Genomic DNA, 179635 nt, shown 5'->3' with positions numbered 1-179635 from the left:
GGGCAGGGCTTGCCCTTCGCGACGCTGCGGAAGCGGCCTAGCGAGAAGCCGCTCCCTTCAGGGAGCGGAGGAGTCACGGTCGAACGAGTGTCCCACGAGCGCCGCTCGCTCGCCGCTCGCTCACCGGCGCGGTCGAAGGGCGCGAACGGGCACGACCGGTCAGAGGGTGGGGACGGACACGGACCGGTCGACGCTGCCGGGGGCGAGCACGTGCTCGATGACCATGACGGCGGCGCCGATCACGCCCGCGCGGTCGCCCAGCTCGCTGGCGGTGATGGTCAGGTGCTGGGTGGCGAGGGGCAGCGACCGGCTGTAGATGACCTCGCGAAGACCGGCGAGCACCTGCTCCCCGGCCTCGGAGATGTCGCCGCCGACGACTATCACCGAGGGGTTGAAGAAGTTGACGATCGAGGCGAGCACGTCGCCGACCTCGCGGCCCGCCTGCCGGATGAGCTGGACGGCGTGGGTGTTGCCGCCGCGTACGAGGCGGACCACGTCGCGGCTGTCCTCGGCCCGCACCCCGTCCGCGGACAGCTTGGCGGACATGGCGGCGCCACTGGCGACGGCCTCCAGGCAGCCGACGTTGCCGCAGCGGCAGACGGTGTCCAGGGCCGAGGCCACCCGGATGTGCCCGATGTCGCCGGCCGCGCCCTGCGCGCCCCGGTGCAGGCGGCGGTCGCTGATGATGCCGCAGCCGATGCCGGTGCCGATCTTGACGAAGATGAGGTGGTCGGCCTCGGGGCGGGCGGCCCAGTGCTCGCCCAGCGCCATGATGTTCACGTCGTTGTCGACGAGAACGGGGGCGCCGAGGCGCGAGCCGAGCCACTCCGGAACGGGGAAACCGTCCCAGCCGGGCATTATCGGGGGATTGACCGGTCGTCCCGAGCTGTGCTCGACCGGGCCGGGCAGCCCGACGCCGATGCCGCAGATCTCGTCCGGGCGGTGGCCGGTCTCGGCGAGCATCTCCTCGAAGGTGCGCTGGAGCCAGCCGAGGGTCTCCTCGGGGCCGCGGTCTATCGACACCTCGGCCGCGCGCTCGGCGAGGACCGTGGTGCCGAGGTCGGTGACCGCCACCCGGGCGTGGGTGGCGCCGAGGTCGGCGGAGAGGACGACGCGGGCGGTGCGGTTGAACGTGAAGGCGATGGCCGGGCGGCCCCCCGAGGAGATGGCCTCCTCGGTCGGGATGATCCACTGCTGGCTCAGCAGCGCGTCGAGGCGCTGGGCCAGGGTGGATCTGGCCAGCCCGGTGAGCTGGACCAACTCGGCCCTCGTCCTGGCCTGACCGTCGCGCAGGATGTTCAGAAGCGCCCCCGCGCCGGCGATCGAACCGTTAGCTTCGCTAAGCATGCGCACAGTCAACACTCCTTGTTTCCGCCGCGTCAAAGCAACTTAGGTCCTCCACCTGTTCCATTATGCCAAATGGTGACGTGCTTTTGCTTGACCGTCGGCATAAGGGCGCTTTAGCATCCGGAATCATGGAGGAAATCGGGCGGTTACCGACGAATCAATTACCATCCGGTATCGTCGGAACCGACTTTTCGGACATATTCGCCCTACTCTTGACATCCCTGACGAGATTTACCGTCACCGAGTCTCACCCCGGGACGGTCACCCCATGATCCTGAGGATGCGTGGTATCGCCAAGAGTTTTCTCGGGGTTCGCGTGCTGAGCGGGGTCGATCTGGACGTCGCCGCCGGAGAGGTGCACGCGGTCGTCGGGGAGAACGGCGCCGGCAAGTCCACGCTGATGAAGGTCCTCGCCGGGGTGCACGCCCCGGACGAGGGCACCGTCGAGATCGACGGCGCCCAGGTGTCCTTCGCCCACCCGGTCGAGGCCCAGCGCGCCGGTGTCGCGATCATCTACCAGGAGTTCAACCTGCTGCCCGAGCGCAGCGTCGCCGAGAACGTCTTCCTGGGCCGCGAGCCCGTCCGGCGGGGGCTGGTCGACAGGGAGGCGATGGAGAGCGCCACCACCCGGCTGCTCCAGGAACTCGGCGAGACCTCCTTCACCTCCCGCGACCTGGTCCGCCATCTCTCCATCGCCCAGCAGCAGGTCGTGGAGATCGTCAAGGCGCTCTCCCAGGACGCCCGGATCATCGTGATGGACGAGCCCACCGCGGCGCTGGCCGAACACGAGGTGGAACTGCTCTACCGGCTGGTGGCCCGCCTGCGGGAGCGGAAGATCGCCGTCCTCTACATCTCCCACCGGCTGCGAGAGGTCTTCGACCTGTCCACCCGGGTGACGGTGCTGAAGGACGGCGCGCTGGTCAGGACCGCCGACACCGCCGGGATGACCTCCGACGAGCTGGTCAGGCTGATGGTGGGCCGCGACCTCGGCACCTACTTCCCCGCCAGGGGCACGGAGCCGGGCGAGGTGCGGCTCAGCGTGCGCGGCGGTGGCAACGCCGTGCTCGACGGGATCGACCTCGAACTGCGCGAACGCGAGATCCTCGGGGTGGCCGGCCTGCAGGGGTCGGGGCGCACCGAGCTGGCCAAGGCCCTCTTCGGCGCCGAGCCGTTCACGCGCGGGACGATGAGCCCGCTGCGGCCGGTGTCGGTACGGCAGGCCGTGGCCGCCGGGATCGGCCTGGTGAACGAGGACCGCAAGGCCGAGGGGCTCGCGCTGCGCCAGTCCGTACGGGACAACGCCCTGCTGGTCTCCCGCTCGGTGCGCAGGATCGGCGACGGAGGCCGGATCGGCGGGACCGGCGGGACCGGCGTCCTCGAACTCCTGAAGGCGGTACGGCTCCATCCGCCCCGCCCCGACCAGGAGGTCCGCTACCTGTCCGGCGGCAACCAGCAGAAGGTCGTGCTGGCCAAGTGGATGACCGTGGCGCCGAAGGTACTGATTTTCGACGAGCCCACGCGCGGGGTCGACGTGGGAGCCAAGGCCGCCATCCACGACCTGATGCGCGGCCTGGCGGAGGACGGAATGGCGATCATGATGATCTCGTCCGAGCTTCCCGAGCTGATCGGCATGAGCGACCGCGTCATGGTGATGCGCGACGGCCGTGTCGCGGGGGCGCTCCCGGCGGGCTCCTCCGAGGAGGCCGTCATGCGCCTGGCCGCAGGGGAGGTGCCGGCATGACCGGCCGGGTCCGGCCCGCGGCGGCGACCGGCACCGCGGGTCCCGCCGCCCCTGTCCCACCGGGCGGCGGCGGACGGCGCGCCCTGGCGGGCCGCATCGGCTCGACCCAGGTCATCTACCTGGCCCTGGTCGGGGTGATGCTCGTCGGATGGGTGCTGGTGGCCTTCGACGGGGGGAACTTCCTCACGCTGGAGACCGTCGTCGGCATCCAGCAGCGCTCGGCCGCGCTGGGCATCGTCGCGGTGGGGCAGACGCTGGCGATCCTGGTCGGGTCGCTGGACCTGTCGGTCGCGTACCTGATCAGCCTCACCTCGCTCGTCGCGGCCGAGATCATGGCCGGGCAGGACGGCGGGATCGTCCCCGGCGTCGCGGCGGTGCTCGCGGTGAGCGCGCTGATCGGGCTGGTCAACGGCCTGGTCATCACCCGGCTGCACGTCCACGCCTTCATCGCGACCCTCGGCACGGCACTGATCGTCAAGGGGATCGTGGACCACCTCTACGACGGGCCCGCGGGCAGCGTGCCCGAGTCCTTCCAGCGGCTCGGCTACGACAGGATCGGGCCGGTCCCGGTCTCGGCGCTGCTCTGGGCCGCCGTCGCGGTCGCCGTCTGGTTCCTGCTGCGCCGCACGAGGCTCGGGTACCGGATCTACGCGGTCGGCGGGGACGAGGAGGTGGCCCGGCTGTCCGGGGTGCGGACCGGCAGGATCGTCGTCGCCGCGCACGTCCTGTGCTCGGTCTGCGCGGGCGTCGCCGGGCTGCTGCTGGCGAGCAGGCTCGGCGCGGGCGCGCCCACGGTCGGCACCGACGGCGGCTACGACCTGGAGTCGATCGCCGCGGTGGTCCTCGGCGGCACGGCCCTGGCCGGAGGCCGGGGCGGGGTCGTGGGGACGGTCGGCGGGGTGCTGCTGCTCGCCGTGCTCGACAGCGTCTTCAACCAGCTGGAGGTCAACGCGTTCTTCAAGGACGTGGTCCGCGGCGTGGTCATCGTCGCCGCCGTGGCCGTCTACGCCCGCCGTACCGCCCGGAGGCGATCCCGATGAGAGCCCTCAGGTCCATGGGGCCGATCCTGGCCGTGCTCGCGGTGCTGCTGGTGCTGATCGCGATGGCCAACCCGTTCTTCCTGGAGCCCGCCGGGTTCCTCGCCTTCCTCAAGCGGGCCGCGCCGCTGGTCATCCTGGCGGCAGGGCAGTACTTCGTGATCGTCTCCGGGGAGTTCGACCTGTCGGTCGGGTCGCTGGTCACCGTGCAGGTCGTGGTGGCCGCCCGGCTGATCGACGGCCAGGAGCAGGCGACCTGGCCGGTACTGGCCCTGCTGATCGTGATCGGGCTGCTGGTCGGGCTCGCCAACGGGGTCATCACCACCGGGCTGCGGGTGCCGTCGTTCATCACCACGCTCGGCATGATGCTCGTGCTGTCCGGCGCGGTGTTCCTGTGGACCGGCGGCGCCCCGCGCGGCGCGCTGTCGGAGACGTTCAGGATGTTCGGCCGCAAGGACCTCGGCCCGGTGCCCTGGTCGGTGCTCATCCTCCTGGCCGCGGGCGCCGTGGCGATTTTCCTCATGCGCTCCGACTTCGGCAAGAGGCTCATCGCCACCGGCGACAACGAGCGCGCGGCCGGACTGTCCGGGGTCCGGGTCAACCGGACCCGGATCGCCGCCTTCGTCCTCTCCGGCCTGGCCGCGGCCGTCGCGGGCATCCTGCTCGGCGGCTTCGCGGGAGTCTCGGCCCAGGTCGGGCAGGGCCTGGAGTTCCAGGCCATCACGGCCGTCGTCCTCGGCGGCGTGGCGCTCGGCGGCGGGCGAGGCTCCGTGATCGCCGCGATGGCCGGCGCCTTCACCCTCGAGGCGCTGTTCACCCTGCTCAACCTGTACGGGATCTCGGGGGCCCTGGAGTTCGCCGTCCAGGGCGTGATCATCATCGCCGCGGTCGCGGCGAGCGCCGTACGGCTTCCGTTCAGGCGCGCAGTACGCGTCTGAACGCACCCCCAGAAAAAAAGAAGGAGACCTTCATTGAACAGGCCGATAACGGTGCTCGTCGCGGGTGTCTCCGCGATGTTGCTCGCCGCGGGATGTGCCAGCGACAAGCCGGTGACCTCCAGTGCCGCCCCCGAGACGTCCGCGGCGGCCTCGTCCGCCGCCACGGCCGCCGCGTCCCCCAACACCGGCGAGCAGTCGAAGTTCTTCGTCCAGGCCGACTACGACGCCCAGCTGGCCATGCGGACCCAGAGCGCGGAGGGGCCCGCGGACAAGCCGTGGGAGCAGGCCATCGCCCCGGAGATGGTGGACACGGCCAAGTACAAGAAGGACGGGCCCTACAACCTGTGCTTCTCCAACGCCGCCGTGAACAACCCGTGGCGGCAGGTGGGCTGGAAGACCATGCAGGCCGAGGTGGCGCTGCACAAGGAGATCAAGAAGTTCACCGCCCTCGACGCGGAGGGCAAGGACGACAAGCAGATCTCCGACATCGCCGAGCTGGTCGGCAAGGGCTGTGACGCGCTGATCGTCTCGCCCAACACCACCGCGACGCTCACCCCCGCGGTGACGGGCGCCTGCCCCAAGGTCCCGGTGATCGTCTTCGACCGCGGCGTGGACACCGACTGCCCGGTGACGTTCATCAACCCCATCGGCGGCTACGCCTTCGGCGCCGACGGCGCCGAGTTCCTGGTGGAGAAGGTGCCCGCCGGGGGCAAGGTCCTCGCGCTGCGGATCCTGCCGGGCGTCGACGTGCTGGAGACCCGCTGGTCGGCGGCGAAGGTCACCTTCGACAAGAGCCAGCTCGACGTGGTCGGGGTGGAGTTCACCGACGGCGACGCCGCCAAGACCAAGAGCATCGTGAGCGACTACATCCAGCGGCACGGCAAGATCGACGGGGTGTGGATGGACGCGGGCGCCACCGCCGTGGCGGCCGTCGAGGCGTTCGAGGACGCCGGCGTCCCGGTGCCGGCGATCGTCGGCGAGGACCAGCAGGACTTCCTGCAGAAGTGGAAGAGCGGCGGCCTCACGGCCGTCGCGCCGACCTACCCCACCTACCAGTGGCGCACCCCGATCATCGCCGCCCTGAAGATCCTCAAGGGCGAGGAGGTGCCCAAGACCTGGAAGCTGCCCCAGCCCAAGATCACTTCCGAGAACCTGGACAGCTACCTGCAGCCCAACATGCCGCCGCTGCACTACGCGCTCTGCGGTTGCGAGAAGCTGCCCGACTTCCCCGCCAACTGGGGCGGTAAGTAGGGCAGATCCACCGGGTTCCGGGCACCGCCGGGCGGCGGTGCCCGGAACCCGCCGCCACGTTCACGGGCTCACGACGAGCCCGCGCCGAACTCAGGGAAGGGGTTGCCGATGTTTCCCATCGGGGTCAACACATGGGTGTGGGTCTCGCCGCTGACGGACGAGGATCTCGCCCGGCTTGCGCCGAAGGTGTCCGCCTGGGGGTTCGACACGATCGAGCTGCCGGTGGAGCAGGCCGACGACTGGGACCCCGCGCGGGCGGCCGAACTGCTGGGGAACCTCGGGCTGAAGGCCTCGGTGGTCCTCGTCATGCCGCCGGGCAGGGAACTGGTCGGCACCGACGCGGGAACGGTCGCCGCCACCCAGCACTACCTGCGCGGGTGCGTGGACGCCGCGGTGGCGGTGGGCAGCCCGGTGATCGGCGGACCCGCCTACGCCTCGGTGGGGCGGACCTGGCGGATGTCGGACGAGGAGCGCAAGACCTGCTACGCCGAGCTGCGGGAGAACCTGGCCCCGGTCGGCGAGTACGCGGCCGAGCGCGGGGTGACGGTCGCCGTCGAACCGCTCAACCGCTACGAGACCAGCCTGATCAACACCGTCGAGCAGGCCGTCGAGGCGGTCGGCGGGATCCCGGGCGTCGGCCTCGCGCTGGACGTCTACCACATGAACATCGAGGAGCGGGACCCGGCGGCGGCCGTGCGGCGGGCCGGTGACCTGGTCGCGCACGTACAGGTCTGCGCCAACGACCGGGGCGCGCCCGGCGCCGACCACATGGACTGGCCCGCCCTCGCCGACGCCCTGCGCGCCGTGGACTATCGGGGCCCGCTCTGCATCGAGTCGTTCACCGCGCACAACCGGACGATCGCCACCGCCGCCTCGATCTGGCGCCCCCTCGCCGACACCCAGGACGCGCTCGCCACGTCGGGCCTGGCCTTCCTGCGCACCCTCTGACCTCGCGACGTGGGGGCGGCCGGAACCCGAGTGATCGCAAGGACGTCACGCGCCGCCGATCGCCTTGTCGGACCGCAGCGTCTGGGTACGGGTTCGCAGGAACGTGCGCAGGGTCTGCGCCTCGGTGTCGGCCTTGGCGGTGTCGGCGTTCTCGTTCAGCTTGTATGACGTGGTGAGATCGTCGAGCAGGCCGGACGCGGCGCCGTTGCCGAGCAGCTTGGTGTACAGGGCGCGATACTGCTCTTGGTAGACCTTCTTGAAGGCGGCGTTCTTGAGGAACCTCTCCTTCAGAGGGTGGCCCGCGCGCATCATGGCGCCGCCTTCCGGACGCTGCTGCCGGCCGCCCTGGGGCGGGGCGAGACCCTGAGACGGCTGCGCCTGCTGGGCCTGCCGGTCTTGCTGGGGGCGTCCCCGGCCGAAGCCCATCGTGATCGTGTCGTTCACCCCGCTCTTGGCGTCACCGTTGAAGGCGAGGTTGAGGTCCCAGGTGATGACCTTGAACTTCTTGGTGTCCAGGTCGTACCACAGGTAGTAGTTGCGTCCGGGTCCCGCCATGTCGTCGAAGTTGACCATGAGGTTCTGCAGGACCAGATAACGGGCGAACGACTCCACGTCCAGACGCTCGCCCAGGTCCGCGGCGAATTCGGCGTCGGAGGCCTGGTTCACCCATTTGACCAGATCGATGACCGGCTGCAGATCCTGGCCGCCGACCTTGTTGACCTGCTTGAAGTCGGTGGTGTAACCGGTCTGGTCCTCGCCCTTGTAGGTGAAGGAGCCACTGGCCAGCGACTTGTACAGCACGCCTTCGCCGAGGCCTTCCGCGTAGCCCTCGTCGAGGTACTCCACGAGCAGGCGCGGTGTGGAGGCGCGGCCGTTGACGGTGAAGGCGCTGTGGGCCGAACGCTGGGTGGGCTCACCGGAGGCGCCGACCAGCGCGATGCCCAGCGCCTCGTTCAGCATCGTCGTCGAGCCCATCGCGGCCGGCCGTACGGCCACCTGGCTGTGCCCCTGGTAGCGGCGGCCCTCCACGAACTCGTCGAAGCTGATCAGCCACGGCAGGTTCTCCGGCTCCTCGCCCTTCAAGGACGCGCCGAACCCGCCGCCCCTGGGCTGCCCGCCCTCGCCCTGCTGCCGGATCGACGGCCCATCGCCCGGTGACCGGGAGCCCTCAGGTGGCCCGCCGCCCTCGGGCGGCTGGAAACCTTCGGGTGGTTGGAAACCCTCGGGTGGTTGGAAACCCTCGGGCGCACCTCCGCGCCGCTGTCCGCCGCCGGGCATGCCCCGCTGCCTGGACTGTCCCTTCCAGGTCAGCCCGGCCAGGGTGGAGTTGCCCTTGAGCCGGACGCCCACGCTGGGGACGCGGATGCCGTCGACGGTCAGGTCGGCTTCGAGGTACTTCTTCTCGCCGTCCTTGAAGTACTCGCTCAGCATGTCCTCGTAGGCCGCGTCGGTGAAGGTGAGCTTCACCTCGTGCGCCACGGAGGTGTCGAACAGGTCCTTGGTGCCGGTCAGGTTCGTGATGACGGTCTCGGCCTCGGCGGCCTGGGAGACGGCGACGTACGGGCGGATCATCCCGCTGCCGAGCACGCCCCAGCACAGGGCCGGGAACGCCACGCACAGCACGACCAGCTTCCAGTTGTGCCGGAGTTTGACCGGGATGCGATGCTTGAGCTGCGTCATGGTGCCGGCCTACAGGTCGCTCTGGTCGTATCCGGTCAGGACGGTGACCGACTGGCCGTGGTTGCGCTCGCGCAGCGCGGCCATCACGTCGGCCGGCTCGCTACCCTTCTTGATCTTCACGGTGTACATCAGTTCCGTCAGCGCGCCCCCGCGGATCGACTCCATGCTGACCAGCTCGAACTCCTCGGTGTGCCGGATGAGCACGTCCTGGATGGCCGCGGTGTAGTCCTCGTCCGCGGGAACCTGCACCTTGACCACCTGCCGCCGCACGTTGAGCTGGAACCAGTTGAACCGGTGCATGACCACGATGATCAGCGAGATCGCCACGGCGGCGACGACGGCCAGCAGGTAGAAGCGGGTACCGACGGCCATCCCGACGCCCATGACGAGGAAGATGAACCCGACGTCGCGCGTCTCCTTGATGGCGTTGCGGAACCGCACCACCGACAACGCGCCGACCAGGGCGAAGGCGCGGGCGATGTTCGAGCCGACGACCAGCATGATCAGTGAGATCAGCATGCCCAGGATGACCAGCGTCTGCACGTAGGACTGGCTGTAGGACACGTTGCGGTGCGTGGCCCGGTACACCCAGCCGATCACCGCGCTGAGCACGAACGACAGCGACATCGCGATCGCGATGTCGGCCACGCTGAACGTGCCGGACAGGTCCTGGAAGGAGAAGTCCATGGGGTGTCATGCCTCCGGGAGAACGGTCGGCCGGTGGCGGCCGAGATCGAGATCGTGGTCGGGGATGTGGAAGACCGAGCGGGGGGCCAGCCCGTGCGCCTCCACGCTCTGGCAGTACTTGGAGACCCGGACCACCTGCAGGTTCCGCCTGGCGGTCAGGTCGGTCAGCCAGTACGGCACGCGCTCGTTGGCCTTGACCTCCACGATGGCCATGTGAGCGGGGACGATGAGCCTGTTCTCGGCGTCGGCGCCCAGGTGGAAGTCGCGGTCACGGCCCCGGACGCGGTGGTCGAAGGTGACGCGCAGGCCGACGTCGGCGTCGCGGCCCACGTAGGCGTGCCGGGTGTAACCGGTCATCGCGACGGCCCGCAGGTCCAGGCGCGAGACGAGGTCGAGCACCTCCTGAAGGAAAGCGCGCTGGGACGGCTCGTGCTCGACCATCTGCCGCCCGCCGCACAGGCGCAGCGCGTCCCGGTAGGGCAGGCTCACCCGGCGCTTCTGCGTCACCCGGTTGACCCGCTGCTTGATCTCGACGAACACCGGAGTGTCGTCCCGCACGGCGAACCGGTCGCCGTAGTGGCGCACCCGCAGCTTCCTGCGGAACCTCAGGCCCTCGATCTTCTCCCAGTAGAAGCGCAGCTGCCGGGTGTCGTAGTAGACACTCCAGATGCCGTAACCCTCTTCGCCGCTGTGACGGTCGCGGTCCAGCCGCTGCTCGATCTCCTCCCTGAGCGCGGCCGCCTCCGACGCCTCCACGAGGTACTTGATCTCATACCGGTTGAAGGCGTGCAGCTTGCTCGGGGCCCGCAGCCGGTGACCCTGGTCACCGGCCGGTTCGGCGCCGGACCCGCTTCGATCGCCGCCGCGGACCACGGAGACGGCTGGTTTGCGGAACCTTGCCAGCATGTTCCTCCTTTCGTCAGCACACATCTGACAGCACCAAGCTGGGAACAATGTGTGAACCGCGTCCGACGCGAAGATGAACCGCCGGTGGGTGTTCAGCCGTCCTGGGGCTGCTCCAGCGGGAGAAGCACGCGGAAGGCGGTGCCCCGGCCAGGGGCGCTGGTCACCTCGATCCGGCCGTCGTGCGCCCGCACGAGCGCGGCGGCTATGGCCAGGCCCAGCCCGGTACCTCCGCTGTCGCGGGAGCGGTCGGGATCGGCCCGGTAGAAGCGGTCGAACAGGTACGGCAGGTGCTCGGGATCGATGCCCTGCCCCTCGTCCCGCACTTCGACGAGCGCGGCTCCGCGGTGGGGGGCGGGTCCGGTCCCGGCGTGCACGACGCCGGGGGAGAGAACCCCGGCGACCGCGCGCGGAGCGACGGTGAGGCCGATCTCGGTGCCCGGGGAGGTGTGCTGGATGGCGTTGCCGACCAGATTGGCGATGACCTGATGCAGGCGGCGTTCGTCACCGCGCACGAACACCGGACCGTCGGAGATGATCAGCCGGATCGGCCGCTCGCGATCGCGGGCGCGAGCGGCGTGCACCACGTCTCCGGCCAGCACGTGCAGGTCCACGACGCTGGGCTCCAGCGCGGGCTCCTGGTCCAGCCTGGCCAGCAACAGCATGTCCTCCACCAGCACGCCCATGCGCTCGGCCTCGGCCTCGATCCTGCGCAGCAGCCGCTCGGCCACCGGGTCCCTGGCGTCCTGGCCGTGATGGTAGAGCTCGGCGAAGCCCCTGATGGAGGTGAGCGGGGTGCGCAGTTCGTGCGAGGCGTCGGCGACGAAGTGCCGCAACCGCCGTTCGGAGCGCTCGGACTCGCGGAGCGCGGTGGCCAGGCGTTCCAGCATGGTGTTCAGCGCGCCGCCGAGGCGGCCTGTCTCGGTGTCGGGGTCGGTGTCACCGACCCTGCGGTCGATGTCCCCGCCCGCGATGGCCTCGGCGGTCTGTTCCATGCGGGTCAGCGGGCGCAGGCCCAGCCGTACCACGGCGAAGGCGAGCGCGCCCAGCAGCAGCAGCACCAGGCTGCCCGCCGCCGCCTCGATGACCAGGATCTGCTGAACGGTCGCCCGGCTGGGCTCCAGCGACATCGCCACGGTCAGCCTGGTGCCGTCGGGCAGGCTCCTGACCAGCACCCGCCACTGACCCGTCCCCGTGCCGGGCACGGTGATCGGGCCTTGGGGGACGGTGGATATCGCCGCGGCGGGGACGACGGGCCCGTCGCCGTTCTCGACGGGCAGACTGCGCAGCAAGGTCCCGGAGGGGTCGTAGAAGGCGATCTTGAACTGGGTCGGGATCTGGACGGACTGCCCCCTGGCCACCGGCGGCGGTGGCAGGGGCGGGAGCGGGCGCCTGCCGAAGGTGACGGCCGTCTCGGTCAGCTGGGCGTCCACCCTGGACAGCAGCGAACGCTCCAGCAGCAGCACACTCGCGGTGGCGAACGCCGCCAGACCGACCGCGCACAGACCGAGCAGCGCGGCCAGCAGCCGATGCCGCAGGGGCCAGGCCCGCCTCACGGGAGGCACTGCAACCGGTAGCCGACACCGCGCAACGTGTGGATCAGCGGCGGGCCCTCAGCGTCGATCTTCCGCCGCAGGTAACTGATGTAGGACTCCACGATCCTGCTTTCGCCGTCGAAGTCGTAGTCCCACACGCGGTCGAGGATCTGCGCCTTGCTGACCACCCGCTCGGCGTTGATCATCAGGTAGCGCAGCAGGCTGAACTCCGTCGGCGACAGGTGGATCGCCCGCCCCGCCCGCCGCACGATGTGGGCCTGCTCGTCGAGCTCCAGATCGGCGTAGCGCAGCACGCCGTCGTCGACCTGCTCCTGCGCGGGCCGTATCCTGCGCATGATCGCCCGCAGCCGCAGGACCACCTCCTCCAGGCTGAAGGGCTTGGTCACGTAGTCGTCACCACCGGCGGTCAACCCCGCGATCCGGTCGGCCACCGCGTCCTTGGCGGTCAGGAAGAGCAGCAGGGGACTGTCGTCGGCTTCGCGGAGCCTGCGCGCGACCGTGAACCCGTCCAGAGCGGGCATCATCACGTCCAGCACGATGATGTCGGGCCGCTCCCGGGCCACCGCCTCCAGCGCCTGACGGCCGTCCGCGGCGGTCCGCACGGCGAAGCCGTTCAACTCCAGGGCCTCGGACAGCAGCTCGCGAATGTTCGGCTCGTCATCGACGACCAGCACCTTCACGGCGGGTTGTTCGTTCACGACCTCGTTCTACCTGCCCGGCGTGAGAGAACGGTGAGAACGACCGGTCGAGCACGGGCGGCCCTGCCCGAAGGTGCCGGCGGGAGCGACGGAGTCGTTCAGCGACCGGCGCCCCCGTCCACCTCGCCGGGCGTGCCCGCGGCGCCCGGTGCCCGGCGGGGGCGCCTGAAGAAGGCGGCCACCGCGTAGGGGTCGACGGGGTCGGCGAGCAGGGCGAGCATCTCCTCCCTGCGCTCAGGATCGACCTTGAACGGGTGGCCGAACACGTGCGGCCCCGTCCCGTCGCCCAGCACCCTGGTCAGCATCAGGTCCCCGGGCAGCGCCTGCCCGGACAGCAGCTCGTCGGTCAGCGTCACCCGCTCCCCGGCCTCGCCCCCGTCGCCGGCGGCGGCCACGGTGATCTCGTCCCCGGACACGCCGAGGACCTCCCACAGCCGCAGCGGCGTGCGCCGCCAGGACTCCAGCAGCTCCACCTCGTCGTCGCGCAGCCACTCGGCCCGCGCGTCCAGGAACTCGCCGACGACGTCGTTCTCGAACAGCGCCAGGTCGGCCAGGGCGGGCTCGGCCACCCGGACGCTCAGCGCGATCAGGTCCTCGATCAGCCGGTGGCGGGCCGGGCGGTAGGCGTACGCGAGCAGCTGCCGGAACAGGTGCGCGGCCCGTTCGGGCAGCGGGGCGCCGGGGTCGGTGCGGCACGCGGCGTACTCGGCGGCGTCGCGCACGGCCGGTGCCATGCCGGGGGAGAGGGAGAGCACCTCGGAGATCAGCCCCGACGCCTCGAACGAGCGGCCCTCGCCCTCGGCCGACCTCGCGATCAGCAGCAGCGCGGCCGGCTCGGTGCGGGGCAGGGCCTCGACCAGCGCCGGACCGAGCGGCTCGCGTTCCACCTCGTCGGCGATCCTCGCGAGCACCACCTCCGACCGCGACAGGTAGGTGACGGCCTTGGAGAGGTCGGCGCCCTCGCCGTACGTCCGCAGCGCGCTGCGCACCAGGGCCAGCCTGATGATGTCCAGCGGCGCCAGGTCGGCGACCGACGCGGTGTCCCACGGCGCGCCCACGATGCCCACCCGGCCGTCGCGCAGCTCCAGCGAGGCGTTGCGCAGCAGCGGCGACAGCGGGGGCAGCGGGTCGGCGAAGGTCTCGGGGGCCTTCATCAGCAACTCCAGGACCACGACGTCGACCGGCACGCCGGGACTGGGCTCCAGCCCCTCGGCGAAGGCGCGCAGCGCGTCGAGCGCCTGCTCCCCGAACTCCTGGACGACCCGCACCGCCCGCTCGGCGGGGACGTCGTCCAGCTCGGTGACCGACAGCTCCAGGGTGCCGCCGCGCAGGCGCAGCGCGACCACCTGCTCGGGCTCCACCCCGTCGAGCCAGCCGTCGGGGCCGGTCAGGACGGGCTCGCCGGTGTCGAGCGAGGTGCGTATCCGGCCACCGCCCGCCAGCGGCACCCCCTCGCCGTCGGCCAGCCGGGCCCACAGCCGCAGGTCGTCGGAGGCGGGCAGCACCCCGCTCGCCAGCTCGGCCCGGGTGGCGAGATGCGTCAGCACCGCGCCCTCGCTCAGCGTCAGAAGGTCGCTCATCTCTCCATTGTTCTCGACGTCCGGGCATGGCGACGCCGCCCTCCCCCACGAGGTCGCACGGGCTCGTGGGGGAGGGCGGCGGGGAGAGAGCCCTACGGCCTGGTCAGGCCGAGGGTGTAGGAGCCGGAGCCGCTGTAGGCGTGCACCCGTACGCGGTAGGTGCCCGCGGTGCCGCTGTAGGTGAAGGCCTCATCCGGGTTGGGGGTGGTCCCGCTGGCCACGGTCGTCCAGGTGGAACCGCTCAGCTTCTGCAGGTAGGCGTCGTAGTCGGTGCCGTTGGGGCCGTCCAGGCAGACGCGGTGGACGCCCGCGCCGGCGCTGTAGCCGGAGGTGCCGGGCTGGTAGGCGTTGGCGTTGGACGTCAGCGAGCCGGTGTAGGAGTTCTGGTAGCCGCTGCAGCCGGTGGGCGGCGGGGTCCCGTTGGTCACCAGGGTGAGCCCGTACACCGAGAGGATCTCGTTGATCGGCTGGTGGTAGGTCGTGCCGCCGACGCTGCAGTTGCCCGAGCCGCCGGAGGTGACGCCCTGGGCCTGGCTGCCGGAGATGTAGGAGCCGCCGGAGTCGCCGGGCTCGGCGCACACGGTGGTGCGGGTCAGGCCGGTGATGGTGCCCTCGGGGTAGGTGACGCTCGTGTTGTGCTGGCTGATGGTGCCGCAGCGGTACTGGGTGGTGGAGCCGGAGCGGCAGATGGAGCTGCCCACGACCTGCTGGGTGGAGCCGGTCACCGGAAGGATGCCCGCGCTGTAGCCGTTCACCACGCCGGTCGGGGTCCAGTTGGTGTTGACCGCGACCCACGCGTAGTCGTTGCCGGGGAAGGACGAGCCCTGGAAGGTGCCCTGGGCGACCCGGTTGTAGCCCTGGGTGGCGGTGCCCGGCGTGCCGCAGTGGCCGGCGGTGGCGAAGCCGCCCTGGCTGCCGCGGGTGACGGAGAAACCGACCGAGCAGCGGCCGCCCATGTAGAAGGCGTCGCCGCCGCGGACGTCGTAGAGGGGCCTGGGCTTCTCCTGCGAGGCCTCGACGCGGACCAGCGCCCTGTCCACGCCGCTGCCGTCCACGAACGCCTGCGCCTCGGCGACGTCACCGGCCAGCACGACGACGCTGTTGCTCGGCAGGTCGACGTACCAGGACGGGATCGACTTCGGCGCGGTGGCCACGAGCTGGTCGAGCCGCTCCTTGGCCGTGTCGAGCGTGGCCAGGGAGTTCTTGACGAGCTTGACCTCCGCGCCCGACTTCGCGAGTGAGGCGACCTTGGTGGAGTCGCTGGTGGCGATCACCAGGTTGGAGGTGGGACCGGTCACCCAGGATCCGGCGAAGGCGGCGCCGAGCTGCCCGCGGAGGGCGGGCTCGATCTTGGCGGCGGCCGCCTCGTTGATCAGCCTGGCCGTGGCCTGCTCGGCGGTGCCTCCGAGGTCGCGCCGGACGGCGTCGACCAGGCCCGGTGACGGCTTGGCGGTGGCCTGCACCAGTGTCCGGGCCTCGGCGAGGGTGTACGGGGCGGCGGGTTCGCCGGGTCCCTGGTGAGCGGCGGTGGCGGGGGTGGCCACCATCGCGACAGCGAGCGCGAAGCCCGCTGTCACGGCACTTCTGCGGAGCATGGGTTCTCTCCTCATGTGGGGGGTGCCGCCAAAGTAACGGCGTACACATGAGGCGCGCCTCTACCAGATGTCTCCTATCGTCACGTTATGGAGAGGTGCCCAGCCCGGGGTTCCCGGCCAGCCACGCGGCGTATCGCCTGCTCCGCCCGATCGCGTCGGAATGCGCGGCCTTCGCGTGTTCGAGGATCGACGTCGCGACCGCGGCGCTGGACGCCTCCGGGTGCCAGCCGAGCAGCTGCCGCCAGCGCAGCGGAGCTCCCGCGAGCGGTACCAGCTTCAGCCCCTCGGCGGGCTGGAAGGTCGCCTGGCACAGCGCGGCGGCGCGGCCGACCTTGGCCAGGTGCATGCAGGTGGCCACGTCGGTCTCGTAGATGGTCTTGGGAGTGAAGCCGGCGCGCGCGCAGGCCGTGGCGAAGCAGTCGCCGAAGCAGCTGTCGCCGGGGGTGACCGTCCACTGCTCGTCGGCCAGCTCCGCGAGTTCCACCTCCTCCCTGTCCACCAGCGGATGGTCCTCGTTGAGCAGCACGAAGACCGGGTCGGTCCCCACGGTCGACCACACCACCGGCCCCTCCACCGGAGGAGGGCTCTCCCCGCAGGCGCCGATGAACGCGAAGTCGATCCGGCCCAGCATCACCATGGCGGTGAGCTCCCTCGCGGACCAGGAGGTGTGGGTGCTCACCGGGGTGGACGGCCAGGCGGTGGCGAGGCGGTCCATCAGACCGCCGAGTATCGGTCCGTGGGTGGCGCCCAGCCGGTAGCTGGGGATGTCGGCGTTCGCGTTGGCGAATCGAAGTGCCTCCTCCTGGAGTTCGCGGGCCGCGGGCAGCAGCACCATCGCGCGTGACAGGACCAGCTGCCCCAGAGGCGTGGGCCTGGCGCCGTTGTGGTCGCGTTCGAAAAGAGCTCCCCCGAGAACCCGCTCTATACGTTTGAGCTGCGCCGTCAGGGCGGGTTGGGCCAATCCGAGGTGGGTGGCGGCCTTGGTGACGCTGCCGGCCTGTGCCACCGCGCGCACGATCTTGAGGTGTCGGAGCTCGAGATCCATACCGGGAACGTAAGGCCGGGACGTTATAGCTGCAATGCAAACATGTCATGAAATGTAACTCAATTTTGTCGAATCGTTCCAAAAGGGATTTTGGCTCCTTGATCGGTATATTTATGGACATCCTTTAGCGCCTTGCCGGTCGTCTCGTCTAGAGAACTCCCGCTCCACCTGGCCTCAGCCTGACGGTGGTGTCCGATATCCGAGATTCCTGGGATTCGGGCTTCGCCGATATTCCGGCCGCCGGAGCCGCCGGAGCCGCCGGTCTCCGGCACCCGCGTTCCCCGTGTGCGGCGGGGGACACCACTGCCTGATCATGTACCGGTGGAGGTCGCTCGCGCACTCCCCGCGCGGGTGAGGGACGCGTCGCCCGGCCGCGTACCGGCGGAGGCCGGTCGCGCGTTTCCCACGCGGGTGAGGGACTCTGGCCGGGAGGCGGGGCCGAGGCTATGATCCGCTGATGGACGTAGCGGCGCTCACCCCCGCGCAGGCCCGTAAGCACTTCAGGGAGGGGCTGCGGGCACCCACCGCGGGGTGGTGCCGGGGCTGGACCCAGGCCAACCTGCTCGCCGTGCCCCGCGAGCTCGCCTACGACCTGCTCCTGTTCGCCCAGCGCAACCCCGTCGCCTGCCCCGTCCTGGACGTCGGCGACCCCGGCGCGGTGAGTACCGGCCTGTTCGGCGGCGACCTCCGCACCGACCTGCCCGCCTACCGCGTCTACGAGGACGGCAGGGCCGTGGCCGACGTCGACGACGCTCGCGACGTCTGGCGGGACGACCTGGTCGCCTTCCTGCTGGGCTGCAGCTTCACCTTCGAGGACGCCCTGCTGAGGGCCGGGGTGCCGGTGCGGCACATCGAGGCGGGGACGAACGTGCCCATGTACCTCACCTCGATCGCCTGCCGTCCCGCGGGCTCGTTGAGCGGCCCGCTGGTCGTCTCGATGCGCCCGGTCCCCGCCTCCCTGGTCTCGGCCGCCGTACGGGTGACCGCGAGGTATCCGGCCGTGCACGGGGCGCCGATCCACGTCGGCGACCCCGGCGAGATCGGGATCGCCGACCTGGGCGTGCCCGACTTCGGCGCCCCCGTCGAGGTACGGGCGGGGGAGACGCCGGTCTTCTGGGCCTGCGGGGTGACGCCGCAGGCGGCCGTCATGGCGAGCGGGGTGTCCTTCGCCATCGGTCACCTGCCCGGCCACATGGCGATCACCGACGCCAGGGACGACCGCTTCCAGGTTCCGTGATCCCGCTCCCCGGCGCCCGTCTCCCGTCGTCGCGCGGCCGTCCGTGACGCCGTGCGCGCGCCGGACGCTTCGGCTCGGCGGGGCATACCCGCGCGCGGCCGTGAGGTCGCGCGCGAAGCCCGGGACGCGAAGCCCGGGACGCGAAGCCCGGGACGCGAAGCCCGGGGCGGCTAGTGCGACGTTCCTTTCTGGAATACAGTCGCGGGCCGGAGAAAACCTGGGTCCACGGCGGCCTTCGCATCGCTGATGGCCACGCGGTCGCCATGTGCGCCTGGCAGCCGCTGGGCACAGCAGCACCGGGCCGATACCCCTTAAAGAACACCCGGTTTGGGTCTACGGTCAGCTCATGCTCGTGTTGTGGGCGGCCTTGTGGGGCCTGGCGGGAGGGCTGTGCGTGGAGGCCCTGGAATTGCACGCGCGAATCAGACGGGCCCGCAAATGGTCCTGGCGACAACCGATCCCGCAGGGCCGGGCAGCCTACTGGACGTCGGTGGCGATCCGGGCGGGAGTGGGCGCGGTGCTCGCGGCGGCGGCAGCGGCCAGTGGGCAAATAACCGGGGCGTTTGGCGCACTCGGGCTAGGGGTCGCCGCACCGCTGGTGGTGGAGAAATTCGCCCGCCTCGCCACCCTGCCCGCCGAGGCCAAACCGCCGGCCGTCACCCAGCAGAAGGCACCTACCGATGCGGGCTGAAGCCTCCTTCGGGCAGCGGCTGCTGGCCGCGCTGGCCCGCCTAGACGACATCAACGCACCTCCCGCACAGACGCAGCCAGTGCACGGGAGCTCCTTCGGGTGGCGCCTGTTGGGTGCGCTGGCCCGCTGGGACCCCGAACCGCCGGAGGTCACCGTCCCCAGCGGCATGATCGGCGTAGTGGTTACCTCTGACGGTGTGCTCCCCGATCCGCTGCCTGAGGGAAGCACCTACCAGCCGAGCCTTAAGCACGTAGTCCTGATTCCCGCCCGCGTCCTGTTCCTGCGATGGGCCGACGACCACGACCCCGACGACTACGACATAGCCCTGGAACCCCTTCTCGTCGTCGTGCAAGGATTCCGTCTCCGCGTCGAGATGGGGGTGCTCCTGCGAATCCCCGCGTCGGCGGCCCCTGCGCTTGTCAGCGCCTTCGGCGAGGACCTGCCGGTCCAGCGATTCGTCGAGCGGGTACTCGACCCGGTCGTACGGGCCCGCTTTCTCAAGGCCCGCACACTGGAGGAGCTCCTGATCGGTTACGAGCGTCTCCGCGCCGACCTAACCGCGGCCCTCACCGAGACACTGGCGGCGCGAGGTGTGCAGTTGCAGGCGCTCACCATGGGCGCAGCCAATCCCGACGACCCGGCCCTCACCGAAGCCCTGCGCCAGATCGCCGCTGCTGAGATCGAGGGCAGGGCAGTGGCCATCGTCACGAACGAGGAGATTCAGCTCAGGGAGACCACGACCAGCCCGGATGACGGTCGACGGCTGGAAGAACTCATCCTGCTGAACAAGATCGAGCAGATCAGCGCCGACGCCGTCGCCGCCCCGAAGCTGCTGCAGGACCTCGTTACGATGCAGGTCCCAAGATATGTCAGGGACGGCGACGCCAGATTCCTGCTGGACACCATGTCACTGGACCAGGCCCGGGAACTCGTGCAGCGGGTGCTGCGGGAGACCGCCACCGAGCGAGCCCACACCGAGGAGAACTCCTAGTGAGACGTTCCTCAAAGCAGGTGGGCAAAACGGCGTCGGCGGCGACGAGGCTCGGGAGCCGGACGGCCCCAAATCCAAGGGCGGGGAGCGGGTGTTGGGCTGGGTGGTGGCCACGGCGGTGGCGTAGGCGATCTCTTCGGGGTCGGCGAAGGTCTGCCCGGCCAGGGCCTGGCGACGGAAGATGCGCCACCAGGCTTCCCGCAGGTTGAGCCAGCAGGCACCCTTGGGGACGAACACCTGCTGGATCGGTGGATGCTCGGTGAGTCATTCGCGGGTGGAGACGCTGTTGCGACTGGAGAGACTGCCGGTGATCACCGCGATCGTGCCGACCGGGTTGGCCTGCTCCGGCAAGGTCAGGAAGCGCTGTCATCCGGCGCTGCTTCGGGAGGAGGCGCACACGGTGACCGCGTGGCCATCAGCGATGCGAAGGCCGCCGTAGACCCAGGTTTTCAAGGAACGTCGCACTAGGGGCGGGCGGTCTTCCAGGAGGTGACGAGCCTGTCCAACTGTGACGTGAGCGCGGGGGCGCCGGGCCGGTTGTCGATCTCGTCGTGGGGCACGACGGGTGGTTCGTCGACCCTGATGGCCCGCAGGTAGTCCTCGAAGCGGTCGAGCTTGCCCGCGTCCCTGGCGAGACCTCTGGCCTCCAGCCGGGAACGCAGCGTCGGACCGTCCGAGCGGACCCAGAGGAGACGTATGGGCGGCCCGCCCAGCTGTCCGGCCCAGCGTTCCCACGCCGCCGCGTCGTGCACCTGGGTGGTGAAGGGGCCTTCCAGCATCACCGGGCAGCCGTGCGAACGGATCTGCCGGGCGACCTCGGTCAGTCCCTCGTACTCGTGACGCTTGACGTGCTCGTCGTACCAGGGGCCCTCGCGTTCCCCGTCGTCGCGGCCGTGGGCGCGAAGGGTGGCGGCGACGAAGCCGCCGTAGACGGTGTCCTTGTCGAGCAGCGCGGGAACCGGGTCGAGCAGCGCCAGCAGCGCCGCCGCGACGGTCGACTTCCCACCTCCCGGCGGCCCGCTCACCACCCACAGCGGCGCCACCCCGCTCACGCCGATCTCAGTCCCTCCAGACTCTGGCCACGCTCTCCTCGACGGCGGGAGCCTGGGCGAGACCGGCCTCGAAGGCGGGGCGCCACAGGCCCGGGTCGAGGACGTTGGTGCCGAACACGGTGACCGACGCCTCGTCGGGGACGACGTGGGCGATCGCGGCGTCACCCAGTTCGGCGAGCTCGGCCTTGAGCCGCGCCTTCGGCGAGGTGTGCGCCAGCGGTTCCAGGAGGACCACGGCGGAGCTGCCCGCCGCCAGATCGGCGTTCGTGGCCGAGCGGACCCCGCCGTCCATGTAGCGGCGCCCGCCGATCTCCACCGGCGGGAACACGCACGGGACCGCGCAGCTGGAGGCGACCGCCGACACCAGCGGCGCCCCCGAGTCACGCTCCCAGACCACGAACTCGCCGGTCCCCACGTCGACGGCGGTGATCAGCAGGCGGCGCTCCGGCCATTCCTTGACGGGCAGCCGGTTACCGATCGTCTCGATCCTGGCGCCGGTGTCCTTCACCGCGAGGGCCATCTCGCCGACCCGGCGCCGGGCCTCCTGGGGGTCCAGGGACGGGTCGTAGAGCAGGCTGAAGGCGGTCATGACCGCCTCCATGTCGATGGCGGAGACGGTCGCGACCTCCGTGTTCGCCTGGACGCCGACCGAGCTCTCCAGGTCGGCCTCGGTGGCGACGAGCGTCCCGACCACCGACCCGGCGGAGGTGCCGACGACCAGGTCCGCCTCTCCCAGCTCTACGCCCGCCCGGCGCAGACCGGTGATGATCCCGGCCTCCCAGGCAATGCCCGCCACGCCCCCGCCACCCAGCACCAGTGCTCTCGTCATGCGCCATTCTTACCTGATTCGCCTGCCCCGCAGGGGAAGCGCACCCGGGTACGGGGATTCAGACGTCGCGACCCTTCATGCCCTCCTGGGCGGGGTCGACGCCCCAGGAGATGATCCGCCTGGGGTGGATGCGGATGATCTCCCGGCTGAAGTACGGGGAGGGCGGATCGTGGTCCTCGACGGCCTCGGCCTCGCCGCGGATCTCCACGCCCCTGACCCGCCAGGGGTCGGTGGAGGCGACGTCGTCCACCACGAAGGCCACCTGCGGGTTCGTCCGGACGTTGTGGAACTTCCTGGTGGTGCCCATCGCGCGGCCGTAGATGTCGACGACGCCGGTCTCGATGTCGACGCGGAACCCTGTCGGGCTGTTCTGCAGGGAGCCGCCGGGGCCCGTCGTGGCCAGGCGGCCCAGGCGCTGCTCCGCGAGGTAGGCGAGTTCCGCCTTCGTGAATGTCATGCTCCCCCTCTTTCCGCCTCCGTGAATGTCATGCCCCCAACTCTGCAACCTCAATATTGATTGAGGTCAAGTTAGACTGGCGCATGCCCAACAATCCGGAGATGACCGTCGGCCAGCTCTCCTCGCGCAGCGGGGTCGCGGTCTCCGCCCTTCACTTCTACGAGGCCAAGGGTCTGATCCGCAGCCGCCGCACCGCGGGCAACCAGCGTCGTTTCCCTCGCGACACGCTCCGCAGGATCGCCTTCATCAGGGTCTCCCAGCGGGTCGGGATCCCGCTCAAGACGATCCAGGAGGCGCTGTCCGCCCTTCCCGACGAGCGCACCCCCACCAGGGACGACTGGGCGAGACTCTCGACGATGTGGCAGTACGAGCTCGACGACCGCATCAAGCAGCTCGAACGGCTCCGGCACGGCCTGACCGACTGCATCGCCTGTGGCTGCCTCTCGCTGGACCGCTGCGCGCTGGCCAACCCCGGCGACGTGGCCGCCGCGCGGGGGCCCGGCTCGCGGCTGATGCTCCCTCCCCGGGAGAACGGCGCTTCCTGCGAGGCGCGGTAGGCCGGGGCGCGGCGGGCCGGGGTGCGGGACGCGGCGGGCCGGGACGCGGAACGCGGGAGGCCGGCGCTCCGGGCCCTTCCGCGTCGGCGTCCGGGGGTTTCCCGGCGATTCGCGACAGGTTTGTTAGTTGTCTATTCAAACTATTGACGACCCGGGGTTCGGCATGTGAACCTCTGGGCGTTCATGCACGCACATCGTGGGCGGTCGAAGGTCAGGGTCCCGTCACCTGATCGTGCATGGCGGTTTGTCTGTTGCATTGCGAAGGGAAGCCGTACATGCGAAGAAGGCTGTTCAGCATGCTCGCCGCCGTGGCGGTGGCGTGCGCGTCGGTCGGCGCGGCCGTCGGAGGCGGGAGCGCCCAGGCGTCCGCGTCCGGTGCCGTGACCGGGGCGGGAACCGTGGTGACCGGGGCCGGTTCGGTGGCCGCCGCCGAACCGTACGAGTGGAGGAACGTCAGGATCGACGGCGGCGGGTTCGTGCCGGGGATCATCTTCAACCAGAAGGAACAGAACCTGATCTACGCCCGCACCGACATCGGCGGCGCGTACCGCTGGGAGCAGTCGAGCAAGAGCTGGACCCCGCTGCTCGACTGGGTGGGCTGGGACAAGTGGGGATACAACGGCGTGGTCAGCCTGGCCACCGACCCGGTGGAGACCAACCGGGTCTACGTCGCCGCCGGGATGTACACCAACAGCTGGGACCCCAACAACGGGGCCATCCTGCGTTCCGCGGACAAGGGCGCGACCTGGCAGGCCACGCCGCTGCCGTTCAAGCTCGGCGGCAACATGCCCGGCCGGGGGATGGGCGAGCGGCTGGCCGTCGACCCCAACAGGAACAGCGTCGTCTACCTCGGCGCGCCTGAGGGCAACGGCCTGTGGCGCAGTACCGACAAGGGCGTGACCTGGGCCAAGGTCGCGAGCTTCCCCAACCCGGGGAACTACGCCGACAACCCCTCCGACCCCAACGGCTACACCAGCCACCGTCCGGGCGTGGTCTGGGTGACCTTCGACCCCAGCTCGGCGACCGCCGGCAACACCACGCAGAAGATCTACGTCGGCGTCGCCGACAAGCAGAACACCGTCTACAGTTCCTCCGACGGCGGGACCACCTGGAGCAGGGTGGCCGGGCAGCCCACCGGCCACATCGCGCACAAGGGCGTGCTCGACCACGTCAACCACACCCTCTACATCGCGACCAGCGACACCGCGGGCCCATACGACGGCGCCAAGGGCGACGTGTGGAAGCTCGACACCGTCACCGGGGCCTGGACCCAGATCAGCCCGGTCCCCTCCAGTTCGGCCGACGACTACTTCGGCTACAGCGGCCTCACGATCGACCGGCAGAACCCCGGCACGATCATGGTCGCCACCCAGATGTCCTGGTGGCCGGACGTGATCTTCTTCAGGTCCACCGACTCCGGCGCGACCTGGACCCGCATCTGGGACTTCGCCTCTTACCCGGAGCGCAGCTTCCGCTACACGATGGACATCTCCTCCGCGCCGTGGCTGACCTTCGGGACCAACCCCCAGCCACCGGAGGTGACGCCCAAGCTCGGCTGGATGACGGAGTCGCTGGAGATCGACCCGTTCGACGGCAACCGGATGATGTACGGCACCGGCGCCACCATCTACGGCACCGAGGACCTCAAGAAGTGGGACACCGGCGGCAAGCTCACCATCAAGCCCATGGTCAAGGGGCTTGAGGAGACCGCCGTCCTCGACCTGATCAGCCCGCCGTCCGGCGCGCCGCTGGTCAGCGCCCTGGGCGACATCGGCGGCTTCCGGCACACCGACCTCGACGCCGTGCCGCCCATGCTGTTCACCTCGCCGATCTTCACCACGACGACCAGCCTCGACTACGCCGAGACCAACCCGTCCGTCATGGTCCGCGCGGGCAACTTCACCGACGCCGACCGGCCGAACGACAGCCACGCCGCCTTCTCCACCGACGGCGGCGCCAACTGGTTCCAGGGCACCGAGCCCGGCGGGATCAACGAGGGCGGCACGATCGCCGCGGCGGCCGACGGCTCCCGGTTCGTCTGGGCGCCCAAGGGCGTGGGCGTGCACTACTCGGTCGGCTACGGCAACTCCTGGACCGCCTCCACCGGGCTCCCGACGGGAGCCGTGGTCGAGTCCGACCGGGTGAACCCCGGCAAGTTCTACGGCTTCAGCGGCGGGAGGTTCTACGTCAGCACCAACGGCGGCGCCTCCTTCACGGCCACCGCCGCGACCGGGCTGCCCGCCGAGGGCAACGTGAAGTTCAAGGCCGTACCCGGCCGCGAGGGCGACATCTGGCTGGCCGGGCCGCCTAGTGACACCGGCGCCGCCTCGGGCTTGTGGCACTCCACCAACGGCGGCGCGTCGTTCACCAAGCTGTCCGGCGTCACGAGCGCCGTCAACATCGGCTTCGGCAAGTCCGCCTCCGCCGGCGGCTACCAGGCGCTGTACACCCTCGCCACGATCGGCGGCGTGACCGGCGTCTTCCGCTCCGACGACACCGGCGCGAGCTGGGTCAGGATCAACGACGACAAGCACCAGTACGGCAACGCGGGCGAGGCCCTCACCGGCGACCCGCGCGTCTACGGCCGCGTCTACCTCGGCACCAACGGCCGAGGCGTCGTGTACGCCGACAACGGCGGGACCGTCCCGCCCATCGACACTGTTCCGCCGACCAGGCCGGGTACCCCGGTGGCGTCGTCGATCACCTCGTCGGGTGCGACGCTGACCTGGACGGCTTCGACGGACGCCGTCGGGGTGAGCGGTTATGACGTCTACCGGGAGGCGGGGGCGACGGATGTCAAGGTGGGTTCGCCGACCTCGGCGTCGTTCGCGCTGACCGGGTTGACGGCCGACACCTCGTACACCTTCTACGTGATCGCCCGCGACGCGGCGGGCAACAGCTCCACCGCCTCGGCCCCGGTGACCTTCAGGACCCTCACCGGGCCCGTCACCGGCGGCTGCGCCGCGACCTATCGGGTGGCCAACTCATGGCCGACCGGCTTCCAGGGCGAGGTGACGGTGCGGAACACCGGAACCTCGGCGATCACCGGCTGGACGGTCAGGTGGTCGTTCCCGAACGGCCAGACGATCAGCCAGCTCTGGAGCGGCGCCCACACCCAGACCGGTGCCGACGTCACCGTGCGGAACGTGAACTGGAACGGCAACCTGGCCGCCAGTGCCTCCACGGTGTTCGGCTTCAACGCCTCCTGGGCCGGCACCAACGCCGTTCCGTCCGCCGTCACCTGCACCGCTTCCTGACGGTCCGCCGGTGGCCGGGGTGTCCCGCGAGAACCGCGGGACACCCCGGCCCTCACGGTCCCGCCGCGCCCCGAACGGGCACGGCGGGACCGTCCCGACGATCTCGCGGTCTCCACCCGGAGGACCCCCTGTCCTCCCCCGTGAGGATGATCTGAGGGCGTCGGCGGGGCCGGTCCGCCCAGCAGAGCCTATTGTGGAAGAAACCGACTGTCCTGGGGAGAACATGACGATCTCAGATGGGGTGCGCGAGCCTCACGGCTCAGCCGGGCGGCTGTCTGAGACCGGCACCGCCGGCGTGCGAGGCGAGACGGACGGCCGAGGCGGCGGCGGGATCGAGACCGGCGACGCCGACGCGCTGAAAGGCGCGGCGGCCGGGCGGTCCGGCATCCACGGCCGGCTCGACGGGATCAGGTCCACCCGTGCGGGCCGCCTCACCCTGAAGATCGTCATCGGTGCCATCGGCGCCGTGCTGGTCATCGGCGGTCTGATCATGGTGCCCTTCCCCGGTCCCGGCTGGCTCGTCGTCTTCGCGGGGCTGGCGGTGCTGGCCACCGAGTTCCACTGGGCCCACCGGCTGCTGGAGTTCGGCAAGCGGACCCTGTCGGGCTGGACGGCCTGGCTGGGCCGCCGGGGCTGGACGGTCAAGATCCTGGTCGTCCTCGCCGCCGCGGCGACCGCCACCGCCATCGTCTACTACGGCCTCAAGCTCAGCTTCGACCTCGACCTGGTCGTCGAGGCACAGAAGCTCCTCACCCGATAGGCCGGTTCCGGTCCCGGCGGCTTCGCCGCGTACCTGATTCAGGGTGATTTTCGGGGTGATTGCCCATCGGCGATGGCAATGGCGATACTTCGGCCGCCGATGTCGCCGTGTGTCCGGGAGGGAGACCGGCGCTCCCCGGAGTTTTACCCAGGTCCGCCCACCTCGTTATCTTTCCCGGATGTGACTCTCCGTAGTGTCTCCACGTCCGATCCGCAGGGACGGATCGGCAGAGACGAATAAGGAGAGTGACGTTCTATGCGCGCCCTGTCCTCGATGTTGGTCCTGGCGGCCGCCGGAGCCGTCGCACTGACCGGCACCCCCGCCCACGCCGACGACGTCAACCTGGCCGCGAGGGTCCAGCCCGGCGAGGAGGTGTTCCTCACGCCCGAGCTCGTTCCCGCGGCCCAGTACAACGGAAACGTGCTGGTCAAGCTCGACACCAACAGCGTGCCCGTCAAGGTCAAGATCGCTAACTGCCGCGGCAGGTACATCGGGACGGTGCCGATCGCCGCCAACGACCACGCCGCCTACGTCGCCGCCAGCACCTCCCCGCCCGCCCCGTGCATCCGTTACCGGGTGAAGAACATGGGCAACCAGACTGCCGCCATCACGGGCACCGGTTACTACTAAACCGGCCCGCCGGGGTGTGCGGGACGGGAACGGCTACCGAGGGCGTTCCCGTCCCGCACACCCCGGTTTTCTGTTTCCGGCGGAGCGGTGCCCACGCCCGCTTCGTCCGTCGCCAGGCGCGCGCTGTCCTCGCGCCCCCCGGTGGTTCTTCGGTGTCAGGAGCGGTTCCGCCCCGCGATCAGGCCGGCGATTCCGTCCAGGATGCGTTCCAGGCCGAAGGTGAGGGCGTGGACGGGGTCGGCGACGGACTGGTGGGCCTCTCCGGCCGCCCGGCCCACGCGGGAGGCGAGGGGGAACCGGGAGGAGTCCATGATCTTTTCGAGGATCGGGGCGTTGGACAGCCACCACTCGACGTCGGTGATCCCGCTCTCCTCCTGGACGCGGGCCTGGTTGGCCTTGGCCCTGGCGGTGCTCTCCACGTGGCTGAGCACCAGGGCCAGGACGGAGTCCATCTCGACGTCCGACAGGCCGGTGCCCTCCAGCGGGCGCAGCTCGGCCTCGTACTTGAGTGAGGCGTTCGGCCCCAGGGTGGAGCGGACGTCGATGATCTGCAGCAACCACGGGTTGCGCCGGTAGAGGTCCCAGTTGCGGGCCGCGACGAACTCCAGCCCGCCCCGCCACCCGCCGGGCTGCCGGGACGGGGCGTCCACGTCGTCGTAGAGCTCCCCGTACGCGGTGTCGATCATGAGATCCACCAGCTCCCCCTTGCCGGGGACGTGGGTGTAGAGGGACATGGTCCCGACCTCCAGCCGCTCGGCGACGTGCCGCATGGAGACCGCGTCGAGTCCTTCCTCGTTGGCCAGTTCGATGGCCGCCAGGACGATCGAGCGCACCGTCAGCCCGGAACGCCCCGGCTTGCTGTGTGATCCCCACAGGAGCGCCAGGCTGCGTGCCGGGTCGGCGTCGGAAGCTTTCTTCGCACTCACGGGAACAGTCTCCAGATTCTCGTCGTTGGGACCACCGTAACCGAGCCGTACGATGTACGGTACGGTCTACGCGATAGGGGCGCGAGGGCGCTGGGCGGGAAAACAGGCGAAACAGGGGTGAAACGGGTGGGTGTGAGAGCGACGGAGTTCGCGATCGCCGCGCACGACGTGCGCAAGAACTACGCCGGTGCCGTCGAGGGGACGGGTCTCAACGGGTTCGACCTGCGGGTGGCGGCCGGAACGGTCTGCGGCCTGCTCGGGCCCAACGGCGCGGGCAAGACGACGGCGATCCGGATCCTGTCCACGCTCCTGCGTCCCGACTCGGGCCGGGCGAGCGTCGCGGGGTTCGACGTCCGGACGCAGGCGCGGCAGGTACGCGAGCGGATCGGGCTGGTCGGCCAGTACGCCGCGGTCGACGAGATCCTCAGCGGGCGGCAGAACCTGGTGATGTTCGGCAGGCTGAACCACTTCTCCGCCGCCGGGGCGCGCAGGCGGGCCGACGAGCTGCTGGAGCGCTTCTCGCTGGCCGACACCGGGGGCAGGCCGGTCGGCAAGTACTCCGGCGGCATGCGCAGGCGGCTCGACCTGGCGGCGAGCCTCATCGTGGCGCCCCCGGTGCTCTTCGTGGACGAGCCCACGACCGGCCTCGACCCGGCCGCCCGCCAGGAGGTGTGGGCGGCCATCCGCGACCTGGTCGGCTCCGGCACGACCGTGCTGCTCACCACCCAGTACCTGGAGGAGGCGGATCGGCTGGCCGACCGGATCACCATGCTGGGGGCGGGCCGGGTCGTCACCGAGGGCACCCCCGAGGAGCTGAAGGCCGCCATCGGTGGCGACTGGCTCGACCTCGTCCTCGCCGACCGGGCGGACGTGGCCGCGACGGAGGCGCTCGCGGCACGGGTCGCGTCCGGCGAGATCCACGTGGACGCCGAGGCGCGCCGGGTCAGCGTCCCGGTCGCCGAGCGCACCCGGGCGCTCGTCGCGATGGTCACCGCGCTCGGTGACGCCGGGATCGAGCCGCTCGACGTCACGCTGCGCCGCCCCACGCTCGACGAGGTGTTCCTGCACCTGACGGGCGGCGGAGAAGGAGCCCGGCGGCTCCCGGCCGACGTCCTGGCCACCCGTACGGAGGCGCCCGCTTGAGCGTCGCCCTCTTCCGCTTCCGCGCGGGCACGACGACCCCGATCCCCGGTACGGGAGGCATTCCCGTGAGCACGACGACCCCGATCCCCGGTACGGAGGCATCCCTGTGAGCACGACGACCTCGACCCTGCCCGCCGGATCCCCGGTGTCCCGGTTCGGCTGGGCGCTGGCCGACTCCTGGACCATCACCCTGCGCGACCTGAACCACTGGGTCCGCCGGCCGGGCCCGGTCGTCCTCGGATGGTTCTTCCCGATCATGATGGTGCTGATGTTCGGGGGACTGTTCGGCGGCGCCATCGGCGTCCCCGGCGGAGACTACTTCGACTTCCTGATCCCCGGCATGTTCGCCATGACGATGCTCTTCGGCCTGGAGAGCACGATGACGGCGGTCACCACCGACGCGGCCAAGGGGGTGACCGACCGGTTCAGGTCGATGCCGATGAGCGCCTCCGCGGTCGTCATGGGCCGGGGGATCGCCGACATGCTCAACTCGGTCGTCGGGCTGGCCGTGATGATCGTGACCGGGCTGCTGCTCGGATGGCGCGCCGGGGGAGGACCGTCCGCGGCGCTGACCGCCGTGGGCCTGCTCCTGCTGCTGCGCTTCGCCCTGATCTGGGTGGGCATCTTCATCGGCCTCGTCGCGGGAGGACCGGAGGCGGTGACGTCCGTGCAGATCCTGGTCTGGCCCGCCGGCTTCCTGTCCAGCGTGTTCGTCGATCCCGGCACCATGCCCGGCTGGCTCGGCGCGATCGCGGAGTGGAACCCGCTCTCGGCCACCGCCACGGCCGCCAGGCAGCTCTTCGACAACCCCGGCTGGGGCGGTGAGTCCTGGGTCACGCAGAACGCCACGCTCATGGCCGTGGTCTGGCCGCTGCTGCTGATCGCCGTCTTCCTGCCCCTGTCGACGCGTACGTTCCGCAGGCTCGGTGGCTGACGGGCGCCCTCGCCGGGCCCCTGTCCCGGCCGGAGTGCGTTTCCCGCCGGATCACAGGGTTCACACGTTCGCCGGCGCGGGAAGGCGCCCGGTGTTTTACATCGTGGTGACGGGATCCGAGGCGGACTGTAACTGGCGGTGGTGAGCCTGGACGCATGAGTGAGACGGAACGGGAACGATCCGCCTCGGGGTGGACGCTCAACAGGGAACTGCTCAACGTCGGCGCGATCATCGTCGCCGCTGGTATAGCCCATCTCGTCATGGGCCTGATAGGACACGAGAAGTACGGGCCGTTCATGCTTCTGCTGCTCGGCGGGGTGCTCGTCGTGACGGCGCTCGGTCACCGGTTCTACGAGCACCGGCGGCACCGCGTCACCATGATCATGGAATGCGTGAGGTGCGGGAGCATGCCGGGAGGAGGCTCCTGATGCGGCGCGAGACGGTCCCGGGAAGGCGGAGGGAGATGAAGGCCTCCGCCTGCAGTGCCGACATGCCGATTCGCGGAAGGTCCCGCGCCGCGGGATAGACCAGGAAGCGGGGTTTCCACAGCGGCTGGAACTTCGCGTTGAACCTGTACAACGACTCGATCTGGAACCACCTGGACAGGAAGACCAGGACGCCGTACCAGAGGCGGAGGATCGGGCCGGCGCCCAGCCGCTCGCCCCTGGCGAGCGCGGCGCGGAACATGGCGAAATTGAGCGAGACCGTGCGCACGCCGAGGTCCGGGGCCGCCTGCAGGGCCTTGACGATCAGCAGGTCGTTGAGGCCCGGGTCGGCCGCGTGGTCGCGACGCATCAGGTCGAGGGACATGCCGTCCGTTCCCCAGGGGACGAAGTGCAGGACGGCGCGGATGTCCTCGCCCTCGCCCTCGCCTTCGTCGCCCTTGTCGCCCTCGCCGTCCGAGGCGACCCCGGCGTGACCGTGCGCCGTGACGACGACGCATCCGGCGTCGGCGGGGTCGCCGAAACGGCCGAGCGCCATGGAGAAGCCCCGCTCGGTGTCCGTGCCGCGCCAGGAGTCGGCGGCGTGCCGGATCCGGTCCTTCTCCGCCTCTGTGAGGTCCCCGACCCGCCGTACGAGACAGGTGTAGCCCGCGCGCTCCACCCGGTTCACCATCTGCCGGACGTTGCGCATGGTTCTCCCCTCGAGGGTGAAGGCGGCGACGTCGACGACGGCCTCGTCGCCGATCTCCAGGGCGGACAGGCGGCCCTCCCTGGTCCACACCTCGCCGCCCGTCTCGCTGCAGCCGATCACGGCGGGCACCCAGGCGTGCCGCTCCGCCTCCTCCATGAACCGCCTGATCGCGCCCGGCCACGCCTCGACGTCCCCTATGGGGTCGCCGCTGGCGAGCATGACCCCCGAGACCACGCGGTAGGCGATCACCGCCTTGCCCGTCGGGGAGAACACGACGCTCTTGTCGCGGCGCAGCGCGAAGTAGCCGAGCGAGTCACGGGCGCCGTGCCGGGCGAGCAGCTCGCGGACCTTCTCCTCCTGCTCGGGGTCCAGTTCGGCGACGGGCCGCTCCGGCCGCAGGACGAGGTAGAGGGTCGTCACCGCGGTGAGCGCGCCGAGACCGAGGAGGGAGTAGTAGACCAGGTCGGCGGTTCGCTCCGAGGAGTACCCGACCGGGCCCTGCACCCCGACGAGGCCGAGCAGCACGTGCCGGATCCGGTCTCCGGCACCGGGGTCACCGATGATCATCCGAGGGTGGGCGCTGACCACGACCCAGCCGATGACGATGTTCAGGGCGCCCAGGACGAGGAGGTTCCACAGCGCCCGCCAGCGGGTGCGGGGGTCGGAGAGGGCGTCGAACTCGCGCCGGTTGATCACGAGCAGGACGACGACCAGCGTGCTGAGGCCGGCGGCGAAGGGGCGGTGCGAGTGCAGGAGATCCACCAGAACGCTCAGCGGCAGGAGCACCATCACCGCCCGCCAGGCCCGTTTCTTCCTGCGCCGCAGGCCGTGGGCGAGCATGACGGTCAGGATGCCAAGGACGAGCGAGACCGCCTGGGCGAGTGAGGTGAACGTCCCCGGCAGGAACCCGGTGATCTCGCCGACCCGGCTCCTCCTGAACGCGGGCAGCACGGCCCTGACGATGTCCAGGATGCCGATCGCCATCGCCGCGTAACCGGCCGCGGTGGACACCCGGGAACGGGGTGCCCCTGACCGATCCCTCATGGGAGGACATTAATCGGTGATAGAGGCCGTAACATGACCACACAGCTCACCGAGGCTCAATCCACCCCGCCTGGCGCCGGTGACTTTGCATTGCGCGCCGCGGACCCTTCGCGAAAACGGCGGGGGAAGGGATGAAGCCCGCCGCCGTAAAATCGCCGTTCGTTTTCGGTCTGCCCGCCGCGTCGGCCCCCGGCTCGAAGGGAACTCCGGGTTCCGCGTCCCGGTGTCGCCGTTCTCCCGTAACGCTCGTCTTCCGGTGTCCCCTCACCCCGGCCGGTCTCTCTCACACCTGTTCTAACCGATTCGTTCTAGATCAGGATCTTGAGGGCTTTCCGGCTTAGGATTCCGCCGTGCCTGTGACTCCTGGGATCTACCGGTTGTTCGGTTGCCTCGCCGTCCTGGTCTCGGTGATCGTGCCGGTTCCGGCCGCCGCGCACGCCGCCGAGCCGGCAGTCGCCGCGTTCGCGGACGCGGACGCCGTTGAGCCGGCAGTCGCCGCGTTCGCGGACGCGGACGCCGTTGAGCCGGCGGCCGCGTTCGCCGCCGCGCCCGTCGACATCGTGCTGCCCGGTACCCGGGTCACCGTCCGGGAGGATTCCAAGGACGCGCTCAGGGTGACCTCTTACTCCTTCGGCAAGATGACGTACCTGCGCAGGGGGGCCGGGTTCACCCGGCAGGCCGCCTACCAGGAGATCACGGTCGCGCCGAAGGGGAAGAAGGCCCTCGCGGTGCCCACCTCCTACCAGAGCGGCTACGACTCGGTCGTCCTGCTCGACCTGGCGACCTCCAAGGGCACCAGGATCCGTACGGTGAGGAAGCCGCTCGTCGCGCACTACGCCCACTGGAACCGCAACGGCGGCAAGGCGGTGCTGACCGTCGAGAGGAAGAGCGGATCCGCGTGGGTGACCTCCGGGTTCGTGATCGTCGACGCGGTCGCGAAGACCGCGAAAACGGTGACCGTGGCCAACGTCGACAAGGCCGCGAGGTTCCGGTGGAGCTCCGACGGCGTCGACGTCGTGGCCGAACACTCCGGTGGCACCCGCTTCTACGGGCAGGACGGCGCGATCCGCCGCACCCTGGCCAAGACCGGCAGGCCCGCCGGAGGGGAGGACGCCTTCACCCCCTCGGGGCGGGGCCTGATGACCTGGTGCCCGTCCAGCTACACCGAGCACGTCTGCGTCTGGGACCGCACCTCGGGCAAGCTCGCGGCCAAGGTGCCCGGCATCAAGCCGAAGGCCCTGTGGGGCTGGTGGGACGAGAAGCACTTCATCGCCGTCATCCCGTCCTCCGGCCACTACCAGGTGGTCCTGTCCACCCTCAAGGGCAAGACCACCCGGGTCCTGGCCGCCTTCTCCGCCGCCGACTGGTCCAACAAGCTCTATCTCGGCTACACCCGGAAATGACCCGCGCGGTCCACGGACCTCGCGGATCTCACCGGCCTCACAGATACAGGCCGGTGCCGTTGTCGGTCTGCGGGGTGGCGATGGCGTGCAGGTCGCGCTCGCGCATGACCAGGTAGAGCTGGCCGTGGACCTCGACCTCGTACTGATCCTCGGGGTTGAACAGGACCTTGTCGCCGACCTTGACCGTGCGGGCGTTCTGGCCCGCGCCGCAGACCTCACCCCAGACGAGGCGGTTGGCCATCTTCACCGTCGCCGGGATGACGATGCCCGCCGTGCTGCGCCGTTCCTCGGACTCCTGCTCGATCTTGACCATGACACGGTCGTGGAGCATCTGGATCTCGAACTTCGGGTCACCCACAGCATGAAGTTTATGGGAACCGCGGAGCCGAGCCCGCTCGTCCGCGGACTCGGGTATGCCCGGAGGCACCGAGCGGGTCCGCGCGGGGGTGTCCGGGCGGGCCCGGGCACCGGGAGATCGGCGGGCGACGACACCGGTGATGGAGATTCGTCCGCCGAGTAGGATCCGGCGTTATGACGTCTCCCGAGCTCGTAAGCGGCTTCCTCGACTGGTACCTGGCGGCGAATCCCGCCTACGCCAACCTCGCGGGCGCACAGGGGTACGACAGAACTCTCGGCGACTTCACCGAGTCCGGCATCCTCGCCAGGGAGCGGGAGTCGCGCCGCTGGCTGGAGCGGCTCCAGGAGGTTCGGGCGCCCGGGAGACCCGGGGGCGCCGAGAGTCCCGGAAGTCCCGAAAGTCCTGAGAGCACCGGGACCGCCGGGGGCGCCGGGGGCGCCGAGGAGTCCGAGAGCTTCGAGGACGAGATCGACCGGGAGCTGGTCATGTCCACGCTGCGCGGCGAGCTCGCGTACGAGGCGTGGCCCGTCTGGCGGCGTGACCCGGCCGCCTACGTGGGGCCGATCTTCTCCTCGATGTTCGGGCCGTTCCTGCAGCGGCTGTCCACCGAGGCCGAGCTGGTGGACGCGGCCGTCGCGCGGCTGGCCGAGGTGCCGGACGTCGTCGCCGCCTGCCGGGCCAATCTCGATCCCGCCCTGGCGGCCCCGCTGCTGGTCGCGCGAGGGCTGGGCCAGTCGCGGACCGCCCGGCGCTTCCTCACCGAGACGGTCCCCGGCCAGGTCGCCGACGAGGCACTGCGCGCCCGGCTGGCCGCGGCGGCCGAGCCCGCGGCGGCGGCCTTCGACGAGCTGGTGGGATTCCTTGAGGGGTTCCGGGCGACCGGCACCTGGCGGATGGGGGAGGAGCTCTACTCCACCCTGCTGCGCGAGAGGGAGATGCTCGGCTACGGCGCCGGCGAGCTGCTCAAGCGGGGGCAGGCCGCCTACGACGAGCTGGACGCGCGGATGCGCGAGGTCGCCGCCAGGCTGGACGGCGGCTCCGGCGACTGGCACGCGGCCGTCACCGAGCTCCAGGACGACCACGCGCCGACGCTGGAGGACATGCGGGCCGAGTACGAGGCCGAGACGGAGCGGGCCAGGAGGTTCGTCCGCGAGCGCGGCCTGGTGACCTTCGCGCGGGGAGAGGAGTGCCGGGTCGTCCCGTCGCCGGAGTTCCAGCGGCCCATCGTCGCCGTCGCCTCCTACATGTCGCCCCCGCCCCTGTCGACCTCCAGGATCGGGCACTTCTTCGTCCCGTTCACCCCGTCCTCGTTCACCGGGGAGCAGGTCCGCCAGCGGCTGCGTACCAACGCCAGGGCACAGATGCCCTCCATCGCCGTCCACGAGGCCTACCCCGGCCACCACTGGCACCTGTCGTGGATGGCGGACAACCCCCGGCCCGCCCGCAAGCTGTTCCGCACCCCGTACCTCACCGAGGGCTGGGGCCTGTACGTCGAGAAGCTCATGCACGAGCAGGGCTACTTCACCACCCCGGCCCAGGAGCTCGCCCACCTCGACTTCCGGCTCTTCCGGGCGGCCCGCATCGTCGTCGACACCTCGCTGCACTGCGGCGACATGACGATCGAGCAGGCCGAGGAGTACATGACCACGAAATCGTCGCTCACCCCCGGCACGGCCAGGGGCGAGGTCGACCGCTACTGCGCGTGGCCCACCCAGGCGCCCTCCTACCTGACCGGGGCTCTGGAGATCGACCGCATCCGCGACGACTACCTGGCCGCGGGCCGCGGCGACCTGCGGGCCTTCCACGACACGCTGGCCGGCTCCGGCGGGCTCCCCCTGGGACTGGCCCGCCGGGTCGCGCTGGAGGGCTGACCCGCGCTCGCGCCTACGTGTGGACGGGGGTGCGGCGGCGGGTCTCGGGGACGATCAGCGGGGTGCCGCTCTGCGGGTCCTCGATGATCTCGCAGCGCAGCTCGAAGACCTCCTCCACCAGCGCGGCCGTGATGATCGAGGCGGGATCGCCCTCGGCGACGATCCGGCCGTCGCGCATCACGATCAGGTGGGTGGCGTAGCGGCAGGCCTGGTTCAGGTCGTGCAGCACGGCGACCAGGGTCCTGCCCCGCTCGTGCAGGTCGGCGCAGAGGTCGAGCACCTCGATCTGGTGGGCGATGTCCAGGAAGGTCGTCGGCTCGTCGAGCAGCAGGATCGGGGTCTCCTGGGCCAGTGCCATGGCCAGCCAGACACGCTGGCGCTGGCCGCCGGAGAGCTCGTCCACGCAGCGGTCCGCCAGATCGGTCACGTCGGTCGACCTCATGGCCGCCGCCACCGCGACCTCGTCCTCGCGGGACCACTGCCGCATCAGCCGCTGGTGCGGGTAGCGGCCCCGGCCCACCAGGTCGGCGACCGTGATGCCGTCGGGCACGATCGAGCTCTGCGGCAGCAGTCCCAGCCTGCGCGCCACCTCCTTGGACGGCAGTGAAGTGATCACGGCGTCGTCCAGGTGGACGGCCCCCGTGCGGGGTTTGAGCATGCGGGCCAGGGCGCGCAGCATGGTGGACTTGCCGCACGCGTTGGGGCCGATGATCACGGTGAACGATCCGTCGGGGATCGTGACGTCCAGGTCGCTCGCCACCACGCGCTTGTCGTAGGAGAGCGTCAGTCCGGTGCCGTAGAGTCTCAACGTCGTTCCCTTCGCAGTAGAAACACCAGGTATATGCCGCCGATCGCGGCGGTCATGATTCCCACCGGCAGTTGCACCGGCGCGAAGACACGCTGGGCGGCCAGGTCGGCGCCCACCAGCAATGTGGCGCCCGTCAGCGCCGAGGTGACCAGGGTGACGCCGGGGGAGCGGGCGATCCGGCGGGCCAGCTGGGGCGCGGCCATCGCCACGAAGATCACGGGTCCGGCGGCGGCGGTGGCGACTCCGCACAGCAGCACGCCGACGACGATGGCCATCGCGCGCACCGGCTCGACGCGGATGCCCGCGGCCTTGGCCGCGTCGTCGCCCATCTCCATCATCCGCAGCGGGCGTGACAGCCAGGCGCAGAGGGGCAGGAGCAGGACCAGCGCGTACGCGACCGGGATCGCGTGCTCCCAGCCGCGCCCGCTGAGGCTGCCGGTGATCCACGCCCCGGCGGTGGCCGCGTCGTTGATGTTGGCGCGGGTCAGCATGTACCAGTCGGCGGAGACCAGCAGCGCGCTGATCCCGATGCCGACCAGGATCAGCCGGTAGCCCTGCACCCCGCGCCGGAAGGCCAGGGCGTACACCACCAGCGCGGAGGCGACGCACCCGGCGAGCGAGGCTCCCGCGATCTGCCAGGCGGTGCCGCCCAGCACGACGGCGGCGATGCCCCCGGTGGAGGCTCCGGCGGTGAAACCGATGAAGTCGGGACTGCCGAGCGGGTTGCGGGTCAGGCTCTGGAAGATGGCCCCGCTCAGCCCGAACGCGGCGCCGACCAGCAGGGCGGTCACGACACGCGGCGCTCGCAGGCGCCCCACGATGAGCTCGGCGGCCGGAGGCCCCTCGCCGAACAGCGCGGCCACGATGTCGGGGATGGGAACGGTGAACTCGCCGACGGACAGCGCGACCAGGCTGACGAGCACTCCCAGGGCGGTGACGGCGGTCCCGGCGGCGAGGCCGCGCGGCGAGAGCCGCAGCGACCAGGAACCCAGGCGCAGCGCGGTGGGAACGGCCTTCGAGGCGGTCGCCGGTGACGGGATGGTTCTCATAGGGCGGCGAGCCTCCGGCGGCGGGCGAGCAGGATGAACACCGGGGCGCCGACGACGGCGCACATGATGCCCACCTGCACCTCGGCGGGAGCGGCGATCACCCGGCCGAGGATGTCCGAGCCGAGCAGCACCACGGGGGCGAGCACGACGGTGTAGGGCAGGACCCAGCGCTGGTCGGGCCCCGTGAAGGCACGCACCGCGTGCGGCACGGCCAGCCCCATGAACCACAGGGGCCCGGCGGTGGCGGTGGCGGCCCCGCACAGCAGGGTGACGGCGATCGCGGTCAGCCCGCGCGTGCGGGCCACGCTCACGCCGAGCGCGCGCCCCGCCTCGTCGCCGAGCGCGAGGGCGTTGAGCGGCTTGGCGAGCAGCAGCCCGAGCACCAGCCCGGCCGCGAGGAACGGGGCGAGCCGTACCGCGACGTCGGCGCTGATCCCGGCGAGCGAGCCGGTGAGCCAGAACCGCATCCGGTCGAAGATCGCGTTGTCGGTCCGCAGGATCGCCGAGGCCGCGGCGTTGAAGACCATGCCCAGCGCGACACCGGCGAGCGTGAGCCGCACCGGCCCGCCGCCCGACCGCCCGGCGGAGCCGAGCGCGTAGGCCAGCGCGGCGGCGGCGGCCGCACCGGCGAACGCGAACCAGACGTAGAGGGAGGGGTCGCCCACCCCGAGCAGCCCGATCGCGACCGTCACGCCGAACATGGCGCCCTGGTTGACGCCCAGCAGCCCGGGGTCGGCGAGCGGGTTGCGGGTGAGGCTCTGCATCAGCGCGCCGGCCAGTCCGAGCGCCGCGCCCACGCCGATGCCGATCAGGGTCCTCGGTACGCGCAGGTCCCTGATGACCGTGTGGTCCGCGGACCCGTCGGGCGCGAGCAGCGCGTCCAGCACCGTGGACAGCGGGACCGAGCGGGAGCCCACCGCGACGCTGACCATCGCCAGCAGCACCAGCGCCGCCAGCCCTGCCGGCAGCCCGGCCGCCAGCAGCACCGAGCGGCGCCTCGTCCCTCCCGCTCGCTCCGGACGCGTCACGTCCGGTTTCGCGACCGTGTCGGACGCGGCCGTGGCCACAGCGGCCCTGCTCACCGGGTACCCCTCTTCGTCGGTAATGATTAGGTAAGGCTAATCTAACGCATGAGTCATTTAGGTAAGCCTAGCCTTTGGAGTCGCAAATGTCCCTACCTGTCCTGCCGCGGCGGGGATTCATGGCCGCGGGCCTCGGTCTCGTGTTCGTCCTGGCCGCGTGCGGCAGCGGTGCGGAGACGGCCGCGGCGCCGAGCGGCTCCCCGGCCGCCGCCTCCCCCGCGGCGGGTCCGTGGACTTTCACCGACGACCGTGGAAAGAAGATCGACGCGCCCGAGCGCCCGGCCCGGGTCGTCGCCCAGGTCGGCGCCGCCGCGGCGCTCTGGGACTTCGGGATCCGCCCCGTCGCCGTCTTCGGGCCGCACAAGCTCAAGGACGGCACGAAGGACCCCCAGGTCGGCGACGTCGACATCACCAAGGTCGAGTCCATCGGCAACGTGTGGGACGAGTTCAACGTCGAGAAGTACATCTCGCTCCAGCCGGACCTGCTGGTCAGCGGCATGTACACCAAGGACGCCCTCTGGTACGTGCCGCAGAAGTCCGCCTCCACCATCGAACAGGTCGCGCCCACCCTCGGCGTCAGCCTGATCGGGGTGTCGGTGCCCAAGCTCATCGAGAGGTACGGGCAGGTCGCGGCCGCCCTCGGCGCCGACCTCGACGCCCCCGAGGTGACCGCGGCCAAGGCCAGGTTCGACGCCGCCTCCGCCGCGCTCGCCACCCCCGAGGCCAAGGGCCTGAAGATCCTGGTCATGGCGGGCGGGCCGGAGGCGATGTGGGTGGCCAACCCCGACGACCACGCGGACGTGCGCTACTTCAAGGAACTCGGCCTGGACCTGGTGGTGCCGGAGAAGGTCGACGACGGCGGCTACTGGCAGACCCTGAGCTGGGAGAACGCCGACACCTACGAGGCGGACGTGATCCTGGTGGACGCCCGCACCCAGTCGATGCGGCCCGAGGAGATGAAGAAGAAGCCGACCTTCGCCGCGCTGCCCGCGGTCAAGGCGGGGCAGGTCTACCAGTGGCACGCCGAGGAGCGCTACAGCTACCAGGGCTACGCCGACGTGCTGGAGCGACTCCACGCCGACCTCGCCAAGGCCAGGAAGCTCTAGCCGGATCGCCGGCGCGCACCGGGCGCCGGCGGACCGTTCGCCGTACGGGCCGGACCGGGCGGCGGACGGCGTACGACCGGGTCCGACGGCAGGTGACAGGCGGTGACAGGCGGTGGCGGGCAGGTGGCGGGCGGCGGCGGGGCCGACGGGCAGGGCCGGGCCGGTTGCGCGGCCCGGATCAGGCGTAGGTGCCGCGGACCTCGACGATGTCGGCCAGCGGGAACTCCAGGTAGTCGCCCGCCTCCTCGCACCACGCGTCGAGCACGCCGCTGCGCAGCTCGCCGTGGCTGATGGTGGCGGTCAGACCGTCGGTCAGCGTGATCGCCGCCCGCACGCCGCGGTCGACGACGAAGCCGAGCAGCGACTGCTGGGCGGTCGGCAGGCGGGAGGCCATCCGGCCGATGACCGCCCACGTCCTGCCGACGGACTGGGAGGCCTCGCCCTCGGCGACGAGCAGGCGCTGGGCGTGCTCGTGCGGGTCGGGAGGTGGTTCCACCAGCGGGTACGAAGGCTGCTCGAACTCGGCCACCCGGCCCCCGGGAAGCAGGATCAGCCGCCCGTTCTGCGGTTCCTCGACGCGGGCCCTGCGGATGGTGATCTCACCGGTGTCCTCGATCGGCACCGGCGCGTAGCCGTTCTCCCGTAGCGCCGCCAGGGTCTTGTCGGCGGGCACCGAGCTGGCCAGCACGGTCGGGGCGAGCAGCCGCAGGCCCAGCCTGCCCAGCCGCCGGTGCCCGGCGATCTCGGCGAGCAGTGCCGGGTCGGAGGCCTGCACGATGCAGGCGACCGTGGTCACCGTGACCTCGCCGTGCCGCCTGGCCACGTCGTGTATCAGGTAGTCGAGGGGCTGCGGCACCGTGCCCACCTCCGCGAGGTCGGTCAGCAGGCCCTCGGCGGTGTAGCCGGAGTCCATGGCCCGGCGCACGCTGGCCGGGGTGAACCGCCACACCGAGGCCGCGCCCCGTGACTCGCGTTCCGCGGCCCGGTCGAGCAACTCGGCGAGTTCCCCGGCGGGCGGGCCGGTCACCACGGCGGTGAGGTCGGCACCGAAGAGCGCGCTCCGCCGCACGCTGGCCAGCGCCCTGGTGGAGCACTCGACCAGCACGGGGTCGTTCTCCACGATGGGCGAGGAGTCGTCGATCTCGTCGCCGGGGAAGGCGTCCAGCCCGGCCATCGCCCGGCCGAGGTCGGTGATCGTGTCGAGGGCGACCAGCCCGAGCATGCGGGCCTCCTCCAGTACGGCGGGGGCGCACTCGGCCAGCAGCGACTGGTCCAGCAGCGGGGCGTGCCAGTGCGCGGACCTGACCAGCCCCGCCCGGTCGGTGCACGCCGTGCTGGCGGGCAGCCGGGCCAGCACGCCGAGCAGCGCCCGCCGGGCGCGGGCGACCATGGCTCCGGCGGGGTCGTCGCCGAGCACCGTGCCGTACTTGCCGTCGACCTTCCGCAGCGACGAGCGCTCCATCCGCCACCACGCCGACAGCAGCACCCTGAGCCTGGCGGCGGCGTCGTCCAGCCGCCAGCGGTCGAACTTCTCGGTGGGCACCAGCCCGCCGGCGGACTCGTCCCAGGCCAGCAGCCGGGCCACCGCGCAGACCTCGAGCAGCAGCCGGGTCTCGTCCTCGTCGCAGCCGGTGTCCCTGGCCACCCGCCGGACCTCGCGCACCCCGACCCCGCCTGCCTTGAGCAGCGGCAGCGGGAACTTCGCGGTGTTCTCCAGCATGGCGGCGCAGCGCTCCACCACGTGCGGGGCGGCCAGCGTCATCAGGTGGTCGACGGCCTCGGGGTCGACGGGGATGGTGGCGAGGTCGGGCGGCACGGGGGTGAAGGGCGGGTGGTAGTCGGGGCCGCGCAGCGCGAGCGCCACCTCGCGGGGCATCTCGGCCACGTTCCAGCTGGGACGGAAGAGCAGCCCGTGGTCGGCCGCCCACTTCTCGGGGGCGCCGGGCACCACGAACCTGCCGCCGTCCACGTCGCGGACCGGGCCGTCCCAGGCGAACTCGTCCAGCAGCCGTCTCGCGCCCTCCGGGGCTCTCTCCAGCAGCGCGGTCACCCGCGCCGGGTCGGAGAGGATCTCGGTGACCCCGGTGACCGTGCGCCGCTTGGGGCCGTGCGGCAGGCCGAGCGTCCTGGCCAGCCCGCGCAGCGCGTCGGCGCTGACCGTCCAGGAGTTCAGATAGTGGGGGAGCGGCTCGCCGAGCCCGCAGGGCGCCGTCCACCACCGGGCGACCCCCTCCGCCACCCGGATGCGGCCCTCGCCGTCCGGCCACGCCAGCGCGTGGTCGAACAGCAGGTCGAGCCAGGGCGACACCTCGGCCTCGGGCACGCCCATGAACCGGGCGACCGTCTCCGGCCCGGCCTGCTCGCCGAGGGCGAGTGACGCCTGCGCCACCTCCAGCGAGGGCAGCGGCAACCCGCGCATGACCTCCATCACCGCGAACCCGTTGCCCAGCCGCTGCGCCAGGGTGTCCAGGCGGCGCGGCCACGGTGGGGCGATGGCGTCCAGCCGGTTGGCCAGAACTCGGGCGAGCCGTTCTTCGTCGAGGGTTTTCAACCAGCCGAGCAGGTGATCGTCCATCTCGCAGCTCTCTCAGGAATCTCGCGCGGGGACTCTCCGTGAGCCATAAACATCCACGGTAATGCAGAGGGCATCTCTGACGGCATCTACCGCGCAGAATGCGATGCGTTATAGAGCTCTACGTCCGGTTCTGATCGGTCCCGGGGCCGCGAGGCGGGAGGGGTGGCGGCCCCGGGACCGATCGGCGCCTCTGGAAGGGGAAGGGGCGGCGCCGTCCGGAAGGGGTTCGGTGGAGGTCCTGGAAAAGCGGGGGGGTCGCCGGGCTCTGGGAAGACCCGGGGACCCGGGAGTACGGGCGGGCCGGAGGGCGTTCCGCGGGCCGGCCGGGGGAAGGTGGCCGTTCCGGCGGATCGCCCGGGAAGGGGATCGCGGGCGGTGAGGGAGCTACGGGCGGGGACTACGGGCGGTCGAGGGGGCCGGGCTCCTCGGGGAGGCCCGTTCTGAGGACGGCCCACACGATCTTGCCGTACGGGGCCAGCGGTGCCCAGCCCCAGCGGAGGCTCAGCGACTCGACGATGTGCAGCCCGAGGCCGCCGATGTCGAGGGGAGAGGGGTCGCGGAGCGCGGGGAAGCCGGCTCCCGGGTCGTTGAGCGTGCAGGCGACCAGCTCGCCGCGCCGGAGCAGGGAGAGCCGGATCGGCTCCCTGGCCCGTGACTCGGCCAGTCTCAGGCCGTGTCTGAAGGCGTTGGTGGCGAGCTCCGAGACCACCAGCTCCATGTTCTCGCTCAGCTCGCCGAGGTTCCATCCGGTGAGGGTGCCCGTCGCGAAGCTGCGGGCGGAGTGGACGGACTCGGCGTGGGGCGGGAGCACGAAGGTGGCGCTGGCCATGGCTGCCGGGGATCCGGAAAGGAGATCGCGCGCGGAATCGGGCCACCAGCCGGCGGGGGGCCACCAGTCGAGCGCCGTCCATGACGTTGACGCTCGGGGGGGCGCGGTTTGGGCGGACTGCACAGCCGTCATCATGCTGCAAACTCCCGTGCAGGTGCAAGAGCGAATGCACGTGCATAAGGTCTGTGCAACCGCTACCGTTACCCATGATTGGGTGATTACGGACGAAAGGGGATCTTGGTCGTGGCCGAGGATTCTTAGGTCACGAAGTGACAGACTGTCGATCAGGAAAGCGAGCGAGGAGCACCACGTGTCCATGGATCCGCCCGGTACCGGTTCCACTGTTCGGCGAATCATGCTCGGAGCGAGCCTGCGCCGGCTGCGTGAGGAGAAGGGGCTCACCCGTGAGGCCGCGGGATTTCACATCCGCGCCTCCGAGTCCAAGATCAGCCGCATGGAACTCGGCCGCGTCGGTTTCAAGACACGTGACGTGGAAGACCTGCTCACCCTGTACGGCGTGCTCGACGACGCAGAACGGCGCGGCCTGCTGGAGATGGTCCGCGAGGCGAACACCCCGGGCTGGTGGCACAAGTACGGCGACCTGTTGCCGCACTGGTTCACCACCTACGTGGGGCTGGAGGAGGCGACGAACATGATCCGTACCTACGAGGTGCAGTTCATTCCCGGCCTGCTGCAGACGTCCGCCTACGCGCACACCGTGATCCGGCTGGGCTACCCGGACGTGCCGGAGGCGGAGATCGAGCGTCGTGTGCATATGCGCATGCAGCGGCAGGATCGCCTGACGAAGAAAGACGGCCCCCGGTTGTGGGCGGTTATCGACGAGGCGGCCCTGAGGCGTCCCATCGGAGGCAAGGAGATCATGCGTGAACAACTCCAGCACCTGCTGGAAGTGTCCTCGCTCCCCAACATCACCCTTCAGGTGATGCCCTTCCGATTCGGCATGCACGCGGCCGAGGGTGGTGCGTTCAGCATCTTGCGGTTTCCCGAGTCCGACCTGTCGGACGTCGTCTATGTCGAGCAGCTCTGGGGTGCCCTCTACCTGGATAAACGTGAGGATATCGATCCATACCTCACGGCCATGGAGCAGTTGTGCGTGGAAAGCACCACGCCCGGGGGCACCGCCGAGATCCTCGGCGACCTTCTCAGAGAGATGTAAATGAAGCAGACCTACAACGGCATGCCCGCCACTGACCTTGCCGGGGCCAGCTGGCGCAAGAGCCGCTACAGCAACTCGACGGGTAACTGCGTCGAACTGGCCGAACTGTCGGATGGCAGCATCGCGGTCCGTAACTCGCGTTTCCCCGAGGGGCCTGCCCTGATCTACACGCGGGATGAGATTCGCGCCCTGGTGCTCGGGGTGAAGGATGGGGAGTTCGACGGTTTAACGGTGTAACACCGTTTTTACATCAGGGCCGCCAGGTTAACCGTGGCGCGCCTGTGACGTAACCGGGGGAGTGGATCGGCGCGGAAGAGTTTGAGATCACAGTGATTGGGGGCTCAAACCGTGCTCGACCAGATGACCTTGTATCCGGTTGCCGACGACGTGTTGTTCGCACCAGGCGGGCGCGTCGTGATCCGCACTTACGGCGTCGCCTCGGCGGCGACCGGGGAGGGTACGCCCACTCCGGTGTCCTACCGCACATGGGTCACCGGAGTGCGCGACCAGCCGCGTTACTGGCGTTGGGGTCACTTCGAGGACGCCTGCCACGGGCATCGCAAGGTCCTCGAATGGCTGACCGGCCGGGGCCCCCAGCCCGTCGAGCTCGCCGCCTGAACGAGGTCTTCCCTCCGTACGGCGTGATCGCGCCCGGCCGGGACGCGAGGCGCCCGAGCGAGGTCTTCCCTCCGTACGGCGTGATCGCGCCCGGCCCGGACGCGAGGGCCGGGAGGTTTCTCGCGGGCCCGGGGCGCGGAGCTCTCCTCGCGGCGCCCTGCCCGGCTCCGGTCGCGCCCCGGCCCCTCCGGGGTCAGACGGGGGCGTTCCAGGCGAGGACCACCGGCTCGCCGTGCTCGAAGCCGAGCCGGGAGTAGGTCCCCGTGTCCAGACGGAAGAGACGCCCGTCCCGCGGGGGCAGTCCGAGCCAGCGGGCACACAGCACCCGCAGGTAGTGCCCGTGGGCGACCACGACCACGTCCCCCTCCACCGCCCTGGCGCGGGCGATCACCCGGTCGGCGCGGGCGCCGACCTGCTCCGCGCTCTCTCCGGGATGGCCGGAGTCGCCGGGGACGACACCGTCGCGCCACAGATACCAGCCGGGACGGCTCTCGCGGATCGTGGCGGTGGTGACGCCCTCGTAGCCGCCGTAGTCCCATTCCCACAGGTCGGGCTCGGTCTCGGGGTTTCCGATCCCGGCCAGTTCGGCGGTGTCCCTCGCGCGCCTGGCCGGGCTCACCAGGGCCAGGTCGAACGCCCGGCCCGCGATCAGCGGGGCCAGCGCCCGCGCCTGGTCCTCGCCCTTGGCGGTCAGCGGCAGGTCGGTGAGCCCGGTGTGCCGGCCGTCCCGGCTCCACTCGGTCTCGCCGTGCCGCAGCAGAGTCATCTGGTTCATCGTGGTTCCCATCATGCCGGTACGGATGGTTCGCCGGTGACCCGCCGGTGGCATATCGGTGGCCTACCGGTGGCGTGTCGGTGGCGCGCCGGCGGCTGGGCGCGGAACACCCTCCGGGGCACGCGATCACGGTGGGAGAGCGTGCGAAACTGGATCGGTGACGTTATCTGTGGGTCTGGTAGGCGCCGGACCGTGGGCCGAGATGGTGCACGCGCCGATGCTGGCGGCTGGTCCGAACACGCGTCTGGCGGGCGTGTGGGCCCGTCGTCCCGAGGCCGCGGCCAGGTTCGGCGCCCCGGTCTTCGAGCGGATCGAGGAACTCTTCGACAACTGCGAGGCGGTCGCGTTCTCGGTGCCGCCCGCGGTCCAGGCCGAGCTGGGGGTGCGTGCCGCCAAGGCGGGCAAGGCGCTGCTGCTGGAGAAACCGCTCGCCGCCGACCTGGACGGAGCCCGGCGGCTGGCCGAGGCGGTCGCCGAGGCGGGCGTGGCCTCGCAGATGGTCCTCACCTGGCGTTACTCGCCCGCCACCCGTGCCTTCCTGGCCAGGGTCTCGGCCATCGAGCCGTTCGGCGGGAGGGCGGCCAACATCTCAGGGGCGATGCTCGGCGGAGCCTTCGCCACCTCCTGGCGGCTGGAGCGCGGCGCGATCCTCGACGTCGGCCCGCACATGATCGACATGCTGGACGTGGCGCTCGGCAGGGTCGTCGGGGTCCGGGCGCACGGTAACCCGCTGGGCTGGGTCGGCCTGCTGCTGGAGCACGAGACCGGCGCGGTCAGCGAGGCGTCGCTGTGCATGAGCGTGCCGGGGGAGAACCCGCCCTCCGACGTCGAGATCTACGGGCGTCTCGGCAGGGAGTCCCTGGACGGCACCCGGTTGGGCTCCGACGTCTTCTCCCTCATGCTCGCCGAGTTCGAGCTGACCGTACGGCGCGGTGGCGGCCACCCGCTGGACGCCGCGCACGGCCTGCGCCTGCAGGAGATCATCGCCGCCGCCGAGGAGCAGCTCGGCTGAGGAGCGGCTCGGCTGAGGAGCGGCTCGGCTGAGGAGCGGCTCGGCCGGGGAGCGGCTCGGCCGGGGAGCGGCTCGGGTCGAGGACGGTTCGCCGCAGGACACGGGCCGAGCACCCCCTGACACCGGGGACCCTGGGGGGACCTCCGAGGGGATTGATACCGTTCGTCTGACGCGCAGCGTGAGCGAAGTCCGGTGTGAGCCCGGCGCTGTCCCGCAACTGTCATGGCCCCCCGGGGTCGAGCCAGGTCGCCTCCGCCGCGTCGACGACGACCCTCGTGGAAAAGGGTGACCCGTCTCCTTTGGGTCCCTCGGTTCCGGCAACTGAAAGGACCTCGTGTGAGGCCCGTACGCAGCGCCCTCGCTGCCCTCGCTGCCCTTGCTCCCCCCACCGCCCTCGCCGGTGCCCTGCTCGCCACGCTGACCCTCGCCGGATGCGGCCAGAGCACCCCCGCCTCACCCCCCGCCACCTCCGCGAGCGTGGCGGCCACCCCCTCGGCGGCGGGATTCCCCGTCACCGTCGAGGCGGGTAACGGCCCCGTCGCCGTCGCCAGGAGGCCGGAGCGGATCGTCTCGCTCTCGCCCACCGCCACCGAGAGCCTGTTCGCGATCGGTGCCGGACCGCAGGTCGTGGCGGTGGACGACCAGTCCAACCATCCCGCCGAGGCGCCGAAGAGCGACCTGTCCGGTTTCAAGCCGAACGTGGAGGCGATCATCGCCAGGAAGCCCGACCTGGTCGTGGTCGCCAACGACGCCGACAGCGTCGTGGCCGCGCTGGGCAAGGTCGGCGTCCCCGTGCTGCTGGAGCCCGCCGCCACCAAGCTCGACGAGGCCTACGACCAGATCACCGACCTCGGCGCCGCCACCGGCAACGGCGACAGGGCCGCCGAGCTCGTCGCCGGGATGAGGAAGCAGCTCGACGAGATCACCGCCGCCGCGCCGAAGAACGCGAAGCTCACCTACTACCACGAGCTGGACACCACTCCCTATTCGGCCACCTCCACCACCTTCATCGGACAGATCTACGGGCTGTTCGGCATGACCAACATCGCCGACGAGGCTCCCGACGCGGCCGGTGGCTACCCCAAGCTCTCCGCCGAGTTCGTCGCCAAGGCCGACCCCGACCTCGTCTTCCTGGCCGACACCAAGTGCTGCGGCCAGTCCAGGGACACCCTCGCCAAGCGTCCCGGCTGGTCCAAGCTCTCCGCCGTCGAGAACGACCAGGTGGTCCTTCTCGACGACGACGTCGCCTCTCGCTGGGGGCCGCGCGTCGTCGACCTCGCCAGGCAGATCGGCGACGCCGTCCAGAAGGTGGCGGCAGGCTGACCGGCGTCAAGAAGACAAGAAGAAACGAGAAATGCTCTCTCCCCGCCCCGAAGGACGAGGCGTCCGCCCCGGGCACCCGGCGGGTCCCGGCGACGCGGCCTCCGGGCCGTCGTCCCCCGGCACGGACACCGGCAGAGGCACCGGCACGGGCTCCGGTACCGGCACGGACTCCGGCACCGGCTCCGATACCGGTACGGACTCAGGCACCGGTACCGGCACGGGCAAAGACACCGGCACCGGTACCGGTGCGGTCTGGGAGGCCGGCGGCCAGGGCAGGCAGGCGGCACGGCTGAGCCCGCTGGTGACGCTCTCGGCCGTGGTCGTGCTCCTGGCGAGCATGTTCGCCGGGCTGCTGGCCGGCGCGGCGGGCATCGCGCCGCGCGGCGTGATGCTCCAACTGCTCGACTGGCTGCCGTTCGTCTCGGTGGACTCGGGGCTGGCCCCGGTCGAGCTGGGCCTGCTGACAGAGCTGCGGCTGCCCCGGGTCCTGCTGGCCGCGATCGTCGGCGGCCTGCTGGCCGTCGCAGGAGCCGGGTACCAGGGCGTCTTCCGCAACCCGCTCGCGGACCCCTACCTGCTGGGAGCCGCCGCGGGCGCGGGTCTGACGACCACGGCGGCGATCGTCTTCACCGGCGGCGACATCGAGGCGATCGGCATTCCCGCCGCGGCCTTCGCCGGGGCCGTCGGCGGCGTGCTGCTCGCCTACGCGCTGGGCAGCGCGGCGGGCCGGGGCGGCGGCACCGCCACGCTGGTCCTCGCGGGCGTCGCGGTCACGTCCTTCCTCACCGCGATCCAGACGTTCCTGCAGCAGCTCAGGGTGGAGGAACTCCAGCGCATCTACGCCTGGATCCTCGGCGACGTCGGCGGAGGCTGGGCCCAGGTCACGCTCGTCGCCCCGTACGCCGCCGTCTCGGTGGTGGTCATGCTGCTGCACGGCAGGCTCCTCGACGTGCTCTCGGTCGGCGACGACGAGGCGGTCACCCTCGGCCTGAACGCCGCCCGCGTCCGTCTCGTCGTCCTGCTCGCCGCCTCGCTGGCCACCGCGGCGGCCGTCGCGGTCAGCGGGCTGATCGGCTTCGTCGGCCTCGTCGTGCCGCACGTGGTCCGCCGCCTGGCCGGGGCGTCGTACCGGATCGTGCTGCCGATCTCGCTGATCGGCGGGGCCGCCTTCCTGATCCTCGCCGACCTGGTCGCCAGGACCGTGCTCGCTCCCGCCGAGCTGCCCATCGGGGTGGTGACCGCCTTCGTCGGCGCGCCGTTCTTCGTGGCCGTGCTGCGCGTGACCCGCCGGGTGGAGACGTGACGCCGCGCGCGAGCGGCGGGGGGAGGGCGCCGGCCCGCCCGTACGGTGAGCGCGCCACCGGGACCCGCGCGCCGCGCGAGGAGAAGTCGCGCGAGGAGAAGTCGCGCGAGGAGAAGTCGCGCGAGGAGAAGTCGCGTGAAGTGGAGAAGCGGAGGGGAGACCGGTGAGCCACCTCGTGGTGAGGGACCTGTCGGTCGTGCTGGACCGGCGCGCGGTGCTGTCCGGCGTCGGCCTCGACGTACGGGACGGCGACTGGCTCGCCGTCATCGGCGCCAACGGCGCGGGCAAGTCCACGCTGCTGCGCGCCCTGGCGGGAGTGCTGCCCTTCGAGGGCGAGGTGCTCGTCGACGACGTGCCGCTCAGGCGGCTCAAACCCAGGGAGCGGGCCAGGCTGCTGGCCTGCGCCCCGCAGTCCCCGGCGCTGCCGGCCGACATGACCGTGTTCGACTACGCCCTGCTCGGCCGCACCCCGTACGTCCCCTACCTGGGTCGCGAGAGCCGCCACGACCGCGAGGTGACCGGGTCGGTGCTGGAGCGGCTGGACCTGTCCTCCCTCGCCGCGCGGCCGCTCGCCCACCTGTCCGGCGGCGAGCGCCAGCGCGTCGTGCTCGCCAGGGCGCTGGCCCAGCAGGCCCCGGTGCTCCTGCTCGACGAGCCCACCACGGCCCTCGACCTGGGGCACCAGCAGCAGGTGCTGGAACTCGTGGACCGGCTCCGGCTGGCCGACGGGCTGACCGTCGTCACGACCCTGCACGACCTGAGCCTCGCGGGTCAGTACGCCGACTCGATGATGCTGCTCTCGGGCGGCCGGGTGGCCGCCTCCGGCACCCCGGCCGAGGTGCTCACCGGGGAGCTGATCGGTGAGCACTTCGACGCCCGCGTCCGCGTCGCGGCCGGTCCCGGCGGCAGGCCCGAGGTCCACCTGGAGCGCCCTTGAGCGGGACCGTGACACCTCGGAGGCGTTCGTGAGCGGGTTCGAGGTCCGCCCGGACGTCGACGGGCGGAGCCGGGGGCCGCACGGAACGTCCCTGAGACTGAGCCACCGCGAGGATGACGGCGCCCGGCTGGCCGCGCTGCTGTGGGAGTTCGGCCCCGGCTGGCGGGCGATCTCCTCGGCCATGGTCGGCGGCGGCATCGGCCCGGCCGCCTGGGTGCTCAACGCGCAGGTGGTCGCCGGATACTCGCGGATGGACCCGGTGGACCACCTGCTGGAGCTGGCCCCGCCGGGCCCGGGGGTCGGCATGCTCACCGCGGCCTCGGTCGACCACTTCACCCGGGCCCGCGACGGGGGAGCGGAGGTCGTGGCGACCGTCGGCCTGCGCGTCCCCACCTGGGCCGCCGCCCCGGAAGGCGCCGCCGACCCCGAGCTGGCTCCCATGTTCCTGCCGGGAACGGTCAACATCGCGGTCGCCGTACCGGTCGCCATGAGCGACGCAGCCCTGGTCAACGCGGTCATGACGGTGACCGAGGCCAAGACCCAGGCACTGCTGGAGGCCGGTTTCCCCTGCACCGGCACCGCCTCCGACGCCGTCTGCGTGGCCGCCCCCGACCGTGTTCCCGGAGGTCCCGAGGAGCTCTTCGGCGGCCCCCGCTCCACCTGGGGCGCCCGCATCGCCCGCGCCGTCCACGCCGCCGTCCGCCAGGGCGCCCACCGATGGTCGAACCGTGACACATCGGCTACTTAAAGTAGGGAGATCGCGGGAAGTAGCATGTGGGCGAGGGCGAGACTCCCGATACTGAGCAGGTGACCGCGATGGCGACGACGGAGCCGACGACCAGGCGGACGGTTCTTCAAGGAGAGCCGCCGTTCACCGTCGACGACCTGCTCACGTTTCCCGACGACGGGAACCGCTACGAGCTCTTCAACGGGAGCCTGCTGGTGAGTCCCTCTCCTGTCCCCCTGCACCAGCGTGCGATCGCGCGTCTTCTCGTGATCCTCGAAGACGCCGCGCCGCCGGAGTTCGAGCCGCTGCCGGACGTCAACCTCCGGGTGAGCAGGCGCGACTTCTTCAACCCCGACCTTGTCGTGGTGCCCGCGGGGGCCGTCGACGAGACGGAATTGATGTTCGCGCCGCGCCACATCCTCCTGGCCGTCGAGATGGTCAGCCCGAGCACCCAGGCGCGAGACCGCCACCTCAAGAGGGCCGCCTACGCGGCGGCAGGGATCCCCGCCTACTGGCGGATCGAGCTGTCCGAGGGGCCGTCCGTCCACGTTCACGAGCTCGCCGGTGACGAGTACAAGGCGGCGGAGAAGCACGAGGCCGGAGAGGTGGCGAACCTGCTCGCCCCGTTCGAGGTCTCCTTCGATCCCGCCGTGCTGCTGCGTCCCCGAAGCTGAGGGGGCCGAGCCCGAGAGAGCGGGATCCTTCGTGCGGACCGATCTTCGTACGGTATACGTTGTCGCGCCGAGGTCCGCTCAGGATTAGACTTTGCGTAACTGTCCGCGACGGGGCGTGGGCGTGACGATAGGCCGCAAAACGGGAGGGTCAAGACGGGGTGGCGATGCCCTGCTCATGGCCTTTCACTGGTGATGGCGGAAAAGAAAGTCAAGCCCTCGGGGCTGGACGGTTCACTTATTCACCCTCGTTTGCGACCCTGGTCCTATCCCCTGTAGGGAGTGGCGATGCGGCGGTTCGGTTCGGCGCTGGTGGTGTTCGGCGGGCTCTCCTTGGTGATCGCCGGGGTGACTCCCGCCCTGGCTCACGAGCACCCCAGTGGAATCACCGACCTGGTGACCCCCGCGGTGGTCAGGATCGAGGCGACGGCGAAGGTCGACATCACGTTGCTCGACCACATCGGCGAGCTGGTTCACGTGGAGCGTTCCTACGAGGTGCCGATCGGCAGCGGCACCGGCACCGTGATCAACCCCGAGGGTGGCATGGTCACCCTCACCGGGGTGGTCAAGTCCGACCGCGACGTCCGGGTCTACGCCGCCAACAAGATCTTCGCCGCGCACCACAAGGTCAAGATCCCCGAGGACTTCGAGCGGCACAAGCTCAAGGACGACCAGCTCAACCACCACCTGCAGGAGTGTTACCCGCCCAAGCAGCCCACCGCCACCTGCATCATCGACGTCACCACCGAGATCACGGTCTTCCCCAACATCTCCTCCGCCGACAAGGAGGGGTTCAAGGCCGAGATCGCCCATACCGGTGACAGGCCCGACAGCCCCGCGGTGCTGAGGCCCGTCGGCCGCGCCGACGGGAGCGCTGGCCTGCCCACCGCCCCGCTCGCCGGCGCGGTGCCCGCCAAGGAGGGGTCGCCGGTGGCGGTCGCGGGGTTCACCGGGCGGCCCGCCGCGAACCTGCCGGAGACCGTCGACATCGCCCACCTGCGGGCGGGCGGCGCCGGAGAGGGCGGCCGGGAGTTCAAGGACCCGGAGAACAAGGTCAACGAGCCGGAGAAGCTGGGCGCCCTGGTCGACAAGGGCCTGCTCGGCGGCCCGGTGATCGAGGACAAGAAGGGTGAGGTCGTCGGCCTGCTGATCGGCGGCGGCAAGGACGCCCGGATGATCGGCGTCCGCGAGGTCACCAAGGCCCTGGCCGAGGCGGACGTCGCGCCCGCCAGAGGCCCGATCGACGCCGCCTTCGAGCAGGCGCTGACCCGCTTCCACACCCATTACTACGGCGACGCCGTCCCCGCCTTCCAGCGCGTGCTCGAGCTCTACCCGGGCCACACCGTGGCGGCCGCGCACCTGAAGACGTCGCAGGCCAAGCGCGGCACCGCCGAGGACGAGGGCACCAAGAGGGCGGCCGCCTCCACAGACCTGCCCCGGGGGGGCCCGCCCCTGTGGCCGTTCCTCGCCGGCGGCGCCCTGCTGGTGCTCGCCGTGCTGACCACCGCGATCCTGCTCTGGCGTCGCGGGTCGCAGGACCCCGACGACGCCGAGCCCGAGCCGGGTCCGACCGCGGAGACCCGGCCCCCGGTCCCGACCTCGCCACCGATACCGATACCGACGCCACCGCGACCGGCCTTCGACGAGCAGGCCGACTCCACGGTCGTCGTCGGCCGCTCCTTCCCGGCGCTGCCCAAGATCTCCTCCACGCCCGGCCAGCCGGTGCTGGTGGCACGCGATCCGGGTCACAACACGGCTCCCGGCCACAACACGGGGCCGGGTCCCGCCACGGGGCCGGGAACGAAACCCGGCGACACGGTGGTGCAGAGATACTGCACGGGCTGCGGGATGCGGCTGGGCCCCGCCCACAGCTTCTGCGCCTACTGCGGCCAGCCGACCAAGACGTGATGTCCGTGAACGACAGGGCGCTGATCGGCCGGGAAGTGGCCGGCTACCAGATCGAGGACATCATCGGCAAGGGCGGCATGGCCGTCGTCTATCTCGCGATCGACTCCAGGCTCAACCGCCGGGTGGCACTGAAGATCCTCAATCCGCTTCTCGGTGAGGACGACCGGTTCCGCCAGCGCTTCGTGCTGGAGTCGCGCACGGTCGCGAGCATCGACCACCCCAACATCATCCCCATCTACGAGGCCGACAGCGCCGACGACGGCACCCTCTACATCGCGATGCGTTACGTCGACGGCCCCGACCTGCGCAAGCTCTTCTACGACCGGGGGCCGATGCCGGTCAGCCAGGTCAGCCGGATCTTCGCCCAGGTGGCCGCCGCGCTCGACACCGCGCACGCCCACGACCTGGTCCACCGCGACGTCAAGCCCGCCAACATCCTGATAGCCGCCCACACCGAGGGCGACCACGCCTATCTCACCGACTTCGGCATCACCAAGCATCGCACCTCGATCTCCGGGCTGACCCAGACCAATCAGTTCATCGGCACCCCCCGATACATGTCGCCCGAGCAGATCAACAAGGAGCACATCGACGGCCGCTGCGACCAGTACGGCCTGGCCTGCGTGGTCTACGAGGCGCTGTCCGGGCGGCTGCCCTTCCAGCGTGACAACGAGATCGCCCTGCTCTGGGCGCATCTCGCCGAGACCCCCACGCCGCTCACCACGCTCCGTCCCGAGCTGCCGCTCGAGGTCGACGGCGTCATGATGCGGGCCCTGGCCAAGTCGCCCGAGCAGCGCTACGACACCTGCGGCCAGTTCATCGCCGACCTGCGCGACGCGATCGGCGGCGCCGGCCAGCCGTACCAGCTCGTGCGGGCTCCCTACGCGCCGACGGCACAGACGGCGTCCAGGACGTCCGAGACGACCGAGGCGTCCGGCACGCGGAAGGCGCCGAAGAAGAAGCCCGCGGCCGGCGGGAAGGGCATCCTCATCGGCGCGGCCGTGGCGATCACGGCGATCGTCGCGCTGGTGGCGGTGCTCGCGACGTTCCTGCGCGGCGACGACACCTGGGTGGCGTACGAGGGCTCGTCCGCGGTGCCGGTCGCCTTCCAGTACCCCGGGACCTGGACCCTCGAGCCGCACGCCGACGTGTTCGTGGCGGCCTCGCCGAAGGTGGAGCAGTTCCGCGCGCTGTTCGCCACGCCCGTCACCGCCGACTGGGCCGCGGCGAACGAGATCATCAAGGACGCCCCCCAGGACGCCACCGGCTTCTACGCGCAGACGCTCGACACCCTCGACCCGCTCAGCGGCGCCAAGCAGCTGCAGGAGACGCTGCAGTCCTCGCTTCCCGGGACGGTCAGCGTCTTCTCCCAGGTCGTCCAGTTGAGCGTGGGCGGGCGAAACGCCGCGCGCCTGCAGGGGACGATCGCCGACCCGCAGCGCGGCGGCCAGCTCGAGTTCACCGGCTGGGTCGTCGAACGGCAGGACGAGCCCGCCCTCCTGATCTACTTCTGCTCCTCCGGCAGGTGCGACGACGCGGTCGCCAACCGGTTCGTGCGGAGTGTCTCGTTCCCGGCGTCCTGAACCGCTGACTTGTGTCCCACTTGTGAGCGGCTTGTCCGGGCGTTTTGTCCTATGGGCAAGACGGTCACCAGGCTTTAGTCTCCCCGCATGGCGGTTCTCCTTCCCCCTTCTCCGGCCCCCGCGGGTGCGGGTCGCCGGTCGCCCGGCCCCGGAACGAGGTGTCCAGCCGCCTGACAAGGAGGAGCAGTGAACATCCGCGTCGTGATCGCCGACGACCAGGCGATGGTCCGCGCCGGGCTGAAACTCGTCGTGGAGAGCGAGCCCGGGCTGGAGGTGGTCGGTGAGGCCCCCGACGGGGTCGAGGCCCTCGCCGTGGTCCGCCGCACCAGGCCCGACATCGTGCTGATGGACATCTCGATGCCGCGGATGGACGGCCTCACCGCCGCCAGGCAGCTGCTGGGCCAGCCGGACCCGCCGAAGGTCGTGATGCTGACGACCTTCGACACCGACGAGAACCTCTACGCCGCGCTCCGAGCCGGGACCAGCGGGTTCCTGCTCAAGGTCTCGCCGCCCGAGCAGCTCGTGGAGGCCATCCGGGTCGTCGTGGCCGGGGACGCCCTGCTCGACCCGGCCGTCACCACCCGCGTCATCGCCTCCTTCGCCGGACGCCACGACCCGGCGCCCCCGCCGCAGCTGGCCGACCTCACCCCGCGCGAGCTGGAGGTGCTGCGCTCCCTGGCGCGCGGCCTGACCAACGCCGAGATCGCCGGGAAGCTCTTCGTCGGTGAGGCCACGGTCAAGACCCACGTGGCGCGGGTGCTGATGAAGCTCCACCTGCGCGACCGGGCTCAGGCGGTGGTGTTCGCGTACGAGTCGGGTGTGGTCCGGCCGGGAGCGGCCGTCGGGTAGTACGAGATCCACTCCTCGCGGCTCATCCGGAGCATCCTCACCCCGACCCAGCCGACCGCGCCCGCCGTCGCGGCCCAGAACGGCACCGTCAAGGGCCCGTACTCGGTCACCATCGAGCCGGCGGAGGACAGTACGGCGACGAGCGGCACCGCCCAGTGCGCGAACCCGGCCCGCCAGACCCCGATCAGCAGGACCGGCAGGCCGAAGATCGCGAAGAACAGCCACGGCATCTGGAAGCCGAAGACGACGCCGGGCAGGTCCAGCATCTCGCCGAGGATCCTCTGGCTCTCCGCGGGGGTGTGGTGCCGCCCGAGCCACCACTCCACCGGGTCGGTCATCAGCAGGGCCGATCCGTTGACGTAGCCGAGGATGGTCAGGGTGCCCGCGAGGTGCCCGAAGACCACGGTACGGCGGCGCATCACGTGCAGCAGGCCGAAGACCGACAGGCCCGCCAGCAGGTAGGACCAGTGGTAGAGCACCGACTGCGCCTGGGACAGCACGGGGTTGGCGCCGTAGCTGACCGCCTCGCGCTCGTCACCCCAGGTTCCGGGGTCGACGAGGAGGGCGACGAGCTGGAGCAGCGGGGCGGCGATCAGCAACACGCCGGAGGCGACGCGCCGGAAGTCGGCCGAATCCTTGAACATGGTTCTCCCTGCCTGTGCGGGACTGTGACGGTCTGTCAGCCAGGAAGGTAGGGGTAGGGCCCCCGCGCAGTCGTCAACCGCGGGGTTGATCTGGGATCCCCCTGCTGGGGTAAGAAGGTCTCAGCATGGGTCGATCAAGGATGTGAGTTGCGCGCCTCGGAGGCCCGGATCGCAGTTCGTGAACCCACGACCGGAAAGACGCGTGATGTTGCACGAGAAACTGAATTCGATCTACGACAGCGTCCTGCGCCGCAACCCGGGGGAGGTCGAGTTCCACCAGGCCGTCCGCGAGGTGCTGGAGAGCATCGGTCCGGTCCTCGGCAAGCACCCCGAGTACGCCGAATCCAAGATCATCGAGCGAATCTGCGAGCCGGAGCGGCAGATCATCTTCCGGGTGCCGTGGGAGGACGACCAGGGCGAGGTGCACATCAACCGCGGCTTCCGGGTCGAGTTCAACAGCGCGCTCGGGCCCTACAAGGGCGGACTGCGTTTTCATCCCTCGGTATACCTGGGCATCGTCAAGTTCCTCGGCTTCGAGCAGATCTTCAAGAACGGCCTGACCGGCCTGCCGATCGGCGGGGGCAAGGGCGGCTCGGACTTCGACCCCAAGGGCCGCTCCCAGCGCGAGGTCATGCGCTTCTGCCAGAGCTTCATGACCGAGCTCTACCGGCACATCGGCGAGTACACCGACGTCCCCGCCGGGGACATCGGCGTCGGCCAGCGCGAGATCGGCTACCTGTTCGGCCAGTACAAGCGCATCACCAACCGGTACGAGTCCGCGGTGATCACCGGTAAGGGGATCGGCTACGGCGGTGCCCAGGTCCGCACCGAGGCGACCGGGTACGGCTGCGCGTTCTTCGTCGACGAGATGCTGAAGGCGCGCGGCACCTCCTTCGAGGGCAAGCGCGTCGTCGTCTCCGGCTCGGGCAACGTCGCCGTCTACGCGATCGAGAAGATGCAGCAGCTCGGCGGCACCGTGGTCGCCTGTTCCGACTCCTCGGGGTACGTCGTCGACGAGAAGGGCATCGACCTCGACCTGCTCAAGCAGGTCAAGCAGGTCGAGCGCCTGCGGATGGACGTCTACGCCGAGCGTCGCGGCGGCGTCGTGTCCTTCGTGCCGGGGCGGAGCATCTGGGAGGTGCCGTGCGAGGTGGCGATGCCGTCGGCCACCCAGAACGAGATCACCGGCAGGGACGCCGGATACCTGGTGCGCGGCGGGTGTGTCGCGGTCGGCGAGGGCGCCAACATGCCCACCACGCCGGAGGGCATCCGGGTCTTCCAGGAGGCGGGTGTCGCCTTCGGCCCGGGCAAGGCCGCCAACGCGGGCGGCGTGGCCACCAGCGCGCTGGAGATGCAGCAGAACGCCAGCCGCGACTCCTGGACCTTCGAGTTCTCCGAGCACCGCCTTCAGGAGATCATGAAGGACATCCACGGCCGCTGCCTGGAGAGCGCCGCCGAGTACGGCATGCCGGGCAACTACGTGGCCGGGGCCAACATCGACGGCTTCAAGCGCGTCGCCGACGCGATGCTCGCCCTCGGCCTGATCTGAGGTGTCCGCCGACGAGCGGCGCCCTCGCCGGTCGTCGGCCAACCAGCGAGGGCGCCGGTCGTCGGCACCGGTGGATCGCGGATCACGCGGGGAAGAGCCGGACGCCCCAAGATCACCTGTATGCCCCATCTGATCGATCCGGCGAACGGGACAGGACGAATCGACGCAGGGGTCCCTGTCAGGGGGTGGGCAGGCCGCTGTCCAATCGGCATCCGTCGGCGGTCCGCGTGTTGTCACAACGGTTGAGCTGGAGGCCGTCCACCACGTAGGCGAAGGACTGGCCGTTCGGGCTCACCACCGAGAGTTGCACGGTGGCCGCGCCGGCCGGTGCGATCGCCGAGACGTTGTGCTCCGCCCAATCAGAGGTCAGGGCGTGGAGCGAGCCGTCACTGTTCGAGATCAGCGCGTTCGACGCGTTGTACCAGGAGAGCCGCAGCTTGACGTCGCCGGAGGTGGCGGTCGTCAGCCGGACGAAGAACTTGTACCGTTGCCCCGGGGTCACCTGGGGCCTGCGAGCGACCGACACGATCCCCTCGGCCCACGACTGGACGTTCACGGTCAGGGATCGCCGGCCGTCGTAGTAGCGGGCCGACACCTGGTTGTCCGTTCCGGGTGGAGTGACCTGCAGCCATCCGCCGCCGGAGAAGGTGAAGCCCGTGGGGTACCCATAGGGCGCGTCCGCCTCGATCGTGCGTTCCTGCGCGGTCAGCAGGTCGTTGCTGTACCCCACGTCGCAGCAGACCGGCGGGGTGAGCATCGACCAGGTGGCGAGGTTGGCCTTGCGAGGGTGCGGATAGGCGCTCGTGTAGAACGCGGCCGTGGTCTCGCTCGGGTCGTAGTAGTTGTTGAACTCCTGGTCCACCTGCCAGGTGTGCCACTGGGTGGACATGACGTCGGCGTCCTCATGGAGGACCGTCTCGGTGACCTTGGCGTGGTCGACGTCGAACAGGTGGATGAACTCGTGCAGCATGGTCGCGCTGTCCCACTCGTCGGTCGCCGCGACGCAGAGGACTTCGCAGAAGGCCTGCGCCGTCCCGTCGAAGTCCTCGAACACCATGTAGGTACGGTTGGTGTGGTCGTAACCCGCCGCCGCCAGATCGTCCTCGATGACGTCCGCGGCGGTCTCGCCGCCGATCACCCCGTTCTCGATCTTCTCCGGCACCACGAGGGCGCGTGCGTAGCCCGCGTAGCCGCCGGTGTCGTAGCCGGTGCGGCAGCTCAGGCTGACATGCTGGTCGTAGTTCGTGGACTCGTCCAGTGACCAGTCCACCCGGTCGACGATCTTGGCGATCCTCTCGACGAAGTCGTCGTAGCGGTTGCCGGACTCCTCGTGCCAGGCATAGATCACCTGGACCGCCGGGATGCTCCCTTCGGCGTTCCTGGGGTCGGACAGCGTGGTGGCACAGCCTCGCTTGGGAATGTCCGCGTCCGCCGGTTGGGCGTAGGGGACATGGGGTTCGGAGCCGATGGGATCGAAATCGGCGTGTGCCGTATCCGTCATCAGGACGACAAGTACCACCGCGACCAGCGCGGACGTGAACAGCTTGAACCGTGCTAACAAAGGATTTTCCTCCAGTGGTTTACCGTGCCGCGAACCCGTGAATGCCCATGACAGGGTCCCGGGAGTTCCGGGCGCCATTTTGGGTGTTAAATTCGGCGGCATACCGGTAAGCATGATGTGACCGGCGACGCCGGCTCTGCGCGTGATCCTTTTCGAATGAGTTGTGAAACTCGGTCAGGAATGGAGTTCACGTGAGTTCGGGTTCCACCCGGTGCTCGGCCGGCTCTGCGGGCAGCGATGGCGACAGGGTGGGGGAGACCGATGACCGCTGGTCCGACCGCTGAGATCCCGGCCTGGGCCAACGGGGTTCCGGCGGGTCGGGTCAGAAACCGCGCATACAACCGGTAGCTGGGCGCCGCCAGCCTTTTCTGACCTCGAATCCCATCCCGAAAAAAGTGTTCTGAATGTATGTGGGCGATGACCGCCTTACGTTTTTGCCTGGGAATCATCGGTCCAGGCAAAGGTAAGCAGCATCTGTTTCGACCCGATTTCGCAGCGACTCACTGTCCTGTTACCACTGAGCGGCAAGACGTAAGCATCTGAGGTTAAAAAGCCGAAATCACGACGGGGTGCGACTGCCGACGGCCGGCGGCGTGTTCGCCAGGCCTGATGTATGGGATATCGGGAAGGTGGCGGTCTGACACGGCGGCTGTGGATCGGGATCCTCGGGGGCCGTAATCCGTGGGGCGCGGGGGATCTTTCTCAGCACTCGCCCATCGCGGCACGCGTCTGCGACGGTGACATGGGCGGGACGGGCAGGGGATGGGCCGCGCCGGCGCGCAGGCCGTCGAGGGTGAGGGCGAGATGCCGCCGCCAGACACCGGGAGCGACGCGGAACGTCGCGCGCACGGTCGCCGCGACCCCCCAGATCACGAACGCCATGTCGTCGAGCGCGACGTCGTCTCGCAGGTCGCCGGACTCCTGGGCGCGCTCGATGATCCGCCGCATCAGCGCGTACCCCGTGCCGGTGTCGGCCGTGGCGCCGCGTACGGCGAGATCGTTGTAGCCGAGGTCGGCGGCCTGCAGCTCGCACACGCCGGTGATGAACGCGACGAACCCCTCCCACGCGTCGTCCATCGCGAGCGAGCGCGTGGCCAGGTCGGCGACCGTCGCCACCCGGTCCTCGAACACCGCCGCCACCAGCTCGGCGCGCGTGGGGAAGCGGTTGTACAGCGTCCCGATGCTCACCCCCGCCGCACGCGCGATCTCCTCGAGCGGCACGTCGAGCCCCCGGTCGGCGAAGAGCCGCCTGGCCGCCAGGAGGAGGCGCTCGCGGTTGTGGAGGGCGTCCTTGCGCATACCGGGAATCCTCGCGTAAGTTGAGGTCGATCTCAACTTGAGGAAGGTCTCAACTTATGCGGCGGACCATCGTGATCACCGGCGGCACGAGCGGCATCGGCAAGGCCCTCGCCCGGCACCACGCCGAGCGGGGCGACCTGGTCGTCGCCGTGGGCAGCGGCGAGGCGGGCGGCCGGCGCCTGCTCGAGGACGTGCCCGCGGCGCGCTTCGTCCAGGCCGACCTCAGCTCCCTCCGGCAGACCCGCGACCTGATCGAGCGGCTCCGCGACGAGCACCCGGTGATCGACGCGCTGGTGCTCGGCGCCTTCAGGTACAACCTGGCGAGGGTCGAGACCGAGGAGGGGTTCGAGCACACCTTCGCCCTGTCCGTGATCAGCCGCTGGATGATGGCCGAGGGCCTGCGCGAACCCCTGGAGAGGGCACCGGCGCCCGTGATCGTCAACCTGTGCGGCGTCGGGGGCATCCGCGCGGGACGGATCCACTGGGACGACCTGCAGTTCACCAGGGACTACCGGCCCTTCACGGCGACGATGCAGGGCGCCAGGGCCGGAGAGCTGCTGGCCTCGATCTACGACGGCGAGCGGACGAGCTACGTGCTCTACAACCCGCTGTTCGTGGCGACCGGACTGTTCGAACCCTTCCGCCAGCCGGTACGCGGTCTCGTGCGGGTGATGTCGGCGTTGTTCGCCCAGCCGGTGGCCAGGGCCGTGCCGCCGATCGCCGCGCTCGTCGACCGGCCCCCGGCCGGGCCGCTCGCCGCCTACCGCAGGGGCAGGCCCATCGCGTTCACCGTCGACCGCGACCAGGCGCTGAGGTTCGAGAAGGCCGTACGCGCGATGGTGGCACCGTTCTCCGGATGATCGCCTCCGGATGTTCGGCGCTGTGCCGGGCTGCCGGGCGGCCGGTTGGTCGGGTGGGCGGTCGCGGCAGGGCTCCTGATCGACGGCGTGCCGGGCTGCCGGGCGGTCGCGGCAGGCCCCGCGCTCCGGGGCCTGCCGGTCGGACGTGCGCTCAGCCCGCGCCGGGGACGACGGCGGTCTTCTCCTTGAAGTCGTAGCCGTTCTTCACGGCGTTCTGCCGCAGGCTGTCGAAGGATTTCCTGCCGGCCTCAAGGTCGGCCTCGGTGGCGGTGCCGTTCTTCAACTTGTCGGTCAGGTTGCTGAAACTGTCGGTGACCGCTTTGACGCTCTTGCACATTGTCGGGTTGGCCAGGGCGAAGCGCCTGGCGACCTTCAGCTCGTGAACGGTGAAGAGCCCGGCCAGGGCGGCCTTCGCGAAGGTCCGCTTCCGCTTCTCCGCTCCGGCCTTGAACCCACCGCTCCGCAACGGTTTGTAGATGTAGCGGTAGAAGGCTCCCAGCGCGAGACCCGCGTGCAGCGCGAAGCGGGTCTTGGCGAACCTCTTGGTGTTGGCGCCGACCGGGCACTCGTCCTCGGTGTACTCCTGGGCGGTATCCGTCGCGGGGAGGTCGGCGGCGGGCGGAACGGCCGCGGGCGGCGATGTCGCGACCGCGACGGCCTCGGGTCTCACCGTGGCCGGCCTGTCGCCGCCGCAGCCGCCGATCAATGCCACGGCCAGCAGTGCCGCTGCCGGGACGGCAACGGATCGGGCACTCCGTACAGGCATCTTCCCCCCTGGATGACGGTTACGGCGTCACCTTTCGCCCTCTTTGTACCCTTTGTGGTTGCCTCGACACGCTCTGTGAAGAAGATGGCTCCTTGGCGGGTTCGTGACTTGTAGCGTGCGCTTTCACGGCCACGCCTAGCGCAAGTTCGCCGGCCGGCCCTTCGCCTGGCCCTGCCTGCGGGACCTCGATCTTTAACCTCCTCGACCCATAAGGGATGCGTCAAAACGGGCATAGGTTGTGTATATTTTCCGTTACCCACTCTCATCTGAAGGAGGATTTATCGTGTCAGCTTTTCCGCGCGTACTGTTCGACGAGGCACACAGCGAGTCGTGGACCATCCGGCGGGATGTGGCCGAGACGATGAATCCCGGCCATCCCGACGACAGCAGCTACGCGCGCGCGGCCGGGCTGCTGCGCGGGCTGGGGCACTCCGTGGACGCGCACGTCGAGGGCCCGCTCACCCCGGGCCTGCTGAGCGCGCGGGACGTGCTGGTGATCGCGCACCCCTCCGGTGACCGGTGGGAGCACACCACCGGGCTGGGCAGCCCGGTCCTGCCCGTCGAGGAGCTCGACGCGATCGAGGAGTACGTCCGCGACGGCGGCGGGCTGGTCGTGCTGGCCGAGTACGAGCAGGAGAAGTACGGCAGCAACCTCACAGAGCTGCTCGCGCGCTTCGGCGTGGGCGTCGAGCACACCCTCGTCCGGGACCCCGGGAACGCCCACAACGGCGTGGCCTCCTGGGTCCTGGGCACCCCCCAGAACGTCCCGGGCGGCCCCCAGAACGCCCCGGGCGCCACCCAGAACGCTCCGGAAAACGGGCAGGACCTGCTCGCCGGGGCCCGTCGCGCCTGCTTCTACCGGTCGGGCGTGCTCACCGCCCCCGACCACGCGGCCGTCCTGTTCACCACCTCGCCCACCGCGACCCCCGCGAACCGCCCGCTGGCGGTGGCCGTACGGCACGGCGAGGGCCGCGTCGTGGTGGTCGCCGACTCCGACCTGTTCGGTGACGACTCGATCGGCGACTACGACCACGCCGCGCTCTGGGGCAACCTCGTCACCTGGGCCGCCCGCGTCCCCGCCGCCAAGATCCGGGCCGCCGGAGACGCGACCGTCGGAGACGCCGAGGCCCGCGCCGAGTTCCAGAGGCTCAAGGACGCCGTCGAGGCGCTCAAGCCGCTGCAGGTCAAGGACGGCTCGGTCCCGGAGGAGAGCGACAGGCCGCGGGCCGCCGAGCTGGTCTCCGAGATCGCCGGGCGCGTCGAGCGCCTCGCGCCGCGCTTCCCGCACGACGCCGCCTACCTGGCCGCCGTCGTCGCCGACCTCCGCAAGTGGGCCGACCGGGGGCTGGGCGTTCCCGACTTCCTCGACGCGCTCGACGCCTTCCACCCCGACACCCAGCGGGTGGACGGGCTGGAGCACCTGGTCGTCTTCCCGATGTACACCCAGAACGGCACCACCTTCCGCCACCTCGAGGCCGTGTGGATCCGCACGATCTGGCCCGAGTGGCTGGCCGAGCTGGAGCGGAGCGGCTACGACAACCCGATGTTCGTGCCGATCGCCTTCGAGGACTTCACCTCCGGCTACGACACCAACTCCGCGGTGCTCTTCCCCGAGACCGTCGCGGTCCGCGAGACCCCGGCCCGCTTCACCTGGGGCGGGATCTTTGCCGACCGGGAGGCCGCGAGGTTCCGCGCGGTGAGCGGGGCCGCCGCGGCCACGCTGAAGCTCGCGCTGCCGCCGGACGCGGCCAGGCTGATCGCGTCGCAGGAGCTGGCCCAGGACACCTTCGTGCTCTGGGACCTGATCCACGACCGCACCCACAGCCACGGCGACCTGCCGTTCGACCCCTTCATGATCAAGCAGCGGATGCCGTACTGGCTCTACTCCCTGGAGGAGCTGCGCTGCGACCTGACCGCGTTCGGCGAGGCCGTGAAGCTGGAGAAGGAGGGTGTGCCGCACGCCCGCTACGTCCAGCTGGCGATCCTGTTCGACCGGCTGTTCCGCTTCCCGATCACCGGTGACCGGGTCCGCAACTACGACGGCCTGGGCGGGCAGCTGCTCTTCTCGTACCTGCACCGCAACGACGTCGTCCGGTGGACCGACAACCGGCTGAGCGTCGACTGGGACCGGCTCGCCGAGGGCGTCGCGGACCTGCGGGGCGAGGTCGAGAAGCTCTACCGGGACGGCATCGACCGCTCCAAGCTCGCCCACTGGCTCGCCGCCCACCAGCTGGTCGCCGCCTACGTCGAGCCGAACCCCGCCTCGGTCTGGGCCCGCGGGGTCGACGCCCTGCCCGTGGAAGGATTCCCCAAGGCCGTGGTGGACGCGGTGCTGCCCGACGAGTTCCCCCTGAGCATGTTCTACGAGGCCCTGCGCCGTAAGCTCGGCGATGTCGTCGACTCCACGAAGGGCATCCGAGCATGATCATCCTTGTCACCGGTGCGGGCGGCCCCGCGGGCCGTGCCGTCGTCCGCAGGTTCACCGGCGAGGGCCACACGGTGATCGGCGTCGACAAGAGCGGTGCCGAGGGGTCTCTCGCGGTCGACCTGCTCGACGCCGACGCCGTCGCGAGGCTCGCGGCGGACGTGCGGGCCGAGCACGGCAGGGTGGACGGGATCGTGCACCTGGTCGGCGGCTGGCGCGGGTCCAAGACCTTCGCCGAGACGTCGCTGGACGACTGGGCGCTCCTGCACGACCTGCTGGTCCGTACCCTCCAGCACGTCACCCTCGCCTTCGAGCCGCTGCTCAAGGCGAGCGAGCGCGGCCGGTTCGCCATCGTCTCCGCGAAGGCGGCCGAGCGTCCCACCCAGGGCAACGCGGCGTACGGCACGGCCAAGGCCGCCTCCGAGGCGTGGACCCTGGCCTTCGCCGACGCCCTGGAGGGCACCGGCTCCACCGCGAACATCCTGGTCGTGAAGGCGCTCGTGCACGAGGGCATGCGCGCGGCGAACCCCGAGCGGGCGTTCCCCGGCTTCACCGACGTCGACGACCTCGCCGAGGCGATCGAGGCCCTGTGGAGCACTGACGCCAACGGCACCCGGATCGACCTCACCGCCGGCACGGCCGCCGCGAAGGAGGAGGGGAGGACCGCGTGACGGACGCCATCCGCAGGCACGACCCGCTGGTGAAGGGCTTCGCCAGCGACAACTACGCCGGGGTCCACCCGGAGATCCTCCAGGCGATCGCGCTCGCCAACGGGGGCCACCAGACCGCGTACGGCGACGACGTCTACACCGCCGCGCTGCAGGAGGTCTTCAAGAAGCACTTCGGCCCCGCCGCGCAGGCGTGGCCGATGTTCAACGGCACCGGAGCCAACGTGGTCGCGCTCCGCTCGATGACCGCCCACTGGGAGGCGGTGGTCTGCGCGGAGTCGGCGCACATCCACACCGACGAGGGCGGCGCCCCCGAGCGGTCGGCCGGGCTCAAGCTGCTGCCGGTCGCCACCCCGGACGGCAAGCTCACGCCCGAGCTGATCGACAGGCAGGCTTGGGGCTTCGGCGACGAGCACCGGGCACAGCCCAGGGTGGTGTCGATCACCCAGACCACCGAGCTGGGCACGCTCTACACGCCGGAGGAGATCGGGGCGATCTGCGATCACGCCCACGACCTCGGCATGGTCGTCCACCTCGACGGCGCCCGCGCGACCAACGCCGCCGCCGCGCTGGACGTGCCGCTGCGCGCGTTCACCACCGACGTGGGCGTGGACGTGCTGTCCTTCGGCGGTACCAAGGCCGGTCTGATGTTCGGCGAGGCCGTCGTGGTGCTCAACCCCGGCGCCGTGCGCGGCCTGCGCTACCTGCGCAAGAGCGCCATGCAGCTCGCCTCCAAGATGCGGTTCGTCTCGGTGCAGTTCGAGGCGCTGCTCGCGGGCGACCTGTGGCTGCGCAACGCCCGCAACGCCAACGCGATGGCCCTGCGGCTCGCCGACGCCGTGCGGGACGTGCCCGGGGTGGAGATCCCGCGTCCCGTGCAGGCCAACGCGGTCTTCGCGATCCTGCCCGGGGACGTGACCGAGCGCCTGCAGAAGCGCTTCCGGTTCTACACCTGGAACGAGGCCACCGGCGAGGTCCGCTGGATGACCGCGTTCGACACCACCGAGGCCGACGTGGACGCCTTTGCCGCCGCGGTGGCGCAGGAGTTAAACTCGCCGGCATGAGCAAGCACAGTCTGGGTCTGTGGCGGGCCGTCGAGAGGCGGATCCGCTAGCCAGTCCCGACTGCGCACCAAACGGCCGCCGTTCACCGGCGGTCGTTTTCGCTTCTCCGGGCGCGTTGCGGTACGACCGGTGTGCGGCGGTCCTCTTCTCACCAGGAGTGACCATGACAAAGCGCGTCTTCTCTGCCTTCAAACCCACCGGCCGCCTCACGCTGGGCAACCTCCTCGGCGCGATCGTGCCCGCCGTGCGGCTCCAGGACGAGGCCGACTGCGTCTACGCCGTCGCGGACCTGCACGCCCTGACGATCAAGCACGACCCGGAGCGGCTGCGTGCCCGCACCCGCGAGGCCGCGACCCTGCTGCTCGCCTGCGGTCTGGACCGCTCCCTCGTCTACGTCCAGTCGCGGGTGCCCGCGCACACCGAGCTGGCCTACCTGCTGGAGAGCACGGCGTACTTCGGTGAGATGCGGCGCATGATCCAGTTCAGGGAGAAATCCGCCCGGCAGGAGGAGGTGCGGCTCTCGCTGCTCACCTATCCCGCGCTGATGGCCGCCGACATCCTGCTGCACCGGGCGGACGCCGTGCCCGTGGGGGAGGACCAGCGCCAGCACGTGGAGCTGACCCGGGACCTGGCCCTGCGGTTCAACCGGCTGTACGGCGAGGTCTTCACCGTGCCCGAGGCCGTGCGCCCGCAGGTCGCCGCCAGGGTGATGGACCTGAGCGCGCCCACCTCGAAGATGGGCAAGTCGGACGGTTCGCCCGCCGGGACGATCTACCTGCTCGACCCGCCCGACGACCTGCGGCGCAAGGTCATGCGCGCGGTGACCGACTCCGGCACCGAGGTCGCGTACGACCCCGCGGGAAAGCCCGGCGTCTCCAACCTGCTCGCCGTCCTCGCGGCCTGCTCGGACCGGCCGGTCGAGTCGCTCTCGCACGGGTCGTACGGCGCGCTCAAACGGGACACGGCCGAGGCGGTGGTGGAGACGCTGCGGCCCGTCCAGGAGCGCTACGCCGAGTTGTCGGCCGACCAGGCCGAGCTGTCTCGGCTCCTGGAGGGCGGGGCGGCGCTGGCCGTCGAGCGCACCGGCGGGCTGCTGGCCGGGGCGCGTGAGGCCATCGGCCTGGCGTGAGGCCTGTCACGAGGCCTGTCGTGAAGGTCTGTGGAGGCCTCTCGTGAAGTCTGTTGTGGAGGCCTCTCGTGAGGGCCCGGCGTGGGGGCGCCCGCACCGGGCCTCAGTTCTTGTGACCCGTCTCGTGCTCGTACGCGGTCAGCTGCTGTTCGAGGGCCTTCATCAGCTCGAACACCTGGCTCGGGGGAATGCGGATCCGGCTGACGATCCGGGTCGGCACGCTCACGAAGTGCTGCCCTGAGGAGGGGTCGTTGGCCAGCTGGGGCGGCCTGGTGATCACCGCGAAATCCAGGACAAAACCATCCTGGGTATGCCATACAGAGGCAAAATTGGCGTATTGCCCCATTTCCACCTCGGCGGAGATGCTCACCTCCAGGCGGTTCTCCGGCTCGTCGTTCACCATTCTCTTTCCTCCGGCCAGGTTGGCTCCATGCTGCCCTGGCCGGAGACCGGCCGCACAGGGACGCGCCGACGCCATTAAAGGATGGAAGGCAGCCGCTGGGCGCCGCGCTGCCGCAACATGTCGGTCATCAACTCGATCTCGCCCGTCTGACCGTCGACGATGTGCTGTGCCATGGTGGCCACCTCTTCGCGGTCGGACAGTTTCAGCAGACCCCTGCCCATCTGCACGCCGCCCTCGTGATGACGGATCATGAGTTGCAGGAAGAGGATCTCCTGGTCCTTGCCTGTGGCCTCGCGGAGCTTTTTGAGCTCGTCCTCACTTGCCATACCGGGCATCGCGGCCGGAGCGTCCGGTGTTACAGCGTGACCGCCGCCGTGGCCGGCCATCCACGCCATGGAGGGGCGCTCGCTCGACTGGTTGAGGCCCCACTGCTGCAACCAGCCGATGAACATGCCGCGCTGGGCCGTCTGGGTGACGATGATGTCGTAGGCCAGCCGCCGGAGCGCGTCGTCCGCGCTCCCGTCCCTGGCGATGAAGGCCATCTCGACGGCCTGGGCGTGATGAACGGACATGTCGCGGGCGAAGCCCGCCTCCGGCGAGGCGTCGGTCGGGGTGGACGTCCTTCCCACCACCAGCAGCAACGCGACCGCCGCGACCAGGCAGCCGAGCAGCACGCCGGCCGCCACGCCACGCCTGGACTTCGTACCATCTTTACCGGGGGTCTCCATTACCTGCCCAGAGTACCCACTGTCGAGAAACGTCGCTGTATCAGGCGTTGTCATCCCCTTATTCTCCACATACGCCGGTAGGGCATAGGGTGACCCGAAGTTGTTTGCGGCTGGAGGGTTGATGACCAAGGAAAAGGCGCAGGCGAGGCGTGAGCACCTCACCCGTATGCGTGAGGAGCAGAAGCGCAAGGAGCGCAGGGCCGCGTTCCTGATGTGGGGTGCCGGAGGTGCCGTCGTCGTTCTGCTCGTAGCGGTGGTCGCCTTCTACATGGTCAACGAGCGGGCCACGAACTCGCTGGACAACGTCGTCACCGCGAAGTACGCGGGTAGCCAGCACACCCAGACCAAGGTGACGTACAAGGAAACCCCGCCGATGGGCGGTGAGCACCACCCGGCCTGGCAGAACTGCGGCATCTACGAACAGCCGATCAACAACGAGAACGCCGTCCACGCCATGGAGCACGGCGCCGTGTGGATCACCTACCGGCCGGACCTCCCCAAGGCCGAGGTGGACACGCTGAGGGAACTGGCCTCCAAGGAGTACATGCTCCTGAGCCCGTACCCGGGCCTGCCCTCCAAGGTCGTGGCCAGCTCCTGGAACCACCAGCTCAAGCTGGAGAGCGCGAACGACGGGCGCCTGCCCAAGTTCATCCAGAAGTACAAGAACGGCCCGGACACCCCCGAGCTCGGCGCGTCCTGCAGCGGCGGCGTGGGCACCACCACCGCCGAGGCGCCCATCCCGGACGTCGCGCCCAGCCAGAACCCGTCGGCCGCCCCCGACGCGTCCGCGGCTCCCAGCGACGCCCCGGCCACCGACGCGCCCGCCACGGACGCCCCGGCCACCGACGCCCCGGCTCCCAGCGGCACCCCGGCGCCCTGATCCGGCCGGTAAAACCGGTACGGAGGCCGGTGACGCCGTCCCTGACGAGGCGTCCCGGCCGCTAGGCCCGCAGGATCCGTTCCAGGGGCACCGCCTCCAGCCCGTGAGCCTCGGCCACGGGCCGGTTGGTCAGGTGCCCCTCGTGCGTGTTCAGGCCCAGTGCCAGCGCCGGGTCGCTCCGCAGGGCCTCCCGCCAGCCCAGGTGGGCGATCGCGAGCGCGTAGGGGACGGTCACGTTGGTCAGCGCGTACGTCGAGGTGTGCGGCACCGCGCCCGGCATGTTGGCCACGCAGTAGAACACCGAGTCGTGCACCCGGTACGTCGGTTCGGCGTGGGTGGTGGGCCGGGAGTCCTCGAAGCACCCTCCCTGGTCGATGGAGATGTCCACCAGGACCGATCCCGGCCTCATCCGCGAGACCAGCTGGTTGTCGACCAGCTTGGGCGCCCTCGCGCCCGGTATCAGCACCGCGCCGATGACCAGGTCAGCGTTCAGCACCGCCCGCTCGATCTCGTACGTGGTGGAGGCGATGGTCTTGCAGTGGCCCTTGTAGATCACGTCCGCCTGGCGGAGCCTGTCGATGTCGCGGTCCAGCAGCAGCACCTCCGCCTGCATGCCCAGCGCGATGACCGCGGCGTTCATGCCGGAGACCCCGGCGCCGATCACGACCACGCTGGCCGCGTGCACGCCGGACACCCCGCCCATCAGCACGCCGCGCCCGCCGCCCTGGCGCATCAGGTGGTACGCCCCCACCTGGGGGGCGAGCCGCCCGGCCACCTCCGACATGGGGGCCAGCAGGGGCAGGAAGCCGTTCGCGTTCTGCACGGTCTCGTAGGCGATGCCGGTGACCCCGGCGTCGAGCAGGGCGCGGGTGCACGCGGGCGAGGCGGCCAGGTGCAGGTAGGTGAAGAGCACCTGGCCCTTGCGCATCCGGTGGTACTCCTCGGGAACCGGCTCCTTGACCTTCAGGACCAGGTCTCCCGCGGCCCACACGTCGTCGGCCGAGTCGAGGATGGTCGCGCCGGCGCTCTGGAAGTCGGCGTCGGGAATGGAAGATCCCGTCCCGGCGTCTTTCTCGACGAAGACCTGATGGCCGTGCCGGACGAACTCGTGGGCCCCGGCGGGGGTCAGCGCCACACGATACTCGTGGTTCTTGACCTCACGGGGAACGGAGATCTTCACGGCTCCTCCAAGGGTGGGCGCGTGTCCTCTTCTTCACTGTGCGTTCCCCGAAAGGGGGTGGTCACGCACGGGGTGGCGGGAATGGGGCCGAGGTCGCTGACATTCCGTCGGCGGTCGTCGGCGTCCGGTCTCCCGGGAGTCGTCGTGACGTGCGGGGTTACCGGCTCCCCGCGCCGATCGGTAGGCTCGCCGCGAACAGGCGCGAGGAATACGGGGATATGACGATGGGGATGCACGCGGGGCAGGGTGGGCCGCCCGTACCGCAGGGACCTCCAGCCGGGCCTGACGACCCCTCTGACGAGCCGTGGTCCTCCTCCGGCTCCTATGACGCCTTCACCCCGCCGGGCCGCCCTGGCGCCTCTCCCGGACGCCACGCCCGCGGTACGGGGAAATCGGACGACGGCCCCCCTGCCGACCCCGCCGGCCCCGGCGGTCCGGCCGGCTTCGACGAGCCGGGTCGCGGCGATCGGGGTTTCGGCGGCCCCGTTCCCGGTCCCGGCGGCTCCTCCTCCTTCGACGCCTTCGGCGGCGCCGGCTCCGGTCCCGGCGGCTCCTCCTTCGACGCCTTCGGCAGTCCCGGGTCCGGGTCCGGGTCCGGTGGTTCCGGCCTCCCCGCCTTCGGCGGCCCCGTTCCCGGTCCCGGCGGGTCTGATTTCGACGCCTTCGGCGGGCCCGGTGCCGGGTCCGGTGGTTCTGACTTCGATGCCTTCGGCGCCAGGAGTTCTGGCTCCGACGCTTTCGGCGCCGGTGGTGCGGGGCTCGGCGATCCCGGCCCCGACCCCCTGGGCCCCGGGAGCACGAGGATCGGCGATCCGGCCTTCGGAGGGACCCCCCTCGGCGGGCAGGGCTCCGGCGGCCCGGGGGGCTCGGTTCCCGGGGGCCCGGTTGGCCCCGATGCCGTCACCCTGGCACTCGCCGAGGGACAGGCGCCCACCGGCCAGGGACCGGGCGAGCCGGGAGCGGCCGGGCCCGGGGCGGGGGTTCCCGGGAGCGGCGGGCGGCGGGCCGGCGAGCCGCCGGACGGGGCGCCAGCAGAGCCCAGGGCGAGCCGGGTCACCACCGCGATCCTGGTGACCGTCCTGGTCGTCGTCGTGCTGATCACCGGTGTACTCGGCACCATCGCGGTGCTCATGACCCGCAATCCCGACATGCCGCTCGGTGCCACGCCGCCCAAGCGGCTCGCGACCCCCCTCCACTTCGCCCCGGTGATCGAGGCGAAGCCCGGAGCCTGCACGGTTCCGGAGACCTACCCCGACGACCTCGGGCAGACCTGCTACTCGGTCGCCGCCGGGGTCAACGTGAACGCCGTACGGAAGATCGAGGCGATCCAGGAGAAGAGCGGCGCCTACTCGGTCAGGATCGCGTTCGCGCCCGCCTTCCGCGAGCAGATCAACGACCTGACCGCGGAGGCGGTCAACGAGGACGACCCGGTCAGGCAGCAGATCGCGATCGTCGTGGGACAGAAGGTGGTGGCGGCTCCCCGGGTCGCCCAGGCGATCACCGACGACAGCCTGAGCATCGCCGGTTCCTTCACCAAGGAGCAGGCGGACGCGATGGTCGTCAGGCTGCTCGGCTCGGGGGCCGTCGTCCCGCAGCCGACGGGCGGCACGCAGCCGAGCGCGTCGGTCTTCACCCCGCCGGCCAACCAGCCCGTGACCCCCCCGGCGAGCCAGCCCGTGACTCCGCCGGCCAACCAGCCCGTGACTCCGCCGGCGAACCAGCCCGTGACCCCGCCGGCCACCGGCCCGGCCACCACGAACACCGCCGGGACCGACGCGAACCGCCCGGCGGACACCACCGGGGACACCTCGCAGAACGCGTCCGGTGAGGGTACCGACCGCAAGTTCTCCAGCTGCAGGGCCGCGACGGAGAACGGATACGGCCCCTACACCCGGGGCGTCCACGAGGAGTACCAGTGGTACATCGACGGGGACAAGGACGGCGTCGTCTGCGAGCAGGAGGACGCCGGCTGACCCCGGCCGGCGCGACGCCTCCGGTTCCCCTCCTCCACGGAGGGGATCACCCGCCCAGGGCGATGTCGTGGGGGCGGATGGGCACCCGGGGCAGCCGCAGGCCGGTGGCGGCCCGTACGGCGGCGGCCACCGCGGGGGTGGAGGAGAGCGTGGGCGGCTCGCCCGCGCCGCGCAGGCCGTAGGGGGCGTTCGGGTCGGGATTCTCCATGATCGACAGCCGCATGGGCGGCATGTCGAGGATGGTGGGGATCAGGTAGTCGGTGAACGACGGGTTGAGCACCAGGCCGTCGCGGACCTGTATCTCCTCCATCAGCGCCAGCCCCAGCCCCTGGGCCGAGCCGCCGTGGATCTGCCCCTCCAGCGCCAGCGGGTTCATGATCTTACCCACGTCCTGGACGGCCGCCAGCTCCACCACCTTGACCAGTCCCAGCTCCACGTCCACGTCCACCACGGCCCGGTGGACGCACAGGGCGAGCTGGGTGTGCGAGTCGCCCTGCCCGGTGACCGGGTCCAGGGGGAAGGTGGGCCGGTGCCGGTACTCCCTCGTCTCCTCCACCGCCCCGGCCCGCTCCAGCGCCTCCACCAGCGACGACCCGTCGCCCGTCAGCTTCGCCAGCCGCTCCCGCACGGCCTCGCAGGCCGCCCTCACCGCGCCGCCGGTGACGTAGGACTGGCGCGACGCCGACGAGGACCCGGCAGAGCCGACCGACGTGTCCGCCTGCGCGACCGTCACCGCGTCGATCCCCAGCTCGGTCCTGGCGATCTGCTCCTGGACCATCAGCAGGCCCTGCCCCACCTCGGCCGCCGCGGTGTGCACCAGGACGTGCGGCTCGCCGCCGATCAGCTCCACCCTCACCCTGGCGGTCGAGTGGTCGTCGAAGCCCTCGGAGAAGCAGATGTTCTTGATGCCCACGCCGTACCCGACACCGCGCCGCACCCCCTCGCCGTGGGTGGTCTGCGAGACGCCGCCCGGCATGTTCAGCAGATCCGGGACACCTGGAACGTCCGAGGCCTCCGGCGGGGCGGGCAGCGGCATCGCGGCGAGTTCCCTGAGCATCTCGGCCAGCGGCGCGGGTGAGTCGATCACCTGCCCGGTGGCCAGCACCGACCCCTGGGAGACGGCGTTGCGGACCCTGACCTCGACCGGGGAGATCCCGCACGCCTCGGCCAGCCTGTCCATCTGCGACTCGTACGCGTAGCAGGCCTGGACCGCGCCGAAGCCGCGCATCGCGCCGCAGGGCGGGTTGTTGGTGTAGACGCCGTAGGCGTCGATCCACACGTTGTCCACCTCGTACGGGCCCACCCCCAGGGAGGCCGCGTTGCCGACCACGGCGGGAGAGGTGGAGCAGTAGGCGCCGCCGTCCAGCAGGATCTCCGCCCTGACGTACAGCAGCCTGCCGTCGCTGGTGGCGCCGTGCTCGTAGCGCATCCGGGCCGGGTGGCGGTGGACATGGCCGTAGAAGGACTCCTCACGGTTGTAGACGATCTTCACGGGACGGCCGGTACGCAGGGCCAGCATGCACGCGTGGACCTGCATGGACAGGTCCTCGCGGGCGCCGAACGCCCCGCCCACCCCGGCCAGCGAGAGCCGTACCTTCTCCTCGGGCAGCCCCAGGCACGGCGCGATCTGCTCCCGGTCGGCGTGCAGCCACTGGGTGGCGATGTACAGGTCCACCCCGCCGTCCTCGGCCGGTACGGCCAGCCCGGACTCGGGGCCGAGGAAGGCCTGGTCCTGCATGCCGACCTCGTACTCGCCGGTGACGACCACGGGGGCCTCGAACGAGGAGCCGACCCGGATCGGCTGGTGGCGCAGCACGTTGCCGCTCTCGTGGACCGAGGGGCAGGAGGCGTCGAAGGCGGCCCGGCGCGGATCGGTGACGGCCTCGCGGACCTCGTACTCCACGACGACGGCCTCGGCCGCCCGCCTGGCGCGCTCGGGATGGTCGGCCGCGACCAGCGCGACCGGCTCGCCCTGGTATCGGACCTGGTCGACGGCGAGCACCGGCTGGTCCCGGTGGTCCAGGCCGTAGAACTTCGCGCCCGGCACGTCCTCGTGGGTGAGGACCGCGTACACGCCGGGCATGGCCAGCGCGGGGCCGATGTCGATCGAGCGGATCCACGCCGACGGGTGCGGGCTGCGGAGGGTGACCCCCCAGATCATGTCCGCCAGGTACAGGTCGGACGAGTAGGCGAACTCGCCCGTCACCTTCAGCGTCCCGTCGGGACGCAGGACGCTCTCGCCGACGCCGCGATGCCGCCGTGTTTCGATGCCGCTCATTCCAGCAGTACATCAGCCGGGTCCGGGGGAGGACATGGCAGGCACGACGGAACGCGGGGGGTGACCGTTGGCGAATCTTGCGGTTGTGCCGGTCGCCGTGCCGGGCCGCTCGTCTCCGGCGGTCGTGCCCGGCGGCCGTGCCGGGCCGCGCGCGTGTGCCCGGCCATGCGGTACCCGGAGAGGCGCCGCGCGCGTGTGCCCGGCTGCGCGGTACCCGGAGAGGCGCCGCGTGCGTGTGCCCGCCTACGGGGTCGGAGAAGCTCAGAGAAGCATCGCCTGGCCCAGGAGCGTGATCGGCTTTTCCTGGGAGCCCAGGATGGCCGCCTCCTCCACCAACGCCTGCTTCTCCACCTCCTCGTTTCCCACCTCCCTGGCCAGCGCGAGGGAGCGCGCCAGGTAGGTCGAGGCGTGTTCCGTCTCACCGAGGAGCCGGAGGGAGCGAGCCATGCCGAGGAACAGGTACGGTTCGGCGACGTTCAGCCGTACGACGCGCGCACAGTCGAGGGCGGCCTCGAAGGACGCTCTGGCGGACTCGGCGTCCCCCAGGTTGAGATAGAGGTCCCCGAACCTGTTGTGCACGGAGGACTCCTGGTAGACGTTGCCGCTCACCCGGCACTTGAGCAGGGCTTCCTCCAGTGCCGCCCGCGCCTGTTCGAACCGGCGCAGGCCGTTGTACCCCGCGCCGATCATGGTGAGCGCGTAGGCCTCGCCCGACCCGTGCCCGATCGCGTTCGCGATCTTCCGTTGCTTCTTGGCACAGTCGATGGCCTTCTGGTAGCGGTCGAGCTCGAGGTAGTTCATGGCGAGACTGCCCAGCGCCTTCTGCTCCCCGTGGGAGTCGGACAGCCGGCGGCACAGGATCAGTTGCCGCTGGAAGTGGGGCACGGCCTCCTCCGGGCGGTTGACCGTGTTCCTCAGGATGCCCTCCACGTGGTGCGCGTTCGCCTCGAGGCCGCGATCGTCCAGCCGCCGCCCGATCGCGAGAATCTGCGGGCTGATCGCGAGAAGCCAGGGGAGGAGAGCGGCGTGGTGGAGGTGCCAGAACAGCGCGAGGGCCAGGGCGACACCGAGACGGGCGGTCCGCTCCCGGGGGGCGGAGATCGCCTGGGAGACGGCGGACAGGAGATTGGCCTGCTCCCGGTCCAGCCACTCGCGGGCCTCCTCGTCGGAGGCGAGCGGGAGGGGGGCGGCGCTGAGATCGACGTCCGTCGAGGCCGGGCGGGGGTAGCGGCCCAGTTTCATGGCCAGGCGGGTGGTCCCGACGTACGAGCTCAGCGCCCGGTCCAGTGCGAGGTCGCGGTCGGCGTCCGGCTCCTCCTGCGCGGCCCGCTCCTTGGCGAACAGCCGCACGAGGTCGTGCAGCCGGTATCTTCCGGGCTCGTCCATCTCCGAGAGATGCGCGTCGACCAGCCGTTCCATGGCGTGCTCCGCCGTCTCCACCGGGACGTCCAGCAGGGCGCCGACGATGTGCGCCGTCACGTCGGCCGTCTGCAGCACGCCGAGCGCGCGCAGCGCGCGGGCGGCCGTCCGGTCGAGGAGGTGGTCGCTGCCGGCGAGCATGTCGTAGCTGACCGCCAGGCTGGACCTCACCGCGAGATCACCCGCCGCCAGTTCCCGCAACCGCCCGTGCTCGTCGTCCAGCCGGACCACCAGATCGGTCACGTTCCAGCGCGGCCGGTTCGCCAGCCGGGCTCCCGCGATGCCGACGGCCAGCGGCAGGCCCCCGCAGAGATCGATCAGGCGCCTCGTGGCCCGGGCGTCCTCGGCGACCCGCTCCGCCCCGATCAGCTTCGCGAGCATCGCGGAGGACTCGGTCCGCCGCATCCCGGAGATCGGCACGCGGGCGCAGTCGTCGAGCAGGGTGAAGCTCTCCCGGCTGGTCGTCAGGATCGCGTTGCCCATCGGCACGGACAGCAGCGGGCGGATCTGGGCCAGGTCGGCGGCGTCGTCCAGCACGATGAGCATCTCGCGGCCGTCGAGCTCGCCGCGCCACAGCGCCGCGGCCTCGTCGACGTCCGCGGGGATGGCGTGCGGGGGCATGCCGAGGTCGCGCAGGAACCTGTTGATCACCTCGACCGGTTCGAGCCGCTTCATGCCCGGTGTCGCCCCGCGCAGGTTCGCGTACAGCTGCCCGTCGGGAAAACGGTCGCGTACCAGGTGCGCGGTCCGGATGGCCAGGGTCGACTTGCCGGATCCGGGCGCTCCGGTGATCGCGACGACGTGGTGCGGCGGGCCACCGTCCCAGGGGGAGAGCAGTCCTCTCAGCCGTACGAGTTCCTCCGCGCGTCCGACGAAGTCGACGGGGTCACGTGGCAACTGGCGAGCCGTCTTCGTCCCCGGGGCTGCGGGACGCCGCGAACTCGAGGACCTTCGCTCACCGGCATCCGGCTTCGTGGAGCCCCCGGAGCCCCCGAGGCCCCCGGCGTTCCGGGAGCTCTCGCGGTTCCCCCAGCCCTGGGGAGAGGAGACGGGCGTCGGGACTGGGGCGGCGACCGGCTCCGGGGCGGTGGGAGGCGCCGAGGGCAGGTCGAGCAGCGGGTCGGCGCGCAGGATCAGCTCGTGACACCTGCGGAGACTCTCGTGCGGCTGGATGCCGAACTCCTCCGCGAGCAGGCGCCGGGTCTCCTGGTAGACCCTCAGGGCCTCCACCTGCCGGCCGCAGCGGTAGAGCGCGATCATGTACAGCTCGCGGAGCCGCTCACGCAGCGGGTGTTCGGAGGTCAGGAGCACCAGCCGGGCGGCGGCCTCCTGGGGACGCCCGAGCAGGAGCAGCAGGTCCGTGTGCAGCTCCAGCGCGGTCAGGCGCAGCTCGCCCAGCCTGTGCCGCTCCACCTCGGCGGACGGGCCGGGAACGCCGCTCAGGCAGGTGCCCCGCCACAGTCCCACGGCCCTGTTCAGAGACCGCAGGGCGGTCTCGTACGCGTTGTCCGCGTGCGCCTTCCGCGCCAGGTCGAGACACCGTTCGAACACCAGGGCGTCCACCTGCTCAGGTGCGAGCCGCAACGAGTATCCGCCCGAGACGGAGACCAGCACCCTCGAAGGCCTGCGTGGATCCCGGTCCGGGTCCAGGGTCCTGCGCAGTCCGGACACGTAGGTGTAGACGCTCTGTTCCGCGGTCTTCGGCGGGCTCTCCCCCCACACCCCGTCGATCAGCCTCTCCTTGGTGACGACCTGCCCGGCATTGATCGCCAGGACGCAGAGGACGGCCTGTCGCCTGGGCTCTCCCAGCTCGAGCCGCTGCGAGCCCCTCCGGCCGGTCACGGGCCCAAGAATGTCAATGCCGAGCTTTTCCACCGGGAGGTTCTCCCCGACGGGAGCGGTGGTGCGCGTCTCGTCCATCAGACCTCCACGCGGTCGGGCATGGCGCAGCGAAGTCGTGAGGAAGACACTATCCGACGGGTTTGCGACGCAGGATTTCCCGCGAACCACCTAGACGATCCCCGCTTTGGCGATCCGGACCCCCGCCTGGAGCCTGCTCTGCGCCCCCATCCGCTCCATCGCGTTGGCCATGTGACGGCGTACGGTGCGGGAGGTGAGCCCGAGCTGGCGGCCGATCACCTCGTCCGTCATGCCCTCCGCGGCCATTCTCAGAACGGTCTTCTCCTGCTCCGTCAGCGAGAACGGCGCCTTCCACTCCCGGGGCCGCCGCTCGGCGCGTGACCAGACGTGCTCGAACAGGTCTCCCAGCAACGAGACCAGCACGGGGGCGCGCACCACGGCCATCCGGGACGTGTGGCCCGTCAAGACGATGTGATCGTCGATCACCAGGAATCTCTCGGAGATCAGCGGGTCGACCCTCAGCTCCACGGACGCGGGGAGCGTGGCCGTCTCGTACGGCGAATCGACCACGATCCTCGTCCGCACCCCCGGCGGGATGACGGCGGACTCGAAAATCTGGAGGAACGCGGTGTTCCTGGCCGGCTCAGGAAGGAACATGACGATCGTCCGCCGCGCGGACGAGCAGAGGGTCTCGGCGTCGTGCCGGACCTGGGACCGCTCTCCCGCGGAGGGGGAGGCGGGTAGGGCGTGGGTCATGCGCCGCTCGCGAACCGTGCCGGACCGGACGCGTCCGTGTTCCTCCCGGTGTTCCTCCCGGCGGGCGTCGCCGCCGGACCGCGCCGCGACGGGTCTCCGAGACGTTCGACACCGGGGAGGAGGCGCTCCACGTGGGGACAGGGGTGGAGAAGCGCACGCGCGGGGAAGCGGTCGTCACCGTCGTACGCGTGTGAGGGGGAGTCGCCCATCGATGGTCCCTCCATCCTGTCGTCCGGGCCGGTGGGCGGGGGAGGCGCCAGGAAAAGGCCCTCCCGGGCCGGGCCCGGGGAAACGGACCCCGTCACCGGTCCCCGCCGGATCTTTCCGGAGTTCTCGCCGCCTTACTGTCGCAGGTGATCCTAGAGATCATCTAGAGACGCCCGCGGGCGGGTGCGCGAGAAGGCGGAACCCGGGAAGGGCTCGGAGAGGGTGAGGCGGCCGCGGGTGTACGGGCGGGTCGTGTTCCCGGGTTTCCCCGGAGTGAGGATTCTGTTTCCCCTCCTCGGGGACAGGCCGATTCGCCGGTTTTTCGCGGGCACGCGCGGCCGAATGCTTTATTTGTGCCCATGACAAACCGGCCGCCCGCCTTCTGGGAATCCGGCTGACCGCTTTAGGACATCGACTTGATGATGGATTATTTCAATATATTTTCAGAGTAATAACCGGTTCGAAAAGCGAAGGCGCCCCGGGGTGGCCGGTGACACGGGACCCGCCGCGCCGACCGGCCTGCGGACCGGTCGGCGACGGGGTGAATGGAAACGGTATGACGCTGACGAGAGGGGCCGGAGGGCCGTCATCGGCACCCTCGACCCGGGCCGGGTGGCCCGTGAGCCGTGACCTGCGATGAAGCCGTACGTATGCAATGCGGACCATACGCGGGTGTTCCGCCGGCCGGGATCCCCCGCGAAAAAACACGATCTTCGCGGAAGGGTTCGGATCCCGGCTCGGCCGCGATCGGTGGCACCGAATTCCGGGGCGCGGGCGCCCCGATTTTCAAATGGGTCCCGTTCTCGCTGGAGCGTGCATGACGGATGCCTGCACGCTCGCTCCGGTGCGAGGGCACCGGTTCCGCCGTATGGAGCTGCTCGCTGGCTGAAAGCTCTCCACAGGGCGGGGGGTTGTTTCGTTCCTTGTCTTTCTGGCGGGCTGAGCCTTTGCTCAGCCCGCGTGGTCCCAGCCCAGGCTGCCCTGGGCGCTGATCGTCTGCGAAGAATACTTGCCGGTGTCCTTCGGGGGGGCAGACGGATCAACGCTCGCGGTCGTAACATTGCCGGTGACGGCAAAAGCGGCCGTAAACAGCATGGCGAGGGCAGACAAGGCAAGACGTCGGCGCACGGGGAGACTCCTGTCGTAGGTTCTGCTGCTCAAATGATATCTTTCAAGGGGTAACGTGACTGGTCAAGACTTGGTGGGGCAGCGCATCAAAACCGTCCGTCGGCAACGTGGTCTTTCCCAGGCGCAGCTCGCTCATCCCGAACTGTCGGACAGTTACGTCTCTCTCATCGAGAGTGGCAAGCGTACTCCGACACCCGCGGTGCTGGAGCTTCTCGCCGAAAAACTCGACTGTTCCCTGACCTATCTGATCAACGGCGTCACGGCCGAGCAGATGCAGGAGATCGAGCTCGCGCTGAACTACGCGCAGATGGCCCTCGACAACGGCGAGGTCGTCGAGGCCCGCACCCGCTATGCCGAGCTCCTCGCCGACGGTGGCCTGGCGGGCCTGCCCCAGCTGCGGCAGGACGCCGAGTACGGCCTGGCCCTCGCGACCGAGGCCTGCGGCGACCTGGACCAGGCGATCGTCCTGCTCAACGGGCTGCGCGAGAACGACACGGCGGCCATGAACCCCGAGCGTCACATCGCGGTCGCCGTCGCGCTCTCGCGCTGCTACCGCGAGGCGGGAGACCTGGCCCGGGCGATGCAGGTCCCCGAGCAGATCCTCACCGGCGCGGTCCAGCCCGCCTGGAACGACGGCCTCATGAGGTTGGGCATCCAGCTCCTCGCCGCCTACATCGACCGCGGCGACCTGCTCAGGGCCCGTCAGTTCTCCGCCGAGCTGATCGCCGCCGCCGAGCTCCTCGGCACCCCGCTGGCGCTCACCCTGGCACACTGGGAAGCCGCGATCGCCGCCATCGAGACCGGTCACGCCGACGAGGCGGTCACGCACGCCGAGCGCGCACTGGCCATCCAGTCCGAGTACGGCGACCCGTGGCGGCTGGCCCGGCTGCGCAACGACTACGCCCAGGTCATGCTGATCGCCCGGCCCATGGAGGCCAAGACCTGGCGCGACGTGCTGCTGAAGGTGGAGAAGGAGCTGGTGGAGAGCTCCGCCAGCTCGATGAACAAGATGCGCTGCGCGATGAACCTCGTCCGGGCGGAGTTGCTGCTCGCCCGGCCCGAGCAGGCCGAGGAGCGCATGCGCTTCGTCTGCGACCTGCTCGACGGCATGCCCAAGGCCTTGCAGGCAGAGGCCCGGCTGCTGCACGGCGAGAGCCTCGCGGCGCTGGGCCTGCAGGCGGAGGCCTCGCGGGAGCTGTCCGCCGGGGCCGAATGCCTGGAGCAGGCGCCGGAGACCCGCTTCACCGCCCAGGCCTGGCTCACCGCGGCCCGGGTCCTGGAGCGGATCGACAAGCCGGACCGGAGCGTCGACGCCTACAAGCGGGCGATGGCCTGCGTCGGGCTGTAGATCGGGACGGCGAGGGCGACCCGCGCGAGGCCGTGGATCGGACAGGGAGGTCGAGACCGCGTGGTCGCGTCGGTAGCCTTGTGGTTGCCATGAAGACTTCCCCTGTCGCGGTCGCCCTCGCGCTTCTCGCCGCCCTCGTTCTCGGCACGGCTTTCGCCTCGCCCGCCCTCGCCCACGACCGGCTCAAGAGCAGCGACCCGGCCAAGGGCGCGAAGGTCGAGAACCTGGAGGAGGTGAAGCTGACGTTCAGCGCCACGGTGCGCTTCCCGAACGTCATCGTCCGCTCCGGGGACGAGACCCACCAGGACGGCAAGGCCGTCGCCGACGGCTCCGTGGTGACCCAGAAGGTCAAGGGAGACCTCCCTCCCGGCGAGTACGTCATCGCCTACCGCGTCACCTCCTCCGACGGCCACCCGATCGAGGGGGAGATCCCCTTCACCCTGCTCGGCTCCGCCTCCCCGTCGCCGTCATCGGAGACCCCGGAGCCCGCCGGAAGCGCCGAGAGCGCCGAGAGCACGGCCGGCGGCCCTGCCGCGAGCACGCCGGCCGCCACGCTCAGCCCGGCCGCGGCGGGAGAATCCGAGGACGCCGGCTCCTCGGGAGGCGTGCCCGGCTGGATGTGGATCGTCGTCGGCGGCCTGACCGGCATCGGCATCGGCCTGTTCTTCAGCATGCGCGGCAGGAAGCAGCCATGAGCAAGACCGCGCGGGCCGCGCAGGCGGCACAGGTCGAGGCGCCGCGGAACGACCGGGTCGTGAAGCTCGCACTGGTGGGCGCGGGGGCGGCCGTCGCCGCCCTGGTGATCGCCATGATCGCCGGAGGCGCCGCGAGCCCGCGCATCATCCCTGGCCTGCCCGACCAGGGCGCGTTCACCCGCTGGGGACTGCCGCTGGCGAAGCTGGCGATGGACGCGGCGGGCGTGCTCGCCGTCGGCGCGCTCCTGGCCGCCGCGATCCTGCTCCCCAACGACAAGGGCCTGCTGGGCAAATCCGCTCTCGGCTACGTCAAGGCCGCCTCCTGGATCGCCCTCGTCTGGGCCGGGGCCGCCGCCGCCACGATGGTGTTCAGCCTCTCGGAGGCGCTCGGGATGCCGGTGGCCGACGTGCTCGGCGGCGACGAGCTCACCAGCTTCGCCAGCCAGGTCTCCCAGGGCATCTCGCTGACCCTGGTCGTGCTGTTCTCGATCGCGATCGCGCTCTTCGCCCGTGGGGCGATCACCGCCGGCGCGGCCGGCGGCCTGCTGGTCCTCGCCCTGGTGACCATGCTCCCGCCCGCGCTGACCGGCCACTCCTCCTCCTCGCCCAACCATGACCTGGCGACCACCGGCGTCGCCGTCCACCTGGTCGTCCTCGCGCTCTGGGTGGGCGGCCTCGGCATGCTCTGCGCGCACGCGCTACGCCGCCAGCCGCATCTGGAGATCGCCGTCGCCCGCTTCTCGGCGCTGGCGCTGTGGTGCTTCGTCGGGGTGGGGCTGTCCGGCCTCTTCAGCGTCCTGGCCAGGCTCAGCGCGGTCTCCGAGCTGTTCACCTCCGCCTACGGCCTGCTGCTGGTGGCCAAGACCGTCGCGTTCGCGCTGCTCGGCGCAGTCGGCTGGTGGCACCGCAAGCGGACCCTGCCGCTGCTCGCGGCGGGCGGATCCGGCACGTTCCTCCGCTTCGCCGCCGGTGAGATCGTCGTCATGTTCGCGGCCGTCGGGCTGGCCGTCGCGCTGTCCCGCACCGCGCCGCCCCCGGCGGTCCTGCCCGTCGACAGGGCCTTCGACGTGCTCGGCTACACCATGCCGCCGGAGATCTCGCTGGCCAACCTGGCCACGCTGTGGTGGTTCGACCTGTTCTCCGGCACGCTCGTCGCCCTGCTGGCCGGCCTCTACCTCGCCGGTGTCGTACGGCTCGCCCGGCGCGGCGACTCCTGGTCCAAGGGCCGCACGGCCGCCTGGTTCACCGGTGTGCTGATCCTGCTGATCGCCACCCAGAGCGGGGTCGCCCGCTACGCCAAGGTGCTGTTCAGCGCGCACATGGCCGAGCACATGACGCTGTCGATGATGGTGCCGATCTTCCTCGTGCTCGGCGCGCCCGTCACCCTGGCGCTGCGCGCCCTGCGCCCCGCCGCCCGCAGGGGCGACCGGGGTCCCAGGGAGTGGCTGACGACGATCCTGCACAGCAGGTTCGTCCGCGTCATCGCCCACCCGGCGATCGCCACCGCGATCTTCATCGTCTCCACCTACGCGCTGTACTTCACGCCGCTGTTCGCCGCCGCGATGGAGGAGCACCTCGGCCACATCGTGATGACGGTGCACTTCCTGCTCAGCGGGTGCCTGTTCTTCTGGGTGATCATCGGGGTCGATCCCGCCCCCTACCGGCTGCCGCACGTGGCCCGGCTCATCCTGCTGTTCGTGACCATGCCGTTCCACGCGTTCTTCGGCATCGCGCTGATGAGCATGACCACCGTGCTGGCCTCCGACTGGTACGACCAGCTCGGCCGTACCTGGGGCGCGTCCGCGATCGAGGACCAGCAGACCGGCGGCGCCATCGCCTGGGGGTTCGGTGAGATCCCGACCCTCATCGTGCTCCTCGCGCTGGCCTTCCAGTGGTGGCGCCACGACGACCGCGGGGCCCGCCGCGCCGACCGTCGCGCCGACGCCGCCGCGGCCCGCGACGGCGGCAGCGGCGACGCCCAGCTCGACGCCTACAATGATTACCTGGCCAAACTCAACAGGCGCGACGGCGCGGAGTAGCCGGACGGCTACGCCCTTCTATCTTCGAGCTCTCTCCTGGACACCTCCCGGTAGCCTGTATTCCAGGGGGCTCGTGCTCACCGCAGCGGGTGCAGCGCTTTTTCACCGCGCGCCACGCCCAGTCACACATCCGGTCGGGGGGCCGGTGGCTGCTATGTGCATCAGGAAGGTTGAGCTGTGTCCGAGGAAGTGCGCGTACGTGAGGGCCGCAGCCGGAGCCTGGCCCAGGCGCTCGAAGAGCATCTCACCGAATGGGCCGAGCGCACCGGGGTCGCCGTCGAGATCTGGGCGCTGCCCGCCCAGGACGTTCCGCCCGGGGTCGCCAGAGCCGTGCTGGCCGCGCTCGGGGAGGCGCTGTCCAACGTCGAGCGGCACAGCGGTGCCCGTGTCGTCTCCGTCGCCGTCACCTTCGGGCGTGGCGGCCTGCGCATGACGGTGAGTGACAACGGCATCGGCTTCTTCGGGGAGGCGAAGGGCCGGGGCGTCGCCGCCATGCGCGCCCACTTCGAACAGCTCGGCGGTTCGTGCAGCGTCAACGGCGTTCCCGGCGAGGGAACCACCGTCACCGGCGTGGTGCCCTGCCAGGACTAGCCCGGATCGGGCACCCACCTGCGGGAGGGGGCTCGCGCGGCCGGGGGATCTCGCCGTTCTCCCAGCTCAGAGGTGGTGTGGCCGCGGGGCGGACCGGCGCCTCAGGGGAGTGTCAGGATCTCGTGACCGGTCTCGGTCACCAGGATGGTGTGCTCGAACTGGGCGGTCCGCATGCGGTCCTTGGTGACGGCGGTCCAGCCGTCGGGCCAGATGTCGTAGTCGATGGTGCCGAGCGTCAGCATGGGCTCGATCGTGAACGTCATGCCCGGCTCCAGCGTGACCGCCAGTGACGGGTCGTCGTAGTGGGGCACGATCAGACCCGAGTGGAACGTGGTGCCGATGCCGTGGCCGGTGAAGTCGCGGACCACCCCGTAGCCGAACCGCTTGGCGTAGGCCTCGATCACGCGGCCGGCCACGTTGAGCTGGCGGCCGGGGGCGATGGCCTTGATGGCCCGGTCGGTGGCCTCGCGGGTGCGCTCGACCAGCAGGCGCGACTCCTCGTCCACGTCGCCGACCAGGAAGGTGGCGTCGGTGTCGCCGTGCACGCCGCCGATGAAGGCGGTGATGTCGATGTTGACGATGTCGCCGTCGCGCAGCACGGTGTCGTCCGGGATGCCGTGACAGATCACCTCGTTGATCGAGGTGCACAGAGACTTGGGATACCCGCGGTAGCCGAGCGTGCTGGGGTACGCGCCGCGGTCGCAGAGGAACTCGTGGCCGATCCGGTCGAGCTCGTCGGTGGTGACCCCGGGTGCCACGTGCCTGCCGACCTCTTCGAGCGCCTGGGCCGCCAGCCTGCCCGCGACCCGCATCCGTTCGATGATCTCGGGGGTCTTGACGTCGGACTCCCCGGTCTTCGGGGACTTCTTCCCGACGTACTCCGGCCGCTGGATGTGAGAGGGCACCTTGCGGATGGGAGAGATCCGCCCGGGCTGGAGCAGTGTCGTCATGGTCCCCCAGTCTAGTTGTGCTTCCCACTGGGCAGTATTGCCGCATGAGTGATCAATGGTGGTTCTGCCTGACGCACATGGCCGTCGAGCCCGACGACGGGTGCCCGAACAAGGACCGGATGGGACCGTACCCGACCCGCGACGCGGCGGCCGCAGCGCTGAAGACGGCGGCCGACAGGAACGAGGAGTGGAAGAAGAACGACCGCGCCTGGGACGGGGACGACTGAGGTCGTCGGCTGGTCGCTAGCCGTCCACGACGGCGTACGCGCGGACGGGGAAGGTCCCCAGCCCGGCCAGCAGCGGCGGCGCGGCGTGGAGGCGGAACCCGCTGCCGGGCAGCGCGGCCAGCCCCGTCATGTGCTCCACGATCGGGATGCCCGCTCCGAGCAGCAGCGTGTGCGCGGGACGTTCGCCGCAGGGCGGGGTGTCGTCGATGTTGAGGCTGTCGATGCCGACGAGCGCGGGCCCCCGCTCCGCGAGCCAGCGGGCCGCCTCCGGTTCGAGGTAGGGGTGGCCGTGGAAGTACGTCTCGGTGCCGAAGTGCCGGTCCCAGCCGGTGTGCAGGAGTACGGCCCTGCCGCGCACGTCCAGCCCCGCGAACCGGTCGAGCCCCACGGAGGGCGCCCCCTCGGCCCGTACGACCAGGCCGGGGAGGTCGGCGAGCGACTCCAGCGGCATCCCCGACAGGTCGGGCCCCTGCGGGTAGCGGTGGTAGGGGGTGTCGAGGTAGGTGCCGGTGTTGGCGACCAGCTCGACGCTGCCGATGTGGAACTCCGTGCCCGGGGCGTAGACCTCCCGCGAGGCCTCCCGGCTCAGGTGCACGCCCAGGCGGGGGCCGGGGACGCCGGGGTAGGTGATCATCCCCTCGGTGATGGGGTGGCTCAGCTCGACCAGCCGGGTCACGGGGCGCTCACCTCCTTCCGTGAGAAGCTCATGACCTCATGATTTCCGCCTCGCCCACTAAAGGGCAAATAAAGTTTTCTTAATATCAACGTAAGCTGAGCTGCATGGATATCGATCCCCGGCGGCTGCGGGTGCTCCACGAGGTCGCCCGTCGCGGCGGCGTCATGCGCGCGGCGGAGGCGCTCCACCTGACGGCCTCGGCGGTCTCGCAGCAGCTCGCGCTCCTGGAGCGGGAGGTCGGGCTCTCCCTCATCGACAGGTCGCAGCGCCGGGTCGCCCTCACTCCCGCCGGCAGGGTCCTCGCCGGATACGCCGAGCGCGTCGAGGAGGAGCTGGGCGAGGCCAGGCGGGAACTGATCCGCTTCACCGAGCGGCTGGCCGGGCCGGTGGCGATCGCCGCGTTCCCCACGGTCATCCGGCACCTGCTGGTGCCCGCGCTGGGCAGGCTGGCCGAGCGCCACCCCCAGATCACGCCGCACATCCGGGAACTGTACGGGCCGCCCGCGCTGCAGGAGCTCCGCCTCGGCGGGGTCGACCTCGCCCTCACCGAGGAGGACGCCGACAAGGCCGGCAAGACCGTCGCGGCGCGGCAGTCCATCGTCTCCCACCCCCTCTACGTGGACGAGTACCGGATCGTGGCCCCGCCGGGCTGGGCGGAGGTCCCGCGCCAGGTCGCGGACCTGGCGGGGGTGCCGTGGATCGCCGGGCCGCCCGACCAGGCCTGCGGCCACGCCCTGGAGCGGTTCGCCGCCCTGCACGGATTCACCCCGCACCGGGTGCACATGATCCAGGAGTTCCCGCCCACGCTCGCCCTGGTCGCGGCGGGGCACGGGGTGGCGATCGTGCCGTCGCTGGCCCTGCTCGACGTCCCGGACGGCGAGGTCGTCGTCACGGGCATCACCAACGTGGGCGCCAGGAAGCTGGACGCGGTGACCCGCCTCGGCCGTACCCGCTCGGGTGAGCCCGACCCGGTGCAGGCCGTGGTCATCGCGGCGCTCAGGGACGCGGCCGAGGAGCTGTCGGGACGGCTCGGAGCGCGCTGGAACGCCTCCTAGCCGTCTGGCCGTGTCCCGGCCCTGTCCCCGTCGTGTCCGGCCGTGCTGCCCGGCCAGGGCGGTGACCCGATGCCCGGACGGCGAGGGGCGCCGGTGGCCTGGGGCGGGCGGGTGGTGCCGGTGGCCGCGGGCCTGGACGGCGGGCCGGTCGGCGCTCCGAGGGCCTAGTCGGTGACCCGCGGGCCGCTGATCCGCTCCAGCAGTCTGGCCAGGCGGTCTCGCGGGCCGGGACGACGGGCGACCTCGCCCGCGGCCATGCTCACCAGGTGCTGGGCTCCGTCGAAGGAGAACGGCGCCCGCTCGGGGATCGTCAGCGCGTCGTGGGCCAGGCCCGTCAGATCAGGGTCGCCACCGTCCAGGGCCAGGATCGTCGTACCGGTCCTGCGGGCGTCGCTCACCCGTTCCAGCAGCGCCTCGGGGGCGCGTTCCTCGGCCACCACGAACAGCGTCTCGCCCCGCCCGGCCCGCTCGATCCGCTCCAGCCCGACCCGCAGGTGCTCGGGCGCTCCTGGGGCGGGCGCCCAGCGGACCAGCGTCGGGGTGAGCTGGGGCATCCCGGAGAACCTGGCCTCGTCGCTCAGGTGCGCGGTCAGGTGCCAGGGTTCCTCCTGAGGCGTGCCGACCACCAGCAGCCCGCCGGGGGAGCGCGTCGCGCGCAGGGCGAGGCCCAGCTCGCGGGTCCGCTCGACCCAGCCGGTCGAGGCCAGGATTTCACGCAGCAGCGTCACCGACCCAGCGTCCATCGCACCATCGTGCCCCAGACACCCCGCGCCGATCCTGGAAACGCGACCCTGAGATGATCGGAACAGGCGATATGGTCGACGGAGTCCGGCCCTGAGCGACCGGGGACGATGAGGAGCGGCGAGTGAGCAGTGACATTCCGGACGTGAGCAAGATCTCGATCGGGATCCTGGGCGGGACCGGCGACCAGGGCAAGGGCCTGGCCCGGCGGTTCGCCCTCGCCGGGCACACCGTGCTGATCGGCTCGCGGAGCGCGGAACGGGCTCAGGCCGCGGCGGAGAGCATCGGCGGATCGGTGCGCGGCGCGGACAACCCGACCGTGGCGGCCGAGGCCGACGTGGTGATCGTGGCCATTCCCTGGGACGGGCACCGCTCAACGCTGGAGTCCCTCCGCTCCGAGCTGGCCGGGAAGATCGTCGTCGACTGCGTCAACCCGCTCGGGTTCGACAAGCAGGGCGCCTACGCGCTCGCGGTCGAGGAGGGCAGCGCCGCCCAGCAGGCGGCCGCCGTCCTGCCCGACAGCCGCGTGGTCGCCGCCTTCCACCACGTCTCGGCCGTCCTGCTGCTGGATCCCGAGGTCGAGGAGATCACCCTGGACGTGCTCGTGGCGGGTGACGACCGCGAGGCCACCGACACCGTCCAGGCGCTGGCGGGCCGGATCCCCGGCGTGCGCGGCGTGTACGCCGGCCGCCTGCGCAACGCCCACCAGGTCGAGGCGCTGACCGCCAACCTCATCTCGATCAACCGCCGCTACAAGGCTCACGCGGGCCTGCGCGTCACCGACATCTAGCGGGGCGGCGTTCCGGCCCGCGACGAGCGGGCCTTTGTCCGTGGTCGTCGTCTCGCCGGGCGGCCGCGCGGTCCGGTGCCCCGTGGAGTGGCCCCGGGGTGCTTCTGCGGCCCGTGGAGGGAAGCCGGGGACGGTTTGGTGGGCGGTCGTGTGGGTGCGGGGGTGGTGAGGCATTCGGGCTCGGCCGGTGGCCAATTGGCCGGATCCGATCCCCAAAGCGGGCCAATCTTGCCTGATTGGATCTGACAAATAGCTAGTGAACCGGACATTCTTGACGCATGACTGATTTTCGTCCGGAGACCCGCACCGTCCACCTGCCCCAGCCGCCCCTGAACGGCAGCCGTCCCATCACGGTGCCGCTCTACCAGACCTCCGGGTTCGTCTTCGACGACCCGGCCGTTTTCGCCGACGGGATGGGCCGTCCGGACGGAGCCTTCGTCTACGGGCGGCTGTCGAACCCGACGGTCCGCTCCCTGGAGGAGGCCGTCGCCGGGCTGGAGGGCGGCGTCGGCGCCGTGGCCACCGGCTCCGGGATGGGGGCCGTCAACTCCGTACTGCTCGGGCTGCTGGAGCCCGGCGACCACCTGATCGCGCAGAAGCCGCTCTACGGCGGCACCGCCGCGATGATCAACGACCTGGTGGCGCGGTTCCGGATCGAGGTCTCCTACGTCCCCGAGGACGACCCGGCGGCGCTGCGCGAGGCCGTGCGGCCGGATACCAGGCTGGTCTACCTGGAGACCATCGCCAATCCGGTGACCCAGGTCGCCGATCTGCCGGGCATGTGCGCCGCGGCCCGCGAGGCCGGACTGGTCTCGGTGGTCGACAACACCTTCGCCTCCCCGATCCTGTGCAGGCCGATCGAGCACGGCGCCGACATCGTGGTGCACTCCACCACCAAGTACCTGAGCGGGCACACCGACGTGCTCGGCGGGATCGCCGTCTTCGCCTCCGACGAGCTGTACCGCAAGGTGTGGTCCTTCACCACCAAGCTGGGCGCCACCGCGGACCCGTTCGCCGCCTGGCTCACCCTGCGCGGCATCCAGACGCTGCCGCTGCGGATGGAGCGCCACTGCTCCAACACCCGCGAGCTGGCCACCCGCCTGAACGCCCACCCCGCCGTCTCCGCCGTGCACTGGCCGGGACTGCCCTCGCACCCCTCGTACGAGCTGGCGGCCAAACTCCTGCCCGACTTCGGGGGGGTCTTCTCCTTCGACCTGGCGGGCGGGCGGGAGGCGGGGGAGCGGTTCATGAGCTCGGTGAAGCTGGCCCTGCTGGCCCCGTCCCTCGGCGGCGTCGAGACGCTCATCCTGCACCCCGCGACCACCTCCCATCGCACGCTGACGGCCGAGGAGCTCGCCCGGCACGGGATCGGCGAGGGCACCGTGCGGGTGGCGGTCGGCATCGAGCACGTCGAGGACCTGTGGGCCGACTTCGAGCAGGCGCTCTCCTGACGACTTCTGACGCCGCCGGGAGCGCGGCCCGCGCCGTCTGTGCACTGCGGCCCTCTACACTGCGGCGCGGGGCCGCCCGCAGGGCCGGGCGGCCGCTTCCGGATCGCTTTGCAGGGAGGGGGCGCGCGTGAGCGTGTCGATCGGGGACGTGGAGCGGGCCGCCGAGCGCATCGCCGGGCATGTCCTGCGTACACCGGTGGTCGAGGTGTCGCCGGGGGTGTTCCTGAAACTGGAGGGGCTGCAGCACTCGGGGTCGTTCAAGGCGCGCGGAGGCTTCAACCGCGCCCTGGCCTCGGAGAGGATCCCCGAGGCCGGGCTGATCGCGGCGAGCGGGGGCAACCACGGCCTGGCGGTGGCGTACGTGGCGCGCAGCCTCGGCGTCCGGGCGGAGATCTTCGTGCCGACGGTGTCCAGCCCGGTGAAGGTCGCCGGACTGCGCGCGCTGGGCGCGCGGGTGACCCAGATCGGCGCCGTCTACGCCGAGGCGTACGAGGCCTCGGTCAAGCGCGCGGCCGAGACCGGCGCCCTGGACATCCACGCCTACGACCAGGCGGAGGTGGTCGCCGGGCAGGGCACGGTCGGACTGGAGCTCCTGGAGCAGACCGGGGGCGTCGACACGGTCGTCGTCGCGGTCGGCGGCGGCGGGCTCGTCGCCGGGATCACCGTCGCCCTCGGCGGCCGGGCCCGCGTGGTCGCCGTCGAGCCCGAGCTCATCCCGACCCTGCACCGGGCCATGGAGGCCGGCGGGCCGGTCGGCGTCGAGGTCTCGGGGGTGGGGGCCGACGCCCTGGGCGCCAGCCGGGCGGGCGAGATCGCCTACGAGATCACGAGCGCGGCGGGGGTGCGGAGCCTCCTGGTCTCCGACGAGGCCATCGTCGAGGCGCGGCGCGAGCTGTGGCGGGAGCACAGGATCGCCGCCGAGCACGCGGGCGCCGCGGCGTACGCGGCCCTGCTGTCCGGCGTCCACACCCCGGCCCCCGGCGAGCGGGTGGTCGTCGTCGTGTGCGGAGCCAACACCGACCCCGCCACGCTCGTCTGACCTCTCGTACGTTTTCCGTACGACGAAGGACGCCCCGGCGCCGCCAGGTTCTCCTGGGGCGCCGGGGCGGCTCAGCGGGGGTCACCGGTTCCGCGGCGCCCGGGGGCGGCGCGGTCCCGGCCGGTCAGCGGTAGCTGTGCTCGGCGGTGGGGAAGGCGCCGGTCGACACCTCGTCGGCGAAGCTGCGCACGGCCCTGTCCATCTCGTGGGCCAGGTCGAAGTACTTCTTGACGAACTTGGCGGGGCTGGCGGTCAGGCCCATCAGGTCCTGCCAGACGAGGACCTGCGCGTCGGTGCCGGGCCCGGCACCGATGCCGATCGTGGGGATCGACAGGGACGCGGTGACCCGCTCGGCCAGGTCGGTGGGCACGCACTCCAGGACCACCGAGAACGCCCCGGCGTACTCCAGGTCCTTGGCGTCGGCCATCAGCTCGTCGCCCGACTGGCCGCGGCCCTGCACGCGGTAGCCGCCGAGCGCGTTGACCGACTGGGGGGTCAGGCCCAGGTGGGCCATCACCGGGATGCCGGCCGAGACCAGGGCCTCGACCTGGGGAAGCACCCGCCGCCCGCCCTCGAGCTTGACCGCGTGGGCCCCGGCCTCCTTCATGAATCGGGCGGCCGTCTCCAGGGCCTGCTGGGGAGATGACTGGTAGGAACCGAACGGCAGGTCGGCCACGACCATCGCGCGGGAGGAACCGCGGACCACGGCCGCCGTCAGGGGCATGAGATCGTCCACCGACACGGGCAGTGTCGAGTCGTACCCGTACACGACCATGGCGGCCGAATCGCCGACGAGCAGCACGGGGATGCCGGCCTCGTCGAAGACCCTGGCGGTCATCGCGTCGTACGCGGTGACCATCGGCCACCGTTCGCCGCGCTCCTTGGCGGCGGCGACGTCGCGCACGGTGATCCTTCGTCCAGCCTGGCCGCCGTACAGAGAGGTCGGCCGGTTGGTGACGGAAGAGGACATGGGACCTCCAGTGAAGTCTCGAGGCGCCCCTGTGGCGTCCCCGGACGTTTTCGATGATTGCACGCGTACGACAGGTTCAACAGACCCGATCGACGTGGTAATCCAATGGGCAGGTGTGGGTGGTATGTGACACGTTCGTCCTTTTGGTGCCGTAACGGAGTGTGAGGACGCGCGCGTTCGGACGATATTCCGTGGCGAACATGCCGGTGCCGCACGGGCGGGCGCCGGCGGGGGCGCGCGTTCAGGGCGGGGCGGGCGGTGCGTCAGGGGTGTCCGGCGGGCGGTGCGCGGCACCTCGGCGCGGTAATCCAGTGGCGGAAGTGTCAGGGGCGTACGGCACAATGCTCGCGGAGGTAAGTAATCACAATGGCTTTCGAACCTTACCGCCGCCTGCTGGCGATCCCGGGCGTGCGGTCGTTGCTGCTGGTGGGACTGGTCGCCCGCATCCCCTCGACCGCGGTCGCCATCACGCTGACCATGCATGTCGTCGACTCCAGCGGGTTAGGGCTCGGCTTCGCCGCGGCCGGTCTGGTGACCATGGCGAGCACGGTGGGGATGGCGGTCGGCTCGCCGCTGGCCGGAAGGTTCGTCGACAGCCACGGCCTGCGTCCGGTGCTGGTGGTGACCACGCTCGCCCAGCTCGCCTTCTGGTCCACCGCGTGGGCGATGCCGTTCCCCCTGCTGCTCGCGGCCTCGGTGCCCGCGGGCCTGCTCAGCCTTCCGGTGTTCAGCGTGATCAGGCAGTGCCTCACGGCGCTGGTCCCGGTCGACCAGCGCAGGATGGGCTTCTCCCTCGACTCGATGATCGTGGAACTCTCCTACATGGCCGGTCCCGCCCTGGCGGTCGCGGGGGTGACCCTCCTCGGCAGCGTGCCCACCATGGGCATCGTCGCGGCCGGCCTGGTCGCCTCGGGGGTGGCGCTGATCGCGCTGAACCCGCCCGTCCGCTCGGAGGAGGAGCTCCAGGAGGTGGCGGGGAAGGTCTCGCGGCGCCAGTGGCTCACCCCGGGCATGCTCGGGCTGCTCGGCACGGTCGTCGCGGCGACCTTCGTGCTGGCCGCCACCGAGCTGTCCCTGGTGGCGACGATGAAGCAGGGCGGCGACACCGCCTGGATCGGGCTGGCGATCGGACTGTGGTGCGCCTACTCGCTGATGGGCGGTTTCGTGTACGGCATGCTGCCCCGAGGGGTGTCGCCGCTGATCCTGATCGGCGCCATGGGCGTGCTCACCGTCCCCGTCGGGCTGGTCGGCGGTGACTGGCACTGGCTGGTCCTGGCCCTGCTGCCGGCCGGGGTGCTGTGCGCCCCCGCGCTGTCCTCCACGATCGAGACCGTGACCCGCTGGGTGCCCGCCGGGGCCCGTGGCGAGGCGATGGGCCTGCACGGCACGGCGTTGCTGATCGGCGCCGGCTCCGCGGCGCCCATCGCGGGCGTGATCATCGACGGTCCCGGCCCCGGCTGGGCCTTCGCCGCCGCCGGGCTGGTCGGTGTGGTGATGGTGCTGGTCGCCCTGCCGTTCTGGCGGCGCACCGCGGCCGCGGTCGACGAACCTGTCCCGGCGGCCGCCTGACCTCGGCCGTACCCGATTCCGGGCTGTCGCCGGCACGGGGGCGGCACCGCTCCGGCCGTACCTGATCCGGGCTGTCGTCGATCCCGGCGGCACCGCTCCCGGCCGCCACCCGTCTCGGTGCGTCACCTCGCAGGGACGCACGCTGAGATCAGGATATTTCACGATAAATTCGAAACGATACGGTTGCGTATCGTAATGATCAGCGCTACGGTTGTGTTTCGAAACTCAAGCGTATCGAATACGGGGCCTTCGTGGAACAACAGCTCGGTCACCCGCGGCGGTGGCAGATCCTGGGAGTGCTGGTCTTCAGCCTCCTGGCAGTCGTGCTCGACAACACCATCCTCAACGTCGCACTCAAGACGATCGCCGACCCCGTGGAGGGTCTGGGCGCCACCCAGAGCCAGCTGGAATGGGCGATCAACTCCTACACGCTCGTGTTCGCGGGCCTGCTGTTCACCTTCGGGGTGATCGGTGACCGCACCGGGCGCAAGCGCATGCTCATGGTCGGCATGGTGCTCTTCGGCCTGGCCTCGCTGGCCAGCGCCTACGCCCAGGACCCCATGCAGCTGATCGTCGCCCGCGCGTTCATGGGCATCGGCGGTGCCGCGATCATGCCGGCCACGCTGGCGATCATCTCCAACGTCTTCCCCCCGCAGGAGCGCGGCAAGGCGATCGGCGTCTGGGCCGGTGGGGTGGGCCTGGCCGTGGCGATCGGCCCGATCACCGGCGGCCTGCTCATCGAGCACTTCTGGTGGGGCTCGGTCTTCCTGGTCAACCTGCCGATCGTGCTGGTCAGCATGGTGCTCATCAGCCTGGTCGTGCCCGAGTCGCGTGACCCCAAGCCCTCCAGGCTCGACCCGGTCGGCGTGGTCCTCTCCATCATCGGCCTCGTCGCCGTCACCTACGGCATCATCCGGGGCGGGGAGCTGGCCACGATCGCCAGCGCCGAGGTGCTCGTACCGACCGTCCTCGGCGTCGTCGTGCTCGCCGCCTTCGTCTGGTACGAGCGCCGTATCGACCACCCGGCCTTCGACGTCAGCTACTTCCGCGACCCGCGCTTCGCCACCGCGGTCGGCATGATCGGCATCGTGTTCTTCGCGATGATGGGCGCGATGTTCTTCCTGGTCTTCTACCTGCAGATCGTGCTGGGATTCAGCGCGCTGCAGGCCGGCGCCCTGATGATCCCCTTCGCCGCCGCACAGCTGATCTTCGCGCCGCTGAGCCAGCAGATGGCCGCGCGCTTCGGGGGCAAGCTGAGCGCCACCGTCAGCATGGTCGTCGTGGCCGCCGCGCTGGCCTCCTACGCGCTGATGGACCAGAACACCCCGGTCGTCCTGTTGGAGATCGTCTTCTTCGTCCAGGGCGCGGCGATGGCCAACATCATGCCCCCGGCGACCACCGCGATCATGGAGGCGCTTCCCAGGGAGAAGGCCGGCGTCGGCTCGGCCATGAGCAACACGGTCCGCCAGGTGGCCGGAGCGCTCGGCGTCGCGCTTCTCGGCTCGCTGCTCTCGGCCACCTACCGCGACCAGATCGCCCCGGCCCTGACAGGCCTGCCCGACCAACTCAGGCACCTGGCGGGCGAGTCGCTGACCGGCACGCTGGGCGTGGCCCAGGGCCTCGGCGCCCGGGGCGCGACGCTGGTCGAACCGGCCAAACTCGCCTTCGTCGAGGGCATGCACATCACCGCCCTCGTCTCCGCGGTCATCGCGCTGCTCGGAGCCCTGGTGGTGTTCAGGTGGCTGCCCGGCAAGTCCTCCGGGGCCGTTCCCGTCCCCGAGGAGATCAGCCCAGGTAAGGAACCGGCGGTAGTGTAGGAGCGCTATGACGACCACCGACGAGATTCAGGCGGCCGGGGCCCAGACGCCCCGTCCCGCGGGCCGTCCCCGCAGCGCCAGGGCGGAGAAGGCCATCATCGACGCGACCCTCGACCTGGTCGCGGAGAGCGCAGGTCTCTCCGAGCTGTCGATCGAGGCGATCGCGGCTCGCGCGGGGGTCGGCAAGACCACGATCTACCGGCGCTGGTCGAACAAGGAAGATCTGCTCGTCGACGCGCTGTCCACGCTCAAGACGCCGCTGCCCCCGGTCGCGGGCGTCTCGGTCCGCGAGGATCTCGTCGTCTACGCGCGGGTGTTCCTGCGCGACGCGTGCGACGCGCGCAACCGCTGCGTGATGAACATCGCGATGAACGAGGCCGAGCGGCACCCCCGCCTGGTGGAGCGCATCCGCCAGGCGACCATCGAGCCGCGCAGGGCGGCGATCACCGCCCTGCTGCGGCGCGGCGTCGCCACCGGCGAGCTGCGGTCCGGCCTCGACGTCCCCCTCGCGATGGCGAACCTGGTCGGCACCGTCATGTGGTACATCCGCACCGAGGGCGTCGACGACTACGCCGCGTCCTCCGACCTGGCCGAACGGATCGTCGACCACCTCCTGGCGGGCCTCGGCCCCTGAGGCTTTCCCGTACGGTCCAGGGGGCGGGGGCCCTCGTACGGGCAACGTCGTGGATGTCGTCATGCAAGTCGAGCGGGCCACGGCTTCGGCCGCTTCATGGCCCGTTGCACACGGGCGGCGTCATGAACGTCGTCACGAAACCCCGGCGGTGGCCGCCGGGGTTTCGGCGTTTCCGGTGCTCCGGCGCCTTGATGTCTCGGCGCCTCGGACGTGAGGTGTCAGTCGCCGAGATGGTCGAACTCGCCGAGCTTCACGCCCGCGACGAAGACGTCCCATTCGGCCCGGGTGAAGAAGAGCTTCGGCCCGCCGGGGTTCTTGGAGTCGCGCAGGACGTGTAGGGCGCCGAGGTCCGCCTTGTACCCGGTGCGAGGGGCGCAGACGACGGCCACCTCGACGCAGTTGCCGCCGCCAGAGCCGCTCAGGGAGGATTTGCGCCAGGTCGCGCCGGTCAGGTCTGCTGCCATTCCGTCATCACCTTCGCTATGAGATCGGCGCTCGCCCGCGCGGGCAGGGCCGCCGAGCGGACCGCTTCGTATCGCCTGCAGATCGCCGCCACGTCACGAGGATGGTCCGTGACGTGCCCTACGGCGGCGGACTCCACGAATACACCATCCAGGCTGCCCTCGGCGCTCGCAATGAAGAATCCTCCCTCCAGACCCGCGATCGCACCGCCGGTCACGTAGGCGCTTTTGGTACGACCTGGATAGAGATATTCCGATGCTCGGACGCGGTCAGAAGCGCGGCGAGCTGGTCGCGCATGATGTCCGGACCCCCGACGCCCCGGTGCAGGACTCCCTCGTCGAGCACGGTCCACAGCGGCGGAGGGGTGTCGCGCGCCAGGATTTTCTGGCGCTCCAGGCGGGCGGTCAGCAACTCCTGCACCCGCTCGTCGGTCACCCCCGGATAGGCCTCCAGGATCGTACGGGCGTAGTCGGGGGTCTGGAGGAGGCCGGGGACGAGCAACGGGTCCCAGCCCCGCAGGGTGTGGGCCTGTCGTTCGATGTCCACCCAGGGGCGGAAGCGCGGCGGGAGGACGCCGTAGGTCAGCATCGGCCAGATCCGGATGAGCATGCCGTTGGCGTCGAGCGCCCGGTCGCACCGCTCGGTGAAGGCTACGTGAAGAATCTTGAAGAGCTCCTGGAGCGCATCAATACGAGTACGGTCGGTGACGGCCCGACCTGGACAGGCCTCGCAGCTCGGCGTTTTGACGACGACCTCGCTCGAAAGCGGTTGGAGGTCGATCGCCTCATCGATCAATGCCGGAGTGCCGCACGCAATTCACGCCAGGCGGCACTGCGACTACGGGAGCAGGCTCGCCTACCGAAGGCCCCGCTCTAGCGGGCTGGGGGCTGCCAGGCAATCGGTCTTTCCGATGATTTCTACATTAGGCTCGGACGCCTGTATGAGAACGATGAAGGTAATTCCCGGATCCGTCTTTCTCAATATCGAGACACTTCGGCCGGGCTGCGACCAGCTGGCGTTTCGATCTATTTCGTAGCCGATCTCTTTCAGCTTGTCGCGTAAAGGTCGCCCAAGTAGGTCGGCTCGCTCGGAAGGTGTGACCTGGGCGCCTTCGCCGAAATCGCCGCTGATTTGATACGAGCGAATCGCGGTGTCGCTCTCCGGGCAGTTCGAGAAGTTGTCGTTCCCTTTTCCGGTCTTGTCGAAGACTTTTTGTTCGCCGCCGGATGGAAGGGGGCGAGTTTGTTCACGTCCTGGGCGAGCACCTGGGCGGCCTCGTCGAGAGTCGGGCCGCCGCCGCTCGTGCAGCCGACGGCCAGAAGCAGTATCAGGGCACATCCCGCGACATGACGCACCCTGTCGACTGTACTGATCGTTTCCCCGGCGAGGGAGCCCGGCGTCCGGAAACGGTCTGGGGGTCAGGTGGTGGTCTCGCGCCAGCGGTTGGTGATGGGGAGGCGGCGGTCGCGGCCGAAGTTCTTCGGGGTGATCTTCGGGCCCGGGGGGTACTGGCGGCGCTTGTACTCGGCCAGGTCGACCAGGCGGATCACCCGGGTGACCAGGGCCGGGTCGTGTCCGGCGGCGACGAGTTCGGCGGATCCCATGTCCTTCTCGACGTAGTCGTCCAGCAGCCTGTCCAGGATGTCGTACTCGGGCAGGGAGTCGGTGTCGCGCTGGTCGGGGCGGAGCTCCGCGCTGGGCTCCTTCTCGATCGAGTTCTCCGGGATCGGCGGCACCGCGAACCCGTGCAGGAACTCGCCCGACCGGCCCGCCTGGGCGTTGCGCCAGCGCGCCAGCTCCCAGACCAGGGTCTTGAGCACGTCCTTGATGGGGGCGAAGCCGCCCGCCGAGTCGCCGTAGAGGGTGGAGTAGCCGGTGGCCAGTTCGCTCTTGTTGCCGGTGGTGAGGACGAGGTGGCCGTGCTCGTTGGACAGGCCCATCAGGATCATGCCGCGCACCCGGGCCTGGAGGTTCTCCGCGGCCAGGCCGGAGAGCTCGATCTCCTTCTCGAAGCCGCTGACGATGTCGGCGATCGGCACGGTCCTGGCGTTGATCCCCTGCCGGTCGACCAGCTCCTGGGCGTCGCTCACCGAGTGGTCCGAGGAGTAGCGGGAGGGCATGAGCACCACGTGCACCCGGTCGGGGCCGATGGCGTCGGAGGCGATCGTGGCGGTCAGCGCCGAGTCGATGCCGCCGGACAGGCCGAGGACGACCGACTGGAAGCCGTTCTTGGCGACGTAGTCGCGGACCGCGAGGACCAGTGCCGAGTAGACCTCGGCGGTGTCGTCGAGGTGCTCGGCGATCGTGGGGGCCTGCGGTTCGTACGGCTCGACGGGGCGGGCCGACAGCTCCAGCCGTTCCACCGTGATCACGGTGCCGTCGCCGGCGTCCACCTGGAAGGTGCCGAGTCCTCCGTACCCGGCCTCGGGCAGCTCCAGGTCCGTGATCAGCAGCTCCTCGGAGAAGCGCGCCGCGCGCGCGACCAGCTCGCCGGAGGCGGAGACGACCACCGAGTCCCCGTCGAAGACCAGCTCGTCCTGGCCACCGACCTGGTTGACGTAGGCGAGGGCGCATCCGGCCTCGCGGGCGCGCCTGGCCACCAGGGCCAGGCGTACGTCGTCCTTCTCCTTCTCGTACGGGGAGGCGTTCGGCACCACGAGCAGCCCGGCTCCGGCCTCGGCCACCACCGCGACGGGGCCGCCCTCCTGCCAGAGGTCCTCGCAGACCGCGATCGCCACGTCGACGCCGTGCAACCGGAAGATCGGCAGGCGGTCGCCGCGGACGAAGTAGCGGTACTCGTCGAAGACGCCGTAGTTCGGCAGGTGGTGCTTGGCGGTCTTGACGACCACCCGGCCCCGGTGCAGCAGCGCGGCCGCGTCGAGCGGGGCGCCCTTGGGCTGGCCGACGCGCGGGGCGAGCTTCGCGCGGTCCACGTAGCCGACGACCACGGGGATCTCGCCGAGCCCCGCCTTGTCCAGCCGTCGCGCGGCCTCCTCGATCGCGGCGATCGACGCCTCCACGAACGAGGTGCGCAGCACGAGGTCCTCGACGGGGTATCCGGTCAGGAACATCTCGGTGAAGACGACCAGGTGCGCGCCGCGGTCGGCGGCGCGGCGGGTCCACTCGACGAGCCTGTCCGTGTTGGCGGACAGGTCACCGACGGCGGGATTGCTCTGGGCCAGGGCGATGCGGAGTTGAGCCACGTGGCCATCCTATTGGGGCGTGCCCGGAGCCCGCCGTGCAGGTGATTCCGCCCCGGCCGCCGATGGACGCGCGCGGACGCCAAGAGCCGCCGATGGACGAGCGCGGACATCCGGAGGTGACCGCCTGCCGTCGCCGGGTTCCCCGGTCAGGCCTCCTCCGGGGGCCTCGGCTCACCTTCCGCTCCTTTCCCGGTACGGGGTCGCCGGCGAGCGTGACCGTCAGGGGATGCTCGTTAGCTGTTCAGGGGCGATCAGGAGCCGGGGGCGGGACTTCTCCGGCCGGCGGCGCAGGCGGGCGTGAAGCCCCCCGTGGGACCGAGGTCGCGAGCGACCGTTCCGATCGGGAGGCCTCACCTCCGACATCACACGACGTCAAATGATGTCAAGCGACGTCAAACGACGTCTCCGCGAACGTTGTCCCTAGCGCGCCGTCCAGCAGAAGCGGGCATATCCGGCGTCATAGCCGTCCAGCCAACCTCTGTCGTAGTCGCTGGGCGGCCCGATGTAGCTACGTGACCTGGTCCTGCGGCAATCCTGCGCGGCGGCCCGGTAGCCGTCCCTGTATCCCCGCCAGTAGTCTCTCGGGCTTTCCGCCGATGGGGCCGGATCCGTCATGGCCCCTTTCTGCGGGGTGTTCGCCGTCACGCCCGGCTCGGGATCCGGCGTGGCCGAGGCCTGTGAGAACGAGGCCGGTCCGAGGGTGAGCGCGGTGAGGAGCGCCGCCCCGAACACCATCAGCTGTCGCTTGCCGTACATGCTTTTCTCCTTTGGTCGAGCCGCGAGCAGGGCTCGCTCGACGGCCGTGATTAGGGGGAAAGATATAAGGCAAGCCGTTCGGACTAAAGGACTGAACTGCCCATTTGCTTATTTTCGGAGTAAGTTAAGAAGGGTCTGATTTTGCCTATTTTTTGTTTATTTCGGAAATTTTCGAGAAAGTATGGTTTCTCGCTGGACATGAGCATTCGTCGACGGGTGAACCCTAAAGGCTCGGTGAGCTCCGGGTGTGGCGGCCCGCCGTGATCGGTGCGGCCGGGATCGGCAGCACGGCCTCCACGACCGTCCCGCCGCCCGGGGCCGCCTCGATCACGCAGGTACCGCCCAGCTCGGCGGCCCGCTCACGCATGGAGAGCAGCCCGACCCCCGAGCGCGGTCCCGAGGGCAGCCCGCGCCCGTCGTCTTGGACGCGGACCACCAGCGACTCCCCGCGCCGCAACGAGATCACCGCGGAGCCGGCCCCCGCGTGCTTGCGGACGTTGGTCAGCCCCTCCTGCGCGATGCGGTACGCGGCCACCTCGGCCGCCGCGGGCAGATCCGACAGGTCGCCCTCGATCTCCACCGCGACCCGCGGCGTGCCCTCCTGCGCCAGGGCCCGTACGGCCCCCGCCAGGCCGAGCTCGTCGAGGGTGGGCGGGCGCAGGCCGTACACCAGTTCCCTGATCTCCTCGCTGACCGCGTCCATGCCGCCGCGCAGGTCGAGCAGGAGCCTGTCCGCCGAGGCGGGGGCGGTGCGCAGGCTGATCCTGGCCATGTTGATCGACATCGCCATGTCGGTCAGCGCGTGGCCGAGCCCGTCGTGCAGGTCCCTGCGCAGGCGGCGGCGTTCCTCCTCGCGGGCGGTGAGGATGCGCTCCCGGGAGCGCTGCAGGTCGGCGGTCATCCGCACGGCGTGCGCCACGTCGGCGACGTACGGGACGGCCGCCGCGACCAGGCGGCCGTTGTGCGCGGCGGCGAACCTGCGGGGGCCGGGGGAGCCGAGGAGCAGCCGCCCGACCGGCTCGCCGTGCCAGACCAGCGGCACCCGGCGCGGCGCCGGGCCCAGCAGGCCGACCTGGACCTGCCTGGCACCGGGCTCGTAGACCTCGACGGCGACGCCGGTGACGCTCAGCCCGTCCTTGACCACGGCGGCGACGGCGGCGAGCGCGTTGGCCGGCTCGGTCTCGCGGACCTCTCTGGCCAGGCGCTCGGCGAGCGCCTGCGGGTCGCCGTGCGTGCCGTACATGAGCCGGTCGACCAGGCTCCTGAGCCGGTGACGGAGCGGCTGGAAGACGACCCCGGCGAGCAGGGCCGCCACCAGGCCGCCGATCCGGTCGTATCCCGACAGCGCGAGCCCGGCGACCGCGCCGACCGCGTACATGGCGCTGACCGCGGCGATCAGCCCGGCGGCGACGAAGGCGCGGCTCACCACCGTGTCGATGCCGTAGAGCTGGTAGCGCAGCACCGAGAAGACGATGGCCCCCGGGATCAGCCCGGTCCAGATCGTCCCGGCCAGCCACCAGGCCGGACCGGCGAGCAGGAAGGCGACGTAGACGGCGAAGGCGAAGACCGGCCAGGCGATCTGGCGACGCAGCTCGGAGTCCGCCCGCCGGAAGCGCAGCACCAGGGAGACCAGCGCCAGGACCGCGAGGACCGAGATCAGGACGGCGACGACCTCGCGCGCCGCCATGTTGTAGGGGGCGAGGAAGTCCACCGCGAGCGGGTTGGGGATGACCCGCGGCCAGGGGTAGATCGCGGGGTCGGGGTCCGGGCGGGTGAGGTTCAGCAGCAGGCTCGCCGCGAACACGACCACGCCGACCGCCGCCAGCGGCCACCACCGCCGCGAGGGCAGCCGGCCGTCGGGGGAGTACAGCGGGAACAGGATCGCCAGCAGGAACCCGCCGGCCACCTTTCCCGTGACCATGCTCAGGCGGAGGTACCCGGCGGACTCCATGTCGCCCGCCGCGGCGAAGGCGAACATCGCCGCCTCGGAGAAGGAGTTGACCGCGCACATCAGGCCACCCGCGCACATCAGCCACGCCGTGGCCGGACGCGAGCGGTGCGCCAGCAGGAAGGCCCCCACCACGGGGAACGTCAGTCCCGCCGCCAGGTCGGGCGTGGCCGGCTGCTCCGGCTGCCACCCGGGCGGCAGGTCGAGACGCAGCACGAGGCCGATCACGGTGAGCCCGACCGACAGGAGCGCCGTGGAGAGGGCGGCGAGCCGCAGCGGGGAGCGCAGCAGCCCGCGTGCGAGCGAGGTGGCGGGCCAGGCGGGGGCGTCCTCGGTCACGGTGCCGGCCACGGTGACCGCGTCGACGACCCGCCTGGGCACGCCACCGGTGCCGTCGAGCACCCGGCCGCGGTCGCGCTGCCGCAGGGACATGGCTATCTGCCCACGTCGCCGGGGTTGACCAGCCCGGACTCGTACGCGGTGACGACGAGCTGGGCCCGGTCGAACAGCCCGAGATGGTCGAGCAGCTTGACCACCGACTGCGAGACCGACCGCTCGGGGACCGCCAGGGTCGCCGCGATCTGCCGGTTCGTCAGCCCCCGGGCGACCAGCTTCATCAGGTCGAGCTCCGCGTCGCCGAGACCGGCGAGGCCGGGCGGCGCCGACGGGTCGGTGCGCCCGGCGAAGGCCGCGATCAGGCGGGTGGTGACGGCGGGGTCGATCAGCGCATCACCGGCCTGCGCGGCCCGCATCGCGGTGATGAGCTGCTCGGGCGCCGACGTCTTGAGGACGAACCCGCTCACCCCGGCCCGCAGCGCCGCGTAGAGGTTGTCGTCCGTGCCGAACGTGGTCATCATCACGACCTTCGGCGGCGCCGCGTCGGCCAGGATCCTGCGCGCGGCGGTCAGCCCGTCCAGCCTGGGCATCTGGATGTCCATCAGCACCAGGTCGGGGGAGGTCTCCCTGACCACCGTGATCGCCTGCTCGCCGTTCTCGGCCTCGCCGACCAGCTCGAAACCGGGTTCGCTGTCCAGTACCACGCGCAGGCCGGTGCGGACCAGCGCCTGGTCGTCCACCACCACGACCCGCAGCCCCGGCAGCGCCCGCTTCTCGGCGGGCGTCACGCGCGCCGCCGCTGCCGCCGCTGCCGGTTCCGCGGCCCGCACCGGCTCCGCGGGCGGATGGAGATGCACGGCCTGGGCCAGTATGTCGGACTCCAGACGTTGCAGGGTGGCGCCCAGGTCGAGGCCGAGCTCGTCGCGGAGCATCGTCCTGGCGCGCCGGAGCGCGCCCAGCGCGTCCCCCTGCCTGCCGTTGCGGTACAGGGCCAGCGCGAGCAGCCGCCAGGCCTCCTCCCGCAGCGGATGCGCCGAGGCGTGCGCCTCCAGGTCGGCGACCAGGGCGCCGGAGTGTCCCAGCAGCAGCCCCGCGTCGGCCCGGCGCTCGACCGCGATCAGCCGCAGCTCCTCCAGCCTGCCCGCCTCGCTCACCGCCCACGGCAGGTCGGAGAACTCGGCCAGGGCCGGGCCGCGCCAGAGGGCGAGGGCCGCCTCCAGGCGATCCCACACCTCGGCGGGCTCGCCGCTCGTCTTGACCGCGCTCTCGAAACTCCAGGTGTCCACCTGGCCGGGCGAGGCGCGCAGCGCGTACCCCGGCGGGGCGGAGACCAGGACCTCGGCCTCCTCCCGTGGCGCGCGGCCGGGTTCCAGGGCGCGCCGCAGCCGCGACACGTATCCCTGGATGGTCGACAGGGCCTGGGCGGGAGGCTCGCCGGGCCACAGTTCGTCGATGAGCATGGCCACCGGGACGGCGCGGCCACCGGCCACGAGGAGCCGGGCCAGCACCGCCATCTGGCGCTGGCCGCCGAGGTCGAGTGATGTCTCACCATGAAGGGCCTGGAACGGGCCGAGAGCACGAAATGTCAGCATTGCAGGCGCAAGGGTAGGGCTACCTGGACCAACGTCATAGGGCAATACTCACCATCGTTCACGAGCCGTAAGAAATCATCGGTGGTCAGATCTTCACATTCAAGTTCACCGGGAGTACCGCCTCGACCACGGTGCCCCCCTCGGGAGGCGTCGTGATCACGCATGTCCCGCCCAGTTCGGCGGCGCGCTCGCGCATCGACGCCAGCCCGACCCCTGAGCGACGCCCGGGAGGGACGCCGATCCCGTCGTCGCGCACCCGGACGCTCAGGTCGTTCTCGCCCCGCTCCAGCGACACCCGCACCGTCGCGGCCCCGGCGTGCTTGCGCGCGTTGGTCAGCGCCTCCTGCGCGATCCGGTACGCGGCGACCTCGGTCGCGGCGGGCAGGCCCGGCAGCTCGCCCCTGACCTCCACGGCGACGTCGGGGCCCGCCATCTCCGCCACGGCCCCGGCCAGGCCGAGGTCGTCCAGCGCCGGCGGACGCAGGCCGTACACCAGGTGCCTGATGTCGTCGGTGACGCTGTCCATGCCGGAGCGCAGCTCACCGAGCATGCGCTCGGCCGTCTCGGGGGAGGCGCGCAGGGAGAGCCTGGCCGCGTTGATGGACATCGCCATCCCGCTGAGCGACTGGCCGAGACCGTCGTGCAGGTCGCGGCGGAGACGGCGGCGCTCCTCCTCGCGGGTGGTGACGATCCGCTCCCGGGAGCGCCGCAGCGCGCCGACCAGCCGGACCGCGTGGGCGGCGTCGGCCACGTACGGCGTGAGCGCGGTGATGACCCGCTCGTTGTGCGCGGCCGGCAGGCGCCGGGCGCCCGGCGGGCCGATGAGCAGGCGGCCGACGGGCTCGCCGTGCCAGACCAGCAGGATGTCGCGCGCCACCTCCTCCAGCGTCCCCACCGTCGTCTCCTCGGGCCAGCCGCCCTGGAAGCGCACGCCCGTGCCGGTGACCGCCAGGCCGTCGCGCAGCACGTCCAGGGCCGCGGCCAGTCCCCCCGCGGGATCGGTGCGCTGGAGCCTGCGCCCGAGCTCGGCGGCGAGCGCCACCGGGTCGCCCCTGCCGCCGTACAGGAGGCGGTCGGCGCCGCGCTGGAGCAGCCGCCGCATCGGGTGGAAGAACGCCCCCGCGCAGAGCGCGGCGACCAGGCCGCCGATCCGGTCCACGTCCGACAGGAACAGGCTGGAGGCGGCGCCCACCGCCACGTACACCCCGCCGATCACGCCGACCAGGCCCGCGCCGACCAGCGTCCTGGTGATGAGCGTGTCGATTCCGTAGAGGCGGTGCCGCAGCACCGAGAAGGTGATCGCGACCGGTACCAGCGGGATCGTGAACGAAGCCAGCCACCACACCGGGTTGCCGACCACCCAGGGGACGATCACGGTGGCGAGCGCGACCAGCGTCCAGACGATCTGCCCGCGCTCCTCGTGACCGGCCCGCCGGAACCGGGTGGCCAGCGAGGCGAAGGCCAGGATCATCATCGCGTTGGTGAGCATGTCCAGCGAGAACCGCAGGAGGTGGGGGGAGGAACCCACGGGCCGCTGTCCGAGGAGGGGCATCAGGTCCGTGACGAGCACGTCGGCCGCCAGGACGGCGACGGAACCCCAGGCCAGCGCCCGCCAGCGCGGGGAGGGCAGTTTCCCGTCCGGATAGAGCAGCGGCAGCAGCACGACCAGGAAGAGGACGGTCAGCTTCCAGCTCACCCCGGCGACCGCCCAGATCGCCTTCGGCAGGACCATCCACTCTCGCGCGGTGTCCAGGAGCGCGAGGTTCACCGTGAGGCTGTTCAGCGCGGAGCACAGCCCGCCCAGGCAGAGCAGCCAGCCGATGACCAGCCGGGGCCGCTGGAACACCAGGAGCGCACCGAGGACGGGGAACACGGCGCCGGCCACGTCCTCGGGCGCGAACGGCAGCGGTGTGTAGGAAGGCTGCGGGAGCTGCGCCGTGACCCAGATGTTGACGCACTCCATCGCCACGGACGCGGCGGCGGCGAGCACCGCCGCGATCCGCCTCTGGACGGGCGTCACCCTCGGGATTCCCCGGTACAGCCCGCGCATGATGGTTTAGGCCCTTCATTTGTGCTTAAAAGGACCTTAACCGGCGCAGACCGCAATTTAATCAACGAGCGATCAACGGGGGCCGGATCTCGTACGGCGCCTCGGATCCGGTTCGCCCGCCGGCCCCCGCCCGGGCACGTGCGCCCGGGCGGGGGCGGCCGGTCACCGGGTCACGGCACCTCGTACCGGCTGGACTCCAGGAGCCATTCCAGCTGGGCCCTCGGCGCCGTCAGGAAGGCGCACGCGACCTTGCTGACGTCTCTGGCCTGGCCGGTCGAGAACCCGAAACGGTCGAACAGCGCCGGCAGCCGCCGTGCGGAGGTCCGCAGGTCCTCGGCGCGGGCGGCGATCCGGTCGTTCACCCAGGCGACGGCTCCGGTGTCGGAGAGGCCGAACGCGGTCGCGGCGACCGTCACGTAGTTGTGCACGTCGCCGTTGGCCCGTTCCTTGTGGTGCGAGGCGACGTCGTTGCACCAGGCGGTGACGTCGTTGCAGGCGTCCACCAGCGTCCGCCAGGTCGTGCTCTCGCGCAGTCCCGCGGGCACCTCCACCCCCAGGCAGGGCTCCACCAGGTCGAACAGGTAGGGGCCGGCGGTGCCCCGCCGCAGCCGCGGGTACTCGGCGGGGGAGGGCACGCGGCCCGCGCAGCGGTTCTCGGCCTCGGTACGGCAGGCCTCGCCCTGCGCCGCCAGCCCCGCCAGGAACCGGTGCCGCCAGCGGGTGCTCATCCGCCCGGTGGTGGTTTTCCAGAGGTCGCCGAAGGCCAGCTCGACGGGCGAGGAGGCGTGCGCGGGCGCGCGGGCGACGAGGTCGAGCCGCGCGAAGGTGGCTTCGACGATCTCGGCCGCGCGCCCGGCGGGCTTCTCGTCCCACTCGTCGTCGAAATGGAACAGCCAGGTCAGCCATTTGGCGAACAGCAGCGCCGGCTCCACGCCGAATCCGCAGAAGGCGCGGCCGGCCATCCGCTCGAATCCGGCGCCGGGGGGAGGTTCGAGCCCGACCTCGCGGGCCCAGGCGGCCAGCTCGGTGCCGATCAGGTCGACCGAGGGATGCATCGGGCACGGTGTCGACATCACCGGCACGACCTCGGTGAGGGGCAGCAGCAGCGCCGCGGCCACTCCCGAGGGCCGCGGCGGCTCCGGGTGGCCCGGTGTTCCGGAGGGCGCGGCGGACGAGGGGGACAGGGAAAGTGACATGGAGTGTGACAAGGGCTGTGGGTGGGGTCGGGAACGGGTGAGGGGATCGCCGAACGTTGGGGTGAGCGCCACTACAGCGGACCGAACAGCCAGTTGCCGGCCACTTCCGGATCGGCGCTCGTGTAGAACTGCCGGGTCGCCTCGACCAGCTCGCCCACGGACACGACGCCGTCGCCGTCGCCGTCGAGCCGCTCGAAGGTGGCCCGCACGTCCTCGCGCGCGGTGCCGAACGCGGCCATCATGGTCCAGAACTCGTCCGGCCCCACGGCCCCGTCGCCGTCGGTGTCGCACAGGCCGGCCACCGCCTCGGCGGCGGGCGCGAACACCGCGTCGAAGTGGTCACCCTCGATGAACGCCGAGGTCATGCCCGCGCGGAACTCCTCGGACGAGATGGCGCCGTCGCCGTCGGTGTCGATCTCCGCGGCCAGGGTCCGCCAGATCCCCTCGAAGCCCTGGGCGAGCCTGTGACCGGCCGGGGAGGTCGGCGACTCGCCGAAGCCGACGAGGATCCGGGCACCGAGGCCGAGAAGGTCCTCGCGCTCGATCGATCCGCTGCCGTCGACGTCCATGTGCCCGAAGGCACGGTCGAGCTTGTGATTGAGGAGCATGGTGCTCATCGTTACTCCAGCATTACTTGTCGAAATCGAACCGTTACCCTAAGTGACGATAGCGAGGTGTTTCCAGGAGCCACTCCAGGTAAGCCCGAGGGATGGTCAAGAAAGCGCATGCCACCCGCGTCACCTCACGGGAGGCGGTGAAGCCCAGGTCGTGCCGCTCCGTGAGCGCGGGGATCGCGCGGGCGGCCGTCCACAGCTCCTCCATGCGGGTGGCGACCCTGTCGATGATCCACTCTTCCGCCTCCCGATTGGAGCGTTCCAAAAAAATGGTGCCCGCATGGCCGCGTCCGGCCACCGCCTCCTCGCACCGGGCGGCCACGTCGCCGCTCGCCTCGACGAGCGCCCGCCACTGCGGGCTCCGCCACACCGGGGCCGGCACCTCCACCCCCAGGCACGGCTCCACCAGGTCGAACAGGTAGCGGCCGAAGGCGTCCCCGCACGGCTCCGCGGGTGTCCCTGGGGAGCAGGGCTTCGCGGGTGTCCCCGCGGGGCGCGGCTTCGCGGGTGCCCCGGGGGAGTTCGCGGGTGTCCCTGGGGAGAGGGCCGCGGGTGGCTCGCGTAGGAGGATCGCCTCGCGCTGGGCGGCCAGCCCGGCCGTGAACCGCTCGCGCCACGCGCCGCTCATCCTCGGCGCGCACGCCGCCCAGAGGCCGGAGAAGGCCCGCTCCAGCGGCGCCGGCCCCGGCTCGCCGCCCGCGGCCACGGCGAGGACCGGGGTGAGGGCCCCGGGGGCCTGGCGCAGGCGCGACATCCAGGTCAGCCAGCGGGCCAGCGACGTGACCGCGCCGGTTTCGCAACGGGCGAACGCCCGCCCGGCCAGCCGGGAGGCGGCGGGGTCGGGGTCCAGCCCGGCCGCGCGCGCCCAGTCGGCCGCCGCGGCCTCGACCAGGTGTATCGACGGATGGACGGGGCAGGGCATCGCCAGTGCCGCGAGGCGTTCGGTGAGCCTGGCCGGTGGTGAGACCGCGTGCGGTGGTCCGTGAACTTCGGTACGCGTCATCGTTTCCCCCCGGATCGAACTTCCAGCGGCTCCGGTCGCACACTGTAGGAGGAGAGGGGGGCCGGCACGTGGAGGCGCGACGGCCCGGATGCCACATCTCACCGTTCTTCCTCGTAACGTGTGCGAAACACTGAGAGGGCAAACTGGGAGACCACTAGGCGTGTTGCAGCACGTCGGCAATGAAGGAGAAGCCTTGGACCGCCAGCAGGAGTTCGTTCTCCGCACCCTTGAGGAGCGCGACATCCGGTTCATCCGGCTGTGGTTCACCGACGTGCTCGGGTTCCTGAAGTCGGTGGCCATCGCCCCGGCCGAACTCGAAGGGGCCTTCGCCGAGGGCATCGGCTTCGACGGCTCGGCCATCGAGGGCTTCGCCCGGGTCTACGAGTCGGACATGCTCGCCAAGCCCGACCCGTCGACCTTCCAGATCCTTCCCTGGCGCAGCGAGACGCCGGGCGCGGCCCGCATATTCTGCGACATCCTCATGCCGGACGGCTCGCCCTCGCACGCCGACCCGCGCTGGGTGCTCAAGCGCACCCTGGCGAAGGCCTCGGACATGGGCTTCAGCTTCTACACCCACCCGGAGATCGAGTTCTTCCTGCTGAAGAGCCGGCCGGAGGGCAACGAGCGGCCCGAGCCGATCGACGGCGGCGGCTACTTCGACCACACGCCGCACAGCTCTGGACACGACTTCCGGCGTAACGCGATCATGATGCTGGAGTCGATGGGCATCTCCGTCGAGTACAGCCACCACGAGGGCGGCCCCGGCCAGCAGGAGATCGACCTGCGCTACGCCGACGCGCTCACCACCGCCGACAACATCATGACCTTCCGCCTGGTCATGAAGGAGGTCGCGCTGGAGCAGGGCATCTGGGCGAGCTTCATGCCCAAGCCCTTCACCGAGCACCCCGGCTCCGGCATGCACACCCACATGTCGCTCTTCGAGGGCGACCGCAACGCCTTCTACGAGCCCGGTGCCGACTACCAGCTCTCCAAGATCGGGCGGTCCTTCATCGGCGGCCTGCTCACGCACGCCGCCGAGATCACCGCGGTCTGCAACCAGTGGGTCAACTCCTACAAGCGGCTGTGGGGCGGCGCCGAGGCGATCGCCGGAGCGGGCGGTGAGGCCCCGAGCTACGTCTCCTGGGGTCACAACAACCGCTCCGCCCTGGTCCGGGTGCCGATGTACAAGCCGCACAAGGGCGGCTCGACCCGCATCGAGTTCCGCTCGCTCGACTCCGCCTGCAACCCGTACCTCGCCTTCGCCGTGATCCTCGCGGCCGGCCTGAAGGGCATCGAGGAGGGGTACGAGATGCCCCCCGGCGCCGAGGACGACGTGTGGGCGCTGACCTCGGCCGAGCGCAGGGCGCTGGGCATCCAGCCGCTGCCCCAGTCGCTGGACGAGGCCATCGCGGTCATGGAGCGCAGCGAACTCGTCGCCGAGACCCTCGGCGAGCATGTCTTCGACTACTTCCTGCGCAACAAGCGCGCCGAGTGGAACGACTACCGCCGTCAGGTGACGGAGTTCGAGCTGGGGCGCTACCTGCCGGTCCTGTAACCCCGGGTCGGATTGATTCTCACACCGTGAAGGGGGCGGGGCCGGACGGCGACGAGCCGTCCGGCCCCGCCCCCTGTCAATTGCGGTGGCAGCAGGCTCCGTAGCGGAGGAAGTCCTGCGGCGACAGGGGGAGAAACCCTCGGCGGGATGACAAGATCCAGCCCTCTCCGGAGGGCGGGGGCGGTGATCCGGGGCCGCGGCGAGGAATCGCCCCGGCGAGGTACTCCGGGACCGCCCGCCGAACGTCATACCGGCGTTACCCGCAGCTAATGAGGTCGTCATCGAGCCCGAGTTGGCTGTATGTACAAGCAGTCCGGTAAAATCGGTCGGTCCGATTAACGTTATTTCTGAGGATTGATCGCCATAAAGGCGACAGGAGGTGCGGCATGACGACGACGTCCGAGCTGCAGACCGTGCTGACCGTTCCGGCGCGTTTCCGTGGTCCCGAGGGCTCCGCGAACGGCGGCTGGATCGCGGGCACGGTCTCGGAGGCGTTGCACGGCGCCCGGCACGACTCGGCCGTCGAGGTCACGCTGCACGCACCCACCCCGCTGGACACCGAGCTGTCCCTGGGCCACCTCGCCAACACCGCGACCCTCACCCACGGCGAGAAGCTCCTCGTCGAGGCCATCACGGTCGCCGAGGAGTTCGACGTCCCCGACTTCGTGCCCTTCAACGAGGCCGCGAAGGCCGAGGGCGGCTTCGCCGGTCTCGTCGGGCACGCCTTCCCCGGCTGCTTCGCGTGCGGCCTGCGCGATCCCGGCGACGGCCTGCGGATCTTCCCCGGCCCGGTGCCCGGCACCGACCTGGTCGCCGCCGGCTGGCGGGTCCCGATGACCATCACCGACGCGGACGGCACCGTCCCCGACGCGATCCTGTGGGCCGCCCTCGACTGCCCCACCGGCTGGGCGCACTTCGGGCCCGGCGAGTTCGCCCTGCTCGGCCGCCTGACCGCGCGGATCCACCGCCGGATCTACCCCGGTGGCACCTACTCCGTCGTCGCCCGCGCCACCGGCCGCGAGGGCCGCAAGCTCTTCGGTGAGAGCGCCGTCTACGAGACCGACGGCACCCTGGTCGCCGCGGCCAAGGCCATCTGGATCACTCCCGCCCAGGCCGGCTGACCCGCGCCCGGTCCGGCCGGTTCCCGCCGGGAGCCCGGCGGGAACCGCCGGTGGCTCAGCGGGAGAGGTGCTTGGCGACCAGCGAGGCGCAGCGGTCGTCGAAGAGGATCGTGTAGTGGTTGCAGTCGTCGAGCACCTCGTCCTCCAGCGCGGGCAGCCGCCTGGCCCACGCGGCGGCCAACTCGTCGGGCAGCATGCCGACCGGCTGGTTCAGCAACCCCCGCGGGGCGCGCAGCAGCGACAGGGGCGAGGTGATCGCGCGCAGCGCCGCGCCGACCGTCTCGCCCTCGGTGAGCATCCACCTGCCGTCCTCGCGGACCGGTTCCCGCCGCACCCGTGAGCGCACCGACCCCTCGGGCCCCGACGCGTCGTAGCGGACGTACTCCTCCGCCTCCTCCGTCCATGCCTCGGCGAAGGCGGGGTGGGCCTTGAAGAAGTCCAGATACGCGCCGACGCTCGGGAAGGTCTGGTCCAGCCGGGCGAGGGCCGGGCCGAGCGTGGCCTCCAGGACCGCGTCGGGGTCGGCGCCGGGGGGCGGCGGCAGCGGGAGCCCGCCGTCGATCAGCACCACCCTGGCGTAGTCGTGTCCCGCGGCGGCGAGGGCCGCGACGTAGGCGCCCATCGAGTGACCGGTGAGCACGATGCCGGACTCGGCGCCCACGGAGCGGGCGACGAGGTTCACGTCCTCGGCGTGCGCGGCCAGGCCGTACGGGCCGGGGAGCCCGGCGCTGCGGCCGCGGCCCCGCAGGTCCATCGCGACCAGCGACCACTCGGCGGGGAGCCGGCGGGCGACGCCGGCCCAGGCCATCAGCGAGGCGGTGATGCCGTGCACCGCCACGATCACGCGGGGCCCGGTGCCGAAGCGGGCGACACGCAGCGCGCCGCCGGGGACCTCGACATCACTGAGGACGGGGTTCATCGGTTCTCCTTGGAGATGGAGCCCCGCCTCCGGTTCCGGCGGGGCTGATGCCAAGGTGGCGGGTGCCCGTGCCCGAGGTCAATGTCCACGGCCGACATGAAGCGCGGCGGGCTCCCATGCCCCGCCGACCCTGACCGCCTTGTGCCCATATAAGCCCATAATTGCCGTATGAGGATTACCGTCATCGAGCACGAGGCCGACGCGGGACTCGGATTTCTCGCCGGATGGCTGTCCGGGGCCGGAGCCGTCTGCGAGGTCGTCCGCCCCTACCTGGGCGAGGCCGTGCCCGAGCGGGCCGCCGCAGGGCTGATCGTCCTCGGCGGCGAGGCGGCGGCCTGGGAGGACGAGCGGTGTTCCTGGCTGCCGGCCACCCGCGACCTGATCCGCGTCTGCGTCGAGGAGGGCGTGCCGACCCTGGGGATCTGCCTGGGGGCGCAGCTCATGGCGCTCGCCTGCGGCGGTGCCGTCGGGCGCGGGCAGCACGGGCTGGAGGTCGGCGTGACCGAGGTCGTCCCGCTGCCCGCCGCCGGAGCGGATCCGCTGTTCGCCGGCCTCGGCCCTTCCCCCGCCGTGCAGTACCACCGTGACGCGATCACGGAGCTCCCCCCGGGCGCGGTGCCGCTGGCCACCGGGGACCCGTACCCCAACCAGGCCTACCGGCTGGGGGAGAACGCCTGGGCGGTGCAGTTCCATCCCGAGGCCACCCCGGAGATCTTCGTCGGCTGGACGGCCGGCTCGGCCGACGCCCTGACCGGCCTGGGACACTCGGTCGAGGAGCTCAACGCGCGGGTGAAGGAGAGCGAGGACGGCCTGGTCGCCGCGTGGAAGCCGCTCGCCGAGCGTTTCGCCGCGGCCGTCGGGGTCGTCCAAACCGCGTGACCGCGCGATTACGGTGCGAATCCGCTAACGACGCCGCACAGTTTCAGGATTAGCCTGTGCGGCGACGCTCCGAACGCCCGGGACACGGGCCAGGGTGGGGATCCGGAGGCAGATCGCGCCGATCCCGCTCACCCGCCGGGAGAACCGCGGTCCACGCGACCGCGGGGAGCGTGCACCTTTGATCGCTCGGGGTAGGGACTGAGGAAGGGCACCCGTGCTTGTGATCGAGGAACATGGAGGGTCGGTGGAAACCGTGCCTCGGATGCAGACGACCGCCGGGCGCCTGGCGAGGCTCGGCTTCGCCGACGGCGCCAGGGCCGAGCGACTGCTCGACGAGCTGGGCCCCGAGGCCGTCGGCGACATCGACCTGCTGACCTCGCTGGTCGCCGCGGCCGACCCCGACCTGGCGCTCACCTCGCTGAACCGGCTGGCCGAGCAGGATCCCAGCGTGCTCGGAGCGCTCCGGGCCGATCCCGGCCTGCGCGCGCGGCTGATCGGCGTCTTCGGCGTCAGCGCCGCGCTCGGCGACCACGTCGTCAGGCACCCGGACCACTGGCACCTGCTCGGCGGGGCACCGGACGCGAACCGCCCGACCGCGGAGGAGCTCCGCGCGGAGCTGCTGCTCGCGGTCGGCGCCGAGCCGGACGACCCCGAGCCGAGGGCCACGGACGCCTCCACCGCCACCCTGTCGGCGCTGCGCGCCGCCTACCGGGGCCGCCTGCTCCACCTCGCCGCGCGCGACGTCACCGGGGTCGTCTCGCTGCCCGGGGTGACCGCCGAGCTGTCCGACCTGGCCGGAGCCGCGCTGGAGGCGGGACTCGCCGTCGCCAGATCCGAGCATCCCGAGGCGGGGGCGGTACGGCTCGCCGTCATCGGCATGGGCAAGTGCGGGGCACGCGAGCTCAACTACATCAGCGACGTCGACGTCGTCTTCGTGGCCGAGCCGCGTGAGGGGCCCGACGGCTCCCTCGACGAGCACGCGGCCATCAAGCTCGCCACCCGGCTGGCCCAGGGCATGATGCGCGCCTGCTCGACCAGCACTCCCGAGGGCGCGCTGTGGGAGGTCGACGCGGCGCTGCGCCCCGAGGGCAAGGCAGGGCCACTGGTCCGCACCCTCGCCAGCCACCTCGCCTACTACCGGCGCTGGGCCAAGACCTGGGAGTTCCAGGCCCTGCTGAAGGCCAGGCCGGTCGCGGGCGACGCCGAGCTCGGCCAGCAGTACGTGGCCGCGATGAACGAGATGGTCTGGCAGGCCGCCACCCGCGACAAGTTCGTCGAGGACGTCCAGGCCATGCGCCGACGGGTGGAGGCCCACGTCCGCGGCGGCGAGGCCGACCGCCAGCTGAAGCTCGGGCCCGGCGGGCTGCGCGACATCGAGTTCGCGGTGCAGCTGCTCCAACTCGTCCACGGCCGCCTCGACCCGCTGCTGCGGCGGCGGGCCACGCTCCCCGCGCTCGGCGCCCTCTCCCGCGGCGGCTACGTGGGCAGGGACGACGCCAAGGCCCTCGCCGAGGCGTACACCTTCCTGCGCCAGGTCGAGCACCTGATCCAGCTGCACCGGCTGCGCCGCACGCACGTGGTGCCCGAGGGCAACGCCGACCTGCGCCGCCTCGGCCGGAGCCTGGGCATGACCGCCGACCCGGTGGGGGAGTTCACCACCAGGTGGCGCCGGCACGCCATGGAGGCCAGGCGCCTGCACGAGAAGCTGTTCTACCGGCCGCTGCTGCAGGCCGTCGCCCGGCTGCCCGAGTCGGAGGACCGGCTCTCCACGGCCGCGGCCAAGGCCCGGCTGGAGGCGCTCGGCTACGCCGACCCCGGCGGGGCGCTGAACCACATCAGCGCGCTGACCACGGGGGTCTCCCGCCGCGCCGCGATCCAGCGGACCCTGCTGCCGGTCATGCTGGGCTGGTTCGCCGACGCCCCCGACCCCGACGCCGGCCTGCTCGGCTTCCGCCAGATCTCCGACAAGCTCGGTTCCACCCCCTGGTACCTGCGGTTGCTCCGCGACGAGACCGCCGTGGCGTCGCGCCTGGCCAGAATGCTAGGTACCAGCCGCTACGTGACGGGCCTGCTGATGAACGCCCCCGAGGCGGTCGCGATGCTCGGCTCGGACACGGAGCTGGCCCCCAGGCCCGTCGAGGCGGTGCTGTCCGAGGCGCGGACCGTGGTCGCCCGCCATCCCGGGGACGCCGAGGGCGCGGTGGCCGCGGTCCGGGCGCTGCGCCGCAGGGAGTTGTTCCGTACGGCCGTCGCCGACCTCTCCGGGATCATCGGCATCGAGGAGGTCGGCCAGACGCTGTCCGGGCTCAACGACGTGACGATCCAGGCCGCGCTCGACGCCGCGATCGACAAGGTCGAGATGGAGCGCCGCACCCCGCTGGGCACGAGGTTCGCGGTGATCGCGATGGGCCGCCTGGGCGGGATCGAGTCCTCGTACGGCAGCGACGCCGACGTGATGTTCGTGCACTCGCCGCTGGAGGGCGTGCCTGAGCGCCAGGCCACCGAGACGGCGTTCGAGGTGGCCAACGAGCTGCGCCGCCTGCTGGCCCTGCCCGCCCCCGACCCGCCGCTGCTCATCGACCCCGGCCTGCGCCCCGAGGGCAAGGCGGGGCCACTGGTCCGTACCCTGGCCTCCTACGCCGCCTACTACGAGCGGTGGTCGTCGCCGTGGGAGTCGCAGGCGCTGCTGCGCGCCCGCTTCTCCGCCGGGGACGCCGAGCTCGGCGTCGGGCTGCTGCACCTGGCCGACCCGCTGCGCTACCCCGAGGGGGGCATCTCCGGCGCGGCCGTGCTGGAGATCCGCAGGCTCAAGGCCCGGATGGAGGCCGAACGCCTTCCCCGCGGAGCCGACCCCGCGCTGCACACCAAGCTCGGTCCCGGCGGGCTGTCCGACGTGGAGTGGGTGGCCCAGCTCATCCAGCTCCGGCACGCGGGGTCGCGGCCGTCGCTGCGGACCACCCGCACCCTGGAGGCGCTGGGCGCGGCGGTCGCGGAGGGGCTGCTGTCGGAGGCCGACGAGGCCGTGCTCGCCGAGGCGTGGCGGTTCGCCTCGCGCATCCGCGACGCCATCGTCGTGGTCAGGGGCCGCGCCTCCGACGCGATCCCGGTGGACGCCCGCGAGCGCAGGCTCATCGCCCGCGCCCTCGGCTACCCGCCCGACGGTACGGAGGACTTCGTGGACGACTACCGCCGCGCCACCCGGCGTGCCCGCCGGGTCGTGGAGCGCGTCTTCTACGAGGACTGACCCGCTTCCACGAGGACTGGCCCGTTTCCACGAGGATTCACCCGCGCGCCCGCGTGACCGTTCGCGCGGGCGTCCTCCCGGTCACGAAAACCGACCTGTTTCGGTGATCGCGTTGCGCCGCCGGGAGCGTCCGTGTATCAACGGTCCGGGTGATCCATTTGATATCCGTTTACATTGATCTGGCCATCGGCCTGATCCTGGCCTTTCTGCTCCTGTCACTCCTGGTGAGCGGGATCAACGAGGCCTTCGTCCGGCTGCTCGGGATCCGAAGCAAGTTCCTGTGGGCCTACCTCAGGGACACCCTGGACGGCTCGGAGGACGGCAGGTCGTGGATCCCGTCGAAGATGGCCGACGTCTTCGCGAAGCTGCCCTTCTCCAAGGACGATCCGCGCCCGGTGCACAGCTCCGACCCCGCGCCCGCGGTGGTCGAGCCGATGCGGGTCGACGCGGCCACGGTACTGGCCGCCCAGGCGGCCGCGGAGAGGGGCTCGGAGGAGGTCGCCGAGGGGATCGCCCCGGAGAGCGCCGCGGGGGAGGCCGCCGAGGGGGCCGGCACCGGTGGCTCTCCCGGCTCTCCCGTGGACGGCGGGCCCGGCGCCGGGGAAGCGCCGGAGAGGCTCGCGCCGCCGGTGGACATGACCGCGCGGCTGTACGAGCGGCTGCAGGAGATCGACCACCCCAAGGGCGCCCGTACCAGCATCGCCAACATCCCGCCCGAGCGGTTCTCCGGCGCCGTGATGGAGCTGGTCGCCGCCGAGGAGGGCGGGATCGACGGCCTGCTCGCCAAGCTGGAGGCCATCGACAGCCCGCTCGCGGGCCACCTCAAGGGCGTCTGGGAGGGCGCCCAGCGGGACCTGCCCAGGTTCCGCAAGGGCGTCGAGGACTGGTTCAACGGGGAGATGCAGCGCCTGTCCACGCTGTACGCCCGCTACGTGAAGTGGGTGGTGTTCGCGCTGGGCGTGGTGCTGACACTGGCGTTCAGCATGGACGCGCTGGAGTACGGCAAGACCCTGCTGCGCGACAACGCCTACCGCGCGGGGGTGAGCGCCATCGCTGGCGGCGGCGGGGACGGGTACGCCGCGCTCAAGGACAAGTGCGCCGGTGGCGAGATCGGTCTCGCCGAGCCGTACCAGTGCGTGACCGAGTCCCTCAGCTCCCCGGCGCTGGTCAAGATCTTCGATCACGCGATCGTGAGCATCACGATCCCGCCCGACGGCTCCGCCGATCCGTCCTTCCACTGGAACGGCGGAGCCTGGTGGGACCGGCTCATCGCTCCCGGGCACTGGCCCGGCTACCTGCTCACCATCGTCGCGCTGCTGTTCGGCGCCTCGTTCTGGTGGGACGTCCTGCGCCGCCTCACCGGCGTCCGGGGCGACCGCTCCTAGCTCACGACGGCCCCCGGTCCTCGGCGGCCGCTCCTAGCGAAGCTCTCCCAGGAGCAGGTCGACCTGGGGGAGCGGGTCCGGCCCGTACGGGCGGACCACGACCGTGCGGGCACCCGCCTCCCACAGGGACCTGACCTGGTCGGCGGCCTCCTCGGGAGAGCCCACCGCCATCACGACCTCCTCCGGGGCGACCTTCAGGAACCCGGCGGTGCCCTCGGCCAGGGCGGTGACCACCGTGGGGTCGTCACCGAGGTAGAGGTTCACGAAGACCACCATCTCGTGATCGCCCTCGCCGGTCAGCTTCAGGGCGTCCTCGATCTGCCGGGGACCGACCCCCTCGGGCAGGATCGTGCCCTGCGCCACCCGTCCCGACAGCTCCAGCGAGCGGGGTCGCACCACCCCGGCCAGCACCGGCGGCACGACGGCGGGGGGATGCACCAGGCTCACCCCGTCGAGCCGCACGGCCCTGCCCTGGAGGGTGACCGTCTCGCCGCGCAGCAGCCCCCGTACCGCCGTGATCGTCTCCTCCAGCAACGCCAGCGGCGAGGGCGCGAGGGCGCCCACCTGGCGCATCCAGTCCTGGACGCCGTGCCCGATGCCGGCCGCGAGCCTGCCCGGGTGCAGCCTGGCCAGGTTGCCCAGCTCCATGGCGAGCAGGGCCGGGTTGCGCAACGGCGCCGGGGTGATCCCGATGCCCACCCGCAGGCGCTCGGTGACGGCGAGCGCGGTGGCCGCCGACGAGACGGCCCCGGTCCAGCCGAGATCCTCCACCACCCAGACGTCGTCCACCTCGGCCGCGTCCAGATGGCGGCAGAAGGGGATGAGTGACTCGGGGGGAAGGTCACGGTCGAACATGACGCCCAGGCGCATATCTCTCCTAGTGAACGGCGGGAGGTCCCGCTGTGCCGTTTTCGCGGGACCTCAGAGGCTCCTCGCGTAGCGGAAGTAGCCGGCGAGGTCGTCGATGGCCGCTACGCGATCGATCCGCACCTCGGTCCCGGTCCTCCGCGCATTGATCATCTTGCCCCGGCCGACATAGATGCCGACGTGGTGGGTCCTGACTTTACGCTTGCCGACCTTGCCGTAGAAGACGAGATCCCCCGGCCTCGCCACGGCGGCGGGGATCTTCTTGAGTCGTCTGACGTGGTCGTCGGTGTTGCCCGGTCCCAGCACGTCGCGTCCGTAGGCGAGGTGGTAGACCCAGCGGGCGAGACCGGAGCAGTCGAGGCCGCGGGTCCTGGTGGCGGGACAGGGCTTGATCGACCCCCGGTAACCCTGGCAGGTGCCGAAGGAGGGGCCGGGGTCATCGTCGTGGCCGCCGCCCCAGGAGTAGGGGATCGCCCCGCCCCGCCAGCCGGGCTGGTGCTGCCCGGCCTCGATCGCGTACGCGATGGCGGTGATCCGGTTGGGGGTGACGGGCCGGGTCGGTATCCAGGTGGAGGCGCTCAGGAGGAGGAACGTTCCCAGGAGCACGGCCGCCGCGGCCTGCTTGCGGTGCCGATGAGGACCGTGGCGCCCGGGAGGACCGTGACCGCCGGGAGGACCGGAAAGCCAGGGAAGGCCGGAAAGGAGCCGGGAGAGACCGCGACGGCCGGGGAACCGGTAGCGTCTCCGGGGTCCGAGGGGTCCGAGGGGTCCGAGGGGAACGGAATGCCGCTCCCCGGCCAGGGGAGGCCTGAGATACGCCTCCTCGTCCCGGAGCGCCGCCACGTCACCTCGCCTGGTCGGTCCCTGTGAGCCATGACCAGTCTGCCCAATAAGTCGGTGATGCGCGGCGCGCGTGGTTTTGACGCGCATTGTGCGGGCTTGGTGGCAATCGCCGATCGTGGCCTCAGGGCTTCGAAACGGAGGATCGGGCCGTCACGACCGGGACGAGCGGGTGGCGGGCATCGCGACATGCGGCGACCCGCGTGCGGGGCACGCGGGTCGCGGTGGTGCCGGGTGCGGTGCCGGGTGCGGTGCCGGGGCGCGATGTGGAGGCGCAGCCGGCCCGTGGCCTCGCGGGGCGGCCGTCAGTTGTCGTCCCCGTCGTCGTCTGCGCCGCCGTCGTCGTCCACGCCGGGGCCGGTCGTGTTGACGACGTCGGGACCGTCGTCCCCGTCGTCGTCCCCGCCGCCCCCGCAACCGCCGACCAGGCCGACGAGCGCCGCCACCGTCGCGGCGACCAGTGCCGCCTTCCGCGTGGTCTGAGCAAGCATGCACAACCTCCAGGTGCTGGTCCTCGGCCGGACGCGTCGGTGTCCGGCTCTACCTCTCTGTCCCGTCCGGCGGCGATCTAACGCCGGGAGGGGAGGCGGTGTCGGCCACACCCAGCCGTAGGCCGACCTCACGCCCACCCTCTGGGCAGGCTGGATCGTCCCAGTTCAAAAGACTTTCACGGGGGAAAATTCGAAGTCGTCCCCGTCTCGTACGGGGGCTGCGACGCCTTCGGACGGAATCCCGCTCGTCGCGGGGTGGGCCGCGGACGGTGCGCGTATGACCGTCCGCGGCCCGGTAGGGACATCACGTCAGCTGCGCAGGCTCCACTGCTGGTTCGCGCCGCCGTTGCACGACCACAGGATGATCCTCGTACCGTTGGCGGTGCCGCCGCCGTTGGCGTCCAGGCACAACCCGGACTGCACGCCGGTGATGGTGCCGTTGGAGTTGAGGTTCCACTGCTGGTTGGTCTGCCCGTTGCAGTCCCAGATGATCACCTGGGTGCCGTTCGAGGTGCCCTGGTTGTAGGCGTCCAGGCACTTGTTGCCGAACACCTGCAGCTGCTTGCCCGACGTGTACGTCCACCGCTGGTTGGTGCCGCCGTTGCAGTCCCACAGCTGCGCCTGGGCGCCGTTGGTCGCCGTGCCGCCGTTGACGTCCACGCATCGGCCCGACTGGCCACCCGCGATCATGACGTTCTGCTGGCCGCCCCCGCCGTTTCCTTGCCTGACGAGCGACTTCGACTCGGCCGATCGGTTCCCCTGGGCGTCCACGACGTAGAGCCGATACTCACCGGCCGACGTCGGAACGGCGATGGAGGTCGCGGTTCCGCTCGCCCTGGTCATCGTGTTGCCGACGGTGAAGGAGGTCGTACCCGAGGGAGCCAGCCAGACGGTCTTGCCCGCGTCGCCGGCGCTCCGGATGGGAATCGACGTCACACCGGCGGCGACGAACGTGCTGGCGGGCAGGACGTAATCCGGCAGGGAAAGATTGCTCTGGGGGATGATGTTCCGGTACGCGTCCTCGAGCCCGGAGTTCACGGCGATGCCGTAGGCCTGCGACGGCCAGACATAGTCGGAGGATACGAGGATGTCCTGGATCGTGCTGTTCGGCAGGTTCTTGTTGGAGACCTTGTTGATGGGGCCGTAGGTCTGCGTGATGCTCAGATCGTGCTTGCGCCCGAAGTCGTCGGAGTTGATGAGCCAGGTGATGTTCTTGTCCACGCTCAGGACGTTGTCGCGGAAGGTCATGTTCCCCGAGCCCTCGTCCGGGTGGAGTCCGTACTTGTGACCGGACGGGACGCCCTGCATGTAGTTGTTGGTGATCGTGGTTCCCGGCTGGTTGCCCAGCGTGTAGACGGGAGCCGTGTCACTCAGGCGCTGCACCGTGTCGATGAAGTGGTTGTGGCTGATGGTGTTGTTCTTCGCCGTGGTGGTCGGCCGGTTGGGCGCGATCGAGCCTGACGATCCGTCGAAGTTCCACCAGCCCCAGCCGAGCGTCACGCCGGACCACGGGGTCTTCTCGATGCGGTTGCGCTGGATGGACAGGCCGTCGGCGAAGTACGCCGAGATGGGGCTGTGCCCGTTGAACAGCACGGCGCTGTCGTAGATGTAGTTGTTCTTTATCGTGATGTTCTTGGGCGCCCCTTCGACCTGGGCGGGATACTTCTCGCGATTCGTCGAGGTGTGGTCCCCGATGTAGACGTGCTGGGGATGGCCCACGGCGATGGCGGATCCGGCGATGTCGTTGGTGTGGTTTCCGATCAGCTGCGTGTTCACCACGTCGTTGACCATGTTGATTCCGTCGACGCCGGTGTGCTGTATCCGGTTCCTCTCCAGGACGAGCCCGTCGGCGTTGTCGATCTGGATGATGCCGGGCGCCATGTCGACATTGCGGTAGTAATAGACGTGGAAGTTCTGCTTGGCATATGCCTGTGCGCCGAGATTACCCTGCTGGGCCTGCTTGAACGCCGAGCCGGCCACGTTGAAAAGGTTCCAGTCGGAGTGCTGGACCGTGAGGCCGGAGAATGTGATGTTCCGGGCGCGAGCGCTCGTGGAGGTGCCGGCGACCTTGATAAGGGTGGACACGTTGTTCGGTGCGAAAACCGTCGCGGTCGCCATGTTCTCGGAGCTCGCCTTGTAGTAGTACACCGTCCGGCTCGTCTTGTCGAAGAAGAACTCGCCCGGTGTGTCCAGGAACTCGTAGGCGTTCATGACCTTGTGGGTGCCGCCGACCTGGGCGTTCCCGTTGAAGGCGCCCTGGGCGATGGCCGCTCCCGGCTGCTGGAACTGAGCGATGCGGTTCGTGCCGTCAGAGGTGACCTGCCGTACTCCCACGATGGCCGTGGTCCAGGTCGTTCCCGTTTCTATTTCGATGTCGTCCTGATTGCCGGCGATGGCGGGAAAATCGTTCAGACCGTACTTCGCTCCCGCGCACTGCGAACCCGATTCCCACGCCCAGGACGCCTGCCCCGCCGTGATGTTGTAGGTTCCGGTGCACCCCGCCGAGCCTATTGTCTTCGAGGCCATGTACGCCCGCTTGTCGTTGACGTAGAGCGCGCGGAGCTTGTTGCTGCGATTCAGCGGGGCTTTCCAGATGTTACCGCTGTGCTGCGTCCATCCGGTTACCTGAACGCCTCCGCTGAGGATCGGCGTCTCGTTCTGGTACGCGGCGTATACGACCCGGTAGTTGTTCGTGCCGGAGTCGGCCGGCGTGAAGTCGATCGTGCTGCCGACCGAATAGTTGCCCCCGCGGAGATACACGTAGATGTCGCCGGTCATGTTGGCGTTCACCGTGCGAACGACGTCCCTCGCGCGCTGCAGGGTCCTGAACGGTGACGTGATCGTTCCGGGGTTGGCGTCGTTGCCGTCGGGGGCGACGTAGTAGGTCGCCTGGACCGCTGCCGATGCCGGGGTACTGCCTGCGAAGGTCGGCAGCAACACGGCGGCAACGAACACCGCAAGTGCCGCTAACGCCTTCCCAGTGGTGGACAAGGCTGACTTCACGCTCTGTTCCTTTCGCTGGTTCCGAGCAGAGTGTTCGCCGCGCGATCATCCCGCCGTGGCAGAACTCGTCGGGGTGTGCCATCGCGCGGGCGCGGCGCCTGTCTTGCGGTTGAGGACATCGATCGGAGGGCCGTGCGCCTTTCCGGGCCTAGGCCGGCCGCCCTCACGCCATGCGCGGCGATCGCCGGCAGGGCGCGGGCCTCGGCGGATTCGTCGTCGGCGAGGCCGGATGTCCTCGCCGCGGGATGAGCGGTGCCGGCCGGTCTTTCGCACCGAGCATTGGCCACAGGCGGCTCATGGGCCCTCCAGCACGCGAAGGACGAGCTCGCCGGTACTGAAGAAGCCCTGGCCGTCCGCCCCGGCACCGCGCTGACGAGGGTCGCCGCCGGCGAGAGGTCTCCTCATGACACGCCCTAAGAATCCGTGGCAGACGTGGCGTTACCATCTCGTAACGTATGACGTATGCCGAATGATGTCTGGGGGTAATGTCCCATTAACAGAGGTGTCTCGCAATAGTCGACGGAGCAGAGGAAGGCGCATTCTCATCCACCCCGGCCTCCCGACGCCGGGTGGTCCTCCGCGACAGGGCGGACTTCCCGCGGGGCACGGTGGATCTCGCCGTCATGTGTACGGTGCGACCTGGCGGCCCGTGGGCCCGATCCGCCAGGCCAAGGGCCGGTGCCTTTGTCGCCGCGCCGGTTTCCGGCGGCCCGGCGCAATCCTCCACGCGGTGCCCGCGGCGCACCAGATGGCCCGTGTTCCGGGCAGGCCGAAGGAGGAGGCCGCTCACATCGGCGGTGGTGGATCACGTTCGCCGATGTAAGTTTCATCGGCGAACGTGATCACATTAGCCGGTTCACTCAGAGGATCCCGGATTCACACCGCGAAGCTCCACGCGCTTCATGCCGCCGGGGGAGGAACGCATGCGAAAGGCCGCCGAGCGTGCCCTCAACGGAGGGACGATCGACGGCCTTTCGCGGGATGCCTGAGTGCCTGGGTGTGCACTGACAGATCAACCGTCAGTGCTTCCGCAGGTCAGAAGCTTGATGGCTCAGACGTCGTAGTAGAGCTCGAACTCGTGCGGGTGCGGGCGCAGGCGGATCGGGTCGATCTCGTTCTCGCGCTTGTAGGCGATCCAGGTCTCGATCAGGTCCGGCGTGAACACGCCGCCCTCCAGCAGGTACTCGTGGTCGGCCTCCAGGGCCGCGAGCACGTCCGACAGCGATCCCGGGACCTGCGGGATGTTGCGGGCCTCCTCCGGGGGAAGCTCGTAGAGGTCCTTGTCGACCGGCTCGACCGGCTCGATCTTGTTGCGGATGCCGTCGATGCCCGCCATGAGCTGGGCGGCGAAGGCGAAGTACGGGTTGCAGGAGGGGTCGGGGACCCGGAACTCGATGCGCTTGGCCTTCGGGTTGGAGCCCGTGATCGGGATGCGGATGCACGCCGAGCGGTTGCGCTGGGAGTAGACCAGGTTGACCGGGGCCTCGTAGCCGGGCACCAGGCGGTGGTAGGAGTTGACCGTCGGGTTGGTGAACGCCAGCAGCGACGGGGCGTGCTTGAGCAGGCCGCCGATGTAGTAGCGGGCGGTGTCGGACAGGCCCGCGTAGCCGACCTCGTCGTAGAAGAGCGGCTCGCCGTCCTTCCAGAGCGACTGGTGGCAGTGCATGCCGGAGCCGTTGTCCCCGAAGATCGGCTTGGGCATGAAGGTGACCGTGTGGCCGTGCTCCAGGGCCGTGCTCTTGACGATGTACTTGTACAGCATCAGGGTGTCGGCGGACTTGAGCAGCGTGTTGAACCGGAAGTCGATCTCGGCCTGACCGGCCGTGCCCACCTCGTGGTGCTGCATCTCGACGTCGATCCCGGCGTCGATGAGCTTGCGGACCATCTCCGAGCGCAGGTCGGTGAAGTGGTCCATCGGCGGGACCGGGAAGTAGCCGCCCTTGAAACGCGGCTTGTAACCGAGGTTGCCGCCGTCCTGGGCCTTGCCGCTGTTCCAGGCGCCCTCGATCGAGTCGATGTGGTAGTAGCTCGAGTGGGCGTTGGTCTCGAACCGCACGTCGTCGAAGATGTAGAACTCGGCCTCGGGGCCGAAGTAGACCGTGTCGGCGATGCCGGTGCCCTTGAGATACTCCTCCGCCTTGCGGGCGACGTTGCGCGGGTCGCGGCTGTAGGCCTCGCCCGTCAGCGGGTCGTGCACGAAGAAGTTGATGTTGAGCGTCTTGTGCTGCCTGAACGGGTCGAGCACGGCCGTGGACGGGTCGGGCAGCAGCAGCATGTCCGACTCGTGGATGGCCTGGAACCCGCGGATCGACGAGCCGTCGAACATCAGGCCGTCGGTGAAGACACCGGCCCCGAAATTCTCCGAGGGGAACGTGAAATGGTGCGTCGTCCCCGGCAGGTCGGTGAACCTGACGTCAACGAACTGCACCCCTTCGTCCTTGATGAACTTCAGGACGTCGTCGGCGGAGTTGAACACGCGAACCTCCCATGGGACGGGCTAACAGCCCGAAAGTATGCCTGCGCCGTTACCGTCCCGTGTCTCGTTTGTTTCACCCGTGTTAAGCGAACATCGCCTCCACGGTAGTCCTCAAGTCCGCTCTTGACGGGTATGAGAGGTCTTTCCTTTACCCGAGTTTCACGTCCCCGATCTCAGTTCCCGGAGGTTCGGGGATGCCGACACACATGATCCACGGCTTTCGCGTGATACCGGTAGCCGGTAGGGGGTGCGGGCGGATGCGAGGGCGGCGTCCCGGGCGGCTACCGTTGGGGTCATGAGCAGCAAGCAGCCGCGTTGGACGCAGACCTGGCTCGGCGGCGTCAGGTCCGCCGGAGTCGATCTCGGCTACCCGGGGGAGCGGCTCGGGCTGCCCGCCGAGGGCAGCGGCTCGGTGGCCGGGTTCGGCCGCAGGATCGGCGCCATCGTGATCGACTGGCTGATCTGCACCTGGGCCATCACCCAGGGGCTCCTGCGGATCGACCCCACCGGGGCGCCCTGGGTGCCGGTCCTGGTCCTCGCCGCCGAATACCTCCTGCTGGTGGGCACCATGGGCATGACCTTCGGGATGCGCCTGCTCGGCGTGCGGGTCGCCGCGCTCGGTGGCGGCGCCCCCGGCTTCGTCGCCGTGCTGGTACGGACCTTCCTGCTCTGCCTGGCCGTGCCCGCCCTCGTCTGGGACCGCGACCAGCGCGGCCTGCACGACCGCGCGGCGAACACCGTGGTCGTACGCATCTGAGCCGGTCCCGCACCCGGCTTCCCGCTCCCACCTCCCCGGCGTTCGCTCCGCGCCCGCGCTTCCTCGTCCGTGCTCCGTGCTCGTGATCGCGTCCGCGCTTCCTCGTCCGTGCTCGCGCTCGTGATCGCGTCCGCACTACCCTCGCCCCGTGCCCGTGCTCGCCCCGCGCTCGCCCCGCGCTCGCCCCGTGCCCGTTTCGGCTGCCGGATCGCCGCCCGTTTCCGGGCTCGTGCCGGATCCCGCGGTCCGGGCGGGAGGGAATCGGGGCCGGCACCGATTCCTTTCCCGGCCGGTGGCCGTCATACCGGGGGCGGCCGCGCCGGGCGGGACGCCATAGGGGAGGTATGAGGTCGTGACCAGGGACGAGACAGGCCGGGAACCGGTGGAGGACGGCGAGGTCCTGGCCGCCGCGCTGGCGGGTGACGAGTCGGCGTTCGGCGCGCTCGCGGAGAGGTACCGGCGGGAGCTGCGGGTGCACTGCTACCGGATGCTCGGCTCGTTCGAGGAGTCGGAGGACATGGTGCAGGAGACGTTCCTGCGCGCCTGGCGCAAGCGGGAGAGCTTCCAGGGGCGTTCGACGTTCCGGGCCTGGCTGTACCGGATCGCGACCAACGCGTGCCTGGACTTCCTCGACCGCCACCCGCGCCGCCCGCGCCCGCGCGAGGCGCCGGTGCTGGCCACTCCCGGCGTGCCGTCGCCGTCGCCGACCGAGGTCTTCTGGCTGCGCCCCTACCCGGACCGGCTCCTGGAGCCGGTCGCGCCCGCCGGCGCCGAGCCGGACGCCGCCGTGGTCGCCAAGGAGACGATCGAACTGGCGTTCATGGCCGCCATCCAGCACCTGCCTCCCCGGCAACGGGTGGTGCTGATCCTGCGCGACGTCCTCGGCTGGTCGGCGCAGGAGACCGCCGCGCTGCTGGAGGTGAGCGTCGTCTCGGTGAAGAGCACCCTGCAGCGGGCACGGTCGACGATGCGGGAGAACCTGCCGGCGCGACGGCTGGAGTGGGCGCCGTCCTCGGATCCGACCGGCGAGGAGCGCGCGGTGCTGCAGCGCTACATCGACGCCGTCGAGCAGGCCGACCCCGCCGTCCTGGCCGGGGTGCTGCGCGCGGACGCGTGGCAGTCGATGCCACCGGCGCCGATCTGGATCCTGGGAGGGCCGGCGATCGTCGACGCGTGGCGTCCGGCGATGATCGGCCCCGAGGCGTGGGGCGACTGGCGGGTCCTGCCCACCCGCGCCAACCGGCAGCCCGCGGCGGCGGCGTACGTCAAACGTGCCGGCGAGTCCGAGTACCACGGCTCGTGGCTCGGGGTCCTGCGGGTCGAGGACGGGCTGGTCACCCAGATCACCACCTTCGGCGCCGAGCTCTTCCCGGCTTTCGATCTTCCCCAGACGCTGTGACGGGCGCCGGTGAGAACCCGGCGCCCTCGCCTCCCGAAGGGTTCGGGCCGTCGTTCGACGTGCGGAGGGTCGTGGTCGAGCCCGGCGGCTCGCGCGTCCACGACGAGGCCGAGTGGCGGGGGGCGATCGTCCTGCTGGAACGCGGGCGTATCGAGCTGGTCTGCTCCGACGGCGATCACCGGGCCTTCCGGCGCGGCGACGTGCTGTGGCTGGACGGGCTGCCGGTGCGAGCGCTGCGCAATCCCGGGCGGGAGCCCGCCGTCCTGCTCGCGATCTCCCGGCGATCCTCGCACTGATCTCCCGTTCCCGAGATCCGGCCCGATTTCCCGTCCCCGGACCGATTCCTTTCCCGGAGTCCGGCCGTCATACGGGTCACACACCTCATCGCGAAGGGAAAGACCGTGAACGATATGCAGAAGCGGGTCCAGGAAGCGGCCGACAAGCTGGTGGAGTCCGGGGCCGAGCGGGGCCTGCAGGTCGCCGCGTACCGGCACGGCGAGCAGGTGGTCGACGTCGTCGCGGGCGTCGCCGATCCGGCCACCGGGCGCCTCGTCACGCCGGACATGCCGTTCTGGAGCGCCTCGACCGGCAAGGGCGTCACCTCGACCGTGGCGCACGTGCTCGTGGAGCGGGGCGTCTTCGGCTACGACACGCCGATCGTCGAGCTGTGGCCGGAGTTCGGCGCCCACGGCAAGGAGCGCGCGACCGTGCGGCACGCCCTGACCCACTCGACGGGCGTGCCCGGCGTACCGGTGGACACCACCCCGGAGGACCTGTGCGACTGGGAGGGGATGTGCGCGGCGATCGCCGACGCCAGGCCCTGGTGGGAGCCGGGCACCAAGAGCGGCTACCACCCCCAGTCGTTCGGCTACATCGTCGGTGAGATCGTCCGCCGGGCCACCGGCACGCCGATCTCCCAGGTCCTGCGGGAGGAGGTCGCCGGGCCGCTGGGAGTGGCGGACGAGCTGTTCTTCGGCGTCCCCGAGTCCGAACTGGGCAGGCTGGCCCGCCTGGAGGACGCGCCGAGCGACTTCGAGATGCCCGAGGGGGTGTCCGCGGAGACGATGTTCGCGGACATCCCGTTCTTCAGGGTCGTGGACGGCTACACGGCGGCGCCGATGGCGGCGATGCCCGACGCCGCTTTCGGCAACCGCGCCGACGTGCTGACCTCCGACATCCCGGCGGGCGGCACCATGTCCGCCCGCGCCGTGGCCCGCATGTACGCCGCCCTGCTGGGCGAGGTGGACGGCGTCCGGCTCGTCTCGCCCGAACGGCTCCGCGAGATCACCGCGGCGGAGTTCGGCGGCGTGGACGAGGTCACCGCCTTCCCGGCCACCAGGTCCCTCGGGTACGCCCTCGGCGCCACCGGGACTCTCGACAGCCTCACCCTGTTCGGCATGGCGGGCAGCGGCGGATCGGCGGCGTACGCCGACACGGCCACCGGGATCACGGTCGCCGTGACCAAGAATCTCGTCTCCGCCGGGGATTTCACCACCTTCGAGGCCCTCGGCGGGCTCGTCCTGAACGCCGGTGGCGACCACTAGGGCGCGTCCGGCGTGAGCGGTCCACCCCGCCGGGCCACCCGGCGGGGTTCCGCGCGCCTTGCCGTGCGCGGGTCGTCTACCGCGCGCAGGTGAAGATCGCGGTGCCGGGCAGGTGGCGGCCGCGCAGCGGGCTCCAGCCGCCCCACTCGCGGTCGTGGCCCGGCGGCCACTCGGGCTCGGCCAGCCCTCGCAGCACCAGCCCCGACGCGGTGATGAGCCCGACCCAGTCGGCCATCGTGCGGTGGTGCTCGACGTAGGACGGCCGCCCGTCCTCGCCGATCTCCACGTACGCGGAACGGTCGAAGTAGGAGCGGTCGGAGGTCAGCCCGGCGGGGCCCGGGTCGTCGGGGAAGGCCCAGCGGACCGGGTGGCTCACCGAGAAGACCAGCAGGCCCCCCGGGCGCAGTACCCGGTGGATCTCGGCCAGGACGGCCCCGGCGTCGGCCACGAACGGCAGCGCGCCGTAGGCCGAGCAGGCCAGGTCGAACGTCCGGTCGGCGAAGGGCAGCGCCTCCGCGTCCGCCTGGACCACCGGCAACGCGGACCCGGCCTCCAGGTCGATCCGGCCGGAGTGCTGGAGCTGCCGGAAGGACAGGTCGAAGGCGGCCACCCTGGCGCCCTGCCCGGCCAGCCAGCGCCCGCACTGCCCGGCGCCGCAGCCGATCTCCAGCACGTCCCTGCCCGCGACGTCGCCCAGCAGGCGGGCGTCGGCCTCGTCCAGGCCCTCGGGGCCCCAGACGAACCCGGCGTCGCGCAGGAACTCCCCGTGCTCCGCCTGGTACTCGTCGGCGGCGCCGTCCCACCAGCCGCGGTTGGCCCGGGAGGTGGCCGCGGCGTCCACCCGGTGGCGGCCCACCCCGGCGAGGCTCATCAGCGCATCTTCGGACGCGGCATCTTCGCGCCGCGCGGCAGCGGGCCCTTGGGCATCGGCAGCGTCTGCGGGAGGGCCTTCAGCCGGTTGTTGATCTCGTACAGGGCGGGCTTCTTGAGGTTGCGGGGCAGCTTCATCAGATGCCGCTGCAGCTTCGCCAGCGGGACCTGCCCGTCGCCGTCGCCGGACTGGATGTCGTAGACGGGGACGTCCAGCGCGACCCGCTGGACGCGCTTCTTCTCGGCGACCAGCATCTTCTGCACGCGGCTGCCCGGCCCCTCGGAGACCAGGATGATGCCGGGGTAGCCGACCACGCGGTGCACGATGTCCTGGTCGCGGGTGACGGCGACGGCGGGGGTGACCTCCCAGTTGCCGCGCATGCCCTGCAGGATCGCGGCGGCTGCGCCGATCTGCCCGTGCAGCATGGAGTACTGGGCCCTCTGGGCGAGCTGGCCGAACACCACCAGCCCGACGGTCAGGGCCAGCATGATCCCGATGAAGAGGAGATACCAGAACCAGCCCGTGACCAGGCCGATCACCACGCACAGCGCGAGCGTGCCCAGCGCCGAGGCGTAGACGATCGGCATCCCCTTGGGGTTGGCCTCCTTGATGATCTTCGCGATCATGCGGAGCTGCTTGATGCGCCCCGGGCGCTCTGAGTCTTCGGGCTTCTTGGCCATGTTCTGAAGGATACAAATCCAGGGCTCAAGAAGTGAAAACGTGACCTGCCGAGTGCCGGTTCCGGCGCGGGGAGCCGCCGGGTGCCCGTGACCGTACGCGTTCGCCGGCGCCGGGCGGCCCCGCCGTCCCCTTTCCCGTTTCCCGGGTGGAGGGGGCTCGCGGACCGGCCACGCCGGATGGGAGCCGAGGGCGGAAAACCGGAAGGACCCCGCTCGGGAGCGGGGTCCTTCCGGTTTCACGCGGGGCTCGGGGAGCCGGGGCTCAGGCGTGCTGGCGAGCCTCGACGGCCTGCTTGTACAGGCGGCCCGCCCGGTAGGAGGAGCGGACCAGCGGCCCGGAGAGGACTCCGGCGAAACCGATGGCCTCCGCCTCCTTCTGCAGCTCCACGAACTCCTCGGGCTTCACCCAGCGCTCGACGGGATGGTGGCGCGGGGTGGGCCGCAGGTACTGGGTCACGGTGAGCAGGTCGCACCCGGCCTCGTGCAGGTCGCGCATGGCCTGGACGATCTCCTCGCGCTCCTCGCCCATGCCGAGGATCAGGTTGGACTTGGTCACCAGACCGGCCTGGCGGGCCTTGGTGATCACTCCCAGGGACCGGTCGTAGCGGAACGCGGGCCGGATGCGCTTGAAGATCCGCGGCACGGTCTCGATGTTGTGCGCGAACACCTCGGGCCTGGAGGAGAACACCTCCTCCAGCTGGGCCTGGTCGCCGTTGAAGTCGGGCACCAGCAGCTCGACGCCGCACCCGGGCAGGAGCGCGTGGATCTGCCGCGCGGTCTCGGCGTACAGCCACGCGCCGCCGTCAGGCAGGTCGTCGCGGGCGACACCGGTCACGGTCGCGTAGTTGAGTCCCATCTGCCGCACCGAGTCGGCCACGCGGCGCGGCTCGTCGGTGTCGTACGCCTTGGGCTTGCCGGTGTCGATCTGGCAGAAGTCACACCGCCGGGTGCACTGGTCGCCACCGATGAGGAAGGTGGCCTCGCGGTCCTCCCAGCACTCGGAGATGTTGGGACACCCGGCCTCCTGGCAGACGGTGTGCAGCCCCTCGCGTTTGACCAGCGCCCGGAGCTCGGTATGGTTCGGGCCCGCCCTGAACTTGGTCTTGATCCAGTCGGGCTTCTTCTCGATGGGGGTCTCGGCGTTGCGGACCTCGAGGCGGAGGAGCTTCCGCCCTTCGGGGGCGACGGTCATGCGAGCTCCTTCGTCGGTCGAGGGACCGAGGTGGTGCACATCGAGGTGCGGTAAATATCGTCACGCTCGCTCACCTCACCAGCTTATGTCCCGCCGCGGGTCGCGGCGGACCCGGGTCGCGGTGGGTGAGGAGGCGGGGAGAACGGCCCTGAGGGCGGTGCCGGGGTCAGCGCCTGAACAGGTCTTCCTCGGGCAGCTCGAAGGCCTGCGCGCCGAGCGCCTCCGCCAGGTGCTTCTCGGCGTACGGCAGGACCTCGTCGACCACGATCCGGCGGCCGGTCTCGGCCGACAGCGAGGAGACCCCGGCGTCGCTGATGCCACACGGGACGATCCGGTTGTACCAGCTCGGGTCGTTGGAGCAGTTGAGCGCGAACCCGTGCATCGTGACGCCGCCCGAGACCCGGATGCCGATCGCGCCGACCTTGCGGTCCGGCAGGCCGTGCGAGGGGTCTCCGGCCACCCAGACGCCGCCGCGCCCCTCCACCCGGCCCGCCTGGACCCCGAAGTCGGCGCAGACGTGCACCAGGGTCTCCTCCAGGAGCCTCACGTAGGCGTTCACGTCGAGCGGGCCGCCGAGCCGCACGATCGGGTAGCCGACCAGCTGGCCGGGACCGTGCCAGGTGATCCGGCCGCCCCGGTCGACCTCGACGACCGGGGTGCCGTCGGAGGGCCTCTCGTGCGGTGCGGTGCGCCTGCCCGCCGTGTAGACCGGCGCGTGTTCGAGCATCAGGCAGGTGTCGGGAATCTCCTCGGCCACCCGGCGCGCGTGGATGCGCCGCTGAAGATCCCATGCCTGCTCGTAGGGGAAGTCAACGCCAAGACGGACGATTGCCAGGTCACTCACGCCTCAAGAGTAGTTGACCCGTTCGTGGTTAAGACGTGAGAAGCCGAGGCTCGATGCGGAACTCCTTGGCCCCGCCCGCCCCGTCGTGCTCGACCTTGTAGGCGTAGGCGTCCGGGTGCACGCTGACGGCCTGGATGAACTCGGTGCCCACGTAGTGCAGGGCGACGCCCTCGTCGGCGGCGTAGCCCTCCGGCAGCTCGCCCGAGGCCACCGCCTCGTGCAGCAGCCGGCGGCGCTGCGGGTCGGAGTTGTAGTGGACGCCGCAGGAGTAGGGCAGCATGCCCAGGCCGTCGGACCAGACCCGCAACGTCGGCCCGAAGGAGTCGGTGTTGCCGCCCACGTGCCAGCAGAGCGCCCCGGCGCTCTGGCCCGCCAGCACCACGCCCGCCCGCCACGCCTCCTCGAAGATCTCGTCGAGGCCGTGCAGCCGCCACAGGGCCGCCAGGTTGGCCACGCTGCCGCCGCTGACGTAGATGATGTCCTGGCTGAGCGCCCACTCGCGCGGGTCCTCGACGTTGGTCATCGGGAACACGGTCAGGTGGCTGACCTCGACGTCCCACGCGCCGAAGGCGCCGTACATCTTCAGCAGCCACTCCGCGTCGTCGCCGGTGGCGGTGGCGAGCAGGCCCAGGCGGGGCCGGTCCTGGCCGGTGAGGTCGAGGGCGTACCTGAGCAGCGGGCTCGCCTCCATGATCCCCTGACGCGTGGACGCGCGGAACGAGCCGCCTCCGATCGCGAGGATGTGCGACTGCCCGGGGCTGCCCATGTCTGTCTCCCAAGTGATCTCATCGGCCAGAACGCCGAAAACAGGGATTTTAGAGTACGGCGGCCAGTGCCTCGTTGAGACGCGTATGCCGGAACGCGTAACCGCTGTCGAGCAGGCGCCGCGGGAGCACCCGCTGGCCGGTCAGCACCCCCTCCTCGGCGAACTCCCCGAGGACCGTGCGCAGCACGAAGCCCGGCACGGCCAGCGGCATCGTGGGCCGGTGCAGCGCCGCTCCGAGCGCCTTGGTGAACTCGGCGTTGGTGACCGGCTCGGGGGCCGTCAGATTCACCGGGCCCGAGATTTCAGGATTTTTCAGGATGTGTTGTACGGCGAGCACCCAGTCGTCGATGGAGATCCACGACCAGTACTGCCGCCCCGACCCCAGCGGGGCGCCCAGCCCGACCTTGAAGAGGGGCAGGATCTGCGACAGCATGCCGCCCCGCCCGCTCAGCACCAGGCCGGTACGGAGCGTCACCACCCGGATGCCCGCCTCCTCGGCGGGCGCCGTCTCCGCCTCCCACGGCACCACCACATCCTGCGCGAGGAACCCGGAACCGGCCGGGGCCGTCTCGTCCACCGCCACGTCCCCGGTGTCGCCGTAGAAGCCGATCGCCGAGCCGGACAGCAGCACCGCGGGCTTCGCCGCCAGACCCGCGAGCGCGCCCGCCAGGGTCCTGGTCCCCTCGACCCGGCTGGCGACCACCTCGCGCTTGTGCTCCTCGCTCCAGCGCCGGTCGCCGATGCCCGCGCCGGCGAGATGGATCACCGCCTCCGCGCCCTCCAGCGCCTCCCGGTCGACGACCCCCTTCGCCGGGTTCCAGAAGGCCTCGTCGTCGCCCTTCGGCACCCGCCTGACCAAACGGACCACCCTGGCGCCGTCGTCCCGCAGAGCCTTGACCAGAGCCGATCCCAGCAGGCCCGAGGACCCGGTCACTGTGATCTTCATGTCGTCCAATGTAATCGACCTCCCCCCGGATCTTCGGAAACCGGGCGCCCACCGGATTCGCGTCACCGCCGAGGGCTCTCGGAGGGCTAGCGGGCCCCCTCAACCCCTGAGGACCGGTGGGACGCGGAAGCCGCCCGCGCCCGGGGGAGAACGAGCCGGGCCGGCCCGCGAGATCGCGGACCGGCCCGGTGGGAGAGAACGGGTGACTAGCCGTTCAGGCCCAGCTGGTTCTCGAAACGGCCCTCCTCGAGACGACGCTTGATCGTCGTCAGGAAGCGGGCGGCGTCGGCGCCGTCGACCAGGCGGTGGTCGTAGCTGAGCGCCAGGTACATCATCGAGCGGACGGCGATGACCTCGCCCTCGGGGGTGTCCAGGACCACCGGGCGCTTGACGACGGCGCCGGTGCCCAGCATGCCGACCTGCGGCTGGTTGAGGATCGGCGTGTCGAACAGCGCGCCGCGGCTGCCGGTGTTGGTCAGCGTGAACGTGCCGCCGGTGATCTCGTCCGGGCTCACCTTGTTGGTGCGGGTGCGCTCGGCGAGGTCGGCGATCTTACGGGCCAGCCCGGCGATGTTGAGGTCGCCGGCGTCCTTGATCACCGGGACGAGCAGGCCGCGCTCGGTGTCCGTCGCGAAACCGAGGTGCTCGGTGTCGAAGTACGTGACCTCGTTGGTCTCGCTGTTGATCGTGGCGTTCAGCTTCGGGTGCTGCTTGAGCGCCTCGATCGTGGCGAGGGCGAAGAACGGCGTGAACGTGAGCTTGACGCCCTCGCGACGCTGGAACTCGGCCTTCGCCTGGTCGCGCAGCCGCGCGATCTTGGTGACGTCGACCTCGACCACGCTGGTGAGCTGGGCAGAGACCTGCAGCGACTCGACCATGCGCTTGGCGATGGTCTGGCGCAGCCGCGACATCTTCTCGGTGCGCCCGCGCAGCGTGGTGTCCACCACGACCGGCTCGGGGGCCTGCGGGGCGGACGCCTGGGCCGGAGCCTGGGCGGCCTGCGGAGCCTGGGCCTGGGGGGCCTGGGGGGCCTGGGCCGCGGCGGCACGCTCGCGCTGGTCGCGGGCGGCCTCCAGCACGTCCTGCTTGCGGATGCGCCCGCCGACGCCGGTGCCGGTCAGCGCGTCGAGGTCCACGCCGTGCTCGCCGGCGAGCTTGCGCACCAGCGGGGTGACGTACGGGCTGTCGCCCGAGGGCTGCGCGACGGGCTCGGACGCCGAGATCGGGGACGGCGGCGCGGAGGGGGAGGGCTGGACGGTCTGCGGAGCCTGGGCCTGGGGGGCCTGCTGCTGCGGGGCCGGAGCCTGCTGCGCCGGGGCGGGAGCCTGCTGCGCGGGCGCCGGGGCCTGGGCCTGCGGAGCGGGCTGCGGGATCGAGGAGGCCGGCTGCGCCTGCTGCTGCGGAGCGGGCTCGGGCTCCGGCTCCGGCTCGGGGGCCTTCTCCTGCGCCGGGGCGGCGGCGCCCTCGGTGCCGTTCTCGTCGATGACGGCGAGCTCGGCGCCGACCTCGACGGTCTCGTCCTCGGCCACCACGATCTTCGTGAGGATGCCCGCCGCGGGGGAGGGGATCTCGGTGTCGACCTTGTCGGTGGAGACTTCGAGAAGCGGCTCGTCGGCCTCGACGCGCTCGCCCTCCTTCTTCAGCCAACGGGTGACGGTGCCCTCCGTGACGCTCTCACCGAGCTGGGGCATCTGTACGGACTTCGGCATGGGTTGTCTTCTCTCGCGTTCCGAGTGAGGGCTTGCGTTAGTTGTGGACGTGGAGCGGCTTGCCGGCCAGCGCCAGCATCGCCTCGCCGACGGCCTCGGACTGGGTGGGGTGCGCGTGGATGAGCTGCGCGACCTCGGAGGGCAGGGCCTCCCAGTTGTAGATCAGCTGACCCTCGGTCACCAGCTCGCCGATGCGGCGGCCGACCATGTGGACCCCGAGCACCGGGCCGTCCTTCGCCGAGATGATCTTGACGGCGCCCTGCGTCTGCAGGATCTGGCTCTTGGGGTTGCCCGCGAGGTCGTAGGTCAGCTCGACGATCTCGTGGCCGCGCTCCCTGGCCTGGGCGGAGGTGATGCCCACCGAGGCGACCTCGGGGTCGGAGTAGGTGATCCTGGGCACGCCGTCGTAGTCGATCGGCATGGGGTTCAGACCGGCGATGTGCTCGGCCACCAGGATGCCCTCGGCGAAGCCCGCGTGCGCGAGCTGCAGGGTCGGGATGAGGTCACCGACCGCGTACACGCCGGGCACGCTGGTCTGGCAGAACTCGTTCACCGTGACGGTGCCGCGCTCGATCGCGATGCCCGCCTCCTCGAAACCCATGCCCGCGGAGACCGCGCCGCGGCCGACCGCGACGAGCAGCAGCTCGGCGTCGAGGGTCTTGCCGTTGGCCAGGCTGACGACCACGCCGGTGTCGGTGGTCTTGACGCCCTCGAAGAAGACGCCCAGCTCCTGCTTGATGCCGCGGCGGCGGAAGGAGCGCTCCAGCAGCTTGGAGCTGGACTCCTCCTCCAGGGGCAGCAGGTGCGGCAGGGCCTCGACGATCGTCACCTCGGCGCCGAAGGAGCGCCAGACGCTGGCGAACTCCACGCCGATGACGCCGCCGCCCAGGACGACCACCGAGGTGGGCACCCGGTCGAGCTTGAGCGCGTGCTCGCTGGTGATGACCCGCTCGCCGTCGATCTCCAGGCCCGGAAGGGACCTGGGCGCGGAGCCGGTCGCCAGCACGATGTTGCGGCCCTCGTAGACCTCGGAGCCCACCGACACCCGGTTCGGGCCCGCGAGACGGCCCTCACCCTCGATGATCGTGATGCCCTTGCTCTTGAGAAGGCCCTGCACACCCTTCCAGGCGCGAGTGACGATCTTGTCCTTGAACGCGTGGACCGCGGGCACGTCGATGCCCTCGAAGCGGGCCTTGACGCCGTAGGTCGCGCTCTCCCGCGTCTCGTCGGCGACCTCCGCGGAGTGCAGAAGCGCCTTGGTGGGAATGCACCCGCGGTGCAGGCACGTACCGCCGATCTTGTCCTTCTCGATCAGCGCGACCGTCTTGCCCAGCTCGGCCGCCCGCAGAGCGCAGGCATACCCACCGCTACCGCCACCTAGGACGACGATGTCGTAGGGGCCGCTGCCATCAGCCACAGGAAAGCTCCTTGTCGGATCGGAATACCGTCTTCACGGTCGCGCCCCTCGTCGTGCCCTGGACGGCCGCGCGGATCCTCGATCGCATCCACGCCGCCTCCGAACCCGGCTCGGCGCCGTGCCGGTGCCCGCCCTTGGCCTGACCCCGGCAACCGCATCTTTTCATTTGTCTGGGTTGCTTGTGACCCGCTTGCGCGGCGACGACGGTTACCGCGCGGGCTCGCCCGCGTGGCGCTCGGCGAGGCCGACGAGCGTCCGGGTGATCGCCCCGGTGCCGCCCTTCGGCGTGTAGCCGTGGGCCTCGCCCTTGTTGAAGGCGGGACCAGCCATGTCAATGTGTGCCCAACGGACCCCGTCCGGTACGAATTCCCGCAGGAAGATGGCCGCCGTCAGCATCCCGCCGAAACGCTCGGGGTGCAGGTTGGCGATGTCGGCCACCGGGGAGTCGAGCCCCTTGCGGAGCTCGTCGGGCAGGGGCATCGGCCACGCGGCCTCGCCCTGCTCGCCCGCCGTGGCGACGATCTCCGCGCGGAGGTCGTCGTCGTTGCCCATCACGCCCGCCGTCCGCCAGCCCAGCGCGACGATCTGCGCGCCGGTGAGCGTGGCGACGTCGACGATCACGTCGGGGTCGTCCTGCCCGGCGCGGGCGATGCCGTCGATCAGGACCAGGCGGCCCTCGGCGTCGGTGTCGAGCACCTCGACGGTCTTGCCCGCGAAGCTGGTGAACACGTCGGAGGGGCGCTGCGCGGTGCCGCTCGGCATGTTCTCGGCCAGGCAGAGGTAGCCGACCGCGTTGACCTTCAGGCCCAGCCTGGCGATCGCCAGGAGCGCGCCGAAGACCGCGCCGGCACCGCCCATGTCCGACTTCATCCAGTCCATCGAGGCCGTCGGCTTGAGCGACAGGCCGCCGGAGTCGAAGGTGATGCCCTTGCCGACGTACGCGAGCTTCTTGGTGGCCTCGGGGTGGCTGTAGGAGAGGCGGACCAGCCGGGGCGGGTTGGCCGACCCCTGGCCGACGGCGACGATGCCGCCGTAGCCGCCCTCCTTGAGCGCCTTCTCGTCCAGGACCTCCACCGACAGGCCGGCCTCGGCGCCCATCTGCTCGGCGATCTCGGCGAAGCGGGCCGGCCACAGGTCCGACGGCGGGGTGTTGACCAGGTCGCGAACCAGCGAGACCGACTCGGCCAGCGTGGTGGCGCGCTCGATCGCGGCCTGGGCGCCCTCGGCGTCGCTCAGCACGGCCAGCTCGCCCACCGGGGAGCTCTGCTCTCCCACGGTGCGGTACCTGGTGAACGAGTAGGCGCCGAGAAGGCCGCCCAGGGCGGCGGCGCCGGCGTGCTCCGCGCTCGCGGCGGGCAGGGCGAGCGCCACCCGGCCGGTGCCGGCCAGGGCGCGGACCGCGGTGCCCGCGGCGCGGCGCAGGACCTCGGCGTCGTAGCCGTCGCCGGGGGCGTCGCCGAGGCCGACGACGACCAGCAGGGGCGCGGTCAGTGAGCCGAAGGTGGGGATCTTGGAGATCTCGCCCGGCTTACCCTTGGCGCCCACGCTCTCGAGCGTGGCGGCGAGTCTGCCGCCGAGCGCCCGGTCGAGGCCTTCGGCCCCGGGAGCGGGGAGCAGGCCGTCCGGTCCGGTGTGGACGCCGACGACCAGCGCGTCGGTATCGAACGAGACAGCGTTGTCAGTTGGGGTAAGCCGCACAGTGGTCACGTAGGCCGATGCTAGTCGGGCTGGCGCAGTACGCATAAACGAGGGTTCGTCCTACGAATCCTGCCGCCCGATGGTGCTATTCACAGTGGCACCATTCGAGGGTTTGGTGCTAATGTCGCTAGCACTATGTTGCTCACCTTGGATCTGAACGACCCCCGGCCGCTGCACGAGCAGGTCGCCGAGGCGATCAGACGTGCCGTCGCCGAGGGTTCGTACGCTCCGGGAGACCGGCTCCCGCCGGCTCGCGACCTGGCCGCCGCGCTGGGCATCAACGCCAACACGGTGTTGCGCGCCCTGCGGGACCTGCGCGACGAGGGGGTGCTGGAGTTCCGCCGGGGCCGTGGCGTGAGCGTGCTCAGCCGCCCGAACCCGCGCAGCGTCATCGAGGAGAAGCTGCGCTCCCTGCTCGACGAGGCGGTCCAGTACGGCTACCGCCACGACGACGTCATCGAGCTCATCAGGGAACTGTCGTGACCGGGCCGGGAGCCCGGTCCTTGGAAGGGGTGACCGACATGGGCCTGCGAGCCCGATTCCTGTCCATCGCCGCCGGCTGGGTCGCACTGGTGACCGCCGCACTGATCGCCGCGCCGCTGGCGCTGCGGGACCGGCTGCCCGATCCGATCGCCACGCACTGGGGGCCGTCCGGCGCCCCTGACGGCTCGATGCCGTTCACCGTCTCGCTGCTGTTCCAGGCGGGCCTGTGGGCGCTGCTCGCGGGCGGGCCCCTGGGGTTCGCGCTCGTCAACACCGCGATGTTCAGGCGCAGGGCGAGCCGCATGGCGATCGGCGCCCTACTGGGCGGTGTCGGCCTGTTCTTCCCGGGGTTGCAGGCGGTCACGCTGGTGGCCAACCTCGACGCGCCCGGCTGGGAGCGGGCCGCCGACCTGGGGTGGGGGGCGCTGCTCGCGGTCGCGGGATTGGTGCTGGGCGGCTGGCTCGGCGCCCTCGCCGCCCGCCCAGGGCCCGACGACCGTCCCGAGCCGTCCGCCGTCCCCACGCGGCGGCTCCCGCTCCGCCAGGGCCAGCGCGCGGTGTGGGTCTCCTCGGTGAGCAGCGGCCCGCTCACCGCGCTCGGCGGCTCCGTCCTGGCCGCGGGCCTCGGGCTCGCCGTGCTCGCCCTGATCGGCGGCGACGACGCGCTGTGGATCCCCGCGACGATCACGTTCCTGGCGGGCCTGCTGGCGCTGACCTTCGGCTCGGTGCGGGTGCAGGTCACAGAGGAGGGCGTCGTGCTCTTCTACGGGCCGTTCCGCCTGCCCCGCAAGCACATCCCGATCGAGCGGGTGGAGCGGGCCTGGTCGGAGGAGCGGTTCCCGTCCAACGTCGGAGGCTGGGGGATCAGGGGCCTGCCCGGGGCCGTGACGGTCATGATCCGCGGCGGGGAGTGCCTGGTGGTGGACTACGTCTCCGGTGGCCGCTTCGCCGTCTCGATCGACGACGCCGAGAGCGGGGCCGCCCTGCTGAACACCTTCGTGGACCGGGCGTCCACCGGGCCGGCCGCCCGCTGACCTCCGCCCGCCGCCTTTTTGCCCCGTGTCCTCCGTCCCCTGTCCTCCGTCCCCTGTCCCCATGTCCTCCGCCCGCTGACCTCTGTCCCCGCCCGCTGCACCCCGTTCCCGCCCGTCCCTCCGCTCCATCCTTCCCCCGCCCAGCCCCTTCCCCCTCGCGGCGTCCGGCCCTCCCGTGGCCGTCTCCGCCGCCTTCCACTCCTTTCCTTCCGTCCGTCCGCGTCCAAGCGCCTGAAGGCGGTTTCATGCTTCGTCGGTTCCCTGACCTGTGGTTGTTCCTGCTCGTCGCGTTCGGCCTGTCCTGGTTGTTCGCCCTCCCCATCTGGCTGACGGACGCGTCGAGCAGCACGCCCGTGTTCCTGGCGATGGGGGTGGCGATAATGTTCACCCCGACGCTCGGGGTCCTCGCCGTCCGGCTGCGCGGCAGGCGGCTCGGAGACGTCGCCACCGGCCGCGAGTGGGCCGTGCGAACCGGCCTGTCGGCGGGCGGGAGCCGGGGCCGCACGCTCGCACTGGTCGCGCTGGCCTGGTTCGGCATCCCCGTGCTGGTCGTCGTCGCGACCGCGCTCAGCGCCGCCCTCGGCCTGCTCTCCGTCGACCTGCGAGAGTTCAGCCTGTTCCGCGAGAACCTGGCGGCCGCGGCGGGCGGGCCGCCTCCGATGGAGGCCGGAGTCCTGATGGCCGTGCAGGTCGCGTCGATGGTTCTGATCGCCCCGGTGATCAACTCGGTCGCGGCCTTCGGCGAGGAGTGGGGGTGGCGAGGCTGGCTGCTGCCGCGCCTGATGCCACTCGGCACCTGGCGGGCGCTCCTGGTGTCCGGGGTGATCTGGGGGCTCTGGCACTTCCCGCTCACCCTGCGCGGATACAACTACCCCGAGCTCGGGGCGTGGGCCGCGCCGATGTTCATCGTCTTCTGCGTGGCCTTCGGAGCCCTGCTCGGCTGGCTCCGCCTCTATTCGGGAAGCGTCTGGCCCGCGGTCGTCGGGCACGGATCGCTGAACGCCTCCGCGGGCCTGATGTTGCTCGTCGGTGACGCGGCCGACCCGCCGGTGTTCGCCGTCGCGGGGATCACCGGCCTGGTCGGTTCGGCGCTGCTGGCCGTGGTCTCGGCGCTGCTGTTCAAATACCGTCCGGTCGAGAGATCGGTCCCAGCCGCCGTGGCGTGAGAACCGGGCGGGAGAGGGCCCCGGGCCTCTTCGTTCGCCCGGCACCCAGCGGACGTGGGCGAACGAAGCGGAGAGGTCGCCCTCTGCGTAAACGAGGAACGAGGCGTCGAACCGGCATGGACGAGGAAGGAGACGTCGACCACTTCGGGCCGGGCGGGGGAAGACGGTCAGTGTGCGACGGGAGCGGGCGGGGCGAAAGCACCCGCACGCTTCGGTCCAGGCAGGGGAGACGGTCAGTTCGCGAGGATCGTGCAGGCCAGCAGGGTCGTCGCGGTGGCGATCTCGACGAGCGCGCCGAGTACGTCGCCGGTGACGCCGCCGAGCCGCCGCACGGCCCTGCGCCGTACGGTCCAGGCCGCCAGCAGTCCCACGAGCATGGCCAGGGGAAGACCAAAGGGGGCGAGGAACGGCCCCAGGCCCGGAGACCCCACACCGGTGATGTCCACCTCGGAGTAGGGCATTTCCGCGTAGGCCCAATAGCCCCATCCGCCAGAGGACTCGGACGGGGAGCCGGAAGACCCCAGGGCGAAGGCACCTATGCCGTGGAGGTGGACCAGCGCCGTCGTTCCCGCGAGCACCAGCGCGGTCACGGCCACCGCGACGCTCCGCCGTACGGTGCCCGCGACCATCGCGCCGAGCCCGTCGGGGCGTGCCGGGGGAACGCCCGCGCGGCAGGCCCAGGTGAGGGCGAGCCGTCCGGCCGCGCAGGCCGCGACCAGGGTGATCGCGCCCGCGCCGGCACCGGCACGGGTGACGGCCTCCTGCAGGGCCGTCACCTGGACCAGCAGGACGAGGACCAGCGTCACCACGCCGAAGGGGCCGATGTCCGACCGCTTCATGATCTCCAGCGCCCGCTCGGCGGGTTTCCCGCTGCCCAGCCCGTCGGCGAGGTCGGCCAGCCCGTCCAGGTGCAGTCCCCGGGTGAGCAGCGCCACGATCGCCACGGCCAGCACCGACGCCGGAAGCGGTGTCGTCCCCAGCCACAGGGAGATCACCAGCACCAGCCCGCCTATGGCCCCGATCACCGCTCCCACCAGCGGCGCCACCGTCATCGCGATCCCCCCTGCCCGGCGGTCGACCACTCCTGGACGGACCGGGAAGACGCTCAGCGTGCCGATCGCGAGACGCACCCCGTCGGCGAACGTGGACGGGCCGTCCTTGGGCGGGGGCGAGGAGTCGGACATGACTGATGATCGTAGCCTTCGGTCTCTCCGGCGCCGTGCCCGCGCACGTCCACCAGGTCCGGTGGCGTGCCGTCCCGGGGACGGCCTCGGCCGGAGCCGTGCTGGAAGCCCGGTGAGGGCTGCCGGCCACGGCATCAGGAAGGCCGGACAGGCAGGAGAGCCGGAAAAGCGGGGGTTGCCACGGGGAGGGAGCGGGTGGGGGAGATCAGAGGGAGGGGACCACGGGACAGAGCGGAGGGGGAAGGCCAGACGGGGGGGCATCAGACGGGGAGCGGGAGGAGACGGCCGGAGACGACGAGGGCGACGTCTTCCGACTCCAGGGCGAGGCGCTGGTTCAGCCGGCCGAGGGCGTCCCGGAACATCCGGCCGGCGGCGGTGCCGGGCACCACGCCGAGCCCGACCTCGTCGGAGACCGCCACGACCCGGGCCCGGGTCTGCCTCCAGGCCGCCACCAGGTCGTCGCACCGGGCCGCGACCGCGTTCCCGCCGTTCCCGCCGCCCCTGCCGTCCTCGCGGGTGGAGCCGTCGCCGCCCGGCCAGGCGTCGCACTCGTCGAAGACGGCGGCCACCCAGGTACCGAGCCCGTCGATCAGCAGCGGGACGTCGGCGGACCGCAGCAGCCCGGCCAGGTCGGTGGTCTCGATGGTCCTCCAGTGCGCGGGCCTGCGGTCGCGGTGCGCCCTGACCCGGCGCAGCCACTCGGGATCGCCGGCGCCGGACGGGCCTGTCGCGACGTAGAGCACCTCGGGCTCCGCCGCCAGCCGCAGTTCGGCCTCCGCCGACTTGCCCGACCGGCTCCCCCCGAGCAGCAGGGTCCTCCTGGGCGGGGGAACCGGAGCGGGCGGAGGCTCGCCGGTGTCGACGATCGTGCCGTCCGGTACGACGCGCACGCCCCACAGCGCGGCCCGCCTGTTCAGTTCCGCCTCCGTGGGGACCCGGTGGTCGACACCGACGGCCACCACGTGCGTCCGCTCACCGACCAGGCCCCGCCGGCGCAGGTCCCCAAGCCGTTCCGGCCGGTCCAGCACGTCCAGCAGCACCAGGTCCAACGCCTCTCCCACGCCACCGGCGTCCCCCTCCCGTACGCCCCGCTCATCGCGTGGAGGCCCGCCGCGTGGAGATTCACCGGGCGGAGACTCGCCGTACGGGGGAGAGAGGGGTGAGGAAGCAGTGGCGTGGAGGACGCGCCGGCCGCCGGGGGTGGTGACGGTGAGGCCGTCGGGGCCGGCCGAGGTGTGGTAGCCGGGCGGAAGCGGGCCGGCCGGCGGCAGCCGCGCGAGACCGCCGGGCGCCGTCGGGCCGTCGAGTGTTCCCGAACCGCCGGGCGTCACTGAACCGCCGGGCGTCACCGAACCGTCGAGGGGCACCGAGACACCGGGACCGTCGAGCGGCAGGGAGCCGCCGGATGCCACCGGGACGTCGAGTATCACGGAGACGGGGCGGCGGCCCGGCGTGACACGGGCGCAGGAGGCGCACCCGCAGTCCGGAGCCGGCCATCCGCCGGCGCTCGCCGTGCCGGAGATCAAGATCTTCACGCCCGCTCTCCTGCCGGGTTGAGGAGCCGGTCGAGAGGCCGCGCGCCTCCGTCTCCTGGCGGACGCTGACGATCCCCGCGGCGTACCGGGGGTGCCGGGAACGTCCCGGCGGCGGAGCACGAGGTCATGATCTCGCCTTCATGCCCGGGAGTGCCCGGGAGAGGTAGTGTTCGCTGAGCCGCCGAGGGGCACCGGCAGGACCCGCGAGAAGGAGCTATGGCATGACGTGGCGCTGGCGTTACGAAAACGCGAATGGTGGCGAGGTGGTCGAGGGTGTTTCGCCGTCCGACACGTTCCCGAGCCAGGCGGATGCCGAGTCGTGGCTCGGTGAAAGCTGGCGTGAGCTGCTTGAGTCCGGAGTCGAGAAGGTCACCCTGCTCGAAGGCGAGCGCGTCGAGTACGAGGGGATGTCACTGCGCCCGGAGTGAACCCGGATGAATGGAGAACCCCTCGGACCCTCGCTGAAGATGAGGAACCGAGGGGTTCTTTCCCGTTCCGGGCCCGCGCACGGACGCGAGAGGCCCGGCGAACGCCTCCGGCGTTCACCGGGACCGGTCACCGCGCTACGGACGCCGCTCGGGGCTCACGGTCTTGGCGGGGTCGCGCTCGACGATCGGGCCGAGGATGTCGTCGATCTTCTTCAGCACCTCGGACTCCAGCTTCACCCCGGAGGCCTTGACGTTGTCGCGCACCTGCTCGGGCCTGCTGGCCCCCACGATGGCGGAGGACACGTTGGGGTTCTGCAGCACCCAGGCCACCGCGAGCTGGGCCATGGTCAGGCCGAGGTCGGCGGCGACCGGCTCCAGCTGCTGAACGCGGGTGAGCACGTCGTCGTTGAGCATCCGGGCGATGAAGTTCTTCCCTCCGGAGTCGTCGGTGGCCCGGGAACCGGCGGGAGGCGGCTGCCCCGGCCGGTACTTACCGGTGAGCACGCCCTGGGCGATGGGGGAGAAGACGACCTGGCCGACGCCCTCCTTCTCGCTCAGCGGCACGACCTCGGCCTCGATGACCCGCCACAGCATGGAGTACTGGGGCTGGTTGGAGACCAGGCGGTCGAAGCCCATCTCGTCGGCGATCTTCAGTGCCCGGCCGATCTGGTCGGCGGTCCACTCGCTGACACCGATGTAGAGGACCTTGCCCTGGCGGACGAGATCGTCGAAGGTCTTGAGGGTCTCCTCGAGCGGCGTCTCGTTGTCGAAGCGGTGTGCCTGGTACAGGTCGACGTAGTCGGTCTGCAGGCGGCGCAGCGAGCCGTGCAGTGACTCGGTGATGTGCTTGCGCGACAGCCCCCGGTCGTTGGGGCCGGGTCCGGTCGGCCAGTAGACCTTGGTGAAGATCTCCAGGGACTCGCGGCGAACCCCCGCGAGAGCGCGGCCGAGAACCTCCTCCGCCTTGGTGCCCGCGTACACGTCGGCGGTGTCGAAGGTGGTGATCCCCTCGTCGAGGGCCGCTCGCACGCATTGCCTGGCGGCGTCCTCCTCTACCTGGGAACCGTGTGTGATCCAGTTGCCGTAGCTGATCTCACTGACCATGAGACCGCTGCGGCCAAGGTGGCGGAATTCCATGGTCCGACATTAGTAGGCACCGTATTTCGGAATGATTCGGGATACCCTGCCGGGCGTGTCGCGGTTGATCACTTCTCGGAGGGTAAGGTTCGCGCTCGCCGCGGCGGCGCTGGCGGCCGTCGTCGTGGCGGTCGCCCGCCTGTGGCGCCGGGCGGAGGAACGCCGGGCCGCCTCCCCGATCGAGAGATCCGGGATCGCCTCCCCGGCCGGGGAACCGGGCTCGGGAGCCGGGCGCGCGCCGCGATGGCCCCCCGCTCCCATCCTCGGCACCCCCACGGACGAGGACCTCAGGCGGTACGCCAGGCCCCCCTCCGCCGTCCGGACCGCCGTCGAGCGGATGTTCGAGCGGGGGCCGCGGACGCCGCGAGAGCCGCTGGACGGGGCCACCCGGGGCCGCCTGGTCCGCTGGGGTGCCGTGGGGGTCGGGCTGTGCCTGCTCGCCTTCGGCACGCAGGCGCTGGAGAGCGCGGTCTTCTCGAACGGGACGGAGACGGTCGAGGCGACCGGTTTCCGGAACTCGCCCGGCGCGGACGACATGTGCGAGCTTCCGCGATCGAGCGGCCCGGCGGACTCGGCGGCGCGCCCCACGGGCGAGGTGGAGCCGACGAGGAATCTGATCGCCGTCGTGTGCCGGAAGGGCGAGTGTTCGGGGGACTCGTGCCGCGAAGTGCCCGAGGCGCCCGAGGCGCCCGAGGTGCAGGAGCTCTTCGAGGCCGCCGGGGAAGGGCCGGATCCCGTCCGGCCGTACGAGACCCCGGTCCCGTACGAGACCGCCGAGACCCCCGTGGTCGTTCCCGACGCCGACTGCCGTCCGCGGGCGCGGGCCGCGCGAGTGCGGGCGGTCGATCCGAGGGTGACCCGGGCGGTGAACCGCCAGTGGCGCCGCATCGAGAGGTGGCTGGAGGCCAACGCCCCCGCGAGCCTTCGCACGCTGGGCAAGCCCGCCAGAGCCCGTACGATCGCCGTCGCCGAGGCGCAGATGGGCCTGCGCTTCCCCGATGATCTACGTGCCTCCCTGCTGCGCCACGACGGGGCCTCCGCCGTGGCCGACACCTGGCCGTTCGGGTTCCTCGGCAAATGGAACCAGGGGGTCCGCGAGATCCGTGACACCTGGCGGCGGCTGTGCGAGATAGACGGCGAGGTCAGGGGCGGAGCCGACGGGCGGACGGAGTGGTGGGACGGGCGGATGATCCCGTTCGGCGCCGACGGGAGCGGCGACCACCTGGTGATCGACTCCGTGGTGCGCGACGTCGGCGACACCGATCACGAGGGCATGATGGATTTCCTGCCCGGCGGCGTTCCGATCAGGTCGTACTACCGCCTGCTGCGGGCGACGGCGCACGCCTTGGAGACCGGCGGGTCCATCGGTTTCTGGAAACCGGTGGTCACCGGCGGCGAGCTGGACTGGAACGTCGTCGAGTGACCGTCATGGATGAGTGACCGTCGTCCAGGATGACGCTCGTCCGGCTAGCGAGTGGGGTTCGCCGGCGGGGACGCGAAGAACCCCGCCCCCTCGTGGAGGGGACGGGGTCCGGGAACGCGCTCGGCGGTGCCTCCCGGGCGCCGCTGTCTCCGTGGCCGGCTCCGCCGTCAGTTCTTCGGCGGGACGGGCCTGCCGCCGGGCAGCACGGTGGGCGGCGGGAAGCGCAGCTTGCGGATCTGCAGCGCCCGCATGGCGGCGTAGAAGCCGACACCCTTGAGGTTCTCGTTGGGGAACTTCTCGGCGGTCAGCTTCTTCACCTTCCAGGACACCCAGATCGAGGTGAGGAGCACGCCGACCATCATGAGCGGCCAGCCGACCGTGATCACCGCGACGTAGACGTACCCGCGGATGTCAGCGGGGAAGGGGATCCAGGTGAGGAGCAGGATGAGGAGGGAGAACGGCAGGAAGTACTGGCTGGCGAGACGGCGGGAGTCGACCCAGTCACGCGCGAACTTCCTGGCGGGCCCCTTGTCCCGGGCGGGGAAGTAACGCTCGTCGCCGCGCAGCATGCCCTCGCGCGCCTTGACGCGTTCGCTGGCCTGGCGTTCGCGGAGGTTCTTGTAGGCCTCTTTGCGGTTCTGGGGGGCGTTCACCGGCTGCCGGCGACGGCCTTCGGCGTCCCGTCGCTTGGGTGTGGGACGCCCCTTGCCCGCAGGCTTAGGATCGTTGGCGGAGGCGGGGGAGTCGTCCGCGGTGGTCTGGGTACGTCGGAACACAACGTCAGCCTACCGGGAGTGCAACTTAGTGACGCCCCCGCGCGTTATGCGTAGGGTGAACCCTATGGTGGCTCCGGTGCTTTTCGGGGGGCTGGACTCACTTGGGGTGACCCGAAGCGCACTTGAAGAAGGGGACGGCCGACGCGCATGAGCGTGATGAAGAGACTTTCGCTGATCTTCAGGTCCAAGGCGAACAACGCGTTGGACAAGATGGAAGATCCTCGCGAGACCCTGGACTACTCATATCAGCGCCAGCTGGAGTTGCTGCAGAAGGTGCGCCGGGGTGTGGCGGACGTCGCCACCTCGCGCAAGCGCGTGGAGCTTCAGATCAACCAGATCGAGGCGCAGTCGCGCAAGCTTGAGGAGCAGGGCCGCAAGGCGCTCGGAGTCGGCCGCGAGGACCTGGCCCGTGAGGCGCTGACCCGCCGTGGCAGCCTGCAGACCCAGATCGCCGACCTGCGCGTGCAGCACGACAACCTGCAGGCCGAGGAGGAGAAGCTCACCACGGCCTCCCACCGGCTGCAGGCCAAGGTCGACTCCTTCCGTACGAGGAAGGAGACGATCAAGGCGACCTACACCGCCGCCGAGGCGCAGACGCGGATCAACGAGGCCTTCTCCGGCATCTCCGAGGAGATGGGCGACGTCGGCCTGGCGATCCAGCGCGCCGAGGACAAGACCGCCTCCATGCAGGCCCGCGCGGGTGCCATCGACGAGCTGCTGGCCAGCGGCGCGCTCGACGACTTCAGCGGCCAGCGAGGCGACGACATCCAGGCCGAGCTCGACCGCATGGGCGGCGGGCACGACGTGGAGCTGGAGATCGCGCGGATGAAGGCCGAGCTCGGCCAGGGCCCCGCGCCGCAGGGCGCGATCACGCCCGGCCCGGCCCAGCCCCACCAGCAGCCCCAGCCCCAGCAGCCGCCTCAGCAGCAGCAGCCGCAGTCCAACCAGACGCAGCAGCTGCGCCAGCCGGGGGAGGGCCTGTGATCGTCCGCATCATGGGGGAGGGGCAGATCGACATCGCCCCCGCAGACCTCGACGTGCTGAACGCGCTGGACGCCGAGCTGGAGGCCGCCATCGAGGCCGGCGAGGAGGAGGCCTTCCGGGTGCGGCTGCACGCCCTGCTCGACAAGGTCCGTCACGTCGGCAAGGCGCTGCCCGACGACAGCCTGGAGTCCTCGGAGCTGATTTTGCCTCCGGCCGACGCATCCATGGACGAAGTGCGGGAGATGCTCGGCAATGAAGGGCTGATTCCCGGCTAGCTTGGGCATATGGCACAAACCCGGTTCGCCCCGGACCGGGGCCTGACCAGGCGCATGGTGGTCACCATGTTCCTGCTCGGACTGCTCTACGTGGTCTTCGTGGCCGTGTTGATCGCGCTGGGCGTCCGGGCCGTCGTGGTGCTGCTGATCGCCGGCGGCATCCTGCTCGTGCAGTACTTCATGTCCGATCGCATCGCGCTGTTCGCGATGCACGGACGTGTCGTCTCCCCGCAGGAGGCTCCGGAGCTACACGGCATGGTCGACAGGTTGTGCGCGCTGGCCGACATGCCCAAGCCGCGGGTGGCGATCGCCGACTCGGACGTCCCGAACGCGTTCGCCACCGGCCGTAACCAGAAGAACTCCGTGGTCTGCGTGACCACGGGGTTGCTGCGCCGCGTCGACGGCGGCGAGCTGGAGGGCGTGCTGGCCCACGAGATGTCCCACGTGGCCCACCGTGACGTCGCGGTCATGACGATCGCGTCCTTCCTCGGCATCGTCGCCGGGCTGATGACCAGGGTCGCGCTCTACAGCGGCCTGGGCGGGCGCGGGCGCGACGACAGGGGCGGCCTGCCGATCGGCGTGATCATCCTGCTCGTCTCGGTCCTGGTGTACGCGGTCAGCTTCCTGCTCACCCGTGCCCTGTCGCGCTACCGCGAGCTGGCCGCCGACCGCGCGGGAGCACTGCTCACCCAGCGTCCCTCCGCCCTGGCCAGCGCCCTCGTCAAGATCAGCGGTGAGATGGCCCGCATCCCGACGAAGGACCTGCGCGAGGCCGAGCCGTTCAACGCCTTCTTCTTCGCGCCGGCCCTGTCCGGCAAGGCCGGCCTGGCCGCGCTCTTCGCGACCCACCCGCCGCTGGAGCGGCGACTGGAGCAGCTCGGCAGGATCTCCGCCCAGCTCGGGCAGGGCGGGTGACCGGTCGCATGGGGCGTGAGGGGGGAGTGATCCGATGCGCTGGTGGGACGCGCTGATGGGGCGCAGCGAACCGGCCAGGGCCGACCTGGACGCGCTGTTCGCGCTGCCCTCGGCCGCGGTCACCCTGCAGGCCGCCACCGATCTGGCGCCGACGGGGGTGGGGGCGGTCTGCTTCCGCTCGGCCGAGGGCGGGGCGTTCGCCGAGCTGGAGCGCGACGTCACCCAGCTGCTGGACGCCGGAGGCGGCCCCCCGGTGGAGGCGTCGAAGGACTCCTTCGGCTACACGTGGCTGCTGGTGCGCCGTGCCCCCGACATGCTCGGTGACCTGGTGACGGATCTGCACGCGGTCAACTCCTCCCTCGAGGCGGCGGGTTTCGGCCCCTCCCTGCTCTGCTCGCTGGTCTCCTTCGCCGCCCCCGACGGTCGCGGGCTCGCCCTGGTCTACCTCTACAAGCAGGGCACCTTCTACCCGTTCGCCCCGCTGCCCGCCGAGCGGGCGGGTGGGCAGGCGTCCGGGTACGGGGGAGGGCGGGCACAGCGCAGGGACAACGCGCTGGAGTTGCAGGTGCGCGGCGCGATCGGCGGCGAGCTGGAGATCGAGCCGGATCTCGGCCGCTGGTTTCCCCTCTGGGGTGCGCCCGGCCTCTGAGAGGTCCTCGCGAAGCCCTTCCCGCCCGGCCTTTCCGCGCGATGCGCGAGGCCGTCTGGAACGCGCCATCGTGGCTGTCCGGCTTGCGATTTGATGTACGTCCTGTGACCCTTTGCCCCCACAATGGGACCGGAAATCCATCGCGGGAGAAGGGTGTGACCATGGCGGACCTCGCGTCCTTGCGGCCCGGGGATCCCGAGCACGTGCGGGAGTACCGGCTCACCGCCAGGCTCGGCGAGGGAGGCCAGGGCACGGTCTACCTGGGCGTTTCCCCGACGGGGGCGCGCGTCGCGGTCAAGTTGCTCCGCGCGGATCTCACGCAGGACGAGGAGGCGATGGAACGCTTCGTCCGCGAGGTCAGCACGACCCAGCGTGTCGCGCCCTTCTGCACCGCCGCGGTGATCGACACCGGGGTCGACCGGCATCGCCCGTACATCGTCAGCGAGTACATCGACGGCCCGACGCTCGACGCGGTCGTGACCGCCGAGGGCCCGCGCGAGGGCGCGGGCCTGCACCGCCTGGCGATCGGCACGGTCACCGCGCTCGTCGCCATCCACCAGGCGGGGATCGTGCACCGCGATTTCAAGCCGTCCAACGTGCTGCTGGCCCCCGACGGCCCCCGAGTGATCGACTTCGGCATCGCCAAGGCGCTCGACCGGACCTCCACGCTGACCGCGATGGCGATCGGCACCCCTTCGTACATGACCCCCGAGCAGCTGGCCGGGGAGAACGCGGGGTCGCCCGCCGACATGTTCGCCTGGGGCTGCACGATGGTCTTCGCGGCCACCGGGCAGCCGCCGTTCGGTACGGACAGCCTTCCGGCGATCTTCAACCGGATCATGAACATGGAGCCGGACCTGGGGGCGATCACCGATCCGGCGCTGCGCGACCTGGTCGGGCAGTGCCTGTCCAAGGACGCCGCCCAGCGGCCCGCGGCGGGTGAGGCGCTGCTGCGGCTGCTCGGCCACGCGGGCGGCCCGGGTGGCGTGACCGGTGCGGCGCCGCCCACCGCGCCGCGCGGCATCCTGGCCGAGGGCTCGGCCGCCGCGGCACAGCGGACCGGCCCCGGCTCAGGCGGGAACGACCCCGGGCACACCGTGTACGGGCAGCGGAGCCCGGGCGGCGACGACCATGTCCAGTGGGCCCACCGGCGGCACTCCGGGCCGCAGCCGTTCTCCCAGCCGAGCGGGCCCGGCGGGGGACACCCGGCGCAGGGCCCGCAGGGCGGCCCCACCGGTCACCCCCAGCAGCCGGACCCGCGTGGTCACGTCCCGTACCCCCAGCACTCGGACCCTCGCGGTCACACCCCGCACCCCCAGCAGTCGAACCCCCACGGTCATGCCCAGAACCCCGGGCACGTCCAGCAGTCCGGGCCCCACGGTTTCCCGCAGCAGGGGCCGCCTCACACGCGGTCCTCCCCCGGCGGGTATCCCGGCCCCGACGGCTACGCGGGCGGCTACCCCCCGCAGGGCCCCGGGCACCCGCCGCCGGGATATCCGGGACAGCCCGGACACCGGCCCTACGGCGGTCCCGCGACCTACCCCTCCTCGGAGGGGGCGCCGTACCGGAACCCCGCGGCACCGGAGTACCCGGGACAGGCCGCCCCCGCCCGGCGCGGGCGCGGGGCGTGGCCGGCGATCGTGGGAGGCGTGCTGGTCACCGCCCTCGTGGCCGGGGGCGTCGTGCTGGCGCTGCGCGGCACCACCGAGACGCCGGGGACCACCCGGGCGGGCAGTACGAAGGCCGCGAACACTCCCACTCCCACCGCTCCGACGGTGCCGGAGGCCGACAGCACGATCAAGCTGCCCGGCAGCTCGCTCACGCTCCACGAGAGCGACCAGGACCCGATCAAGCTGAGCTCCTACAGCCTCGACTGGGACAAGACCCTCTACGTCCGCGAGCGGGACACCGGGCGGTTCGTCAAGAACGGCAAGTACTTCCAGTACACGGTCAACGCCGAGGGCACCCAGGCGCTGGGCACCGACCGGATGTACGACGCGCAGAGCTACGCGATCGTGTCGATCGTCGATCATCGATCCGGCGCGGCGAGTAGGATCAGGATCACCAAGGCGCCGATCTACCCGACGTTGCCGCAGTGGTCGCCGGACGGCAGGCGCGGCCTGGTGACCCTCTACGAGGCGGTCGGCGACATCAGCAAGGAGTACGGCTTCGCGATCATCGACGTCGCCACGAAGAAGGCGAAGGTCGTCCGCGTGAAGGAGAAGGACGCGGGCAAGTGGAGCTATTTCTGGCGGGGAGACGGCCGGGCCGTCGGCACCTGGGCGCTCACCGGCAAGACCCAGCGCATCCGCTTCTACGACACGCAGGGCACCGTGCTGCAGACGCTGCTGGACGTCGGCACGCCGATCACGGTCGAGGGCGACGACATCTCCCCGTCAGGCTCGTCCCTGCTGACGTACTGCAAGGAGGGCAAGAAGGAGATCTGCGTCTGGTCCACCGGCTCCGACGCTCCGGCGAAGGTCCGGATCCCGTTCGAGACGGAGCGGCTCATCGGCTGGTACGACGACGAGCACATCGCGGGCTGGCGGCGCAAGGGCTCCGGCTACGAGGCGGTGGTGTTCGACTTCACCGGGAAGGTGCAGCGGTTGCTGGTCACCAGCACCGACGCCAAGGAGTACGAGAAGCAGTTCATGCGCTTCACGCGAGAGGGTTGACATGAGGGAGTGGACCCACGCCGAGCACGCCGCGGCCGCCGCCGTGGAGATCGCCCGGATGGCCGACGTCCTGAAGGGGCGTGACATGTCCGTTTCCGTACGGACCTGTCCCGGCTGGGATCTGGCGAGGCTCGTCACCCACACCGGAGGCGTGCACCGGTGGGTGGCCGCCATGGTGCGCGACCTGGCCGACCGGCGCTATGACCGCGACGGCATGGACATGGGCCTGCCCGCCGACCCGGCCGGCTATCCCGCCTGGCTCGGGGAGGGCGCCGCCTTCCTGCCCGAGGCGCTGCTGTCGCAGGACCCGCAGGCGCCGGTGTGGTCCTGGGGCGGGGAGAAGCGGGTGCGGTTCTGGTCGAGGCGGATGCTCCACGAGACCCTCGTGCACCGGGTGGACGCCGAGCTCGCGCTGGGCGTCCCGGTCGTGATCGACGAGCACGTGGCGGCCGACGGGGTCGAGGAGTTCCTCGACGTCCTGCCGTACGTGAAGTGGAACCCGAACGTGGCCGACCTCAGGGGAGGAGGCGAGACGATCTCCCTGCAGGCCGACACCGGAGCCGGGTGGGTGATCACCCTCGATCCCGACCGCTTCCACCACCGGCGGTCCCTGCAACCGGGCACCGTGACCGTGCGCGCCGCCACGTCGGCCGACCTGCTCCAGGTCGTCTGGGGGCGGCGCAGCCCCGACGACTACGCCATCGAGGGCGACGGCGGGCTGCTGGGCTGGTGGCGGGGGCTCACCCGGATCTAGACGGCGTCCACCCGCCCGGGTCCGGGCCGCGTCCGCCCGCCCAGGACCGGCTCGTGCCCGCTCGCCGCGATCTGCCCGGAATCCAACCCGGTCGGCGGCAAAATACCCGTCCGGGATTCGGCCAAGACACGACAGGGCCCACGCAGCGCTCGCCGCCGCGGCCGCGGTCCCGTGGTGCCATGACTTTATGATCAAGATGTCTCAGGCGGTCGCCTCGGCCGTGCTCGTCTCCACGGGACTGTTCCTCGCCGGTCTGCCCGGCGGCACCGCGCTCGCGGACTCCGAGCCCTCCGCGACCACCGCGGAGAGAAATCGCCCCCAGATCACGATCGTGGGCGAGGGCACCGTGTCCACCACCCCCGACATCATGCGTCTGGACACCGGCGTCGAGGTGCGCCGTCCCACCGCCGGCGCGGCGTTCACCGCCGCCCGTACCGCCGCCGCCGACCTGACGCGGGCGCTGCTCGCGGCCGGGGTCGCGGCGAGGGACCTGCGGACCGACGAGCTGACCCTCGGCCCCGAGTACAAGGAGTACCCCACGATCTCCGGCTACCGGGCCACGCAGGGCGTCGAGGCCATAGTGCGCGACATCGACGACGCGGACGACGTGGTGGAGGCGGCGGCCGCCGTCGGCGAGGCTGTCCGGCTGAACGGCATCTCCTTCGAGGTGTCCGACAACCGCGCGCCGCTCAGGCTGGCGCGCGAGGCCGCCTTCAGGGACGCCCAGAACCGCGCCGCGCAGTACGCCAGGCTCGCGGCCCGCGGGCTCGGCCGTGTCATGGAGATAAGCGAGCAGAACGTCACCCCGCCGACGCCGGTCCTCGGCTTCGCCGCGGCCGTCGACAGGGCGTCGATCAGCCCCGGCCGCCGGAACGTCTCCGTCAGCGTCAAGGTGGTCTACGAGCTCGAATAGGCCCCGCTCACGCGGTGCTCCCCCGACCCCGGGTACGCGACAGGTCCCCGGCACGCGACGGGCCCCGGCGGGTCACCACCCGCCGGGGCCCGTCCACGCTCAGGTCCGCCGGCGTCCGCCGACGTCCGCCGACGTCAGGGCAGGGCCAGCATCCGGTCCAGGGCGACCCCGGCCCAGTGGGCGGTGTCGTCGTCCACGGTGATCTGGTTGACGACCTGGCCGGCGGCGAGCGACTCCAGCGCCCACACCAGGTGCGGCAGGTCGATCCGGTTCATCGTCGAGCAGTAGCAGACCGTCCGGTCCAGGAACGTCACGTTCTTGTCGGGGAACATGGCGCCGAGCCGCTTGACCAGGTTCAGTTCGGTGCCCACCGCCCAGGAGGACCCGGCCGGAGCCTCCTCGATCTTCTTGATGATGTACTCGGTCGAACCGACGTGATCGGCCTTGGTGACGACCTCGTGCCTGCACTCGGGGTGCACCAGCACGTTGACGCCGGGGATGCGGGCGCGGACGTCGTCCACGCACTCGGCGCTGAAGCGGCCGTGCACCGAGCAGTGCCCCTTCCAGAGGATCACCTTGGCGTTCTCGAGCTGCTCGGCGGTCAGGCCGCCGTTCGGCCGGTGCGGGTTGTAGACGACGCAGTCGTCCAGCGACAGGCCCATCTCCAGCACCGCGGTGTTGCGGCCCAGGTGCTGGTCGGGGAGGAAGAGCACCTTCTCGCCGCGTGAGAAGGCCCACTCCAGGGCGCGCCTGGCGTTGGAGGAGGTGCACACGGCGCCGCCGTTGCGTCCGCAGAACGCCTTGATGTCGGCGCTGGAGTTCATGTAGGTGACGGGGACGGTGACCCCGGCGATCCCCGCGTCATCCAGAGCCTCCCAGCACTCCTCCACCTGGTCGAAGGTGGCCATGTCGGCCATCGAGCACCCGGCCGCGAGGTCGGGCAGCACGACCTTCTGGGAGCTCGACGTGAGGATGTCGGCGGATTCGGCCATGAAGTGCACGCCGCAGAAGACGATGTACTCGGCGTCGGGGCGGGCCGCGGCCTCCTTCGCGAGCTTGAACGAGTCGCCGGTCACGTCGGCGAACTGGATGACCTCGTCGCGCTGGTAGTGGTGGCCCAGCACGAAGACCCGGTCGCCGAGCGCCGCCTTGGCCCTCCTGGCGCGCTCCACGAGCGCCGGGTCGGAAGCCGACGGCAACTCGCCGGGACAGTCGACGCCGCGCTCGCTGTGCGGGTCGACACCTCTGCCGAGGACGAAGAGCGGAAGCCCGGTCTCGGTGGTCGTCATGGCCACACCCCCTTATCGTCGAAGTGACGACTAATGATGACACACAGGATTGGGGCTTTATTCCGGGGGAGGGGGTTTTGTCCAAAGACGGATGTGTCTGTCGTCTCAGGAATGTGTACAGGGGGACGGGTGTTGGTAGCGTCTGAGAAGGACGTCATAAACAGACAGCCGTTCCCGGGGAGCGGCTGACGCAGACGCGGGAGTCATCAACATGTCGGTTGAGAGCAGCGAGACCACGGCGCAGGGCCTGATCCTCAGTTCCGCGGCCGCGGCGAAGGTCAAGAGCCTGCTGGAGCAGCAGGGCGAGGAAGGTCTCCAGCTGCGCGTGGCCGTGCAGCCCGGCGGCTGTTCCGGTCTGCGCTACCAGCTCTTCTTCGACGACCGTTCGATGGACGGCGACGTCGTCTCCGACTTCGACGGCGTGAGCGTGGTCACCGACCGGATGAGCGCTCCCTACCTCGTGGGCGCCACCGTCGACTTCGTCGACACCATCGAGAAGCAGGGCTTCACGATCGACAACCCCAACGCCACCGGCTCGTGCGCCTGTGGAGACTCGTTCAACTAGGCGAGCTCGGCAGGCGAGCCGGACCGGCGAGAGCGCCCGGCCCCGCGGGGTGACATCGGTCACCCCGCGGGGCTTTCGCGTGCCCGATCGGGGTAGCCCGCGGGGTGAGAGCGGGACGCGGGAAAGGTCGCGTATTCTTGCGTGGCTCAACTTCCCGTGCGGCTCAATCGCCCACGTTCCGAAGATGCAGACAACGAGGAGAAGAACCCCGTGCGCATCGCCGTCACCGGCTCAATCGCGACCGATCAACTGATGACCTTCCCCGGCCGCTTCAGCGACCAGCTCATCGCCGGCCAGCTTGATCGGGTTTCCCTGTCGTTCCTCGTGGACGACCTGCAGATCCGCCGCGGCGGCTGCGCGGCCAACATCGCGTTCGGAATGGGCTGCCTGGGGCTCAAGCCCCTTCTGGTCGGCGCGGTCGGCACCGACTTCGCCGACTACCGCTCCTGGCTGGAGCGCCACGGTGTGGACTGCGACTCCGTCCACGTCTCCGAGACGCACCACACCGCCCGTTTCCTGTGCACGACCGACGACGACCACAACCAGATCGCGTCGTTCTACACCGGCGCGATGGCCGAGGCCCGCCTCATCGAGCTCGACCCGGTCGCCCGGCGGGTCGGCGGCCTCGACCTGGTGCTGATCAGCCCCAACGACCCCGAGGCGATGCTCAGGCACACCGCCGAGGCGCGCCAGCGCGGCATCCCGTTCGCGGCCGACCCCTCCCAGCAGCTCGCCCGCATGCCCGGGGAGCAGATCCGCGAGCTGGTCGACGGTGCCGCCTACCTGTTCGGCAACGACTACGAGAAGGGCATGATCGAGCAGAAGACCGGCTGGAGCGACGAGGAGATCCTCGACCGGGTCGGCGTCCGCGTCACCACGCTCGGTCCCAAGGGTGTCGTCATCGACCGCAAGGGCGAGCCGTCCCTGCACGTCCCCCCGGCGCCCGAGCTCGGCAAGGCCGATCCCACCGGCGTGGGCGACGCCTTCCGCTCCGGATTCCTGTCCGCCCTGGCCTGGGGCCTGTCCCTGGAGCGCTGCGGCCAGGTCGGCAACCTCACCGCCACCCACGTCCTGGAGCGTGTCGGCGGTCAGGAGTACGAGCTCGGCCAGAAGGTCTTCCTGGAGCGCCTCGCCGACGCCTACGGCGCCGACGCCGCCGCGGAGGTGGCCCCCTTCGTGAAGTGCCACCACGCCTGAGCCGCCACGGCCGGGACACCGGTCCGCCGCCGGTCCGCCGCCGGGCCAGTCGCCCGGCGGTGGACCGGCCGGTGCCGCCGGCACGGTCCACCGGCCGGGCCGCCGTGTCAGGTGCTCGCGCGGGCCGGGCGTCAGCCGCTCGCGTAGACGCGGTGCACGAACTCGGCCAGCTTGTCGTCGGACAGCTTCCTGGCCAGGTCGGCCTCGGTGATCATGCCGACGATGCGGCCGTCCTCGATCACGGGCAGCCGCCGGATCTGGTTCTGCTCCATCTTGGCCAGCGCCTCCTCGACGCTCGCGTCCGAGGACACCCAGACCAGACCGGTCGCGAGGTCTCCCGCGGTCATCTGGGAGGGGTCCAGGCCCTGCGCCACGCACTTGACCACGATGTCGCGGTCGGTGATGATCCCCTTCAGTCGGTCGTCGCTGCCGCAGATGGGCAGCGCGCCCACGTTCATGTCCCGCATCATCTGTGACGCCCGGTCGAGTGTCTCGTGTGCCTCGACGCACCGGACCCCGGCGTGCATCAGATCTCTGGCCGTCTCACCGCTCATGCCGTCCCCCCGAACCGTTTGGCGTGTTTTCGGGGGAGGTCATACCCAATTTCAGGACATGTCAGTAGTTGCGGCGCACGTGAATGGCCCAGCCGCGCTCCGGGAGCTCGTAGCTGCCCACGTGGTGGTGTGACTTCAACCGGCACCAGGCGGGGATGTCGGTGAAGGCGGCCGGATCGTCGGCGAGGACCGCGACGATCCCGTTGCGCGGCACGTCGTTGATCTGCGCCGCCAGCATGATGATCGGGATCGGGCACTTCTTGCCCAGCGCGTCGATGGTCAGGGCGGGAGGCTGTGCCGATCCCGCCGGAGTGGTCTGGCCGGACGTCATCACGTCTTCACTCCCCGAATGTTGATCAAAGCTTGACACCGGCCTCCTCGCGTATCCTCCGCACCGCGTCCGGCAGGAAGGCGAGGAAACGGTCGACATCCGTCGCCGAGGTGCCCCGGGGTAGCGAAACGCGGACGTTCCCGTGCGTGAGCACTCCCATGGCCTCCAGAACATGCGACGGACGAAGCGTACTCGCCGTGCAGGAACTGCCGGACGATACCGAGAACCCGGCCTTGTCGAGTTCCGTCAGCAATGCCTCACCTTCCACGTAAAGACACGAAAAGGTGACAATATGCGGCGCTCGTACGACCGGATCGCCGATGACCTCGACGTCCGGGACCAGCCGGGGCACCTCGGTCCTGACGCGGTCCACGAGCGCCGAGAGCCTGGCCGACTCCATGGCCGACTCGGCCACCGTGGCGCGCAGCGCGGCGGCGGCCGCGACGATCTCCGGCACGTTCTCGAAACCGGGGACCCTGCGGCGCTCGCGGTCGTCCTCGGGCAGCGGGGTGCGCCACCGGGTGCCCTTGCGGACCACCAGCACGCCGACCCCCGCGGGGCCGCCCCACTTGTGCGCGCTGGCGGCCAGCACCGACCAGCCGGGGGGCAGCGGCATCCTGCCCGCCGTCTGGGCCGCGTCCACCAGCAGCGGCACCCCCGCCTCGGCGCACGCCGCCGCCGCCTCGGCGACCGGCTGGAGCGTGCCGACCTCGTGGTTGGCGCTCTGCAGGCAGGCCAGGGCCGTGCCCTCGGCGCGGACCGCCTCGCCGAAGACCTCCGGGTCGACCGCGCCGGTGATCCCGACGCCGACCGTCTCGACCGAGCCGCCGTCGCGCTCGTGGACGCCCGCCGCGTGCAGCACGCAGGAGTGCTCCACGGCCGAGGTCACCAGACGGCGACCGGCCCGGTGACGGCCGCGCAGGGTGCCGAGCACGCCCAGGTGCACCGCCTGGGTGCCGGAGGAGGTGAACGAGACCTCGTCGGCCCTGGCGCCCAGGGCCTCGGCCACCTCGGTCCTCGCCTGTTCCAGTAACATCCTTGCCCGGCGGGCGGAGCCGTACAGCCTGGCGGGGTCGGCCCAGCCGACGTCGAGGGCCGCGATGAGAGCCTCGCGCGCCTGGGGGTGCAGCGGCTCCGTGGAGGCCGCGTCGAAGTACGCCACGCCTCAATCGTCGCACCACGCGCGGTGCGGACGGGGGCTGCGGGGGAGGGCGAGGGGTGTCCGCGCTAATGTGTCCCCCAGCGTGAAGCTGTTGACTACGAAATCTTGAACGTGAACAAACGACCGCCCAGGAGCGACTCCTGGGCTTCATCTGTGGGGTAGGCGATCCGTGAGTCCGACCCGCCGTTCTGCACGGCGTCCGTTGGCCCGCCGCCGGGTGCCACGCGCTGCCGCTCTGGCGCTGCTGCTGGTTTCCCTGACGGCGTGCAGTGCCGAAGACTGGTCCCGAGGGGGCCTGCCCGAGGGCGTCACCAAGCAGTCCGACGCCGTCCAGAGTCTGTGGAACGGCTCGTGGATCGCCGCCCTCGCCACCGGTGTGGTCGTGTGGGGCCTGATCCTCTGGTCCGTTGCATTCCACCGTAAGAAGAAGAACTCCAAGGAGGAGCTGCCGCCCCAGGTGCGGTACAACCTCCCGATCGAGATCCTCTACACGGTGGTGCCGATCATCATGGTCGGCGTCTTCTTCTTCTTCACCGCGCGGGACCAGAACTACATCAACGAGATGTCCGGCAAGCCCGACGTGAAGGTCAAGGTCGAGGGCTTCCAGTGGAGCTGGCGCTTCACCACGGAGTACAACGGCAAGACCGTCCAGGTCGTCGGCAAGCCCGCGGCGGACTACATGCAGGGCCCGCAGCTGGTGCTGCCGGCCGGCAAGAAGGTCGAGTTCGACCTGCACTCGCCGGACGTCATCCACTCCTTCTGGGTCCCGGCGTTCCACTTCAAGCGTGACGTGATCCCCGGCGTGACCAACAAGTTCGAGGTCGACACCGTGAAGCCGGGCGTCTACGCCGGCCGCTGCGCCGAGCTCTGCGGCGTGGACCACAGCAGGATGCTCTTCTCGGTGAAGCTCGTTCCGCAGAACGAGTTCGACCAGTACATCGCTAGCCAGGCGGGTGCCCAGTGACCGCACTTAACGAACCCCTCGTCCTCTCCCCGGTGCCGACCCGCAAGGGCTCGATCATCACGAAGTGGGCGTCGTCCACCGATCACAAGATCATCGGACATCTCTACCTGATCACCTCGTTCATCTTCTTCCTGATCGGCGGCGTCATGGCGCTGGTCATGAGGGCGGAGCTGGCGCAGCCGGGTCTTCAGTTCACCAGCAACGAGCAGTTCAACCAGCTGTTCACCATGCACGGCACCGTCATGCTGCTGATGTTCGCGACCCCGTTGTTCGCGGGCTTCGCCAACGAGCTCATGCCGCTGCAGATCGGCGCCCCCGACGTCGCCTTCCCGCGGCTGAACATGGTCAGCTACTGGCTCTTCACCTTCGGCAGCCTCATCGCCCTGTCGGGCTTCATCACCCCGGGCGGCGCGGCCAGCTTCGGCTGGTTCGCCTACACCCCGCTGTCGAACGCGATCAGCTCGCCGGGAATCGGCGGCGACCTGTGGATCGTCGGCCTGACCATCAGCGGTCTGGGCACGATCCTCGGCTCGGTGAACTTCATCACCACGATCATCTGCATGCGCGCGCCCGGCATGACGATGTTCCGCCTGCCGATGTTCACCTGGAACGTCCTGCTCACCTCGATCCTGGTGCTGATGGCCTTCCCGGTGCTCGCCGCCGCGCTGCTGGCGCTGGAGTCCGACCGCAAGCTCGGCACGCACATCTTCGCCTCCGAGACCGGCGGCGCGCTGCTCTGGCAACACCTGTTCTGGTTCTTCGGGCATCCGGAGGTCTACATCATCGCGCTGCCGTTCTTCGGCATCGTGACCGAGGTGCTGCCGGTCTTCAGCCGCAAGCCGCTGTTCGGCTACATCGGCCTGGTCGGCGCGACGATCGCCATCGCGGGTCTGTCGATCACCGTGTGGGCGCACCACATGTTCCCCACGGGGCAGGTGCTGCTACCGTTCTTCTCCTTCATGACGTTCCTCATCGCGGTGCCCACCGGGGTGAAGTTCTTCAACTGGATCGGCACCATGTGGCGCGGCCACCTGTCGTTCGAGTCGCCGATGCTGTTCTCGATCGGCTTCCTGGTGACGTTCCTGTTCGGCGGCCTGACCGGCGTCATCCTGGCCTCCCCGCCGCTGGACTTCCAGGTCTCCGACTCCTACTTCGTGGTCGCGCACTTCCACTACGTGGTCTTCGGCACCGTGGTGTTCGCGATGTTCGCGGGCTTCTACTTCTGGTGGCCCAAGTTCACCGGCAAGATGCTGAACGACACGATGGGCAAGATCCACTTCTGGACGCTGTTCGTCGGCTTCCACACCACGTTCCTGGTCCAGCACTGGCTCGGCGCGCAGGGCTTCCCGCGCCGCTACGCCGACTACAGCCCGATCGACGGCTTCACCGACCTCAACATGGTCTCCTCGGTCGGCGCGTTCCTGCTGGGCGCCTCCACGCTGCCGTTCCTCTACAACGTGTGGAAGACCCACAAGACCGCTCCGCAGGTCACCGTGGACGACCCGTGGGGGTACGGCAACTCGCTCGAGTGGGCGACGTCCTGCCCGCCGCCGAGGCACAACTTCACCTCGCTGCCCCGCATCCGGTCCGAGCGCCCGGCGTTCGACCTCAAGCACCCGCACATCCCGGCCCGTGAGCTGGAGGAGAACCGATGAAGGTCCAGGGCTGGTTGTTCATCCTGTGCGGCGTCTTCTTCGCCGCCGTGGACGTCGTCTACTGGTACTGGTCCAAGGAGCCGGTCGGCACGACGGCGATGGCCATCTCGGTGGGCTTCGCGTTCATGATCGGTTACTACCTCATGTACACGGCCCGCCGGATCGGCGATCAGCCGGAGGACGACAAGCAGGGCGAGATCAGCGAGGGCGCCGGCGAACTCGGCTTCTTCAGCCCGCACAGCTGGTGGCCGCTCTTCGTCTGCCTGGCCGTCGCGCTCAGCGCGGTCGGCCTGGTCATCGGCTGGTGGCTCTTCCTGATCGGCGTGTTCGCGATCGTGATGAGCATGATCGGTTTCGTCTTCGAGTACTACCGGGGCAACTTCTCGCACTGACCTCGCGTTTCACCGCCATCCGAGCGGGTCACGGAAAAGCTTCCGTGGCCCGCTTTTTGGCGTTTATTTGGCGCCTAGGGTGGATGTCTTATGTGGTGAACCGCTTACTCCGGGTAATAACTGAATCAGTGGTTCAGTCCGGGACAGGGGAGTTCATGTGGGGCACGCGATCCGTGGTTCGAGCCAGGGAGCGGGACTGCTGACTCTCGCGCTGGTGGCCTCCTGCTCGGGAAACACCGCCGTACAGGGCGGCCGGACGCCACAGGCGTCGCAGAACTCACCCGCCGCCGTCGCCGCGGCCGTCGTCACCGTGGCCCCTCTCGACAGGACCAGGGGCGTTCCCACGGACACCCCCGTCCTGGTCGCGGCGCAGGGCGGTACCCTGCGGCAGGTCGCCGTCAGGGCCGTGAAGGGCGCCAAAGGCTCCCTGCCGGGCGTTCTCAGCGCCGACGGTACCCAGTGGCGCAGCAGGGGCGTCGCGGCTCCAGGGGCCTCCTACGAGGTCTCCGTGACGGCCGTCAACCCGGCGGGCGCCGTCACCACCACGACCTCCTCCTTCTCCACGGTGAGGAAACGCGAGGCCTTCGCGATCGAGAACTTCATGCCGGGCAGGGACACGACCGGCCTGACCGTCGGGGTCGGCATGCCGGTGATGATCACCTTCGACCGCGACGTCACCGACCGGGTCTCCATCGAGCGCAACCTGTTCGTCCGCACCTCCAGGCCGGTCCTGGGGGCGTGGCACTGGTTCGACGCCCGGAACGTTCACTTCCGCCCGAAGAAGTTCTGGCCCGCCGGTACGAGGGTCCGGGTCGAGGCCCGCCTGGCGGGGGTACGCGGCGGCAACGGCCTGTACGGAGCGGCGAACAAGACCGTCAACTTCAAGATCGGCCGCTCGCAGATCACCCGGGGCAGCGTCCAGACGCACCACCTCACGGTGAAGCGCGACGGCAAGGTCGTCCGCGAGATTCCCATGAGCGCCGGGCAGGGCGGCAACTGGAAGTACCACACGACCAGCGGCGTGCACCTGGCCATGTCACGGGAGAACGTCACCGTCATGACCTCCCCGGGCATCGGGCCCGGTTCCCCCGGCTACTACCGGCTGACCGTCTACGACACCGTCCGCATCTCCAACAGCGGCGAGTACATCCACGCCGCTCCGTGGTCGGTCGGCTCCCAGGGCAACTCCAACGTCAGCCACGGCTGCGTCAACGTCAGCCCGAGCAACGCCAAGTGGTTCCTGGACAACACCCTGATCGGGGACCCGATCATCATCACCGGCTCGCCCCGCGTCCTGGAGCCCCTGAACGGGTGGGGCCACTGGCAGGAGAGCTGGAAAGAGTGGCTCAAGTGGAGCAGCCTCAAGCACTTCAACACCGACGACGTCTGACCGGCGGCGTCCTGACGCCCCCTGGGAGCGCCGGGGACACGGGACGAGTTGTGGGTGGCCTCGGCCGGGGAAAGGCCCGCAGAAGCCTTCTGGGGGCCTCCGCGGGGGTCTTGTGGCAGCTCAGGGGCACCGTCGTGCCCGTCGTCCGGCACCACTCGGAACCGTCGTCAGGTGACGTGCGGAGCCGTCGTCCGGTGCGTGCGAGGCCGTCTTCCGACTTCCGAGGACATGCGAGACCGTCTTCCGGGGACATGCGAGCTTCCGGGGACATGCGAGGCCGTCGTCCGAAGACGCCTCCGGTGACGCGCGAAACGGAGGGCCCGGACACCATGCGGTGTCCAGGCCCTCCGGGTGGCGTCAGCCGTGGCGGGTCAGCGGGTCAGGGACTTGTCGTCTCCGGCCTTGCCGACCGTCGCGTGCTCCCCGTGACCCGCGCCGATGGCGTCGTGGTCCTCGCCGTGGCCGTGACCGTCGTCGAGCGGGATCTTCTCGCCGCCGTACGCCGCGCTCATCTTGGCGCGCAGCCTGCCGAGCGGGCCGCGCATCCCCTTGGACGGGATGTCGTCGCGGTTCTTCGGGCCCGCGCCGCCTCCGGAGACGATCGGGATCGCCTCCTTGCCCCGCATGTGGGCCTCGATGGCCTCGTTCGGCGGGACGTGGACCTCGATGTACTCGCCGTGGGGCAGCCGCTTGATCACACCGGACTCCACGCCGTGGCTGATGATCGCCGCGTCGCTGCGCTGCAGGCCCAGGCAGATCCGGTAGGTGATGATGTACGCCAGCACGGGGCCGGCGATCACCAGGAACCGGCCCGCGTAGGTCGTCCAGTTCAGCGAGATGTGGAAGAACGCGGAGATCTCGTCGTTGGCGCCCAGCAGCCACAGGACGCCGTAGAACGTGACCGCCGACATGCCGATCGCGGTGCGGTGCGGGTTGTTGCGGGGACGCTCCGCGACGTGGTGCTCGCGGCGGTCGCCGGTGACCCACTGCTCGATGAACGGGTACAGCGCCAGGCCCGTCATGACGATGCCCATCGGCACCAGGGCCGGGATCAGCACGCTCATCGCGAGCGTGCCCCCCGCGCCGCCGAAGAGGTTGAGCTCCCAGGCGGGCATCAGGCGCAGCGAGCCTTCGAGGAAGCCCATGTAGAAGTCGGGCTGCGAGCCCGCCGAGATGTCGGCGGGGGTGTAGGGACCGAACAGCCAGATCGGGTTGATCTGGGCGAAGGTGCCCAGCAGCGCGATGACCCCGAACGTGAACATGAAGTAGGCGCCGGCCTTGATCATGAAGGCCGGGTAGAACGGCGCGCCCACCACGTTCTCGTTGGTGCGGCCCTTGCCCGGCATCTGCGTGTGCTTCTGGACCCACATCAGGATCATGTGAGCCGTGATGAGCGCGAGCAGGATGCCCGGGATGAGCAGGATGTGCAGCGAGTAGAAGCGCGCGATGACGTCCTCGCCCGGATACTCGCCGCCGAAGAGGAAGAAGGTGATCCAGGTGCCGACCAGCGGCAGCGAGATCGCCACACCCTCGGTGATCCGCAGACCGGCGCCGGAGAGCAGGTCGTCGGGCAGGGAGTAACCGGTCAGGCCCTCGGCCAGCGCCAGCGTGAGCAGCAGCACGCCGATCAGCCAGTTGAGCTCGCGCGGCTTGCGGTAGGCGCCGGTGAAGAACACCCGGAGCGCGTGCACCATCATGCCGCCGATGAACAGCAGGGCCGCCCAGTGGTGCATCTGCCGCATCAGCAGGCCGCCGCGCACGTCGAAGCTGATGCTCAGCGACGAGGCGTACGCCTCGGACATGGTGACGCCCTGCAGCGGGCCGTACGAGCCGGCGTACTCGACGTGGCCCATGCCGGGCTTGAAGAAGAACGTCAGGAACGTGCCGGTCAGCAGCAGGATGATGAACGAGTAGAGCGCGATCTCACCCAGCAGGAACGACCAGTGGTCGGGGAAGATCTTCCGCAGGTTGCGCCGGAGGAAGTTTCCCGCGCCGATGCGGTCGTCGACGAAGGTGCTCGCACCCTCGATGGGCTTGGGCACGGTCTCGATGCTCATGACTTTTGGGCTCCGTTCTCACGGACCTCGGCCTCGGCGTCGCCGCGCTCCCAGAAGCTGGGACCGACAGGGACCGCGAAATCCGCCGTTGCGACGAGATATCCCTCATTATCGACGGCGATCGGCAGCTGAGGAAGCGGCCGAGCGGCCGGGCCGAAGATGACCTTGGCGCCGTCGGCGGCGTCGAAGGTCGACTGGTGACACGGGCACAGGATGTGGTGGGTGGTCTGCTCGTACAGGGCCGCGGGGCAGCCGACGTGCGTGCAGATCTTGGAGTACGCCACGATCCCGTCATGTGTCCAGTTCAGGTTAGTCCCGGATTTGAGCTCCTCGGGACGGAACTTGATCAGGATCAGCGTGGCCTTGGCCAGCGCGTTCAGGTCGTGCTCGTACCCTTCGGGCACCACGGAGAGGATGCCGCCGGGGGAGTTGAAGTCGGCGGCCCTGATGGGAGAGCCGCTTCCCTCGACGAGGAGCTTGCGCGGCTCGCCGTCCTTGGTCTTCTCTCCCCAGACGGTGTGCCGGAGCTTTTCCGGGAAGTTCGTGTAACTCGGGCCGAGGTCGCGCAGCAGGACCAGCGGGGCCAGACCGAGCGGGGCGGCGGCGAGCAACAGGGTGCGGCGCAGCAGCGGGCGCTTGACGATGCCGCTCTCGTTCGCGCCCTGCAGGAAGGTCTCGCCCACGTAGGACCTGGTCTCGGGGTCGGAGGCCATCGTGTGGCGCTCCTGGACCAGGTTGTACTTGGGCATGACCAGGCGGACCCAGGTGGTCAGGCCCGCGGCCAGCCCGAGCAGGGCCAGGGTGAGCGTGCCGCCCAGCGCGAGGTTGGAGACCTGCGTCTTCTCGATGTCGCCGACCTGGAAGACGACGTACGACACCACGAAGCCGATGCCCCCCAGGAAGGCGACCAGGAAGCAGAGGGCGGCGTACCGCTCGCCCTTCCTCGCGGTCGCCTCGTCCTGCGGGACCACCCCGGGAACCTGGACGACGTCCGTCTTCCTCGGCTCGTCGCGGCCGAGAAGCGAGGTGCTCGCCGCCGGGGAGGGGGTGCCGATCACGCGCTTCGGCGCGCGCTCCTCCGGCTGCTCGATGTCGTGATTGTTGTCAGTCATTTGGCCTGTCGCCTCTTCGCGGTGATCCAGATGGCGGCCAGGGAGAGGAGGCTGAGCCCGACGACCCAGGCCACCAGACCCTCCGTGACCGGGCCGATGCGGCCGAGACCGGCGCCGCCCGGGTTGGGCTCCTCACGCACGCCCACGATGTAGGCGATCATGTCCCGCTTCTGCTCGGGGGTGATGATGCTGTCGTTGAACACCGGCATCGCCTGCGGGCCGGTGATCATCGCCTCGTAGATCTGCTTCTCGGTGGCCTCGTGGAGCGGCGGTGCGTACTTGCCCTGGGTCAGGGCGCCGCCGGAGCCGACGAAGTTGTGGCACTGGATGCAGTTCGCGCGAAACAGCTCCCCGCCCTTGGACTTGTCGCCCTTGGAGGCGTCGACCTGCTCGTCGGTCGGGACGGTCGGGCCGCCGCCGAGTGACTGCACGTAGGCGGCGAGCTGCCGGACGGTGTCCTCGTTGACCCAGGGCGCCAGGGGCTTGCGCGGTGCCTGCGCGCCGGGGTTGGCCAGGGGCATGCGGCCGCTGCCGACCTGGAAGTCCACGGAGGCGGCGCCGACGCCGATCAGGGTCGGACCCTGCGCGGTGCCCTCGGCGTTGAGGCCGTGGCAGCTGGAGCAGCTCTGCTCGAAGAGTTTCTTGCCCTCCGCCACGTCGTCGGCCCTGCCGGACGCGATGGCGGCGTCGGCCTGCCGGCTGGGGGAGATCGCGAGCGCGACGGTGTAGACCCCGCCGATCAGGCCCAGGGCCAGGAGCAGGACGGCGTATCTCGCGAGGGGATGCCGCCGCCCAGCGGTGATCCTATTCACAGAGATCCCCGATTCCTTAGTGAATGCCATAGATGGTTACGAAAAGGCCAATCCAGACCACGTCGACGAAGTGCCAGTAGTAGGACACGACGATCGCGCTGGTCGCCTGCTCACGGGTGAAGCGCTTCGCGGCGTACGTGCGTCCCAGCATGAACAGGAACGCGATCAGTCCACCGGTCACGTGCAGGCCGTGAAAGCCCGTGGTCAGGTAGAACACGGAGTCGTACGCGGAGTGCGACAGCGTGTGCCCCTCGTGGACCAGCTGGCTGTACTCGTACAGCTGGCCGCCCACGAACACGGCGCCCATCAGGAAGCTGACGATGTACCAGAAGCGCAGCTTGGCGACCTGGCCCTTCTCTGCCGCCCACACGCCCAGCTGGCAGGTCACACTCGACAGGACCAGGATGATCGTGTTGGCCAGGGCGAACGGGACGTTCAGATGGGCCTCGGGCCAGGGCAGGCCCTGGCCGATGCTCACCGACCGGATGGTGAAGTACATCGCGAACAGCGCCGCGAAGAACATGAGCTCGGAGGACAGCCAGACAATCGTCCCGACGCTGACCAGATCGGGTCTGCGGGACGAGTGTGCTGTCGTCGTCGTTGAAATTGCGGATGCTGTCGCCACGGGCAGCATTATTGCGGCTCTCCTGCTCGGGTCGCCGCACGACCCCCCGATAGCGGGTGCGCACGTCCCCCCAAAGTGGACGTATGGGGCAATTCGCTCGCCGTCGGCTCCGGCCTGGGTCTCCGGACCGGCTGACCGGTAGCATCCCAGGTGACCATACATCGACGAGGGATAGTGAGCGCGACCGTGAGCACCGACGACAAGATGAGGGTCCTCGTCTACAGCGACGACGCGAGCACCCGCGAGAAGGTGCGGCAGGCGATCGGCCGCCGCCCCGCCGGCGACGTGCCCCTCGTGGAGATCGTGGAGTGCGCCACCCACGCCAAGGTCGTCCAGCACTTCGACTCCGGGGAGATCGACGTCGCGGTGCTCGACGCCGAGGCACAGCCGGCCGGCGGCATGGGCGTGGCCCGCCAGGCCAAGGACGAGGTCCACGACTGCCCGCCGATCTGCCTGCTGATCGCCCGCCGCGACGACCGCTGGCTGGCCGAGTGGTCGCGGGCCGAGGCCGTCGTGCCGCAGCCGATCGACCCGGTCGTCCTCGCCGAGACCGTCGCCGACCTGATGCGCCGCCGCCTGTCCACCCGCCTGTCCGCCCGGTAGACCCCCCGGAAACCCCCCTGGAGACCTCCATGGACGCGCGCACCACCTGGCCCGCGCTGTTGTCCGCCCTGATCGCGGGCGAGCACCTGACGGCCGACGAGGCCGCCTGGGCGATGAACCAGATCATGTCCGGCTCCGCCACGTCCGCCCAGATCGCGGGCTTCGCGGTGGCGATGAGGGCGAAGGGCGAGACGGTCGCGGAGGTGACCGGCCTGGCGCGCACGATGCTGGAGCGGGCCACCCCGCTGTCGGTCGAGGGCCCCGTCGTCGACGTCGTCGGCACCGGCGGCGACCGGGCCCACACCGTCAACGTCTCCACCATGGCCGCGATCGTGGCCGCCGCGGCGGGGGCCAGGGTCGTCAAGCACGGCAACCGGGCCGCCTCCTCCTCCTGCGGGGCCGCCGACGTCCTGGAACACCTCGGGATCGTGCTCGACCTGGCCCCGGCCGACACCGCCAGGGTCGCCGTCGAGGCCGGGATCGCCTTCTGCTTCGCGCCGGTGTACCACCCGGCGCTGCGCTTCGTGGGCCCCACGCGCAAGGAGCTCGGCGTCCCCACGATCTTCAACTTCCTGGGCCCGCTGACCAACCCGGCCAGGCCCGCCGCCCAGGCGATCGGCATCTTCGACGCGGGGATGCTCCCCACCGTCGCGGGCGTCTTCGCCGAGCGCGGGGTCTCCGCGCTGGTCTTCAGGGGCGACGACGGGCTGGACGAACTCACCATCGCCACGACCTCCACGGTCTGGGTGGTGCGCAGGGGCGCCCTGGAGAAGGTCGTCTTCGACCCGGCCGCCCTCGGCATCCCCAGGGCGGCGCCCGACGCGCTGCGCGGGGGGGACGTGGTGTTCAACGCCCAGGCCGTCCGCGACCTGGTCGGCGGCAAGACGGGGCCGGTCCGCGACGCGGTGCTGCTGAACGCCGCCGCCGCGCTGGTCGCCCTCGACGGCGCGGGCGAGGGCGCGGACGACGGTGCCGGTGACGGTGCCGGCGACGACCTGAACGCCGCGATGGCCGCGGGGTACGAGCGCGCGACGAAGGCCGTCGACTCCGGTGCCGCGGCCGAGACCCTCGACCGCTGGATCGAGGTCAGCCGGGCACTGAAGCCGTCCTGACCTTCGCCGGGGAGGGGGCCGGGCGAGGCCCCGGCCGCCTCGCCCGCCAAGGCCGTCCCGGCGGCGTCGTCCCGGACGGCCGGAGGCGTTCCGGCCCGCGGCCGGGAACCGTCCCGGCCGGGCGGCCGGAGTCGCCACGGCGCGCCGGGCCGTCCCGGCGCCGGAGGTCCTCCTCTCGTGGGCGGATGCAAGATCCGCCCACGAGGGGATGCAGCGTCCCGGGCGGCCGTTCTAGATTGCGGCCATGTGGCGTGCCGACCTCCTGACCGGGCAGATGTTCCCCATCCTGCTGTCGTGCGCGACGCTCGTCCTGTGCGTGGCCGTGGCGGGCCTGGTGCGGGAGCGCAGGCTCCTGCTGCTGAGGCTCAGGTCCTGGGAGACCAGGTTCGCCGACCAGGGGGAGGCGCTGGCCGGCGCCCAGCTCGCCCAGAGGCGGGCGCGCATCGCCCGGGAACTGCACGACGTCGTCGCCCACGGGATCAGCATGATGACGCTCGGGGTGGGCGCCGGTCGAATGATCATGGACAAGGACCCCGAGCGGGCCAGGGAGACCCTGAGGGTGGCCGAGGAGTCGGGGCGCCAGGCACTCGTCGAGCTCCAGCGCACCCTGGCGCTGCTCGACCTCGACGGTCTCTCGGCCGGCAGGACGCCCCAGCCCAGGCTCTCCGACCTGCGCGACCTGCTCGCCGGGGTCAGGGCGCGGGGCCTGCGGGTGGACGTGGTCGAGGACGGCAGGCCCGCCGAGGTCGGGCTCGCCCTGGAACTGGTGGCCTACCGCATCGTCCAGGAGGCGCTCGACAACACCCTGCGGCACGCCGGTGCCCGCTCGGCCCGCGTCACGCTGCGCTGGCGGCCGGGTCTCCTCGACGTTCTCGTACGGGACGACGGCAGGATCGTCCCCGCGGCGGCCGCGGGGCACGGCCTGCTCGGCATGCGCGAGCGGGCCGCCCTCTTCGGCGGGACGCTGGCGGCCGGCACCCTGCCCGGAGGGGGGTTCGAGGTGCGGGCGCGGCTGCCCACCGCGGGCGAGACCGGCGGCCGTACCGGCGAGGGTGACGTCACCGTCACGGCGCGCCTCGGGCCGCGCCCGGGCCCCGCCGGCCCGGGTGAGGATCAGTCGGACTCGCCGAGGCCGATCGAGAAGGCGGCGTCCAGGTCGTGCCGCGAGTAGGCGCGGAAGGCGACGTGGGTCTCGGTGTGCAGCACCCCGTCCACCTTGTTGATCCGGCCGGGGACGACCTCGGCGATCTCCTCGTAGGCGGGGACGCGGACCATGGCCAGCAGGTCGTACTCCCCGGTTATGGAGTAGACCTCGCTCACCCCGTCGATCTCGGCGACCGTCTGGGCGACCTCGGAGATCCGGTCCACCTCGGCGTTGATGTGAACGATCGCGGTGACCACGAGCTTCCTCCTCGTTGAGTGCGGCATTTCGTCTCAGAAGCTATCAGCGCGGACGTCAGCGCAGCGGGCGGCCCTCGCGCGTCCGGCGCGGCTCGGCCGTCTGGTAGGCGCGGTCGATGCGGGCCTTGAGCCGCCCCGCGCCCGAGACGGGCAGGCTCCAGGTGCCCTCGACCTGCACCAGCCGCACCCCGGGGGTCTCCAGCCAGCGCAGGACGCACTCGGTCTCCTCGGCGCTGGCCGCGTGGACCGGCCCGGGGCCCGGCGGCACCGTCTCCGCGGTGGCGGTCAGCGCCTCGACGAACGGGGTGGGGTGGGCGCCCTTCGGCATCACCCCGGCCGAGGCGAGCCGCCCGTACCGGATGACGTGGATCTCCCAGGCGCCGCCCGGCAGGGGGGCGGCGGCGACCATCTGGGAGATCGAGGTCAGCGACCGCAGCCGCTGCATGCGGGCCGAGGTGCGGATGTAGGAGGCGAGCCGGTCGCGGTCGGCCGCGGCCTCCTCGTAGCGCTGGTCGAGGGCGAGCCGCTCCATCCTGGCCTCGATCGCGGAGAAGACCGGGGCCGCGTCCAGCTCCATCGCCCGGCGGGCCGCCACGACGTGCACGGCGTACTCGTCCGGGCTCTGGCGGCCCTCGCACGGCGCCCCGCACCTCCCGATCTCGGCGAGGGCGCAGGCGGAGCGCCTGGTGCGCGGGGTGATCCGCTCGGTGCACTGCCGCAGCGGGATCGTCTCGTGCAGGGCCGTGCGGGCGTCCTCGGCGGCGCGGGTGCTGTTGAACGGGCCGAGGTAGGAGGCCTCGTCGTCCCTGACCTCGCGGACGACCGACAGGCGGGGGAACGGCTCGTCGGTCAGCTTGAGCCAGAACATCTTCTCGGGGAAGCGCGACCTGCGGTTGTAGCGGGGCTTGGCCGAGCCGATCAGCCGCAGCTCCCTGACCTCGGCCTCCAGCGAGGTCGCGCAGGCGATCGACCTGACCCGCGCGGCGATGCCGATCATCTCGCGGACGCGCGGCCTGGTCTCGCTCGCGGTGAAGTAACCGCGCACGCGGTTGCGCAGGTTGGTGCTCTTGCCGACGTAGAGCGGGTCGCCGCCCTCGTCCTCGAACACGTAGACGCCGGGGCCGGCCGGCACCGAGTCGGCCAGGTGCCGCTTGCGGCGCTGCTCGGGGGTGGGCGCGCGGACGAAGCCCTTGAGCTCCTCCAGCGTCTGCACCCCGAAGGAGCCAGCCCGCTCCAGCAGGGCGTGCAGCACGTCGACGGTGGCCCGCGCGTCGGCGAGCGCCCGGTGGCAGGGCTCGGTGTGGCTGAAGATCTTGGCGAGCGTGGACAGCTTGCAGTTGGGCGCCTCGTCGCGGGTGAGCAGCTTGCGGGCCAGGTCGACGGTGTCGACCACCTGGTGGGCCGGCGGGGGATAGCCGTGCGCGGCGCAGGCCGCCCTGACGAACCCCAGGTCGAAGCCCGCGTTGTGCGCCACCAGGGTGGAACCGGCCGCGAACTCCAGGAAGGACGGCAGCACCGACTCGATCCTCGGCGCCGCCACCACCATGCTGTCGGTGATGCCGGTCAGCACCGAGATGAACGGCGGGATCGGCGAGCCGGGGTCGACCAGGGTGGCGAACTCGCCGAGCACCTCGCCGCCCCTGACCTTGACCGCCCCGATCTCGGTGATCGCGTGCTCGCCCGCCGAGACGCCGGTGGTCTCCAGGTCGAACACGACGAAGGTGATCTGGCTGAGCGGGGTGCCCAGCTCGTCGAGTGTTCCCTGCACGGCGTAGTCCACGATTCACGACCATAGAAGCCCCGACCGACATTTACCGCACCGGGCCCTTCCCGGGCCGGTGCGCGCCGGTGCCGGGAGAACCCGCGCCCTCCGGCGGCCGCGAGGGCCTCCGGAGGGCCTCCTGAGGGGCCTCAGCTCCAGTGACTCCCGTCCAGCATCCGTTCGAGGAGGGCCCGGTGCATCACCAGGTCGTCGGGGTCGTCGGGCATGGCCTGCTCGCCGAAGTGGACCTGGCGCTGCAGGACGCGGGCCATGATGATGCCGTGCCTGAGGGCGGCGTACGTCTCGTAGAACTCCATGTCCCGGGGCTTGTATCCCGTTATTTCGTGGTACGTCTGGCAGACGTCCTCGCGCCGCATGAAGTCGGGCATCCCCGGCAGTTCCATGAACTCGGTGATGTCCTGGAAGAAGGTGTGCAGGAAGATCATCCAGGAGATGTCCAGCTCGCGGGGGGCGATCGCGGCCATCTCCCAGTCGAGCACCGCCACCGGGGTGAAGTCGCGGTACATCACGTTCCCGATGCGGGCGTCGCCCCAGTTCAGCACGTCGGGCCCCGGCTCGGCCGGCCAGTGCTCCTCCAGCCAGCCGAACGCCCGCTCCAGCAGCGGGACGGGCATCGAGCCGTGCGCCCACTCGTAGTAGGCCCGCTGCTCGTCGACGTGCCTGCGCAGCGCGGTCCCGCCCGTCCCGGGGATCTCCAGGGGGCGCAGTTCCTCGGCGGTGAACGGGGCGTCGTGCAGCGTGGCCAGGATCTCGACGCTGCTCCGCTGCAGCCGGTCGCGGTCGGCGGGGGAGGCGTCCAGCAGCCAGCTCCCGAAGGTGTAGGGCATCACGTCCGGAGGCACGTCGCCGGTGAGCCGCTCCATCACGAAGAACGGGGCGCCCAGCCGCCCGGGGTCGGGCTCGTACCACAGGGCCCGGGGCGCGAGCACGCCCGCGCGCTCCCTGACCATCCGCATGACCTCGTACTGCCTGCCGAGGTCGTAGCCGGGGAAGACCGGCACCGCCTCGGCCGCCGGGGCCATCCTGGCGACGCACGCGAGGTCGTGCCCGCCCTCGGCGGAGGTCCAGGAGGCGTCGAAGAGCAGGGTCTCGCTGGACATGCCGTTGCCCGAGGGGCGGGACAGCGGGGAGACGGCGACGGGGGAGCCCACCCTTCCGGCGAGCCACGAGCCCATCCGCTCCCGCAACTCCTCGAGGTCGCGGGTCGATGTCCGCAGGCTCTTGTCGGCCTGCCGGCCGGGCTCGTTCGTCGGCTCGTCCATCGCGCTCTCCCGGGTGGCGTGCGTCACAAGGCGATCCGCACAGTCGTAACCCACCAGCAAGCGCTTGTCCACAAAGCGTTCACGGGCTCGTCGGCCACCGGTCGGCTCCCGGTCAGGTCGGGGTCAGGGTGCGGTAGCCGTACCCTTGACGTGAAGACCGATCCGAGTAGGGGCCGTGATGAGTTCAGCCGGAGAGGGCCTGTCTCGTCCGTTACCCGAGCAGGTTCGCTTACATGTCGTGGAGCTGGCCTCCCAGATTCTCGGTTCGATGCCCGCCGCCTCGGTGCCGCTGCCCCTGAAGGGGATCGCCAGGTTCGACCCCCGCAAGCGGGCCAGGCTGGGCGGGGCGCCGATCGCCGCGCAGCTGGAGACCGACAAGAAGTTCCGCGAGCTGGTCGCGGAGACGCTGACCGAGGGCTGGCCCGAGCTGGTCGCGAGCCTCGCCGAGGGCACGGTCCCGCCGGCCGCCGAGCCCGTCATGGTGGCCGCGGCCGCCTACCTGACCCGGCCGCCCGGCTGGGTGGACATGGTGGAGACGGCCCGCGCCGACCTGGAGCGGTCGGCCGCCGCGGCCGAGGGCTCGGCGCAGGAGCAGACGGTATCCCGGCTGCGCGAGCAGCTGGCCGCCCAGAAGACCGCGGCCAAGGAGGAGTCCGAGCGATTGCGCGAGCAGCTCAAGACCTCGCGCTCGGAGGTCTCCGACCTGCGCCGCAGGCTGCACGACGCCCGTGAGCGGACCAGGGCGGCCGAGGCGCGCGCCGCCGCCGCCCAGGAGGTGGCCGAGGAGGCGCGCGCCGCCGCGCTCTCGGCGGGGAGCACGGTGGAGAGCGAGCTGCGCCGCCTGCGCGAGCGGCTGGCCGACGCCGAGCGGCAGCTGGAGTCGACGCGCAGGGCCGCCCGCGAGGGCCGCAGCGTGGAGGACACCAAGGTGCGCATGCTGCTCGACGCCCTGCAGGACGCCGCCGCCGGGCTGCGCAGGGAGCTCGCCCTGCCCTCGGGCATCCACCGTCCCGCCGACTCGGTGGCCTCGGTGGCGCCCGGCGGGCAGGGGGTCCAGGCGGTTCCCGCGCGGGCGCTCGCCGACGACGACCCCGCCCTGCTCGACCAGCTGCTCGCGCTGCCGCAGATCCACCTGATCGTCGACGGCTACAACGTGACCAAGACCGGTTACGGCACGTTCACCCTGGCCGACCAGCGCACCCGCCTCCTCACCGGTCTCGGCGCGCTCTACGCGCAGACCCGCACCGAGCTGACCTGCGTCTTCGACGGCGCCGAGCTGAACGGGCCGGTCCCG

General features: G+C 70.9%; 160 protein-coding genes (1 of these 160 cut by a window edge). 83 read left to right on the top strand and 77 right to left on the bottom strand.

Annotation, left to right across the window (positions count from 1 at the left end):
- Nucleotides 1–159 precede the first annotated feature (159 nt).
- Entirely contained in the window at nt 160–1347 is a 1188-nt protein-coding gene (locus ACTOQ1_RS07695) for an ROK family protein (RefSeq protein ID WP_440065443.1), read from the bottom strand.
- Nucleotides 1348–1615: 268 nt separating this feature from the next.
- Between ACTOQ1_RS07695 and ACTOQ1_RS07690 the strand changes: the two genes are divergently transcribed.
- The 5 genes from ACTOQ1_RS07690 to ACTOQ1_RS07670 all read left to right on the top strand — a co-directional run bounded on the left by ACTOQ1_RS07690 (nt 1616) and on the right by ACTOQ1_RS07670 (nt 7262).
- The gene (locus ACTOQ1_RS07690; protein WP_440065442.1) at nt 1616–3088 is read left to right on the top strand and encodes a sugar ABC transporter ATP-binding protein; all 1473 of its coding nucleotides are present in this window, start codon (nt 1616–1618) and stop codon (nt 3086–3088) included.
- A complete protein-coding gene (locus ACTOQ1_RS07685) occupies nt 3085–4128 on the top strand; it encodes an ABC transporter permease (protein ID WP_362676928.1) in 1044 nt (347 codons plus the stop codon). Before ACTOQ1_RS07690 ends, ACTOQ1_RS07685 begins: the two co-directional genes overlap by 4 nt.
- Complete coding sequence (locus ACTOQ1_RS07680; protein WP_440065440.1) at nt 4125–5063, top strand: ABC transporter permease; 939 nt, start codon at nt 4125–4127, stop codon at nt 5061–5063. Before ACTOQ1_RS07685 ends, ACTOQ1_RS07680 begins: the two co-directional genes overlap by 4 nt.
- Before the next feature lie 33 nt (nt 5064–5096).
- Nucleotides 5097–6314 carry a substrate-binding domain-containing protein gene (locus ACTOQ1_RS07675; RefSeq protein WP_440065439.1) on the top strand — a complete coding sequence of 406 codons (1218 nt, stop codon included), beginning with the start codon at nt 5097–5099 and terminating at the stop codon, nt 6312–6314.
- A 108-nt stretch (nt 6315–6422) separates the two neighbouring features.
- Nucleotides 6423–7262: a sugar phosphate isomerase/epimerase family protein gene (locus ACTOQ1_RS07670; protein ID WP_440065437.1), complete on the top strand. Its 840-nt coding sequence runs from the start codon at nt 6423–6425 to the stop codon at nt 7260–7262.
- 45 nt (nt 7263–7307) lie between these two features.
- Here the strand turns inward: ACTOQ1_RS07670 and ACTOQ1_RS07665 are convergent, their stop codons facing one another.
- From ACTOQ1_RS07665 to ACTOQ1_RS07630, 8 genes are all read right to left on the bottom strand, one after another.
- Complete coding sequence (locus tag ACTOQ1_RS07665) at nt 7308–8942, bottom strand: CotH kinase family protein (RefSeq protein ID WP_440065436.1); 1635 nt, start codon at nt 8940–8942, stop codon at nt 7308–7310.
- A gap of 9 nt (nt 8943–8951) precedes the next feature.
- Nucleotides 8952–9629 carry a DUF4956 domain-containing protein gene (locus ACTOQ1_RS07660; RefSeq protein WP_440065434.1) on the bottom strand — a complete coding sequence of 226 codons (678 nt, stop codon included), beginning with the start codon at nt 9627–9629 and terminating at the stop codon, nt 8952–8954.
- A 6-nt stretch (nt 9630–9635) separates the two neighbouring features.
- Nucleotides 9636–10535 carry a polyphosphate polymerase domain-containing protein gene (locus ACTOQ1_RS07655; protein ID WP_440065433.1) on the bottom strand — a complete coding sequence of 300 codons (900 nt, stop codon included), beginning with the start codon at nt 10533–10535 and terminating at the stop codon, nt 9636–9638.
- A 92-nt stretch (nt 10536–10627) separates the two neighbouring features.
- A complete protein-coding gene (locus tag ACTOQ1_RS07650; RefSeq protein ID WP_440065431.1) occupies nt 10628–12088 on the bottom strand; it encodes a sensor histidine kinase in 1461 nt (486 codons plus the stop codon).
- Nucleotides 12085–12786: a response regulator transcription factor gene (locus ACTOQ1_RS07645; protein ID WP_440065430.1), complete on the bottom strand. Its 702-nt coding sequence runs from the start codon at nt 12784–12786 to the stop codon at nt 12085–12087. Before ACTOQ1_RS07645 ends, ACTOQ1_RS07650 begins: the two co-directional genes overlap by 4 nt.
- A 98-nt stretch (nt 12787–12884) precedes the next feature.
- Nucleotides 12885–14366, bottom strand: coding sequence for a hypothetical protein (locus tag ACTOQ1_RS07640; protein ID WP_440065429.1), 1482 nt, complete (start codon nt 14364–14366; stop codon nt 12885–12887).
- Nucleotides 14367–14458: 92 nt separating this feature from the next.
- Nucleotides 14459–15961 (bottom strand): S1 family peptidase, encoded by a 1503-nt coding sequence (locus ACTOQ1_RS07635; protein WP_440065428.1) that lies wholly within the window; start codon nt 15959–15961, stop codon nt 14459–14461.
- Between the two features lie 85 nt (nt 15962–16046).
- Complete coding sequence (locus tag ACTOQ1_RS07630; RefSeq protein WP_362676917.1) at nt 16047–17006, bottom strand: LysR family transcriptional regulator; 960 nt, start codon at nt 17004–17006, stop codon at nt 16047–16049.
- A 457-nt stretch (nt 17007–17463) separates the two neighbouring features.
- Between ACTOQ1_RS07630 and ACTOQ1_RS07625 the strand changes: the two genes are divergently transcribed.
- The 4 genes from ACTOQ1_RS07625 to ACTOQ1_RS07610 all read left to right on the top strand — a co-directional run bounded on the left by ACTOQ1_RS07625 (nt 17464) and on the right by ACTOQ1_RS07610 (nt 20364).
- Nucleotides 17464–18243, top strand: coding sequence for a putative hydro-lyase (locus ACTOQ1_RS07625; RefSeq protein WP_440065427.1), 780 nt, complete (start codon nt 17464–17466; stop codon nt 18241–18243).
- Nucleotides 18244–18589: 346 nt separating this feature from the next.
- Nucleotides 18590–18934 (top strand): hypothetical protein, encoded by a 345-nt coding sequence (locus tag ACTOQ1_RS07620; RefSeq protein WP_440065426.1) that lies wholly within the window; start codon nt 18590–18592, stop codon nt 18932–18934.
- Entirely contained in the window at nt 18924–19925 is a 1002-nt protein-coding gene (locus ACTOQ1_RS07615) for an SPFH domain-containing protein (protein ID WP_440065424.1), read from the top strand. The genes ACTOQ1_RS07620 and ACTOQ1_RS07615 overlap by 11 nt, the downstream gene beginning before the upstream one ends.
- Before the next feature lie 259 nt (nt 19926–20184).
- The gene (locus ACTOQ1_RS07610) at nt 20185–20364 is read left to right on the top strand and encodes a hypothetical protein (protein WP_440065423.1); all 180 of its coding nucleotides are present in this window, start codon (nt 20185–20187) and stop codon (nt 20362–20364) included.
- Between the two features lie 25 nt (nt 20365–20389).
- Here ACTOQ1_RS07610 and ACTOQ1_RS07605 read toward each other — a convergent pair whose 3' ends face one another.
- From ACTOQ1_RS07605 to ACTOQ1_RS07595, 3 genes are read right to left on the bottom strand one after another with little or no spacing between them, the layout of a single operon-like run.
- Nucleotides 20390–20977 (bottom strand): AAA family ATPase, encoded by a 588-nt coding sequence (locus ACTOQ1_RS07605; protein ID WP_440065421.1) that lies wholly within the window; start codon nt 20975–20977, stop codon nt 20390–20392.
- Between the two features lie 7 nt (nt 20978–20984).
- On the bottom strand, nt 20985–21806 hold the full coding sequence (locus ACTOQ1_RS07600; protein WP_440065419.1) for a patatin-like phospholipase family protein: 822 nt from the start codon (nt 21804–21806) through the stop codon (nt 20985–20987).
- Between the two features lie 58 nt (nt 21807–21864).
- Nucleotides 21865–22263, bottom strand: coding sequence for a PPOX class F420-dependent oxidoreductase (locus ACTOQ1_RS07595; protein ID WP_362676909.1), 399 nt, complete (start codon nt 22261–22263; stop codon nt 21865–21867).
- Between the two features lie 83 nt (nt 22264–22346).
- Here ACTOQ1_RS07595 and soxR point away from each other — a divergent pair, with 83 nt between their 5' ends.
- The 4 genes from soxR to ACTOQ1_RS07575 all read left to right on the top strand — a co-directional run bounded on the left by soxR (nt 22347) and on the right by ACTOQ1_RS07575 (nt 27467).
- Complete coding sequence (gene soxR, locus ACTOQ1_RS07590) at nt 22347–22820, top strand: redox-sensitive transcriptional activator SoxR (RefSeq protein WP_440065417.1); 474 nt, start codon at nt 22347–22349, stop codon at nt 22818–22820.
- 275 nt (nt 22821–23095) lie between these two features.
- Nucleotides 23096–26077 (top strand): cellulose binding domain-containing protein, encoded by a 2982-nt coding sequence (locus ACTOQ1_RS07585; protein WP_440065415.1) that lies wholly within the window; start codon nt 23096–23098, stop codon nt 26075–26077.
- A gap of 223 nt (nt 26078–26300) precedes the next feature.
- The gene (locus ACTOQ1_RS07580; RefSeq protein WP_440065414.1) at nt 26301–26837 is read left to right on the top strand and encodes a TIGR02611 family protein; all 537 of its coding nucleotides are present in this window, start codon (nt 26301–26303) and stop codon (nt 26835–26837) included.
- Nucleotides 26838–27092: 255 nt separating this feature from the next.
- Nucleotides 27093–27467 carry a hypothetical protein gene (locus tag ACTOQ1_RS07575; RefSeq protein ID WP_440065412.1) on the top strand — a complete coding sequence of 125 codons (375 nt, stop codon included), beginning with the start codon at nt 27093–27095 and terminating at the stop codon, nt 27465–27467.
- A gap of 155 nt (nt 27468–27622) precedes the next feature.
- Here the strand turns inward: ACTOQ1_RS07575 and ACTOQ1_RS07570 are convergent, their stop codons facing one another.
- Nucleotides 27623–28393, bottom strand: a complete 771-nt coding sequence (locus ACTOQ1_RS07570; protein ID WP_440065411.1) for a TetR/AcrR family transcriptional regulator — start codon at nt 28391–28393, stop codon at nt 27623–27625.
- A 126-nt stretch (nt 28394–28519) separates the two neighbouring features.
- Between ACTOQ1_RS07570 and ACTOQ1_RS07565 the strand changes: the two genes are divergently transcribed.
- The 3 genes from ACTOQ1_RS07565 to ACTOQ1_RS07555 all read left to right on the top strand — a co-directional run bounded on the left by ACTOQ1_RS07565 (nt 28520) and on the right by ACTOQ1_RS07555 (nt 30898).
- The gene (locus ACTOQ1_RS07565; protein WP_440065408.1) at nt 28520–29536 is read left to right on the top strand and encodes an ATP-binding cassette domain-containing protein; all 1017 of its coding nucleotides are present in this window, start codon (nt 28520–28522) and stop codon (nt 29534–29536) included.
- Nucleotides 29537–29642: 106 nt separating this feature from the next.
- On the top strand, nt 29643–30470 hold the full coding sequence (locus ACTOQ1_RS07560) for an ABC transporter permease (protein ID WP_440065406.1): 828 nt from the start codon (nt 29643–29645) through the stop codon (nt 30468–30470).
- 155 nt (nt 30471–30625) lie between these two features.
- Nucleotides 30626–30898 carry a hypothetical protein gene (locus ACTOQ1_RS07555; protein ID WP_440065405.1) on the top strand — a complete coding sequence of 91 codons (273 nt, stop codon included), beginning with the start codon at nt 30626–30628 and terminating at the stop codon, nt 30896–30898.
- Here the strand turns inward: ACTOQ1_RS07555 and ACTOQ1_RS07550 are convergent.
- On the bottom strand, nt 30852–32648 hold the full coding sequence (locus ACTOQ1_RS07550; RefSeq protein WP_440065404.1) for a phosphatidylglycerol lysyltransferase domain-containing protein: 1797 nt from the start codon (nt 32646–32648) through the stop codon (nt 30852–30854). The genes ACTOQ1_RS07555 and ACTOQ1_RS07550 overlap by 47 nt on opposite strands.
- Before the next feature lie 350 nt (nt 32649–32998).
- Between ACTOQ1_RS07550 and ACTOQ1_RS07545 the strand changes: the two genes are divergently transcribed.
- Nucleotides 32999–34051: a hypothetical protein gene (locus ACTOQ1_RS07545; protein ID WP_440065403.1), complete on the top strand. Its 1053-nt coding sequence runs from the start codon at nt 32999–33001 to the stop codon at nt 34049–34051.
- Nucleotides 34052–34088: 37 nt separating this feature from the next.
- Here the strand turns inward: ACTOQ1_RS07545 and ACTOQ1_RS07540 are convergent, their stop codons facing one another.
- Nucleotides 34089–34409, bottom strand: a complete 321-nt coding sequence (locus ACTOQ1_RS07540; RefSeq protein ID WP_440065401.1) for a GroES family chaperonin — start codon at nt 34407–34409, stop codon at nt 34089–34091.
- A 173-nt stretch (nt 34410–34582) separates the two neighbouring features.
- Between ACTOQ1_RS07540 and ACTOQ1_RS07535 the strand changes: the two genes are divergently transcribed.
- Nucleotides 34583–36280 carry a DUF885 domain-containing protein gene (locus tag ACTOQ1_RS07535; protein WP_440065399.1) on the top strand — a complete coding sequence of 566 codons (1698 nt, stop codon included), beginning with the start codon at nt 34583–34585 and terminating at the stop codon, nt 36278–36280.
- A 13-nt stretch (nt 36281–36293) separates the two neighbouring features.
- Here ACTOQ1_RS07535 and ACTOQ1_RS07530 read toward each other — a convergent pair whose 3' ends face one another.
- Genes ACTOQ1_RS07530 through ACTOQ1_RS07520 form a run of 3 tightly spaced genes read right to left on the bottom strand, consistent with a single transcriptional unit; the run spans nt 36294 to nt 39219 of the window.
- Nucleotides 36294–37088 carry an ABC transporter ATP-binding protein gene (locus ACTOQ1_RS07530; RefSeq protein WP_440065398.1) on the bottom strand — a complete coding sequence of 265 codons (795 nt, stop codon included), beginning with the start codon at nt 37086–37088 and terminating at the stop codon, nt 36294–36296.
- Nucleotides 37085–38137: a FecCD family ABC transporter permease gene (locus ACTOQ1_RS07525; RefSeq protein WP_440065396.1), complete on the bottom strand. Its 1053-nt coding sequence runs from the start codon at nt 38135–38137 to the stop codon at nt 37085–37087. The genes ACTOQ1_RS07530 and ACTOQ1_RS07525 overlap by 4 nt, the downstream gene beginning before the upstream one ends.
- On the bottom strand, nt 38134–39219 hold the full coding sequence (locus ACTOQ1_RS07520) for a FecCD family ABC transporter permease (protein WP_440065394.1): 1086 nt from the start codon (nt 39217–39219) through the stop codon (nt 38134–38136). Before ACTOQ1_RS07520 ends, ACTOQ1_RS07525 begins: the two co-directional genes overlap by 4 nt.
- Nucleotides 39220–39305: 86 nt before the next feature.
- Between ACTOQ1_RS07520 and ACTOQ1_RS07515 the strand changes: the two genes are divergently transcribed.
- Nucleotides 39306–40325, top strand: a complete 1020-nt coding sequence (locus ACTOQ1_RS07515) for an ABC transporter substrate-binding protein (protein ID WP_440065393.1) — start codon at nt 39306–39308, stop codon at nt 40323–40325.
- 178 nt (nt 40326–40503) lie between these two features.
- On the opposite strand, the gene ACTOQ1_RS07510 is transcribed toward ACTOQ1_RS07515, so the two are convergent.
- Both ACTOQ1_RS07510 and ACTOQ1_RS07505 read right to left on the bottom strand, forming a co-directional pair.
- Nucleotides 40504–42900, bottom strand: coding sequence for a helicase-associated domain-containing protein (locus ACTOQ1_RS07510; RefSeq protein ID WP_440065392.1), 2397 nt, complete (start codon nt 42898–42900; stop codon nt 40504–40506).
- Nucleotides 42901–43297: 397 nt separating this feature from the next.
- The gene (locus ACTOQ1_RS07505) at nt 43298–43729 is read right to left on the bottom strand and encodes an ATP-binding protein (protein WP_440065390.1); all 432 of its coding nucleotides are present in this window, start codon (nt 43727–43729) and stop codon (nt 43298–43300) included.
- 316 nt (nt 43730–44045) lie between these two features.
- On the opposite strand from ACTOQ1_RS07505, the gene ACTOQ1_RS07500 reads away from it, so the two are divergent.
- The 3 genes from ACTOQ1_RS07500 to ACTOQ1_RS07490 all read left to right on the top strand — a co-directional run bounded on the left by ACTOQ1_RS07500 (nt 44046) and on the right by ACTOQ1_RS07490 (nt 45524).
- A complete protein-coding gene (locus ACTOQ1_RS07500; RefSeq protein WP_440065473.1) occupies nt 44046–44906 on the top strand; it encodes a helix-turn-helix domain-containing protein in 861 nt (286 codons plus the stop codon).
- The gene (locus ACTOQ1_RS07495) at nt 44907–45143 is read left to right on the top strand and encodes a DUF397 domain-containing protein (RefSeq protein ID WP_344749145.1); all 237 of its coding nucleotides are present in this window, start codon (nt 44907–44909) and stop codon (nt 45141–45143) included.
- Nucleotides 45144–45320: 177 nt separating this feature from the next.
- Nucleotides 45321–45524: a hypothetical protein gene (locus ACTOQ1_RS07490; protein WP_350970701.1), complete on the top strand. Its 204-nt coding sequence runs from the start codon at nt 45321–45323 to the stop codon at nt 45522–45524.
- Nucleotides 45525–45717: 193 nt separating this feature from the next.
- Here ACTOQ1_RS07490 and ACTOQ1_RS07485 read toward each other — a convergent pair whose 3' ends face one another.
- Nucleotides 45718–46299 carry a histidine phosphatase family protein gene (locus tag ACTOQ1_RS07485; protein ID WP_440065389.1) on the bottom strand — a complete coding sequence of 194 codons (582 nt, stop codon included), beginning with the start codon at nt 46297–46299 and terminating at the stop codon, nt 45718–45720.
- 157 nt (nt 46300–46456) lie between these two features.
- Between ACTOQ1_RS07485 and ACTOQ1_RS07480 the strand changes: the two genes are divergently transcribed.
- From ACTOQ1_RS07480 to ACTOQ1_RS07435, 10 genes are all read left to right on the top strand, one after another.
- Nucleotides 46457–47311 carry a Gfo/Idh/MocA family protein gene (locus ACTOQ1_RS07480; RefSeq protein WP_440065388.1) on the top strand — a complete coding sequence of 285 codons (855 nt, stop codon included), beginning with the start codon at nt 46457–46459 and terminating at the stop codon, nt 47309–47311.
- A gap of 336 nt (nt 47312–47647) precedes the next feature.
- A complete protein-coding gene (locus ACTOQ1_RS07475; RefSeq protein WP_440065386.1) occupies nt 47648–48634 on the top strand; it encodes an ABC transporter substrate-binding protein in 987 nt (328 codons plus the stop codon).
- A 31-nt stretch (nt 48635–48665) separates the two neighbouring features.
- On the top strand, nt 48666–49937 hold the full coding sequence (locus ACTOQ1_RS07470; RefSeq protein ID WP_440065385.1) for a FecCD family ABC transporter permease: 1272 nt from the start codon (nt 48666–48668) through the stop codon (nt 49935–49937).
- Nucleotides 49934–50104 (top strand): hypothetical protein, encoded by a 171-nt coding sequence (locus tag ACTOQ1_RS07465; RefSeq protein ID WP_440065384.1) that lies wholly within the window; start codon nt 49934–49936, stop codon nt 50102–50104. The genes ACTOQ1_RS07470 and ACTOQ1_RS07465 overlap by 4 nt, the downstream gene beginning before the upstream one ends.
- Nucleotides 50101–50874, top strand: a complete 774-nt coding sequence (locus ACTOQ1_RS07460; RefSeq protein ID WP_440065383.1) for an ABC transporter ATP-binding protein — start codon at nt 50101–50103, stop codon at nt 50872–50874. Before ACTOQ1_RS07465 ends, ACTOQ1_RS07460 begins: the two co-directional genes overlap by 4 nt.
- Nucleotides 50875–50965: 91 nt before the next feature.
- The gene (locus ACTOQ1_RS07455; protein ID WP_440065471.1) at nt 50966–51622 is read left to right on the top strand and encodes an adenosylcobinamide amidohydrolase; all 657 of its coding nucleotides are present in this window, start codon (nt 50966–50968) and stop codon (nt 51620–51622) included.
- A 68-nt stretch (nt 51623–51690) separates the two neighbouring features.
- Nucleotides 51691–52275, top strand: a complete 585-nt coding sequence (locus ACTOQ1_RS07450) for a Uma2 family endonuclease (RefSeq protein WP_440065381.1) — start codon at nt 51691–51693, stop codon at nt 52273–52275.
- A 285-nt stretch (nt 52276–52560) separates the two neighbouring features.
- The gene (locus ACTOQ1_RS07445) at nt 52561–54180 is read left to right on the top strand and encodes a hypothetical protein (protein WP_440065380.1); all 1620 of its coding nucleotides are present in this window, start codon (nt 52561–52563) and stop codon (nt 54178–54180) included.
- Nucleotides 54180–55763 carry a serine/threonine-protein kinase gene (locus ACTOQ1_RS07440; RefSeq protein ID WP_440065378.1) on the top strand — a complete coding sequence of 528 codons (1584 nt, stop codon included), beginning with the start codon at nt 54180–54182 and terminating at the stop codon, nt 55761–55763. Before ACTOQ1_RS07445 ends, ACTOQ1_RS07440 begins: the two co-directional genes overlap by 1 nt.
- 186 nt (nt 55764–55949) lie before the next feature.
- Entirely contained in the window at nt 55950–56612 is a 663-nt protein-coding gene (locus ACTOQ1_RS07435) for a response regulator (protein ID WP_440065377.1), read from the top strand.
- Here the strand turns inward: ACTOQ1_RS07435 and ACTOQ1_RS07430 are convergent.
- Nucleotides 56552–57256: a hypothetical protein gene (locus ACTOQ1_RS07430; protein ID WP_440065375.1), complete on the bottom strand. Its 705-nt coding sequence runs from the start codon at nt 57254–57256 to the stop codon at nt 56552–56554. The genes ACTOQ1_RS07435 and ACTOQ1_RS07430 overlap by 61 nt on opposite strands.
- A gap of 205 nt (nt 57257–57461) precedes the next feature.
- Between ACTOQ1_RS07430 and gdhA the strand changes: the two genes are divergently transcribed.
- Nucleotides 57462–58805 (top strand): NADP-specific glutamate dehydrogenase, encoded by a 1344-nt coding sequence (gene gdhA / locus ACTOQ1_RS07425; RefSeq protein ID WP_440065374.1) that lies wholly within the window; start codon nt 57462–57464, stop codon nt 58803–58805.
- A 178-nt stretch (nt 58806–58983) separates the two neighbouring features.
- On the opposite strand, the gene ACTOQ1_RS07420 is transcribed toward gdhA, so the two are convergent.
- Together ACTOQ1_RS07420 and ACTOQ1_RS07415 are read right to left on the bottom strand one after the other, a co-directional pair.
- Nucleotides 58984–60366, bottom strand: a complete 1383-nt coding sequence (locus tag ACTOQ1_RS07420) for a hypothetical protein (protein ID WP_440065372.1) — start codon at nt 60364–60366, stop codon at nt 58984–58986.
- A gap of 702 nt (nt 60367–61068) precedes the next feature.
- Nucleotides 61069–61665, bottom strand: a complete 597-nt coding sequence (locus ACTOQ1_RS07415; RefSeq protein ID WP_440065371.1) for a TetR/AcrR family transcriptional regulator — start codon at nt 61663–61665, stop codon at nt 61069–61071.
- Nucleotides 61666–61721: 56 nt separating this feature from the next.
- Here ACTOQ1_RS07415 and ACTOQ1_RS07410 point away from each other — a divergent pair, with 56 nt between their 5' ends.
- The gene (locus ACTOQ1_RS07410) at nt 61722–62525 is read left to right on the top strand and encodes an SDR family NAD(P)-dependent oxidoreductase (protein WP_440065369.1); all 804 of its coding nucleotides are present in this window, start codon (nt 61722–61724) and stop codon (nt 62523–62525) included.
- Nucleotides 62526–62676: 151 nt separating this feature from the next.
- On the opposite strand, the gene ACTOQ1_RS07405 is transcribed toward ACTOQ1_RS07410, so the two are convergent.
- A complete protein-coding gene (locus ACTOQ1_RS07405; protein WP_440065367.1) occupies nt 62677–63291 on the bottom strand; it encodes a hypothetical protein in 615 nt (204 codons plus the stop codon).
- Between the two features lie 283 nt (nt 63292–63574).
- On the opposite strand from ACTOQ1_RS07405, the gene ACTOQ1_RS07400 reads away from it, so the two are divergent.
- From ACTOQ1_RS07400 to trpS, 4 genes are all read left to right on the top strand, one after another.
- The gene (locus tag ACTOQ1_RS07400) at nt 63575–65716 is read left to right on the top strand and encodes a DUF6421 family protein (RefSeq protein WP_440065366.1); all 2142 of its coding nucleotides are present in this window, start codon (nt 63575–63577) and stop codon (nt 65714–65716) included.
- Nucleotides 65713–66387 carry an SDR family NAD(P)-dependent oxidoreductase gene (locus ACTOQ1_RS07395; protein WP_440065365.1) on the top strand — a complete coding sequence of 225 codons (675 nt, stop codon included), beginning with the start codon at nt 65713–65715 and terminating at the stop codon, nt 66385–66387. Before ACTOQ1_RS07400 ends, ACTOQ1_RS07395 begins: the two co-directional genes overlap by 4 nt.
- Nucleotides 66384–67448: a threonine aldolase family protein gene (locus tag ACTOQ1_RS07390; RefSeq protein WP_440065364.1), complete on the top strand. Its 1065-nt coding sequence runs from the start codon at nt 66384–66386 to the stop codon at nt 67446–67448. Before ACTOQ1_RS07395 ends, ACTOQ1_RS07390 begins: the two co-directional genes overlap by 4 nt.
- Before the next feature lie 163 nt (nt 67449–67611).
- Nucleotides 67612–68577, top strand: a complete 966-nt coding sequence (gene trpS / locus ACTOQ1_RS07385) for a tryptophan--tRNA ligase (RefSeq protein ID WP_440065363.1) — start codon at nt 67612–67614, stop codon at nt 68575–68577.
- A 103-nt stretch (nt 68578–68680) separates the two neighbouring features.
- On the opposite strand, the gene ACTOQ1_RS07380 is transcribed toward trpS, so the two are convergent.
- Both ACTOQ1_RS07380 and ACTOQ1_RS07375 read right to left on the bottom strand, forming a co-directional pair.
- Nucleotides 68681–68980: a DUF3467 domain-containing protein gene (locus ACTOQ1_RS07380; protein ID WP_329092600.1), complete on the bottom strand. Its 300-nt coding sequence runs from the start codon at nt 68978–68980 to the stop codon at nt 68681–68683.
- A 74-nt stretch (nt 68981–69054) separates the two neighbouring features.
- Nucleotides 69055–69666: a DUF305 domain-containing protein gene (locus ACTOQ1_RS07375; protein ID WP_440065362.1), complete on the bottom strand. Its 612-nt coding sequence runs from the start codon at nt 69664–69666 to the stop codon at nt 69055–69057.
- A 163-nt stretch (nt 69667–69829) separates the two neighbouring features.
- Between ACTOQ1_RS07375 and ACTOQ1_RS07370 the strand changes: the two genes are divergently transcribed.
- On the top strand, nt 69830–70588 hold the full coding sequence (locus tag ACTOQ1_RS07370) for a DUF3105 domain-containing protein (RefSeq protein WP_440065361.1): 759 nt from the start codon (nt 69830–69832) through the stop codon (nt 70586–70588).
- Nucleotides 70589–70649: 61 nt separating this feature from the next.
- On the opposite strand, the gene ald is transcribed toward ACTOQ1_RS07370, so the two are convergent.
- Nucleotides 70650–71768 carry an alanine dehydrogenase gene (gene ald, locus ACTOQ1_RS07365; protein ID WP_440065359.1) on the bottom strand — a complete coding sequence of 373 codons (1119 nt, stop codon included), beginning with the start codon at nt 71766–71768 and terminating at the stop codon, nt 70650–70652.
- Between the two features lie 218 nt (nt 71769–71986).
- On the opposite strand from ald, the gene ACTOQ1_RS07360 reads away from it, so the two are divergent.
- Nucleotides 71987–73741: an excalibur calcium-binding domain-containing protein gene (locus tag ACTOQ1_RS07360; RefSeq protein ID WP_440065358.1), complete on the top strand. Its 1755-nt coding sequence runs from the start codon at nt 71987–71989 to the stop codon at nt 73739–73741.
- Between the two features lie 46 nt (nt 73742–73787).
- Here the strand turns inward: ACTOQ1_RS07360 and ACTOQ1_RS07355 are convergent, their stop codons facing one another.
- From ACTOQ1_RS07355 to ACTOQ1_RS07340, 4 genes are all read right to left on the bottom strand, one after another.
- Nucleotides 73788–76019: a xanthine dehydrogenase family protein molybdopterin-binding subunit gene (locus ACTOQ1_RS07355; protein WP_440065356.1), complete on the bottom strand. Its 2232-nt coding sequence runs from the start codon at nt 76017–76019 to the stop codon at nt 73788–73790.
- Between the two features lie 261 nt (nt 76020–76280).
- Nucleotides 76281–79358, bottom strand: coding sequence for a BTAD domain-containing putative transcriptional regulator (locus ACTOQ1_RS07350; RefSeq protein ID WP_440065355.1), 3078 nt, complete (start codon nt 79356–79358; stop codon nt 76281–76283).
- A 90-nt stretch (nt 79359–79448) separates the two neighbouring features.
- Nucleotides 79449–80054, bottom strand: a complete 606-nt coding sequence (locus ACTOQ1_RS07345; RefSeq protein WP_440065353.1) for a LuxR C-terminal-related transcriptional regulator — start codon at nt 80052–80054, stop codon at nt 79449–79451.
- 1158 nt (nt 80055–81212) lie between these two features.
- Entirely contained in the window at nt 81213–81389 is a 177-nt protein-coding gene (locus tag ACTOQ1_RS07340) for a hypothetical protein (RefSeq protein WP_440065352.1), read from the bottom strand.
- A 55-nt stretch (nt 81390–81444) separates the two neighbouring features.
- Here ACTOQ1_RS07340 and ACTOQ1_RS07335 point away from each other — a divergent pair, with 55 nt between their 5' ends.
- The 4 genes from ACTOQ1_RS07335 to ACTOQ1_RS07320 all read left to right on the top strand — a co-directional run bounded on the left by ACTOQ1_RS07335 (nt 81445) and on the right by ACTOQ1_RS07320 (nt 86062).
- Entirely contained in the window at nt 81445–82737 is a 1293-nt protein-coding gene (locus ACTOQ1_RS07335; RefSeq protein WP_440065350.1) for a helix-turn-helix domain-containing protein, read from the top strand.
- Nucleotides 82738–82826: 89 nt separating this feature from the next.
- The gene (locus ACTOQ1_RS07330; RefSeq protein ID WP_440065348.1) at nt 82827–83432 is read left to right on the top strand and encodes a copper resistance protein CopC; all 606 of its coding nucleotides are present in this window, start codon (nt 82827–82829) and stop codon (nt 83430–83432) included.
- Nucleotides 83429–85471, top strand: coding sequence for a cytochrome c oxidase assembly protein (locus tag ACTOQ1_RS07325; RefSeq protein WP_440065346.1), 2043 nt, complete (start codon nt 83429–83431; stop codon nt 85469–85471). The genes ACTOQ1_RS07330 and ACTOQ1_RS07325 overlap by 4 nt, the downstream gene beginning before the upstream one ends.
- A 177-nt stretch (nt 85472–85648) precedes the next feature.
- Nucleotides 85649–86062: a sensor histidine kinase gene (locus ACTOQ1_RS07320; RefSeq protein WP_440065344.1), complete on the top strand. Its 414-nt coding sequence runs from the start codon at nt 85649–85651 to the stop codon at nt 86060–86062.
- Nucleotides 86063–86163: 101 nt separating this feature from the next.
- Here ACTOQ1_RS07320 and map read toward each other — a convergent pair whose 3' ends face one another.
- Nucleotides 86164–87012, bottom strand: coding sequence for a type I methionyl aminopeptidase (map, locus tag ACTOQ1_RS07315; protein ID WP_440065343.1), 849 nt, complete (start codon nt 87010–87012; stop codon nt 86164–86166).
- Nucleotides 87013–87056: 44 nt separating this feature from the next.
- Between map and ACTOQ1_RS07310 the strand changes: the two genes are divergently transcribed.
- A complete protein-coding gene (locus ACTOQ1_RS07310) occupies nt 87057–87239 on the top strand; it encodes a hypothetical protein (protein WP_440065341.1) in 183 nt (60 codons plus the stop codon).
- A gap of 16 nt (nt 87240–87255) precedes the next feature.
- Here ACTOQ1_RS07310 and ACTOQ1_RS07305 read toward each other — a convergent pair whose 3' ends face one another.
- On the bottom strand, nt 87256–87915 hold the full coding sequence (locus ACTOQ1_RS07305) for a cyclase family protein (protein WP_440065339.1): 660 nt from the start codon (nt 87913–87915) through the stop codon (nt 87256–87258).
- A 104-nt stretch (nt 87916–88019) separates the two neighbouring features.
- Here ACTOQ1_RS07305 and ACTOQ1_RS07300 point away from each other — a divergent pair, with 104 nt between their 5' ends.
- Nucleotides 88020–88970, top strand: a complete 951-nt coding sequence (locus ACTOQ1_RS07300) for a LysR family transcriptional regulator (protein WP_440065338.1) — start codon at nt 88020–88022, stop codon at nt 88968–88970.
- Nucleotides 88971–89134: 164 nt separating this feature from the next.
- Here the strand turns inward: ACTOQ1_RS07300 and ACTOQ1_RS07295 are convergent, their stop codons facing one another.
- Nucleotides 89135–89713: a hypothetical protein gene (locus ACTOQ1_RS07295; RefSeq protein ID WP_440065337.1), complete on the bottom strand. Its 579-nt coding sequence runs from the start codon at nt 89711–89713 to the stop codon at nt 89135–89137.
- Nucleotides 89714–89835: 122 nt separating this feature from the next.
- On the opposite strand from ACTOQ1_RS07295, the gene npdG reads away from it, so the two are divergent.
- The 3 genes from npdG (at nt 89836) to ACTOQ1_RS07280 (ending at nt 92991) form a co-directional block, all read left to right on the top strand.
- The gene (npdG, locus tag ACTOQ1_RS07290) at nt 89836–90501 is read left to right on the top strand and encodes an NADPH-dependent F420 reductase (RefSeq protein ID WP_440065335.1); all 666 of its coding nucleotides are present in this window, start codon (nt 89836–89838) and stop codon (nt 90499–90501) included.
- 278 nt (nt 90502–90779) lie between these two features.
- The gene (locus tag ACTOQ1_RS07285) at nt 90780–91952 is read left to right on the top strand and encodes a trans-sulfuration enzyme family protein (RefSeq protein WP_440065334.1); all 1173 of its coding nucleotides are present in this window, start codon (nt 90780–90782) and stop codon (nt 91950–91952) included.
- Between the two features lie 127 nt (nt 91953–92079).
- Nucleotides 92080–92991, top strand: coding sequence for a threonine/serine dehydratase (locus tag ACTOQ1_RS07280; RefSeq protein WP_440065333.1), 912 nt, complete (start codon nt 92080–92082; stop codon nt 92989–92991).
- A 124-nt stretch (nt 92992–93115) separates the two neighbouring features.
- Here ACTOQ1_RS07280 and panB read toward each other — a convergent pair whose 3' ends face one another.
- Complete coding sequence (panB, locus tag ACTOQ1_RS07275; protein WP_350970736.1) at nt 93116–93961, bottom strand: 3-methyl-2-oxobutanoate hydroxymethyltransferase; 846 nt, start codon at nt 93959–93961, stop codon at nt 93116–93118.
- A gap of 366 nt (nt 93962–94327) precedes the next feature.
- Here panB and ACTOQ1_RS07270 point away from each other — a divergent pair, with 366 nt between their 5' ends.
- From ACTOQ1_RS07270 to ACTOQ1_RS07260, 3 genes are all read left to right on the top strand, one after another.
- Nucleotides 94328–95530 carry an MFS transporter gene (locus ACTOQ1_RS07270; protein ID WP_440065332.1) on the top strand — a complete coding sequence of 401 codons (1203 nt, stop codon included), beginning with the start codon at nt 94328–94330 and terminating at the stop codon, nt 95528–95530.
- Between the two features lie 251 nt (nt 95531–95781).
- Entirely contained in the window at nt 95782–97347 is a 1566-nt protein-coding gene (locus ACTOQ1_RS07265; protein ID WP_440065331.1) for an MFS transporter, read from the top strand.
- Nucleotides 97348–97354: 7 nt separating this feature from the next.
- Nucleotides 97355–97981 carry a TetR/AcrR family transcriptional regulator gene (locus ACTOQ1_RS07260; protein WP_440065330.1) on the top strand — a complete coding sequence of 209 codons (627 nt, stop codon included), beginning with the start codon at nt 97355–97357 and terminating at the stop codon, nt 97979–97981.
- 218 nt (nt 97982–98199) lie between these two features.
- Here ACTOQ1_RS07260 and ACTOQ1_RS07255 read toward each other — a convergent pair whose 3' ends face one another.
- The 11 genes from ACTOQ1_RS07255 to ACTOQ1_RS07205 all read right to left on the bottom strand — a co-directional run bounded on the left by ACTOQ1_RS07255 (nt 98200) and on the right by ACTOQ1_RS07205 (nt 111141).
- Nucleotides 98200–98445 (bottom strand): DUF397 domain-containing protein, encoded by a 246-nt coding sequence (locus tag ACTOQ1_RS07255; RefSeq protein WP_440065328.1) that lies wholly within the window; start codon nt 98443–98445, stop codon nt 98200–98202.
- Nucleotides 98430–98660 (bottom strand): Scr1 family TA system antitoxin-like transcriptional regulator, encoded by a 231-nt coding sequence (locus ACTOQ1_RS07250; protein WP_440065327.1) that lies wholly within the window; start codon nt 98658–98660, stop codon nt 98430–98432. Before ACTOQ1_RS07250 ends, ACTOQ1_RS07255 begins: the two co-directional genes overlap by 16 nt.
- On the bottom strand, nt 98657–99238 hold the full coding sequence (locus ACTOQ1_RS07245; RefSeq protein WP_440065326.1) for a DUF5753 domain-containing protein: 582 nt from the start codon (nt 99236–99238) through the stop codon (nt 98657–98659). The genes ACTOQ1_RS07250 and ACTOQ1_RS07245 overlap by 4 nt, the downstream gene beginning before the upstream one ends.
- A 623-nt stretch (nt 99239–99861) precedes the next feature.
- Complete coding sequence (locus ACTOQ1_RS07240) at nt 99862–101646, bottom strand: NAD+ synthase (RefSeq protein WP_440065325.1); 1785 nt, start codon at nt 101644–101646, stop codon at nt 99862–99864.
- Nucleotides 101647–102066: 420 nt separating this feature from the next.
- A complete protein-coding gene (locus ACTOQ1_RS07235) occupies nt 102067–102402 on the bottom strand; it encodes a hypothetical protein (protein ID WP_440065323.1) in 336 nt (111 codons plus the stop codon).
- 223 nt (nt 102403–102625) lie between these two features.
- Entirely contained in the window at nt 102626–104782 is a 2157-nt protein-coding gene (locus ACTOQ1_RS07230; RefSeq protein ID WP_440065322.1) for a sensor histidine kinase, read from the bottom strand.
- A 2-nt stretch (nt 104783–104784) separates the two neighbouring features.
- On the bottom strand, nt 104785–106278 hold the full coding sequence (locus ACTOQ1_RS07225; RefSeq protein WP_440065321.1) for a BTAD domain-containing putative transcriptional regulator: 1494 nt from the start codon (nt 106276–106278) through the stop codon (nt 104785–104787).
- Nucleotides 106279–106363: 85 nt separating this feature from the next.
- Nucleotides 106364–108298, bottom strand: a complete 1935-nt coding sequence (locus tag ACTOQ1_RS07220) for a sensor histidine kinase (RefSeq protein WP_440065319.1) — start codon at nt 108296–108298, stop codon at nt 106364–106366.
- A gap of 200 nt (nt 108299–108498) precedes the next feature.
- A complete protein-coding gene (locus tag ACTOQ1_RS07215) occupies nt 108499–109524 on the bottom strand; it encodes a terpene synthase family protein (protein ID WP_440065318.1) in 1026 nt (341 codons plus the stop codon).
- A 71-nt stretch (nt 109525–109595) separates the two neighbouring features.
- A complete protein-coding gene (locus tag ACTOQ1_RS07210) occupies nt 109596–110141 on the bottom strand; it encodes an EF-hand domain-containing protein (protein ID WP_440065317.1) in 546 nt (181 codons plus the stop codon).
- 34 nt (nt 110142–110175) lie between these two features.
- On the bottom strand, nt 110176–111141 hold the full coding sequence (locus ACTOQ1_RS07205; protein ID WP_440065316.1) for a hypothetical protein: 966 nt from the start codon (nt 111139–111141) through the stop codon (nt 110176–110178).
- Nucleotides 111142–111334: 193 nt separating this feature from the next.
- Here ACTOQ1_RS07205 and ACTOQ1_RS07200 point away from each other — a divergent pair, with 193 nt between their 5' ends.
- A complete protein-coding gene (locus ACTOQ1_RS07200) occupies nt 111335–112696 on the top strand; it encodes a glutamine synthetase family protein (protein WP_440065315.1) in 1362 nt (453 codons plus the stop codon).
- 386 nt (nt 112697–113082) lie between these two features.
- The gene (locus ACTOQ1_RS07195; RefSeq protein ID WP_440065314.1) at nt 113083–113817 is read left to right on the top strand and encodes a hypothetical protein; all 735 of its coding nucleotides are present in this window, start codon (nt 113083–113085) and stop codon (nt 113815–113817) included.
- A 55-nt stretch (nt 113818–113872) separates the two neighbouring features.
- Here ACTOQ1_RS07195 and ACTOQ1_RS07190 read toward each other — a convergent pair whose 3' ends face one another.
- Nucleotides 113873–114736, bottom strand: a complete 864-nt coding sequence (locus tag ACTOQ1_RS07190) for an alpha/beta hydrolase (RefSeq protein WP_440065313.1) — start codon at nt 114734–114736, stop codon at nt 113873–113875.
- A gap of 168 nt (nt 114737–114904) precedes the next feature.
- On the opposite strand from ACTOQ1_RS07190, the gene ACTOQ1_RS07185 reads away from it, so the two are divergent.
- From ACTOQ1_RS07185 to ACTOQ1_RS07175, 3 genes are all read left to right on the top strand, one after another.
- Entirely contained in the window at nt 114905–115615 is a 711-nt protein-coding gene (locus tag ACTOQ1_RS07185) for a type 1 glutamine amidotransferase (RefSeq protein WP_440065312.1), read from the top strand.
- A 262-nt stretch (nt 115616–115877) separates the two neighbouring features.
- Nucleotides 115878–118859 (top strand): bifunctional [glutamine synthetase] adenylyltransferase/[glutamine synthetase]-adenylyl-L-tyrosine phosphorylase, encoded by a 2982-nt coding sequence (locus ACTOQ1_RS07180; protein ID WP_440065470.1) that lies wholly within the window; start codon nt 115878–115880, stop codon nt 118857–118859.
- A 149-nt stretch (nt 118860–119008) separates the two neighbouring features.
- A complete protein-coding gene (locus tag ACTOQ1_RS07175) occupies nt 119009–120244 on the top strand; it encodes a hypothetical protein (RefSeq protein ID WP_440065310.1) in 1236 nt (411 codons plus the stop codon).
- Between the two features lie 33 nt (nt 120245–120277).
- On the opposite strand, the gene ACTOQ1_RS07170 is transcribed toward ACTOQ1_RS07175, so the two are convergent.
- The 5 genes from ACTOQ1_RS07170 to glnA form a co-directional block, all read right to left on the bottom strand.
- On the bottom strand, nt 120278–121114 hold the full coding sequence (locus tag ACTOQ1_RS07170) for an LLM class flavin-dependent oxidoreductase (RefSeq protein WP_440065308.1): 837 nt from the start codon (nt 121112–121114) through the stop codon (nt 120278–120280).
- A gap of 51 nt (nt 121115–121165) precedes the next feature.
- Nucleotides 121166–121717, bottom strand: a complete 552-nt coding sequence (locus tag ACTOQ1_RS07165; protein WP_440065307.1) for a C40 family peptidase — start codon at nt 121715–121717, stop codon at nt 121166–121168.
- 539 nt (nt 121718–122256) lie between these two features.
- Nucleotides 122257–122442, bottom strand: coding sequence for a hypothetical protein (locus tag ACTOQ1_RS07160; RefSeq protein ID WP_440065305.1), 186 nt, complete (start codon nt 122440–122442; stop codon nt 122257–122259).
- A gap of 309 nt (nt 122443–122751) precedes the next feature.
- The gene (locus tag ACTOQ1_RS07155) at nt 122752–125445 is read right to left on the bottom strand and encodes an RICIN domain-containing protein (protein ID WP_440065304.1); all 2694 of its coding nucleotides are present in this window, start codon (nt 125443–125445) and stop codon (nt 122752–122754) included.
- Nucleotides 125446–126496: 1051 nt separating this feature from the next.
- Entirely contained in the window at nt 126497–127921 is a 1425-nt protein-coding gene (gene glnA, locus ACTOQ1_RS07150) for a type I glutamate--ammonia ligase (RefSeq protein ID WP_362676736.1), read from the bottom strand.
- Between the two features lie 295 nt (nt 127922–128216).
- Here glnA and ACTOQ1_RS07145 point away from each other — a divergent pair, with 295 nt between their 5' ends.
- The 4 genes from ACTOQ1_RS07145 (at nt 128217) to ACTOQ1_RS07130 (ending at nt 131621) form a co-directional block, all read left to right on the top strand.
- A complete protein-coding gene (locus ACTOQ1_RS07145; RefSeq protein ID WP_440065302.1) occupies nt 128217–128678 on the top strand; it encodes an RDD family protein in 462 nt (153 codons plus the stop codon).
- Between the two features lie 352 nt (nt 128679–129030).
- On the top strand, nt 129031–130077 hold the full coding sequence (locus ACTOQ1_RS07140) for an RNA polymerase subunit sigma-70 (RefSeq protein ID WP_440065300.1): 1047 nt from the start codon (nt 129031–129033) through the stop codon (nt 130075–130077).
- A complete protein-coding gene (locus ACTOQ1_RS07135) occupies nt 130074–130373 on the top strand; it encodes a hypothetical protein (protein ID WP_440065299.1) in 300 nt (99 codons plus the stop codon). Before ACTOQ1_RS07140 ends, ACTOQ1_RS07135 begins: the two co-directional genes overlap by 4 nt.
- A 114-nt stretch (nt 130374–130487) precedes the next feature.
- On the top strand, nt 130488–131621 hold the full coding sequence (locus ACTOQ1_RS07130) for a serine hydrolase domain-containing protein (RefSeq protein ID WP_440065468.1): 1134 nt from the start codon (nt 130488–130490) through the stop codon (nt 131619–131621).
- 76 nt (nt 131622–131697) lie between these two features.
- Here ACTOQ1_RS07130 and ACTOQ1_RS07125 read toward each other — a convergent pair whose 3' ends face one another.
- From ACTOQ1_RS07125 to ACTOQ1_RS07085, 9 genes are all read right to left on the bottom strand, one after another.
- Nucleotides 131698–132492: a class I SAM-dependent methyltransferase gene (locus ACTOQ1_RS07125; RefSeq protein WP_440065298.1), complete on the bottom strand. Its 795-nt coding sequence runs from the start codon at nt 132490–132492 to the stop codon at nt 131698–131700.
- Nucleotides 132492–133172, bottom strand: coding sequence for a DUF4191 domain-containing protein (locus ACTOQ1_RS07120; RefSeq protein ID WP_362874353.1), 681 nt, complete (start codon nt 133170–133172; stop codon nt 132492–132494). Before ACTOQ1_RS07120 ends, ACTOQ1_RS07125 begins: the two co-directional genes overlap by 1 nt.
- 262 nt (nt 133173–133434) lie before the next feature.
- Nucleotides 133435–134364 (bottom strand): lipoyl synthase, encoded by a 930-nt coding sequence (gene lipA, locus ACTOQ1_RS07115; RefSeq protein ID WP_362874352.1) that lies wholly within the window; start codon nt 134362–134364, stop codon nt 133435–133437.
- Between the two features lie 166 nt (nt 134365–134530).
- Nucleotides 134531–135208, bottom strand: a complete 678-nt coding sequence (gene lipB, locus ACTOQ1_RS07110; RefSeq protein ID WP_362676720.1) for a lipoyl(octanoyl) transferase LipB — start codon at nt 135206–135208, stop codon at nt 134531–134533.
- Between the two features lie 28 nt (nt 135209–135236).
- The gene (locus tag ACTOQ1_RS07105; protein WP_440065296.1) at nt 135237–135974 is read right to left on the bottom strand and encodes a Type 1 glutamine amidotransferase-like domain-containing protein; all 738 of its coding nucleotides are present in this window, start codon (nt 135972–135974) and stop codon (nt 135237–135239) included.
- Nucleotides 135975–136023: 49 nt separating this feature from the next.
- Nucleotides 136024–136920: a TIGR01777 family oxidoreductase gene (locus tag ACTOQ1_RS07100; RefSeq protein WP_440065295.1), complete on the bottom strand. Its 897-nt coding sequence runs from the start codon at nt 136918–136920 to the stop codon at nt 136024–136026.
- Between the two features lie 206 nt (nt 136921–137126).
- The gene (gene sucB, locus ACTOQ1_RS07095; protein ID WP_440065293.1) at nt 137127–138629 is read right to left on the bottom strand and encodes a 2-oxoglutarate dehydrogenase, E2 component, dihydrolipoamide succinyltransferase; all 1503 of its coding nucleotides are present in this window, start codon (nt 138627–138629) and stop codon (nt 137127–137129) included.
- Nucleotides 138630–138666: 37 nt separating this feature from the next.
- Nucleotides 138667–140046 carry a dihydrolipoyl dehydrogenase gene (lpdA, locus tag ACTOQ1_RS07090; protein ID WP_440065292.1) on the bottom strand — a complete coding sequence of 460 codons (1380 nt, stop codon included), beginning with the start codon at nt 140044–140046 and terminating at the stop codon, nt 138667–138669.
- A gap of 207 nt (nt 140047–140253) precedes the next feature.
- On the bottom strand, nt 140254–141753 hold the full coding sequence (locus ACTOQ1_RS07085) for a leucyl aminopeptidase (protein WP_440065291.1): 1500 nt from the start codon (nt 141751–141753) through the stop codon (nt 140254–140256).
- 138 nt (nt 141754–141891) lie between these two features.
- Here ACTOQ1_RS07085 and ACTOQ1_RS07080 point away from each other — a divergent pair, with 138 nt between their 5' ends.
- The 3 genes from ACTOQ1_RS07080 (at nt 141892) to ACTOQ1_RS07070 (ending at nt 144427) form a co-directional block, all read left to right on the top strand.
- Nucleotides 141892–142227: a GntR family transcriptional regulator gene (locus tag ACTOQ1_RS07080; RefSeq protein WP_344916610.1), complete on the top strand. Its 336-nt coding sequence runs from the start codon at nt 141892–141894 to the stop codon at nt 142225–142227.
- A gap of 38 nt (nt 142228–142265) precedes the next feature.
- Nucleotides 142266–143261, top strand: coding sequence for a DUF1648 domain-containing protein (locus tag ACTOQ1_RS07075; protein WP_440065290.1), 996 nt, complete (start codon nt 142266–142268; stop codon nt 143259–143261).
- 245 nt (nt 143262–143506) lie between these two features.
- Nucleotides 143507–144427 (top strand): lysostaphin resistance A-like protein, encoded by a 921-nt coding sequence (locus ACTOQ1_RS07070; protein WP_440065288.1) that lies wholly within the window; start codon nt 143507–143509, stop codon nt 144425–144427.
- Between the two features lie 233 nt (nt 144428–144660).
- Here ACTOQ1_RS07070 and ACTOQ1_RS07065 read toward each other — a convergent pair whose 3' ends face one another.
- Nucleotides 144661–145611 (bottom strand): adenosylcobinamide-GDP ribazoletransferase, encoded by a 951-nt coding sequence (locus ACTOQ1_RS07065; protein WP_440065287.1) that lies wholly within the window; start codon nt 145609–145611, stop codon nt 144661–144663.
- Between the two features lie 260 nt (nt 145612–145871).
- Complete coding sequence (locus ACTOQ1_RS07060) at nt 145872–147146, bottom strand: bifunctional adenosylcobinamide kinase/adenosylcobinamide-phosphate guanylyltransferase (protein WP_440065286.1); 1275 nt, start codon at nt 147144–147146, stop codon at nt 145872–145874.
- Between the two features lie 221 nt (nt 147147–147367).
- Here ACTOQ1_RS07060 and ACTOQ1_RS07055 point away from each other — a divergent pair, with 221 nt between their 5' ends.
- Nucleotides 147368–147574 (top strand): hypothetical protein, encoded by a 207-nt coding sequence (locus ACTOQ1_RS07055; protein ID WP_362836278.1) that lies wholly within the window; start codon nt 147368–147370, stop codon nt 147572–147574.
- A 135-nt stretch (nt 147575–147709) separates the two neighbouring features.
- On the opposite strand, the gene ACTOQ1_RS07050 is transcribed toward ACTOQ1_RS07055, so the two are convergent.
- Nucleotides 147710–148711, bottom strand: a complete 1002-nt coding sequence (locus tag ACTOQ1_RS07050) for an aldo/keto reductase family protein (RefSeq protein ID WP_440065285.1) — start codon at nt 148709–148711, stop codon at nt 147710–147712.
- Nucleotides 148712–148766: 55 nt separating this feature from the next.
- On the opposite strand from ACTOQ1_RS07050, the gene ACTOQ1_RS07045 reads away from it, so the two are divergent.
- Nucleotides 148767–150134, top strand: a complete 1368-nt coding sequence (locus ACTOQ1_RS07045; protein ID WP_440065283.1) for an SMI1/KNR4 family protein — start codon at nt 148767–148769, stop codon at nt 150132–150134.
- Between the two features lie 167 nt (nt 150135–150301).
- Here ACTOQ1_RS07045 and ACTOQ1_RS07040 read toward each other — a convergent pair whose 3' ends face one another.
- Nucleotides 150302–150910: a DUF3043 domain-containing protein gene (locus tag ACTOQ1_RS07040; protein WP_440065281.1), complete on the bottom strand. Its 609-nt coding sequence runs from the start codon at nt 150908–150910 to the stop codon at nt 150302–150304.
- A 147-nt stretch (nt 150911–151057) separates the two neighbouring features.
- Between ACTOQ1_RS07040 and ACTOQ1_RS07035 the strand changes: the two genes are divergently transcribed.
- The 7 genes from ACTOQ1_RS07035 (at nt 151058) to ACTOQ1_RS07005 (ending at nt 158075) form a co-directional block, all read left to right on the top strand.
- Nucleotides 151058–151894 carry a PspA/IM30 family protein gene (locus tag ACTOQ1_RS07035; protein WP_440065280.1) on the top strand — a complete coding sequence of 279 codons (837 nt, stop codon included), beginning with the start codon at nt 151058–151060 and terminating at the stop codon, nt 151892–151894.
- Entirely contained in the window at nt 151891–152169 is a 279-nt protein-coding gene (gene pspAA / locus ACTOQ1_RS07030) for a PspA-associated protein PspAA (RefSeq protein ID WP_350947458.1), read from the top strand. Before ACTOQ1_RS07035 ends, pspAA begins: the two co-directional genes overlap by 4 nt.
- A gap of 9 nt (nt 152170–152178) precedes the next feature.
- Complete coding sequence (gene htpX / locus ACTOQ1_RS07025) at nt 152179–153084, top strand: zinc metalloprotease HtpX (protein WP_440065279.1); 906 nt, start codon at nt 152179–152181, stop codon at nt 153082–153084.
- Nucleotides 153085–153118: 34 nt separating this feature from the next.
- Nucleotides 153119–153733, top strand: coding sequence for a PspA-associated protein PspAB (pspAB, locus tag ACTOQ1_RS07020; RefSeq protein ID WP_440065277.1), 615 nt, complete (start codon nt 153119–153121; stop codon nt 153731–153733).
- 161 nt (nt 153734–153894) lie between these two features.
- Nucleotides 153895–156408, top strand: a complete 2514-nt coding sequence (locus ACTOQ1_RS07015) for a serine/threonine protein kinase (protein WP_440065275.1) — start codon at nt 153895–153897, stop codon at nt 156406–156408.
- A gap of 1 nt (nt 156409) precedes the next feature.
- Nucleotides 156410–157162, top strand: coding sequence for a maleylpyruvate isomerase family mycothiol-dependent enzyme (locus tag ACTOQ1_RS07010; protein WP_440065274.1), 753 nt, complete (start codon nt 156410–156412; stop codon nt 157160–157162).
- 187 nt (nt 157163–157349) lie between these two features.
- Nucleotides 157350–158075, top strand: a complete 726-nt coding sequence (locus ACTOQ1_RS07005) for an SIMPL domain-containing protein (protein WP_440065272.1) — start codon at nt 157350–157352, stop codon at nt 158073–158075.
- Nucleotides 158076–158209: 134 nt separating this feature from the next.
- On the opposite strand, the gene nadA is transcribed toward ACTOQ1_RS07005, so the two are convergent.
- Complete coding sequence (gene nadA, locus ACTOQ1_RS07000; RefSeq protein ID WP_440065271.1) at nt 158210–159364, bottom strand: quinolinate synthase NadA; 1155 nt, start codon at nt 159362–159364, stop codon at nt 158210–158212.
- A 211-nt stretch (nt 159365–159575) separates the two neighbouring features.
- Between nadA and ACTOQ1_RS06995 the strand changes: the two genes are divergently transcribed.
- Together ACTOQ1_RS06995 and ACTOQ1_RS06990 are read left to right on the top strand one after the other, a co-directional pair.
- Nucleotides 159576–159929 carry a HesB/IscA family protein gene (locus ACTOQ1_RS06995; RefSeq protein ID WP_030910261.1) on the top strand — a complete coding sequence of 118 codons (354 nt, stop codon included), beginning with the start codon at nt 159576–159578 and terminating at the stop codon, nt 159927–159929.
- 210 nt (nt 159930–160139) lie between these two features.
- Nucleotides 160140–161126 carry a carbohydrate kinase family protein gene (locus ACTOQ1_RS06990; protein WP_440065270.1) on the top strand — a complete coding sequence of 329 codons (987 nt, stop codon included), beginning with the start codon at nt 160140–160142 and terminating at the stop codon, nt 161124–161126.
- Nucleotides 161127–161257: 131 nt separating this feature from the next.
- Here ACTOQ1_RS06990 and ACTOQ1_RS06985 read toward each other — a convergent pair whose 3' ends face one another.
- From ACTOQ1_RS06985 to ACTOQ1_RS06975, 3 genes are all read right to left on the bottom strand, one after another.
- On the bottom strand, nt 161258–161680 hold the full coding sequence (locus tag ACTOQ1_RS06985; protein ID WP_440065269.1) for a CBS domain-containing protein: 423 nt from the start codon (nt 161678–161680) through the stop codon (nt 161258–161260).
- Between the two features lie 61 nt (nt 161681–161741).
- Entirely contained in the window at nt 161742–162011 is a 270-nt protein-coding gene (locus ACTOQ1_RS06980; RefSeq protein WP_440065268.1) for a sulfurtransferase TusA family protein, read from the bottom strand.
- A gap of 25 nt (nt 162012–162036) precedes the next feature.
- Nucleotides 162037–163173 (bottom strand): cysteine desulfurase family protein, encoded by a 1137-nt coding sequence (locus tag ACTOQ1_RS06975; protein ID WP_440065267.1) that lies wholly within the window; start codon nt 163171–163173, stop codon nt 162037–162039.
- Nucleotides 163174–163390: 217 nt separating this feature from the next.
- Here ACTOQ1_RS06975 and ctaC point away from each other — a divergent pair, with 217 nt between their 5' ends.
- The 4 genes from ctaC (at nt 163391) to ACTOQ1_RS06955 (ending at nt 167574) form a co-directional block, all read left to right on the top strand.
- A complete protein-coding gene (gene ctaC / locus ACTOQ1_RS06970; RefSeq protein ID WP_362676671.1) occupies nt 163391–164137 on the top strand; it encodes an aa3-type cytochrome oxidase subunit II in 747 nt (248 codons plus the stop codon).
- Complete coding sequence (gene ctaD / locus ACTOQ1_RS06965; RefSeq protein ID WP_440065265.1) at nt 164134–165792, top strand: aa3-type cytochrome oxidase subunit I; 1659 nt, start codon at nt 164134–164136, stop codon at nt 165790–165792. Before ctaC ends, ctaD begins: the two co-directional genes overlap by 4 nt.
- Nucleotides 165789–166184, top strand: a complete 396-nt coding sequence (locus ACTOQ1_RS06960) for a cytochrome c oxidase subunit 4 (RefSeq protein ID WP_362676667.1) — start codon at nt 165789–165791, stop codon at nt 166182–166184. The genes ctaD and ACTOQ1_RS06960 overlap by 4 nt, the downstream gene beginning before the upstream one ends.
- 157 nt (nt 166185–166341) lie before the next feature.
- Nucleotides 166342–167574 carry an Ig-like domain-containing protein gene (locus ACTOQ1_RS06955; protein ID WP_440065264.1) on the top strand — a complete coding sequence of 411 codons (1233 nt, stop codon included), beginning with the start codon at nt 166342–166344 and terminating at the stop codon, nt 167572–167574.
- 371 nt (nt 167575–167945) lie between these two features.
- On the opposite strand, the gene qcrB is transcribed toward ACTOQ1_RS06955, so the two are convergent.
- The 4 genes from qcrB to ctaE are packed head-to-tail and all read right to left on the bottom strand — an operon-like array spanning nt 167946 to nt 172189.
- Nucleotides 167946–169631 carry a cytochrome bc1 complex cytochrome b subunit gene (gene qcrB / locus ACTOQ1_RS06950; RefSeq protein ID WP_440065262.1) on the bottom strand — a complete coding sequence of 562 codons (1686 nt, stop codon included), beginning with the start codon at nt 169629–169631 and terminating at the stop codon, nt 167946–167948.
- Nucleotides 169628–170743, bottom strand: coding sequence for a cytochrome bc1 complex Rieske iron-sulfur subunit (gene qcrA, locus ACTOQ1_RS06945; RefSeq protein WP_440065261.1), 1116 nt, complete (start codon nt 170741–170743; stop codon nt 169628–169630). The genes qcrB and qcrA overlap by 4 nt, the downstream gene beginning before the upstream one ends.
- Nucleotides 170740–171555, bottom strand: coding sequence for a cytochrome bc1 complex diheme cytochrome c subunit (gene qcrC / locus ACTOQ1_RS06940; protein ID WP_440065260.1), 816 nt, complete (start codon nt 171553–171555; stop codon nt 170740–170742). Before qcrC ends, qcrA begins: the two co-directional genes overlap by 4 nt.
- A gap of 16 nt (nt 171556–171571) precedes the next feature.
- Nucleotides 171572–172189, bottom strand: a complete 618-nt coding sequence (gene ctaE / locus ACTOQ1_RS06935) for an aa3-type cytochrome oxidase subunit III (protein WP_362676657.1) — start codon at nt 172187–172189, stop codon at nt 171572–171574.
- A gap of 195 nt (nt 172190–172384) precedes the next feature.
- Here ctaE and ACTOQ1_RS06930 point away from each other — a divergent pair, with 195 nt between their 5' ends.
- The 3 genes from ACTOQ1_RS06930 (at nt 172385) to ACTOQ1_RS06920 (ending at nt 175066) form a co-directional block, all read left to right on the top strand.
- Nucleotides 172385–172783, top strand: coding sequence for a hypothetical protein (locus tag ACTOQ1_RS06930; protein WP_344917239.1), 399 nt, complete (start codon nt 172385–172387; stop codon nt 172781–172783).
- A gap of 29 nt (nt 172784–172812) precedes the next feature.
- On the top strand, nt 172813–173895 hold the full coding sequence (gene trpD, locus ACTOQ1_RS06925; protein WP_440065258.1) for an anthranilate phosphoribosyltransferase: 1083 nt from the start codon (nt 172813–172815) through the stop codon (nt 173893–173895).
- Between the two features lie 244 nt (nt 173896–174139).
- Nucleotides 174140–175066 (top strand): sensor histidine kinase, encoded by a 927-nt coding sequence (locus tag ACTOQ1_RS06920; RefSeq protein WP_440065257.1) that lies wholly within the window; start codon nt 174140–174142, stop codon nt 175064–175066.
- Here ACTOQ1_RS06920 and ACTOQ1_RS06915 read toward each other — a convergent pair.
- The 3 genes from ACTOQ1_RS06915 to ACTOQ1_RS06905 form a co-directional block, all read right to left on the bottom strand.
- Nucleotides 175009–175296 (bottom strand): Lrp/AsnC family transcriptional regulator, encoded by a 288-nt coding sequence (locus tag ACTOQ1_RS06915; protein ID WP_440065255.1) that lies wholly within the window; start codon nt 175294–175296, stop codon nt 175009–175011. The genes ACTOQ1_RS06920 and ACTOQ1_RS06915 overlap by 58 nt on opposite strands.
- Nucleotides 175297–175351: 55 nt before the next feature.
- Nucleotides 175352–177076 carry a DEDD exonuclease domain-containing protein gene (locus ACTOQ1_RS06910; protein WP_440065254.1) on the bottom strand — a complete coding sequence of 575 codons (1725 nt, stop codon included), beginning with the start codon at nt 177074–177076 and terminating at the stop codon, nt 175352–175354.
- Nucleotides 177077–177207: 131 nt separating this feature from the next.
- Entirely contained in the window at nt 177208–178341 is a 1134-nt protein-coding gene (locus ACTOQ1_RS06905; protein WP_440065253.1) for a phosphotransferase family protein, read from the bottom strand.
- A gap of 238 nt (nt 178342–178579) precedes the next feature.
- Here ACTOQ1_RS06905 and ACTOQ1_RS06900 point away from each other — a divergent pair, with 238 nt between their 5' ends.
- On the top strand, nt 178580–179635 hold the 5' portion of the coding sequence (locus tag ACTOQ1_RS06900; protein ID WP_440065252.1) for an NYN domain-containing protein. It continues 207 nt past the right edge of the window; the window shows 1056 of its 1263 coding nt (coding positions 1–1056); it begins with the start codon at nt 178580–178582; its stop codon lies off the right edge, out of view.

The organism is Streptosporangium sp. OZ121, from assembly GCF_051918885.1.
GTDB lineage: Bacteria > Actinomycetota > Actinomycetes > Streptosporangiales > Streptosporangiaceae > Streptosporangium.
The sequence above is the reverse complement of the archived record's forward strand: the minus strand, read 5'-3'. Positions and strand labels throughout refer to the sequence as shown.

Bases quoted from the DNA above. Each gene is read 5' to 3' on its own strand.
- ACTOQ1_RS07695 (WP_440065443.1), bottom strand. From the start codon at position 1,347: ATGCTTAGCGAAGCTAACGGTTCGATCGCCGGCGCGGGGGCGCTTCTG.
- ACTOQ1_RS07690 (WP_440065442.1), top strand. From the start codon at position 1,616: ATGATCCTGAGGATGCGTGGTATCGCCAAGAGTTTTCTCGGGGTTCGC.
- ACTOQ1_RS07685 (WP_362676928.1), top strand. From the start codon at position 3,085: ATGACCGGCCGGGTCCGGCCCGCGGCGGCGACCGGCACCGCGGGTCCC.
- ACTOQ1_RS07680 (WP_440065440.1), top strand. From the start codon at position 4,125: ATGAGAGCCCTCAGGTCCATGGGGCCGATCCTGGCCGTGCTCGCGGTG.
- ACTOQ1_RS07670 (WP_440065437.1), top strand. From the start codon at position 6,423: ATGTTTCCCATCGGGGTCAACACATGGGTGTGGGTCTCGCCGCTGACG.
- ACTOQ1_RS07665 (WP_440065436.1), bottom strand. From the start codon at position 8,942: ATGACGCAGCTCAAGCATCGCATCCCGGTCAAACTCCGGCACAACTGG.
- ACTOQ1_RS07660 (WP_440065434.1), bottom strand. From the start codon at position 9,629: ATGGACTTCTCCTTCCAGGACCTGTCCGGCACGTTCAGCGTGGCCGAC.
- ACTOQ1_RS07655 (WP_440065433.1), bottom strand. From the start codon at position 10,535: ATGCTGGCAAGGTTCCGCAAACCAGCCGTCTCCGTGGTCCGCGGCGGC.
- ACTOQ1_RS07640 (WP_440065429.1), bottom strand. From the start codon at position 14,366: ATGAGCGACCTTCTGACGCTGAGCGAGGGCGCGGTGCTGACGCATCTC.
- ACTOQ1_RS07635 (WP_440065428.1), bottom strand. From the start codon at position 15,961: ATGCTCCGCAGAAGTGCCGTGACAGCGGGCTTCGCGCTCGCTGTCGCG.
- ACTOQ1_RS07630 (WP_362676917.1), bottom strand. From the start codon at position 17,006: ATGGATCTCGAGCTCCGACACCTCAAGATCGTGCGCGCGGTGGCACAG.
- ACTOQ1_RS07625 (WP_440065427.1), top strand. From the start codon at position 17,464: ATGGACGTAGCGGCGCTCACCCCCGCGCAGGCCCGTAAGCACTTCAGG.
- ACTOQ1_RS07620 (WP_440065426.1), top strand. From the start codon at position 18,590: ATGCTCGTGTTGTGGGCGGCCTTGTGGGGCCTGGCGGGAGGGCTGTGC.
- ACTOQ1_RS07615 (WP_440065424.1), top strand. From the start codon at position 18,924: ATGCGGGCTGAAGCCTCCTTCGGGCAGCGGCTGCTGGCCGCGCTGGCC.
- ACTOQ1_RS07600 (WP_440065419.1), bottom strand. From the start codon at position 21,806: ATGACGAGAGCACTGGTGCTGGGTGGCGGGGGCGTGGCGGGCATTGCC.
- ACTOQ1_RS07595 (WP_362676909.1), bottom strand. From the start codon at position 22,263: ATGACATTCACGAAGGCGGAACTCGCCTACCTCGCGGAGCAGCGCCTG.
- soxR (WP_440065417.1), top strand. From the start codon at position 22,347: ATGCCCAACAATCCGGAGATGACCGTCGGCCAGCTCTCCTCGCGCAGC.
- ACTOQ1_RS07585 (WP_440065415.1), top strand. From the start codon at position 23,096: ATGCGAAGAAGGCTGTTCAGCATGCTCGCCGCCGTGGCGGTGGCGTGC.
- ACTOQ1_RS07580 (WP_440065414.1), top strand. From the start codon at position 26,301: ATGACGATCTCAGATGGGGTGCGCGAGCCTCACGGCTCAGCCGGGCGG.
- ACTOQ1_RS07575 (WP_440065412.1), top strand. From the start codon at position 27,093: ATGCGCGCCCTGTCCTCGATGTTGGTCCTGGCGGCCGCCGGAGCCGTC.
- ACTOQ1_RS07555 (WP_440065405.1), top strand. From the start codon at position 30,626: ATGAGTGAGACGGAACGGGAACGATCCGCCTCGGGGTGGACGCTCAAC.
- ACTOQ1_RS07550 (WP_440065404.1), bottom strand. From the start codon at position 32,648: ATGAGGGATCGGTCAGGGGCACCCCGTTCCCGGGTGTCCACCGCGGCC.
- ACTOQ1_RS07535 (WP_440065399.1), top strand. From the start codon at position 34,583: ATGACGTCTCCCGAGCTCGTAAGCGGCTTCCTCGACTGGTACCTGGCG.
- ACTOQ1_RS07525 (WP_440065396.1), bottom strand. From the start codon at position 38,137: ATGAGAACCATCCCGTCACCGGCGACCGCCTCGAAGGCCGTTCCCACC.
- ACTOQ1_RS07515 (WP_440065393.1), top strand. From the start codon at position 39,306: ATGTCCCTACCTGTCCTGCCGCGGCGGGGATTCATGGCCGCGGGCCTC.
- ACTOQ1_RS07510 (WP_440065392.1), bottom strand. From the start codon at position 42,900: ATGGACGATCACCTGCTCGGCTGGTTGAAAACCCTCGACGAAGAACGG.
- ACTOQ1_RS07505 (WP_440065390.1), bottom strand. From the start codon at position 43,729: ATGGCCAGCGCCACCTTCGTGCTCCCGCCCCACGCCGAGTCCGTCCAC.
- ACTOQ1_RS07500 (WP_440065473.1), top strand. From the start codon at position 44,046: ATGGATCCGCCCGGTACCGGTTCCACTGTTCGGCGAATCATGCTCGGA.
- ACTOQ1_RS07495 (WP_344749145.1), top strand. From the start codon at position 44,907: ATGAAGCAGACCTACAACGGCATGCCCGCCACTGACCTTGCCGGGGCC.
- ACTOQ1_RS07485 (WP_440065389.1), bottom strand. From the start codon at position 46,299: ATGAACCAGATGACTCTGCTGCGGCACGGCGAGACCGAGTGGAGCCGG.
- ACTOQ1_RS07470 (WP_440065385.1), top strand. From the start codon at position 48,666: ATGCTCTCTCCCCGCCCCGAAGGACGAGGCGTCCGCCCCGGGCACCCG.
- ACTOQ1_RS07450 (WP_440065381.1), top strand. From the start codon at position 51,691: ATGGCGACGACGGAGCCGACGACCAGGCGGACGGTTCTTCAAGGAGAG.
- ACTOQ1_RS07445 (WP_440065380.1), top strand. From the start codon at position 52,561: ATGCGGCGGTTCGGTTCGGCGCTGGTGGTGTTCGGCGGGCTCTCCTTG.
- ACTOQ1_RS07440 (WP_440065378.1), top strand. From the start codon at position 54,180: ATGTCCGTGAACGACAGGGCGCTGATCGGCCGGGAAGTGGCCGGCTAC.
- ACTOQ1_RS07430 (WP_440065375.1), bottom strand. From the start codon at position 57,256: ATGTTCAAGGATTCGGCCGACTTCCGGCGCGTCGCCTCCGGCGTGTTG.
- gdhA (WP_440065374.1), top strand. From the start codon at position 57,462: ATGTTGCACGAGAAACTGAATTCGATCTACGACAGCGTCCTGCGCCGC.
- ACTOQ1_RS07415 (WP_440065371.1), bottom strand. From the start codon at position 61,665: ATGCGCAAGGACGCCCTCCACAACCGCGAGCGCCTCCTCCTGGCGGCC.
- ACTOQ1_RS07410 (WP_440065369.1), top strand. From the start codon at position 61,722: ATGCGGCGGACCATCGTGATCACCGGCGGCACGAGCGGCATCGGCAAG.
- ACTOQ1_RS07405 (WP_440065367.1), bottom strand. From the start codon at position 63,291: ATGCCTGTACGGAGTGCCCGATCCGTTGCCGTCCCGGCAGCGGCACTG.
- ACTOQ1_RS07395 (WP_440065365.1), top strand. From the start codon at position 65,713: ATGATCATCCTTGTCACCGGTGCGGGCGGCCCCGCGGGCCGTGCCGTC.
- trpS (WP_440065363.1), top strand. From the start codon at position 67,612: ATGACAAAGCGCGTCTTCTCTGCCTTCAAACCCACCGGCCGCCTCACG.
- ACTOQ1_RS07380 (WP_329092600.1), bottom strand. From the start codon at position 68,980: ATGGTGAACGACGAGCCGGAGAACCGCCTGGAGGTGAGCATCTCCGCC.
- ACTOQ1_RS07370 (WP_440065361.1), top strand. From the start codon at position 69,830: ATGACCAAGGAAAAGGCGCAGGCGAGGCGTGAGCACCTCACCCGTATG.
- ACTOQ1_RS07360 (WP_440065358.1), top strand. From the start codon at position 71,987: ATGACGATGGGGATGCACGCGGGGCAGGGTGGGCCGCCCGTACCGCAG.
- ACTOQ1_RS07355 (WP_440065356.1), bottom strand. From the start codon at position 76,019: ATGAGCGGCATCGAAACACGGCGGCATCGCGGCGTCGGCGAGAGCGTC.
- ACTOQ1_RS07350 (WP_440065355.1), bottom strand. From the start codon at position 79,358: ATGGACGAGACGCGCACCACCGCTCCCGTCGGGGAGAACCTCCCGGTG.
- ACTOQ1_RS07345 (WP_440065353.1), bottom strand. From the start codon at position 80,054: ATGACCCACGCCCTACCCGCCTCCCCCTCCGCGGGAGAGCGGTCCCAG.
- ACTOQ1_RS07330 (WP_440065348.1), top strand. From the start codon at position 82,827: ATGAAGACTTCCCCTGTCGCGGTCGCCCTCGCGCTTCTCGCCGCCCTC.
- ACTOQ1_RS07325 (WP_440065346.1), top strand. From the start codon at position 83,429: ATGAGCAAGACCGCGCGGGCCGCGCAGGCGGCACAGGTCGAGGCGCCG.
- map (WP_440065343.1), bottom strand. From the start codon at position 87,012: ATGACGACACTGCTCCAGCCCGGGCGGATCTCTCCCATCCGCAAGGTG.
- ACTOQ1_RS07310 (WP_440065341.1), top strand. From the start codon at position 87,057: ATGAGTGATCAATGGTGGTTCTGCCTGACGCACATGGCCGTCGAGCCC.
- ACTOQ1_RS07300 (WP_440065338.1), top strand. From the start codon at position 88,020: ATGGATATCGATCCCCGGCGGCTGCGGGTGCTCCACGAGGTCGCCCGT.
- ACTOQ1_RS07295 (WP_440065337.1), bottom strand. From the start codon at position 89,713: ATGGACGCTGGGTCGGTGACGCTGCTGCGTGAAATCCTGGCCTCGACC.
- ACTOQ1_RS07285 (WP_440065334.1), top strand. From the start codon at position 90,780: ATGACTGATTTTCGTCCGGAGACCCGCACCGTCCACCTGCCCCAGCCG.
- panB (WP_350970736.1), bottom strand. From the start codon at position 93,961: ATGTCCTCTTCCGTCACCAACCGGCCGACCTCTCTGTACGGCGGCCAG.
- ACTOQ1_RS07270 (WP_440065332.1), top strand. From the start codon at position 94,328: ATGGCTTTCGAACCTTACCGCCGCCTGCTGGCGATCCCGGGCGTGCGG.
- ACTOQ1_RS07260 (WP_440065330.1), top strand. From the start codon at position 97,355: ATGACGACCACCGACGAGATTCAGGCGGCCGGGGCCCAGACGCCCCGT.
- ACTOQ1_RS07255 (WP_440065328.1), bottom strand. From the start codon at position 98,445: ATGGCAGCAGACCTGACCGGCGCGACCTGGCGCAAATCCTCCCTGAGC.
- ACTOQ1_RS07235 (WP_440065323.1), bottom strand. From the start codon at position 102,402: ATGTACGGCAAGCGACAGCTGATGGTGTTCGGGGCGGCGCTCCTCACC.
- ACTOQ1_RS07230 (WP_440065322.1), bottom strand. From the start codon at position 104,782: ATGTCCCTGCGGCAGCGCGACCGCGGCCGGGTGCTCGACGGCACCGGT.
- ACTOQ1_RS07225 (WP_440065321.1), bottom strand. From the start codon at position 106,278: ATGCTGACATTTCGTGCTCTCGGCCCGTTCCAGGCCCTTCATGGTGAG.
- ACTOQ1_RS07215 (WP_440065318.1), bottom strand. From the start codon at position 109,524: ATGTCACTTTCCCTGTCCCCCTCGTCCGCCGCGCCCTCCGGAACACCG.
- ACTOQ1_RS07210 (WP_440065317.1), bottom strand. From the start codon at position 110,141: ATGAGCACCATGCTCCTCAATCACAAGCTCGACCGTGCCTTCGGGCAC.
- ACTOQ1_RS07205 (WP_440065316.1), bottom strand. From the start codon at position 111,141: ATGACGCGTACCGAAGTTCACGGACCACCGCACGCGGTCTCACCACCG.
- ACTOQ1_RS07195 (WP_440065314.1), top strand. From the start codon at position 113,083: ATGACGACGACGTCCGAGCTGCAGACCGTGCTGACCGTTCCGGCGCGT.
- ACTOQ1_RS07190 (WP_440065313.1), bottom strand. From the start codon at position 114,736: ATGAACCCCGTCCTCAGTGATGTCGAGGTCCCCGGCGGCGCGCTGCGT.
- ACTOQ1_RS07185 (WP_440065312.1), top strand. From the start codon at position 114,905: ATGAGGATTACCGTCATCGAGCACGAGGCCGACGCGGGACTCGGATTT.
- ACTOQ1_RS07180 (WP_440065470.1), top strand. From the start codon at position 115,878: ATGCAGACGACCGCCGGGCGCCTGGCGAGGCTCGGCTTCGCCGACGGC.
- ACTOQ1_RS07170 (WP_440065308.1), bottom strand. From the start codon at position 121,114: ATGCGCCTGGGCGTCATGTTCGACCGTGACCTTCCCCCCGAGTCACTC.
- ACTOQ1_RS07160 (WP_440065305.1), bottom strand. From the start codon at position 122,442: ATGCTTGCTCAGACCACGCGGAAGGCGGCACTGGTCGCCGCGACGGTG.
- ACTOQ1_RS07145 (WP_440065302.1), top strand. From the start codon at position 128,217: ATGAGCAGCAAGCAGCCGCGTTGGACGCAGACCTGGCTCGGCGGCGTC.
- ACTOQ1_RS07130 (WP_440065468.1), top strand. From the start codon at position 130,488: ATGCAGAAGCGGGTCCAGGAAGCGGCCGACAAGCTGGTGGAGTCCGGG.
- ACTOQ1_RS07125 (WP_440065298.1), bottom strand. From the start codon at position 132,492: ATGAGCCTCGCCGGGGTGGGCCGCCACCGGGTGGACGCCGCGGCCACC.
- ACTOQ1_RS07120 (WP_362874353.1), bottom strand. From the start codon at position 133,172: ATGGCCAAGAAGCCCGAAGACTCAGAGCGCCCGGGGCGCATCAAGCAG.
- lipA (WP_362874352.1), bottom strand. From the start codon at position 134,364: ATGACCGTCGCCCCCGAAGGGCGGAAGCTCCTCCGCCTCGAGGTCCGC.
- ACTOQ1_RS07105 (WP_440065296.1), bottom strand. From the start codon at position 135,974: ATGGGCAGCCCCGGGCAGTCGCACATCCTCGCGATCGGAGGCGGCTCG.
- ACTOQ1_RS07100 (WP_440065295.1), bottom strand. From the start codon at position 136,920: ATGAAGATCACAGTGACCGGGTCCTCGGGCCTGCTGGGATCGGCTCTG.
- sucB (WP_440065293.1), bottom strand. From the start codon at position 138,629: ATGCCGAAGTCCGTACAGATGCCCCAGCTCGGTGAGAGCGTCACGGAG.
- ACTOQ1_RS07075 (WP_440065290.1), top strand. From the start codon at position 142,266: ATGGGCCTGCGAGCCCGATTCCTGTCCATCGCCGCCGGCTGGGTCGCA.
- ACTOQ1_RS07070 (WP_440065288.1), top strand. From the start codon at position 143,507: ATGCTTCGTCGGTTCCCTGACCTGTGGTTGTTCCTGCTCGTCGCGTTC.
- ACTOQ1_RS07065 (WP_440065287.1), bottom strand. From the start codon at position 145,611: ATGTCCGACTCCTCGCCCCCGCCCAAGGACGGCCCGTCCACGTTCGCC.
- ACTOQ1_RS07055 (WP_362836278.1), top strand. From the start codon at position 147,368: ATGACGTGGCGCTGGCGTTACGAAAACGCGAATGGTGGCGAGGTGGTC.
- ACTOQ1_RS07050 (WP_440065285.1), bottom strand. From the start codon at position 148,711: ATGGAATTCCGCCACCTTGGCCGCAGCGGTCTCATGGTCAGTGAGATC.
- ACTOQ1_RS07035 (WP_440065280.1), top strand. From the start codon at position 151,058: ATGAGCGTGATGAAGAGACTTTCGCTGATCTTCAGGTCCAAGGCGAAC.
- htpX (WP_440065279.1), top strand. From the start codon at position 152,179: ATGGCACAAACCCGGTTCGCCCCGGACCGGGGCCTGACCAGGCGCATG.
- pspAB (WP_440065277.1), top strand. From the start codon at position 153,119: ATGCGCTGGTGGGACGCGCTGATGGGGCGCAGCGAACCGGCCAGGGCC.
- ACTOQ1_RS07015 (WP_440065275.1), top strand. From the start codon at position 153,895: ATGGCGGACCTCGCGTCCTTGCGGCCCGGGGATCCCGAGCACGTGCGG.
- ACTOQ1_RS07010 (WP_440065274.1), top strand. From the start codon at position 156,410: ATGAGGGAGTGGACCCACGCCGAGCACGCCGCGGCCGCCGCCGTGGAG.
- ACTOQ1_RS07005 (WP_440065272.1), top strand. From the start codon at position 157,350: ATGATCAAGATGTCTCAGGCGGTCGCCTCGGCCGTGCTCGTCTCCACG.
- nadA (WP_440065271.1), bottom strand. From the start codon at position 159,364: ATGACGACCACCGAGACCGGGCTTCCGCTCTTCGTCCTCGGCAGAGGT.
- ACTOQ1_RS06995 (WP_030910261.1), top strand. From the start codon at position 159,576: ATGTCGGTTGAGAGCAGCGAGACCACGGCGCAGGGCCTGATCCTCAGT.
- ACTOQ1_RS06985 (WP_440065269.1), bottom strand. From the start codon at position 161,680: ATGAGCGGTGAGACGGCCAGAGATCTGATGCACGCCGGGGTCCGGTGC.
- ACTOQ1_RS06980 (WP_440065268.1), bottom strand. From the start codon at position 162,011: ATGACGTCCGGCCAGACCACTCCGGCGGGATCGGCACAGCCTCCCGCC.
- ACTOQ1_RS06960 (WP_362676667.1), top strand. From the start codon at position 165,789: ATGAAGGTCCAGGGCTGGTTGTTCATCCTGTGCGGCGTCTTCTTCGCC.
- qcrB (WP_440065262.1), bottom strand. From the start codon at position 169,631: ATGAGCATCGAGACCGTGCCCAAGCCCATCGAGGGTGCGAGCACCTTC.
- qcrA (WP_440065261.1), bottom strand. From the start codon at position 170,743: ATGACTGACAACAATCACGACATCGAGCAGCCGGAGGAGCGCGCGCCG.
- ctaE (WP_362676657.1), bottom strand. From the start codon at position 172,189: ATGCTGCCCGTGGCGACAGCATCCGCAATTTCAACGACGACGACAGCA.
- ACTOQ1_RS06930 (WP_344917239.1), top strand. From the start codon at position 172,385: ATGAGGGTCCTCGTCTACAGCGACGACGCGAGCACCCGCGAGAAGGTG.
- trpD (WP_440065258.1), top strand. From the start codon at position 172,813: ATGGACGCGCGCACCACCTGGCCCGCGCTGTTGTCCGCCCTGATCGCG.
- ACTOQ1_RS06920 (WP_440065257.1), top strand. From the start codon at position 174,140: ATGTGGCGTGCCGACCTCCTGACCGGGCAGATGTTCCCCATCCTGCTG.
- ACTOQ1_RS06905 (WP_440065253.1), bottom strand. From the start codon at position 178,341: ATGGACGAGCCGACGAACGAGCCCGGCCGGCAGGCCGACAAGAGCCTG.